At 73.6% G+C, this 230,686-nt stretch carries 192 protein-coding genes and 5 pseudogenes (2 of these 197 cut by a window edge); 104 read left to right on the top strand and 93 right to left on the bottom strand.

From position 1 onward, the window contains the following. A pseudogene (locus KIT14_08035) lies at positions 1–834 on the top strand (hypothetical protein); it begins 1,845 nt to the left of the window's first position. A 630-nt stretch (positions 835–1,464) separates the two neighbouring features. On the opposite strand, the gene KIT14_08030 reads toward KIT14_08035, so the two are convergent. Then, positions 1,465–2,400: a DUF2236 domain-containing protein gene (locus tag KIT14_08030; protein MCW5890486.1), complete on the bottom strand. Its 936-nt coding sequence runs from the start codon at positions 2,398–2,400 to the stop codon at positions 1,465–1,467. After that, the gene (locus KIT14_08025) at positions 2,397–3,341 is read right to left on the bottom strand and encodes an MBL fold metallo-hydrolase (GenBank protein ID MCW5890485.1); all 945 of its coding nucleotides are present in this window, start codon (positions 3,339–3,341) and stop codon (positions 2,397–2,399) included. The genes KIT14_08030 and KIT14_08025 overlap by 4 nt, the downstream gene beginning before the upstream one ends. A gap of 76 nt (positions 3,342–3,417) precedes the next feature. On the opposite strand from KIT14_08025, the gene KIT14_08020 reads away from it, so the two are divergent. From KIT14_08020 to KIT14_07990, 7 genes are all read left to right on the top strand, one after another. Beyond that, the gene (locus tag KIT14_08020) at positions 3,418–3,927 is read left to right on the top strand and encodes a GNAT family N-acetyltransferase (GenBank protein ID MCW5890484.1); all 510 of its coding nucleotides are present in this window, start codon (positions 3,418–3,420) and stop codon (positions 3,925–3,927) included. A 166-nt stretch (positions 3,928–4,093) separates the two neighbouring features. Further along, positions 4,094–4,936: a CbbQ/NirQ/NorQ/GpvN family protein gene (locus tag KIT14_08015; protein MCW5890483.1), complete on the top strand. Its 843-nt coding sequence runs from the start codon at positions 4,094–4,096 to the stop codon at positions 4,934–4,936. 377 nt (positions 4,937–5,313) lie between these two features. Next, complete coding sequence (locus KIT14_08010; protein ID MCW5890482.1) at positions 5,314–7,629, top strand: hypothetical protein; 2,316 nt, start codon at positions 5,314–5,316, stop codon at positions 7,627–7,629. A 121-nt stretch (positions 7,630–7,750) separates the two neighbouring features. Beyond that, a complete protein-coding gene (locus KIT14_08005) occupies positions 7,751–8,068 on the top strand; it encodes a hypothetical protein (GenBank protein ID MCW5890481.1) in 318 nt (105 codons plus the stop codon). Positions 8,069–8,278: 210 nt separating this feature from the next. Next, complete coding sequence (locus tag KIT14_08000; GenBank protein MCW5890480.1) at positions 8,279–10,834, top strand: response regulator; 2,556 nt, start codon at positions 8,279–8,281, stop codon at positions 10,832–10,834. Next, positions 10,831–12,216 carry a sigma-54-dependent Fis family transcriptional regulator gene (locus tag KIT14_07995; protein ID MCW5890479.1) on the top strand — a complete coding sequence of 462 codons (1,386 nt, stop codon included), beginning with the start codon at positions 10,831–10,833 and terminating at the stop codon, positions 12,214–12,216. Before KIT14_08000 ends, KIT14_07995 begins: the two co-directional genes overlap by 4 nt. 111 nt (positions 12,217–12,327) lie before the next feature. Beyond that, positions 12,328–12,774 carry a response regulator gene (locus KIT14_07990; protein MCW5890478.1) on the top strand — a complete coding sequence of 149 codons (447 nt, stop codon included), beginning with the start codon at positions 12,328–12,330 and terminating at the stop codon, positions 12,772–12,774. Between the two features lie 13 nt (positions 12,775–12,787). Here the strand turns inward: KIT14_07990 and KIT14_07985 are convergent, their stop codons facing one another. From KIT14_07985 to KIT14_07975, 3 genes are all read right to left on the bottom strand, one after another. Continuing rightward, positions 12,788–14,443 carry a trypsin-like serine protease gene (locus KIT14_07985; protein ID MCW5890477.1) on the bottom strand — a complete coding sequence of 552 codons (1,656 nt, stop codon included), beginning with the start codon at positions 14,441–14,443 and terminating at the stop codon, positions 12,788–12,790. A gap of 71 nt (positions 14,444–14,514) precedes the next feature. Then, positions 14,515–15,669, bottom strand: a complete 1,155-nt coding sequence (locus tag KIT14_07980) for an MFS transporter (GenBank protein ID MCW5890476.1) — start codon at positions 15,667–15,669, stop codon at positions 14,515–14,517. After that, positions 15,666–16,466 carry a thioesterase family protein gene (locus KIT14_07975; GenBank protein MCW5890475.1) on the bottom strand — a complete coding sequence of 267 codons (801 nt, stop codon included), beginning with the start codon at positions 16,464–16,466 and terminating at the stop codon, positions 15,666–15,668. Before KIT14_07975 ends, KIT14_07980 begins: the two co-directional genes overlap by 4 nt. Positions 16,467–16,553: 87 nt before the next feature. Between KIT14_07975 and KIT14_07970 the strand changes: the two genes are divergently transcribed. Together KIT14_07970 and KIT14_07965 are read left to right on the top strand one after the other, a co-directional pair. Then, positions 16,554–18,107, top strand: coding sequence for an acyl-CoA synthetase (locus KIT14_07970; GenBank protein ID MCW5890474.1), 1,554 nt, complete (start codon positions 16,554–16,556; stop codon positions 18,105–18,107). 85 nt (positions 18,108–18,192) lie between these two features. Continuing rightward, entirely contained in the window at positions 18,193–20,307 is a 2,115-nt protein-coding gene (locus tag KIT14_07965; GenBank protein ID MCW5890473.1) for an alpha/beta hydrolase fold domain-containing protein, read from the top strand. A 124-nt stretch (positions 20,308–20,431) separates the two neighbouring features. Here the strand turns inward: KIT14_07965 and KIT14_07960 are convergent, their stop codons facing one another. Continuing rightward, complete coding sequence (locus KIT14_07960) at positions 20,432–22,009, bottom strand: trypsin-like serine protease (GenBank protein MCW5890472.1); 1,578 nt, start codon at positions 22,007–22,009, stop codon at positions 20,432–20,434. On the opposite strand from KIT14_07960, the gene KIT14_07955 reads away from it, so the two are divergent. Together KIT14_07955 and KIT14_07950 are read left to right on the top strand one after the other, a co-directional pair. After that, a complete protein-coding gene (locus KIT14_07955) occupies positions 21,960–22,553 on the top strand; it encodes a metallophosphoesterase family protein (protein MCW5890471.1) in 594 nt (197 codons plus the stop codon). The two genes, KIT14_07960 and KIT14_07955, sit on opposite strands and share 50 nt — an antisense overlap. A 52-nt stretch (positions 22,554–22,605) precedes the next feature. Then, a complete protein-coding gene (locus tag KIT14_07950) occupies positions 22,606–23,469 on the top strand; it encodes a PhzF family phenazine biosynthesis protein (protein ID MCW5890470.1) in 864 nt (287 codons plus the stop codon). 279 nt (positions 23,470–23,748) lie between these two features. Here the strand turns inward: KIT14_07950 and KIT14_07945 are convergent, their stop codons facing one another. Further along, positions 23,749–23,970: a hypothetical protein gene (locus KIT14_07945; protein MCW5890469.1), complete on the bottom strand. Its 222-nt coding sequence runs from the start codon at positions 23,968–23,970 to the stop codon at positions 23,749–23,751. A gap of 186 nt (positions 23,971–24,156) precedes the next feature. On the opposite strand from KIT14_07945, the gene KIT14_07940 reads away from it, so the two are divergent. Together KIT14_07940 and KIT14_07935 are read left to right on the top strand one after the other, a co-directional pair. Then, a complete protein-coding gene (locus tag KIT14_07940; protein ID MCW5890468.1) occupies positions 24,157–24,813 on the top strand; it encodes a TetR/AcrR family transcriptional regulator in 657 nt (218 codons plus the stop codon). Continuing rightward, entirely contained in the window at positions 24,813–25,886 is a 1,074-nt protein-coding gene (locus KIT14_07935; protein ID MCW5890467.1) for a ferritin-like domain-containing protein, read from the top strand. The genes KIT14_07940 and KIT14_07935 overlap by 1 nt, the downstream gene beginning before the upstream one ends. A 145-nt stretch (positions 25,887–26,031) precedes the next feature. Here KIT14_07935 and KIT14_07930 read toward each other — a convergent pair whose 3' ends face one another. From KIT14_07930 to KIT14_07920, 3 genes are all read right to left on the bottom strand, one after another. Continuing rightward, a complete protein-coding gene (locus KIT14_07930; protein MCW5890466.1) occupies positions 26,032–26,961 on the bottom strand; it encodes a rhomboid family intramembrane serine protease in 930 nt (309 codons plus the stop codon). Continuing rightward, positions 26,916–27,206 (bottom strand): hypothetical protein, encoded by a 291-nt coding sequence (locus KIT14_07925; GenBank protein ID MCW5890465.1) that lies wholly within the window; start codon positions 27,204–27,206, stop codon positions 26,916–26,918. The genes KIT14_07930 and KIT14_07925 overlap by 46 nt, the downstream gene beginning before the upstream one ends. 63 nt (positions 27,207–27,269) lie before the next feature. Further along, complete coding sequence (locus tag KIT14_07920; protein ID MCW5890464.1) at positions 27,270–28,553, bottom strand: alpha/beta hydrolase; 1,284 nt, start codon at positions 28,551–28,553, stop codon at positions 27,270–27,272. Positions 28,554–28,651: 98 nt separating this feature from the next. Here KIT14_07920 and KIT14_07915 point away from each other — a divergent pair, with 98 nt between their 5' ends. Beyond that, entirely contained in the window at positions 28,652–29,800 is a 1,149-nt protein-coding gene (locus tag KIT14_07915) for a hypothetical protein (protein MCW5890463.1), read from the top strand. Positions 29,801–29,807: 7 nt separating this feature from the next. On the opposite strand, the gene KIT14_07910 is transcribed toward KIT14_07915, so the two are convergent. The 5 genes and pseudogenes from KIT14_07910 to KIT14_07890 all read right to left on the bottom strand — a co-directional run bounded on the left by KIT14_07910 (position 29,808) and on the right by KIT14_07890 (position 34,504). Further along, positions 29,808–30,569 (bottom strand): hypothetical protein, encoded by a 762-nt coding sequence (locus KIT14_07910; protein ID MCW5890462.1) that lies wholly within the window; start codon positions 30,567–30,569, stop codon positions 29,808–29,810. Positions 30,570–30,659: 90 nt separating this feature from the next. Further along, positions 30,660–31,130: a peroxiredoxin gene (locus tag KIT14_07905; protein MCW5890461.1), complete on the bottom strand. Its 471-nt coding sequence runs from the start codon at positions 31,128–31,130 to the stop codon at positions 30,660–30,662. A gap of 49 nt (positions 31,131–31,179) precedes the next feature. Further along, positions 31,180–31,581 (bottom strand): hypothetical protein, encoded by a 402-nt coding sequence (locus tag KIT14_07900; GenBank protein MCW5890460.1) that lies wholly within the window; start codon positions 31,579–31,581, stop codon positions 31,180–31,182. After that, on the bottom strand, positions 31,521–32,291 hold the full coding sequence (locus KIT14_07895; protein MCW5890459.1) for a hypothetical protein: 771 nt from the start codon (positions 32,289–32,291) through the stop codon (positions 31,521–31,523). Before KIT14_07895 ends, KIT14_07900 begins: the two co-directional genes overlap by 61 nt. 30 nt (positions 32,292–32,321) lie before the next feature. Beyond that, a pseudogene (locus tag KIT14_07890) lies at positions 32,322–34,504 on the bottom strand (FdhF/YdeP family oxidoreductase). A gap of 202 nt (positions 34,505–34,706) precedes the next feature. Between KIT14_07890 and KIT14_07885 the strand changes: the two are divergent. From KIT14_07885 to KIT14_07870, 4 genes are read left to right on the top strand one after another with little or no spacing between them, the layout of a single operon-like run. Next, entirely contained in the window at positions 34,707–35,654 is a 948-nt protein-coding gene (locus KIT14_07885; protein ID MCW5890458.1) for a DUF4215 domain-containing protein, read from the top strand. Between the two features lie 55 nt (positions 35,655–35,709). Continuing rightward, on the top strand, positions 35,710–36,366 hold the full coding sequence (locus KIT14_07880; GenBank protein ID MCW5890457.1) for a TetR/AcrR family transcriptional regulator: 657 nt from the start codon (positions 35,710–35,712) through the stop codon (positions 36,364–36,366). A 26-nt stretch (positions 36,367–36,392) separates the two neighbouring features. After that, the gene (locus tag KIT14_07875; protein MCW5890456.1) at positions 36,393–37,949 is read left to right on the top strand and encodes an SCP2 sterol-binding domain-containing protein; all 1,557 of its coding nucleotides are present in this window, start codon (positions 36,393–36,395) and stop codon (positions 37,947–37,949) included. Next, positions 37,946–38,815 (top strand): alpha/beta hydrolase, encoded by an 870-nt coding sequence (locus KIT14_07870; protein ID MCW5890455.1) that lies wholly within the window; start codon positions 37,946–37,948, stop codon positions 38,813–38,815. Before KIT14_07875 ends, KIT14_07870 begins: the two co-directional genes overlap by 4 nt. A 22-nt stretch (positions 38,816–38,837) precedes the next feature. Here KIT14_07870 and KIT14_07865 read toward each other — a convergent pair whose 3' ends face one another. The 4 genes from KIT14_07865 to KIT14_07850 all read right to left on the bottom strand — a co-directional run bounded on the left by KIT14_07865 (position 38,838) and on the right by KIT14_07850 (position 42,387). After that, positions 38,838–39,755 carry an RluA family pseudouridine synthase gene (locus KIT14_07865; GenBank protein MCW5890454.1) on the bottom strand — a complete coding sequence of 306 codons (918 nt, stop codon included), beginning with the start codon at positions 39,753–39,755 and terminating at the stop codon, positions 38,838–38,840. 4 nt (positions 39,756–39,759) lie between these two features. Continuing rightward, complete coding sequence (locus KIT14_07860; protein ID MCW5890453.1) at positions 39,760–40,335, bottom strand: hypothetical protein; 576 nt, start codon at positions 40,333–40,335, stop codon at positions 39,760–39,762. A gap of 193 nt (positions 40,336–40,528) precedes the next feature. Continuing rightward, entirely contained in the window at positions 40,529–41,665 is a 1,137-nt protein-coding gene (locus KIT14_07855; protein MCW5890452.1) for an acyl-CoA dehydrogenase family protein, read from the bottom strand. Between the two features lie 68 nt (positions 41,666–41,733). After that, on the bottom strand, positions 41,734–42,387 hold the full coding sequence (locus KIT14_07850; GenBank protein MCW5890451.1) for a TetR family transcriptional regulator: 654 nt from the start codon (positions 42,385–42,387) through the stop codon (positions 41,734–41,736). Between the two features lie 54 nt (positions 42,388–42,441). On the opposite strand from KIT14_07850, the gene KIT14_07845 reads away from it, so the two are divergent. Next, positions 42,442–43,083 carry an isoprenylcysteine carboxylmethyltransferase family protein gene (locus KIT14_07845; protein MCW5890450.1) on the top strand — a complete coding sequence of 214 codons (642 nt, stop codon included), beginning with the start codon at positions 42,442–42,444 and terminating at the stop codon, positions 43,081–43,083. 24 nt (positions 43,084–43,107) lie between these two features. After that, complete coding sequence (locus KIT14_07840; protein ID MCW5890449.1) at positions 43,108–44,523, top strand: YdiU family protein; 1,416 nt, start codon at positions 43,108–43,110, stop codon at positions 44,521–44,523. Between the two features lie 35 nt (positions 44,524–44,558). Here KIT14_07840 and KIT14_07835 read toward each other — a convergent pair whose 3' ends face one another. Then, complete coding sequence (locus KIT14_07835) at positions 44,559–44,768, bottom strand: hypothetical protein (protein MCW5890448.1); 210 nt, start codon at positions 44,766–44,768, stop codon at positions 44,559–44,561. Between the two features lie 833 nt (positions 44,769–45,601). Then, positions 45,602–46,981 (bottom strand): annotated as a pseudogene (locus tag KIT14_07830) (ATP-binding protein). A gap of 129 nt (positions 46,982–47,110) precedes the next feature. On the opposite strand from KIT14_07830, the gene KIT14_07825 reads away from it, so the two are divergent. From KIT14_07825 to KIT14_07810, 4 genes are read left to right on the top strand one after another with little or no spacing between them, the layout of a single operon-like run. Next, complete coding sequence (locus tag KIT14_07825) at positions 47,111–47,488, top strand: hypothetical protein (GenBank protein ID MCW5890447.1); 378 nt, start codon at positions 47,111–47,113, stop codon at positions 47,486–47,488. A gap of 45 nt (positions 47,489–47,533) precedes the next feature. After that, complete coding sequence (locus KIT14_07820) at positions 47,534–48,283, top strand: N-acyl homoserine lactonase family protein (GenBank protein ID MCW5890446.1); 750 nt, start codon at positions 47,534–47,536, stop codon at positions 48,281–48,283. Positions 48,284–48,285: 2 nt separating this feature from the next. After that, positions 48,286–49,323: a hypothetical protein gene (locus KIT14_07815; protein MCW5890445.1), complete on the top strand. Its 1,038-nt coding sequence runs from the start codon at positions 48,286–48,288 to the stop codon at positions 49,321–49,323. A 35-nt stretch (positions 49,324–49,358) separates the two neighbouring features. Beyond that, entirely contained in the window at positions 49,359–49,781 is a 423-nt protein-coding gene (locus KIT14_07810) for a GNAT family N-acetyltransferase (GenBank protein ID MCW5890444.1), read from the top strand. A 76-nt stretch (positions 49,782–49,857) separates the two neighbouring features. Here the strand turns inward: KIT14_07810 and KIT14_07805 are convergent, their stop codons facing one another. Then, positions 49,858–50,037, bottom strand: a complete 180-nt coding sequence (locus tag KIT14_07805; protein ID MCW5890443.1) for a hypothetical protein — start codon at positions 50,035–50,037, stop codon at positions 49,858–49,860. A gap of 167 nt (positions 50,038–50,204) precedes the next feature. Between KIT14_07805 and KIT14_07800 the strand changes: the two genes are divergently transcribed. The 8 genes from KIT14_07800 to lnt all read left to right on the top strand — a co-directional run bounded on the left by KIT14_07800 (position 50,205) and on the right by lnt (position 58,797). Further along, a complete protein-coding gene (locus KIT14_07800) occupies positions 50,205–51,359 on the top strand; it encodes an LLM class flavin-dependent oxidoreductase (GenBank protein ID MCW5890442.1) in 1,155 nt (384 codons plus the stop codon). Next, a complete protein-coding gene (locus KIT14_07795; protein MCW5890441.1) occupies positions 51,356–52,315 on the top strand; it encodes a TIGR03619 family F420-dependent LLM class oxidoreductase in 960 nt (319 codons plus the stop codon). Before KIT14_07800 ends, KIT14_07795 begins: the two co-directional genes overlap by 4 nt. Before the next feature lies 1 nt (position 52,316). Then, positions 52,317–53,096, top strand: coding sequence for an SDR family oxidoreductase (locus tag KIT14_07790; GenBank protein ID MCW5890440.1), 780 nt, complete (start codon positions 52,317–52,319; stop codon positions 53,094–53,096). 208 nt (positions 53,097–53,304) lie between these two features. Continuing rightward, a complete protein-coding gene (locus KIT14_07785) occupies positions 53,305–53,760 on the top strand; it encodes a hypothetical protein (protein ID MCW5890439.1) in 456 nt (151 codons plus the stop codon). A gap of 116 nt (positions 53,761–53,876) precedes the next feature. Continuing rightward, positions 53,877–55,040: an alpha/beta hydrolase gene (locus tag KIT14_07780; GenBank protein MCW5890438.1), complete on the top strand. Its 1,164-nt coding sequence runs from the start codon at positions 53,877–53,879 to the stop codon at positions 55,038–55,040. Between the two features lie 293 nt (positions 55,041–55,333). Beyond that, positions 55,334–55,930: an acyl carrier protein gene (locus KIT14_07775; GenBank protein ID MCW5890437.1), complete on the top strand. Its 597-nt coding sequence runs from the start codon at positions 55,334–55,336 to the stop codon at positions 55,928–55,930. Between the two features lie 65 nt (positions 55,931–55,995). Then, complete coding sequence (locus KIT14_07770; protein ID MCW5890436.1) at positions 55,996–57,228, top strand: FAD-dependent oxidoreductase; 1,233 nt, start codon at positions 55,996–55,998, stop codon at positions 57,226–57,228. A gap of 66 nt (positions 57,229–57,294) precedes the next feature. Next, a complete protein-coding gene (gene lnt / locus KIT14_07765; protein MCW5890435.1) occupies positions 57,295–58,797 on the top strand; it encodes an apolipoprotein N-acyltransferase in 1,503 nt (500 codons plus the stop codon). Here the strand turns inward: lnt and KIT14_07760 are convergent. Next, on the bottom strand, positions 58,794–62,822 hold the full coding sequence (locus KIT14_07760; protein MCW5890434.1) for an AAA family ATPase: 4,029 nt from the start codon (positions 62,820–62,822) through the stop codon (positions 58,794–58,796). The two genes, lnt and KIT14_07760, sit on opposite strands and share 4 nt — an antisense overlap. A gap of 15 nt (positions 62,823–62,837) precedes the next feature. Continuing rightward, positions 62,838–63,200, bottom strand: coding sequence for a hypothetical protein (locus KIT14_07755; protein MCW5890433.1), 363 nt, complete (start codon positions 63,198–63,200; stop codon positions 62,838–62,840). 139 nt (positions 63,201–63,339) lie between these two features. On the opposite strand from KIT14_07755, the gene KIT14_07750 reads away from it, so the two are divergent. From KIT14_07750 to KIT14_07720, 7 genes and pseudogenes are all read left to right on the top strand, one after another. Continuing rightward, positions 63,340–64,386: a phosphotransferase family protein gene (locus tag KIT14_07750; GenBank protein MCW5890432.1), complete on the top strand. Its 1,047-nt coding sequence runs from the start codon at positions 63,340–63,342 to the stop codon at positions 64,384–64,386. Then, entirely contained in the window at positions 64,383–64,844 is a 462-nt protein-coding gene (locus tag KIT14_07745) for a hypothetical protein (protein ID MCW5890431.1), read from the top strand. The genes KIT14_07750 and KIT14_07745 overlap by 4 nt, the downstream gene beginning before the upstream one ends. Before the next feature lie 11 nt (positions 64,845–64,855). Further along, positions 64,856–65,952: pseudogene (locus KIT14_07740) on the top strand (hypothetical protein). Between the two features lie 177 nt (positions 65,953–66,129). Further along, complete coding sequence (locus KIT14_07735; protein MCW5890430.1) at positions 66,130–67,188, top strand: class I SAM-dependent methyltransferase; 1,059 nt, start codon at positions 66,130–66,132, stop codon at positions 67,186–67,188. A gap of 160 nt (positions 67,189–67,348) precedes the next feature. Beyond that, entirely contained in the window at positions 67,349–68,371 is a 1,023-nt protein-coding gene (locus tag KIT14_07730; GenBank protein MCW5890429.1) for an LLM class F420-dependent oxidoreductase, read from the top strand. Between the two features lie 73 nt (positions 68,372–68,444). Beyond that, positions 68,445–69,338, top strand: coding sequence for a survival protein SurE (locus tag KIT14_07725; protein ID MCW5890428.1), 894 nt, complete (start codon positions 68,445–68,447; stop codon positions 69,336–69,338). 138 nt (positions 69,339–69,476) lie between these two features. Further along, on the top strand, positions 69,477–71,804 hold the full coding sequence (locus KIT14_07720; GenBank protein ID MCW5890427.1) for a PAS domain S-box protein: 2,328 nt from the start codon (positions 69,477–69,479) through the stop codon (positions 71,802–71,804). Here KIT14_07720 and KIT14_07715 read toward each other — a convergent pair. Beyond that, positions 71,758–72,519: an NIPSNAP family protein gene (locus KIT14_07715; protein MCW5890426.1), complete on the bottom strand. Its 762-nt coding sequence runs from the start codon at positions 72,517–72,519 to the stop codon at positions 71,758–71,760. The two genes, KIT14_07720 and KIT14_07715, sit on opposite strands and share 47 nt — an antisense overlap. A gap of 49 nt (positions 72,520–72,568) precedes the next feature. Here KIT14_07715 and KIT14_07710 point away from each other — a divergent pair, with 49 nt between their 5' ends. Together KIT14_07710 and KIT14_07705 are read left to right on the top strand one after the other, a co-directional pair. Then, positions 72,569–73,756 (top strand): acyl-CoA dehydrogenase family protein, encoded by a 1,188-nt coding sequence (locus tag KIT14_07710; protein ID MCW5890425.1) that lies wholly within the window; start codon positions 72,569–72,571, stop codon positions 73,754–73,756. Between the two features lie 42 nt (positions 73,757–73,798). Beyond that, positions 73,799–74,350, top strand: coding sequence for a hypothetical protein (locus KIT14_07705; GenBank protein ID MCW5890424.1), 552 nt, complete (start codon positions 73,799–73,801; stop codon positions 74,348–74,350). Here KIT14_07705 and KIT14_07700 read toward each other — a convergent pair. Together KIT14_07700 and KIT14_07695 are read right to left on the bottom strand one after the other, a co-directional pair. Further along, entirely contained in the window at positions 74,307–75,581 is a 1,275-nt protein-coding gene (locus KIT14_07700; GenBank protein MCW5890423.1) for an MFS transporter, read from the bottom strand. The two genes, KIT14_07705 and KIT14_07700, sit on opposite strands and share 44 nt — an antisense overlap. 67 nt (positions 75,582–75,648) lie before the next feature. Continuing rightward, entirely contained in the window at positions 75,649–76,374 is a 726-nt protein-coding gene (locus KIT14_07695; protein MCW5890422.1) for a hypothetical protein, read from the bottom strand. Positions 76,375–76,563: 189 nt separating this feature from the next. Here KIT14_07695 and KIT14_07690 point away from each other — a divergent pair, with 189 nt between their 5' ends. Then, complete coding sequence (locus KIT14_07690) at positions 76,564–77,259, top strand: transglycosylase SLT domain-containing protein (protein ID MCW5890421.1); 696 nt, start codon at positions 76,564–76,566, stop codon at positions 77,257–77,259. A gap of 12 nt (positions 77,260–77,271) precedes the next feature. On the opposite strand, the gene KIT14_07685 is transcribed toward KIT14_07690, so the two are convergent. The 3 genes from KIT14_07685 to KIT14_07675 are packed head-to-tail and all read right to left on the bottom strand — an operon-like array spanning position 77,272 to position 81,231. Next, the gene (locus KIT14_07685; protein MCW5890420.1) at positions 77,272–78,087 is read right to left on the bottom strand and encodes a TatD family hydrolase; all 816 of its coding nucleotides are present in this window, start codon (positions 78,085–78,087) and stop codon (positions 77,272–77,274) included. Positions 78,088–78,126: 39 nt separating this feature from the next. Continuing rightward, entirely contained in the window at positions 78,127–79,794 is a 1,668-nt protein-coding gene (locus KIT14_07680; protein MCW5890419.1) for a glutamine--tRNA ligase/YqeY domain fusion protein, read from the bottom strand. Positions 79,795–79,842: 48 nt separating this feature from the next. Next, complete coding sequence (locus KIT14_07675) at positions 79,843–81,231, bottom strand: glycosyltransferase family 39 protein (GenBank protein ID MCW5890418.1); 1,389 nt, start codon at positions 81,229–81,231, stop codon at positions 79,843–79,845. Between the two features lie 135 nt (positions 81,232–81,366). Here KIT14_07675 and sppA point away from each other — a divergent pair, with 135 nt between their 5' ends. After that, positions 81,367–83,235 carry a signal peptide peptidase SppA gene (sppA, locus tag KIT14_07670; GenBank protein ID MCW5890417.1) on the top strand — a complete coding sequence of 623 codons (1,869 nt, stop codon included), beginning with the start codon at positions 81,367–81,369 and terminating at the stop codon, positions 83,233–83,235. A 32-nt stretch (positions 83,236–83,267) separates the two neighbouring features. Then, positions 83,268–84,014 (top strand): hypothetical protein, encoded by a 747-nt coding sequence (locus tag KIT14_07665; GenBank protein ID MCW5890416.1) that lies wholly within the window; start codon positions 83,268–83,270, stop codon positions 84,012–84,014. Here KIT14_07665 and KIT14_07660 read toward each other — a convergent pair. Continuing rightward, on the bottom strand, positions 83,993–84,739 hold the full coding sequence (locus KIT14_07660) for a hypothetical protein (protein MCW5890415.1): 747 nt from the start codon (positions 84,737–84,739) through the stop codon (positions 83,993–83,995). The two genes, KIT14_07665 and KIT14_07660, sit on opposite strands and share 22 nt — an antisense overlap. A 49-nt stretch (positions 84,740–84,788) precedes the next feature. Beyond that, positions 84,789–87,287, bottom strand: a complete 2,499-nt coding sequence (locus tag KIT14_07655; GenBank protein ID MCW5890414.1) for a glycoside hydrolase family 31 protein — start codon at positions 87,285–87,287, stop codon at positions 84,789–84,791. 111 nt (positions 87,288–87,398) lie between these two features. On the opposite strand from KIT14_07655, the gene KIT14_07650 reads away from it, so the two are divergent. Continuing rightward, positions 87,399–88,124: a TetR/AcrR family transcriptional regulator gene (locus KIT14_07650; protein MCW5890413.1), complete on the top strand. Its 726-nt coding sequence runs from the start codon at positions 87,399–87,401 to the stop codon at positions 88,122–88,124. Between the two features lie 187 nt (positions 88,125–88,311). Next, positions 88,312–89,253 carry an alpha/beta hydrolase gene (locus tag KIT14_07645; protein ID MCW5890412.1) on the top strand — a complete coding sequence of 314 codons (942 nt, stop codon included), beginning with the start codon at positions 88,312–88,314 and terminating at the stop codon, positions 89,251–89,253. A gap of 45 nt (positions 89,254–89,298) precedes the next feature. On the opposite strand, the gene KIT14_07640 is transcribed toward KIT14_07645, so the two are convergent. From KIT14_07640 to KIT14_07605, 8 genes are read right to left on the bottom strand one after another with little or no spacing between them, the layout of a single operon-like run. Continuing rightward, entirely contained in the window at positions 89,299–90,759 is a 1,461-nt protein-coding gene (locus KIT14_07640) for an AMP-binding protein (GenBank protein ID MCW5890411.1), read from the bottom strand. Continuing rightward, positions 90,756–91,517: an SDR family oxidoreductase gene (locus KIT14_07635; GenBank protein MCW5890410.1), complete on the bottom strand. Its 762-nt coding sequence runs from the start codon at positions 91,515–91,517 to the stop codon at positions 90,756–90,758. The genes KIT14_07640 and KIT14_07635 overlap by 4 nt, the downstream gene beginning before the upstream one ends. Beyond that, complete coding sequence (locus tag KIT14_07630) at positions 91,510–92,139, bottom strand: cysteine hydrolase (protein MCW5890409.1); 630 nt, start codon at positions 92,137–92,139, stop codon at positions 91,510–91,512. Before KIT14_07630 ends, KIT14_07635 begins: the two co-directional genes overlap by 8 nt. Positions 92,140–92,154: 15 nt before the next feature. Continuing rightward, a complete protein-coding gene (locus tag KIT14_07625) occupies positions 92,155–93,225 on the bottom strand; it encodes an amidohydrolase (GenBank protein ID MCW5890408.1) in 1,071 nt (356 codons plus the stop codon). Positions 93,226–93,244: 19 nt separating this feature from the next. After that, a complete protein-coding gene (locus KIT14_07620) occupies positions 93,245–94,336 on the bottom strand; it encodes a Zn-dependent alcohol dehydrogenase (protein ID MCW5890407.1) in 1,092 nt (363 codons plus the stop codon). After that, entirely contained in the window at positions 94,336–96,045 is a 1,710-nt protein-coding gene (locus tag KIT14_07615) for an amidohydrolase family protein (GenBank protein ID MCW5890406.1), read from the bottom strand. The genes KIT14_07620 and KIT14_07615 overlap by 1 nt, the downstream gene beginning before the upstream one ends. After that, positions 96,042–97,496 (bottom strand): aldehyde dehydrogenase family protein, encoded by a 1,455-nt coding sequence (locus tag KIT14_07610; GenBank protein MCW5890405.1) that lies wholly within the window; start codon positions 97,494–97,496, stop codon positions 96,042–96,044. Before KIT14_07610 ends, KIT14_07615 begins: the two co-directional genes overlap by 4 nt. 35 nt (positions 97,497–97,531) lie before the next feature. Beyond that, the gene (locus tag KIT14_07605) at positions 97,532–98,653 is read right to left on the bottom strand and encodes an LLM class flavin-dependent oxidoreductase (protein ID MCW5890404.1); all 1,122 of its coding nucleotides are present in this window, start codon (positions 98,651–98,653) and stop codon (positions 97,532–97,534) included. 106 nt (positions 98,654–98,759) lie between these two features. Between KIT14_07605 and KIT14_07600 the strand changes: the two genes are divergently transcribed. From KIT14_07600 to KIT14_07585, 4 genes are all read left to right on the top strand, one after another. Then, entirely contained in the window at positions 98,760–99,440 is a 681-nt protein-coding gene (locus KIT14_07600; GenBank protein MCW5890403.1) for a TetR/AcrR family transcriptional regulator, read from the top strand. A gap of 185 nt (positions 99,441–99,625) precedes the next feature. Beyond that, the gene (locus KIT14_07595) at positions 99,626–100,252 is read left to right on the top strand and encodes a response regulator transcription factor (GenBank protein ID MCW5890402.1); all 627 of its coding nucleotides are present in this window, start codon (positions 99,626–99,628) and stop codon (positions 100,250–100,252) included. After that, positions 100,249–100,980: a response regulator gene (locus tag KIT14_07590; GenBank protein ID MCW5890401.1), complete on the top strand. Its 732-nt coding sequence runs from the start codon at positions 100,249–100,251 to the stop codon at positions 100,978–100,980. Before KIT14_07595 ends, KIT14_07590 begins: the two co-directional genes overlap by 4 nt. Continuing rightward, positions 100,977–102,917, top strand: coding sequence for a PAS domain S-box protein (locus tag KIT14_07585; GenBank protein ID MCW5890400.1), 1,941 nt, complete (start codon positions 100,977–100,979; stop codon positions 102,915–102,917). The genes KIT14_07590 and KIT14_07585 overlap by 4 nt, the downstream gene beginning before the upstream one ends. Here KIT14_07585 and KIT14_07580 read toward each other — a convergent pair. Further along, positions 102,873–103,547, bottom strand: a complete 675-nt coding sequence (locus tag KIT14_07580; GenBank protein ID MCW5890399.1) for a response regulator transcription factor — start codon at positions 103,545–103,547, stop codon at positions 102,873–102,875. The two genes, KIT14_07585 and KIT14_07580, sit on opposite strands and share 45 nt — an antisense overlap. A 272-nt stretch (positions 103,548–103,819) precedes the next feature. On the opposite strand from KIT14_07580, the gene KIT14_07575 reads away from it, so the two are divergent. The 4 genes from KIT14_07575 (at position 103,820) to KIT14_07560 (ending at position 108,425) form a co-directional block, all read left to right on the top strand. Then, complete coding sequence (locus tag KIT14_07575; protein MCW5890398.1) at positions 103,820–104,194, top strand: hypothetical protein; 375 nt, start codon at positions 103,820–103,822, stop codon at positions 104,192–104,194. An 11-nt stretch (positions 104,195–104,205) separates the two neighbouring features. After that, on the top strand, positions 104,206–105,981 hold the full coding sequence (locus KIT14_07570) for a GAF domain-containing protein (GenBank protein MCW5890397.1): 1,776 nt from the start codon (positions 104,206–104,208) through the stop codon (positions 105,979–105,981). Positions 105,982–106,258: 277 nt separating this feature from the next. Beyond that, on the top strand, positions 106,259–106,627 hold the full coding sequence (locus KIT14_07565) for a hypothetical protein (GenBank protein MCW5890396.1): 369 nt from the start codon (positions 106,259–106,261) through the stop codon (positions 106,625–106,627). 493 nt (positions 106,628–107,120) lie between these two features. Beyond that, entirely contained in the window at positions 107,121–108,425 is a 1,305-nt protein-coding gene (locus KIT14_07560) for a PAS domain-containing protein (protein ID MCW5890395.1), read from the top strand. Positions 108,426–108,447: 22 nt separating this feature from the next. Here KIT14_07560 and KIT14_07555 read toward each other — a convergent pair whose 3' ends face one another. After that, positions 108,448–109,824 carry a M20/M25/M40 family metallo-hydrolase gene (locus KIT14_07555; GenBank protein ID MCW5890394.1) on the bottom strand — a complete coding sequence of 459 codons (1,377 nt, stop codon included), beginning with the start codon at positions 109,822–109,824 and terminating at the stop codon, positions 108,448–108,450. A gap of 88 nt (positions 109,825–109,912) precedes the next feature. Here KIT14_07555 and KIT14_07550 point away from each other — a divergent pair, with 88 nt between their 5' ends. Continuing rightward, positions 109,913–110,707 carry a DUF3108 domain-containing protein gene (locus KIT14_07550; protein MCW5890393.1) on the top strand — a complete coding sequence of 265 codons (795 nt, stop codon included), beginning with the start codon at positions 109,913–109,915 and terminating at the stop codon, positions 110,705–110,707. Here KIT14_07550 and KIT14_07545 read toward each other — a convergent pair. Next, positions 110,685–111,608 carry a cyclase family protein gene (locus KIT14_07545; protein ID MCW5890392.1) on the bottom strand — a complete coding sequence of 308 codons (924 nt, stop codon included), beginning with the start codon at positions 111,606–111,608 and terminating at the stop codon, positions 110,685–110,687. The two genes, KIT14_07550 and KIT14_07545, sit on opposite strands and share 23 nt — an antisense overlap. Before the next feature lie 103 nt (positions 111,609–111,711). Here KIT14_07545 and KIT14_07540 point away from each other — a divergent pair, with 103 nt between their 5' ends. Continuing rightward, on the top strand, positions 111,712–112,866 hold the full coding sequence (locus KIT14_07540) for a hypothetical protein (GenBank protein MCW5890391.1): 1,155 nt from the start codon (positions 111,712–111,714) through the stop codon (positions 112,864–112,866). A gap of 19 nt (positions 112,867–112,885) precedes the next feature. Here KIT14_07540 and KIT14_07535 read toward each other — a convergent pair whose 3' ends face one another. From KIT14_07535 to KIT14_07525, 3 genes are read right to left on the bottom strand one after another with little or no spacing between them, the layout of a single operon-like run. Next, positions 112,886–113,485 (bottom strand): hypothetical protein, encoded by a 600-nt coding sequence (locus tag KIT14_07535; protein MCW5890390.1) that lies wholly within the window; start codon positions 113,483–113,485, stop codon positions 112,886–112,888. Between the two features lie 2 nt (positions 113,486–113,487). Beyond that, a complete protein-coding gene (locus KIT14_07530) occupies positions 113,488–114,636 on the bottom strand; it encodes an AAA family ATPase (GenBank protein MCW5890389.1) in 1,149 nt (382 codons plus the stop codon). Positions 114,637–114,665: 29 nt separating this feature from the next. Further along, positions 114,666–115,664 carry an LLM class F420-dependent oxidoreductase gene (locus KIT14_07525; protein ID MCW5890388.1) on the bottom strand — a complete coding sequence of 333 codons (999 nt, stop codon included), beginning with the start codon at positions 115,662–115,664 and terminating at the stop codon, positions 114,666–114,668. A gap of 82 nt (positions 115,665–115,746) precedes the next feature. Here KIT14_07525 and KIT14_07520 point away from each other — a divergent pair, with 82 nt between their 5' ends. The 4 genes from KIT14_07520 to KIT14_07505 all read left to right on the top strand — a co-directional run bounded on the left by KIT14_07520 (position 115,747) and on the right by KIT14_07505 (position 119,009). Then, the gene (locus KIT14_07520; GenBank protein ID MCW5890387.1) at positions 115,747–116,448 is read left to right on the top strand and encodes an SDR family NAD(P)-dependent oxidoreductase; all 702 of its coding nucleotides are present in this window, start codon (positions 115,747–115,749) and stop codon (positions 116,446–116,448) included. A 41-nt stretch (positions 116,449–116,489) separates the two neighbouring features. Continuing rightward, on the top strand, positions 116,490–118,118 hold the full coding sequence (locus KIT14_07515) for an iron-containing redox enzyme family protein (protein ID MCW5890386.1): 1,629 nt from the start codon (positions 116,490–116,492) through the stop codon (positions 118,116–118,118). Further along, the gene (locus tag KIT14_07510) at positions 118,115–118,348 is read left to right on the top strand and encodes a hypothetical protein (GenBank protein MCW5890385.1); all 234 of its coding nucleotides are present in this window, start codon (positions 118,115–118,117) and stop codon (positions 118,346–118,348) included. The genes KIT14_07515 and KIT14_07510 overlap by 4 nt, the downstream gene beginning before the upstream one ends. A gap of 88 nt (positions 118,349–118,436) precedes the next feature. Then, positions 118,437–119,009 carry an SRPBCC family protein gene (locus tag KIT14_07505; protein ID MCW5890384.1) on the top strand — a complete coding sequence of 191 codons (573 nt, stop codon included), beginning with the start codon at positions 118,437–118,439 and terminating at the stop codon, positions 119,007–119,009. Here the strand turns inward: KIT14_07505 and KIT14_07500 are convergent. The 3 genes from KIT14_07500 to KIT14_07490 all read right to left on the bottom strand — a co-directional run bounded on the left by KIT14_07500 (position 118,996) and on the right by KIT14_07490 (position 122,098). After that, on the bottom strand, positions 118,996–119,208 hold the full coding sequence (locus KIT14_07500) for a hypothetical protein (GenBank protein MCW5890383.1): 213 nt from the start codon (positions 119,206–119,208) through the stop codon (positions 118,996–118,998). The genes KIT14_07505 and KIT14_07500 overlap by 14 nt on opposite strands. Further along, positions 119,169–120,419, bottom strand: coding sequence for an ATP-binding protein (locus KIT14_07495; GenBank protein MCW5890382.1), 1,251 nt, complete (start codon positions 120,417–120,419; stop codon positions 119,169–119,171). Before KIT14_07495 ends, KIT14_07500 begins: the two co-directional genes overlap by 40 nt. A gap of 119 nt (positions 120,420–120,538) precedes the next feature. Then, positions 120,539–122,098 carry a long-chain-fatty-acid--CoA ligase gene (locus KIT14_07490; GenBank protein ID MCW5890381.1) on the bottom strand — a complete coding sequence of 520 codons (1,560 nt, stop codon included), beginning with the start codon at positions 122,096–122,098 and terminating at the stop codon, positions 120,539–120,541. Positions 122,099–122,191: 93 nt separating this feature from the next. Between KIT14_07490 and KIT14_07485 the strand changes: the two genes are divergently transcribed. The 3 genes from KIT14_07485 to KIT14_07475 are packed head-to-tail and all read left to right on the top strand — an operon-like array spanning position 122,192 to position 123,798. Next, on the top strand, positions 122,192–122,596 hold the full coding sequence (locus KIT14_07485; protein MCW5890380.1) for a hypothetical protein: 405 nt from the start codon (positions 122,192–122,194) through the stop codon (positions 122,594–122,596). Between the two features lie 4 nt (positions 122,597–122,600). After that, positions 122,601–123,443 (top strand): sulfite exporter TauE/SafE family protein, encoded by an 843-nt coding sequence (locus KIT14_07480; GenBank protein MCW5890379.1) that lies wholly within the window; start codon positions 122,601–122,603, stop codon positions 123,441–123,443. Further along, the gene (locus KIT14_07475; protein MCW5890378.1) at positions 123,433–123,798 is read left to right on the top strand and encodes a DUF1634 domain-containing protein; all 366 of its coding nucleotides are present in this window, start codon (positions 123,433–123,435) and stop codon (positions 123,796–123,798) included. Before KIT14_07480 ends, KIT14_07475 begins: the two co-directional genes overlap by 11 nt. A 36-nt stretch (positions 123,799–123,834) precedes the next feature. Here the strand turns inward: KIT14_07475 and KIT14_07470 are convergent, their stop codons facing one another. Further along, a complete protein-coding gene (locus tag KIT14_07470) occupies positions 123,835–125,313 on the bottom strand; it encodes a hypothetical protein (protein MCW5890377.1) in 1,479 nt (492 codons plus the stop codon). 70 nt (positions 125,314–125,383) lie between these two features. Then, positions 125,384–126,805 carry a TolC family protein gene (locus tag KIT14_07465; protein MCW5890376.1) on the bottom strand — a complete coding sequence of 474 codons (1,422 nt, stop codon included), beginning with the start codon at positions 126,803–126,805 and terminating at the stop codon, positions 125,384–125,386. 49 nt (positions 126,806–126,854) lie between these two features. Between KIT14_07465 and KIT14_07460 the strand changes: the two genes are divergently transcribed. From KIT14_07460 to KIT14_07450, 3 genes are read left to right on the top strand one after another with little or no spacing between them, the layout of a single operon-like run. Further along, the gene (locus KIT14_07460) at positions 126,855–127,118 is read left to right on the top strand and encodes a hypothetical protein (GenBank protein MCW5890375.1); all 264 of its coding nucleotides are present in this window, start codon (positions 126,855–126,857) and stop codon (positions 127,116–127,118) included. 4 nt (positions 127,119–127,122) lie between these two features. Further along, positions 127,123–128,130 (top strand): HlyD family efflux transporter periplasmic adaptor subunit, encoded by a 1,008-nt coding sequence (locus tag KIT14_07455; protein ID MCW5890374.1) that lies wholly within the window; start codon positions 127,123–127,125, stop codon positions 128,128–128,130. Between the two features lie 2 nt (positions 128,131–128,132). Continuing rightward, positions 128,133–130,136 carry an FUSC family protein gene (locus KIT14_07450; GenBank protein ID MCW5890373.1) on the top strand — a complete coding sequence of 668 codons (2,004 nt, stop codon included), beginning with the start codon at positions 128,133–128,135 and terminating at the stop codon, positions 130,134–130,136. A gap of 7 nt (positions 130,137–130,143) precedes the next feature. Here KIT14_07450 and KIT14_07445 read toward each other — a convergent pair whose 3' ends face one another. After that, the gene (locus KIT14_07445; GenBank protein MCW5890372.1) at positions 130,144–132,537 is read right to left on the bottom strand and encodes a hypothetical protein; all 2,394 of its coding nucleotides are present in this window, start codon (positions 132,535–132,537) and stop codon (positions 130,144–130,146) included. Continuing rightward, positions 132,534–134,510, bottom strand: a complete 1,977-nt coding sequence (locus KIT14_07440; GenBank protein ID MCW5890371.1) for an alcohol dehydrogenase catalytic domain-containing protein — start codon at positions 134,508–134,510, stop codon at positions 132,534–132,536. The genes KIT14_07445 and KIT14_07440 overlap by 4 nt, the downstream gene beginning before the upstream one ends. A 769-nt stretch (positions 134,511–135,279) precedes the next feature. Between KIT14_07440 and KIT14_07435 the strand changes: the two are divergent. The 9 genes and pseudogenes from KIT14_07435 (at position 135,280) to KIT14_07395 (ending at position 140,309) form a co-directional block, all read left to right on the top strand. After that, positions 135,280–136,358: pseudogene (locus tag KIT14_07435) on the top strand (integron integrase). A 62-nt stretch (positions 136,359–136,420) separates the two neighbouring features. Next, complete coding sequence (locus tag KIT14_07430; GenBank protein MCW5890370.1) at positions 136,421–136,657, top strand: DUF4160 domain-containing protein; 237 nt, start codon at positions 136,421–136,423, stop codon at positions 136,655–136,657. Then, positions 136,638–137,000, top strand: a complete 363-nt coding sequence (locus KIT14_07425) for a DUF2442 domain-containing protein (GenBank protein MCW5890369.1) — start codon at positions 136,638–136,640, stop codon at positions 136,998–137,000. Before KIT14_07430 ends, KIT14_07425 begins: the two co-directional genes overlap by 20 nt. Positions 137,001–137,035: 35 nt before the next feature. Then, the gene (locus KIT14_07420) at positions 137,036–137,341 is read left to right on the top strand and encodes a hypothetical protein (protein ID MCW5890368.1); all 306 of its coding nucleotides are present in this window, start codon (positions 137,036–137,038) and stop codon (positions 137,339–137,341) included. Between the two features lie 451 nt (positions 137,342–137,792). Beyond that, entirely contained in the window at positions 137,793–138,131 is a 339-nt protein-coding gene (locus KIT14_07415) for a DUF3800 domain-containing protein (GenBank protein ID MCW5890367.1), read from the top strand. Between the two features lie 118 nt (positions 138,132–138,249). Next, complete coding sequence (locus KIT14_07410) at positions 138,250–139,146, top strand: hypothetical protein (GenBank protein ID MCW5890366.1); 897 nt, start codon at positions 138,250–138,252, stop codon at positions 139,144–139,146. Between the two features lie 315 nt (positions 139,147–139,461). Continuing rightward, on the top strand, positions 139,462–139,743 hold the full coding sequence (locus KIT14_07405) for a hypothetical protein (protein ID MCW5890365.1): 282 nt from the start codon (positions 139,462–139,464) through the stop codon (positions 139,741–139,743). Next, the gene (locus KIT14_07400; protein MCW5890364.1) at positions 139,740–139,985 is read left to right on the top strand and encodes a hypothetical protein; all 246 of its coding nucleotides are present in this window, start codon (positions 139,740–139,742) and stop codon (positions 139,983–139,985) included. Before KIT14_07405 ends, KIT14_07400 begins: the two co-directional genes overlap by 4 nt. Positions 139,986–140,018: 33 nt before the next feature. Continuing rightward, positions 140,019–140,309, top strand: a complete 291-nt coding sequence (locus KIT14_07395) for a hypothetical protein (GenBank protein MCW5890363.1) — start codon at positions 140,019–140,021, stop codon at positions 140,307–140,309. 268 nt (positions 140,310–140,577) lie between these two features. Here the strand turns inward: KIT14_07395 and KIT14_07390 are convergent, their stop codons facing one another. Genes KIT14_07390 through coxB form a run of 6 tightly spaced genes read right to left on the bottom strand, consistent with a single transcriptional unit; the run spans position 140,578 to position 146,574 of the window. Continuing rightward, positions 140,578–142,044 carry a cytochrome b N-terminal domain-containing protein gene (locus tag KIT14_07390; protein MCW5890362.1) on the bottom strand — a complete coding sequence of 489 codons (1,467 nt, stop codon included), beginning with the start codon at positions 142,042–142,044 and terminating at the stop codon, positions 140,578–140,580. Then, complete coding sequence (locus tag KIT14_07385; protein MCW5890361.1) at positions 142,041–142,532, bottom strand: ubiquinol-cytochrome c reductase iron-sulfur subunit; 492 nt, start codon at positions 142,530–142,532, stop codon at positions 142,041–142,043. The genes KIT14_07390 and KIT14_07385 overlap by 4 nt, the downstream gene beginning before the upstream one ends. Continuing rightward, positions 142,516–142,686 carry a hypothetical protein gene (locus KIT14_07380; GenBank protein ID MCW5890360.1) on the bottom strand — a complete coding sequence of 57 codons (171 nt, stop codon included), beginning with the start codon at positions 142,684–142,686 and terminating at the stop codon, positions 142,516–142,518. The genes KIT14_07385 and KIT14_07380 overlap by 17 nt, the downstream gene beginning before the upstream one ends. Beyond that, a complete protein-coding gene (locus KIT14_07375) occupies positions 142,686–143,450 on the bottom strand; it encodes a cytochrome c oxidase assembly protein (GenBank protein ID MCW5890359.1) in 765 nt (254 codons plus the stop codon). The genes KIT14_07380 and KIT14_07375 overlap by 1 nt, the downstream gene beginning before the upstream one ends. Continuing rightward, entirely contained in the window at positions 143,447–145,651 is a 2,205-nt protein-coding gene (gene ctaD / locus KIT14_07370) for a cytochrome c oxidase subunit I (protein MCW5890358.1), read from the bottom strand. Before ctaD ends, KIT14_07375 begins: the two co-directional genes overlap by 4 nt. Beyond that, positions 145,648–146,574 carry a cytochrome c oxidase subunit II gene (gene coxB / locus KIT14_07365; protein ID MCW5890357.1) on the bottom strand — a complete coding sequence of 309 codons (927 nt, stop codon included), beginning with the start codon at positions 146,572–146,574 and terminating at the stop codon, positions 145,648–145,650. The genes ctaD and coxB overlap by 4 nt, the downstream gene beginning before the upstream one ends. A 252-nt stretch (positions 146,575–146,826) precedes the next feature. On the opposite strand from coxB, the gene KIT14_07360 reads away from it, so the two are divergent. From KIT14_07360 to KIT14_07330, 7 genes are all read left to right on the top strand, one after another. Then, the gene (locus KIT14_07360; GenBank protein MCW5890356.1) at positions 146,827–148,362 is read left to right on the top strand and encodes a TolC family protein; all 1,536 of its coding nucleotides are present in this window, start codon (positions 146,827–146,829) and stop codon (positions 148,360–148,362) included. A gap of 32 nt (positions 148,363–148,394) precedes the next feature. After that, positions 148,395–149,507, top strand: a complete 1,113-nt coding sequence (locus KIT14_07355) for an efflux RND transporter periplasmic adaptor subunit (protein MCW5890355.1) — start codon at positions 148,395–148,397, stop codon at positions 149,505–149,507. Positions 149,508–149,513: 6 nt separating this feature from the next. Next, positions 149,514–152,711 carry an efflux RND transporter permease subunit gene (locus tag KIT14_07350; protein ID MCW5890354.1) on the top strand — a complete coding sequence of 1,066 codons (3,198 nt, stop codon included), beginning with the start codon at positions 149,514–149,516 and terminating at the stop codon, positions 152,709–152,711. Positions 152,712–152,863: 152 nt separating this feature from the next. Then, positions 152,864–153,370 (top strand): DUF4920 domain-containing protein, encoded by a 507-nt coding sequence (locus KIT14_07345; protein ID MCW5890353.1) that lies wholly within the window; start codon positions 152,864–152,866, stop codon positions 153,368–153,370. A gap of 68 nt (positions 153,371–153,438) precedes the next feature. Beyond that, complete coding sequence (gnd, locus tag KIT14_07340) at positions 153,439–154,452, top strand: decarboxylating 6-phosphogluconate dehydrogenase (protein ID MCW5890352.1); 1,014 nt, start codon at positions 153,439–153,441, stop codon at positions 154,450–154,452. Continuing rightward, complete coding sequence (gene zwf, locus KIT14_07335) at positions 154,449–155,858, top strand: glucose-6-phosphate dehydrogenase (GenBank protein MCW5890351.1); 1,410 nt, start codon at positions 154,449–154,451, stop codon at positions 155,856–155,858. The genes gnd and zwf overlap by 4 nt, the downstream gene beginning before the upstream one ends. Next, positions 155,813–156,439, top strand: a complete 627-nt coding sequence (locus tag KIT14_07330; protein MCW5890350.1) for a histidine phosphatase family protein — start codon at positions 155,813–155,815, stop codon at positions 156,437–156,439. Before zwf ends, KIT14_07330 begins: the two co-directional genes overlap by 46 nt. Here the strand turns inward: KIT14_07330 and KIT14_07325 are convergent, their stop codons facing one another. After that, positions 156,440–157,741, bottom strand: coding sequence for a carbohydrate porin (locus KIT14_07325; protein ID MCW5890349.1), 1,302 nt, complete (start codon positions 157,739–157,741; stop codon positions 156,440–156,442). Between the two features lie 156 nt (positions 157,742–157,897). On the opposite strand from KIT14_07325, the gene KIT14_07320 reads away from it, so the two are divergent. Further along, on the top strand, positions 157,898–159,091 hold the full coding sequence (locus KIT14_07320) for an acyltransferase (GenBank protein ID MCW5890348.1): 1,194 nt from the start codon (positions 157,898–157,900) through the stop codon (positions 159,089–159,091). Between the two features lie 5 nt (positions 159,092–159,096). Here the strand turns inward: KIT14_07320 and KIT14_07315 are convergent, their stop codons facing one another. Continuing rightward, the gene (locus KIT14_07315; protein MCW5890347.1) at positions 159,097–159,582 is read right to left on the bottom strand and encodes an AAA family ATPase; all 486 of its coding nucleotides are present in this window, start codon (positions 159,580–159,582) and stop codon (positions 159,097–159,099) included. 71 nt (positions 159,583–159,653) lie between these two features. Here KIT14_07315 and KIT14_07310 point away from each other — a divergent pair, with 71 nt between their 5' ends. The 4 genes from KIT14_07310 (at position 159,654) to KIT14_07295 (ending at position 162,895) form a co-directional block, all read left to right on the top strand. Then, positions 159,654–160,280, top strand: coding sequence for an NAAT family transporter (locus KIT14_07310; GenBank protein MCW5890346.1), 627 nt, complete (start codon positions 159,654–159,656; stop codon positions 160,278–160,280). A 46-nt stretch (positions 160,281–160,326) separates the two neighbouring features. Further along, the gene (locus tag KIT14_07305; GenBank protein MCW5890345.1) at positions 160,327–161,463 is read left to right on the top strand and encodes a beta-lactamase family protein; all 1,137 of its coding nucleotides are present in this window, start codon (positions 160,327–160,329) and stop codon (positions 161,461–161,463) included. A 6-nt stretch (positions 161,464–161,469) separates the two neighbouring features. Then, on the top strand, positions 161,470–162,504 hold the full coding sequence (locus KIT14_07300) for a DUF2889 domain-containing protein (protein ID MCW5890344.1): 1,035 nt from the start codon (positions 161,470–161,472) through the stop codon (positions 162,502–162,504). A 91-nt stretch (positions 162,505–162,595) separates the two neighbouring features. Further along, positions 162,596–162,895 carry an antibiotic biosynthesis monooxygenase gene (locus KIT14_07295; GenBank protein MCW5890343.1) on the top strand — a complete coding sequence of 100 codons (300 nt, stop codon included), beginning with the start codon at positions 162,596–162,598 and terminating at the stop codon, positions 162,893–162,895. Positions 162,896–162,900: 5 nt separating this feature from the next. On the opposite strand, the gene KIT14_07290 is transcribed toward KIT14_07295, so the two are convergent. The 8 genes from KIT14_07290 to KIT14_07255 all read right to left on the bottom strand — a co-directional run bounded on the left by KIT14_07290 (position 162,901) and on the right by KIT14_07255 (position 170,666). Continuing rightward, a complete protein-coding gene (locus KIT14_07290; protein ID MCW5890342.1) occupies positions 162,901–164,463 on the bottom strand; it encodes a glycosyltransferase family 39 protein in 1,563 nt (520 codons plus the stop codon). Next, entirely contained in the window at positions 164,463–165,407 is a 945-nt protein-coding gene (locus KIT14_07285; GenBank protein MCW5890341.1) for a glycosyltransferase family 2 protein, read from the bottom strand. The genes KIT14_07290 and KIT14_07285 overlap by 1 nt, the downstream gene beginning before the upstream one ends. Next, complete coding sequence (locus KIT14_07280; GenBank protein MCW5890340.1) at positions 165,404–166,123, bottom strand: WbqC family protein; 720 nt, start codon at positions 166,121–166,123, stop codon at positions 165,404–165,406. The genes KIT14_07285 and KIT14_07280 overlap by 4 nt, the downstream gene beginning before the upstream one ends. 21 nt (positions 166,124–166,144) lie before the next feature. Then, the gene (locus KIT14_07275) at positions 166,145–167,224 is read right to left on the bottom strand and encodes a diiron oxygenase (protein MCW5890339.1); all 1,080 of its coding nucleotides are present in this window, start codon (positions 167,222–167,224) and stop codon (positions 166,145–166,147) included. Beyond that, positions 167,221–168,411 (bottom strand): DegT/DnrJ/EryC1/StrS family aminotransferase, encoded by a 1,191-nt coding sequence (locus tag KIT14_07270; protein MCW5890338.1) that lies wholly within the window; start codon positions 168,409–168,411, stop codon positions 167,221–167,223. The genes KIT14_07275 and KIT14_07270 overlap by 4 nt, the downstream gene beginning before the upstream one ends. Continuing rightward, the gene (locus KIT14_07265; protein ID MCW5890337.1) at positions 168,408–169,298 is read right to left on the bottom strand and encodes a radical SAM protein; all 891 of its coding nucleotides are present in this window, start codon (positions 169,296–169,298) and stop codon (positions 168,408–168,410) included. Before KIT14_07265 ends, KIT14_07270 begins: the two co-directional genes overlap by 4 nt. Positions 169,299–169,420: 122 nt before the next feature. Next, the gene (locus tag KIT14_07260; GenBank protein MCW5890336.1) at positions 169,421–170,221 is read right to left on the bottom strand and encodes an ion transporter; all 801 of its coding nucleotides are present in this window, start codon (positions 170,219–170,221) and stop codon (positions 169,421–169,423) included. A 37-nt stretch (positions 170,222–170,258) separates the two neighbouring features. After that, positions 170,259–170,666 (bottom strand): hypothetical protein, encoded by a 408-nt coding sequence (locus KIT14_07255; GenBank protein MCW5890335.1) that lies wholly within the window; start codon positions 170,664–170,666, stop codon positions 170,259–170,261. Positions 170,667–170,859: 193 nt separating this feature from the next. Here KIT14_07255 and KIT14_07250 point away from each other — a divergent pair, with 193 nt between their 5' ends. Then, positions 170,860–171,069 (top strand): DUF1427 family protein, encoded by a 210-nt coding sequence (locus KIT14_07250; protein MCW5890334.1) that lies wholly within the window; start codon positions 170,860–170,862, stop codon positions 171,067–171,069. Positions 171,070–171,078: 9 nt separating this feature from the next. Here KIT14_07250 and KIT14_07245 read toward each other — a convergent pair whose 3' ends face one another. The 4 genes from KIT14_07245 to KIT14_07230 form a co-directional block, all read right to left on the bottom strand. Beyond that, positions 171,079–172,674, bottom strand: coding sequence for a hypothetical protein (locus KIT14_07245; GenBank protein ID MCW5890333.1), 1,596 nt, complete (start codon positions 172,672–172,674; stop codon positions 171,079–171,081). Between the two features lie 240 nt (positions 172,675–172,914). Continuing rightward, complete coding sequence (locus KIT14_07240; protein ID MCW5890332.1) at positions 172,915–174,135, bottom strand: hypothetical protein; 1,221 nt, start codon at positions 174,133–174,135, stop codon at positions 172,915–172,917. Positions 174,136–174,305: 170 nt separating this feature from the next. Beyond that, on the bottom strand, positions 174,306–175,658 hold the full coding sequence (locus KIT14_07235; protein ID MCW5890331.1) for a sigma-54-dependent Fis family transcriptional regulator: 1,353 nt from the start codon (positions 175,656–175,658) through the stop codon (positions 174,306–174,308). Continuing rightward, positions 175,655–177,181, bottom strand: coding sequence for a HAMP domain-containing histidine kinase (locus KIT14_07230; GenBank protein ID MCW5890330.1), 1,527 nt, complete (start codon positions 177,179–177,181; stop codon positions 175,655–175,657). The genes KIT14_07235 and KIT14_07230 overlap by 4 nt, the downstream gene beginning before the upstream one ends. Before the next feature lie 179 nt (positions 177,182–177,360). Here KIT14_07230 and KIT14_07225 point away from each other — a divergent pair, with 179 nt between their 5' ends. Beyond that, positions 177,361–177,624: a hypothetical protein gene (locus tag KIT14_07225; GenBank protein ID MCW5890329.1), complete on the top strand. Its 264-nt coding sequence runs from the start codon at positions 177,361–177,363 to the stop codon at positions 177,622–177,624. A gap of 75 nt (positions 177,625–177,699) precedes the next feature. Here KIT14_07225 and KIT14_07220 read toward each other — a convergent pair whose 3' ends face one another. Then, positions 177,700–180,048: a hypothetical protein gene (locus tag KIT14_07220; protein MCW5890328.1), complete on the bottom strand. Its 2,349-nt coding sequence runs from the start codon at positions 180,046–180,048 to the stop codon at positions 177,700–177,702. A gap of 106 nt (positions 180,049–180,154) precedes the next feature. Between KIT14_07220 and KIT14_07215 the strand changes: the two genes are divergently transcribed. Beyond that, positions 180,155–180,595: an SRPBCC domain-containing protein gene (locus KIT14_07215; protein MCW5890327.1), complete on the top strand. Its 441-nt coding sequence runs from the start codon at positions 180,155–180,157 to the stop codon at positions 180,593–180,595. 423 nt (positions 180,596–181,018) lie between these two features. Here KIT14_07215 and KIT14_07210 read toward each other — a convergent pair whose 3' ends face one another. From KIT14_07210 to KIT14_07200, 3 genes are all read right to left on the bottom strand, one after another. Further along, a complete protein-coding gene (locus tag KIT14_07210; GenBank protein ID MCW5890326.1) occupies positions 181,019–182,992 on the bottom strand; it encodes a sulfatase-like hydrolase/transferase in 1,974 nt (657 codons plus the stop codon). Between the two features lie 127 nt (positions 182,993–183,119). Further along, positions 183,120–184,763 (bottom strand): hypothetical protein, encoded by a 1,644-nt coding sequence (locus KIT14_07205; protein MCW5890325.1) that lies wholly within the window; start codon positions 184,761–184,763, stop codon positions 183,120–183,122. A gap of 134 nt (positions 184,764–184,897) precedes the next feature. Next, on the bottom strand, positions 184,898–187,624 hold the full coding sequence (locus tag KIT14_07200; GenBank protein MCW5890324.1) for a hypothetical protein: 2,727 nt from the start codon (positions 187,622–187,624) through the stop codon (positions 184,898–184,900). 127 nt (positions 187,625–187,751) lie between these two features. On the opposite strand from KIT14_07200, the gene KIT14_07195 reads away from it, so the two are divergent. Then, positions 187,752–188,927, top strand: coding sequence for a hypothetical protein (locus KIT14_07195; protein MCW5890323.1), 1,176 nt, complete (start codon positions 187,752–187,754; stop codon positions 188,925–188,927). 93 nt (positions 188,928–189,020) lie between these two features. On the opposite strand, the gene KIT14_07190 is transcribed toward KIT14_07195, so the two are convergent. Both KIT14_07190 and KIT14_07185 read right to left on the bottom strand, forming a co-directional pair. Beyond that, positions 189,021–189,641 carry a response regulator transcription factor gene (locus tag KIT14_07190; GenBank protein ID MCW5890322.1) on the bottom strand — a complete coding sequence of 207 codons (621 nt, stop codon included), beginning with the start codon at positions 189,639–189,641 and terminating at the stop codon, positions 189,021–189,023. Continuing rightward, positions 189,631–190,935, bottom strand: coding sequence for a hypothetical protein (locus KIT14_07185; GenBank protein ID MCW5890321.1), 1,305 nt, complete (start codon positions 190,933–190,935; stop codon positions 189,631–189,633). The genes KIT14_07190 and KIT14_07185 overlap by 11 nt, the downstream gene beginning before the upstream one ends. A 163-nt stretch (positions 190,936–191,098) precedes the next feature. On the opposite strand from KIT14_07185, the gene KIT14_07180 reads away from it, so the two are divergent. From KIT14_07180 to KIT14_07170, 3 genes are all read left to right on the top strand, one after another. Then, entirely contained in the window at positions 191,099–194,683 is a 3,585-nt protein-coding gene (locus KIT14_07180) for a hypothetical protein (GenBank protein ID MCW5890320.1), read from the top strand. Between the two features lie 14 nt (positions 194,684–194,697). Further along, positions 194,698–198,390: a DUF4215 domain-containing protein gene (locus KIT14_07175; GenBank protein MCW5890319.1), complete on the top strand. Its 3,693-nt coding sequence runs from the start codon at positions 194,698–194,700 to the stop codon at positions 198,388–198,390. A 159-nt stretch (positions 198,391–198,549) separates the two neighbouring features. Then, complete coding sequence (locus KIT14_07170) at positions 198,550–199,065, top strand: Slp family lipoprotein (GenBank protein MCW5890318.1); 516 nt, start codon at positions 198,550–198,552, stop codon at positions 199,063–199,065. A 13-nt stretch (positions 199,066–199,078) separates the two neighbouring features. On the opposite strand, the gene KIT14_07165 is transcribed toward KIT14_07170, so the two are convergent. Then, positions 199,079–200,788: an AarF/ABC1/UbiB kinase family protein gene (locus KIT14_07165; GenBank protein MCW5890317.1), complete on the bottom strand. Its 1,710-nt coding sequence runs from the start codon at positions 200,786–200,788 to the stop codon at positions 199,079–199,081. A gap of 49 nt (positions 200,789–200,837) precedes the next feature. Beyond that, a complete protein-coding gene (locus KIT14_07160; GenBank protein ID MCW5890316.1) occupies positions 200,838–204,206 on the bottom strand; it encodes a hypothetical protein in 3,369 nt (1,122 codons plus the stop codon). 338 nt (positions 204,207–204,544) lie between these two features. Between KIT14_07160 and KIT14_07155 the strand changes: the two genes are divergently transcribed. Beyond that, positions 204,545–206,707 carry a hypothetical protein gene (locus KIT14_07155; GenBank protein MCW5890315.1) on the top strand — a complete coding sequence of 721 codons (2,163 nt, stop codon included), beginning with the start codon at positions 204,545–204,547 and terminating at the stop codon, positions 206,705–206,707. A gap of 60 nt (positions 206,708–206,767) precedes the next feature. Here KIT14_07155 and KIT14_07150 read toward each other — a convergent pair whose 3' ends face one another. Beyond that, positions 206,768–207,727, bottom strand: coding sequence for a hypothetical protein (locus tag KIT14_07150; GenBank protein MCW5890314.1), 960 nt, complete (start codon positions 207,725–207,727; stop codon positions 206,768–206,770). Between the two features lie 90 nt (positions 207,728–207,817). Further along, positions 207,818–208,243, bottom strand: a complete 426-nt coding sequence (locus tag KIT14_07145) for a hypothetical protein (protein MCW5890313.1) — start codon at positions 208,241–208,243, stop codon at positions 207,818–207,820. A gap of 61 nt (positions 208,244–208,304) precedes the next feature. On the opposite strand from KIT14_07145, the gene KIT14_07140 reads away from it, so the two are divergent. Beyond that, positions 208,305–209,504: an acyltransferase gene (locus tag KIT14_07140; protein MCW5890312.1), complete on the top strand. Its 1,200-nt coding sequence runs from the start codon at positions 208,305–208,307 to the stop codon at positions 209,502–209,504. On the opposite strand, the gene KIT14_07135 is transcribed toward KIT14_07140, so the two are convergent. Genes KIT14_07135 through KIT14_07125 form a run of 3 tightly spaced genes read right to left on the bottom strand, consistent with a single transcriptional unit; the run spans position 209,494 to position 212,866 of the window. After that, positions 209,494–210,525, bottom strand: coding sequence for a 23S rRNA (adenine(2503)-C(2))-methyltransferase RlmN (locus tag KIT14_07135; GenBank protein MCW5890311.1), 1,032 nt, complete (start codon positions 210,523–210,525; stop codon positions 209,494–209,496). The two genes, KIT14_07140 and KIT14_07135, sit on opposite strands and share 11 nt — an antisense overlap. Beyond that, positions 210,522–211,247: an aspartyl/asparaginyl beta-hydroxylase domain-containing protein gene (locus KIT14_07130; GenBank protein ID MCW5890310.1), complete on the bottom strand. Its 726-nt coding sequence runs from the start codon at positions 211,245–211,247 to the stop codon at positions 210,522–210,524. The genes KIT14_07135 and KIT14_07130 overlap by 4 nt, the downstream gene beginning before the upstream one ends. Continuing rightward, positions 211,244–212,866, bottom strand: coding sequence for a hypothetical protein (locus tag KIT14_07125; GenBank protein MCW5890309.1), 1,623 nt, complete (start codon positions 212,864–212,866; stop codon positions 211,244–211,246). The genes KIT14_07130 and KIT14_07125 overlap by 4 nt, the downstream gene beginning before the upstream one ends. A gap of 225 nt (positions 212,867–213,091) precedes the next feature. Here KIT14_07125 and KIT14_07120 point away from each other — a divergent pair, with 225 nt between their 5' ends. The 5 genes from KIT14_07120 (at position 213,092) to KIT14_07100 (ending at position 218,648) form a co-directional block, all read left to right on the top strand. Next, the gene (locus KIT14_07120; GenBank protein ID MCW5890308.1) at positions 213,092–214,639 is read left to right on the top strand and encodes a PAS domain S-box protein; all 1,548 of its coding nucleotides are present in this window, start codon (positions 213,092–213,094) and stop codon (positions 214,637–214,639) included. Then, positions 214,632–215,252: a response regulator transcription factor gene (locus KIT14_07115; protein ID MCW5890307.1), complete on the top strand. Its 621-nt coding sequence runs from the start codon at positions 214,632–214,634 to the stop codon at positions 215,250–215,252. Before KIT14_07120 ends, KIT14_07115 begins: the two co-directional genes overlap by 8 nt. Before the next feature lie 172 nt (positions 215,253–215,424). Then, positions 215,425–215,832, top strand: a complete 408-nt coding sequence (locus KIT14_07110) for a response regulator (protein MCW5890306.1) — start codon at positions 215,425–215,427, stop codon at positions 215,830–215,832. Further along, positions 215,829–216,896 carry a sigma 54-interacting transcriptional regulator gene (locus KIT14_07105; protein ID MCW5890305.1) on the top strand — a complete coding sequence of 356 codons (1,068 nt, stop codon included), beginning with the start codon at positions 215,829–215,831 and terminating at the stop codon, positions 216,894–216,896. The genes KIT14_07110 and KIT14_07105 overlap by 4 nt, the downstream gene beginning before the upstream one ends. A gap of 399 nt (positions 216,897–217,295) precedes the next feature. Then, positions 217,296–218,648: an LLM class flavin-dependent oxidoreductase gene (locus tag KIT14_07100; GenBank protein MCW5890304.1), complete on the top strand. Its 1,353-nt coding sequence runs from the start codon at positions 217,296–217,298 to the stop codon at positions 218,646–218,648. A gap of 319 nt (positions 218,649–218,967) precedes the next feature. On the opposite strand, the gene KIT14_07095 is transcribed toward KIT14_07100, so the two are convergent. Then, positions 218,968–219,117, bottom strand: a complete 150-nt coding sequence (locus KIT14_07095; GenBank protein MCW5890303.1) for a hypothetical protein — start codon at positions 219,115–219,117, stop codon at positions 218,968–218,970. A 216-nt stretch (positions 219,118–219,333) separates the two neighbouring features. Between KIT14_07095 and KIT14_07090 the strand changes: the two genes are divergently transcribed. Next, the gene (locus KIT14_07090) at positions 219,334–221,880 is read left to right on the top strand and encodes a PAS domain-containing sensor histidine kinase (GenBank protein MCW5890302.1); all 2,547 of its coding nucleotides are present in this window, start codon (positions 219,334–219,336) and stop codon (positions 221,878–221,880) included. 10 nt (positions 221,881–221,890) lie between these two features. Here KIT14_07090 and ppk1 read toward each other — a convergent pair whose 3' ends face one another. Beyond that, positions 221,891–224,029: a polyphosphate kinase 1 gene (ppk1, locus tag KIT14_07085; GenBank protein MCW5890301.1), complete on the bottom strand. Its 2,139-nt coding sequence runs from the start codon at positions 224,027–224,029 to the stop codon at positions 221,891–221,893. A gap of 87 nt (positions 224,030–224,116) precedes the next feature. On the opposite strand from ppk1, the gene KIT14_07080 reads away from it, so the two are divergent. Next, positions 224,117–225,031 (top strand): pyridoxamine 5'-phosphate oxidase family protein, encoded by a 915-nt coding sequence (locus KIT14_07080; protein ID MCW5890300.1) that lies wholly within the window; start codon positions 224,117–224,119, stop codon positions 225,029–225,031. Positions 225,032–225,038: 7 nt separating this feature from the next. Here the strand turns inward: KIT14_07080 and KIT14_07075 are convergent, their stop codons facing one another. From KIT14_07075 to KIT14_07055, 5 genes are all read right to left on the bottom strand, one after another. Next, positions 225,039–226,433, bottom strand: a complete 1,395-nt coding sequence (locus tag KIT14_07075) for a sulfatase (protein MCW5890299.1) — start codon at positions 226,431–226,433, stop codon at positions 225,039–225,041. Between the two features lie 199 nt (positions 226,434–226,632). Further along, positions 226,633–228,600: a hypothetical protein gene (locus KIT14_07070; protein ID MCW5890298.1), complete on the bottom strand. Its 1,968-nt coding sequence runs from the start codon at positions 228,598–228,600 to the stop codon at positions 226,633–226,635. Continuing rightward, complete coding sequence (locus KIT14_07065) at positions 228,600–229,541, bottom strand: DmsE family decaheme c-type cytochrome (protein ID MCW5890297.1); 942 nt, start codon at positions 229,539–229,541, stop codon at positions 228,600–228,602. Before KIT14_07065 ends, KIT14_07070 begins: the two co-directional genes overlap by 1 nt. Then, positions 229,538–230,599 carry a hypothetical protein gene (locus tag KIT14_07060; GenBank protein MCW5890296.1) on the bottom strand — a complete coding sequence of 354 codons (1,062 nt, stop codon included), beginning with the start codon at positions 230,597–230,599 and terminating at the stop codon, positions 229,538–229,540. The genes KIT14_07065 and KIT14_07060 overlap by 4 nt, the downstream gene beginning before the upstream one ends. Positions 230,600–230,605: 6 nt before the next feature. Next, on the bottom strand, positions 230,606–230,686 hold the end of the coding sequence (locus KIT14_07055; protein MCW5890295.1) for an OmcA/MtrC family decaheme c-type cytochrome. Its footprint extends 2,640 nt past the window's final position; 81 of the gene's 2,721 nt are visible here — the last part of the coding sequence; its start codon lies beyond the right edge, outside the window; it ends in the stop codon at positions 230,606–230,608.

The following is a 230,686-nucleotide window of genomic DNA, read 5'->3' as shown; positions in this document are numbered from 1 at the left end:
ATGAACCGCTTCACGAACTTCATCCTCCAGGTGACCTACCCGCCGAACCCGATCCGCCCGCTCGACAACACCCTGTCGGCGGCGGCGCAGGCCGGCCGCAACAACTACTTCGGCCCGATCACCGACGCGATCTTCGACTGCAACGGCTGCCACGTCCTCAACGAGGCCCAGGGCTTCTTCGGCACCGACGGCTTCACCACCTTCGAGAACGAGCCGCAGATGATGAAGATCCCGCACCTGCGGAACATGTACCAGAAGGTCGGCATGTTCGGCATGCCGGCGGTGTCGTTCTTCCGCGCCGAGAACAACGGCTTCATGGGCGACCAGATCCGCGGCTTCGGCTTCCTGCACGACGGCAGCACCGACACGCTGGTGCGCTTCCACCGCGCCGTCGTCTTCAACCTGACGCTCGCCCAGTCGCAGCAGATGGACCAGTTCATGATGGAGTTCGACTCCAACCTGCGTCCCATCGTCGGCCAGCAGGTGACGCTGACGCAGACGAACGCCGCGACCGTCGGCGCGCGCATCAACCTCCTCATCGCGCGCGCGGCGGCGGGCGACTGCGACCTCGTGGTGAAGGGCGTCGTCGCCGGCGAGGCGCGCGGCTCGGTGCGGCGCCCCTCGGGCCTCTTCGAGTCGGACCGCGCCGCCGAAACGCCGCTCACCGACGCCCAGGTGCGCGGCCTCGCGACCACGGCCGGCCAGTCGCTCACCTACACCTGCGTGCCGCCGGGCAACGGCCAGCGCGCCGGCATCGACCGTGACCTGGACGGCGTCCGCGACCGCGACGAGCTCGACGCGGGCACCGACCCGGCGGACCCGCTCAGCTTCCCCGGGGCGCCCGATCCGGTGCTCATCCAGACCACCAAGCTGACGCTGAAGGACCGCAGCGCGCCGCCGGCCAACCCCGCCAAGCGCAAGCTGTCGTTCAAGTCGTCGACGAAGGCCGACGCGCCGGGCCACCGCATCGTGGCGCCCGCGCCGGGCGGCAGCGCCGATCCCTCGCTGCACGGCGCCACGCTCGTCGTCTATAACGGCGCCGGCCTCACCACCGACGCCGTGACGGTCACCCTCCCGTCCGCGGGCTGGACCCGCATCGGCGCCGGCGGCTGGCGCTACCGCGACAAGACCGGAGCCATCACCGCGGTCGTGCTGAAGGCCGACAGCCTCAGCGTGAAGGGCGGCAAGGCCGCGTTCGGCTACACGCTCGACGAAGCCCAGCAGGGCCGCGTCGCGCTGCGCCTCACGACCGGCGACGGCGAGGGCTGGTGCGCCGACGCGCCCGCGAAGGCGAGCGGCAACCCGCCGTCGACGGCGAAGAGCGACACCGTCGACAAGTTCATCGCGCGCTCGAAGAGCCCGGCCCCCGGCGCGTGCCCGGCCGTCCCCGGCGGCGGCTCGCCGAGCGGCGCGTTCCTTGAGTGATCGGGGCGGGCCGGACGGGGCGCTCCCGTCCGGCCCGCCCTACCCCACGCCGAAGCGGCGCGCCGCCGTCGCGACCAGCGCGTCGAGCGGGTCGGGACCGCTGCCTCGGCTGCGGCGGGCGCCGTCGCGCCAGGCGGGCAGGAAGCGCACCCGGCCCGGCAGCGTCCACCACGAGGCCCACAACCCCGCGAGCGACGCCTCGGCGAGCGCCCGCTCGCGCCAGCCGAACGCGAGCCCGAAGCCGTCGCGCAGCCGCGGCGGCAGCAGCCGCGCCGTGACCGCCGCGTACCAGTCCCACACCGGGCCGATCCAGGTGCCCGGCGGCCGCAGCAGGAAGCGCGCGAGCGCGCGCGCCGAGCGGCCCGGCGTCAGCGTCGGCGACGCCAGCATGCCGTCGACGTAGCGCCGGAACGCGGGCCAGTCCGCCGGGACGAGCGCGTCGGGCACGCCGAAGAGCGCCGCGAAGCGCTTCGTCTCCTCGTAGTACGCCGCCTTCTCGTCGTCGCCGAGCGTGCCGACCACGAGCTCGTAGACCTGCACGGAGGTGTCCCACAGCGTCGCGTGGACCCAGAGGAGCGCCTCGGGCAGGTTCGCCGCATAGGGCGTGCCCGCGGCGTACGGGCCGACGGCGTCCGCCAGCGTGCCGGTGATGCGCCGGTGGATCGCGTGCACGCGCCGCGCAGCGGTGCAGGCGGCGTCGAGATCGCCGTAGACCATCGCGAAGACGTGCTCGAACGTGCGCGCGAAGCGCCCCGCCATGTCCGTGCGCGTCGCCGAGTGCGCGTCGACCGCCTGCGCGACGAACGGGTGCGCCAGCTGGAGCAGCGCCGCACGTCCGCCGCCGAGGAAGATCACCGCCTCGCGGTTGATCGCCCACACGCGCGAGGCAGGCCCGAAGAGCCCGGCGCGCGGATCGGCGACCGACGCCCGCAGGCGCGCGAGCGCCGCCTCGAGGTCGGCCGCCGCGACGGTCACGGCCAGACGGGCACGCCGCTCGCCGCGATCGCACCCTCGTCGTGCGCCGGCAGCACCACGACGCCCTGCTGCGCCAGCTCGCGCAGCCAGCGCCGCTGTCCCGCCAGCCATGCGGTGTCCTCGGGCACGACGAGAAGGCTGTAGAGCCACGGCTTCGGCACGTCGTGCGTGATGCCGTCGAGGGCGTTCGCGAGGTCGCCGGCGAAGGCGTAGCGCGTGTCGCCCACCTTCGCGAGCACCACCTGGCTGCCCGGCGTATGCCCGGCGGCCGGCACCACCGCGACGCCCGGGAAGCCCGGCAGCGCGAGCAGGCCGGAGTCGCCGATGGGCGTGACGCGCGCGCAGGTCGCGGCATGGACCTCACGCAGGCCGGGCCGCGTGGTGTAGTTCGGACGCTCGGCCTGCGGCGTGCTCATGAACACGGGGATCTCCGCCGGACCGCCCTCGCAGAGGACGCCGAGGCCGCCCGTGTGGTCGGTGTGGAGATGCGTGAAGACGACGCCGGCGACGCGCGACTTCGCGCCGCCGAGTCGCTGCGCGACGTCGGCGAGCGGCTCCATCGGCTGCGCGTCGCCGAGCCACTCGAGCGGCCTGCCGAACGAGACGGCCCCGGCCGCCGTCATCCCCGTGTCGACGAGGAGCAGCTTGCCGTCGGCCCACTCGAGCACGAAGCTCGGATGCGACATGACGTAGGGCGCGTTCGGCGTCGGATCGCGGTCCGGCTCGAGGACCGCGGCGCGCGGCATCGGCTGGTGCGCGGTGTTGATCCACCAGATCCGCGTCGGGCCGGCGTCCTGGCCGTCGAGGGCCAGCACCTCGGCCGCCGCGGGCGGGAAGCGCCGCTCGCCCTCGAGCGACCGGCGCGCCCAGATCACACCGCCGGCGGCCACGATGACGAGGAGGAGGACGAGCCCGAGAAACGCGCGCAGGAAGAGTCGCACGCGCCCTTCTGGACCGAACCGGCCCCGCGGCTCAAGCTGCGTGGGCCATGGGCACCGGGCCTGCTAGCCTGCGCCGGTGTCCACCGTTCGTCCCGCCCGACCCGACGATCTCCCCGCCCTGGCCGCGGTCGAGCGGGCCGCGGCGCAGCGCTTCGCCGGGCTCGGCCTGGTCGCCGACCTGGACGACGCCATGGATCCGGCGACCCTGGCGGCGGCGTGCGCCGGCGGGCGCGTGTGGGTCGCCGTCGACGACGACGGCCGCCCGCTCGGCTTCGCGGTGGCCGAGCGCCTGGGCGACGCCGGCCACCTGGAGGAGCTCGACGTGCTGCCCGACGCCGGCGGGCGCGGCCTCGGCACGGAGCTGCTCGAGGCCGTCTGCGCCTGGGCCGCCGCGCAGGGCCTGCCGGCGGTGACGCTGTGCACGTTCCGCGACGTCGCCTGGAACGCACCCTTCTACGCCCGGCGCGGCTTCGTCGCGCTCGCCGACGCGGAGCTGTCGCCGGCGCTGCGCGCCCGCCGCGACGCGGAGGCCGCCCGCGGCCTCGCGCCGGCAGCGCGCGTCTGCATGCGCCGCAGGCTCGGCTGACGGACGGCGCGCGCCCGCATCGAAGACACCCTCGTGCACTCGGGGGCAGCTCGCGATGCTCGTGCGCCGGGTCGCGACCGGCCCCGGACCCGACGCCCGCGCCGGAGACGGCCCGCCGTGGTGAGGGACTGCCGGCTCGGGCCTCGAGGCCTCGCGCGCGTTGCGTCTGGGGGACCGCCCCCGTAAGGTCCCCGCCCGCGTGAGCGACGTTCCCTTCTACCTGCCGATCGCCGACGAGGTGGAGGTCTTCCGGGCGGCCTGGGAGACGCGGCTGCCGGTGCTGCTGAAGGGCCCCACCGGCTGCGGCAAGACGCGCTTCGTCGAGTACATGGCCGCGACGCTGCCGCGGCAGGCGGGCGCCGCGGGCAGCATCCCCGGCAACCTCGTCACCGTCGCCTGCCACGAGGATCTCACCGGCAGCGACCTCGTCGGCCGCTACCTGATCCGCGGCGACGAGACGGTGTGGATCGACGGTCCGCTGACGCGCGCCGTGCGCCACGGCGCCATCTGCTACCTCGACGAGGTGGTCGAGGCGCGCAAGGACACCGTCGTCCTGATCCATCCGCTGACGGACCACCGCCGCATCCTGCCCGTCGACAAGACCGGCGAGATCCTCGAGGCGCACCCCGACTTCCTGCTCGTGCTCTCGTACAACCCGGGCTACCAGAGCGTCCTCAAGGATCTGAAGCACTCGACGCGGCAGCGCTTCGTGGCGCTCGAGTTCGGCTACCCGCCGCGCGACGCCGAGGCGCGCATCATCGCGCACGAGAGCGGGCTCGACGTCGAGACGGCGCTGCGCCTCGCGACGCTCGGCGAGAAGGTGCGGCACCTCAAGTCGAGCGGGCTGTCGGAGGGCGTCAGCACGCGGCTCCTCGTCTATGCGGCGCAGCTGATCCGCGCCGGCGTGACGCCGCGGCGCGCGTGCGCCGTCGCCGTCAGCCGCGCGCTCACCGACGACGCGGAGAGCGCGCAGGCGATCGATGCCGTCGCGGGCGCCCTCTTCGGCTGACGCCGCCCGCGCCCGCCTGCGCGCCATGGCGCCGGCGCTGGCGGAGGGCCTGCGTCTCCCGCCGCACGGCGCCGACCCGGCGCGGCTCGACGCTCTGGTCGACGCCGCGGGCGTGCTGCATCGCGACGGCGGCTGGCATCGGCGAGCGCCCTCGCGCAGGCGCTCGTCGGCAACGACGCGGCTGCGCCAGCTCGACGCGGGCGCGCTCGCCCGGCTCGGCGTGCTGCTGGCGCGCCTGCGCGACGCCGGCGATCCGGCGGTGCTGCTGCGCACCCTGCCTGCCGCCGTCGCCGCGTGGTCCGGACGACGACCGCGCCGCCTGGCTCGACGCCGCGCAGGCCCTGCCGCCGAAGCTCGCGCTGGCCGCGGCACGCGAGGTGCCGCCGGCGCTGGCACGGCTCGACGCGGCGGCGCGCACGCCGCTCCTGCGCGTGGCGCGACGTCGCCCGCGGGGCGCCGGGGCCGCCGCGGCGCTGCTGCCGCCCTCGGCCCGCTCGCGATCGCGCTGCCGGACGCCGTGCGCCGCGACGCGCTGGCGCATCTGCCCGCGTCGCGGCCGCGTTCCTGGCCGGGGCGCGGGCCTGCTGCGCGTCCTCGCCCGCGTCCACGAGGAAGCGCCGCCCGCACGGGTCGCGGCGTGGGTCGAGCGCGGGCTCGCGCTCGCGGCCGAGCACGCGGCGGCGGGCGTCGCGTTCTTCGCGCTCGAGTCGCGCACCAGCCTCCACGTCCTGCGTGCGCGCGCCACGGCGGCGACGTTCGACGAGCTGCAGGGCCTGCTGCGCCGCGTGCTGCTCATGCTGACGGGCGAGCCCGCCGCCCCGCATGCCGCCGGCCGCTTCCTCCTGCGGCCGCCGCTCGAGGACGCGCCGGCGTCGCGCATGGTCGCGCTGCCCGACCAGCTCGACCGGCTCGATACCTGGGAGGACAACGCCCGCCTCTACCGCGTCGTCGGGGCGCTGCTCGCCGGCCGCCGCGACGGCGGCACCTACGCCGACCCGGCGCTGCTGGCGCGCGTGCGCGGCCCCGAGCTGCCGGCGATGCTGGAGCAGCTCTTCCTCCTCGCCGACGGCTACCGCGTCGCACGACGGATGGCGGCGCAGTATCCCGGCGTCGCCGACGATCTCGCCTGGGCCGCGCATGCTCTCGACGAGCTGGTGCCGACGCCCGCCTGGGCCCTCGACGCGCTCTTCGCGCTGGCGCTGCACCCGGCGCCCGACGCCGCGACCCCACCGGCGTGGCTCGCCGCGACGGCCGCGCTGGTGCTGCCGAGCCTGGCGCCGCTCGCGGCATCCGACGCAACCGTGGCCGACGCGGTCCGCGTCGCCGAGCAGCTGCTGCCGCTCTTCCCCGAGGAGCCCGCCGCAGGCCTCGACGCCCTGCCCGACCTGATCACCGTCTTCCTCGACGCCGAGCCGGGCGAGATGCCGCTCGAGAGCGAGCCCGGCCCGCCCGGTCTCCCCGGCGCGGCGGGCGAGGCGCCCGACCCCGAGGCGCTGCCGGAGGAGCTGCGCGAGCGGCTCCGGATGCTGGTCGACGAGCACCTCGAGGGCGACGCCGGCGCGACGCGCCCGATGAGCGCCGAGGAGCTGCGGCGCCTGCTCGAGTCCGGCCTGCATATCCAGCTCTCGGAGGCCCCGGGCGAGGTCGTCGCGCAGGCCGGTCTCTACGTGACGCAGCTGCTCGGCAAGCAGCTCGCCGCGCGGCCGCTCGCGCGGACGGCGCCCGCCGGCGCCGACGCCGCGCGCGCGCCGCGCCGCCTGCACGCGCCGTCCGGCGACGCGGCGGTGTTCCGCTACGACGAGTGGGACTGGCAGATCGACGACTACCGCCCGGCCTGGTGCACGCTGCGCGAGATCGAGCTCGCCGGCGACGGCGGCGTCTGGTTCGACGGCGCCCTCGCCCGCCACGCGGCCCTGGTCCCCGAGATCCGCCGCCACTTCCAGCGCGTGCGGCCGGAGTCGTACCGGCCCATCCGCGGCCTCGAGGACGGCGAGGAGATCGACCTCAACGCCGCCGTCGACGCGCGCGTCCAGCGCCGCGCCCGCCAGCCCGGCTCCGCCAAGCTCTACACCACGCGCCGGCGCCAGGAGCGCGACGTCGCGACGCTCTTCCTCCTCGACATGAGCGCCTCGACCGACGAGAGCGCCGCCGGCGCCGAGGAGCGCATCATCGACGTCATCAAGGACGCGCTCGTCATCATGGCCGCCGCGCTCGAGGAGATCGGCGACGCCTACGCGATCTACGGCTTCTCGGGCCAGGGCCGGCAGCAGGTCGAGGTCTACCCGGTGAAGCACTTCGGCGAGCGCCTCGGCCCCGGCGTGCAGAGCCGGCTCGGGGGCATCGCCCCACGCGGCTCGACGCGCATGGGCACCGCGCTCCGCCATGCGCTGACGAAGCTGCGCGGCGTCGCCGCGCCGGCACGCCATCTCGTGATGCTGTCCGACGGCTTTCCGCAGGACCTCGACTACGGCACCGACCGCCAGAGCCACGTCTACGGCATCCGCGACACCGCGATGGCGCTGCGCGAGGTCCAGGCGGCCGGCGTGCGACCGTTCTGCCTGACCGTCGACCTCGCCGGGCACGACTACCTCCGCCAGATGTGCGACCCGCAGCAGTATCTGATCATCGAGAACGTCGCGGGCCTGCCGCGCGAGCTGCCGAAGATCTACCAGCGCCTCGTCCGCGCCGCCTGAGCGCGGCGGACCCCTCCCCCCGCCGGCGGTCTCTGCCGATACGCCGGGCTGGTGACTCGGGGGGCTTCGCACTACCCTCGAAGCGCTGACCACCCGGCCCAGCGGCCGCGAGGAGGAGAGGATGACGCATCTGGTTCGAGTGCTGTGGACGACCGTGGCTCTGGCAGCGGCGACCGGTCTGGCCCATTCGGCGCCGTTCGGTCCCGCCGCGCAGCCGACCCCCGACCAGCCGGCCGACGCGCGCCTGGCGCAGGCCGACGGCTGGGAGCGCGGGGGCGGCGGCTTCAAGGACTCGCCGTACGACGGCGAGGCGGCCAACGACACCGAGGCCGGGACCCAGGCCCGCGAGAGCGACGCCGCCGTCACCACCGACAAGCCGGCCTCGGCCGAGCCGTTCGAGAACCCCGCCGACATCCCCGACGACGAGGACGAGGACTGACGCCTCCCGGGCGGGTCGTGCCCCGACGACCCGTCCATATTTGCGCCGCGGCGGCACGGCCGCGACGCCGCGGGCCGGCCGGCGCGGGGCACGACGCCCCGCTCTTCGGGCACTACGGGCGAGGCACACGTCTTGCGGAACGGGGATCACGTCGTGCCCCCCATCCCGCCTGCCCATGCGCCCGACGTGCCGGCCGACATGCCGGGCGCCGTGCCACTCAATCCCCGCTGGTACGGCCGGCTGTGGACCGTGCTGGTCGTCATCGCGGCCGCCATCCTGGTCGCGGAGGGCGTGTACGTCCGCTCGGTCGACACCACGCTCACCGCCAGCACCGGCGAGGGGCTCGCGCTCTCGGCCGCCGATCTGGCCGACGACCTCGAGCGCTGGCAGACCGACGTCGCCCGGGAGCTGGCGCCGCTCGCGCGCACGCCGGCGCTGCAGACGAGCCCGCCCGCGACGGTGACGGAGATGCTCGACGCCGCGCGCCGCGGCTCGACGCAGATGGTCTGGCTCGGCGTCGTCGACGCCAGCGGGCAGCTCGTCGCCACGACCCGCCGCGGGCCGCAGGACGGCACGGTGGAGACCGAGCGCTGGTTCCGCGAGCTGCGCGACGCGCGCGGCGGACAGGTGCGCGTGACGCCGGTCGAGCCCGGCGCGGACGGCGTCCCCACGGTCCGCTTCGCGGCGCCGCTCGTCGGCCCCGAGGGGCAGTTCGCCGGGGCGCTCGTGGCCCACGTCGCGCGGGCCGGCATCGAGGCGGCGTTCAGCCGCAAGATCGAAGCGATCCAGCTCCAGCGCACGTCGCCGGCGCACCTCGATTGGGAGCTGGTCACGCAGAGCGGCGTGGTCGTGTCCGACTCGACCACGGGCGCGCCCGAGCTGCGGCTCGTCCGCGCCCTGCCGGCCGCGCTCTTCGCGGAGCCGCCGCGGCCCGGCTACTTCGAGAGCGAGGACGACGTGCGCGGCGTGCCGCTCGTCGTCGGCTACGCGCGCCCGGCCGACGGCAACCTCGTCGTCGGCCCCGGCTGGCGCGTGCTGCTCGCGATCGACCGCGCCGACGTGCTCGCCCCGACGCGCGTCATCCTGCAGACGCTCGCGATGGCGACCGGCCTCGTCATCCTGCCGCTGCTCATGCTGCTGCGCTGGACGACGTCGCAGCGCCGGCGCCTCGAGCAGGCGCTGCACCACACCTACGACGACCTCGAGCGGCGCGTCGCACAGCGCACCGCCGAGCTGACCGAGGCGCGCAACGCCGCCCTCCAGGCCGCACAGGCGAAGTCCGAGTTCCTCGCCAACATGAGCCACGAGATCCGCACGCCGCTCACCGCCATCCTCGGCTTCACGAACCTGCTCGCCGACCCGACGCTGCGCGACGCCGAGCGCACCGCGCATCGCGACACCATCCGGCGCAACGGCGAGCACCTCCTCTCGGTCATCAACGACATCCTCGACCTCTCCAAGATCGAGGCGGGCAAGCTGGCGGTCGAGCGCGTCCCCTGCGCCCTGCCCGAGCTGCTCCGCAGCGTGAGCGGCGCGATGCGCGGGCGCGCGCTCGAGAAGGGGCTCGGGTTCGTCGTCGAGGCGCGCGGACCGCTGCCGGAGACGATCCGCACCGACTCGACGCGCCTGCGGCAGATCCTGATCAACCTCCTCGGCAACGCGATCAAGTTCACCGAGGCGGGCAGCGTGCGGCTGGTCGCGCGGCTCGGGACCGGGACGCAGCCGCGCCTGTGCCTCGACGTCGTCGACACCGGCATCGGCCTCGACCCCGACGTGCTGAGCCGCCTCTTCCTCCCGTTCACGCAGGCCGATCCGTCGACCAGCCGCCGCTTCGGCGGCTCCGGCCTCGGGCTCGCGATCTCGCGCCGCCTCGCGCGCATGCTGGGCGGCGACCTCTACGCGAGCAGCGCGCCCGGCCGCGGCAGCACCTTCACCGCCGAGATCGACCCGGGTCCGCTCGCCGCGGTGCCGATGGTCGACGGCGGCCGGCTCGCCCTCGACACGCCGGCGGCGCCGCCGGCGGCCACGGCGGGCGCGCCGGCACACCTGCGCGCCCGCATCCTCCTCGCCGAGGACGCACCCGACAGCCAGCGCCTGCTCCGCCACTACCTGGTCCGCGCCGGCGCGCAGGTCGACGTGGTCGCAGACGGGCGCCTCGCCGCCTCGCACGCGCTCGCCGCGCCCTACGACCTCGTCCTCATGGACATGCAGATGCCCGAGATGGACGGCTACGCCGCCACTGCGGCCCTGCGCCGCGCCGGCTATCGCGGCCCGATCGTCGCGCTCACCGCGCACGCCATGGACGGCGACCGCGACAAGTGCCTCGCCGCCGGCTGCGACGACTTCGCCACCAAGCCGATCGATCCCGCGACGCTCCTGCGCGTCGCGCAGCGCTACTGTCAGGACGCCCCGACGCCGCAGCGCGGGGACCACGCAGAAGGAGGCTCGCCCATGCTCATGTCCGACTTCGCCGGCCCGCCACTCGACGACGACCCCGAGCTGCGCGCGCTGGTCCACATCTTCATCGACGGCCTGCCCGAGCGGGCGCGCCTGCTCGAGCGCAGCGTCGACGCGGGCGACCTCGATCGCGTGGCGCAGCTCGCCCACCAGCTGAAGGGCACCGCCGGGGGGTACGGCTTCCCCTCCCTCGGCGAGGCGGCGGCGCGCCTCGAGACCAGCGCCCGCACGCGTGCGGCGCTCGACGAGGTGCGCGGCCGCGTCGCCGACGTCGCCACGCTCTGCGAGCAGGCGCGGGCGGCAGCATGACCGGCCAACCCACCCGCGGCCGGGTCCTCGTCGTCGACGACGACCGGGACCTCTGTGCCCTGCTCGCCCTCCAGCTCGGGCGGCGGGGGTTCCACGTCACCTGGCGCACGACGCCCGCCGAGGCCCTCGAGGTGGCGCGCAGCGCCGATCTCGACGCCGTGCTCACCGACCTCCAGATGGACGGCATGCACGGCCTCGAGCTGTGCGAGCGCATCGTCGCCGTGCGACCCGACGTGCCGGTCGCCGTGCTGACCGCGTTCGGCAGCCTCGAGACCGCCGTGTCCGCGATCCGGGCCGGCGCCTACGACTTCATCACCAAGCCGCCCGACGTCGACGCGCTCGAGCACACGCTCGGGCGTGCGGTCGCGCAGCGCCGGCTGCGCGAGGAGCTGCGCCGGCTGCCCGTCGCCGGCGAGATGCGGCGCTTCGGCGAGCTGCTCGGGAACAGCGCGGCCATGCAGCGCGTGTTCGACCTGCTCCAGCGCGTGGTCGATTCCGACGCCTCGGTGCTGGTGACGGGCGAGAGCGGCACCGGCAAGGAGCTGGTCGCGCGCGCGCTCCACCGGCACGGCCGGCGCGGCAACGCGCCGTTCGTGGCCGTCAACTGCGCCGCGGTCCCGGAGGCCCTGCTCGAGAGCGAGCTCTTCGGCCACGTGCGCGGCGCGTTCACCGACGCCCGCAACACCCGCCCGGGCCTCTTCGCCCAGGCCCACGGCGGCACGCTGTTCCTCGACGAGATCGGCGATCTGCCCCTGCCCCTCCAGCCGAAGCTGCTGCGTGCGATCCAGGAGAAGCGCATCCGTCCCGTGGGCTCGGACGCCGAGGTGGCCTGCGACGTGCGCGTGGTGGCGTCGACGAACCGCGACCTCGACGCGGCCGTCGCCGAGCACCGCTTCCGCGAGGACCTCTTCTTCCGCATCAACGTGATCCCGCTGCCGCTGCCCGCGCTGCGCGATCGGGGCCACGACATCCTGCTCCTCGCCCAGCACTTCCTCGACCGCTGCCGGGCGCAGGGCGGGACGCGCGTCGTCGGCATCTCCGCGGCCGCGGCCCGCCGCCTTCTGGCCTATGCCTGGCCGGGCAACGTGCGCGAGCTCCAGAACTGCGTCGAGCGCGCCGCGGTCCTGGCGCGCTACGACCACCTGACGGTCGACGACCTGCCGGAGCGCGTCGGCTCGTACCGGCCGTCGTCGGCGCTGCTCGGCCCGGACGGCCCCCCCGGGCTGCTGCCGCTGGCCGAGGTCGAGCGCCGCCACATCCTGCGCGTGCTCGAGCTGGTGCGCGGCAACAAGACGCTCGCCGCGCAGGCGCTCGGGCTCGATCGCAAGACCCTGCGCCGCAAGCTCGCGCGCGGCACGGGCGAGAGCGAGGTCGAGCGCTGACGACGGGATGCCGGAGCGGGGCGCCTCGCCCCGCTGCCCGACGCGGTGCGCACCGAAAACCCGCGGCGTTTCGCGTTGGCACGTCCTTCGCTCGGGCGCAGGAGGCCGCACATGCACGAGCTCGCGACGGAACCCACCCAGCCGCCCCTCGCTCCGCCCCGGCTCCGCCTGGTGTCGCGCGACGTCCGCACGCGCGTCCTCCTCGCGGACGACGATCCCGACCTGCGACGGCTGCTGTCGCTGACGCTGCGCCGCGCCGGCTACGACGTGGTGGAGGCCGGCGACGGCGTCGAGCTCCTCGACCGTCTCGAGTCGACCGTCGCCAAGCGCGACTACTTCGGCGTCATCGTCGCCGACGTGAACATGCCCGGCCTCACCGGCCTCGACGTGCTCGCTGCGCTGCGCTGCACGTCGTGGACCACGCCCGTGATCCTCATCACGGCCTTCGGCGACCCGGCCACCAAGGCCGAGGCCGACGACCTCGGGGCGATGCTGCTCGACAAGCCGCTCGACCTCGACGCCCTGCGCGTCGCCGTGCGCGCCGCGGTCGACCGCTGAAGGGCGCCGGCCGTTACGGCGTCCCCACGCAGACGCTGCCGACGCGCAGCGCGGCCCGGGAGCCACGGACGTCGAGCGCGCTCGCGCCCGGCACGTCGCGTGCCGTCAGGCGCAGCTCCCATATCCCCTTCTTGGCGGTGCGGTCCGTCAGCTGGAGCTTGCGCGCACCCACGCCGGCGGTGGTCGCCCGCCAGCGGAAGAGCCCCGCCGCCGGGCGCGAGCGGCTCCAGCCCGGATCGTTGGGCGGGATGGAGAGCTGGACCGGCAGCCCGCCGTCGTCGAGCGTGAGGGCGAGCCCGACCCCGCGCGGGTCGAACGCGATGGCGCCGCCGGCGCTGGCGATGGTCGCCCGCAGCATCAGATTGCGGCCGATGCGGAGGCGCGTGATCGCGAGGTCCGGCACGCAGGCGGGCTCGCACGTGCAGTCGGACCTGCAGCGGCCGGGGCAGGCGGCCGCGTCGGCGCCGTCGCAGGCCTCGCCGCTCTCCCAGGCGCCGTTGCCGCACGTCCCCGGCGCGCCGCCGAAGGTGGTGACCGTCAGCTGGTAGGGGCCGTGCCCGGCGTAGCGCTTCACCCTCGCGTACCAGCGCCCGTCGACTGGCGCCGTCGCCGTACAGGCGCCGTAGGTGCCGGCGCCGTCGGCGCGGCAGTCCCAGTCGGTGGTCGTGGGCGGCGCATCGCGCTTCACGAAGAGGTCGAAGTCGGCGACGCCGTCGTCGACCCCGTTCATCGTGATGCGCAGCTCCGCTACGCCGCCCGTCACCGCGAAGGCGTGCGTGCGCTCGAGCGTCCCGAGGCCGAACACGTCGGTGACCGCGCGCACCGTGGTGCCCGGCTCGCCGGCGGACGGCAACGTGCCGCAGGCCCCGGGGCCGACGTCCCCCGCCGCCGCCGCGGTGATCCAGGGGGCATAGTAGGCGACGTTGGCGTCATAGCTGCGATCGGTCGGCAGGCAGCTGGTGCTCTCGCCGCCGGAGGTGACGCCCGCGACGGCGAGGTCGCCGGCCTCGGCGACGAAGAGCGGCCCGCCCGAGTCGCCGTGGCAGGTGTTCGCACCGGGGCCGGTGAAGGTCCAGCAGACGGAGGTCTCGTTCGAGATGCCGGGGGCGCAGGCGGCGGTGATGACGTCGCCGACGCGCTTCAGACCGTAGTCGTCGAAGCTGCCGCCGCTGCGCCCGAAGCCGACGATCGTGCCGGGCGTGCCGACGGCCGGCGCGCCGGTCGCGAGCGGCGTCGGGGCGATGCCGTCGACCGGCGCCGCCAGCCGCACGACGGCGATGTCGGCGACGGGGAAGCTGTAGGCGGGATGGACGCTGATGCTCTCGATGCCGACGAAGCCGAGGTGCTGGAAGAAGACCAGCTTCGTCGTCGGATCGGGCGCCGACGCGCCCTGGCAGCTGGCGCCGAGGCCGGGGCACACGCAGTGGGCGGCGGTGAGCAGCGTCCGGCAGCCGATCAGCGTCCCCGAGCAGGAGGTGTAGGCCGTCGCCGGGTTGCCGCCCGCGAGCAGTGCGCCGGTCGACGCGAACCCGCCCGTGAACGTGCCGTTCACGATGCGCGGCTGGAGACGCAGGCGCTGCGCCTTGCGGGCGCCGGCGCCCGCGGCGTCGATTCCCGCCATGACGAGAAGGGCGACGGTGAGGACGACGACGGCGCGGTGCGCAGACACGAGATGGGTCCCTCCAGTGCGCACCCGAGCGCGCAGTGAGGCGGGGGGCTACCGCGCCGCTCCCCCCGGAGTCAATGGCGGACGCGCGGGCCGAGGCGCACCGCCAGGACGAAGCAGGCCACCCCCAGCAGTGCCGCAGCGGATGCGCAGAGAAACGTGACCCGGTGCCCGAAGTCGTGCACCACGTTGCCGAGGACGAATGCCCCGCCCGTGACGCCGAGGTTGAAGGTCGCGTTGTAGAGCGTCTGCACCCGGCCGATCTGCCCGGCGCCGGCGTGGTCGACCGTGAAGGCGTTGAGCGCCGGGTAGTAGATGCCCTGCGCCGTGCCGAATGCGAGGCCGGCGAGCGCGAGCTGGACCGGCGAGTACACCAGCGCGAGCGCGGCGATGGCGACGCCGAGGCCGGCGAGGGCCGGCGTCGCGACGCGCGCATGGCCGAAGCGGTCGCCGAGACCGCCGCCGACCAGCCGGGTCGCGATCGCGGCGGCGGTGTACGAGAGGAAGAAGGTCGCCACCGGGCCGAGGTGCTCGTCGGCGACGAAGGTGGGCGCGAAGGTGATGACCGCGCCGAACGCGATGCCGCCGCAGCCGACCGCGGCGAGCGTCGCCGCGAGCAGGCCGCCCAGCCGGAACCGTCCCCGCCCGCGCGGCACGGGCAGCGTCGCCGCCGGCAGCGACCACGCGGCGACGAGCCCGACGGCAGCGTAGCCCGCCGCCGACACGAAGAGCAGCGGGAAGCCGCCGAGGCCGATCAGCATCTCGCCGAGCGTCGGCGCGAGCGCGTGCGTGGCGAGCGTCGACACCCCGTACAGCCCGAGCGCGGCGCCCCGGCGCGCCGGCGGCGCGTAGTCGACCGCGAGCGTCGACGCGGCGTTGAAGCCGGCCGCGAACGCCAGCCCCTGGAACGCACGCAGGAGGTAGAGCAGCGGCCCGACGGTGTCGACGACGAGGTAGGCGAGCGCGAGCAGCCCCATGCCCGCGATGCCGCCGCGCAGGAAGAGCTGGCGCGGAAAGCGGTCGAGCAGCGGCCCGATCAGCAGCAGGCCCGCCAGCCCGGCGACGCCGTTCGTCCCCATGACGAAGCCGACGTCGCGATCGCTGCCGCCGAGCGCGCGCACGTGCAGGGGCAGGAGGAAGAACGACGCGAAGCAGAGGAAGAAACAGAAGTTCGCGACGTTCAGCCGCACGAAGCGCGGCGTCAGAAGCGGCGGCGCGGGCGGCGTCACGCGGGCAGGCTGATGCGGTAGATGGCGCTGCCGCTGCCGACGACGCGGCCCGTGCGCCGGCCGAAGAGCCGCACGGCGGTGGTGAAGAGCCCGTCGTGCGCGGCGACGGCGTGCGCCTCGCCGACGACGTCCTCGTCACGCGCCGGGGCGTGCAGCGTGAGGTGCATGTTCACGGTGGCGGCCCGCCCGCGCCGGTCGAACCCGACGACCGCCCACGCGGCCGCGCCGGCCGCGGTGTCGACGAGCGACGCCAGCGCGCCGGCGTGGACGTCGCCGCGCGCGTCGGCGAGGTCCGGGCTCCACGGCAGCAGCGCCACGCCGGAGGCCACGTCGCGCCGTACGACCACGATGCCGAGCCGCTGCGAGAACGGCGACGGGCTGCCGATGCCGGGAGCGAGCGGCTCGGGCGGCACGACGGCCGGTGGCACCGTCGCCGCCGGCACGTGGACGGCCGGCCCGACGCGCTGGACCGTGAGCGCGCGCGCCACCGGCCGACCGCCGGCGGCGACCGCGACCTCGACGTGGGCCAGCTCGCTCCCGCGGCGCAGCACGGTCGCGTCGGCGGTGACGTCGGCGGCGCTGCCGGGCGCGAGATAGGCGAGCGCGAGATCGACCGGCGCCGCGTCCGCGTCCAGCGCCAGCCCCGCCGCCACGAAGACCAGCGACGCGGTGACGCCGCCGTGCAGCGTGCCGCCGCGATTCGCGGTGCGGGCGTCGAACGCGAGCGTGCAGCGGCTGCGGCCCGCGCCGCCGGCGGTGGCGGCGAGCCCGAGGACGTCGAGATAGGGCACGGACACGGGGCGTGTTTGGATCCCGCCCCCCGGCGCGACGCAAACCGCGCCGGGGTGGAGCCTCCTCGCGCGGCCGTGCTACGGCCTCCGCCCATGTCCGACTACGGCTTCTGGAACCTCGCGCAGCGCCATCCCGACCGCCTGGTCCTCGTGACGCCGGAGGGCGAGGAGCTCACCGGCGGCGGGCTGCTGGCGCGCGTGAACCGTCTCTCGCACGGCCTGCGCAGCCTCGGGCTCGAGCGCAGCGACGTCCTCGCCACCGTGCTGCCGAACGACGGCGCGATGATCGAGGCCTACCTCGCGGCGCTCCAGTGCGGCCTCTACCTGGTGCCGATCAACCACCACCTGACCGGCTCCGAGATCGCCTACATCGTCGACAACGCCGGCGCGAAGGCGGTGCTGTGCGGCGCGCGCTTCGCCGACGTCTGCCGCACGGCCGTGGAGGAGATCCGTTTTCCCGAAGCGGGGCGCATCGCCGTGGGCGGCGCCATCCCCGGCTTCCGCGACTACGAGGCGCTGCTCGCGAGCCAGCCGGACACGCTCCCCGCGGACCGCGCCGCCGGCCAGGTGATGAACTACACGTCGGGCACGACCGGGCGTCCGAAGGGCGTGCGCCGCCCGCTCGCGCCGCTCGACCCCGACACCGTGGGCACGTTCTACGGCATGTTCCTCGCGATGTTCGGCATCCAGCCCGAGCAGGGCAACGTGCACCTCGTCGGCTCGCCGCTCTACCACACGGCGGTGCTGCTGTTCGCCGGCTGCTCGCTCCACTTCGGCCACGCCGTCGTGCTGATGGACAAGTGGACGCCGGAGTCGTCGCTGGCGCTGGTCGAGAAGTACCGCGTCACCACCACGCACATGGTGCCGACGCAGTTCCACCGCCTGCTGGCGCTGCCCGACGCCGTGAAGCAGCGCTACGACGTCTCGTCCCTGCGCCACGTCGTGCACGCGGCGGCGCCCTGCCCCGTCGATGTGAAGCGCCGCATGCTCGCGTGGTGGGGCCCGGTGATCCACGAGTACTACGCCGCCAGCGAGGGCGGCGGCACGCTGGTCACGCCCGAGGAGTGGCTCGAGTACCCGGGCACCGTCGGCAGGGCGTGGCCGAGCTCCGAGATCCGCATCCTCGACGATGCCGGCGACGCGGTCCCGCAGGGCACCGTCGGCACCGTCTACATGATGCTCGGCTCGAACGACTTCGAGTACCACGGCGACGAGGACAAGACGCGCGCCAACCGCCGCGACGGCTTCTTCACCGTCGGCGACGTCGGCTACCTGAACCAGGCCGGCTATCTTTTCCTGTGCGACCGCAAGATCGACATGATCATCTCCGGCGGCGTCAACATCTACCCGGCGGAGATCGAGAGCGCGCTGCTGACGCATCCGAAGGTGGGCGACGCGGCGGTGTTCGGGGTGCCGGACCCGGACTGGGGCGAGTCGGTGAAGGCGGTCGTCGAGCCCGCCGAGGGAGTGACCGCGTCACCCGAGCTGGCCGACGACATCCTCGCCTTCTGCGCGCAGCGGCTCGCGAAGTACAAATGCCCGCGCTCGGTCGATTTCGTGGCGGCGATGCCGCGCGACCCCAACGGCAAGCTCTACAAGCGCAAGCTGCGCGACCCGCACTGGGAGGGCCGCGACCGCGCCATCTGACGAGCCGCCCACGAAAGAAAGCACTTGATTTAAAGCAGCGGCGGCTCGTACGCCCGGCCCCACGATGCGAACGATGCTTCGAAGCGTGGTGCTGGGAATCGTACTCGCCGCCGCGGCGGCCGGCGCGCAGACGTCGCCGCCGCAGCCGACGTCGGGCCCCGGCGGCAACGACTACCCGCACGGCAGCTACGTCATGACGACGAACGGCACCGGGGCGCTCCAGTACTGGGTCTACGCGCCCGCCGCGCCCGCACCGGCGACGGCGCCGCTCGTGGTCGTCCTCCACGGCGCGAACGTGCTCACGCCCGACCCGTACCTGCCGTGGATCGAGCACCTCGTGCGCCGCGGCAACCTCGTCGTCTACCCGAAGTTCCAGGCGAACGTGCTGACGCTGCCGAGCACCTACACCGGCAACGCGATCACCGCGATCCAGAACGCGCTCGCCTGGCTCGCCGCGACGCCGTCGCACGTGCAGCCCGACCTCGCGAAGTTCGCGCTCGTCGGCCATTCGTACGGTGGCCTCGTCAGCGTCAACATCGCGAACCGCTGGGCCTCGATCAGCCTGCCGCAGCCGAAGGCGCTGATGCCCGTCCAGCCCTGGTACGACAACATGGACGCGAGCCTCGGCGGCATTCCGTCGACGGTGCTGATGAACTGCGTCGTCGGCGCCGACGATCTGCTCGCCGGCGCCCAGGGCTGCGACCTCATCTGGGCGAGGACGGGGCACGTGCCGGCGGCGAACCGCGACTTCGTCACCATGCGCACGGATGCCCACGGCCCGGTCGCGCTCCAGGCGAACCACGTGGCCCCGACCGGCAACGTGCTCGACGCCCTCGACTGGTACGCCCTGTGGCAGACGTTCGACGGCCTCACCGACTGCGCCTTCTACGGCACGCACTGCGAATACGGCCTCGAGGACACGCCGGAGCACCGCGGGATGGGCTTCTGGTCCGACGGCGTCCCGGTGATCCCGCTGCTCATCACCGACGCCGACTCGCGCTGCGGCAACGCCGTCGTCGACCCGGCGGCGGGCGAGCAGTGCGACGTCGAGATCGCCGGCAGCGACTGCTGCGGGCGCGACTGCCGCTTCGCGTCCACCGCGACGGTCTGCCGCGACGCGGCCGGGATCTGCGACGCGGCCGAGACGTGCACGGGCGCGTCGGCCACGTGTCCCGCCGACGCCTTCGCCACCGGCGGCGTCTGCCGCCCGGCCGCCGGCGCCTGCGACCTCGCCGAGTCCTGCGACGGCGCCTCCGCCGCCTGCCCCGCCGACGCCTTCGCCACCAGCGGCGTCTGCCGCCCCGCCGCCGGCGTCTGCGACCTCGCCGAAACCTGCACCGGCGCCTCCGCCGCCTGCCCCGCCGACGCCTTCGCCACCAGCGGCATCTGCCGCCCGGCCGCCGGCGTCTGCGACCTCGCCGAAACCTGCACCGGCGCCTCCGCCGCCTGCCCCGCCGACGCCTTCGCGCCGGCGGCCACCGTGTGTCGCCCGGCGACCGACGCCTGCGACGTCGCCGAAACCTGCACCGGCAGCGCCGCCGCCTGCCCCGCCGACACCGGCCTCCCCGACGGCGACGGGGACGGCATCTGCGACGCCGAGGACGTCTGTCCCACCGTCCCCGATCCCGACCAGGCCGACGGCGACGGCGACGGCCTCGGCGACGCCTGCGACGCCTGCACGAACCTCGCCCCGACCACGGTGGCGAAGCCGTCGCTCACGCTGGCGAAGGTGCTCGCGCCCGCCGGCGACGACAAGCTGTCGCTCGCCGCCACGATCGCCGGCGTGCCGATGTCGCCCCCGGTCGACCCGTTGACGAACGGCTTCCGTCTGCTCGTCACCGGGGCCGACGGCAGCGTCGTCCTCGACACGACGCTCCCCGGCGGTGCGTGGAGCCCCACCACCCGTGCCGGCTGGGTCGCCGCCAAGAACGGTGCGACCTTCACCTACAAGAACGCCGGTCGCGAGATCCCGCTCGTGGACGGCATCATGAAGATGGTCCTGAAGCGCGTGTCGAACCCCCCGAACGGCGTGAAGGTCACGGTGAAGGGGAAGAACGGAACGTACGCGGTCGCGCCGTCGGCGCTTCCGCTGACGACGACCATGGTGCTGACGCCGCCGGTCGCGACCTCGGGACAATGCGGCGAGACGTCGCCCGGCTGTGCCCTGAGCGGCGGTGGGGCGACCGTGAAGTGTCGCTAGCAGCGCGTCGCCGAGCCGGTCGCACCGCCGGCTCGGCGACGCCGCCGCCCTCGTACGATCGGCGCCTGCGCGCGCAGCTCGTGTCCGAGACGGCCGGACCCCGGCATCGGCGCCGCTCCGCGCTTCAGTAGCGCTTCTCCCCGCACACCCAGTCGCTGCGCACGCGCACCACCAGTCCCTCGAGCCCCACCGTCTCCGCATCCGGGACGTCACGGCCCGCGACGGCGACGCTCCACGTGCCGCTGCGGCGGCGTTGCAGGACCACCTTGCGCAGGCCGTCGGTGCGGCCGCGCCAGCGCCAGAGGCCGCGGTTGGGTTTGGAGCCGCGCCAGCCGGGGTCGTCGGCGGGGATCGTCATGGTGGCGCTGTTGGCGACGACGTCCTCGACGGACAGGACGAGGTCGGCGAGGCGGGGGTCGAAGGACGGGTCGAGGCCGCCGAGCTGGCCGCGGACGAGGAACTTGCGGACCAGCTGGATCTGGCCGATCGCGAAGGTCGCCGTGTCGCAGCGCAGGCACAGGCAGTCGAAGTCGCACATGCCGGGGCAGGCGGCGTCGTCGAAGCCGTCGCACTCCTCGCTGGTCGGATCGAGGAGGTCGTCGCCGCAGAACGGGAACTCCTCCTCGTCGTCGTCCTCCTCCGGAAGGGTCGTCGCGGCGATCTGGTAGACGCCCTCGCCGGCTTCGCGGCGGACCATGGCGTACCAGGTGCCGGCGTCCGGGTAGATCAGCTCGCAGTAGCCGTACTGGCCCGGGCCGATCTCGGCGCAGTCCCAGTCGTCCAGCGTCGGGGGCGCGCCGAAGCGGACGTAGAGATCGAAGTCGTTGCGGCCGTCGTCGGCGGCGTGGAGGCCGACGCGGAGCTCCTCCGTCCGCTCGGGCACCGGGACGGCATGGACGGCCTCCGGCCCGTCGCGCGTAACCGTGCCCGTGAACGTCGTCACCGTCGTGCCCTCGGCGCCGATCGGGCGCAGGTAGCCGCAGGTGGCGCCGACGTCGTCGCCGCCGGTCGCGGCGATCCAGTCGCGGTACGGCGCGATGCGGACGTCGTAGCCGCGGTCGCCCTTGAGACAGCTGCTCTTGGTGCCGCCGGCGCCGACGCCCGCGAGCGCGCCCGCGACGAGCAGCGGACCGCCCGCGTCGCCGGTGCAGCCGTTCGCGCCCGCGCCGTCGTAGGTCCAGCACACCATCGTCGCCGGATCGATGCCCTTCGGGCAGGCGGCGGTGGTCACCGGCCCCTCGCGCTTGATCCCCGTGGCGGCGTCGCTGCCGCCCGTGGTGCCGAAGCCGACGAGGAGACCTGCCGTGCCCATGCCGACGGGATCGGCGGACAGGGGCACGGGCGGGATGCTGGTCGCCTCGTAGCTCAGACGGAGGATGGCGAGGTCGGCGGCCGGGAAGGCGAAGTCCGGATGCACGACGATCTCGTCGACCGGGAACATGCCCGCGTGCTCGAGGTACACGTTCCAGCCGAGCGGGTCCGGCGCGTCGTCGCCCTGACACGGCGCCTTCTTCGACGGACAGACGCAGTGGGCGGCCGTGACGAGGGTGCCGCAGCCGATCAGCGTCGCCGTGCAGGTCGGCACGCCGGGACCGATGCCGCCGAGCAGGGCGCCGACGGCAGGATGGGCACCCGTCGGCGCGCCGCCGACGATGGGCGCCGGCGACGCAGCGGCGAGGGTCGCACCGAGCGCCAGGGACACCAGGGCCGCACGGACACACCCCACCGCTCCTGCTATCGGCACGGCGCCGGCGGAACTTGAGCGCAGCGGCCGCAGGAGGCAGGACGGCGGCGTGGGCGAGATCGGCGTGGTCTCCGACACGCACGGGCTCGTGCGGCCCGAGCTGCTCGCGGCGCTCGACGGCGTCGTGCACGTGCTCCACGCCGGCGACGTCGGCTCGGCCGAGGTGCTGGCGGCGCTGGGGCAGATCGCCCCGGTGACCGCGGTGCGCGGCAACAACGATCGCGGCCCGTGGGCGGCGACCCTGCCCGCGGCGATCACCGTCACGCTCGCCGGCGTGCGCATCCACCTCCTCCACGATCGCAAGGAGCTGACGGCCGTGCCCGACGTCGCCGTCGTGGTCGCCGGCCACTCGCATCGGCCGGGTGTCGCGGAGCACGACGGCGTCCTCTTCCTCAATCCGGGAAGCGCCGGGCCGCGACGCTTCAGGCTGCCCGTGACCATGGCGCGGCTCGCGCTCACGGACGGCGTGCCCGCCGTGCGCATCGTGTCGCTGATCACGTGACGCGCACGGCCGCTGCTCGACGCAGGCGCCCACCTCGATTACGACGGGCCGCATGCGCGAGCGCCGGTACGTCGTCGTGGACGTCTTCACCTCCACCCCGCTCCGGGGCAACCCCGTCGCCGTCCTGCTCGACGCCGAGGATATCGACGCCGCCGCCATGCAGCGTCTCGCCGCGTGGACGAACCTCTCCGAGACGGTCTGCGTGCTGCCGCCGACGACGCCCGAGGCGAGCTACCGCGTCCGCATCTTCACGCCGCGCGAGGAGCTGCCGTTCGCGGGCCATCCGGCGCTCGGGACCGCGCACGCCGTCATCGAGGCCGGGCTCGTTCCGCGCAGCCCCACGCTGCGCCAGGAATGCGGCGCCGGCGTCCTCGGCTTGCGCCTCGAGGACGAACGCTTCTGGGTGCGGACGCCTCCGGCGCAGGTGCTGAGCGACGATCCCGAGACGCTGCGCGTGGTCGAGGAGATGCTGGGCGCGCCGCTGCTGCGCGCCGCCGGCGCCCGCATCGTCGACCTCGGACCGACGTGGCTCGTCGTCCAGGTGGACGAGGTCGCGGCGCTGCGGGCAGCGCGGCCCGACCTCCTCGGCATCGAGGGCCTGTCGCGTGACCTCGGGCTCACCGGCGTGACCGCCTTCGCGGTCGACCCGCAGGCCGACCCCCGCGTCGTCGTGCGCTCGTTCGCGCCCGCGAGCGGCGTTCCGGAGGATCCCGTCTGCGGCAGCGGCAACGCCTCGGTGGCGGCGTTCCTGGCCGCCGCGAAGCGCCTCGATCGTCTCGGCCCGTCGTGGACCGCGAGCCAGGGACGCGAGGTCGGCCGCGACGGCACGGTCGCCGTGCGCGTGTCCGACGACGGGGCGACCATCGAGGTCGGCGGCGCCGCGGTGACCGTCGTCGCCGGCGTCCTGCGGCTCTGAACGCGAACCGCCGGCGGGTACGACGCGGCCGCGCGACGCCGACGCCCCGTGCGCGCGCAGCCGCCGCTGCGACCTCGTCCGGGCGCTCGACCGGCCACCCGTACCCACCGTCGAGCCCGACGAAGCGCCCGCGCATGCGCCGTGCGAGCCGCCCGCCGGCGGCGGGATCGACGAACGCATCCGGCCGGCGAGGACGAGGCCCGGGCGCGGGATCGCGTCGCCGGCGTCGTGCCGCGCCGCACCCACGTGGACGGGCCCTCCGGGCGAGCCCGGCGAACGTCAGTGCACGTGGTGGTTGCGCAGCGCGACCAGCGAGGTCGTGAGCTGCTTCGAGGCGGCGAGCAGCTCGCGCACGGCGGGCGGGAACGGGGGCGCGTCGATCGGCGCGTTCGCGACGCGCGCCTCGAGCTGCTCGGTGAGCGCCAGCGCGAGGTCCCAGCGACGGTCGCGGATCAGTCCGGCGATCTCTTCCACGGCAGCTTCCAGGTCGGCGAGGTCCATGGGCCGACGTCCAGCAACCGGCATGCCCCCGAAAACGCGCGCGGCGCGGTGCTCGGCGGCGGCGCGGCTGCGCGAAGCTCGCAGCGCTGCGGGACGAGAGGCGCGACCGCACGGCGCCCGCCATGCCCGCGTCCCCCATTGACATCCGACCGATCGGTCGGCTAGCTGGAACCGATCGGTTGGTCGATGACACAGCCCGCCCCCAAGCACTCCGCACGCGACAATATCCTCGACTGCGCCGAGACGCTGTTCGCGCGTCGCGGCTTCGCGGGGATCGGGCTGTCCGAGGTGGCCGAGGCGTCCGGTCTCGCGAAGGCGTCGCTCTTCCACCACTTCCGCAGCAAGGCGCAGCTCTACGCCGCCGTCACCTCGCGCATCCTCGCGCGCATCGACGACGCCCTCACCCGCACCCTCGCCGAGGGCGGCACGCCGTCGCAGCGCCTCGAGCGCTGGATCGACCTCATCATCGACGAGCTCGCCGCGCACCCCGCCCACGCTCGCCTGCTGCTCCGCTCGCTCTTCGAAGACGACGAGGTCTCCGGCGAGCTGCCCGAGGAGCAGGAGGCCGACGCGCGCCTGCGCCGCATCATCGGCGCCGGCGGCCGCCTCCTGCGCGAGGGCATGGCCGCCGGCGAGTTCCGTGCCGCCAGCGTCCCGCACACCCTGCAGACGCTGATCGGCGCCATCGTGTACCACTTCGCGTCCGGCGAGTTCGGCGACGAGCTGCTCGGACGTCCCGTCTTCTCCGCCGTCGAGGTCCGCCGGCGGAAGACCGAGCTGAAGACCCTCTTGCGCCACGGCCTCATGACCACGCCCGGCACCACCCGGGGGAGGAAGAATTGATGGAGACGATACTCAAGGAGCACCGCCGCCAGATCGGAAACTTCGAGGTGGTCGACGTCGTCGACGAGCAGCAGATCGCCGGGCTGCGCCGGAAGCTCGACGTCGACGTGCCGCTCGAGCTGCACTGGACGTGGGAGTACGGCAGCGAGGTCGAGGAGCTGCGCGCCCTCTACGAGCGCGGCAAGCGCGGCCAGTGGAACGCGGAAGAGGACATCGACTGGTCGATCCCGATGCCGCGCGACGAGTGGTTCATCCCGCCGATCGGCGCGTCCCTGCTGGCGAGCCTCCTCACCGAGATGGGCCGCGACGAGGCCACCTGCAAGGAAGCGGCGTGGGACGAGTTCTCCCACCTGATCTCGCAGCTGCTCCACGGCGAGCAGGCGGCGCTCCAGCTCTGCGGCCAGCTCGTCAACTGCTGCCCGACCATGGACCAGAAGTGGTACGCCGGCTCGCAGGTCATCGACGAGGTCCGCCACATCGAGGTCTTCTCGAAGTTCCTGCAGCGCAAGATGGGCGTCGTGCATCCCATCGACCCCACCCTGAAGGTGCTGCTCGACAAACTCCTCGAGGCGCCGAACTGGCAGACGAAGACGCTCGGCATGCAGACCCTCTTCGAGGGCATGGCCGTCGGCATCATGGACATGGTCGCCAAGACGAACCTCTCGCCGCTGGTGAAGGACATCATCCACCGCGTGCACGGCGACGAAGCGCGCCACGCGGCGTTCGGCGTCCTCAGCATGCGCCGGCTGGTGAAGGAGTCCGACCCGGAGACGCTCGAGCAGCTCGAGGACTTCGCCTTCAACATCCTCGAGACGCTGAACGCGAACCAGCAGCTCGACATGCTGCACCGCTTCGGCCCGAAGTACGGCATCGACCCCGACGCCGCCGTGCAGATCATGCACGGCATGGATCAGTGGTCGCTCATCAACAGCGAGCCCTACATGCACACGGTGATGCCGAACCTGATGCGCCTCGGGCTCATCACCGAGCGCACCGAGCACAAGTACCGCGAGCGCGGCATGCTGATCGGCGAGCACCTCGCCCAGCGTCAGGCCGCCGCGGCCGGCAACTAGCCGCCCGCCACCGTCACGACCGGCCGGCCCCTCCCCTGCGAGCGGCCGGCCGTCGTGCGTTCGGGCCGCGAACCGACGCGACGGTCCTCGCGGGCGATGCGCAGCGTCTCGGACACGCGCCCCGCGGTCGCCGTCGGCCGGGCCGTCAGGCGTTGCGCAGCGCGAGCAGCCAGGCGCCGGCGACGACGAGCCCGGCCAGTGCGCCGAGGGCACGCTGCGCGGCCGGTCCGGGGGCGCGCCGCAGGCCGAGGCCCGTGATCCCGCCGAGAACGCCGCCGACGAGGAAGCCGAGGAGATGCGCGCCGACGTCGACGCGCGCGTCCTCGGTGGCCCCGAGGAGCGCGAGCAGCGCGAAGCCGGCGGCGAGCGGCACCCAGGCGCGGGCGAACCCCGTGCCGAGACGCCACGAGCGCACGCACGCGAGCCCCGTGACGATGCCGATGCCGCCGAGGACGGCGGTCGACGCCCCGATCGAGACGTGTCCCGGTCCACGCAGGACGGCGTTCAGCCAGTTGCCGCCCGTCCCGGCCGCGACGAGGAGCAGCGCCGTGAGCCCCCCGCCGAGCGTGCGGCAGAGCGCGGCCGCGACCACGCCCCCGCTGACGAGGTTGCTGACGAGATGGGCGGCGTCGGCGTGCAGCGTGAGCGCGGTGACCGCGCGCCACGTCTGGCCGGCGAGGATGCTGCGCGCGTCGGCGGCGCCGGCGTGCAGCGCCCAGACGGCGCCCGGCCCCGCCGTCAGGAGATAGGCGACGGCGAGCGCCGCGACCATGACGAGCGCCCCGCGGATGCTGCCGCCGTCGAGCTCGTCGGACGCGATCCCCGCCCGCCGTCGCTGCCGCTCGGCGTCGGCCTCGGCGACGATCGCCCGGGCCTGCGTCTGGTCGGCGGCCGCCACGCCGATGGCCCACCCGCCCGGGACCGCGACCACCCGGTGCGGGATGCCGGCCGCCGCGAGGGCAAGCGCCCACTCCTCGACGGTCGCGGACTCGGCGTGCGCGCCGGCGACGGCGTCGAGCGGCGCGTCGCTCAGGACCAGGAGCCCAGCGAACCCTGCGTGAGCTGCCCCCCGCACTGCGGGCACGCGAGCCGCTCGGCGATGCCTTCGATCAGCTTCACCGGCCCGTTGCACTCGACGCAGCGGCGGTCGCGGCGATCGGTGCGCGGATCGGAGAGATCGAGCACCCGGATGGCCTTGCACGCCGGGCACAGCGCGAGCCCACCCCAGTAGCGCGCGCGGCCCGCCTTGCCCCAGCCGATCTGCAACGAACCGGTGGCGTAGCGGCAGGTCGGACAACGGTATTCGACGATCGACCCCATACGGCTTTCAGACTCCCCCCCGGCGAACCATCCAGCGTCGCTAGCCTCCGGGGGCGCCCGCTGTCAATCGGCGGCCGCACGGCGGCCGGCCGCAAGCGGCGGGGTCGCAGCCCGCGCGGCCGACACCACCCAGGCGAGAAAGCGCTCGACGCCGTGGACCACGAAGGTCGTCCGCAGCGACGGGAAGATCTCGAAGGCGTGCTGCGCCCCGGGGATCTCGGCGTAGCAGACGCGTCCCGGCGCCGCCGTCTGGAGGGCCTCGGCGAAGGCCCGCGCCTCGCCCACCGGAACCAGCGTGTCGTGGTCGCCGTGGATGACGAAGAACGGCGGGATCTCCGCACCCACGCAGTGGAACGGCGACGCCCGCTCCCAGCGCTCGCGCGCCTCGGCGAAACGACACTTCATCACCTGGCGCTCGAGGAGGCGCAGGAGCCCGCGATTGCGCTGGTACTTCCCGTGGTCGGTGAAGTCGTAGACGCCGTAGAACGCCACGCAGGCCTGGACGCGGGTGTCGGCGGCCTCGAACCCCGGCTGGTAGGCGGGGTCGTTCGGGGTCAACGCCGCCAGCGAGGCCAGATGCCCGCCGGCCGAGCCGCCGGTGATGACGACGCAGTCGGGGTCGGCGCCGTAGCCCACGCCCTCGGAGCGAACCCAGGCGAGCGCGCGCTTCACGTCGATCAGCGGATCGGGGAAGGTCGCCCGCGGGCTCAGCCGGTAGTCGGCGCTGACGCAAACCCAGCCGCGGCGCGCGAGATGCAGCATGAGCGGCAGACCCTGCTCGTTCTTGCTGCCGAGCACCCAGCCGCCGCCGTGGATCTGCAGCAGCGTCGGAGCCCGCATCGGCCGGTCGCGGCGGCGATAGACGTCGAGACGCAGCCGATGTCCGCCCTCTTCGCTGTAGACGACGTTGCGGATGCGCTCGACGTCGCCGCCGCGGCGGATCGGGAACGGCACGACGATCTGTCCCCAATCCACTCCGGGCGCGAAGCGGGCGGCGACGCCCGGATCGATGTCGCTGCGGTACTCGGGACCGAGACCCGCCGAGAGCGCGTCCTCGACGGCGGCCTCCGCCTCCCAGGCGCGCGCGTGCACGCGCCAGAGGAAGCCCCATGACACGAACGTGACGGCGAGCGCGACCTGGCCCGGCCAGGCATCGAGCGCGCCGAGCCACACGAAGACCAGCGTCGCCGCGAGCTGCCACGCGAGGTGATGCAGGGCGAGCTCGGTCGTCAGCCACCCGGCGAAGAAGCTCGCGACCGCCAGCGGGGCCGGACGATACGTCGGCCGGTAGGCGTTCCAGGTGAACCAGGCGCCCACCAGCGCCGCCAGGAGGAACAGCCAGGACATCGCCGCGATCGCTGGCACGCCCCGCCCGCGAGCGTCAAGCGCGGCGCCGCGCGCAATCTCCTTGCGTGCGAGCGCGCGCGGGTGGGAGGGTCCCCGCCGTGCGAACGCCGGGCGTGCTGGCACGAGTCGCCGAGCTGCTGACCGACGCGTGGGGCGGACCCGTGCGGGCGCGCGACGCCGATCTGCTCAAGTCCTGGTCGCGCACCGACGTCCTGCGGCTGCGCCTCGACGCGCCGGCCGGACGTCCGCCCACGGTGATCGTCAAGCGCAGCAAGCACGCCGAGCGCGGCGCCGACGAGCATGCCGCGCTCACGCTCGTCAGCGAAGCCGGGCGGGCCGCAGGCACGGTGCCGCGCGTGCTCGCCGCCGACCCCGCTCTCCGGCTCCTCGTCCTGGAGGACCTCGGGGCCGGCCCCACCGTCGAGCAGCTCCTGCGCGGCCACGACGGTGAGGAGGCCGCCGACGCCGTGATCGGCACCGCGCGGGCGGTGGGGCGCCTGCACGCCGCCACCGCGGACCTCGGCGCGGAGTACGATCGGCGCCGGGACCGCCTCGGACCCCGCACCCCGCCGCTCGTCCAGGCGGTGCGCGACCTCCACGACGACCGCGCGGCGCTGGCCGCGTGGCTCGGCGCGCTCGACGTCCACGAGCCGGCGCACGTCGAGCGCACCCTCACCGAGATGGGCGCGCGGCTCGCCGCGCCGGCGGCCTTCGGCGTCCTCACCCACGGCGACGTCGCGCCCGCGAATGCGGTTCGCGGCTCGGCCGGCGTCCTGCTCGTCGACTTCGAGTACGCCGGCGTCCGGCACGCGCTGACGGACACGCTCTGCTGGACGCTCGCGTGCCCGTTCCCGCTCGAGCTCGCCATGCGCGCGGACGCGGCCTATCGCGCCGAGGCCCGGGCCGCGCTGCCGATGCTCGACGACGACGCCGCGGCCGGCGCCGCCCGCATCCTCGTCGTCGGCGCGCGGGTGCTCGACCTGCTGCGCTGGCTGCCGCCTGCCCTGCTGCTGCGCGACCGCGGCTGGGCGCCGGGGATGTCGGGGCGCCAGGCGGTGCTGTGGCACCTCGAGCGGGCGCTCGCCATCGCCGAGCGCGACGGTGCCGGCGGCCTCGAGCCGCTCGTGCCCACGCTGCGTCTGCTGAGCGTCCGGCTCTCGGCGCGCTGGACGGCCGAGCGCGACACCCTCTTCACCTGGCCGGCGCTGCGTGCCGGCACCGCGGCGCGACGCCGGGCCGTACCCTGAGCCGGGCTCAGCCGCCGAACGCCTGCACCCACCAGAGACGGCCGCGGCCGTCGCGCGCGCAGCCGACGCCGAGGTCGCGGAAGTACGTGCGCAGGACGTTCGCGCGATGGCCGGTGCTGCGCATCCAGCCGCTCATCACGGCGTCGGCCGAGGCGTACCCGGAGGCGATGTTCTCGCCGAGCGCGCCGCCGCCGTAGCCGGCGGCGCGGATCGCCTCGATCCAGCCGTCGTGCGACAGCACGCCCGACGCCGCGAGGTCGCGGCTGCGCCGCGCCGCCGCGGCGCGCAGGCGCGCGTCCATGCGCATCGGCAGGACGCCCGCCGCCGCACGCTCGACGTTCACCAGCAGCAGGACCTCCTCCTCGACCCCGGCCGGGCAGCCGCCGTCGCCGACCGCGCTCGGATCGCCCGGCCCGCGCCCGCCGTCGGCAGCGCCCACGCGGACCGCCGGGCTCCACGCGGAGGCGACGCCGCTCTCGAGCACGCGGGCCCGATACCAGTAGGGGCCCGTGCCGCGCGGCCGGTCGGTCCACGTCTGGCGCTTGCGGGCGCGCCCCACGCGGGCGACGGCGCCGAACTGCCTGCCGTCGTCGCTGCGCTCGACCTCGACCGCCAGCGCGGCCCGCGGCGCCGCGGCCTTGAAGCTCCAGCGCACCCGGACGTTGCCTTTGGCGCCCGCGCTCGCCTGGAGCTGCGGAGGGTCGGCGGCGGCAACCGTCGCCGCACACACCGCCAGAAGAAGGATCGCCGCCGCCCACGTCACCCGCATCGTCCACCTCGCGGCCGGCGTACCGCCGGCTCGCTCCAGGGTGGCCCGACGCGGGCGACGTCTCAAGCAGAAAGTTTACACGCTTTCCTTTCACTCCGCCGTGCGCAGTGCCTTGAGGACCGCTTCCGGGTGCGCTTCGGCCTTCGGCACGCGCGCCCAGTGCTTGCGGACCTTGCCGTCCGGGCCGACCCACACCGTCGAGCGGATCACCCCGGTGGTCTTCTTGCCGTAGAGGACCTTCTCGCCGAAGGCGCCGTACTTCGTCATGACCGTCCGCCTCGGGTCCGAGAGCAGCGGGAACGGCAGCCGGTACTTGGCGCTGAACCTCTGGTGCGACGCCGCGTCGTCGGCCGACACGCCGAGCACCACGGCGCCGAGCTTCTGGAGCTCCTTCCACGCATCGCGGAAGCCGCAGGCCTCCTTCGTGCACCCCGGCGTGTCGTCCTTCGGGTAGAAGTAGACGATCACGTGCTTGCCCGCGAAATCGGACAACGAGACCTTCGTGCCTGCGCCGTCCTCCAGCGTGAACGCGGGAGCCGCCTTACCGACCTCGAGCGCCATCGAACGTCACCTCCTCGGTCGTCCCGGGTCGCACGTCGCTCGTGGGGAATCAAGGTGCAGCGGGCGCGGACGCCGCCGCGCGCAGCCGCCCGAGCCAGCGCCGATCGAGGCGCGCCTTCCACGCGGCCGCGAGCCGCCCGTGCCACCACAGGCCGCCCCACAGCGCCAGCCCGGTGCCGTCGCCGCAGCTCACGATGAGCAGCGTACGGCGCTGGGGCCGGAAGCGGCGCAGGGGACGGCCGTCGAGCGCGGCGGCGAGGTTCGCCGCGAGCACGGGCGCCTGCCGCACGGCGTACACGCCGACGCGCGGCAGCGCGCTGCCGGCGAACGCGATGCAGTCCCCCGCACCGAACACCCGCGCGTCCGCGGGCGCGCGCAGGCAGGCGTCGGTCACCAGCGCGCCGTCCGCGTCGAGCGGGAGGCTCGTGCTGGCGGCGAGCGGTGGCGGCACCAGGCCGGTGGCGAGGACGCAGACGTCGCAGGCGAGCGTGCGGCCGCCCGCCGTGTGCAGCGCACCCGGCTCGACGGCCGCCGCGGCCCGCCGACCCGACCTCGACCCCGGCCCGCGCGGAGGACCGCGGCGAGCGCGCGCGCCGCGCCCTCCGGCAAAGATGCCGGCGCGAGCCGCGCGCTGCGGGCGACGAGCGTGATCGCCGCCCGCCCGCGCCGGCGGGCGAGTTGCCGCGAGGTTCGCCGCGACCCGCAGCCCGCAAGCCCTCCGCCCACGATCGCCACCCGCGGTACCGCCCCGGCCGCGAGCCGGGCCTCGAGCCCGCGCCGCAGACGCCCGAGCATCGCCAGCGGCTTCACGGCCGCGGCGTGCTCGCCCCCCGCGACGGCCGACGCCGGCACGACGCTGCCGACGTCGAGCGAGACCAGGTCGAACGGTAGGGGCGGACCGGCAGCGAGGACGACGCGTCCCGCGGCGCGATCGATCGCCACCGCCTCGCCGCTGACGAGGCGGCCGCCGAGCCGCGCGACGAGCGGCGCGACGTCGACCGCCTCGGCGCCGAGCGGAGCGCCGCCGCCGAGCATCCCCGTCGCGAGCCCGGAGTAGTGGAACGGCCCCGGGGCCACGCAGACGAGCGCGACCTCGCGCCGCGCGAGCACCGGCGCCGCGAGAACGGGCAGGTGCGCATGCCCGGCCCCGAGCAGCACCACGCGCGGCCGCGACGCCGGCACGACGACGTGTCAGGCGCCGAGCGGCCGCAGGCGTACGGCCACCGACTTGAAGACGGGCGTCGCCGACGCCGCGTCGATCGTGCGCGGCACGAGGACGTTGCCCTCGGGATAGTAGACCGCGAGGTTGCCGGGCGGCAGCGGCGCGACGCGCACCAGCGCGTCCATCGCACCGGTCGCGTTCTCGAGCCGTACGCGAGCGTCGCGCGCGAGGCCGAGGCGGCGGGCGTCGGCGGCGTTCATCATGACGACGTCGCGCCGCTCGTTGCCGCGGTAGACGTCGGCGTCCTCGTAGACGACCGTGTTGAACTGCCCCTCCGAGCGCAGGGTCATCAGACGGAACTCGCCGGGGCCGGGCGCGAACGTCGAGGGCGGCGTCGGGACGAAGCGGGCCCGGCCGTCGGGGGTCGCGAACGCCGGCGTGTGGAAGGTGCGGCCGGCGACGGCGAACTCGCGCCGCGTGCGGTCGACCTCGGCGATCGCCTCGTAGCCCGGCACGACGCGCGCGATCGCCGCCCGCAGCGCGGCGTGGTCGCGGAAGGCGCCGAAGTCGACGGGGCCTGCCGGCAGCACGCGCTGCGCGAGCCCCGCCAGGATGTCGACCTCGGAGCGCATCTCGTCGGAGGCCGCGGGTGCGCCGCCGTCGGAGACGCGGACGAAGTTGAACATGCTCTCCTGCGTCGTGCACTGCCGCTCCTCGTCGCGCGCCAGCGCGGGCAGGACGAGCGTCGTGCGGCCGCGGCCGTGGACGTGGCTCTCGTTGAGCTTCGTCGACACGTAGATCGTCGTGCCGATCGCCTGGAGGGCGCGGGCGGTGAACGTGCGGTCGGGCGACGCGGCGAACAGATTGCCGCCGAGGCACAGCGCGACGTCGACGCCGCCCGCCGCCGCCGCCGCTTCGACGCTCGCCAGCGTGTGCATGCCCGGCGTCGCCGGCACGGGCACGCCGTAGAGCTCGGCGAGGCGGCGCGCGAACGCCGTCTTCAGCGCGGGCGCGACGCCGACCGAGCCGACGCCCTGCACGTTCGAGTGGCCGCGGATCGGCAGCAGCCCGGCGCCCGGCCGCCCCACCCAGCCGCGTGCCAGCGCGAGGTTCACGAGCGCGTGCACGTTGTCGACGCCGTGCGCGTGCTGGGTGACGCCCATCGCCCAGGCGACGATGCCGCGCCGGGCGGCGGCGAGGCGCGCGACGGCGGCGGCGATCTTCCGCCGGTGCGACGTCACCGCCGCGGCGGCGAGCGCCGCGGGTCGGCCGCGAGGGCCGCGTCGCGCACCGCGTCCCAGCCGGTGGTGTGCGCCGCCACGAACGCGGCGTCGACGGCGCCGCGGTCGATCACCCCGCGCAGGAGCGCGACCAGCAGCGCCACGTCGGCGCCGACGTGGGGCTGCAGATAGACGTCGCTCACCTCGGAGCCGAACAGCATGCTGCGCCAGTCGGAGGGGACGCGGAAGCGCATCAGCCCGACCTCGCGATACGGGTTGATGACGACGACGCTGCCGCCGCGGCGCCGCAGCGCGACCAGCTGCGTGATCAGGCGCGGATGGTTCGAGGCCGGGTTCGCACCCACGACCAGCGCGAGGTCGGCCTGCTCGAGGTCGTCGAGCGTCACGGTCGCGGTGCCGCTGCCGATGGCGGCGCCGAGCGCCACCGTGGAGGCCTGGTGGCAGTAGTAGGAGCAGTTGTTGACGTTGTTGGTGCCGTAGGCGCGCGCGAAGCACTGGAGCAGGAAGGCCGCCTCGTTGCTGCTGCGGCCCGAGGCGTAGAAGAAGACGCGCGCGGGCGTGGTCGCGCGCAACGCGGCGGCGGCGCGCGCGAGCGCGTCGTCCCAGCCGATGCGGCGGAAGTGGGTGTCGCCGGGCTCGCGGCAGAGCGGGAAGCCGATGCGGCCCGCGGCCTCGAGCTCGCGCGACGACAGGCGCTCGAGCGCCGCCGTGTCGTGCGTGCGGAAGAACGTCTCCGGGATCGGCGGCTGCATGTCCGCCGCCTGCGCCTGGATCGACTTCTTGCAGACCTCCGGGAACGCGCCGTGCTCGTTCACCATGCCGCCGCGCTGGCCGCCCATGCCGACCGCGCAGGTCTTGCAGGCGTTGTGCGCCGTCAGGCGGCGTCCGGTAGCGACCAGTCCGGCGGCCCGGGCCCGGGCCAGCGAGTAGCGCACCGCGGCGAAGCCGCCGCCGGAACGACGCGGACGCATCGGCTCCGCCTAGCGCGCGGCCGCCGCGGCGGTCAACGCGGAGGCGTGCGCGAGTCGAACGCGGATCGCCCGGCCCACGCGACCGGTGTCGGAGCATGCAGACGATTCCGTGCGTCGTGCGAACATTTGCCTTGACACCGAGGAGAGACCCCGGCTACCCGGCAAGCCCACTACACGCTGACTTCCGGGGGGGAACGTCACCTTGTCCATCATCGCGGCCGTCCGTCGTTCGGGCCTCGCTCCTTCGCTGCTCGTCCTCGCCCTGATCGTCCTGCCGTCGCCCGCCCGTGCCCTCATCTGCGGCGACGGCATCCTCGACCCGCTGCTCGAGGAATGCGACGACGGCAACGATCTTCCCGGGGACTGCTGTAGCCCGCTCTGTCGGCTCGTCGCCAAGGGCACCGAGTGCCGCCCGGCAACCGACGCGTGCGACGTCGCCGAGGTCTGCGACGGGCAGAGCGGCTTCTGCCCCGCCGACGTGCGCCTGCCGGACCGCGACGCGGACGGCGTCTGCGACGCCTTCGACCACTGTCCGGAGACGCCCGACCCGACGAACGCCGACGGCGACGCCGACGGGCTGGGCGACGTCTGCGACCCGTGCACCAACCCGGGCGGCATCCCGATCCTGAAGCCCAAGCTGTCGTTCTCGAAGCTCGGCATGCCGGTCGGCGACGACACCATCCGCCTGAAGGGCAACGCCCTGGTTCCCGGCGAGCCCCCGATCGACCCGATCCGCTCGGGCCTGCGGCTGCTCGTCGAGGACGGCCACGGCACCCCGGCGATCGACGCCCTGATCCCGCCGGGCTCGTTCGATCCCTTCGTTCGCTCGGGGTGGAAGGTGAATCCCCAGGGCACCGTCTTCTCGTATCGCGCCCGCACCGCGTCGGCCGCGACGAACGGCATCCAGCGCATCATCCTGAAGGTGAAGCGCGGCTACCGGCCGGGCGACGCCGTGGACGTCCGCTTCGTGATCATCGGACGCGGCGGCACCTACGCCGGACCGCGCGAAGCGCCGGTGGTCGTGACCCTGGTCCTCGCCCCGCCCTTCGCAGCCAACGGGCAGTGCGCCGAGGGCTGGTTCAACGCCCATGGCGACCGCGGTCCGCGCTGCGTCTACCTGAACAACGGCAACCGCTTCGTCTGCCGCTGACCGCCGGCGGCGCCGGGCTTGACCTCACGGCGCCGACCCCGTACCCAGGTGAACGGTGTCAACCACCACGCGTGGGCGGGCCGTCGCGGTCGCGCGCCGGGCGCGCACGGTGCGGCGCGGCGATCTGCGCAGCGCCCTCCTCGCCGCCGCCCGGCGCCTCTGGCAGCGCGACGGGGCCGATGGCCTGTCGGCCCGCAAGATCGCCGCCGCGGTCGGGGTCAGCGCGACGGCGCTCTACCTGCACTTCCGCTCGATCGACGACGTCCTCGACCACCTGCGCATCGAGGGCCACCAGCTGCTCGCCGGCTACCTGCGCCCGGACGACCCGGACGGCCCCGCCCTCGACCAGGTGCGCGCCCTCGGCCGCGGCTATCACCGCTTCGCCCTCGAGCACCGCGGCTACTTCGACCTGATGTTCCACGGTCCGCCCGGCCGCGCGCCGCACCGCGAAGCCGTGCAGCGCGAGATGTTCACGCTGATGCTCGTGCGCGACGTCCTCCAGCGCGGGCTGGCGCGCCGCGAGCTGCGCGCCGACCTCGACCTCACCGTCGCGACCACCGCCGTGTGGGCCCAGATCCACGGCGCCGCGACCCTGGCCGTGGCCGGCCTGACGCCGCTCACCACCGACGGCCAGGCGGACGCCGTGCGCGACGCGGTCATCGAGGCCGCGGTCGCCTGGCTGTCGCCTCGCGTCGCCACCCCACGAGGTTGACGGTGTAAACCGAGGAGACGCCGCCCATGTCCGCACCCCCGCGCCGCGCCCACACCGACTGGCCCTTCCCCTTCCCGCCGCCCGGCCGCCCGAAGCCGATGCCGGCGAGCGGCGTGCCGCCGCCCTCCGCGTGGCGCTGGCCGTACCGCCCGCAGCCGCCGAACCCCGTGCCGGGCCGCGCCGTGCCGGCGCCCGTCCCGCTCGACGCCTTCAAGGCTCGGGTCGCGACCTTCGCCGACGACGTCGGCGTGATCTCGATCGACGACCCGGCGATCGCCCACGAGCGCGACGAGATCCTCTACGTCTACCCGCACGCGCGCTCCCTCGTCTGTCTGGTCGGCGAGGAGAACCGCGCCGCCATGCAGTCGCGCTACCTGCCGACGGCGAACCACGAGCTCTATGCCTGCGAGGAGCGCGTCTTCCGCATGGGCCACGACGCCGTGCGCTACATCCGCTCGCTCGGCGGCGAGGGCGTGACGACCACGGTCGGCTGGCCGCAGGAGGTGAGCCAGCGCTGGGCCGACAAGCTGTGGCCGCTCAGCCACAAGCTGGTCGCGCAGGCCGCCGGCCTCGGCGTCATCGGCACGAGCCGCAACTTCCTGCACCGCCGCTTCGGCGCCTACTGCCTCCTCGACACGGTGCTGACCAACCTCGAGTGGCCCCGGGCCGACGCGCCGACCGGCTGGAACCCGTGCCTCACCTGCAACCTGTGCGTCGCCTCGTGCCCCACCGAGGCGATCAAGCCCGACGGCACCTTCGACTTCTTCGCCTGCTACAACCACACCTATCGCGACTCGATCCCCGGCTTCCTCGATCTCGTCGGCGACCTCGTCGAGCGCTCGCCGAAGGCGTTTCGCGCCCGCTGGGCCGACAACGAGATCGCGGCGCTCTGGCAGGCGCTGTCGTTCCGCGTCGAGTACCGCTGCTTCAACTGCGTCGCGACCTGTCCCGCCGAGATCGAGGCCGCGTTCCACGGCGACAAGGAGGTCCGCCGCCGCTACCTCGACGAGACCCTGAAGCCGCTGACGCACACGCGCGGCGAAGAGGACGCGCGCTTCGTCATCGACACGCCGGGCGCGCGTGCACGCTACGGCATCCCGCCGGGACGATGGCGCACACCCGTCGATCGAGCCGGCGACTCCTGGCGCAACGTCCGGCTGGTGCCGCTGCGTCGCATCCGCACGCAGAACGTCGACGCGATGATGCGCTGGATGCCGCAGTACTTCCGGCCGTCGGAGGCCGGCGACCTGCGCGCCACGGTGCAGTTCGTGCTCACCGGCCCCGGCGGCGGCGACTGGGTGATGCGCATCGCCGACCGCCGCTGCGAGCTGCGGCCGGGCGCGACGGAGGCGCCCGACCTGACCCTGCGCGCGCCCGCGACGTTCTGGCTCGCCGTCCACCGCGGCGAGCGCAGCCCGGTGTGGGGCCTCCTCACCGGACGCATCCGCCTGCGCGGCGACCGCGCGCTCTTCCTGCGCTTCCCGGCGCTCTTCGGCGTCGAGCCGGGCGAGGGGCCGCTCGCGCGCCTCGCGTTCGCGCTCAAGATGGCCTGGCGCCGCCGCCGTGCTAGGAGCGCCGCATGACCGAACGCACGATCCGCACGCCGAACGTCGACTTCGCGGTGCGGGAGCAGGGAGACGGCCCGCTCGTCCTGTGCCTGCACGGCTTCCCCGACGGGCCGCAGGGCTGGCAGGCGCAGCTGCCGGCGCTGGTGGGCGCCGGCTTCCGCGTCGTCATGCCGTACATGCGCGGCTACCGGCCGACGAGCGCACCGCGCGACGGCCGCTACGACGCGATGGGGCTCGCGGAGGACGTCGGCGCGCTCGTCGAGGCGCTCGGCGCCGACGACGCGATCGTCATGGGGCACGACTGGGGGGCCGTCGCCGCCTACTTCGGCGCGCTACTCGCGCCGCAGCGCGTGCGCCGGCTGGTCACGATGGCGGTGCCGTACGGGCCGCGCTTCTTCGCGGCGCTGCGCGACGACTACGCGCAGCAGCGGCGCAGCTGGTACATGTTCTTCTTCCAGCAGCCCATCGCCGAACGCGCGCTCGCGCACGACGACTTCGCGATGATCGACGGCCTCGTCCGCGACTGGTCGCCCGGGTGGACGCCGCCGTCCGCGTGGCTGACACACGTGAAGGAGACGTTCCGCCGCCCGGGCACGGCCGCCGCAGCCCTCGGCTACTATCGCCAGACGATGGGACCGCCGTTCGGCGACCCCGCGCAGCTCGACGGCGCGATCGCGGCGAGCGGCATCCCGCTCGCCCCGCCGGCGCTCTACGTACACGGCGCCGACGACGGCTGCATCGGCCGTGAGATCGCGGCCGGCATGGAGGCGTGCTTCCCCGCCGGGCTGCGCGTCCTCGAGGTCCCGGGCGCCGGGCACTTCGTGCACCAGGAGCGCGCCGAGATCGTGAACCCGGCCGTGCTCGAGTTCCTCGGCGCCTGACGAGCGGGCCGGCCGGGCCGCGTCACGCGCCCGCGGCGACGCGCGTACGCAGAGCTTCGAGCCAGCCGGCGAGGTCGGCCGGCAGCGGGCTCGTGAAGCGCAGCGGCTCGCCGCTGCGCGGATGCCGGAAGCCGAGCACCGCGGCGTGCAGCGCCAGCCGCGGCGGCTCGGGCCCGCCCGCGACGGCGACGTCCGCATCGCCGAGGACGGGATGCCCGGCGCCGCGGCAGTGGAGTCGGATCTGGTGCGTGCGGCCGGTCTCGAGGCGGCAACGCAGCACGGTCGCCACCGTGCCGAGGCGCCCGGCGACGGCGAGGTGCGTGACCGCGCGCCGCCCGCCGAGCGGCGCGTCGATCGTCGCGAGCGCGTCGGGGACGGCGCCGCACACGACGGCGACGTACTCGCGCTCCACGTCGTGCGTGCGGAACGCCTCCCCGAGCGCACGGTTCGCCAGCGCCGAGCGCGCGAAGACGAGGAGCCCGCTCGTGGGCCGATCGATGCGATGCACGAGGAACACGGGCTCGGGCGGCTGCGTGCGCCGGGACAGCAGGCTCACGAGGTTCGTGCGATCGCTCTCGGGCGTCGGTGCCGAGAGGATGCCGGGCGGCTTGTCGACGACGATCACGTCCATGTCCTGATGCACGACCGGCACCGGCGGCAGCGCCGCCTCGTCGCGCGCCCGCGCGGCGCGGCCCACGTCCTTGGTGGCCCGCGCGAGCGCCCCGCCCACGTGCGCGACGATCGCCTGCCCTGCGCGCACGCCGCGGCCGGCGATGCGCACGCGCCGGCCGTCGACGAAGACGCCGCCCAGGTCGAGGAGCACGCGTGCCTGGCGGCGCGAGAGCCCCGGCACGCGGAGCGCCAGCACCTGATCGAGCCGGAGCCCCTCCTCCACCGCACGCACCGTGAAGGCCACCCGGCGCGCCCCCGCGGGCGTCACGGCGTCAGGGCCTGCTCTTCCTGCCGCGCGAGCTGCGCGCCGGCGTCGCCGGCGTCGCGCGCGGCGGCGGCGCCTCCACCGGCTGGTCGAGGATGCGCATGAACTCCCGCGCCAGCATCTCGATCGCGTCGCGCTGCGGCCCGTCGAGCCCCGCCAGGGCCGCCGCCGTCGCGACCCGCCATTCGCCGAACATCTCCGGCGTCCCCGTCACCACGCCGACCGCCTGCATCGCACGCAGGGTCGCGCGGCGCATCGCCTCGGTCTCGACCGTGGACCGCGGGACGTCGCGCTCCATCGAGCGCAGGTAGAGGCGCGCATGCGGATTCGGGTGCATCGTCTGTCCGGTGACGACCCGCGTGGCCCGCGTGACGACGCTCGCCTTCACCTCACGCTCGACCGCCTCGATGACCACCGGGCGATCGGCCGCGGGCATGGCGTGGAAGCTTGCGAGCCACCGCGCCAGCAGCGGGTCGCCCTCGATCTTGCGGACGAGCCCCATGGCCGCGATCAGCATGGCCTGGAGGGTCTCCAGGCTCTCGAGCGCGTCGGACGGTGGGGGGTCGTCGGCGGCGGCGGTCATGCTCGGAGAAAACTGTGTTGCCGCACGAGCTGTCAAGGCAGGAATGCACGTACGGACGCCGCGCGCAGGCGAGCGTCGCGTCGGCGAGCGCCGCCGCCGCGACGCCCCGGCTCACTTGCCCGCGGCGCTCCGCCTCCGCCGCGGACACCGGTCGCGGGCCAGCAGGTACTCCGTGGCACGCGGGCGTCGCTCGTCACAGCATGCTCGTGTCGGCGTCGACGCCGAGGAGCACGCGGCCGGTCAGCTCGAGCGTGGGCTGGGCGACCATCATGTGCTGCGTCGCCACGTGCACGTCGCGGAAGCAGCGCTGGAGCGGGCTCGCGGCGTAGATCGCCGTGCCGCCGCCGGCGCCGTACATGCGGTCGGTGACGCGGGCGGCGGCGGCGGTCGCATGGGTGGCGGCGAGGCGCAGGCGGGCGCGGGTCGCGAGGTCGAGCGCGCCGCCGCGCAGGGCGACGTTCCAGGCGCTGCCGACCGTGTCGCACAGCCAGGTGCGCGCCGACTCGAGCTCGGCCGTGGCCTGCGCGACCTCGCTCTGGACCGCGCCCCGCTGGGCGAGCGGGCGGTGCATGCCGGTCGGCGTCTTCGTGCCCGCGAGCGCGAGCAGCTCGTCCCACGCGCGCCGCGCGATGCCGAGCGCGACGGCGCCGATCCCGAGCGCGAGCAGGCCGAAGACCGGGAAGGCGTAGAGCGGCCCCGCCGCGTGCGGGCGCTCGTCGACGAGGGACACGGTGCGCGCCATGGGCACGCGCAGGTCGTCGACCGCGATGTCGTGGCTGCCCGTGCCGCGCAACCCGGCGGTGTCCCAGGTGTCGATGATGCGGGCGTCGGCGGCGGGGAACAGCGCCAGGCGCGCCTGCGGGCGGCCGTCCGTCGCGACCAGGACGCCGCCCATGAGCCAGTCGCAATGCTGGCAGCCGCTCGCGAACCGCCAGCGGCCGGCGATGCGCCAGTCGCTGCCGTCCTCGACCGCGGTGCCGGTGGGCGCGAAGACGCCGCCGGTGACGACGTCGGGCGCCTCGCCCCAGATCGCGCGGGCCTCGGCCTCGGGCAGGTACGCGCTCACCACCGCGCTGGTCGCGCCGATCATCGCGCACCAGCCGGCGGCGCCGTCGGCGTGCGCGATCGCCTCGAGTACGGCGAGCAGCGTCGACACCGGCGCCTCCCGCCCGCCGAGCGCGCGCGGCACCGCCAGGCGAAACACGCCGGCGCGGGCCATCGCGGCGGCGAGCTCGGGCGGGAGACGGCGCTCACGCTCGGCGCGCTCGGCCGCGGCGCGCACGCGCGGCAGCAGGTCCGCGAGCGGCTCGTCGAGCGAATCGTCGCGCATGGCGAACGTCGGCGCGGCCATGGCCGCCTCGTACCCGGAAGCGCGCTGCGCCGTAAAGCCCGCGCGGCTCAGGCGACGGGGCGCGCGCGCGGGTCCCCGGCCACGTAGCGCACGACGAGCGCCGTCACCTCGGTGATCCAGGCCTCGCGGTCGGCGGCGCGGCCGAGGTGCAGCACGAGGCGGTGGGTCAGCGCCTCGACGGTGTGCACCACGAGCGTCGCCGCGAGCGTCGCGTCGGCCACGCGGGCGTCGGGATGCTCGCGCAGCAGCGCCGCGATCCCGTCGACCATGGCGGCGTCGATCGCCACGAGCCCGCGCCGCAGGCGCGCCGGGATGGGCGCCTCCTCGAAGAGCACGCGGTGCAGCGCGGGCTCGTGTGCGTGCAGCGCCACCATCGCCGTGACGAACCCGCGTACGATCGCGGCCAGCGACCGCCGGCCCGCGCGCGCCTCGGCGACCAGCGGCGCGAGGACGCCGTGCGCCTCGTCGAGGTGGCGCTCGAGCAGCGCGCTCAGGATGGCGTCCTTGTTCGGCCAGTACTCGTAGAGCGACCCGACCGACACGCCGGCGCGCTCGGCGATGCGGTTCGTGGTCCCCGCCGCGTAGCCGTGGGCGGCGAAAACCCGAGCAGCCGCCTCCAGGATGGCGGCGGACGTGGCCTGGGCGCGGGCCTGGCGGGGGCGCCGGCGCGGGGCGAGACGGTCGGAGCGACGGGCGTGCATGGGGCGCGTCTAACCCGAGTAGCGAATCCGAGCAATTGCTCGCATGCTGAGCGCATGCTCGATCGCACCGCCGTCGCCTGCCTCGCCACCGCCTTCTTCGTCGGCCTCGCCTTCGTCTGGCGCAGCTGGATGCAGTGGCGCCGCACCGGCTCCACCGGCTTCCGCGGCATCCACGGCCGGCCGCTCTCGCCCGAGTGGTGGGGCGGCGTGCTCTTCGTCGTCGGCTGCGCGGCGACGGTCGCCGCGCCCGTCCTCGCCTGGACGGGGGCCGCGCCGCCGTGGCCCCCGCTCGCGCGACCGGCGACGCTGTGGGCCGGCCTCGCGCTCGTCGCCGTCGGGACCGCGGGGACCCTCTGGGCGCAGCTCGCGATGGGCACCTCGTGGCGCATCGGCGTCGACCCGAGCGAGCGCACCGCCCTGGTGACGGACGGCCCGTTCCGCTGGGTGCGCAACCCGATCTTCACCGCGATGCTGATCGGCCTCGCCGGCCTCCTGCTGCTCGTGCCCGGGCCGCTCGCGACGCTCGCGTTCGCGATCACGCTGGCCGGCGTCGAGCTCCAGGTACGCACCGCCGAGGAGCCGTACCTCGTGCGCACGCACGGCGCCGCGTACCTCCGCTGGGCCGCGCGCACCGGGCGCTTCCTCCCCGGCGTCGGACGCCTCGCCGGCATGGCGCCGCCGGCGACGGCCCGCTAAGCCTGCGGGCTCGCCTCGCCCCCCATGCCGATTGCACCCGACTATCGCCCCGCCCCGGTCCATGCCGCGCTCGGCGACGCGTTCTACGACGTCGTCGCCCCGGCCCGCTTCCCCGAGCACCGCCTGCGCTTCCGCAACCAGGAGGCCGCGAGCCGCATCGGCCTCGGCGGGCTCACCGACGCCGAGTGGGAAGCGCACTTCGCGCGCTTCGAGCCGCTGCCGGAGAACCTGCCGCGGCCGCTCGCGCTGCGCTACCACGGCCATCAGTTCCGCAGCTACAACCCGCAGCTCGGCGACGGCCGCGGCTTCCTCTTCGCGCAGCTGCACGACGCCGTCGACGGCCGCCTCCTCGACCTCGGCACCAAGGGCAGCGGGCAGACGCCGTGGTCGCGCGGCGGTGACGGGCGCCTCACGCTGAAGGGCGGCGTGCGCGAGGTGCTGGCGACGGCGATGCTCGAGGCGTGCGGCGTGCCGACGTCGCGCTCGCTCTCCCTGTTCGAGACCGGCGAGCCGCTGTGGCGGGGCGACGAGCCGTCGCCGACGCGCTCCTCGGTGCTGGTGCGCCTGTCGCACTCCCACGTGCGCTTCGGCACCTTCCAGCGGCTCGCCTACGAGGGCGAGGTCGCGAATCTCGGGCGCCTCGTCGAGCACTGCATCGCCTACTACCTGCCCGAGGCACGCGGCGCCGGCGACGCGCCGTTCGCGCTGCTGCGCGCGGTCACCATCCGCAGCGCCCGGCTCGCAGCGGCGTGGATGGCGGCCGGCTTCGTGCACGGCGTCCTCAACACCGACAACATGAACGTCACCGGCGAGAGCTTCGACTACGGGCCGTACCGCTTCCTGCCGCACTGCGACCCGACCTTCACCGCCGCGTACTTCGACGAGACCGGCCTCTACGCCTACGGGCGGCAGCCGGCCGTGGTGCAGTGGAACTGCGAGCGCCTGGCCGACGCGCTGGCTCCGCTCGGCACGCGCGCCCAGCTGGCGCCGGCGCTCGGCGCCTACGCACCGGCGTTCCGCGAGGCGCTGCCGGCGGCGCTGCTCGCCCGGCTCGGCCTGTGCGCGCGCAACGCCGACGACGACGCCCTCCTCGTCGAGTCGCTGTTCGCCTGGCTCGGCACGCGCCGCGTCGGCTGGGATCGCTTCTTCTTCGACTGGTGGGGCGGCGCCGCCAGCGCCCCGCGCGCGGCCGCGTCGCCCGCGGCCGACGCCTATGCCGAGCCCGCGTTCGCACCGCTGCGCGCGCGGCTCGAGGCGCACGCCCCGGCGGCGCCCGCGCGGCTCGCCCTGCCCTACTTCCGGGCCGCCGCCCCGTGCACGCTCCTCGTCGACGAGATCGAGGCGCTGTGGGCGCCGATCGCGGCCGTCGACGACTGGGGGGGCTTCCACGCCAAGCTCGACGCGATCGCCGCCCGGCGCGAAGCGACGACGCTCGACTGACGGGCCGCAGCGCAGGGCCGCGGCCCGCCCCCCCCTCACGCGCCCGCTTCGTCGCGCCCGTCCGGCCGCAGGCGATGCGGCACCCACGCCACCGCGAGGCGCGTGACGGCGAGATCGCCCTTGCGCGGCGCGATGCGCAGCTCGTCGAGCGGCAGCGTGGCCGGCTCGACGGTCGCGGCGAGCGCCGCCGCCTCGGCGTCGAAGGCGGCCTGCGCCTCGGCGAGCCGGGCCTCGACCGCGGCCACGTTCTCCTGCGCCTGGGCGGCGTCGGCGCGCTCGCGGCCGCTGACGCGGCCGCGCGCACCGCGCCCGCCGCCCGGCCGACGTTGGTCGCACTGCCGAGCTTGCGGCCGAAGAGCGCGCCGAGGAGCGTCGAGCCGACGGAGACGGCCGTCGCCAGCGTCTGCTCGCCGACCTGCGCCTGCTCGCGTCGCGCCCGCTCCTCGGCCTGCCGCCGGCGCTGGCGCAGGGCTTCGAGCTTCGTCCAGCGGCGCGCAGCTTCGCGACCGCGGCGTCGCGCGTCTCGCGCGCGAGCGCCGCCAGCCGGCCGCGGAACGCCCCCTCGCTCTCGCCCGGCTGCTGGGTCGCGCCGAGCGCGGCGTGGGAGGACGAGCGGCCGACGCCTGGAGGTGCGCCACGAGCGCCTTGCGCCACGCGGCGTGGCTGGCCGCACGGCCCGCGGCCGCCGGCAGCGGCGCGAAGCCCACACCCGGCACCGGCTCGCCCATGGCGACGGCGGCCGGACGGGCGTCCGTCCACGGCGAGCCCCGCCGCGGCGTCCGGCGCCGGCGCCAGCAGCGTCACGTCCTCCCCCAGACGTCGACGTTCGCCTTCGCCTGCACGTAGTGGAGCGCGCAGTCTGGGCGCGGGCGATAGCCGTGCACCTCGTCCGCGGACCAGCCCGCCGGCAGCGCCAACGCACTCGTCGACGCCGGGCGGAAGCACGGGGCGGGTCGCGGAGCGGCGGCGGCGGCCGGTCGCGTCCGCCCCCGCCCGCGGGCACGACGCCGGGCGCGGCCGCCACCGCCGCTGCGGAGCCCGCCGTCCCCTCCTCCCCACGCAGCAGCGTCAGATGGGCGCGCGACAGCGGCCCGCGCAGCCACGACAGCGTCCAGCGCGTCTGGAACAGCACCGGCGCGTCCTCGTGCACGTCGTGCAGGAGGAAGATGCGCGGCCCGAGCGCGGAGAGGGCGCGATCGAGCCAGGCGCGATCGACCGCCTTGCCGGCGGCGGCGCTGGCGCCCTCGAGACCGTCGAGGAGACGCGCCTTGTCGCGCTCGGCCTGGAGGCGGCCGATCATCCACGTACCCGCGTTGGTGAGCGCCTTGTAGTCGAGGTCGACCGGGTTCTGGGTCGCCAGGACGACGCCGAGGCCGAACGCACGCGCCTGCTTGAGCAACGTCAGCAGGGGCGTCTTCGACGGCGGGTTGGCCGTCGGCGGCAGGTAGCCGAAGACCTCGTCCATGTAGAGGAGCGCGCGCAGCGTGCTCGTGCCGGGCTGCGTGCGCATCCACGCGATCAGCTCGCCGAGGAGCAGCGTGACGACGAACATGCGCTCCGCGTCGGACAGGTGCGCGATCGAGACGACGGCGACGCGCGGACGACCGTCGTCGCCGAAGAGGAGGCGGCCGACGTCGAGCGGCGTGCCCGTCATCCACGCCGCGAAGCCGGGCGCCGCGAGCAGCCCGTTCAGCTTCATGGCGAGCGCGAAGCGCTCCTTCGCGGGGAAGAACGCCTCCAGGTCCATGACGCCGACGCGCTCGAGCGGCGGCGACTGCACGGCGCGCACGAGCCCGCCGAGGTCGAGATCCTGCCCCGCGCGCCATGCCTGCTCGAGGATGGTCGCGAGCAGGATGTGCTCGCGGCTCTGGAGCGGATCGGCGTCGAGCCCGACGAGCCCGAGCAGGCCCGCGGCCGCGGCGGCGATGCGATCGCGCAGCGTCTCGACGTCGGCACGTACCGCCGGCGGCGGCGCCGCGAACGAGCGCAGCAGGGCGAGCGGCGTGCCGGCGCTGCTGCCCGGCGTATAGACGGTGACCGTCGCCGCCGCGCGCAGGCGCGCGATGCGGTCGCCGTCCTGGTCCCAGCCTGCGAGGCCGTCACGCCAGGCGGCCGCGGTCGCGGCGGCGGCGGCGTCGACGCTCTGCCCGCGGCGTGCCGCCTCGTCGGGGTCGACGAACGGGCGGAAGTCCTCGGGCCGCAGCGCCGGGAAGGTCAGGGCGAGGTTGCCGAGATCGCCCTTCGGATCGATCACGAGCGCCGGCACGCCGTCGAGCGCCGCCTCCTCGAGGAGGGCGACGCCGAGCCCGGTCTTGCCGCTGCCGGTCATGCCGACGATGACCGCGTGCGTGGTGAGATCGCGCGCGTCGTAGAGCAGGAGCGCGTCGGTCGGTCGTGCGGTGGTCGGATCGACGACCCGTCCCAGATAGAAGACGCCGAGCTTCTCGTAGTCCTGCATATCGCGTCCGGCTCCTAGCCCAGCGGCGCCGCGGTGTCAGTCCCCCGACGCCGCTGTCACGCCCCCGGGCACCGCGGGCACGCGAGGCCCGCGCGAGCGTGCCGCGCGAGCTGGTCGGCGGATTGCATCATGCGCCCGCCCCGCCTGCCGCGCCCCCTCTTCGTCGTCCTCGTCGCCGCGCTGGCCGGCTGCGTCTCGTCGGGAGCGCGCTGGGATCGCCTCCAGAACCTCGACCGCGCGGCCCGTGACGCCGAGCCGACCTGCGCGGCGGGCACGGCACGCGTCGACGCCCGGCTGTGGCGCGGCCGCGTCGTACGCTTCGCGCGCCAGCCCTGGACCGACCGCGCCGCGTTCCGCACCGTCCGGCAGGACCTCCTGCGCGACCTCGCCGCCGTCCGCGAGCGGGCGTGCGCCTGGGAGACGGGCTTCGTCGACCACCTCGCCGCACGCGTGCAGGCGCACACCTGGCCGCAGGTCGCCGCGCGGTACGGCGGCGCGGATTCCTGAGCCGCACGCTCGACCTGCCGGCGCCGGCACGCGCATGATGCGGGCATGCGCGTCCGGGCCCTCACCTGCGGCTGGCTCACCGGCCCCGCCGCCCTCTTCCTCGACGGCGCCGGCGGCGCGCTGCGCGTCCCGGTTCCGTCGCTCCTGATCGAGCATCCGCGCGGCACGGTGGTCTTCGACACCGGCATGCATCCCGTGCTCGGCACCGATCCGGCCTCGCGGCTCGGACCCCAGGCGGCGCTGTGGACCGTCGAGCTCGGGGCCGGCGAGGACGTCGCCGGGCGGCTCGCCGCCGCCGGTACGGCCGCCGACCGCGTCGACTTCGTGATCGCGTCGCACCTCCACTTCGATCATGCGGGCGGCCTCGCGCTGCTGCCGCAGGCGACGCTCGTCGTGCAGCGTCGCGAGTGGGAGGCGGCGAACGACGCCGACCTCGCGGCGCAGAGCTACCTCGCGCGCGCCGACTGGGACCACGGCCACGCGCGCCGCCTGGTCGACGGCGAGCACGACCTCTTCGGCGACGGCCGCGTCGTCTGCGTCCCCACGCACGGCCACACGCCGGGGCACCAGTCGCTGCGGCTGCGGCTCGACGACGGCCGCGACGTGCTGTTCACCGCCGACGCCTGCTACCTGCGCGAAAGCCTCGTCGCCCGCCGCCTGCCGGCGTTCGGCCACGACCCGGCGGCGATGCGCGCCGTCCTCGATCGCTTCGACGCCCTCGCCGCCGGCGGCACCGAGCTCGTCTTCGGGCACGACGCCGAGCAGTGGCCGCAGGTCGCGGCGCGGCTCGGGTAGGTATGCGCCCGACCGACGTCGCCCGCGCCTGCACCGAGGTCGCGCTCGCCGCGGGCCGCGACATCCGGACCCTCGTCCACGCGATGGATCCGCTGCGCCGCGCCGAGCCGACGACCTCGCTCCTCAAGCCGAAGGGCGGCTACGGCGCCCGCCGCGTCGACGCCGAAGCCGAGGCGCTCGGCCTCGCGCGGCTGGAGGCGCTGGCCGACCGGCTCGGGGTCGCGATCGAGCTGCTGCGGGACGCCGGCGACGCGGCCGGCAACGCGAGCCATCGCCTCGGGCGCGCCACCGGCGCCGAGCGCATCTGGGCGGCCATGGACGCCATCGACGGCACGGTGAAGGTGGCCGGCCTCGGCCCGCGCCTGCCCGACCGCGTGCGGCTCGCGAACGACGGCGGCTGGGCGGCAGCGTTCGCCTTCACCGCGCCGACGACGGCGCCGCGCGCGGCGCTCACGCTGGGCGACTTCACGACCGCGGTGATCGTCGACGGCAACCCCACGCGCTACCGCGCCTATCCCCAGGACCTCGTGACGCTGCCGGAGGACGACGCCCTCGTCACCTACGAGGTGACCGACGCCGTCCCGCGCCGCGTCTTCACCACCACCGCCACCGACCTCGGCCAGCTATGGACCTACCTCGACGTCTTCCAGGCCTACGACGACGAGACCGCGCAGCCGGGCGACGGCGCGCTGGGCGCCGCGCTCTACCCGCTGCTCGCCGACCGGCATCGCGGCGGCGGCTTCGACGTCCTGCGCCAGTACGCGAACCTCTCCGCGCTCGGCCGCATGCTGCTCGGCTGGCGTCAGGCGCCGGTGTGGGTCGAGTCGCAGGGCGGCGCCTATCTCGTCGTCAACGAGAACCTGCCGAACCTGATCCCCGCGGTGCCGATCCTCGCCGGAGCGGGCGGCGTGTCGGTCGACTTCGACGGCCGGCCGCTGCGCGCGCGACGCCTCGCGGAAGGGCGTACGAGCATCGTCCACGCGGCGAACCCGGCCGTCTGCGCGGCCGTGCTCGGCCTCGTGGCCCGCGCGCGCGGGTAGTTGTCGCCGCCGGATCGGCCGGCTATCGGCGGCCGATGTCGCTGCACCTGACGACCGAAACGCCGCCGGCCGCGCAGGACGTCGCGTTCGTGGCGGAATCCCTCGGGCGCTGGAACGTGGCAGCCAGCGGACACGCGGACTGGGCGCGAGCAGGCGTGTATCTGCGCAACGCGGACGCGCGCATCGTCGGCGGAGCGCAGGGCGCGTGCTGGGGCGGCTGGCTCCACGTCGACATCCTCTGGGTGGAGGACCATCACCGCCGTCAGGGATGGGGTCGCCGGCTGCTCGCCGCGCTGGAGGCGCTCGGGAAGGAGCGCGGCTGCGAGCGCGCGTGGCTCGATACGTTCAGCTTCCAGGCGGGCCGGCGTTTCTACGAGCCGCTCGGCTACCGGGTGTTCGGGGAGCTGCCCGACCACCCGCGCGGCCACACGCACTGGTTCCTGGCCAAGGAGCTGTGAAGCCCGAACCATCCCGGGGAATCGGACATGCACCGGGTGGTCCTGCCGGCGCCGGCACGAGCCGGCGCCGGCAGGATCAGGCCCGGGCGCGCTTGCGCTCGGACTTGGTGTCGCGTTCGAGCTTCTCGGTCAGCGCCTTCACGACGAAGCCCATCACGGACTCGTCGGTCTCGACGCAGTGGAGCTTCAGACGGCGATGGAGATCCTTCGGGATGCGGGTCGCCAGCTGGACCCAGACCTGGTCGTCGTTCGGCATGGCACTCCTTCTAACTGGGATCGTCGGAATCGGGGCGATCTAGGTGCCCCGGGGCCGTTGTGAGGTAGACGCACGGTGGGTGCAAGCAATTCGACCGACACGGTGTCGCTGCGGCACAGCGAGGCGAGCTTGTCACCCGCGCAGGCGAGTTGGTAAGCCCGCGAGCGATGGAGTTCGGACTCTTCGTACAGGCTCACGTCCCGAAGCACGAGATGGAGGCGGACCCGGAGGGCGCCGAGCACTCGCGGCTCATGCGCGAGCTCGAGCTCGCCGAGGCGTGCGATCGCGCCGGCTGGAAGTACGTCTGGTCGGTCGAGCACCACTTCCTCGAGGAGTACTCGCACATCTCCGCCTCGGAGATCTTCCTGCCCTACGTCGCGGCGCGCACCGAGCGCATCCACGTCGGCTCGGCGATCTACAACATCACGCCGCCCGTGAATCACCCGGCCCGCATGGCGGAACGCGTCGCCATGCTCGACCATCTGAGCGGCGGGCGCTTCGAGTTCGGCACCGGGCGCGGCTCGTCGTCGACCGAGTTCAAGGGCTTCGGCATCCCCGACGGCGACACCACGCGCGCCATGTACGACGAGGCGCTGCCCGAGATCCTGCGCATGTGGCGCGAGACCAGCTACTCCTTCCAGGGGAAGTACTTCTCGATGCCCGAGCGCAACGTGCTGCCGAAGCCGTTCACGAAGCCCCACCCGCCGCTGTGGGTCGCCTGCGGCAGCCCGTCCACCTTCGAGAAGGCGGGCCGGCTCGGGCTGGGGGCGCTCTGCTTCTCGCTCGGCTCGCCGGCCGACTTCGCGCCCCTCATCAAGGTCTACAAGGATGCCGTCCGCCATGCCGAGCCGGTCGGCGAGTGGGTGAACGACAACGTCGCCTGCGTGACCGCGCTGGTCTGCCACCAGGACCGCCGCAAGGCGCGGCAGATCGCGCTCGACATGGGCAGCGGCTACCACACGAGCCTCGTCTTCAAGTACCTCGACACCTTCCCGCGCCCGGCCGGCGTCCCCGCCTGGCCGCAGCTGATCCCCGACCCGACGCCCGAGCAGCTCGAAGAGCGCATCGCCTCGGGGCAGCGCATCGTCGGCGATCCGGACGAGTGCGCGAAGGCGGTGCAGCAGTATGCCGACGTCGGCTGCGACCAGATCATCTTCGGGGTGCTGGCGTCGACGCAGCCGCAGGACGTCGCCCTCGACTCGGTCCAGCTCTTCGGCCGCGAGGTGATCCCGCGCTTCGACCCCGATCCGGTGCATCGCACGACGCGCCTGCGCGAGCAGCAGTGCGGCGGCGCGCGCGGGCGGACCGCCGCGGCACGATGACCGGCGCCGTCCAGGTCTGTCCCCCGGGCCGCCTCGCCTGGGGGCTCCAGCTGCCGATCGCCGCCCAGAGCACGCTGTTCGCGCAGCCGTGGGAGGCGACCGCGGGCACCACCGAGCTGGTCCGCGTCGCGCGCACGGCGGACCGCTGGGGCGCGTTCTACGTCGCGGTGTGCGACCACGTCGCCGTGCCGCGGGTGCAGGCGGCGGCCATGTCGACGGTCTGGTACGACCCGATCGCGACCCTCGGCTTCCTCGCCGCCGCGACCAAGCAGGTGCGGCTCCTCTCCTACGTCTTCGTCGCGCCCTACCGCCATCCGCTGCAGACGGCGAAGGCGTTCATGACCCTCGACGCGCTCTCGGGCGGGCGCGTGATCCTCGGCGTGGGCGCGGGCCACGTCGAGGGCGAGTTCGGCGTCCTCGGCGTCGACTTCGCGCGCCGCGGCGCACTGCTCGACGAGGCGATCGACGCCGTACGCGCGGCCTTCCTCGACGAGTTCCCCGTCCACGAAGGCCGGACGTGGACGATCCGCGACGTCGGCCTGCGCCCGCGGCCGGTGCAGCAGCCGCGACCGCCCATCTGGGTGGGCGGCTCGACGCCCGCGGCGATGCGCCGCGCCGCCCGGCGCGGCGACGGCTGGCTGCCGCAGGGCACCTTCCGCGACCGCCTGCCCGAGCAGATCGCCGCCATCCGCGCCGAGCGCGCGAAGACCCGCGGCGACGCGCCGATCGAGATCGGCGCCAACAGCGAGTGGCTCTACCTCGGCCGGCCGAGCTTCGACCCCGGCCCCAACACCCGCAGCGGCGGCGCCGAGGAGATCGCGGCCTCGCTGCGCGCGCTGCGTGCCATGGGCGTCTCCCACTGCGGCGTCCGCTTCCGTACCCGCTCGTGCGACGAGCTGTGCGACCAGCTGGAAGCGTTCGGCCGCGAGGTCGCCCCCCTCCTCGAGGACGCCTGACATGCTGCTCCAGGATCGCGTCTGCATCGTCTCCGGCATCGGCCCCGGCCTCGGCCGCTCGGTCGCGCTCGCCTGCGCCCGCGAGGGCGCCGACGTCGTGCTCGCCGCGCGCAGCGCCGACGCGCTCGCGGCCTGCGCCGCCGAGGTCCGCGCGCTCGGCCGCCGTGCCCTCCCCGTCCCCACCGACCTCGCCCGCGCCGGCGACGGCGCCGCGCTCGCCGCCGCGGCGAGCGCGGAGTTCGGCCGCATCGACGTGCTCGTGAACAACGCCTTCCTGTCGAATCCGACGGCGCTGTTCGAGGAGGCGGCGCTCGAGGACTGGCGGCGCATGTTCGAGGTCAACGTCTTCGGCGCGCTCGCCCTCACGCAGGCCGTGGTGCCGCACATGAAGGCGCAGGGCCGCGGCAGCATCGTCTTCGTGAACTCGATGTCGATCCGCATCGTCGAGCCGAGGATGGGCGGCTATGCGGCGTCGAAGGGCGCGCTCATGACGGCGGCGCAGACGCTCGCCCGCGAGCTCGGCGCCCACGGCATCCGCGTCAACTCGGTCGTGCCCGGCTACATCTGGAGCGACAAGATGGAGGGCTACTTCCGCTTCCTCGCCACGCAGCAGGGCACGACGTACGAGGCCGTCCACGCCGACATCGCCGGGCGCACGGCGCTGCGCCACATCCCCGATTCGGACGAGATCGCCGACGCCGTGGTGTTCTTCGCCTCGGAGCTGTCGCGCGCGATCAGCGGCCAGGCGCTCGACGTCAACGGCGGGCACCACTTCCACTGACCGCGGCGCGGGCCGGCGCCGCGCGCAGCAGCCCGGCGCGCGGGTGATCGAGGCCGCCACGAGGTCGCCGGCGCGCCGGAGGATTCGCGGATCGGGACCGGTCTCGACGCCCGGGAGCGAGACCATGGATTGGCCTATGCCCCATTCTTCCACGCATGCAATACGTACACGTCGAGAACAGGTTTCGCCGTTGCCACGGCCATGACGGATGTGCGACGACGCGCTCATGGCCTGCGAGCCGTCCGCGTCCGAGCCCGCGTCGTGCGCCGACGCCGCGACGCTGCCGTTCGCGCTGGCGCCGGCCGCCGTCCTCGACGCGTCCAGGCAGCCCGAGAAGCGCCTCATGCTCGCGGTGCTGGAGGAGGCGGTCGCCACCTTCCAGCGCACGGCGCGCGATCCCGGCCGGCGCGCGCAGCGGCTGCACGGCGAGGCGGTCGACTGGTTCGCGTCGCGGGACGTGTCCTGGCCGTACGCATACCGCAACGTCTGCGACGCGCTCGGCATCGAGGCCGACTGGCTGCGCGACGGCCTCTGGCGCTGGCGCGCACTCCAGCCCGTCCGGCCCACGGAGGCGACCGGGCGCGCGCGGCCGACGTTCCGCCGCGTCGGCGGCTCGCGCGCCCGCCCCCGCGGGCGCGCGATCGGGCTCCGCCCGGCCCGCTGAGCGGCGCCCGCGCCGGCACCTGCCGTGCGCTCCGCGTCAGGGATTTTCCGGGTTTACAGCCTCGCGCCAGGTGCAGTACACGGGCAGCGCGGTGCGTCGCGCATCGCCCTGCCCGGATGTTCGATCTCGTGCTCCGCTCCGTGTTCGCCCCCGGCGTCCTGGCCGCGCGCTGGGTGACCCCGGGTACGAGCGAAGCGGCCGGTGCGCCGTCGCCGCGCTACTCGCTGAGCCTGGTCGGCAAGATGCTGCTCGACGAGGTCTTCTTCGTGAGCGAGCTGCTGTCCATGCCGCTCGTGCCCTACGGCGACCGGGTCCGCATCGCGGCCGAGAGCACCGAGGCCCTGGCGCTGTTCACGGAGCGCGGCTGGCTCGGCGACCCGGCAGCCTACCACCTGACGCCCGAGCCGTTGGAGCCGCTCGACCTGCGCATCGCCCGCTCGCGCGGGCTGCGCTACGGCCACCTCACGGCGGACAGCGGCTACGAGCCGCACGCGGGCGAGCCGGGACGCGATCGCTGGCTCGGGTACGCGCGCAACCGCACCGCACATGCGTGGCTGCTCGAGCACCCCGGGCCGCCGCGGCCCTGGCTCGTCTGCGTCCACGGCTATCGCATGGGCTATCCGCTGGTCGACTTCACCGGCTTCCCGGCGGCGTGGTTCCACCGCGAGCTCGGGCTGAACGTCGCCTTCCCCGTCCTGCCCCTACACGGGCCGCGCACCGTCGGCCGGCGCACGGGAGACGGCTTCCTCTCCGGCGACTACCTCGACACCATCCATCTCCAGGCGCAGGCGACGTGGGACGTCCGCCGCCTGCTCGCGTGGCTGCGCCACGAGCGCGACGCGCCGGCGATCGGCCTCTACGGCCTCTCGCTCGGCGGGTACACGACGGCGCTGCTCGCCGCGCTCGAGCCGGAGCTGGCGTGCGTCGTCGCCGGCATCCCGGCGGTGAGCCATACCGGCCTCGCGCGCTGGAACATCCCCCCGGCGCTCCTGCGGCTGAGCGAGCACCTCGGTCTGGCCTGGGATCGGCTCGAGGAGCTGGTGCGGGTCGTCTCGCCCCTCGCCCTGCCCGTGCGCGTGCCGCGCGAGCGGCGTTACGTCTACGGCGCCCTCGCGGATCGCCTCGTGCCGCCCCACGGCGTCCACGCGCTGTGGACGCACTGGGAGCGGCCGCGCATCGAGTGGTACGATGGCAGCCACGTCTCCTTCGGCTGGGAGGCGCAGGTACGTGCCCTGCTCGTCGAAGCCCTCGCGTCGAACGGTCTCACGGCCCCGGCCTGACGTTACGCACACGTCACCCGGACGGCATCGCAGCCTCATCCCGGGCGGGTAGGCTCCGGGCCTTGAGCAAGCCCCGCCGACGCTGTAGACACCGCGCCCCCGCGACGAACTGCGCCGCCCCCCCTGCTCGCCCGACGGGCAGCGGGCTGGTCGTGCGAGTGGCAACGCGGGTTCCGGGCTCACCCGGAGGGCAGCAGCGGTGGCGGCAGGAAGCCGGCATCGTTGTTGCTGAAGCGAGTCAGGCATGAATGCCCGCGCACGGATGGCGGAGGCGGGATCGCGGTGAGGGCGTGGTGACGACGATGCATGAGACGACGACGGTGCTGCCCGCTGGGCGGCTGGGACTGGAAGAGTACGTGGAGCCCCGCGTGCGCGGCGTGGTCGCCGATCGCCTGGGCGTCGAGGCGCAGGACCTCGTGGCGAGCGTGTCGCTGCGGGACGATCTGGCCGCCGACTCCCTCGATCTGCTCGAGGTGGCGATCGCCCTCGAGGGCGCGTTCGGCATCCGCATCCCCGAGCGCTACCTCGATCTGATCCGCACCTACGACGACCTGGTGGCGGTGGTCCTCGACCGCATCGCCACCTCGCAGCGGGCCGAGGCCGCCGGTAGCGAGTCGCCCCCCGTCCACGCCCGCGTGATGCCGGCGGCCGGGCTGGCGCACCGCGGGGTCGAGCGCTCGATGCGCCTCACCCCGTACCTGGCGCAGACCCTGGCCGACGACGTCCGGCTGGCCGGCCCCGGTGCCCGGCTCGAGCTCACGGTGCAGGGGACGGGCGGCCGCCGCGCGCTGGCCCACGTGCGGTCGATGTTCGCGCGCATGATGGCGCGCGGGACGACCGTGACCGTGCGCAGCGACGAGCGCGCCGGCGCGCGCAGCCGCGCGGCGTAGACGCACGCGGCTCGGGACGCGGCGGCGGTGTACGCCGCGCCCCGGCGCCGGCTAAGACCCTGCGCGTGCGCATCGCCGTCGTCGGCGCCGGCGTGGCCGGCCTGGTCGTCGCCCGGGCCGTCGCCGACCGCCACGCGGTCGTCGTCTTCGAGGCCGACGACCGCATCGGCGGCCACGCGCACACGGTGCGCGTCGAGCAGGACGGCCGCACCTGGGACGTCGATACCGGGTTCGTCGTCTTCGACCCCGGAACCTATCCGCGCTTCGCAGCGCTGCTCGACCGGCTCGGCGTGCCGAGCCAGCCGAGCGACATGAGCTTCAGCGTGCGCGCGCCCGGGATCGAGTACGGCGGCCGCTCGCTCGGCGCGCTCCTCGCGCAGCCCGCGAACGTCCTGCGGGCCGGCTTCCGCCGCCTGGTGCGCGACGTGCTGCGCTTCAATCGCGAGGCCGCCGCGACGGCGAGCGACGCGGCGACGCTCGCCGGCTGGCTCACGGCCGACGGCTACTCGGCCGAGTTCCGCGACCACTACCTCGTGCCCATGGCGGCGGCGATCTGGTCCGCGCGCCCCGCGCACGTGCTGGCGATGCCCGCGGGCCACGTGGTGCGCTTCTTCGCGCACCACGGCCTGCTGCGCGTCCGCGGCCAGCCGGAGTGGCGCACGATCCCGGGCGGCGCGGTGCGCTACGTCGAAGCGTTGGCGGCGCCCCTGCGCGACCGCGTGCGTACGGGCTGCGCGGTCGCCCGCGTCGAGCGGCATGCGGACGGCGTCACGGTGACGCCGCAGGACGGCGTCCCCGAGCGCTTCGACCGCGTCGTCCTCGCCGTGCCCGGCAGCCGGGCGCTGGCGCTGCTCGCCGACCCGAGCGCGGCCGAGCGTGACGTCCTCGGCGCGTTCGCGGAGCAGGAGAACGACGTCGTGCTGCACACCGACACGTCGCTGCTGCCACGCGCGCGCCGGGCATGGTCGAGCTGGAACGTCCACCTGGGCACGCACACCGACCGCGTCGCGATGACGTACGACATGAGCCGCCTGCAACGACTCCCCTCGTCGCACCCCTTCTGCGTGACGCTGAACGCGACCGCGTTCGTCGACCCGGCGCGCGTGCTGCGCCGCTTCGTCTACCGGCATCCGATCTGCACCCCGGCCGCCGTGGCAGCGGGGCGGCGCCACGGCGAGGTCAGCGGGCGGCAGCGCACGCACTACTGCGGCGCATACTGGGGCTGGGGCTTCCACGAGGACGGCGTCACGAGCGCGCTCGCGGTGTGCCGGGCGCTCGGCGTCGACGCCCCGGCCTGACGGCGCGCGGCGGCGCCCAGGTCTGCGGTGGCGGTCGCCGCACACGGCTGCTAGTCCGCCGGCACGGTGTGGTGGCGCGTCCCGGCGATCCTCGTCTCCGCCGCCGGCTACTGCGCCGCCTTCCCGCCCTGGAGCCTGCCGGGCGTGGCGTGGGTGGCGCTCGTGCCGCTGCTCCTCGCGCTGCACGGTCTGCGGCCCGGACGCGCGGCGGCGGCCGGCTTCCTGTGGGGCACCGCGACGCTCTCGGGGATCGGCTACTGGGTGCCGGGCGCCCTCGCCTACTACTGGGAGCAGCCGTACTGGTTCGGGTTCTCCTTCGCGCTCGGGGTCGCGTTCGTGTTCATGGGGACGTACTTCGCCGCCTTCGGCGCCGCCTACGCCCGGCTCGCGACCTGCCGGCGCGGCGCGACGCTCGCCCTCGCGACCGCGGCGACCTACGTCGCCTGCGAGCTGGCGCGCGCGCACCTGTTGACCGGCCACCCGTGGCTGCTCCTGGGCTACGCGCTCGTGCCGCAGCCGCTGCTCGTCCAGGCGGCCGACCTGGGCGGCGTCTACCTGCTGTCGTTCGCCGTCGCGCTCGTGAACGCCGGCCTCGCGGCGGCGCTCGTCGAGCCCGCCGGCCGGCGCGGCGCGCTCGCCGCCGCGGCCACGGCCCTCGCCGCGCTCGCCGCGTACGGCGCGGTTCGCCTGCGCACGCCGCTGCCCATAGCGCCGGCGGTCCCGGTGATGGTCGTCCAGGGCAACGTCGATCTCGGCTTCCAGTGGCGCGAGGACTTCTACGGCCAGGGGCTCGATCGCTACCTGCAGCTCACCCTCGACGGCGCGGCACGCTCGCACCCGCAGCTGGTCGTGTGGCCGGAGAGCGCGGTCACCTTCTTCCTCGACGAGGAGCCGCTCTACCTGGCCGCGATCGCCGACGTCCTCGCGCGCACCGGCGCCGACCTCGTCGTCGGCGGGCCGCGGCGCACCGGCGCTCCGTCACGCTTCTACAACGCGGCCTTCCACCTGACGCCCGACGGCACGCTCGGCGACCACTACGACAAGGTGCGCCTGCTGCCGTTCGCGGAGTACTTCCCGCTGCGGACGATCGAGCTGCTGCGCCGCCGGTTCGAGCGCGTCCGGCACTTCACCGCCGCCGAGACGCCCACCATGCTACGCACGCGCTTCGGCGACGTGGCCACCGTCATCTGCTTCGAGGCGATCTTCCCCGAGGGGGTGCGCGCGCAGACGGCGGCCGGCGCGCAGCTGCTCGTGAACCTCTCGAACGACGGCTGGTTCGGCCGCACCGCCGGCTCGGACCAGCACCTCACGATGGTGGCGCTGCGCGCGGTCGAGGCGCGGCTGTGGGTCGTGCGCGCGACGACCACCGGGGTGTCGGCGATCGTCGATCCCTTCGGCCGCATCGTCGCGCGGGCTCCGCTCTTCACCGCGACGACGCTCGACGCGCAGGTCGTCCCCATGGCGGTGACGACGGTGTACGAGCGCGTCGGCGACGCCTTCGCCTGGGGCTGCGTCGTCGTCGCGCTCGCGGCGCTGCTCACACCGCGGCGGCGCGGCCACGCCGGCTAGAGCCGCCCCGGCGCTGCCGGATCGTCCGGCGAGGCGAGCGCCCGGTCGAGCTGCGCGGCGTCCCAGACGAGCCCTGCCTCGGCGAAGAGAGAGCGCGCGCGGTCGCGCCCGTCGCCGGTCCGCAGCGCGACCTCCGCACACGTGCGGGCGAGCTCCGGCACGGCCCCGAGACGCTCGCCTTCGCGCAGCGCCCGCGTCCACCACGCCCGCGCCGCACGCCGACGCCCGAGCAGCCAGTGGAGCCGCCCGGCGAGGCGCCACGTCTCGGTGCGCGCCGGCGCGACCACGCCCGCGACGCGCAGGGCGCGCCGCAGGCCGGCGCGGGCCCGTTCGCGCAGCACCCGCGACGCGGCGTCGTGGGCCAGCGCGTCGCAGTCGTGCCGCAGCCGCGCGACGGTAGAGGCGCTCATGTGCCAGGGCGGAACGAGGCCCGCGCGCGCGACGATGACGTCGACCCTGGCGAGCGTCGCGCCGGCCTCGTCGTGCGCGCCCTGGAGGCTCTGGATCTTGGCCCGGGTGCCGAGCGCCAGCGCGCGCAGCGCGTCCTCGTCGCGACCCGCGTAGTAGTGGTCGATCGCCGGCAGGGCCTCGTCCAGCCGTCGCTCCTCGAGCAGCAGGATCGCCTGCATGCCGTCGTGGTTCGCCTGCGCGAACTCGTAGCCGTACTGCTCGTGCATGTCCGCGAGCGCGCGCAGGTGCTCACGGGCGGCGGCGAAGCGGCCCCGGCGCAGCTGCCGGTCGCTCTCGAGGCCGAGGTACGAGTTGACGTCCCAGAAGATGCCGTACCTGAGACCCTGCGCGAGGAGATCGGCCGCGAGGCCCGGCTCGCGCTCCCAGCCGCCCTCGAGGAAATTGATGACGAAGCGCAGGAAGCCGCAGCCGAGCTCGTCGGCGACCTCGCCGGGCCGCACCAGCTCCTCGGCGCGGCGCAGGAAGCGGCGGCCGATCGCGAACGAGGTGCCGGAGTAGGCGAACGCCGCGCCGCCCATGACGTAGGTGAGGCACGCGGTCTCGATGCTGCGCGGGTCACGCCGGTTCATGCGCCGGATCGCGCCGATGTTGTCGACGAACATGCGTTGGGGATCGCTCGTCGTGAGCGCGCGGAAGCGGCGGAACATGATCTCGAACGTCTCGCGCTCGCGCGCGCTGACCGGGGGCCGGCGACCGCGGCGCGGCGGCACGAAGACGCCGTAGAGCACCGCCGTCATGTCGCGCGCGAACCGGGCGTACCGCGCCGTCGCGCCCTGGGCGAGACCGGAGCCCATGTGCTCGAGCGCGCGGTCGAAGTGGCCGATCGACTCGGTGAGCTTGCCGGTGTTCAGCAGCGCGTAGCCGATGTTCTTCTCGAGCAGCGCCTTGCGCGCGGGGTCGCCGCCGTCGCCGTGGATCACGAGGTAGATGCGCGACGCCTCGCGGAACAGCTGCAACGCCTCGCTCGACGCCGCCGAGCGTGCGGCGACGTCGCCCGCCTTGAAGAGGAACTCCTCCGCCTTCGGCAGGTCGTCGGCCCGGCTGTAGTGGTAGGCCAGCATGCCGTAGAAGTCGCCGAGCCGCTCCGCGAACGAGGCTTCGATCGAGTCCGCGACGAGCTGGTGGAACTCCCGGCGCGTCTTCTGCAGCAGGGAGTCGTAGACCGTCTCCTGCGCGAGCGCGTGCTTGAAGACGAACTCGAGCTCCTGCGCGACGCCGCCCCCACCCACGGCGACGCCGAAGCTCCCCCCGCGGCGCAGCAGGAGCTGCTTGTCCTGGAGCCGGGCCAGCTCCGCGTCGAGCGTCGCATCGCTGCCGCCGCGGCGACGCATGATCTCGGCGATGATGCGGTAGTAGAACTGCCGCCCGATGACCGACGCGACCTGGAGGAGCCGGCGCGTCGGCTCGTCGAGCCGGTCGACGCGCGCCATCACGACCTCCTGGATCGTCCCGGGGATGACGACGCGCTCGATCCGGGCCGTCACGCGGTAGCCGCCGTCCGCATACTCCACCGCGCCCTGGTCGATCAGCGCGCGCACCACCTCCTCGAGGTAGAATGGGTTGCCCTCGGCCTTGTGCGTGATGAGCGCGCGCGTGGCGGCGGGGAGGTCCTCGATCTCGAGGAGGTTCTGCACGAGGCGGCTCGCGTCTGCCGCGCCCAGCGGCTCGATGCGCACCTCGGTGTGCCGCGCGGCGTGGGCGTCGAGCGCGCTGCGCAGGATGCGCTCGGCCGTGTCCGCGTAGTCCGGCCGGAAGACGTGCACGAAGAGCACCGGCTGGTCGACGACCAGCCGCAGCAGCGCCTCGAGCAGCTGCACCGACGAGCGGTCGGCCCAGTGCAGATCCTCGAACACGAGCACCAGCGGGCGCGTCGCGGCGAGCGCTTGGAACAGGCGCCGGACGTTGCGGAAGATGAGCTTCTCGAGGGCCTCGCCGTCGATGCCGTGGAGGCGCTCGGCGTGCGCCCCGCGCAGGCGCATGCCCATGAGCGTCGCCACGAACGGCAGGACCTCGTCGGCCTCGTCGGGCAGGAGGGTGCCGACGGCGTGCGCGAGCTTCGCGCCGGCGGCGGTCTCGGCGTCGTCGTCGCCGACGCCGGCCCAGCGGCGCAGCAGGTCGATGAAGGGGTGGAAGCTCAGCGTCTGACCGATCGACGTCGAGCGGCCCTCCAGCACCGTCGCCGCGGCGAGCGGCTCCCAGCGCAGCACCTCGGCCACCAGGCGCGACTTCCCGACCCCCGCCTCGCCGACGACGCTGACGATGCCGCCGTCGCCGGCGAGCGCGCGCGCGAGGCAGCCTTCGAGACGGCGCCGCTCGTCGTCACGGCCGACGAGCGGCGACGACACGGTGCGGTCGGCGACGGCGACCTGCGTGCGGTGCACCTGCCCGCGCACGGACGCCAGTGCCCGCACCGGAACGCGCTGCGCCTTCCCCGCCAGCGTCATCGGCTGCGGCGGGTCGAACGCGAACGTGTCCTTCGTCCAGCGGTAGGTCTCCGGGCCGACGTGGACGACGCCGGTGGGCGCGGCGTCCTTCAGGCGCGACGCCAGGTTCACCGTGTCGCCCATGACGGTGAAGTCGCGCTTCACGCGGCCGCCGATCTCGCCGGCGATGACGAGCCCGGTGTTGATCCCCATGTGGACGCCGAGCGGCGTCGGCAGCCCCTGCGCGCGGCCGAACGCCTCCAGGCGGCTGCGCATCTCGATCGCCGCGTTCACCGCCTGCTGCGGGGCGTTCTCGATCGCGTTGGGCACACCGAAGAGCGCCATCACGCACTCGCCGATGTACTTGTCGACGACGCCGCCGTAGCGGCGCACGATCTCCTCCATGAGGCCGAAGCAGCGGTTCAGGAGCTGCGTCAGGTTCTGCGGCGACAGGTGCGGCACGAGCGCGTCGAAGCCGACGAGATCGGCGAAGAGCACCGTCGCCTGGCGTCGCTCGCTGTCGCGCTTCACGCGGCCGGCGCGCGGCTTCGCGGACAGCAGCGCGTGCACGGCGACGGGTGCCGTGCCCGCGCGCGGCACGAGCGGCTCCGTCGCGCGGTAGTGGAAGGCGTCGCGCGTCGCCTCCCAGGTCGCCGGCCCGACGCAGATGTCGCCCTTCGCCGAGACGTCCTCGAGCCGCGCCGCGAGCGCCACGGTGTCGCCCATGACGGCGAACTCGCGCCGGTGCGCACCGCCGATCTCGCCCGCGACCACGAGGCCCGTCTCGATGCCCATGTGGATGTCGAGCGGCGGCGCGCCGGCGCCGGCGTTCAGGTTGTAGTGGTGGATCGCCGCGCGCATCTCGAGCGCGGCCTGTACCGCGTGCGCCGGCGCCGCCGGGTCGGGCGCGGCGAGGCCGAACACCGCCAGCACGCAGTCGCCGATGTACTTGTTGACCGTCCCGCCGTGCGCGATGACGATGCCCTCCAGGATCTCGAAGACCTGGTTCATCACCGCCGTCACCTCCTCGGGATCGAGGCGCTCCGACAGCGCCGTGAAGCCCGAGATGTCGGCGTAGACGACCGTCGCCTGCCGGCGCAGGCTCTGGCGGGGCGGATCGGGGACGGCCATGGCGATCGCCCGCGGTCAGCGGTGGCTGCGCCCCGTGATCGCGCGCGCCAGGCCGGCGACGACGAGGCCGATCGTCACCGCGGAGGTGAGGTTGGACGCCGCGCAGGGCGCCCCGCACCCCGGCGTGGCGAGGGACACGAACGACAGCGGCACGAGCATGATCGCGCCGCACAGCGGCCCGCGCAGCCACCACGGCGACGGCCAGGTCGTGATGCCGACGAGGACGCCGATCAGCGACCGCGCCACGTACCACCCCCACACCGCGACGCTGCCCTGGATGTAGAGGACATCGTACTTCTGCGGGATCGGGCCGTGCACGAAGGCGGGGACGACGCCGAGCACGACGCCGAGCAGCGCGCAGACGAGCGGATACGGCACCGACACGGTGCGCCCGTCTGTACTGCCGCGGCGGTCGAAAGGGAACCGCGCCGCCCTTCGCGCGGCCCCCGTAGCAGCGCGCGCGGCGGGCACCCGCGCTTGAGCCGCCGGCGCGGCAGGGGCATGCTGCCGCGCGCCGATGGACGACCCGTCGCTCGCCGTGCGTCTCGAGCAGTTCGTCGCGACGCAGCTGCCGGACGCCCGGGCCGTCCGCGTGACCGCGCTCGGACGCAGCACCGAGGGCTTCTCGCAGGAGACGTTCACCTTCGACGTCGAGTGCGAGCGCGCCGGGCGGCTGGAGCGCACCGCCTGGGTCGCGAAGCGCGAGCCCGTCGCCGGGCTGCTCGAGCCCTACGATCTCGAGCCCGAGTTCCGCGTGCTGCACGCGCTCTCCGACGATCCCCTGCCCTCGCCGCCGACGCCCTGGTTCACCCGCGACCCGGCCGTGCTGGAGCGCCCGTTCTACGTGATGGCGCGCCTGCCGGGCGACGCCCCGGTGCCGGCGCCGGGCCCCGACGGCACGGGACCGTTCGCCGACGCCGACCGCCCGGCGCTCGCCGCCGACGTCGTCGCGGCGCTGGCCCGCCTGCACGCGATCGACTGGCGCGCGCGCGGGCTCGGCTTCCTCGGCGACCCGGGCACGGGCCTCACCACCGCGCGCACCGAGCTCGCCCGCTGGGAGGCGCGCATCGCCGCGAGCGGGCTGTCGATCGATCCGCCGCTCGCCGAGGCGCTCGCGTGGCTGCGCGCGAACCTGCCGTCGTGCGACGAGGTGACGCTGGTCCACGGCGACTACCGCCTCGGCAACTTCCTCGTCGTGCGCGACACGGGCGTCGCACGGCTCTCCGGCGTCCTCGATTGGGAGATGGTCCACCTCGGCGATCCGCTCGAGGACCTCGCCTGGTGCGCGTCGGCCATGTGGCGCGCCGGCACGCCGTTCGCCGCCGGCCTCGTCCCGCCCGACGAGCTCGCCGCGCAGTACACGGCGGCCAGCGGCCGCACGGTCGAGCCGGGCCGCGTGGCGTTCTACGACGTGCTGGCGATCGTCAAGATGATCGCCATCATGATGACCGGCCTGCGCGCGTATCGCGACGGCCGCACGACGGACCCGCGGATGGCGATCTTCGACCACCAGCTGCCCTACCTCCACCTCCTGCTCGGCATGGTGCGCGGGTGGCTCGCATGAGCGCCGGCCACCTGCCGCTCGAGCGGCTCGTCGACGGCGTGCTGCACACGCTGCGCACCGTCGTCGCCCCGGCGCTCGACGACCGCTACGCACGCGGACAACTGTTCGCCGTGCTCGACCTGCTGCACAACCTGCGCGAGCGCATCGCCATCCGTCCCGAGCTGCTCGCCGCCGAGGCCGAGTCCGCCGCCGAGGCGCTCGACGCCGCGGTGATGGCGCTCGGCAGCGTGCCGCCGCCGCTGGCCGCGGCGCTCGCGGCGGTGCCCGCCGAGCCGCTCGCCGCGCGGGTCGCGGCTCTGCGCGCGGCCGTGGTGGCGGCGTTCACCGTGCTGCCGTCGCTCCCGTCGGCCGTCGCCGCGCCCGCGCATGCCGCCCTGGCCGCGCACCTCGGCGGCCAGGCCATGCGCGACGTCGCGGTGCTGAAGCCGTCGTTGCTCGAAGAGATATCGAAAGGGTGAAGGCTGCGGCCATGCTGACCCGCTTCGACGACTACCTCGTCCACCAGACGCCGGAGCCCGTGGCCCATCCGGCCAGCGGCGACCGGAACGCCTACGACCGCTACTTCTTCAACGGCTTCACCCGCGACGCCGACCTCTTCTTCGGCTGTGCGCTCGGGCTCTACCCGAACCGCCGGGTGATGGACGCCGCCTTCAGCGTCGTCCATCGCGGGCGCCAGTACTCGGTGCGTGCGTCGCGCCTCGCCCCCGACGAGCGGGCCGAGTCCGTGGTCGGGCCGATCCGCGTGAAGGTGCTCGAGCCGCTGCGCATGCTGCACGTCCGCGTGCGCGCGCCGGAGCACGGGCTGGAGGCCGACCTCGCCTTCTACGCCCGCACCTGCCCGATCGAGGAGCCGCGCTTCCACTGGCGGCCGCAGCACCGCGTAGTGATGGACCTGACGCGGCTCACCAGTTCGGCTTCTGGGAAGGCCTGCTGCGTGTCGGCGACGAGGAGATCGTCGTCGACCCGACGCGCACCCCCGGCGTACGCGACCGCTCGTGGGGCGTGCGCCCCGTGGGCGAGCCCGATGCAGGTGCTCCGGCGATGCCGCCGCAGTTCTTCTGGCTCTGGGCACCGACGCACTTCGACGACGTCTGCACCCATCTCACCGTGAACGAGGACGGCGACGGCCGCCCGTGGCACACGAGCGGCGCCGTCGCCGGAACCGGCGCCTTCGACGAAGGCACGGCCACGCCGATGGCGTCGGTCGGCCACGAGATCGTGTGGCAGCCGGGCACGCGCCGGGCCCGGCGTGCCACGCTGACGTTGCGCCCGCACCGCGGCGAGCCGCTGGTGACGACGCTGGAGCCGCTGCTCACGTTCCAGATGCTGGGCCTCGGCTACCTCGACCCCGAGTGGGGGCACGGCATGTGGAAGGGCGAGCTGGCGGTCGACGCGCGCGAGTGGGCGCTCGCCGACCTCGATCCGATGGACCCGCGCCACCTGCACGTGCAGCAGCTCTGCCGCGCGCGCTGCGGCGACCGCGAGGGGCTCGCGGTCTTCGAGCAGCTGGTGCTCGGGCCGCACGCGCCGTCGGGCTTCACGTCGCTCCTCGATCCCGCACTCTGACGCGGCGGGCACGGGTCGCGGAGCGGACGGCGGGAGCTTTTTCCAGCCGGGAGGCGTAGAAGGGGACCGTTCCACGCACCCGTCGTACGGGGCGGCCCACGCGTCCGCGCGACGTCGCATCCGCTGGGAGCCGTCGCGCGCACGCCCCGGAGCCTGCCCCTACAGGAGGATCCGACGATGGCGACGAGCGAAGCAGCGGTGATGGAATTCACCCAGAAGGCCCTCGGCGATCTCGGCTCGGCCCTGACCGCGGCGATGGTCGTGATCGGCGACAAGCTCGGGCTCTACCGCGCCATGGCCGAGGGCGGCCCGACCGACGCCGCGACGCTGGCGGCGCGCACGGGCACCGCCGAGCGCTACGTGCGCGAATGGCTGAACGCCCAGGCGGCCGCCGGCTACGTGACCTACGACCCGGCGACGCGCCGCTACACGCTGCCCGAGGCGCACGCGGTGTGCCTCACCGAGGAGGACAGCCCAGCGTGCGTGCTGGGCGGCTTCCAGGGCATGACCGCAGCCATGCGCGCGACGCCGAAGATCGTCGAGCGGTTCCGCAGCGGCGCCGGCCTCGGCTGGCACGAGCACGACCCGGAGCTGTTCTGCGGCACGGAGCGCTTCTTCCGGCCGGGCTATGCGGCGCATCTCGTCGACGAGTGGCTGCCCGCGCTCGACGGCGTACGCGAGAAGCTCGAGCGCGGCGGCACGGTGGCGGACGTCGGCTGCGGCCACGGCGCGTCGACGGTGATCCTGGCGCGGGCGTTCCCGAACGCGCGCATCACGGGCTTCGACTACCACCCGCCCTCGATCGCGGCGGCGACGGAGCGGGCCCGCGCCGCCGGCGTCGGCGAGCGCTGCCGCTTCGAGGTCGCGGCGGCCAAGACCTATCCGGGCCGCGACTACGATCTCGTGACGTTCTTCGACTGCCTGCACGACATGGGCGACCCCCTGGGCGCCGCACGCCACGTGCGCGCGTCGCTCGCCTCGGACGGCACCTGGATGCTCGTCGAGCCGTTCGCGCACGACGCGGCCGAGGACAACCACAACCCGATCGGCCGCATCTTCTACTCGGTCTCGACGCTGGTCTGCACGCCGGCGTCGCTCTCGCAGGAGGTGGGCGCGGCGCTCGGTGCCCAGGCGGGCGAGGCGCGCCTACGCGCGGTGCTCGAGGAGGCGGGCTTCACCCGCATCCGCCGCGCCACCGAGACGCCCTTCAACCTCGTCCTCGAAGCGCGCCCGTGACGCCGCGGCTCGGGCGCCCGTCCCACGGCGGGCGCCCGACGCTCCCGACGCGGCTCGGCGCCGCGCGTGCGAGCCGAGGCGGGCTCGTCGCCCGCGTCCCGCGAGCGTGCGGGTCGCCGATTCGGTTGACTCGGCCGGGGCCGGCTCCGTACACCGGCGCATGCGCCTCGGTCTGAACGCCGGCTACTCCGGCTCCCGTATCGCCATCGACATGGACCTCGTCCGCCAGGCGGACGACCTCGGCTACTACGCGATCTGGTCGGCCGAGGCCTACGGCTCCGACGCGGTCACGCCCCTCGCCTGGATCGCGGGGCAGACGAAGCACATAAAGCTCGCGACCGGCATCATGCAGATGCCGGCGCGCACGCCGGCGATGACCGCGATGACGGCGATGACGCTCGACCAGCTGTCGGGCGGGCGCTTCCTGCTCGGCCTCGGGGCCTCGGGGCCGCAGGTGGTCGAGGGCTGGCACGGGGTCGCGTACGGCAAGCCGCTGGTGCGCACGCGCGAGTACATCGAGATCGTGCGCGCCATCTGGGCACGCGAGAAGCCGCTCGAGCACCACGGCATGCACTACGACATCCCGTACCGCGGGCCGGACGCGTCGGGCCTCGGCAAGCCGCTGAAGAGCATCCTCCACGGCCGCCCGATCCCGATCTACGTCGCCGCCATCGGGCCGAAGAGCGTGGCGCAGTGCGCCGAGATCGCCGACGGCTGGCTGCCGATCTTCTACTCGCCGTTCCGCGCGCCGAAGGTCTACCAGGCGTCGCTCGACGAGGGCTTCCGAAAGGGCGGAAAGACCGCCGCCGACTTCGACATCGCCGTCACGGTCACGGTGATCGTCGGCGACGACGTGCAGGCGTGCCTCGACCGCATCAAACCGAACCTGGCGCTCTACATCGGCGGCATGGGCGCGCGCGGCAAGAACTTCTACAACGATCTCGCCTGCCGCTACGGCTTCGCCGCCGAGGCGAAGGAGATCCAGGACCTCTATCTGGCCGGCAAGAAGGACGAGGCGGCGGCCAAGGTCCCGAACGCGCTCGCCGACGAGATCGCGCTCGTGGGACCGCCGGAGCGGATCAAGGATCGGCTCGCGGCCTGGAAGGCGTCGCCCGTCGGCACGCTGAACGTCGCCACGGCGCAGCCGAAGGTGCTGCGCCTGCTCGCCGAGGCGATGGCCTGAGCTGCGACGCGTCGTCACGACCGCGCGTCTTTCTGCTTGCCTCTCGCGCCGTGCCCGGGCGATGCTCGGCCGCATGCGCCACCTCGTCGCCGCCGTCGTCCTCGCCGTCAGCTCGACGCTCGCCCCGCTCGCCGCCGCGGCGCCGCCCTCGCCGCTGCGCGTGCTGGTCACGAACGACGACGGCGTCGGCGCCCCCGGCATCGATGCGGTGGTGCGGGCGCTCAGCCAGAACCCCGCGCTCGCCATCACGGTGATCGCGCCGGCGACCAACCAGAGCGGCACCGGCGACAGCTTCACCACCGGCCCGGTCAACGTCTTCCCGTCCTCGACCGCCGGCGCGTTCCCCGCCACCGCGGTCGCCGGCTACCCGGCCGACACGGTCTTCTACGGCGTCACCTACGCGATGCCGGTGCCGCCCGACCTCGTCGTCTCCGGGATCAACGCGGGCCAGAACGTCGGCAACCTCACCGAGCTGTCGGGCACGGTCGGCGCGGCGCTCGTCGCGGCGCGCTTCCATATCCCCGCCATCGCCGTCAGCACGGCGCTCGGGGCGGGCATCGACTATACGGAGGCCGCGACCTACACCGCCCAGCTGGTGGAGCGCTTCCGCACGAGCAAGTCGCTGCGCAGCAAGCTGTCGCCGCCGAAGGAGCCGACCGCGCTGGTCGTGAACGTCAACTTCCCGACCTGCCCGACCGGCAGGACGCGCGGCGTCGTGCTCGCGTCCCTCGGCGAGATCACGACGATCACCGGCTACACGCCGGGCACCGGCACCCTCATGGTGCCGGTGGTGCAGACCACGAGCCCGTTCGTGATCGACTGCCAGGTCCCGACGAGCGGCGCGTTCGCCAACGACCTCGAGGCCCTCAGGGCCGGCTGGGCCACGGTGACGCCGCTCGGGGCGAACCTCGGCGGCGTCACGCGGCGGCTCAAGTCCCTCCGCCTGCTCGAGAAGATACCCTTCTGACCGCTGCATCCCTGCGACGAAGCGGCAGAAACGTGACGCGCCTCCGTTCGCGCGCCACTCGATATCGCATGCCGGGCGCGGCGACGATTCGGCACGCGCGTTGCTCTGCCCGGCGTCGCCGGTGCTTCGCCGGCCCGCATGCTAGCTCGCGAGCCCCCCGCCGGCCCTTCCCCCAGCCTTCCGCGCGCCGTCGCCCGGCGCTCGCGGGCGATCAGCTCGGCCCGGCCCGCGGCGCGCACGCTCGGGCTCGTCATCGCGCTGTTCGTCGGGATCACCGCGGCGCTGCTCTACCTCACCAGCGCGCAGATGGAGATCCTCTCCGCGGTGCGCGCCTACGTCGGCGGCGAAGGCCTGTGGTCGAAGGCGCAGAAGGACGCCGTCCAGCATCTCCTGCGCTATGCCCACACGCGCGACGACGCCGACTATGCGCGCTACCAGGACGCCGTCGGCGTCACGCTGGGCGACCGCCAGGCGCGCATCGAGCTGGAGAAGCCGACGCCCGACCTCGCCGTCGTCGCGGCGGGCTTTCGCCGCGGCCGCAACCACCCCGACGACATCGGCGGGCTGGTCATGCTCTTCCGCCGCTTCCGGCACGCGAGCTACGTCGACGAGGCGATCCGCGTCTGGACGATCGCCGACGGCGAGATCGCCCGGCTCGACCATCTCGCGCGTGCGGTGCGTGCCCGCATGCGGTCCGGACGCAGCCCGGCGACGCCGCGCATCCTGCCCAAGATCGACCGCATCAACGAGCGCGTCACGCCGCTCGAGGACCGTTTCTCGATGGCGCTGGCCGAGGGGGCGCGCGCCATCAAGACGATCTCGATCCGCATCACCTTCGGCGTCGCGCTGCTGCTCCTGTCGATGGGCGCCGTCGTGTCGTGGATGCTGCTCGCGCGCATCCGCGAGTGGGGCGACAAGTACCGCCACCTGCTCGACGCCGCCTCCGACGCGATCGTGGTCACCGACCTCGACACCGGCGTCATCCTCGACGCGAACCGCAGCGCCGAGAAGCTCACCGGGCGCACGGCGGCGGAGCTGATCGGGATGCCGCAGGAGCTGCTGCACGCCGAAGCCGAGCGGGCGCGCTACCGCGAGGTCTTTCTCGCGCACGCCGGCCGCGGCGTCACCACGGCGGTCGACCTGCACGTGGCGCGCCCGGACGGCACCCGGGTTCCGGTCGAGATCCGCGCTGCGACGACGAGCATGGGCGGGACGCGCGTCGTGCAGAGCATCTGCCGCGACGTCACGGAGCGGCGTCTGGCCGACGCCGAGCTGGCCCGCTCGCGCCGGGCCCTCGAGGAAGAGGCCCGCGTCGCCGGGGCCCTCGCCCGCGTCGGCCAGCAGATGATCTCGTCGCTCGACACGCCGGTGCTGTTCGAGCGGCTGTGCCAGCTCGCCGCCGATCTGCTCGACGGCACCGGCAGCGCGACGCTGCTGCGCGGCGCCGACGGGCAGGGCTGGGGTGCCGTCGCCGTCCACGCGGCGCGCGCGGAGGACCGCGAGCGCCTGCGCCGCACGGCGCGCGGCTTCGCGCTCGACCCGGACCGCTTCGCGATCGTCCGCGACGAGGTGCTGGAGCTGCCCGGCGGCGAGCTGGTCATGGCGATCCACCGCGACGCGGACCTCATCGGCGTGCAGGTGGTGACCCGTCCGCCCGACGGACAGGGGCTCACGCCCGAGCGCGCCCGCATCGCGCGCGGCCTCGCGCACGTCGCCGGCATCGGCCTCGAGAACGCCCGCCTGGTCGCCGAGCTGGAGCAGGCGAGCCGTCTCAAGTCCGAGTTCGTCTCGACCATGTCGCACGAGCTGCGCACGCCGCTCAACGTGATCCTCGGCTACGCCGAGATGGGCCGCGACCGGAGCATCGGCCTCGATCTCGACGACACGTTGTCGCGCATCGAGGCCTCGGGTCGCGACTTGCTCGGGCTCATCGAGAGCACGCTCGAGATCGGCAAGATCGAAGCGGGACGCGATCAGGTGCGCGTCGAGATGGTGCCGCTCCCCGCGTTCTGGGCCCAGCTCGGCGACGGCTGCGGCCGCCTGCCGCGCAAGCCGGGCGTGGCCTTCGACTGGGCGAAGTCCGTTCCCGACGTCGTGCTCCGCACCGATCCGCGCAAGCTCGTCGTCGTGGTCCGCAACCTCGTGGGCAACGCGCTCAAGTTCACCGAGCAGGGCGCGGTGCGGGTGACCCTCGAGGCGACCCCGCAGGGGCTCGCGCTGCGCGTCGCCGATACCGGCATCGGCATCGCGCCCGCCGATCAGCAGGCCGTGTTCGAGATGTTCCGCCAGGTGGACGGCTCGGACACGCGCCGCTTCGGCGGCACGGGGCTCGGCCTCTACATCGTGCGGCGCTTCGTCGAGCAGCTCGGCGGCACCATCGTGGTCGAGAGCGCGCTCGGCGCGGGCACGACGTTCCTCGTCACCCTGCCCGCCGGCGCGGTGCTCGGGCGCGCCGCGGCGGCGTAGCCGGAGGCGCGGACGCCGGCTCGGCGAAGTCCGGATGGACGACGCACCACGGGCTCGGCACGAGCAGCGTCTCGCGCACGTCGGTGCGCCACCGGCGCGCGTGCTCGAGCCACTTGCGCCCGGGCTTCGCGGTGCGAACGTCGGCGAGATGGCGCGTCAGCGCCGCGAAGTCGGGCAGGCACCAGAGCAGCACCGCCTCGGTGTCCCGCATCGCGGTCGTCCAGGCGCCGACGAGCGCGAGCCCGTGGCGCTTGGCGACCGGCAGCCAGCGCTCGTGGACGGCGTCGAGATACTGCTCCGCGGTGCCGGACCGCACGGTCGCGATCTCCTGGAGGCAGGCGCGGCCGCGCACGCCGCCCTCGAGGAGCGCGCGGCGGCTCGGGCTCCACGGCGCCGGCTCGAGGATGCGGTCGAAGCCGCCGGAGCGCCAAGTCGTCGCCTCCGTCCACCACGTCTTCAGCGCCGGCTCCTGCCCCGACTGCCGGGTGTACTGGCGCTCGAGGATGGTCGCCCAGTGGTCCCAGCCCTCCATCTCCCAGAGGTTCACGACGACGGGCCACTGCCCCGTCGACCCGCTCTGCTGGAACGTGCCGACGAGCGGCGCGCCGCCGTCGCTGCGCCCGAGCCCCAGCTGCGCCGTGTGCGCCTTGTAGGGCTCGGAGCCGGTGCCGACGATGTCGATGAGCTCGTGGAGGTAGAGGGCGCGGTTCGGCATGTGCGCCCTTATCAACCGCGGCGGGCCCTGTGCTAGGCTCCGCGCCCCGATGGACTTCTCCTTCTCCGCGCGCGACCTCGCCTTCGCCGACGAGGCGCGCCGCTGGCTCGAGCAGAACCTCCCCGCCGACTGGCGCCGCGACCACTGCTGGACGCGGGTGGAGGAGCCGCTGTGGATCGCGATCGCGCGCCGCTGGCAGCGCATGCTGTTCGACGGGGGCTGGGCCGCCATCGCGTGGCCGCGCGAGCACGGCGGCCGCGGTGCGACGGTCGTGGAGCGCTGGCTCTTCGACCAGGCCCTCGATCAGGTCGGCGCGCCGCGGCCGCCGGCGCAGTCCTACGTCGACCTGATCGGTCCTGCCCTGCTCCAGCACGGCACGCCGGCCCAGCGCACGCGCTACGTCGGGAACATGGTGAACGGCGACGAGCTGTGGTGTCAGGGCTTCTCCGAGCCGGGAGCCGGCTCCGACCTCGCTTCGCTGCGCACGCGCGCGGAGCGCCGCGGCGACGAGTTCGTCGTCAACGGCCAGAAGGTGTGGACGAGCCACGCCGACATCGCCGACCGCTGCTTCCTCCTCTGCCGCACGGAAGCCGACGCCCCGAAGCACAAGGGCCTCTCCCTGCTCCTCGTCGACATGAAGACGCCCGGCATCAGCGTGCGGCCGCTGCAGCAGATGACCGACGACGCCGAGTTCTGCGAGGTCTTCTTCGAGGACGTGCGCGTGCCGGCCGAGAATCTGCTCGGCACGCCCGGCGCCGGCTGGAGCATCGCCATGGGCATCGTCGCGCACGAGCGCGGGCCGATGTGGACGTTCGTCTTCCAGCGCAAGATCCGCCGCAGCCTCTCGCAGCTCCTCGCACGCCTGCGCGAGCATCCCGCCGGCGCGGGCGCACTGCGCGACCCTCTCGTTCGCCAACGCATCGCGCAAGCGCACATCGAGGTCGAGATCCTCCGCCTCTCCGGCTACCGCAGCCTGACGACGCTCCTGCGCACCGGCCATCCGGGGCCGGAGAGCTCGATGGAGAAGGTGCTCGGCAGCGAGACCGACCAGCGGCTGCAGGCGCTGTCGCTGTCGCTGTTCGGGCCCTACGGCGCGCTCCGCAGCGGGCCGCACGCGCTCGACGACGGCGGCGTCGCGCGTCATTTCCTCTACGCAGCGTCGGAGACGATCATGGGCGGCACCTCCGAGATCCAGCGCAACGTCATCGCGCAGCGCATTCTCGGTCTGCCGCGCTGATCGCGCTTGTCACCCGCGCGGCCGCGCGGAACACTCGACGACGTGACGGCGCCGCTGACCGAGGCCCGCATCCGTGAGGTCCTGGCGCGCCTGCCGCAGGCGCTGGCGCACACCGACGGACGCGCCGCCCGCCGCCCGCCGCTGCGCATCGCGGCGCGGCGCCGGCCGGAGGAGCTGCCCGCGCGCGACGACGCACGGCGCGATCCGACCGACCTGCTGTCCGTCGTCGCGCCCGAGCTGGCGGCGGACGTCGACGCGATGGACGCGTCGTCCGACGCGCTCGTGCGCGACGTGCGACGCGTCTTCGAGCTGTGGGCGGTCGTCCGCGGCGGCGGCATCGCGGTGGTACGCGATCGGCTCGCGGCCGGCCCCGCCGCGCTCGCCGCGCTGACCACGAACGGCGCGCTCGTCCCCGACCTCGCCGCCGGCATCGGCGCGCTCCTGCCGGCGATGGCGGCGCGCTCGCGCACGCTGCTGGCGCGCCTCGACGCCTTCACCCCCGAGGAGGAAGCCGCGGTGCGTGGCTGCGCCGACGCCATCGCCGCCGCGGTCAGCCGGGTGGCGCCGCGGCGTCCGCCGGCACCCGACGCATGAGCGCGAGGCCGACGACGAAGAAGGCCAGCACCACCGCGAAGCCGACGCGCTGGCTGCCGGCGGCGAGCGTCAACCAGCCGACGAGGATCGGGCCGAGGAAGGCCGTCACCTTGCCCGAGAGCGCGTAGAGTCCGAAGAGCTCGGCGCGCAGCTCGGGGGGCGCGAGGCGCGCGAGCAGCGAGCGGCTCGACGCCTGCACCGGCCCGACGAAGAGCCCGAGCGCCATGCCCGCCGCCCAGAAGCCGGGCGGCGTGCGCGCGAGCAGCGCCGCGAGGAGGCAGAGGACGAGTCCCACGAGCGACGCCACGATCACCGTGCGCGGACCGAGCCGATCGTCGAGGAACGCGAACGCCGCGGCGCCGATCCCCGAGGTCGCGTTCAGCGCGATGCCGAAGAGCAGCACCTCCTTCTCGCTCATGTCGAACGTGCCTGCGGCATAGACGCCGCCGAGCGCGAACACCGTCGCGAGCCCGTCGATGTAGATCATGCGTGCGACGAGAAAGCGCAGCACCACGCGCCGTCCGCGCAGGCGGCGCAGCGACGCGCCGAGCTGGCCCAGCCCCTCGCGCACCGCCGCCGCCATGCGCATGCGCGGCGCGGCGAGGTCGGGCGTCCACAGGAAGAGCGGCAGGGCGAACACGCCGAACCACACGGCGGTGAGCAGGAAGGTCGCGCGCACCGGTCCCGCGGCGTCGCCCGGCAGGCCGAGCGTCACCGCCCCGCCCTGCACGAGCCACAACGCCACGAGCAGGCAGGCGACGCCGCCCGCGTAGCCGAGTCCCCACGCCCAGCCGGACCAGCGACCGAGGCGAGCGGCGGGCGCGAGGTCGGGCAGCATGGCGTTGTAGGGCACGAAGGCCAGCTCCGCGCCGATGGTCGCGAGGGCGACCATGAGGAGACCGAACGGCGCCCACGCCGGATCGGGGCGAACCAGCCAGAGCGCCGCGGTCGCCGCGACCGAGAGCCCGGTGCAGGCGGCGATCCAGGGCTTGCGCCGCCCGCCGCGGTCGGTGATCGCGCCGAGGATCGGCCCGGCGAGCGCGACCACGAGACCTGCGACGCCGATGGTGTTGCCCCATTGCGCCGTGCCGACCGTCTCGTCCGTGGCCACGCTGCGCGTGAAGTAGGCCGCGAAGACGAAGGTCTCGACCACCGTCGCATGGCTCGACGCGGCCCAGTCATAGAGCGCCCAGGCGAGGAGCGCGCGGCGCGACGCGGGCGGTTGGGACACGGCCCGTCTTCTCGGACCCGATCACCGCGTCCGGCGCGGCGGCGAGGCGGCGCAGCCCGCGGGCACCTCACGCCCCCCAGCTCGAGACGTCGACCCCGATCGCCTTGATGCCCGCGATCACCCGCGCCGGGATCAGCGGCACCGGCTCCCAGTCGTAGCGGTGCATGCGCGCGTCGCCGGTGCCGGCGACGAAGCGGCGCGCCTGCGCGAGCGTGAACAGGACGCCGCGGCGGGCGATCTGCCGCTCGTAGGCGAGCGCGTGCTCGGCGTCACGCACGAAGTTCATCGAGTCGCACATGCAGACGATGTTCACCGTGTTCCACTCGCGCGGGCTCGTGCTCACGTGGATCAGCGGCTCTGGGGGCGTCGTCTCGAGCACCTCGCCGTCGCGCACCGAGAGCGCGATCGGCTCGAGACAGCAGGCGCAGTACGAGGCCAGCTCGAGCGTCCTGCCGGCGAAGGGCGGCATGCGCGAGATCGCCATCGACTCCATGGCGCAGCCGGCCCAGCAGTGGAAGCGGCCGTCCAGGTGCACCGCGACCTGGCTCGGGTAGCTCGAGAACGGCTGGCACTTCAGCAGCGCGACGTTGTTCGTCGCCTGATCGATGGTGACGATGAGCCCGAGGTCGAGCTCGCGATAGACCTCGACGAGACGCGCGCGCGACAGGCCGGTCGCGGCGTACGTCTCGCGCAGGTTCGGGCCGCGGCCGTGGGTGCACCAGTGCTCGTAGACGTGCTGGCGGACCGTCAGGGCGTCGTCGCTGAAGCGGAAGGCGGGCACGTTCTGGGGCATGCGGCGTGGTCTAGCGCAGAGGCGCGGCGCGGCACAAAGCCGCGTGCCCCTCCGCTCCGGCGGCCGTCCGGGTGTCACCGGGTGCGACGCTTTCTCGACGCCCGCGGCGGGCCGCCGGGCGAACCGCCTGCGGCGACGGCACGTTGTCGCAGCGGCAAGGCCGGCAAGCAGCTTGCTGGCAACGCCGGCATGCGGTGGCGGCTGGGCAGCTTGGGACTGGTGGTGGTGGCGCTCGGCGGATGCGGGACCATGCGCGGCGTGCCGACCCTGCGCGAGCCGCCGCTCGCAGGCTCCCGGGCCCCCGCCCCCCCGGCACCGCTCGGCTGTGCGGACCACCCCCAGATCGACCGCTGGGAGACACGCCTGCGCGCACGGCCATCGGTGGAGCGCCTGCTCGCGCGCGGCGACGCCTGGGTGCCGCGGCTGGAGCCGATCCTCGCCGACGAGGGTCTGCCCGCGCCGCTGGCGCTCCTGCCCGCGGTCGAGAGCGGCTTCCGGCCGGCAGCACGCGGCCGGCACGACGACGTCGGCCTGTGGCAGCTGCGGCCGGCCGCAGCCCGGCGCTTCGGCCTCGTGGTCACCCGTCGACGCGACGACCGCCTGCACCCGCAGCGTGCGACCCGCGCCGCGGCCCGCTACCTGCGCCTGCTCTACGCGCGCTACCGCGACTGGACGCTGGCACTCGCCGCCTACAACGCCGGCGAAGGTCGCGTCGACCGCGCGCTCGCCGCGGCACCCCGTGCCGACTTCTGGCAGCTCGCCGCCGACGGCCATCTCCCGGCGACGTGCTCCGAGTACGTGCCGCGCTTCCTCGCCGTGCTCCGCATCGCCGGCGCACACGAGCCGTGCGTGACGGCGATGGCGCGCACACCCCTGCACGACTGACGGCGGGCGCCGTCACGGCGTGACGCGGAAGAGCGCGGCGAAGCTCTCGCTCGTACGCTCCGCGACCTCCTCGACCGACACCCCCCACAGCTCCGCAGCGTACGCTGCCGTCCCGGCGACGTGCGCCGGCTCGCTGCCCGCGTCGCGCTCCGGCCCGAGGTAGGGGCAATCCGTCTCGAACAGCAGCTTCTCGCGCGGCAGCGTCTGGAGCATGCGCGTGAAGCTCTCCGAGCGGCGCGCGTTGGCGGGGACCGACATCCAGTGGCCGCGCGCGGCGATCTGCCGCGCCAGGCTCACCTTGCCGCCGAAGCAGTGCCAGTCGACCCGCGTGACGCCCATCTCGTCGAGGATCTCGAGCGTGCGGCGCTCGCGCTTGCGGGTGTGGACGATGATCGGCCGGTCGGCGTCGAGCGCGATGCGGACCATGGCGCGGAAGACCTCCTCCTGCCGCGGCCACAGCGCCTCGGGCACCCAGTGACCGTCGAGGCCGATCTCGCCGATCGCGAGCGCCTCGCCGGCGCGCGCCCGCACCCAGGCGATGGCCTCCTCGGCCGGCACGGGCTCGGCGTCACGCGGGTAGTCCTTCCCGATCGCCAGCAGCTCGGGGAGGACGGCGTCGACCGGATAGAGGCCGAGGCCCGGCTTGATCGCCGGATGGTGCGCCGCCAGGGCGAGCACCGCGGCGTTGTCGGTCGGGTTGAGGCCGTTGCAGACGATGGTCGTGACGCCCGCGGCCTGCGCGCGCGCGACGATCGCATCGGCGTCGGGCAGGAGCCGCGGGTGCGTCAGGTGCGCGTGGACGTCGGCCAGCCCCACGTCACTCCCCATCCCGGTAGCCGTCGCCCGGCGGCACCGTCGTCGCGCACCTCAGCCGCCACGCTTCTCGATGCGCGCCCAGGTGTCCTTCAGCGTGACGATGCGGTTCCACACCGGGCACGCCGGTGTCGCGTCGACGGTGTCGAGTGCGAAGTAGCCCATGCGCTCGAATTGCACGCGCGTCCCGGGCGCCGCGGTCGCGAGCGACGGCTCGAGCTTCGCGGCGGGGAGACGCTCGAGCGCCGCCGGGTTCACCTGCGCCAGCCAGTCGTCGCCGCCGGGATCCTCGACCGTGAAGAGGCGGTCGTAGAGGCGCACCTCGGCGTCCTGCGCGTGCGCCGCCGACACCCAGTGGATCGTCGCCTTCACCTTGCGGCCGTCGGGGGCGTTGCCGCCGCGGGTGGCGGGGTCGATCGTGCAGCGCAGCGCCGTGACGGTGCCGTCGGCGCCCTTCTCCACGCCGACGCACTTCAGATAGTACGCCCAGCGCAGCCGCACCTCCTTCCCCGGCGACAGGCGGAAGTACTTCGGCGGCGGCACCTCGCGGAAGTCGTCCTGCTCGATCCACAGCTCGCGCCCGAACGGCACCCGCCGGGTGCCCTGCTCCGGATCCTCCGGGTTGTTCACCGCCGCGAGCTCCTCGACGCGCCCGTCCTCCCAGTTCTCGACGATCACCTTGAGCGGCCGCAGGACGGCCATCACGCGCGGCGCGGTGCGGTTCAACTCGTCGCGGATGGCGTGCTCCAGCATCGCCACGTCGACGAGGCTGTTGCGCTTGGCGACGCCGATCGCGGCGCAGAACGTGCGAATGGCCTCGGGCGGCACGCCGCGCCGACGCATGGCCGAGAGCGTCGGCATGCGCGGGTCGTCCCAGCCGGCGACGTGTCCCTCGGCGACGAGCTGGAGGAGCTTGCGCTTGCTCATCACCGTATAGGTGAGGTTCAGGCGCGCGAACTCGTACTGGAACGGACGCTCCGGCGTCCGGCAGTTCTCGACCAGCCAGTCGTAGAGCGGCCGATGGTCCTCGAACTCGAGCGTGCAGATCGAATGCGTGACGCCCTCGATGGCGTCCGAGAGCGGATGCGCGAAGTCGTACATCGGGTAGATGCACCACGCGTCGCCGGTGCGGTGATGATGCGCATGCCGGATGCGGTAGAGGACCGGGTCGCGCAGGTTCATGTTCGGCGACGCCATGTCGATCTTCGCGCGCAGCACGTGCGCGCCGTCGGGGAACTCGCCGGCCTTCATGCGCGCGAACAGGTCGAGGCTCTCGTCGATCGGGCGATCGCGGAAGGGGCCGTTCGTGCCGGGCTCGGTGAGCGTGCCGCGCAGGCGGCGGATCTCGTCGGCGGGGCTCGAGTCGACGTAGGCCTTGCCGTCCTTCACCAGCCCGACGGCGAGCTCGTAGAGCCGTGCGAAGTAGTCGGAGGCGTAGAAGAGCCGGTCGTCGTACGCGAAGCCGAGCCAGCGGACGTCGCGCCGGATCGCGTCGACGTACTCGACGTCCTCCTTCGTGGGGTTCGTGTCGTCGAAGCGCAGGTTGCAGGCGCCGCCGAACTCCTGCGCGACCCCGAAGTTGAGGCAGATGCTCTTCGCGTGCCCGATGTGGAGGTAGCCGTTCGGCTCGGGGGGGAAGCGCGTGATCACCCGGCGGACCTTCCCGCTCGCCAGGTCCGCCGCGACGATGTCGCGGATGAAGTCGCTCGGCGCCTCGGACATCGCTCCTTCCTAGCCGGGCCGATCGGGGAGTGCCAGGCGGCCCGGCCGTCAGGAGCCGGGCGGCGAGCGCAGCAGCACGTAGCGCTCGTTCGCGTGCACGCGCACGAAGCCCGCGTCGACGAGGGGCTGCGCGACGCTCCGCTCGGCGAGGACGAGCCCGTCGCTGGTCGCGCGCAGCTCGGGCAGCCGGCGCGGGCGGAGATCACGCCCGAGGTAGAGCTGGCTCGCCGCCCGCAGCTGGAGGCTGGTACGGAACCCCACGAGCGGCGTGCCGTCGGGCGGCAGGAGCGGCCCGAGCGCCCGCAGGGCGTCGTAGCGCGGCCGATGGATCGTGATCGGCAGCACGCACAGGGCGACGCCCAGCGCCGCGAAGGCGATGGCGACGACGCGCGGCAGATGCGGCGTCCACGCGGCCGGCAGGAGCGCCGCCGTCCCGAGCCCGGCGAGGAGCGACGTCGCCGGGTACAGCGGCAGCAGATACTGGGGGCGCTGCCCCGCCGAGAGCGTGATGAGCGCCAGGTAGCCGAGCGCCCATGCGAGGACGAAGCGTGCGGCGCGATCGCCGCCGCGCGCGCGCCGCAGCGCCAGCCAGACGCCGAGCAGCATCGACGGCACCCACGGCGCGGCGTCGCGCAGGAGCGTGAGCGGATACGAGACCGGCTTGACGCCGAGCTCGAGGTTGCCGACCGCGCGCTCCAGCACCTCCTGGCCGAGGTACACGCGCAGGAAGTCGGGACCGTACGTCCGCAGCTGCTCGAGATGCCAGGGCAGGAAGATCGCCGTCGCCACCAGCGCGGAGAGCAGCACGCCGGGCGACGCGAGGTCGCGCCGGCGCCCATGCGTCAGGCACCAGAGCACCAGCACGAACGGCGCGAGCAGCCCGAACGTGCCCTTCGCGAGCACGACGAGGCCGAACGCCACGCCCGCCAGCACGAAGTCGCGACGCCGGCCGTGCTCGACGCCGCGCAGCCAGCACAGGAGCGCCGCCAGGGTGCCGGCGCCGACGGCGGGATCGAGGCTCAGCGCTGCAGCGTTGCGGAAGAACGGCGGCGTGGTCGCGAGCGCGAGCCCGGCGAGCAGACCGGCCGGCTCGCCGAAGAGCCGCCGCCCGAGCGCGGCGACGAGGACGCAGGTCGCCACGCCGAGCGCCGCCGGCACGAGACGCGCCGCGAGCGCCGTCGGCCCGAGCAGCTCGAAGAACGCCGCGACCGCCCAGAACATCAACGGCGGCTTCTTCCAGTACGGGTCGTCGCCGAAGTGGAGGTGCAGCCAGTCCCCGCCCGTGCGCGCGCGCTCGGCGACGGCGGCATAGAGCACCTGGTCCTGGTGCAGGTCACCTTCCCAGAGACGCGCACCGATCAGCGCCGTCGCGGCCACCGCGACCGCGAGCAGCGCGCCAGGGGGGGACGCTTGCGCGCGCGGCTCCGGAGCGGGCACGCGGGGCGAGTAGCCCAGGGGCCCGTCGCTCGCAACGGCGATCGGGCGAAGGGCGCACCCGCGTTGCGCTCGCAACCCGCGAGCCATCTGCTACATCGGGGAGAAGTCTCTCGACCGGCGGAGGAACCCCTCGCGATGGCGTCCCGACCCAACTTCGTCTGGCGCGTTCTGCGCGGCTTCGTACACGCGCTCGACGTCGCCCGGCGCTTCCTCCTGACGATCGTCTTCGGGGTGATGCTGCTGGTGATCCTGTTCGGCGGCATCTGGGCGGCGCACACGGCGATCCCCGCGGCGACCGCGCTGGTGGTCGCGCCGAAGGGCGTCCTCGTGGAGCAGCGCGAAGGCAGCCCGTCCGACCGTCTGCGCCAGATCATCCTGGGCGGCGGCCGCAACGAGACGCTCGTCGCGGACGTCATCGACGCCATCGACAAAGCGCGCACCGACGAGCGGGTGAAGGTCCTCGTGATCCGCCCGGACGACCTCGACGGCGCCGCCCTCGTCCATCTGCGCGAGGTCCGCCGCGCGGTCGAGCGCTTCCGCGCCGCCGGCAAGCCGGTGCTCGCGCTCGGGGACGCGTTCTCGCAGTCGCAGTACTACCTCGCCACCACGGCCGACGAGATCTACCTGCACGACCTCGGTGTCGTCTGGATCGAGGGGTTCGGCACGTTCGGCACCTACTTCAAGGACGCCATCGATCGCCTGGAGATCGAGCCGAACGTGTTCCGCGTCGGCCGCTACAAGTCGGCCGTCGAGCCGTTCCTGCGCAACGACATGTCGCCGGAGGAGCGCGGCGTCGCGCTCGAGTTCCTCGGCGACCTCTGGAACCTCTGGCTCGCCGACGTCACCGCGGCCCGTCAGCTGACCCCGGCCGAGCTGACGACGGCGCTGAACGACCTGCCCGCGCGCCTGCGCGCCGCGCAGGGCCGCCCAGCGCAGCTCGCGCTCGACCTGAAGCTCGTCGACCACGTCGGCGGCCGCGATGCGGCCGACGCGCGCCTCACCGAGCTGGTGGGCGAGGACGACAAGACGCACACCTGGCACCAGGTCGACTCCGACACCTACCTCTGGGCCGCAGGACGCCCCGACGAGGGACGGCCGACGTCCGGGCCCGCGGTCGGGGTCGTGCGCGCGGTCGGCATGATCGTGCCCGGCGACCAGGCGCCGGGCCGCGTCGGCGGCGATTCCACGTCGGCGCTGCTGCGCGAGGCGCGCTTCGACGACGACGTGCGCGCCGTCGTGCTGCGCGTCGACAGCCCCGGCGGCAGCGCCTTCGCTTCGGAGGTGATCCGCCAGGAAGCCATGCGGCTGCGCGACGCGGGCAAGCCGCTCGTCGTGTCGATGGGGCCGGTGGCGGCGTCGGGAGGCTACTGGATCGCCACCGCCGGCGAGGAGATCTGGGCGAGCCCCGCCACCCTCACCGGCTCGATCGGCATCTTCGGCGTCTTCCCCACGCTCGAGAAGCCGCTCGCCCGCTACCTCGGGATGCACGTCGACGGCGTCGGCACCACCTGGCTCTCGGGTGCGCTCCGCAGCGACCGCGCGCTCGCGCCCGGCGTCGGCGACATGATCCAGCAGGGGCTCGACGCAGGCTACGCCGAGTTCCTCGAGCACGTCGCGACGGCGCGGAAGATGACCACCCGGCAGGCCGACGAGGTCGGCCAGGGCCGGGTGTGGAGCGGCGAGGCCGCGCTGCGCGTCGGCCTCGTCGACCATCTCGGCACGCTCGACGACGCCGTCGCGTCGGCGGCCGCCAAGGCGGGCCTGGGCGAACGCTGGCGCATCGTCACGATCGAGCAGACTCCGAGCCTGCGCGACCAGCTGCTGAACCTCCTCGGCTCGCGGGTCGCCCACGTCTGGACGCCGCCGGCGACGGGGCACCTCGTCGCCGGCCTGCGCGACGCCGTCGGGCAGGTCGATCTGCTGCTCGGCCGCTGGCCCGACCCGCGCGGGATGTGGGCGCTCTGCCCGACCTGCCTCGCCGAAGCGCCGGGCGCATCGCGGTGAGCGCTCGACGCGTGTGACGCGGCGATGCTCCCATGACGGTGGAGGCGGGATGGTGGAGCGGCGCAGCCGTCGCCCTTCTGCTCGCGGCCCTGTGGACGCGGCGCCGGCGCCGCGCGGCCGCGACCGACGACGCCCTCGCGGTCGCCGCCGCACGGGAGGGTTGGGGCGTCCGGGACGACCCCGACGCCCGTGCAGCCGTGGCGGCGGCCGTCGAGGCGCTCGGCCCGGCGCAGCCCGTCTCGGTGTGGACCCTCGCCACCGCGGTCCGACACAGTCGCGAGGTGCGTTGCTTCGCCTGGGGCTGGCGCCATCGCGGCGGCCGGCGCGGGACGCTCGCCGTCCTGCCCGCCGTGTCCCTCGCGCGCGTCGCCGCCAGGCTCGGCCGCGCCGCCCCGGCGGACGACCTCCCCGGCCGCGCGTCGCCGGGCGCGACCGCCCCCGCAGACCACCTCCGCCGCACGGCCGATCCGCCGTTCGCCGCCGCCGACGTCGAGCTCGTCGTGGGCGCGCTGCGCACCGGCGACGACGGCGCGCACGTGCCGGCGGCGCTGCGCGTCGGCGGCGCCGAGCGGGCGCCGGAGAACGCGACCCGGCTGGTGGCGGCGCTGCGCGAAGCGGCGGCCGCCCTGCCGCCGCACGGCCGCCTGCGGGTCGCGACCGCCGGCACGACGCTCTTCCTCGGCACCTCCGAGGACGCGGACGTCCCCTGGGACGTGCTCATGCGCGCCGTCGAAGGGCTCGTCCGCGTGATCGAGGATCAGTCGAGCGGGATGCCGTAGAGCGCCGTCACGATCCAGGTGACGAAGCCCACCAGGAGGGGGATCGTCAGGTTGTCGTCGATGCGCAGACGCAGGAGCGCGAACCCCGCGCCGACGAGCGCGATCGTGACCGCCGCCCCACCGAGCGCGAGCGCGCTCGCGCTCGTCGTGTACGCGAGCACCGTCGCGGCGACCGCGAGCGACGCGCCGAAGAAGGCGAGCGTGCCTTCGAGGGTGTAGTCGGCAACGAGCGGCCGGCGGCCGAAGCGGATGCCGACGATCGCCGCCAGCGGGTCGGCGAACGCGAGCGTGTAGATCGCGACCAGCGCCGCCGCCTTCGGTACCGTCAGGATGGTCAGCAGGACGGCGATCGCGTACGGGATCATGGCCGACTCGCGCACCCGCTCCTCCGCCCGTACGAGGACGCGGTTCACCCACGGCGCGTGGCGCTCGACGACCTCGGGGTAGGCGATGCGCACCCGATCGAGCACGTAGACCACGCAGGCGACCGTGCCGAACACGTGGACGATCTGGCGATGCGTGAAGAGGAGCGCGTACGCGGTCGCCACGACGACGCCGTTCATGCAGTGGAAGAAGCGGCGGCCGAGCTGGAGGTCGTGGCGCGTCGCGGCCGGCGCGCCGGGCGGCGGAGCGATCTCGGCCGAGGCGACCCCGCCGTCGACCTCGAACGGCGCGGGCGGCGTGACGTCGATGGCGGCGGACGGGCTCTCGTCGGGTGCGGTCACGCGCCTCGTCCTGACCGAGGCGCGCCCCGCGCGCAAGGGCGACGCGGGCTCAGCGCCCGCAGCCGACGCGCACGACGAGGCGTCCGCGCACGCCGCGGAACTCGGCCCGCAGGACCCGCGTCGCCGCGTCGAACGACCACGCCGACTCCGGCAGCCGCGTGCCGTTCCATTCGACGGCACACGGCGCGAACGGCCGCTCGAGCGTCGCCAACGACGCCTGCAGCGCGTAGGTGCGGCGACGCCGCCCGCGCACCGCCAGCTCCCAGCCGTCGGCCCGCTCGAGCGAGCGCAGGCGCTCCACCCGCTCCACCATCCGCGCCTCGCTCGCGCCGCGCGGGAACGCGAGCAGCGCCATGCGGTCGCGCCGGTCGCGCAGCCGCACGAAGCCCGGCGCCGGATCGCCGTAGTCGGCGAGCGTGTCGACGTCGGCCGGCACGAGCGGCAGCAGCGCGCCGGCGCGCACGAAGAGCGGCAGCTCCTCGAGCGGCGCGGGCACCGTCACGCGACGCCCGCCGGGCAGCACGTCGGCGGCGCCGAGCACGAAGACGCCCGCGGCGCTGTCCCACGTCCCCGCGCGCCAGAGGTCGATCCAGCCGCCGGCAGGCAGGTACGCTTCGCGCGTCGTCCGGCCCGGCGCGAGCACGGGTGCGACCAGCAGGTCGGGCCCGAACAGGAAGGCGTCGTCCTGGGCCACGGCCTCCGCGTCGTCGGGATGGACGAGCGCCAGATGGCGCATGAGGGGCAGCCCGCTGCGACGGTACTCCGCGGCCGCCGCCGCCGTGTAGGGGTAGAGCTGCGTGCGCAGCTTCGCGTAGCGCTTCCAGTTGGGGATCTGGGCGTCGTCGTAGATCTGCGGCCGCACCTTGGGCGGGACGGCGGTGCCGTTGCGCTGCGTGCGCATGACGCCCGAGACGGCGCCGACCTGCACCCAGCGGATCAGCAGCTCCGGCGTCAGCGCGTTGTCGCCGAGCGCGAAGTAGCCGCCGATGTCGCTGCCCCAGATCGCGATCCCGGACATGCCCATGTTGAGCCCGCCGGTCACGACCGAGGCGAGGCCGTCGAAGCCCCACCCGGTCGTCGGATCGCCGCTCCACACGACCTGCGCGCACGGCGCGGCGCCGGTCCATCCGGAACGCTGGAAGCGCACGACGGGGCGGCGGACGCGGCGCACCGTGGCGTACGCGCCGCAGTGGTACTCGGTGGCATAGCGGTTGTGGCCGCCGCCGAGGATCGGCCCGGTCGCCTGGAAGCCGTCGGGCGGGGTGTACTCGCCGAAGTCCTCCATCCAGCCGTCGTGCCCGTCGCTGATCGCCTCGTGGAGGAGGCGGCCGTACTCGGCGCGTCCCGCCTGACGGGTGAAGTCGAACTGGCCGACGCGGAAGATCTGGCTGCCGGCGTAGTCGTAGATGTAGGGCGAGCCGTCCGCGCGGGTCGCGAGGGCGCCGGCGGCGACGGCGCGAGCGAAGGCCGGCTGGTACGACTCGCAGATCATCGGGTTGAAGTACGTCGTCACGGCGAGGCCGAGCGCGTGCAGCCGGTGCAGGCGGTCGCGCTCACCGGCGCGGTTGCGGACGTGATCGCCGCACGGGAGGTAGTGCGTATACGTCTGCGCGACGGACACGGGCGCGTCGGCGGCGCGCAGCTTCCCGACCTGGGCCTCCTGTTCGGCGACCGAGCCGCCGGGCTGGAACCATGGCCCGAGCACCCACGGCGCATCGACGGCGGGCTGCCGTCCCGTGCGCACCGTGAAGCGGCGCAGCGCCTCCGCGGGCGTGGGACCCGCGAAGACGCGCAGGCGCAGCATCTCCGGCAGCGGCAGCGCCGGCATGCCGACCGGCGCGCCGACGACCTCGACGCCGAGCCGGTCCGGACGCTCGCTGCCGGCGCGGAAGTAGCTGGGCTCGTCGTTGTCGACGAGGACCCCGTAGCCGCGCGTCGAGAGCATCCAGGGCACGGGGTAGTAGGTCGCGTCGTCGCGCGGGCGGAAGCCGGGCGGCGGCACGAGCTGCTGCACGAACGGCAGCTCGATCTCCTGGAAGGGTCCGTCGGCAACCCAGCTCTCGACGACGCGGCCGCGCTGGTCGATCGCATCGTTGCGCTCGCCGAAGCCGAGGAAGCGCTCGTCCGTCGACGCCTCGAAGCCGATGCCGAGCGCGTCGATGCCCGCCCGGTCGCCGAGCACGCGGGCGGTCAGCGCGACGACGCCCTCCCCGTCCGGCACCAGCACGACCTCGAGGGTGCGGCCGTCGGGGTCGGTGGTCGCGACGGTGAGCGTCAGCTCCCGGCGTGCGGCGCGGCTCGCGACGACGCGCGTCGCCCGCATCCAGCCCGCGGCGGTGCGGAAGCCGAGCGCGCCGATCGGGCCGGCGTCGCGCTCGGGCGCCTCGCGCAGGACCGTCGTGCCGCGCGCGTCGGTGAAGGTCAGCTGCCAGGGATCGGCCGCGACCCGGACCACGAGGCTCCCCGCGTCGACGGCCGAAGAGGGGCGCGCCGACGCGGCGGGAGCGAGCGACAGGACGAAGAGGACGCCAGCGAGCAGAAGCCGCACGGCGGGAGCCTAGCGCGCGCCGCTTCGGGCGCGCCACCCCCTTTCGTGCCCGCTCGCCGCAGCTGAATCGCTTGACTGATTTCCCGGCCTCGCGGTACGCCCCGTCGGGTCATGCCGCGATCCCGCAGCGACGGCCTCGCCACCCGCGACCGGCTCCTCGACGCCGCCGAGCGGCTCTTCGCCACCCAGGGCATCCAGGCGACCTCGCTGCGCATGATCAACGACGCCGCCGGTGCGAAGAACGTCTCGGCGTCGCACTATCACTTCGGCTCGAAGGACGGCGTCATCGAGGCGCTGGTGACGCGCCGCATGGGCGAGCTCGCCGAGGAGCGGCTCGAGGGGATCGCCGCCGTCGAGGAGCACGCCGGCGACGGGCACCCCGACCTGCGCGCCGCGGTCGAGGCGATGGTGCTGCCCTTCCTGCGCACGCTGCTGCCGCCCCGTGCCGGACACTTCGCGATCTTCCTCGCCCGCGCCGGCGGCGATCCCACGGTGCACATCGAGCAGCTGGCGCCGCCCGTCTTCTGGCGCGCCGTCGAGCGCTTCATGATCATCGTGCGGCGCGCCTGCCCGGCGCTGCCCGAGCGCGTCGTCGCCGTGCGCACGCGCTTCCTCTTCCAGCAGGTGCTGGTCGCGGTCGTCGAGCTCGAGCGCATCGGCCGCCATCCGCGCGGCGTCGACGCGCGGGCGATCGAGACCGTCGGACGCGATCTCGTCGACTACGTCCTCGGCGGGCTCGCGGCGCCGACGAGCGATCCTACGCCGGCCGAGCCGATCGCCACGCCACGCCGCACGGCCTCCCGTGCGACCCGCCGCGCCCCCGCCCGCGTACGCTGACCCCTCCCCGTCGCACGGCGGCCCAGGGGCGGCGCTGCGGGCCGCGATGATTCATTTGACTTAAATCAGGCACGCGCTTTACCGGCGACGGCATGCGGACCCCGCACCGCGCCCGGGCGATGGACGCCCGGGCACAAGGGGAGGAGGACTCATGCACCCATCGACGTCGTGGGCAGCAGCCAGGGGGATGCGCCGCTTCGCACTGGCGCTGACGCTTCTCGCCACCGTCGCCGTGGCTCAGACGCCGCCCGGCCAGCCGGCGAGCGGCCCCGGGGGCAGCACCTACGCGCACGCGAGCTACACGGTCACGAGCAACGGCAGCGGCAACACGCAGTACTGGGTCTACCAGCCCGCGAGCCCGAAGCCCGCGTCGGCCCCGCTGGTGGTCCTGAACCACGGCTGGGGAGCCATGGAGCCCGACGGTTACATCGGCTGGATCACGCACCTCGTCCGGCGCGGGAACCTCGTCGTGTATCCGCGCTACCAGGCGACGCTGCTGACGCCGCGCGCGACCTTCACGCCGAACGCGATCACCGCCGTGCAGAACGCCATCACCTGGCTGCAGGCGAACGCCTCGCGCGTGCAGCCGCAGCTCGCCCGCTTCGCCGTCGTCGGGCACTCGTACGGCGGCGTGGTGACGGCGAACATGGGCCACCGCTGGTCGTCGAGCGGCCTGCCGCAGCCGAAGGTCCTGATGCCGATCGAGCCCTGGGACGAGAACCTCGACAGCCTGACCGGCGTGCCGTCGACGGTGCTGCTCAACTGCGTCGTCGGCGCCGACGACGACTTCGCCGGCTGGGACGGCTGCGACCTCGTCTGGGACCGCACCGGCCACGTCGGGCTCGCCAACCGCGACTACGTGATCCTGCCGAGCGACATGCACGGCACGCCGGACCTCGTCGCCGATCACTACGCGCCGGCCGCGAGCCCGTCGGGCGGCGCGATCTCGGGCATCGACGCGCTCGACTGGTACGGCCTCTGGCAGACGTTCGACGGCCTCACCGACTGCGCGTTCTTCGGCACGAACTGCGCCTACGGGCTCGGCGACACCCCCCAGCATCGCTTCATGGGAACGTGGAGCGACGGCGTCCCGGTGACGCCGATGACGATCCTCGACGCGAAGCCGTGAGCGCGGCGGCGGGGGCGGCGCCGGCCGCCCCCGCGTCGTTCGCGGCTAGCCCAGCGTCGGCCGGCCGCCACCCGCCTCGGCACGCAGCTTGTACTTCTCGACCCGCTGCGTGGGCGTGCGCGGCAGGTCGGCACGCAGCTCCCAGCGACGCGGCACCTGGAACTTCGCCAGCCGCTCGCGGCAGAACGCCTCCAGCGCCTCGGCCGTCACTGCGCCCTTCGGGACCACGAAGGCCATGATCTCCTGGCCGAGCACCGGATCGGGCACGCCGATGACGGCCGCGTCCGCCACCTGCGGATGCTCGCGCAGCGTCTTCTCGACCAGCACCGACGAGACGTTCTCGCCGCCGCGGCGGATGACGTCGCGCTTGCGGTCGACGAAGTAGAGCCAGCCGTCCTCGTCGAGATAGCCGAGGTCGCCGGAGAGGAACCAGCCGTCGCGCAGCGCCGCGGCCGTGGCTTCGGGATCCTTGAAGTACGCCGCCATGCGCGCGGGCGAGTGGACGGCGATCTCGCCGACCTGGCGCGGCGGCAGCGGGTTGCCGGCGTCGTCGAGGACGCGCAGCCGGACGCCGGGTACCGGCGGGCCACACGAGCCCGGCCGCGGCGGCTGGCCGAGCGGCTCGATGGTGACCACGCCCGCGTCGGTCGAGCCGAAGCACTCGAGCACCGCCTCGACGCCGAAGCGCGCGACGACGCGCTCGCGGATGGCGGCGCTGCCGAGCCCGAGGATCACGCGCAGCGGGTTCGTCGTCTCCAGCGCCGACGGCTCGCGCGTCAGCAGCATCGCGAGCACGGTACCGAGCGTGTAGACCACCGTGGCGCCGGTCTCGTGGACCAGCGGCCAGAACTCGGTCGCGCTGAACGTCTTCGGGAACGCGGCGGTGCCGCCGGCGTGGAGCGCGGTCACCACCGCGCCCCAGGCGTTGCCGTGGAACAGCGGCGTGACGGCGAGGATCGTGTCGTCGGGCCGCAGGTGCAGCGCCTCGATGAAGTGCGGGCCGCTCGTGCCGGTGCGACCGTGGGTGAACAGCACGCCCTTCGGCTTGCCGGTCGTGCCCGAGGTGTAGAGGAGCGTCGAGTAGTCGTCCGGGTGGATCGCGACGCCCGGCGCCGACGCGTCCGGGTGTGCGACGAGCGCGTCGCCGGCGACGGTGCCCGCGCCGAACCCGCGCAGCTTCGCGTCGCTGGCGGCGTCGGTGACCACGACGCGCGGCGCCGCGTGCCCGACCACGTAGCCCAGCTCGGCGGCGCCCAGCGCCGGGTTGATCGGGTGCAGGATCGCGCCCGCCTTCAGCGCGCCGAAGGCGGCGGTGACGTACTCGACCCCGTTCCCGAGCCCGAGCGTGACCACGTCGCCCGGCTCGACACCGCGCGCGCGGAGCGCGTTCGCCGCCCGGTTCGAGAGCGCGTCGAACGCGGCGTAGGTAACGGCACGCCCCTCGTGCCGCAGGAAGACGCGGTCGCCCCGCTCCGCTGTGTGCCGGGCGAGGACGCCGAGGATCATGCCAGCGCGCCGCCGTCGGCGGTGAGGGCGGCGCCGTTGATCGCGCGCGCCTCGTCCGAGGCGAGGAAGGCGATGATGCGCGCGATCTCGATCGGCTGGCTGAAGAACGTCGGGTTCGGCGCCATCTGGTAGTTGATGAGGTGCTGCTCGTGGTCGTCGCGCCGGATGAAGTTGCGGATCAGCGGCGTGTTGACGCCGCCGGGGCAGACGCAGTTGAAGCGCAGCTTGCGGGTCGCGAACTCGAGCGCGAGCGAGCGCGTCAGGAGCAGCACGCCGGCCTTCGACGCCGCGTAGTGCGCCGCGTAGGCGTTGCCGCGCAGCGAGGCGGTCGAGCCGACGTTGACGACGTTGCCCACGGGATCGCGCAGGAGATGCGGCAGCGCCGCCCGCACGGTGTGGAACATGCCGGTGAGGTTCACCCCAACGGTCCGGTTCCAGTCCTGCTCGGTGAGCTCCTCGAAGCGCTTGAAGCCGCCGATGCCGGCGACGTTGGCCAGCACGTGGATGCGGCCGAAGGCGGCGGCCGCCGCGTCGACGGCGCTCTGCACCGAGGCCATGTCGGCGACGTCGCAGTGCGCGCCCTCGGCGGTGCCGCCGGCGGTGCGGATCGTGCTCACGGTCTCGGCGAGGCCGTCGCGATCGACGTCGACCGCGAAGACCTGCGCGCCCTCCTCGGCGAAGAGCGTCGCCGTCGCGCGCCCGATCCCCGATCCCGCTCCCGTCACGAACAGCACCCGCCCAGCGAACCGATCAGCCATGGTCGCCCCACACTCCTACGACATCGTCCACGCGCGCAAGCGTGGCGAGGAGGCGCAGCGTGTTGTCCATGACGGCCGCGACGTACTCGTCGGGCGTCCCGGCGACGCCCTCGCGCGGGATCACCACCTGATAGCCGGCGTTCACGGCTTCGAGCGTGAGGCCGAGGATGCCGACGTTCACCGAGACGCCGCAGGCGACGACGGTGCGGACGCCCTGGTTGCGCAGCAGCTGATCGAGCTCGGTGCCGTGGAACGGGGTGAGGCCGTGGAAGCGCGTCACGACCCATTCGCCCTCGGCAGGCGCGAGCGCCGCGATCGCCGCCTGCTGCGGCGAGCCGGGGACGAGCGGCCGGTCGGACTTCCTGGTCGCAGCGAGGAGGCGACAGTTGGTCGTCGCGCCCGCCCCGTCGGCCCGCCGCGCCATGTGGCAGTGGACGACGCGCACCCCGCGCACCCGCGCCGCCGCCAGCACGCGACCGATCTGCGCGACCGTGCCGTGCTTCTCGACCGCCTCGGCGAGCGCCGACAGCCTGCCGCCCCGGCCGACGACGCCCTCCTGGCATTCCATCAGGAGCAGCGCCGTGTGGGCGGGATCGAGCAGCGCGGCGAGGTCCATCGGCACGTGCCGGGCGAGGCGTCAGCCGAGGGCGTAGAGCCGGCGCGGGTTGTCGTCGAGGATCTTCTTCTTCGCGCTCGCCGACAGGTCGTCCCGCTCCTGCACGATCTTCACCGTGTCGGGGAATTTGCAGTCCCAGTGGCAGTAGTCGGAGGCGTACACGACGACGCCCTCGCCGCACTGGTCGACGACCCACGGGATCGACTTCTCGTCCGGGTCGCAGCCGATGAAGCAGTTGCCCGCCTTGAAGTACTCCGACGGCTTCTTGTCGATGTTCGGCGCCTGCTCGGGCGTCAGCTCCCAGTGCTCGTCGAGGCGCTCGAGCCAGAACGGCAGCCAGCCGGTCGTCGCCTCGAGGAAGGCGACGCGCAGCTTCGGGAAACGGTGCAGGATGCCGCCGACGGTGAACGCCATCACCGCCATCATCTGGCCGACGGGATGCGTGAAGGCGTGCATCTCGAGACGCGTGCTCCAGCGGTCGACGCCGATCGGCACCTGGTCGATCGCCTGGCCGCCGCCGTGCACGCACACCGCCACGCCGAGCTCCTCGGCGGTGCGCCAGACCACGTCGAAGTCGGGATGGTCGAGGTTCTTGTCGCGCACGTGCTGCGGCGTGACCATGCCGACCATACCGTGCTCCGCGACGCAGCGCCGCAGCTCGGCGACGGCCGACGCGGGGTCGATCATCGGCAGCTTCGCGACCGACATGAGGCGCTTCGGCGCGTAGGACAGGAACTCGCCGCGCGCGTCGTTCAGCGTGCGGCAGAGCGCAACCGCAAAGTCCTTGTCGAGGCCGGCCCACTCCTCGCCGGCGCCGCCGGGGAACATGATCGTCTGATCGATGCCCTCGAGGTCCATGTCCTCGAGGCGCGACTTCGGATCGGTCATGCCGGCGCGCTCGAGGCTGTTCAGCTTCGCCGTGCCCTTCGTCTCCTTGATGCCGACGCCGGGCAGGTTGGCGAACTGCTTCTTGATCTTCGCGCGCCGCTCCTCCCACTTGCCCTGGAACTCGGCGGGGATGCGCGACTGCCAGTTGGGGAGGTCGCCCCCGTGCCCGTCCGCGTCGATGACCCAGTTTCCGTAGCGTCCCATGGCGTGGTCTCCCTCCGAATCAGGCGGCCGAGTCCATCCGGAACACGCCGCGGGCGAGATGGCCCTGCTCCAGGTCGTGGAGCGCGCGTCCGAAGTCGTCGAGTGCGTAGTGGCTGGTGATGAGCTCGTCGATCTTGAGCCGGCCGGACAGGTACAGATCGGCGAGCATCGGGAAGTCGCGGCGCGGGCGCGCGGCGCCGTAGCGGCAGCCGAGGATGCCCTTGTTGTTGTAGAGCGTGTGGACGACGAACTCGTACTTCGAGCCGATCTTCGGCACCCCGACGACCGTCAGCGTGCCGCCGGCGGCGAGCGCGTCGAGCGCCTGCTGGATGACGGCGAGGTTGCCGACGCACTCGAAGGTGTACTCGGCGCCGCCGCCGGTGAGATCGCGCACGGCGGCGAGGGCGTCCTCCTTCGAGGCGTCGACGAGGTGCGTGGCACCGAAGCGCTTCGCCAGCTCGAGCTTCTGCGGGTTGACGTCGATGGCGATGATCTGCGACGCGCCGGCGAGCACCCCGCCCTGCACGCAGTTGAGCCCGATGCCGCCCACGCCGAACACGGCCATCGACGAGCCGGCCTCCACCTGCGCCCGGTTCAGCACCGCGCCGACGCCGGTCATGATGCCGCAGCCGATCAACGCCGCGCGGTCGAACGGCAGGCGGCGGTCGACGGCGATCGCGCTCTGCTCCTTCACCAGCGTGCGCTCGGCGAAGGCCGACGCGTTCGCGAACTGGAAGGCCGACGTGCCGCCGCCAAGCGTGAACGGCGTCGTGTCCTTCGGGTTCGGCGCGTTCTTGCAGGCCGTCGGCTTGCCGCCCTCGCAGGCGCGGCAGCGGCCGCAGTGGGCCAGCGTCGAGAGGATCACGTGGTCGCCCTCGCGCACGCTCGTCACGCCGGGGCCGATCGCCTCGACGATGCCCGCGCCCTCGTGTCCCAGCACGACGGGTACCGGATACGGGATCGTGCCGTCGATGACGCTCTGGTCCGAGTGGCAGAGCCCGGCGGCGTGGATCGCGACGCGCACCTCGCCCGCGCCCGGATCGCGCACCTCGACCTCTTCGATCGAGACGGGCTTTCCGCCGCCGAAGTAGACTGCGCCGCGGGTCTTCATCAGCCCTGATTGCCGATGCGCAGCACGCGGCCCGAGCGCGCGCCGGTGAGCTGGTTGTTCTCGACGATCACCTCGCCGTTCACCATGACGCGCACGATGCCCTCGGGCTTCACCTGCCAGCGGTCCTCCCCGCCGGGCATGTCGGCGACGAGCTGCTTCTTGCCGAGCTGGATGCGGGTCGGGTCGAACATCATCACGTCGGCGTGGAAGCCGCGGGCGAGGAGCCCGCGCAGCGGGATGCCGCAGATCATCGCCGGCTGGTGCGTGATGCGGCGCACGCCCTCTTCCAGCGTCATGTGCTCGCGGTCGAGCAGCCAGGCGCGGATGAAGTAGGTCGACCACTCGGCACCGTCGTCGCGGTCGGCGTGCGCGCCGCCGTCGCCGGTACCGATGATCATGTGCGGGTTGCGCTGCGACTCGCCGTTGGCCTCGATCCACGCCGGCGACTCGCTGTTCCACAGGAACTGCGTCTCGAGCCCGTCGGCCACCGCGAGCTCGCAGATGATGTCGGCCGGATGGACGCCGCGGTCCTTCGCGAGCTGGGCGACGCTCTTGCCCTCGGCGCCCGGGTCGGTCTTCGAGCGGTCGACGAAGAGCGCGGTCATCGCGGGCGGCGGCAACGTCGAACCCTTGTCGGGGTCCTTGTTCGGGTTGTCGAGCGCCCAACGCAGCTCCTGGCGGGCGTTCGCGTCCTTCATGCGCGCGAGACGCTGCGTCGGGTCGGCGGCCTGGATGTCGCGCCAGTGGAACACGCCGTCGAACAGCGACGTGCCGCGCTTCCAGTTGAACGGCCGCATGAACGGCTGCGTGCGCAGCATCGAGAACACCGCCGCGCCCTGCTTGCGCGCGTCGGCGAGGAAGCCCGTCTGGTTGTCCCACATGGCACGCTGGCCGGGCCGGTAGCCCATGCCCTGCACGACGACCGGCAGGCCCGACGCATGCGCGAGCCTGACGATGCGCTCGCGGTCCTCGGCGTCGTAGCCCTGCACGGCGGTGCGGGCGAGGAAGCCGATCGAGCCCGCGCCGCCCTCGCCGGCCGCGGCGGCCAGCGCCAGCACCTCGTCGAAGTCGGCATGGCGCGACGGCACCGGCCGCTTCTCGTGGTCGACGTGGGTGGGCGCGTGCGACGACGTGAAGCCGGCGGCGCCGGCGCGCATCGCCTCGCGCACCATGTTCTGCATGGTCTCGATCTCGTCGGGCGTCGCCGTGCGCTCCGACGCGGCCTCGCCCATCGCCCAGCGGCGCATCGCCGAATGCCCGATGTAGACGGCGGCGTTGATGCCGAGGCGGCTGTCGAGCTTCTCCATGAGCGACGGGAAGCTGTCCCAGTCCCAGGGCAGGCCTTCGCCGAGGACGTTCGGCGACATGCCCTCGACCTTGGCGAAGAGCTTCGTGATCCAGCCGCGGTCGGCCGATTTCACCGGCGCGATCGAGTAGCCGCAGTTGCCGGCGACCACCGACGTCACGCCGTGGAAGCACGACGAGGTCCCGAACGGCTCGAACGTCAGCTGCGGGTCGTAGTGCGTGTGGGCGTCGACGATGCCGGGCATGACGACGAGCCCGTCGGCGTCGATGGTTTTCTTCGCGGCACCGGACAGCCGCCCGATGTCGGTGATGATGCCGTCGCGAATGCCGACGTCGGCCACCCGCTTCGGCAGCCCCGAGCCGTCCACCACCGTGCCGTTCTTGATGATCGTGTCGAAGCTCATGCCTGCCACCCTATGTATTTGAGCTCGCTGTGCGCGAGCAGCGCCCACTCGCCGCCGTCGCGGCCGATGCCGCTCTGCTTGTAGCCGCCGAATGGCGCGTCGGGATGCATGCCCGCCGCGCAGTTCACCTGCACCGTGCCGGTACGAAGCGCGCGCGCGACGCGCACGCCGCGCGTCGTGTCGCCCGTCCACACATAGCCGTAGAGCCCGTAGTCGGAGTCGTTCGCCAGCGCGATCGCCTCGTCCTCGTCGCGGAAGGGGATGGCCGTGACGACGGGGCCGAAGAACTCTTCGCGCGCGACCGACATGGCGTTGGTCGCGTGCGTGAACAGCGTCGGCTCGACGTAGAAGCCGCGCGCCGGCTGCGCCGGCCGCTTGCCTCCGCAGGCGATGGTCGCGCCCTCCGTCGCCCCGGCGTCGATCATGGCCAGCACGCGATCGCGCTGCTGCGCGGAGACCAGCGGGCCGACGACCGTGCCCGCGTCGCGCGGGTCGCCGATCTTGAGGCGCTTCGCGCCCTCCACCAGGCGCCGCGTGAAGGCGTCGTAGATCGACTCTTCGACGAGGAGCCGCGTGCCGGCGATGCAGATCTGCCCCGAGTGGAAGGTCCACACCTGCATCGCGCCGCGCAGCGCCCGCTCGAGGTCGGCGTCGGCGAAGACGATCTGCGGCGACTTGCCGCCCAGCTCGAGCAGCGTGCGCTTGAGACGCCTTGCGCACGCCTCCTGGATGCGGGTGCCGACGGCGGTCGAGCCGGTGAACGACACCATGTCGACGTCGTCGCTGTCGACCAGCGCGGCGCCGACGTCCGGTCCGGCGCCGCAGACGAAGTTCACGACGCCCGGCGGCAGCACCTCGGCGACGGTGCGACAGAGCGCCGCGACGCAGAGCGGATCCTGCGGCGCCGGCTTCACGACGACCGTGTCGCCGACGGCCAGCGCCGGCCCGATCTTCCCGGCGCAGTTGGTCATCGGAAAGTTGAACGGTGTGATGCACGCGACCACGCCGATCGGCTCGCGCGTCGCCATGCCGCCGCCGAGCCCGCCCGGCTGCGCCCGCGGCAGCACGCCGGCGTCGACGGGGCGCGCCGCCAGCTCGGCGTACTTCTCGAGCCGCACCGGCACCGCGCCCACCTGCTGCGTCTGGGCGACGATGCGCACGGCGCCGGTCTCGGCGATCGCGAGGTCGACGAGCTCGGCCTGGATGGCGCGGAAGCGCTCGGCTGCCTTGCGCAGCAGCGCGCCGCGCTCGGCACCGGACATGCGCGGCCACGGGCCGCTCGTGAACGCCTCGCGGGCGGCCCGTGCCGCCCGCCGGACCTGTGCGATCGACGCTTGCGGCGCGTGCCCCGCGATCTCCTCGGTCGCGGGGTCGATCACCGGATAGGTGCCGCCCTCGGCACGCTCCCAGCGGCCGCCGATCAGCACCTCGTCGCAGGTCTCGAATCCCATTCGCTCCGCTCGCGAGCCGTCCGGCCTGCCGTGGCTCAGGCCGCGGCGCGCACCGCGGCTTCACGCTGCCGCGTCGTCGAATGCACCGGGTCCTTGTCGAACTTCGGCAGCACGTGCTTGCCGAAGGTCTCGATCGACTCGAGCACGTACTTCTGGTCGAGCGTGAGGGTCAAGGGCGCGTAGATCAGCTGATCGACGCCGATGTCCTCGTACATCTGGATGACCTTCGCGATCTCCTCGGGCGCGCCGATCTGGCGGCCGCCGACGGCGAGCCCGGCCGCGAGGTCGGCGGGCGTCGGGTCGGGCAGCGGCGGGATCGGGCCGGTCGGCGGCAGGCCCTTCGGGCGCGGAATCGAGTCGAGCCACTTGAAGAAGTAGCCCGTGAACGCGCCCACCTTCGCCTTCGAGTAGAGGTCGCGCGCCTCGTCGCCGTCCTCGAGGCAGAACATGTTCGTGGTGACGGCGATGTTGTCGTTGACGAAGCCCGCGATCGGCTTCGTGCAGCGCTTGATGCCTTCCTTGTAGTTGCGGACGTTCTCGGCGATCTCCGACGGCGTCCCGAAGGTGAAGCACAGCGAGCCGAGGCCGAGCTCGCCCGCCTCGGCGAAGGTCGCCGGGCTCGAGCACGCGACCCACATCGGCGGATGCGGCTTCGAGTAGGGCTTCGGCAGCACGTTGCGCTGCGGCATGCGGAAGTACTTGCCCTCGAACTCGTAGGGCTCGTCCCGCCACATGCGCGGGATCTGCTCGAGCGACTCGCGCCACATCGGCTTCGTCTCCGACGCCGAGGGGATGGCGAACCCACCCCACTCCGCCGACGACGACCCGCGACCGGTGCCGAACTCGACGCGGCCCTCGGAGAGGTGGTCGAGCGTCGCGATGCGCTCGGCGACGCGCGCCGGGTGGTTGACGGCGGCGGTGATGTTCGTGATCGCCGTGCCGACGTGGATGCGCTTCGTGCGCGACGCCACCCACGTGAGGAACACCTCGGGTGCGGGCTGGTGCGAGTAGTGCTCGAGGAAGTGATGCTCCGGCGACCAGTCGTACTTGAAGCCGACGTCGTCGCAGGCCACCGAGACCTCGACCTCGCGCATGAAGCGGGAGTGCTCGTCGTCCCACGGCGGCACGTGCATCTGCGAGAAGATCCCGAACTCCATGAGGCGCCTCCTTCCGGGCGGGGCGAAATCGCCGTTTCGCAGGCGCGAATTACCATTCGTTTTTTCGAGTTGTCAACCCGCCACCGCGAATGGTAGTTGCTGCGCCGTGGCGAAACGGAGACCCCGCGACGAAGCGCGACGCGCCCGCGAGGACGTCTATCGCCAGCACATCCTGGGCGCCGCCGAGCGCGTGTTCGCGGAGCGCGGCTTCGAGATCGCCAAGGTCCAGGACATCGCGGGACGCGCGGCCCTCTCGATGGGCACGATCTACTCGGTCTTCCCGGGCAAGACCGAGCTCTACGCCGCGCTGCTCGAGGTGCGCGGCCAGGAGCTGCTGCGCCTCGCGCGCGAGCTCGCCGCGCGCGAGCTGCCGCCGCGCGAGGCGCTGTTCGGCCTGATCGACATCTACGTCGGCTACTTCGTCGAGCACCCGGACTTCCTGCGCACGCATCTGCGCTCCGGCGTCTCGTGGGCCCTCGGCCCCGCCCTCGGCGGCGCGACGCAGGTGGGCACCTGGCAGGAGATACACACGCTGCAGGCCGACGTCTTCCGCCGCGGCGTCGCGGACGGCGCGTTCGTCGACGAGGATCCCGACTTCCTCGCCAAGACGTTCAGCGTGATGGATCAGGTCCTGCTCGCCGATTGGGTGACGCACGGCATGCGCGAGCCGCGCGAGGCGCTGGTGCGCCGGCTGCGCGACCTCGTCGAGCGCGCGTTCGTGCGCCCCGCGGCGAGGCCTGCACGCGCGCGGGCGGCCACCCGTAATACACCATCGCCTACCGCATGACGCCGACATGCAGATGCGATTTACCTAGGCAGATTGTAGTAGTAGCAGCATGACTGCGGTATCCCGAACGTTGACAGGGACCCCCGCGCCCCCTTAGTGGGTGCTTCGTGATCGCCTTGTCGCGCGGCCGGGCCGGGTCGCGAGCCGAAGGCTCCGCGGGCGGCCCCGCATGAAGGCATGGAACGATGTCGGGCAGTCAAGAGGGGCACGACACGATCCGCGTCGCCGTCGTGAGCGCGCGGCGCCTCATCGGCGAGACGATCGGCGCGACGCTCCGCCAGGAGCCGGGCATCGCCCTCGTAGACGCGCCGTTCGACGACGCGGCGACGACACCGAACGTCGACGTGGCGATCGTCGTCTGCGAGCGCTTCACCGACCGGCAGCCGTCACCGGCCTGGGCCACGGCGGTCCCACAGATCGTCGTCGCCCCGTTCCGGGATCGACGTGAGGTCCTCCAGGCGATCGAGCACGGCGCCCGAGGATGCGTCTCGCGCGACGCGGCGTTCTCCGAGCTGCTCGCCGCGATCCAGAGCGCCGCGCGCGGCACCGGCTTCCTCTGCCCGCTGGTGGCGGATCTCGTCTGCCGGCCGACCGACGACGTCTCCGAGCGCACACCGCCGCTCACGCAGCGCGAGCAGGACGTGCTCGAGCTGCTCGCGGAGGGCCTCAGCAACCCGGAGATCGCTCGACTCCGAAACCTCAGCGTGAGGACCGTGCACACGCACCGGCAGAACATCATGACGAAGCTGGGCGTCCGCGGCGCCGCAGCGCTCGTCCGCCGTGCCATCCAGCTGGGCCTGGTCGCCGCGTGATCGCCGTCGAGCCGTCCCGCGGGCGCGTGCTCGTCGCCGACGACGAGCCGACGTTCCGGGAGTCGACGTGCGATCTGCTGCGCCACGCGGGCTACGTCTGTACCGGCGCTGCGGACGGTGGCGAGGCGCTGCGTCGTCTCGAAGGCGAACCGGTCGACGTCCTGGTCGCGGACGTCACGATGCCCGGCAACGAGGACCTGGCCCTCGTGCGCGCCGCGAGCGCGCGGGACGACGGTTTGGGCGTCGTGCTGGTCACCGGCTATCCGAGCTTCTCGTCGGCCCAGCAGGCGGTCGCGCTGCCCGTGCTCGCCTACCTGACCAAGCCGATCGAGCTTCCGGATCTGACCGCCGAGGTCGAACGCGCCGTGGCCACCACGCGGAGCGGGCGCGGCCTCGCGATGCTGCGGCGCCACCTGCTGGCACTCGCGGCCGCCCCGATCTCTCCGGGCGACCGCGAGGACACCGGCGTCTTCGTCACCCGCACGCTCGCCATGATCGCGGACTGCGTCTCCGTTCTCGCGCGCCTCGCGGCGGCCGTCGAGGATCGCCCTCGGGCCGCCGGCGTCGCGCCGTGCCAGCTGCTCAGCTGCCCGCGGCTGGAACGCATGACGCATGCCGTCGTCGACGCCGTCGACGTCCTCGAGCGCAGCCGGCGCACGTTTCGCTCGCCGGAGCTCGCGGCGCTGCGCCGGCGCCTGACTGCCATGCTCGAGCCCGGACCGCGATGACGAGCGGCGCGCCGGACAGCGCCCCGTCCGGACCGCCGCACCGTCCGGAAGCGGACGCCGCCGACACGCGACTCCGCAGTGTCCTCGACGGCCTGGGCGTCTACGCGGCAGTGCTCGAGCCCGACGGACGCGTCCGCGAAGTGAACCGCGCCACGCTCGCCCGCTTCGGGACGCACCGCGACGCCGTGCTGGGTCGTCCCTGCTGGACGCTTCGACCCTGGGCCAATTCGGCCCCGGCACGGGCACGGCTCGAAGCCGCCGTCCGCAAGGCCGCCGGCGGCGAGACGGTGCGATTCCAACCGACTCCGACCGGCGCGACGGGGCGCGCGGTCGTCCTCGATCTCACGCTGACGCCGCTCGTCCGCGACGGCGCCGTCGTCGAGATCGTCGCCTCCGCCATCGACATGACGCACGCGCGCCGCATCCAGAGCTCCCTGCAGCGCCGCGAGCTCCTGCATCGTCAAGTGGTCGACGGCGTGTCCGAAGGCATCGTCGTCCACGCCAGCGACGGTACGATCACCGCCTGCAACGCCATGGCCGAGCGCCTACTCGACCTCGGCACCGCGGAGCTGCTCGGGCGCACGGCGTTCGACACCCGATGGGACGCGGTCACGGAAGCAGGCCGGCCGCTACCGGGCGACGAGCAGCCGCCGAGCGTCGCGCTGCGAACGGGCCAGCCCTGTCAGGCCACCTACGGCGTGCGCCGCGGCGACGGGCAGCGCGTCTGGCTGTCGGTCAGCTCCCAGCCCCTGCGGCGCGGGCGCTACGGACCCGCCGACGGCGTCATCACCTTCTTCACGGACGTAAGCGAACGCCGGCGCGCCGAGGAGGCGCTCGACGACCGCGACGCGCGGCTGCGGGCGATCCTCGAAACGGCCGTGGACGCCGTCGTCACGTTCGGCGGCAGCGGCCACATCGAGACCTTCAATCCGGCGGCGGAGCGCCTCTTCGGGTGGTCGGCCACGGAGTTCGTCGGCCGGCACGCACGCGAGCTGCTGCCGCCGGACCTGCGCCGGCGGGGCATCCCCGAAGTCGACGCCTGGATCGCGTCGACGATGCCCGATCGCCCCCCGCTCACGTGCGAGCTGCGCTGCCGGACGCGCGACGGCGTCGACGTCCCGGTGAAGCTGTCGGTCGGCGCGGCGCGGGTCCGCGGACGCCCGCTCTACACCGCGATCGTGCACGATCTGCGCGAGCGCCACCGTACCGAGGCGCTGCTCCGCGAGAGCGCGACGCTAGCGGCGACCGGGCGCATCGCGGCGCGCATCGCCCACGAGATCAACAACCCCCTCGCCGGCCTGAAGAACGCCTTCGCGCTGCTCCAGCACGCGGTCGACACCAGCCATCGGTACGCGCGCTACCTGCCGATGATCACGCGGGAGATCGATCGCATCGCCCGCATCGTACGCCAGGCACTCGATCTCTATCGTCCGGAGGCGCGGCGAGCGCAGGCCATCTCGATCCACGCGACGGTGCACGACGTCGTCGCCTTGGTCGCGACCGCGGCGTCCGCGCGAGAGGTCGCCGTCGTGGTGACGCACGCCGGCGAGCACGCGCCGATCACGGTACCGGAAGACACCGTCCGGCAGATCCTCCACAACCTCCTCGCGAACGCCGTCGACGCCTCGCCGCGGGGGACGCGGGTGGAGGTCGACGTGCGCGTCACGGACACGCGGCTGATCATCCGCGTCTCGGACGAGGGCCCGGGCGTCCCGGAGTCGCACGCGCGCGCGATCTACGAGCCGTTCTTCACGACCAAGGGCAGCGCGGGCACCGTGACCGGCGGCGGCGTCGGGTTGGGGCTGGCAACTTCGCGCGCCATCGCCACGGCGCTCGGCGGCGCGCTCCACCACGAGAGCGTCCCGGGCACACGCACCGTGTTCCATCTCGAGCTACCGCACGGTGCCGTCGCGCGGGTCCAACAACCCGGCCCGTAGGGCCGCGCGTACCAACGCGGCCGTCGTGCGCACGCCGAGCTTGCGCAGGATGCGTGCGCGGTGCGTGTGGATGGTGCGAACGCTGAGCCCGAACCGCGCTGCAATCTGGCCGCTCGTGTGGCCGCGGCCGAGGAGCCGGAGCACCTCCGTCTCACGCTCGGTGAGACGCGGTCGTGCCGGCCCCGCAGCCGATTTCCCCGGCCCCACGAAGCGGTGCGCCGCGGTCGGGCAGAGGTAGCCTTTTCCGGCCCGCGCCCGCGCGATCGCTTCGAGGAGATCCGCAACCGCGCTCGTGCCGGCGACGCAGCCCCGCGCACCGGCGTCGAGCATCCGCGTGACGGCGGCACGATCCGGCAGCGCGCCGAACACGATCACGGGGGCGACGCGCGCCCAGGCGGTGACGAGCGTCGCGAAGGACGTCTCGTCCCCGCCCGGAACCTCGATGAGCAGCGCGACATGCGGTCGTTCGCTCGCGGCGTGCGCGGCCACCTCGCCCGGCGCCTCCAACTTGAAGAGCGATGCGGCGATCAGACGCGACAGCAGCGCGCACACGCCGGCCGCGAGGACCGGCCAGGCGGCGCAGACCGCGAGGCGCGTATCCGCATCAGGTTCGTGCCGTCGCCCCGCCATGCAGCACTCGGAGCATCGCCAAAGCGTCGCCATACAGTCAACTACTCGGCACTGGATTACGGACACTTGCGAACTCTCTATCTGTCGTCCCGCTACGCGATACAGCGCGTCCCATACGCGGAAATCGCGCAGACATGGCTACGTCATTCACCCTAGGTCGTCGCTCCAACCCAGTGAGATGACTGGATCGTTGCACCCGGCGTCGGCGATTCGGCGTCGGCGAACGCCGTCACGCGTTTCATTCGGGCACGCTTCGTGCTGTGGCGCGTTGCATGCACGACTCCGTGTCACCCACCACGCCATCCCGCGCCCTGGACGATCTGCTCGCGACGCCGGACGGCGTGGTCGCGGGCCTGCGTCGCGTGGAACATCGCATCGCCGAGCTCGCGCACGACGGGCAGCTGCTGGCAGAGCTGTTCGGCGTCGTCGCGGATCGCCTGCTGGCGCTGGTCGCGCACGCGAACGAAGCCACGCACGCCGGCGACCCCGATGCGCCCGAGATCCGGCGCCTCGTCGCGACGTCGGCCGCGAACGCGCGCGCCCTCGCCTTCAACGCCATGCACACGTTGCGTCGCACGGCGACCATCCTTTCCCTCCAGCCCGCAGACATCGCGGCGCCCCAGGCGTCCGCGTCGACGAACCACTGAGGAGACCGAGCATGGCCCAGCCCCGCGCATTGCGTCCCCGCTCCACCCGCACTCTCGAGCGCTCGTCCGTCGCCGCCACCGCCGACGAGGCCTCGCAGAACACCCGGGCCGTCCTGGCGGTGGTCGAGGCCATCGGCCGCGCCACGACCTCCGACGAGGCCGTCCAGGCGGCGCTCGACACCGTCCGCGCCGCCTTCGGCTGGGCCTACGGCTCCTATTGGGCGCTCGTCCCGCAAGAGGAGGCGCTGCGCTTCGCCGCCCAGTCCGGCACGGTGACCGAGGAGTTCCAGCGCGTGACGCAGGAGGCGCGCTTCCGCGAGGGCGAGGGTCTGTCCGGCCGCGCCTGGCGAAGCCGCGACCTGTTCTTCGTTCAGGATCTCGGCGACATGCGCGACTGCTGTCGTGCGCCCGCAGCGCAGCGCGCCGGGGTCAAGTCCGGCGTCTGCTTTCCCATCGTCCTGCGCGGACAGGTCGTCGGCACGATGGACTTCTTCGCGCTCGAGACGCTGTCCCCGTCGGAAGAGCGTCTCGATACGCTGCGCGCGGTGGGCCGGCTGGTCTCGTCCGCGATCGAGCGCCAGCAGGCCGCCGAGGAAGCGGCGCGCGTCCACAGCATGATGGAGAACGCGCCCATCAACGTCATCTTCGCCGACCGCAACGGTACGATCCGCTACGTCAACCCGAAGTCGCGCGAGACCCTGCGCGCCATCGAGCAGCACCTGCCGATCAAGGCCGACGAGATCCTCGGGCAGTCGTTCGACGTCTTCCACCGCGACCCCGCACATCAGCGTCGCATCATCGCCGATCCGAAGAACCTGCCGCACAAGGCGATCATACGGGTGGGTCCGGAGTCGCTCGACCTGCTCGTGAGCCCCATCTTCGACGCCCACGGAGCCTACCTCGGCCCCATGCTCACCTGGCAGGTCGTGACCGAGGCTCTCGCGGCCCAGGAGCGCGAGCGCGCCTTCACCACGCAGCTGCGCACCGTCGTCGAGAAGGTGACGGAGAGCTCCCAGGCGGTCGCGGCGGCGTCGGAAGAGCTGACGGCATCGAGTCAGCAGATGTCGTCGAACGCGGAGGAGACGGCATCCCAGGCGCAGGTCGTGGCCGCCGCCGCCGAGCAGGTCAGCCGCAACGTCCAGACGGTTGCGACGGCGACCGAGGAGATGACCGCCAGCATCAAGGAGATCGCGAAGAACGCCGGCGATGCCGCGCGGGTCGCGACGTCGGCGGTCAGCGTCGCCGAGAGCACGAACACCAAGGTGGCTGCGCTCGGCGAGAGCAGCGCCGAGATCGGCAAGGTCATCAAGGTGATCACCTCGATCGCCCAGCAGACGAACCTGCTGGCGCTGAACGCCACCATCGAGGCGGCGCGCGCCGGCGAAGCCGGCAAGGGCTTCGCGGTCGTCGCCAACGAGGTCAAGGAGCTCGCCAAGGAGACCGCGAAGGCGACCGAGGAGATCAGTCAGAAGATCGAGGCCATCCAGAACGACACCCGCGCGGCGGTCGAGGCGATCGGCGAGATCGGCGGCGTCATCAACCAGATCAACGACATCCAGAACACCATCGCGAGCGCCGTCGAGGAGCAGACCGCGACCACGAACGAGATCGGGCGCAACGTCGCGGAGGCCGCGAAGGGCAGCGCCGAGATCGCCGAGAACATCAGCGGCGTCGCCGGATCCGCGGCGGCCACCTCCGCCGGAGCGGGTGACGCGTCGCGTGCCGCGGGCGAGCTGGCGCGGCTCGCGTCGGACCTGCGCGAGATCGTCGCCAACGCCGAGGTCTGACGGCGACGGCGCCAATCGGCCGTCGCCTCCGTCACGGCGTCGTCGATCGCACCCGACGCAGCATCGCATGAGGGCCAAGGGTCACACGGGGCGGTGACTCCAGCCGCCGCCCCGCGCCGGGTGCGCGCGCGCGGACGGCCTCCAAGCTGGCAAGATGTCTCGACCTGCAGGCCGCGCACGGCCGCAGGTCCCGCGTGGCGCGCTCAGCCAGCGCCGCGTGACGCGCGACGGGCATACGCAGTGTGGAAGGGCACGCTTCCTGCTGTGCGACACCGCGATGTCCGCCGCGTCCCACACGCCGTCGCCCGGCGGTCGTGACGATGTCGTCGCGACGCCCGACGGCGTGCTCGAAGCGCTCCGCCGCGTCGAGATCCGCATCGCGCGCCTCGGCGACGACGGCGGGCGGCTCGCGACGTTGATCGCCGGCGTCGGCGAGCGTCTGCTCGCCGTGGCGACCGCGGTCGAGGCCGCCGGTCCCGCCGGCGACCCGCGCGCGGACGAGCTGCGCCGCCGCGTGACCGCCGCCGCGGCGGCCGCCCGCGCGCTCGCCGCCGACGCGCTCCGCGCGCTCGAGCGTACGGCCGCCGTCCTACACGCGCAGCACGACGCGTTCGGCTCCCGCCGACCGCCCGATCCCCAGCACTGAGGAGAATCGTCGAATGGCCTCCACCCGCTCCCTGCCCGCCACGCGCGGCCGCACGGCCCGCACGCTCGAAACCGCACAGACCGAGGCGACGCTCGCGGACGCGACGCAGAACACCCGCGCGGTGCTCACCGTCGTCGAAGCGCTCGCGCAGGCGACGACGACGCAGGAGGCGGTGCAGGCCGCCCTCGACACCGTGCGCGCGGCCTTCGACTGGGCGTACGGCTCCTACTGGACGCTCGACGCCGGCGAGAGCGCGCTGCGATTCCGCATGGAGTCCGGCACCGTCACGCCGGAGTTCCACGCCGTCACGCGCGAGGCGCGTTTCCGCGAGGGCGAAGGGCTGTCGGGCCGCGCGTGGCGCGCCCGCGACCTCTACTTCGTGCAGGACCTGGGCGAGATGCGCGACTGCTGCCGGGCGCCGCACGCGCAGCGCGCGGGGGTGAGATCCGGCGTCTGCTTCCCCATCGTCCTGCGCGGCGAGGTCGTCGGCACGATGGACTTCTTCGCCCTCGAGACGCTGTCGCCCTCGCAGGAGCGGCTCGACACGCTGCGCGCAGTCGGCCGGCTCGTGTCGGCGACGATCGAGCGCCAGCAGGCCGCCGAGGAGGCGGCGCGCGTGCAGAGCATGATGGAGAACGCGCCCGTCAACGTGATCTTCGCCGATCCCGACGGCACGATCCGCTACGTCAACCCGAAGTCGCTCGCGACGCTGCGCTCGATCGAGGCCCACCTCCCCGTGAAGGCGGACGAGATCCTGGGCCGCTCGTTCGACGTCTTCCACAAGGAGCCGAACCACCAGCGCCGGATCGTGGCCGACCCGAAGAACCTGCCGCACACGGCGGTCATCACCGTCGGCCCCGAGACGCTCGACCTGCTCGTCAGCCCGATCTTCGACGCCCGCGGCACCTACCTCGGCCCCATGCTCACCTGGCAGGTCATCACCGAGCAGCGAGCCGCCGCGGAGCGCGAGCGCGCCTTCACGACGAAGCTCCAGTCGATCGTCGAGAAGATGACCGAGAGCTCGCACTCCGTCGCGGCGGCCTCCGAGGAGCTGACCGCGTCGAGTCAGCAGATGTCCTCGAGCGCCGAGGAGACGGCGGCGCAGTCGAACATCGTCGCCGCCGCCGCCGAGGAGGTGAGCCGCAACATCCAGTCCGTCGCCACGGCGACGGAGCAGATGATGGCGAGCATCCGCGAGATCTCGAAGAGCGCGAGCGAGGCGTCGCAGGTGGCGACCACCGCGGTGAGCGTCGCCGAGGGCACCAACGCCAAGGTCACGGCGCTCGGCGAGAGCAGCGCCGAGATCGGCAAGGTCATCAAGGTGATCACCTCGATCGCCCAGCAGACGAACCTGCTGGCGCTGAACGCCACCATCGAGGCGGCGCGTGCCGGCGAGGCGGGTAAGGGTTTCGCCGTGGTCGCGAACGAGGTGAAGGAGCTCGCCAAGGAGACCGCGAAGGCCACCGAGGAGATCGGCCAGAAGATCGACGCCATCCAGAACGACACCCGCGCCGCGGTCGAGGCCATCCGCGAGATCGGCGCGGTGATCACGCAGATCCACGAGATCCAGAACACCATCGCGAGCGCGGTCGAGGAGCAGACCGCCACCACCAACGAGATCGGCCGCAACGTCGCGGAGGCGGCGCGCGGCAGCGTCGACATCGCCGCCAACATCGGCGGCGTCGCGACCGCGGCGGCCGATACGTCGCGCGGCGCCGGGGACACGTCGCGCGCCGCCGACGAGCTGGCGCGTCTGGCCGCCGACCTGCGCGCCATCGTCGCCGACGCCGAGCGCTGAGCGGTCCCGGAGGCGGCCGGCGTCAGCGGCCGATGCGGCCGACCGCCTCCACGTACTTCGCGAACGCGACGATCCCGCCGCCGGCCTGCTGCCAGTCGAAGCGCTCGTTGGGCGCGTGGTAGCCGTGCTCGGGCAGCGACAGCCCGAGGAAGTGGACGGGCGCCCTCAGCACGCGCTCCATCGACACCACGGCGCCGATCGACCCGCCCTCGCGCACGAACACCGGCGTACGGCCGAACGCGAAGCGCATCGCCTCGCGGATGGCGTCGGCGTGCGGCCCCGTCGTGTGGCCCTTGAACGGCGCCAGCGCGTGCTCCGCCTGCACGACGACGTCGGGGATGCGCGCGCGCGCGAAGTCGCGCACGAGCCGCACGATGCGCTCGGGCTGCATGTCGGGGACGAGCCGGCAGGAGACGATCGCCGTCGCCGCGGGCGGCACGACCGTCTTCACGCCCGGCCCCTCATAGCCGCCGGCGATGCCGTGCACCTCGAACGTCGGCCGGCACCAGAGACGCTGCATGACGTCGAGCGCGTCGCGGCTGCGCAGGCTCGTGAAGCCGTGGTCGCGCATGAAGCCGCGGACGCTGAAGCCGGCGCGCCGCAGGTCGGCCAGCTCGCGCCGCGTCGGCGGCACGACACCGTCGTAGAAGCCGGGGATCTTCACGCGGCCCATGCGCGCGTCGTGCATGGCGGCGAGCAGGTCGGCCAGCTCGGCGATCGGGTTCCGCGCCGCGCCGCCGGTCGTGCCGGAATGCTGGTCGGTCGTGCCGGTGCGCAGCGTGAAGCGGAATCCCTGGAGGCCGCGCAGCCCCGCCGGGCACGCCGGCCGGGCGCGCGACACCCAGATGGTGTCGGAGACCACGACGGCGTCGGTCGCGAGCCGGCGCTTGTGGGCGCGGATCGTGCGCTCGAAATGGGGCGAGCCGATCTCCTCCTCGAGCTCCCAGACGAACTGGACGTTGGTGCGGGCGCCGGCGTCGATGGCGTAGGCGGCGCCGAACAGCGCCGCGAGCGCCGGCCCCTTGTCGTCGGTCGTGCCGCGCCCGAGGTAGCGGTCGCCGCGCCGGGTGAAGCGGAACGGATCGGTGCGCCACTCCGGCTCGTTCGCGGGCTGGACGTCGAGATGGTTGTAGACCGTGAGCGTCGGGAAGGCCGGGCCGCGCACGAAGCGGCCGACGACCATCGGGTGGCCGCCCGTCTCGAGGAGCTGCGCCTCGCCGCCCAGCTCGCGCAGCAGGGCCGCGGCGCGCTCGGCGGTGCGGCGGACGTCGCCGGCGCGGGCCGGGTCGACCGAGACGCTGGGTAGCTCGACGAGCGTGGCGAGCTCGCGCTCGTAGCGCCTACGGGCATGCCGCGCGTAGGCGGTGAGGGCGGAGCGGCTCCAGGGCTGCGCGGGCATCCGGCGACGCTAGCAAATCGCGGGGACGCAGTCCCGAGGTGCGCGACGACGACTGGACGCCCGCCGCCGCGCATGCTTCGAGGGACGGGTGGCACGGTCCGTCCCCCGTCTGGTCGTCGTCGTCCTGGCGCTGCTCGCCGGACGGTGCCTCGCGGCCGAGGGCGTCCGGCTCGACTACGACGTCCGTTACGGCCCGGTCAGCATCCTCGCGATCCGCACCAGCGCCTGGATCGCGGGCGAGCGCTACCAGACGGAGAGCCGGATGCAGACCGAGGGCGTCATCGGCTACTTCTTCCCGTGGCACGCCGACGCACGCTCGCAGGGCACGATCACGGGCGACGCCTGGAAGCCCGAGCACCATCGGCTGTCCGGCGCGTACCGCTCCGAGAGGCGCTCGGTCGCGATCGACTACGACGGCGGTACGGTGCGCGCGCAGGTCCTGCCGCCCCCCGAGGACGACTACCGCACCCAGGTCCCGCCCGCGCTCCAGCAGGGCACCATGGACCCGCTGACGGCGAGCCTCGCGGCCGTCGGTACCGACTGCCGCGGCACGCTGCACGTCTTCGACGGCCGCCGGCGCTACGACATGGTCCTCAGCGACCTCGGCGCCGCCGACCTGAAACGCTCGCGCCACGGCGTCTACGCCGGGCCGACGCGCCGCTGCCGCGCCGAGGTCCGCCCCGTCGCCGGCTTCTGGGACCGCAAGCCCGGCGACGACGACCCCGAGAACGACGAGGAGCCGGCGCACCTCGACTTTTGGATCGCGCAGCCGCGGCCCGACGTGCGCGCCGTCCCGGTCTACCTCGAGCTCTCCGGCGCGCGCGGCACGCTGTCGATCTGGCTGCGCGCCGCCGAGCCGCTCACTTCACCGCCAGCGGGTTGATGGGCGACCCCGTGCCGCCGGTCACGACGAGCGGCGGCGCGGAGAACAGGAACTCGTACACGCCGTCCTCGGCGCAATCGGCCGCGAGCGCCTCGAGGTCGAACATCTCGCCCAGCGTGAGGCCCATGTCGCGGATGCAGAGCATGTGCAGCGGCAGCATCACGGCCGGATCCTCGAGCGGATACACCTCGACCATGTTGGTGTCGGAGGCGACGGCGGCGATCTCGCGCGCGTGCAGCCACTCGACGCAGTCCACGCCGAGCCCCGGCATCTGCCGCATGTAGGCGACGCGGTCGCGATCGACGGTGAAGCAGCGCATGTGGCCGGTGCGCACGAGGAGCACGTCGCCGGAGCGGACGCACACGCCCTGCCGCGTCTCGGCGGCCTCGAGGTCGGCCGGGCGGATCACCTGCCCCGGCGCCAGCCGGTCCGTGCCCTGCGCGCGCGCCAGGTCGAGCAGCACGCCGCGCGACACGACGCCCGCGCGCATCTTGTCGATGCCGTTGCGCGACGCGCCCGCGGGCGTCAGCGACGACATCGGGTGGCCGTTGTAGAGCTGCCCGCCGTAGTGGACGTGCGCCAGGCTGTCCCACTGCGTCGCGCACTGGAGCGGCATCATGATGAAGTCATCCGAGTAGCGGACGCCCTCGGGGTCGGCGCTCATCGGGTTGAAGAGCGACGTCATCACGTGGACGGGGTTCACGCGGCCGCCCTGCCCGAACTGCGGGCCGTCGCCGTCGAGCGGCAGCGCCAGGCTGAAGACCGCGCCGCGGCGCACGCACGCGGCCGCGGCGCGCAGCACGCCCGGGGTGACGAAGTTCATCGTGCCGCGCTCGTCGTCGGCGCCCCAGCGGCCCCAGTTGGAGACCTTGGGGGCGAGGACCTTCAGGCGTTCCTTCATGGAGACCGTCGTCATGACGGCGCCCGTGATGGCACGAGCGGCGCGGGCCGCCAAGCGTTTCGACCTTGCGCGGCGCCCGTCCGTGCGGGAGAACGCCGCTCGCATGTCCATCCGCTCCATCGCCTTCGCGCTCGTCCTCGCTCCTCTCCTCGCCGGCGGTGCCGCCGCGGCGAAGTGCCCGAAGGGCTCGGCCACGGGCGCGTTCCTCGCGCCGGGAAGCTACGGCGTCGGCGTGCGCACGATCACCTTCGTCGACACGAGCCGCCCGACGGCGGCCTGGGGCGGCGAGCCGGAGCGGCCGAGCCGCACGCTCGAGACGATCGTCTGGTACCCGACCGACGGCGGCAGCGGTACCGAGCCCGCGTCCAACGCGCCGCTGTCCGCGGGCGGTCCCTTCCCGCTCGTGCTCAACAGCCACGGCTACGGCGACGTCAACTACGGCGCCGCCTACCTCGGCGTGCCGCTCGCGAGCCGCGGGTTCGTCGTCGTGTCGCCGAACTACCCGCAGTCGCACCTCGGCGTCCCCGGCGGCTCGCGCCTGCCCGACGTCGTCAACCAGCCAGGCGACCTGCGCTACGTCCTCGATCAGGTGCTGGCGCTGTCGGCCGACGGCTCGAGCTGGCTCGCCGGCGGCGTCGACCGGAAGAAGATCGGTGCACAGGGCCTGTCGCTCGGCGGCCTGACGACGCTGCTCGCGACCTACAGCCCGATCCTCGGCGACAAGCGCATCAAGGCGGCCATGGTGATGGCGCCCTACTCCTGCCCGCTGACGAAGAAGATGCTGCGCCGCAGCCCGCCGCTCCTCTTCATCGCCGGCGACGGCGACCGCATCACGCCGCTCGAGCAGAACGCCGGCCGCACGTTCGACAAGGCGCGCATGCCGCGCACGCTGGTGAACCTCGCCGGCGCGACGCACACCGCGTTCAGCGGCCTCGTCGCGTTCCCGTCGGACACGAACTACGACACCTGGATCGGCTGCAACTCCGTCGACGGCATCACCCAGGAGGAGTTCGACGCGACCCTCGCCGCCTTCGGCCCGGCCGCCGCCGCCAGCGACCTCACCGGCTGCCAGCTCCCCTGCGCCGGCCCCGAGCCGACCGTTCCGTTCATGCAAGCCGAGCGCCAGCACGTGCTGACGCAGGCCGCGGCCGTCGCGTTCTTCGAGGAGCGCTTCAAGAAGTCGAAGGCGGCCCGCTGCTTCCTCAAGAAGGGCCTCGACGCCGAGCACGCCGACGTGACGGTGCGGCGGAAGCAGTGACCCCGCAACTCCCCTGAGCTCACCCTTCGCTTTGGGATACCTGACGGAGGTAGCGTCGAAGCCGCGCGAGGCTTTCGGAACGGGATGCGGCGATCCGGGGGCGCCATTGACGCGAGGCGAACTCGATGAGGGCGGCGGAGTAGCCTGGGCCAACGGCTGCCGATACACCCGGCGCTGGTACGAATGCCTCGCGAACGGCGCGCCGTCTGGAGCGGCGAGCAAGCTCCACGAGCTCACGCTTCGGATCCGTGAGCGTTTCGGGACTGTCGGGAACCTTTGCACGAGCAACCGACAAGAATGTCCCCAACGACTCCCCGTCCGCGATGAGCCAGGCCTCGACCGCGCGGACGGCAACCTGCAACCGCATGTACGGCGCGGGGGCAGGAAGAAGCGCCTGGCTCAGCTCCGGAGCACAGGGGGCATCTTCATCGAGATCCCGCAGCACCAGCCAGTGCGAAAACCGTGCGGCGCGGTTGTAGCTCCCGAGCCGCGCATCGAGGGCCTGCTTCCCTGCCTTGCCGTACACCGGACCTGCCTCCAGCCGAGCTTCGCGCAGTAGGCGCCTGGCTACCGCTTCGTCGGTCGCACCCTCCACGACCAGCGTGACGGGGCCATGCATCCTCACTCTCCGAACCGGAAGAGAAGCTGCTCGGGGTGCGCGGGTGCCACGCGCGGCAGCACCGCTTCGGCGATGGACAGCCCGCCTTCGAGCAACGCCCCGACTTCCTCATTGTCCGCGGCCACGGTGACAGCCGTACCCTCCTGCGTGGGACGCAGAAGCAGGACCTCTTGCGCAGCGATGCTCGTGTCCGAAAGCAGCGCCGCCGAGTGCGTGCTCACGACGACCTGACGCCGGCTCTTCCGCGTTGCCTTCCACATCATCGATGGAAGGTGACGGATGACGGCTTCGTGCAACGAGAGCTCCGGCTCCTCGAGGAGAAGAGGTCCCGCCCCCTCGAGCAACGACCACAGCAACCCGAGGAGGCGCAGCGTCCCGTCCGAGAATTGGTCTTCGGTCTGCCAGCCGGCATCCGGGCGCCAATGCTCGTAGAGGCCCCGCAGATGTGGTCGCCCCGTCTCGTCACGCTCGAGGTTGAGCTCGCGGAGCTGTGGCACGGCGACCTTCAGCGCATCGCTGATGCGGCGCAGCCGCGACTCGAACGTCCGCCGCTGGTCCTTCTGCATCCGCGCGAGCTGCTCGAGGAAGTCGCCCCCGTACGGATCGTGCCCGCCATTCGGCCGGACGTAGCGATCCGGATCCCGGATCAGCTGAGGCACGATATGAAGGTATCGCACCTGCGCTAGAAAGGTCGCGACATCCCGGAACTCGCGATTCGCGTTGACCTGTTCGAGGTGGGTCTGTGCCAGCCGGCCCGGATCTTCCCTGTCGGCTGAAATAGGCCGCTCGAGAAGACACCGATCGCCCCGCCACACGGATTCTTCTTTGACGATCGGGCGCCGGACGTTGTCCTGGCCGACCGCGAGTCGATAGCGCCAGGGGTTGCCGTCGAGCTCCAGGCCGATGTCCAGGACGATGTCCGGGTAGCGGCGCGCATGAAGCGAGCGGATACGCGAGACGCCGCCGCGGCTCTGCACGGCCTGTTGCAGACCACCCCGCGGCTCGGCCACGTCGCGGAGAAACCGGAACGCGTCGAGGAGATTCGACTTCCCGCTCGCATTCGGGCCGACGATGAACATCCGCTCACGCAGTGCGACCTCGACCCGGAGAAAGTTCCTCCAGTTCTGCAGATACAGTTGCGTGAACCGCATGACGCCTCGACTCCCCTACGCGTCTAGCCTCAGGAGTTCGCCTCCGCCAGCACGCGCAGCGCGTGCAGATCGGTCGTGCCGGCGAGGATCGTCGTCACGCAGCTCTTCTTCCAGGGCTGCAGCCGCTCCTTGATGCGCGCCGGCGAGCCGACGAGCGAGATCTCGTCGGCGAACTCGTCCGGCACCGCCATCGCCGCCTCATCGCGGCGGTTCGCCCAGAAGAGCTCCTGGATCCTGTCGACCGCGTCGCCCCAGCCGAAGCGGCGCACGAGGTCGGCGTGGAAATTCTTGCCGCGCGCGCCCATGCCGCCGATGTAGAAGGCGAGCATGTACTTCACCGGGATGAGCGCCTGGGCGACGTCCTCCATCACGTTCACCGTGACCGGCACCGCGATCTCGAACCCCTGCGGCTTGTCCACCAGCGCGTCGGCGTAGACCTCGGGGCGGTACGGCGAGTAGTAGAGCGGCAGCCAGCCCTGGCAGAGCTCGGTCGCCATGGCGATGTTCTTCGGTCCCTCGGCGCCGAGGTAGAAGGGGATCTCGTCGCGCAGCGGCCGCGTGATGAGCTTCAGCGGCTTGCCGAGCCCCGCGCCGCCCTGGAGCGGCAGCTGGTAGTGCTGGCCCTGGAACTCGACCGGTCCCTCGCGGCGCAGCATCTGGCGCACCAGCGTGATGAACTCGCGCATGCGGCCGAGCGGCTTCGGGAACGACTGGCCGTACCACCCCTCGACGACCTGCGGTCCGGACACGCCGAGGCCGAGGATCAGGCGGCCGCCGGAGAGGTGGTCGAGCGTCATCGCCGTCATCGCCACGCACGCCGGCGTGCGCGCCGAGATCTGCAGGATGCTGGTCCCGAGCTTGATGCGCTCGGTGTGCGCCCCGATCCACGCCAGCGGCGTGATCGCGTCGGAGCCGTAGGCCTCCGCCGTCCACACCGAGTCGAAGCCGAGGCGCTCCGCCTCGACCGCCAGCGGGACGGGATTCATCGGACCGAACATCCAGTAGCCGACCATCAGACCGAGCTTCATGGGGCGTTCTCGTACTGTGCCGCGCGTCGCGGGGGCAAGCCGCGGCGTTGCAACGGCCGCCGCCCGCGCCTACCCCCGACGCATGGCGAACCCCGTCTGCGTGGTCACCGGTGTCGGGCCCGGGCTCGGCGCTTCCCTCGTCCGTCGCTTCGCGGCGGGCGGTCATCCGGTCGCGATGCTGGCGCGCTCCACCGAGACGTCGGCCGAGCTCGCGAAGAGCGTCCCCGGCGCCCGCGCCTTCGCGTGCGACGTCGGCGATCGCGCCAGCGTCGAGGCCGCGATCGCGCAGGTGCGGCGCGACCTCGGTCCCATCGGCATCCTCTGCCAGAACGCCGGCAACGCCGTCTTCGGCAGCGTCGACGAGCTGACCGACGACGTCTTCACGGCCGCCTGGCAGGTGAATACGCTCGGCCTCTTCCACTGCGCCAAGGCCGTGCTGCCCGACCTGCGCGCCGCGGGCGGCGGCGCGATCCTGGTGACGGGCGCGACCGCGGCGCTGCGCGGCGGTGCCCGCTTCGCGGCCTTCGCCTCGGCCAAGGCGGCGCAGCGCAGCCTCGCGCAGTCGCTCGCCCGCCAGCTCGGGCCCGAGAACGTCCACGTCGCCTACGTGATCGTCGACGGCGTCATCGACATGCCGACGACCCGCCGCTTCTTCCCCGACCACCCGAACGACTTCTTCCTGCGGCCCGACGCCATCGCGGAGACCTTCTGGCACCTCGCCCGACAGGACCGCTCGGCATGGACCTTCGAGGTCGATCTGCGACCGTTCGGGGAGAAGTGGTGAGCGGGTTGCCAGCCTTCGCCGACCTTTGCTAGCGACCGAGCATGGCTCAGGTGCTGCGTCACCCTGGAAACCCCGCCGCCCCGGTTCCGAACCAGAGCGACTTCCTCGAGCTCTACGCCTTCGAGCGCCCCGCGGCGGCGAAGCCGGTCGACGAGTTCGTCGAGGAGCTGAAGGCGCTGGCGCGTGGCGCGACCTTCGGCTCCGGTCTCGCCGACGCGCTCCGCAACGGTGGCGCCGACCGCGAGGCGATGCGGCGCTGGATCAAGGACTACTACCAGCTCGTCCGGCAGGACGCGCAGGGTACCGCGGCGGCGATCGCACGCTGCCGGCGACGCGGCATGTTCATCCAGCTCTCGCAGCTGGTGAACCGCAAGACCGGCTTCCACCAGGTGACCACGCCCGCGCTCGAGCTCTTCGTCCGCTTCGCCGAAGCCTTCGGCCTCGACCGCGACGCGCTCGAGGCGCACTACGCCTGCCCCGAGACCATGCAGGCGACGTACACCCGCCTGCACTTCCAGTTCTCCAGCTTCGAGGAGGGCTTCGTCGTCTCCGCGCTCGGCGGCGAGGGCGCGCTGCTCGACGTGCAGCGCGACGAGCGGCCGTTCCTCTGCCAGCGCGGCATGGCCGAGTACATGAAGCGCGCCTGGAACCTCACCGACGAGCAGGTCGCGTACTGGCGCGCCTGGGAAGACTTCCGCGGCTTCGTCACCGAGCCGGTGTGGGACATCGTGCGCGAGCTGGCCGTCGACGGCAGCCAGCAGGAGGTGCTGCGCACGACGCTCCAGCACTGGCTGCTCGTGTACCAGAGCATGCGCGAGAGCTGGAACCAGCTCGTCGCCGGCACCTATCCCATGCCCGACTTCGTCTGGCCGCCCGCCGGGCAGTCGTTCCAGGCCGGGGACGAGCAGACGCACGCGGAGCTGGAAGAGGAGCTGGGCGCGTTCTGCCTCCAGCTCACGCGCCCCGCCGAGACCGCGTTCGGGCTCGTGCTCTCCGGCAAGGCGACGCTCGAGGCGACGAAGGAGCTGGTGCGCGACTTCATCCACCTCGACGCCACCCGCAACATCGCCGGCCAGATGACGCGGCTCCCGGACGGCCGTGCGCTGCGCGCGGTGGCGCAGGCGTTCGCGACCGAGTCGGGCGGCTACCTCACGCGCAACCACATGGAGATCTGGGCCGACTTCGCGGAGCGCGCGCTCGGCATCACGCGCGAGGAGCTGTTCCGCTGGACGCCGCCCACCGAGACCATCGCGAGCCGCTACGTGACCTCGTGGTACCTCGTGCACTGTCCCGCCGAGGAGGCGATCGCGGCGTTCCACCTCGGCCCGCCGACGAGCGCCAAGGAGAAGATGGGCAAGGCGGCCCTCGGGCTCGGCCAGGGCGGCGTCGCCGGCGAGGGCCTCATCAACCCGTCGGCCAAGCGCCCGCCGCTGGCGCAGGCGTTCGAGCGCCTCGGCATCGATCCCGATCTCGCCGACTACTTCTTCCGCCTGCACCGCGAGATCGAGCCGTTCGAGCAGGACGAGGGCTGGGAGTACGTGCCGACGATCGTGACGACGCACGCACAACGCCAGGCGTTCAAGCGCGCCTACATCACCAAGATCCTCTCCGAGCGCCGCAAGGACGAGGGGCTCGTGCGCCGCATGAAGCGGCTGTCGGGGCTGGCGTGAGCGCGCCGCTCCTGCTGGGCGGCCTCCTCCTCGCCCTGGCGCTGACGGGCTGCGGCGGCAGCGGCGCCAGCGACATGATCGACACCGCGCGCCTCGAGGAGACGCAGAACAACCCCGAGCACGCGACCGAGATCTACCAGGAGGTCCTGCGGAAGTACCCGGGGACGCCGGAGGCCGCGATCGCGCAGGAGCGCCTCCAGGCGCTCGCGGAAGCCGCCGGCGGCAGCTGATCGTCGCACGCCGATCGTCGCAACCGTTGACCGCCGCGCGCGGACGGTGTTAGGCGGGCGCGACTCGTCCGCAAGGGAGGTGGGGACCATGCGGTGCGCGCGTTTCGTCTCGTCTGCGGTACTCCTGCTGCTGCTCGCCGGCTGCGGCAGCGGCAAGGTCGACTGGGCCGATCCCGAGAACCTGCTCTACCGCGAGCAGGCCGCCGAGAAGGACGGCTTCGTCGAGCTCGAGTACTGGTCGCTGCTCGACGCCCCCTGCCAGAAGATCTACGACGCGCTCGCCGCGGTCGAGGAGTACCCGACCTTCATCCCGGGCGTCGACTCCGTCTCCGTGGTCGCGACGACCACCAGCTCGAAGACCGTACAGATCGCCCAGCGCGTGATCGGCCGCCAGACCAGCGCCAAGGTCGAATGGACCTTCGACCCCGAGAAGCTGCGCATCGACTTCCGCACCCTGTCGAGCGACCTCACCTACAACGACGGCTTCTACCAGCTCGAGAAGTCGCCCGACGACACGCGCTGCCTCGTACGCAGCAAGTTCCTCTCGAAGCAGGGCAAGGGGCTGTCGGCGGGGGCCGTCTCCCAGGCGACGCGCGAGTCGTTCATGTCCGCGGCGCGCGCGGTGCGGAAACGGGCGGGCGCCGACGCTAGCGCAGGCTGAGCAGCGTGCTGAGCGGCAACGCGACGATGCGCGGGTCGTCGACGACGATACCATCGGCCTGCGTGACGAGAAGGCCGAACGGTGCGTTGTAGGCCGTCCGCTCGAGAAAGCTGCGTAACCCTTCGGCGTCGCGCATCGCATCGACACGACGGCGATACTTCACCTCGAGCGGAATCCGCGTCGCGCCCACGGTGAGCACGAAATCGACCTCGGGCTCGGTTTCGCGCTCGGGGAAGTGCGCCAGGTCGAGCCGCCGATCGTCGACAGGCACGCCCCGGCAATGCTCTCCGCGATGTGCCCCGCGAGGTCCGCGAGGAGGGGGTGCTTGGCCAGGCCCGCCACCGTCAGGGGCACGACCTCCTGGAGCCAGCTCGCGCGCAGCCCATGGTCGGCGAGACAGATGGTCGCAGCACCCCGCCGCTTCTTGAGCCCGATCTCGAGCGGCGGGACGAGCCGCAGCAGCAGGGTCGCATCGAGGAAGTCCATGTCGTGGCGCACGCGCTGGACGCCGACGTTCGCCTGCAACGCGCGGTGCGCCTCGCGGGCGAAGAGCTCGAGCGTGGGCGCTTGCCCCGCGTAGCGACACGCGAGCCGGAAGAGCTCTTCCAGCAGCGCGGGGTCGCGCTTGCGACCCCGGTCACCGATCCCGAGATCGTGCCGGATCACGCGCCGGATCACGGTCTCATTGAGCTGATCGGCGACGTCCGGCCACGGGACGTCGGCCCTCGCGTGAACCAGCGGATACCCGCCGCGATCGGCGAAGGCGGCAAACGCCACGTCACACACCGCCGCCTGGCGACGGCCGGATGCGACCAGATCCAGCCAGAACTCCTTGCGCAGCAGCGCTTCGAGACCATCGTCCCCCAAGGGAGTCTCGAGCGTGCCGAAGCCGCGGATGGCCGCGACCTCGCGGAGCGACAGCGTGCCGACCTCGACCGTATTGATGCGCCCGGCGAGACTATCGCGACCGCGCTCGATACGGAGTGCCGAGCTGCCGGTGACGACCGCCTGCAACGCGGACGAATCGACCAGGTGCTTCAGCTGCACGTCCCAATCGCGCAGGTTCTGCACTTCGTCCAGGAAGAGGTAGGCGGGACGCCCCGCGTGCGCCGCGGCGTTCAGCGTCTCGCCCAGCACGGTCGCCTCGTACCAGTCGATCAGTCGCAGCACGGGCTCCCGGAGCCGCACCAGCTCGGGAAGATCGTCGCACTGGACACGGAATATCCGTCGCGGCTCCACGCCCGCGCCGAGGAGCGCTTCATCACCTGGAGCTGTGCCGTCGTCTTGCCTACCTGCCGAGGCCCGCGCACCACGATGATGGGCGCGAGCTGCTGCCGCAGGCGCTTGCGGATCATCGCGACGAGATCGCGCTGAACCGGCGGAAGCGGGCGCGGCGGCTGCCCCAGCCACCAGGGATTGTCGCGGCGGAGGTCGTGGACCAGCGCTTCCGAGACCGAGGTACTCGCGAGCAGCAGCGGATCCACCGGGTGGGTGTATCGCCTCCGCCCGGCGAGCTTCAACGCACGGACCTACCCCACGCGCCGGTCGTGCCCGCGCCAGTACGGCTCGCGCAGCTCGCGCTTCAGCACCTTGCCGCTCGGGTTGCGCGGCAGCGCCGGCAGGAAGTCGACCGAGCGCGGGCGCTTGTAGCCGCCGAGGCGGCCGCGGCAGAATTCCATGATCGCCTCGGCGGTCGCGTCCTCGCCGGCGCGCAGCACGACGACGGCCTTCACCGCTTCGCCGAAGGTCTCGTCGGGGATGCCGATGACGGCGGCGTCGGCGACGGCGGGGTGCTGGAAGAGCACCTCCTCGACCTCGCGCGGGTAGATGTTCTCGCCGCCGGAGACGATCATGTCCTTCACCCGGTCCTGGATGAAGACGTAGCCGTCGGCGTCCATGCGGCCGGCGTCGCCGGTGTGCATCCAACCGCCGCGCAGCGCCTGCAAGCTCGCCTCGGGCAGGTTCCAGTAGGCGCGGAAGAGCTGCGGGCCGCGCGCGCAGATCTCGCCGACGGTGCCGAGGGGGACGGGGCGGTCGTCGCCGTCGACGATGCGCAGCTCGGTGCCGACGATGGCGCGGCCGGCGGCCAGCAGCAGCTCGGGGCGTCCGGCGAGCGCGCGACGATGGTCGTCGGCGGTGAGGTACGTCAGCACCGCCGTCGTCTCGGTCATGCCGTAGCCCTGATTGAACTCGCAGCCGAAGACCTCGATCGCACGGCGCAGCACCTGCTCGGCGATCGGCGAGGCGCCGTAGGTGATCTGGCGCAGGTGCTCGTAGCGCCGCGCGGCGACGTCGGGGACCATGACGAGGCACGCCTGGATCATCGCCGGCACCAGCGTCGTGCGATGGATGCCCTCCTCGCTGAGCGCGCGCACGACGGCGGCGGGATCGAAGTCCTCGTGCACGACGAGCGAGCCCTGCGCCACGATGGTATGGAGCGCCGTCACCGCGGCGGCCGCATGGTACATCGGCGCGACGATCAGCACGCGCTCGCCGAGCGGACCGCTCATCGCGAAGCCGATCTGGAAGAGCTGCGCGAGCACGGCGCGATGCGTGAGCACCGCGCCCTTCGGCCGTCCCGTCGTGCCGCTGGTGTACATCTGGTACAGATCGTGGTCGGGCGTGACGTCGACGTCGGGCGTCGTCGCCGGCTGCGCCGTGATCCAGGCGTCCCACGGCTCCCAGCCGTCCGGCACCGGGGCGTCGAGCGCGATCCAGCGGCGCACGCGCGGCAGCGCGGCACGCAGCGGATCGAGCGCCGCGACGTACTCGCCGCGCGCGATCACCAGCTCCGACTCGGCGTCGCCGATGATGTACTCCCACTCCGGCGGCGCCAGCCGGTAGTTGAGCGGCACCGGTACGGCGCCCGACTTGGCGCCGCCGAAGAACACCGCCGGATACTCGAGGCAGTTCTTGGCGAGGAACGCGAAGCGGCGGCCCGGACGCAGGCCCGCCGCGACGAGAGCCTGCGCGATCCGGTTGGCGAGGGCGACGGTCCCGGCGCGCGTCAGGGTGCGGCCAGCGTGGGCGACGAGCGTCTCGTCGGGACGCTCGCGGGCGAGGTAGTCGAGGACGTCGTGGAGGCGCATGGCGCGTCTGGCTAGCCGAGGTGCCGTCCGCCGGCAACGACGCTGCGTGTCGCCGCGATTGGCAACGCCGCGGCGATTTGCCAAACCCCACGCATGGGAAGAACCCCGATCGCAGGACTGCTCGCCGGCCTCGTGCTCGCGAGCGCGCTCGCCGGCTGTGCCGCCATCCAGCGCCAGGAGGCGCAGGGCACCGACGACCTCCTCACCGCCGCCGGCTTCCAGATCAAGCCGGCCGACTCCCCCGCCCGCGCGCAGGAGCTCGCCGCCATGCCGCCGCTCAAGATGATGCGGCAGACCGACGGCGACAAGCTCATCTACACCTGGGCCGACCCCTACGAGTGCCAGTGCCTCATGGTCGGCGGCGCGAAGGAGTACGCCGAGTTCAAGCGCCTCGCGATCGGCCAGCGGATCGCCGACGAGAACATGGAGGCCGCCGAGGCGGAAGAGGACGCCGCCATGAACTGGGGGCTCTGGGGCCCCTGGGGCCCGTGGTACTGACGGCGTGACGCTCGGCGAGTCCACCGCGCTCATCGGCGCGGGCGCGGTGGCCGCCGGCTTCGTCGGCGCGCTCACCGGCCTCGGGGGCGGCGTCGTGCTGGTGCCGGTGCTGACGATCGTGCTCGGCGTCGACCTGCGCTACGCCATCGGCGCCTCGCTGATCGCCGTCATCGCGACGTCGTCCGCGTCGGCCGCAGCGTACGTGCGCGAGGGCTGGTCGAACCTGCGCGTCGGCATGTTCCTCGAGGTCGCCACCACCTTCGGCGCGCTCACCGGCGCGGCCCTCGCCACGGTGGTGCCGGCGTCCGGCGTCGCGGTCATCTTCGGCGTCGTCCTCCTGTGGTCGGCGATCGCCGGACGCCACACCGAGAACGAGACGGCCACGGTGCCCGCCGACCCGCTCGCGGTGCGCCTGCGGCTCGACGGCACCTACCCCGGCGCCGCCGGCACCGTCGCCTACCACGTCACGCACGTCCCGCTCGGCTGGGCGATCATGTTCGTCGCCGGCGCGCTCTCCGGGTTGCTCGGCATCGGCTCGGGCGCGCTCAAGGTGCTGGCCATGGACCGGGCCATGCGCCTGCCGTTCAAGGTGTCGACCACGACGAGCAACTTCATGATCGGCGTCACCGCGGCGGCGAGCGCCGGCGTCTATCTCCATCGCGGCTACGTCGATCCCGACCTCGCCGCCCCGGTCCTGCTCGGCGTCATGGTCGGCGCCATGCTCGGCGCCCGCCTGCTCGGCGCCGCCGACGTGACCATGCTGCGCCGGGTGTTCACCGCCGTGCTGCTCGCGCTCGGGGCCGAGATGATCTGGCACGGCGTCGCGGGGAACTTCCGTGACCTCTGACGATCGCTTCGAGCAGCTCCTCGGCACGCTGCTGCGCGGCGGCGTCCTCCTCGCCGGCGCGGTGACGCTCGCCGGCATGGTCCTGCGCCTGCTCGGCGACCACGGCGTGCCGGTCGAAGACGCCACCTTCCATGGCGAGCCGGCAGGCCTGCGGCAGGTGGGCAGCGTCGTCGCTGGCGCGCTGGCCGGGCGGGCCGAAGCCATCGTCCAGCTCGGCGTCCTCCTCCTGGTGGCGACGCCGATCGCGCGGGTGGCGGCTTCGGTCGTCACCTTCGCGCTCCAGCGCGATCGTCTCTACGTCGGCGTCACGCTGGTCGTGCTGGCGGCGCTGACCTGGGGCCTGCTGTCGGGCTGAGCCCGCGGGTTCGGACCCGCGGGCTCAGCCATCGGGTCAGATCGCGCCCACCGCCTGCTGGAGCGCCGCGATCGCCGCCTGGAGGCCGGCCGAGCAGGCGTCGTCGATCTTGTCCTTCCGGTCGGCCTTCTTCACCTTCGCGAGGGCCGCCTTCAGCGCCTTCTTGGCCTTGCCCCGCTGCTTCTTCACCTTCTTCGCCGGGGCGCCGTCGGCGGCCGCGGCGGCCTGCCGCGCCTTCGCGAGCGCCGCCGCCATCTGCCGCGCGAGGGTGGCATCGATCGCCGGGCAGATCTTCGCCGGGTCGAGGTCGCCGATCACGCAGGCTGCGCCCTGCGCGCCGGTGAGGCGCGTGTTGCTGCAGGCGCCTGCCGCGCAGGCGTCCGTGGTGCACGGGTCGGTGTCGGCACAGTCGGCGTCGACGGTGCAGCCGCCGGGCGGCAGCGTGGTCGTGGTCGTCGCACCGGGACCGAGCGTGGTCGTGGTGGTGGTCGCGACCGGGCTCGGGTCGAGCAGCCAATCGGCCTCGACGGGAAGGATGAAGGTGGCCGGGCCCGGCAGGCCGGCCGCAAGGTTCACCACCAGCCCCGCGCCGCCCGGCGCGCCCGGCGCGCAGAAGGCCGCCGCCAGCGTGGCCTCCTCGAACTTCGGCCACGACGTGCCCGGCGACGGCGCCTCGTCGGCACCGCTGCGCGACAGCGGCACCGGGAAGCACCGCCTGGTGGTGTTGTTGGAGCAGCAGCGCTGGCTGATGCCGGCGCCGGCGCCGCCCGTGCAACTCGCCGTACACGTCCCCGCGCCGCAGTCGTTGGCCTTGGTCTGGCCGGGACACGTCGACGCCAGGGTCACCGTGCCGGTCGAGACCGCGACCGGGAAGGCGACGTCGATCGGCGAGCCGGTCGGCAGGCAGTCGCGCGACACCTGATACTCGGTGTCGCCGACGGCCTTCTCGACCGCGACGACGTCGTGCGTGACGCACGCCTGGCCGTTGCGCGCGCCGCCGACGCAGGTGCCGCCGGCCCCGACGACGCTGCCGGAGCACTGCGGGCACACGGCCGTCTTCAGCGTGCTGTAGACGCTGCCCCGGATGTTGGCGACGACGTCGATCGCGCCGGTCGCGAAGTTGGCGGTACCGCTCGCGAACGGCTCCTGGAAGGTCGTGACCACGCAGCCGGCGAAGTCGCCGATGACGATCGGGATGGGCGGCGCGAAGCTGCGCCCGACGGCGCTCTGCCCGCCGGCGTAGCCCTGCACCGTGCACTCCGGGGAGACCTCGTCGTCGCAGTCGTTCAGACACAGGTTGAACTGCGCGCCGCGCGGCACCTCGATGTCGTGGTAGTCGCCCGTCCAGCCGAGGTCGAAGTCCGTCCCCGAGCCGCCGGGAACGGTGAGGATCAGCTGGTCCGGGCCGCTCGGGTTGAGGTTGCACGTCTGGGCCGTGGCGCGGCCGGCCCCGAGGGCCAGGGTGCACGCGACGACGACCGCGACGATTCCGCGCCGCCGATGAGAGGAGCACATGGTGCGACGGGACATACGCCCGCGCGGGGGCCGGAATCCATCCCCGGCAGGGACGATTCCTTTCGGCGGCTCACGGTGCGTTCCCGGTCGCGAAGGTCAGCGCCGCCGCCGCCATGAGGACCTCGGTGCGGGTCTCGATCTGCACCACGCGGCTGCGGTCGAGGTCGCGCTCGGCGGCGAGCAGGTCGATCAGGGTGCCGAGCCCCTGGCGATACGACTCGCGGGTCGCGTCGTAGGCGTTCCGCGACGCTGCGAGGAGCGCCTCGGCGAAGCCGAGCTTGCGCAGCGCGGTGCGGACGTCGACGTACGCCGTCCAGACCTCACGCATGGCCGACAGCGCCCGGGCGTCGAGGTCGGCCTCGGCCACGCCGACCTGTGCCCGCGCCTCGCGCACGGCGTTGTCACGCGCGAAGCCCTCGAAGAGCTTCCACTCGACGCCGAGGAAGGCGCCGTACATCGGATCCTGCTCGTGGTACGTGCGCTTGAACGGCGGGCCGGCGCGGAAGCTCTGGATCATGCCGCCCACCGAGCCGGTGACGCCGACGCGCGGCCAGTAGTCGGCCTCGGCCCGGGCGAGGTCGGCGGCGCGCGCGCGCACCGTCGCCAGCCGCGCGACGAGGTCCGGCCGCTGCGCCAGGGCGGCGTCGATCACCGCGTCGACCGCCTCGGGCAACGCCGACGGCAGTGGGATCTGGTCGAGCGGCACCACCTGGAGCCGCGTCGTCGGCGGGATGCCGAGGGCGGTGGCGAGGTCGGCCCAGGCGTCGTCGGCACGGCCGCGCGCGTCCTCGAGGTCGAAGGCGGCGCGCGCCTGGTCCTGGTACGCAAGCAGGACGTCCGGCCGGGTGGCGAGACCCCGCTCGTGCAGCGCGAGCGTCTGCTCGTAGGTCGCGTTGGCCGAGGTCGACGCCGCCTCGGCCGCCCCGATCGCCGCCCGCCGCGCCGCGAGCACGTAGAACGCCCGCTGCACCGCGTACGCCACCGCCTGCTGCTCGCGCGTGAACGTGTAGCCCGCGGCGGCGAGCTCCTGCCGCGCGCGCTCGCGCTCGGCGTCGCGGCGGCCGAAGTCGACGAGCAGCCAGCTGAGCTCCGCACGCGGCGTCAGCTCGGCGACGCGTGCGATCTCGAGGCCGGTCGGCGCCGGGTAGAGCGCCTGCGACCAGCCGCCCCGCCCGGTCAGCGCCAGCACCGGCAGCCAGGCGGCCTGCGCGGTGCCGAACGCCGCCGCCGCGGCCCGGGTACGCTGCCACGCCGCGCGCGTGTCGGGGCTGCTCGCGAGCCCGAGGTCGATCAGCGCGGGCAGGTCCCAGACCCGCGTCGGGTCGGCGTCGGCCGGCACCGGCGCCGCGACCGCGGGCGTCGCCACGGCGAGCGCCGTCGGCGGCGTCCAGCTCGACGCCGCCGACGGCGGCGCGAGCGTCTCGGGATCGAGCGCCGCGGTGCGATCGAGCGCGCTGCAGCCGCCGCTCGCGACCAGCATCGCCGCCGCCACGACCGCGCGCCCTTTCCGAGCGCGCGACGGCAGGCTAGAGGAGCCCGCGATGCCGCGCTGGACGTCCGTCCTGCCCCTCGCCCTCGTCCTGGTCGTGGGCGCGGCGTCCTGCACGCCGCTGCTGGACGTCGAAGGCTCCTTCTTCCCGGCGTGGCTGATATCGCTCGTCGTGGGCGGCATCCTCACCGCAATCGCCTACCGTCTCCTCGTGACCGCCGGGCTGGACGCCTATCTCACGCCCCCGCTGCTCGTCTACCCGAGCCTGGCGATCCTCTGCACGATGCTGGCGTGGCTCGTGCTGTACCGGAGCTGAACGGGTGGAGGACGCGGGCCGCCGCCAGCTCGGTCGCATCCTGAGCCTCGTGATCGTGGTCGCGGCCGCCGCGACCTCGCTCCGGGTCTACGTCCTCAGCACCCGCCACCCGCGCACCGACGACGCCTTCGTGCGCGCCAACGTGATCGGCATCGCGCCGCACGTGAGCGGGCCGATCGTCGAGCTGCCGCTCGTCGACAACCAGCCGGTGCGCCAGGGCGAGCTGCTCTTCGTCGTCGACCCGCGCCCCTACGAGGCCCGGCTCGAGGCCGCGCGCGCCGAGCTGGACCTCGTGCAGGCCGATCTCGAAGCGCAGCGCGCCGCGCTCAGCGCAGCCGAAGCCGAGCTCGCGCGCCGCGAGGCCGACGCCGACTACGCCAGCGACTATCTCGGCCGCGTCGAGCCGCTCCTGAAGCGCGACTTCGTCACCGCCGACCGCGTCGCCGACGCCCGCGCGAAGCACCGCGCCGCGACGGCCGCCGTGTCCCAGGCCCGGGCCGAGCGCGAGCGCGCCGTCAAGCTCCTCGCCGACGTCGGCGGGCTGAACGCCCGGCGCGAGGCCGCCGAGGCGGCGCTCAAGAGCGCCGAGCTGGACGTCGCGTACTGCCGCGTCGCCGCGCCCTTCGACGGCTGGGTGACGAACCTCAACATCAGCGTCGGCGAGTACGCGCGCCAGGGCCAGCCGGTGTTCGCGCTCGTCGACGGGCGCACGTGGTGGGTGGTCGCCAACTTCCGCGAGACCGACCTGCACGCGATCCGCCCCGGCATGGCCGCGGCGGTGACGCTGATGAGCTATCCCGGCCGCCGCTTCGCCGCCGTCGTCGACGGCATCGGCTGGGCGGTCCGCGACACCGACGGCGACTCGGAGACCGTGCTCCCGCTGGTCGAGCCGACGCTCAACTGGGTCCGCCTCGCCCGCCGCTTCCCGGTACGCATCCGGCTCACCGAGAGCGACCCGGAGCGTCCCTTCCGCATGGGCGCGACGGCGGTGGTCACGATCCGCGGCGACTGACCGTGTGGGAGTTCCTGCGCCGCGAGCTGACGCCGACGCCCGAGCGCACGTGGGCGGCGCTGCGCGTCCTCTGCGGCGCGCTGGTCGCGACCTTCGTCATCAACGCGTTCCAGATGCCCTTCGGGCACTGGGTCATCATCACCCTGTTCACGGTGAGCCTCACCGACGCCGGCGCCAGCCTGCGCAAGGCCGGGCAGCGCGTCGTCGGCACCATCGCGGGCGGCAGCCTCGCGATCGCGTCGGCGGCGTTCGCCGACCATCCGTGGTTCATCCTGCCGCTGCTCTGGCTCGGCGTCTGGGCCGCCATGTTCTTCTCGCGGACGACGAGCGCGCCCTACACCTTCCTCCTCTCGGGCATCACCTTCGCCATCTTCCTGCCGGGCGGCGCCGCGCCGGGGATCATGGTCACCGAGGTCCTGTGGCGCATCCTCATCGTCAGCGTCGGGGTCGCGATCGGCATGGCGGCGCAGCTGCTCCTGTGGCCCACCGACCCCCAGGACCTCCTGCGCGACGGCCTCGCGACGCGGCTGCGGCAGGTCGCCGAGGCGCTCGACCGGCTCGCCCGAGGTGCCGACGGCGCACCGTCGGCGCAGCTCGAGACCGGCCCCGGCGGCCACACCGACCTCCTCGCCAGCACGGAGGCGACGCATCCCTCGGTGCGCCGGCGTCACGCCGCGCTGCTGGCGCTCGTCACCGCCGCCGATCGCGCCGCCACCGCGACCACCTGGATCGCAAAGCTGGCGCGCAGCACCCCCGCACCGAACGCCCGGCGCGACCTCGCCGTGCTCGCCGCGCACGCGGCCGCCCTCGCCGACGCCGTCGCCCAGCGCGTGCCGCCGCTGCCGCCGCCCGAGCGCGACCCGCTGCCGCCCGACGTCCCACCGCTCTGGCGCGCCGCACTGATGGACGTCGCCGGCGCGCTCGAGCAGAGCAACACCGCAACCGCACAGCTGCACGCCGCCATCGTCGACCCCTCGCCGAGCCTGCCGCCGCCCCCGCTCTTCACCGCCGCCTGCCGCCTCGACAACCTCCCCGCGATGCACCTCGCCATCAAGGCGGCGCTCGGCGCGACGCTGTGCACGCTGCTGGTCCACGGCCTCGCCTGGCAGGGGATCGCGACCTGCATCGTGACCTGTGTCATCGTGGCGCAACCCACCTGGGCGGCGGCGCGCGACAAAGCGCTCCTGCGCATCGCGGGGGCGGCGCTGGGCGCCATCCTCGGCTTCGCGACGCTCCTCCTCGCGATGCCGTGGCTCGACAGCATCGCCGGCCTCCTCCTCGTCGCCGCACCGGCCCTCGCGATCGCGGCGTACATCGTCGTCGGCAGCCCGAACATCTCGTACGCCGGCATCCAGGTCGCGATGGCCTACGCGATGATCGCGTTCGACGTGCTCGGCCCGACGACGAACCTGGTGCCGGGGCGCGACCGCGTCGTCGGCATCCTCGTCGGCATCGTGGTGATGGCGCTGCTCGACCGGCTGCTCTGGCCGGCGCACGCGCTGCCCGAGGCGCGCGACACCCTGATCCAGACGTTGCGTCACATGGCGGCGCTGGCGCGCAAGTCGCGTCTCGAGGCCGCAGGCCACGGCCGCGCCGCCCAGGACGGTCTCGCCGACGCGCTGCGCCTGCACACCGCGGCGGCCGCCGAGCCCGGCAGCGCCCTCCACGCCGACGAGCGCGTGGCCCTGCACGACGTCGCGGTGGCGGCGCAGCAGGTGCTCCTCGGCACGCTCGCGCTGGCGCGGCATCCCGGCGGCGGCACGCTCGACGACCCGGGCTGGCCGATCGCGTCGCGGCTCGCGGCCGCGGCGGTCGCGCTCAGCGGCCGCGCCGAGCCGGCGCCGGCGCCGCGGCCGACCGGCGACGCCGACACGCCGGCACGCCATGCCACCCGCATCGAGATCGCCGCCGCGCTCCAGCGCCCGCTCGACGCGCTCGAGGCGGCCGTGCGGGCGGCGCCGCCGCCCCTGCCGCGGACAAGCCGGCTGCGCGTGCAACGCGCATAGTCGCCCCTCAGGCGCGGTCGGCCAGCTCGCGGTCGATCGCGTACAGCCGCGGCGCCGGCGGCCGCGCCCCGGCGACGTCGCGCAGGAGCGCGACCGTCGCGCGCAGGAGCTGCGCCATCACCGCGTCCATCGCCTCGGTCGGCACGCCGTAGAAGAGGAAGTTCACCGGCGTCAGGTTGGCGATGAAGACGAGCGTGGTCGTGCGACGGCGCGGCCCGCGGCCGAGCGCGAGCGTGAAGGCGGACCCGTAGACGCGGCCGCTCTGCGGGTCGACGACCTCCTCGCCGTGCACCGCGACCGTCCGCCCGTCGAGGCGCGCCTTCGACGCCGCCATGCGCTCCACCCAGCGCGCCACGTCGGCGAACTCGACGGTCTTCGTCGATCCGCTGGCGAAGTAGATCGTCGACGCACGGCCCTGCCGCACGAGCTCCGCGATCTCCGCCTCGCCCAGCACCGAGGCGCCCGTGACGCCGACGACGAGGTCGACCGCGCGGCGCGCCGCCGCCGGCAGCCCGCGCCAGGTCGTCGCCTCGCGCACGCCCCGTGCGCGCAGATCGACGCCGAGCACGTCGCCCGCGACGCGGCCGCCGAGCGCGCGCACAAGGCGGCTGCCGATGGCGCCGCGCGAGCCGAGGACGAGGACGCGGCGCTGCGACAGCACCTGCCCGCGCGCGTGCAGCACCGCCTCGATCGCCGCGAGCACGCCCGCCGCCACCTCGCCCGCCTCCTCGGTCCGCTTGAGCGTCGACAGCGCGATCGAGTACGCCGGCCGCACGAGCCCGCCGGCCTCGCGCTCCGCCGCGGCGAGGCGCTCGAAGCCGTTGCGCGTGTGCTCCACCGAGCCGACCAGCCGCTCCGCCAGCACCGCGCCGAGCGACCGTCGCGCGAGGCCCGCGGCCACCGGCGCCACCCCATGGGCCGCCGCGAGCGCGCCGACGGTGTCGCCTGCGTGCGCGGCGCGCGTCAGCACCGGCAGGAGATAGCCGCCGTCCTCGAGCACCAGCACGCGCCGCTCGCCCTCGAGCGCGCGCACGAAGATGCCCACCGCGAGGTCGACCATGCTCTCGAGGTAGCGGCGCGGCCGCGCGTGCAGCCGCTCGGCCACGCTGGCGAGCGGGTCCAGCGCCGAGAGCTGCTGGCTCGGCACGAAGCGGCCCTCGACGCCGCCCGCCTCCTGCACGTGCTGGAGCGTCCAGCTGCGCACGCCGGGCTCGAGGGCGAGCACGGCGTCGAGGTACTCGTTCGGCACCTCGCCGGCGTAGCGCACGAAGAGGATCGCCAGGTCGTCGCAGCCGAGCGCGCGCAGCGCGGCGACGAGGCCCAGCGTCTCCGAGGTGATGTGGTGGATCAGCACCAGCGAGAGGTCGGCGAGCGGGCGCGCCGCGCGCCGCCGGGCGACGACGGCGCCGAGCGCCGGCATGCGGGCGAGATAGCCGTCGACGGTCGCGCGGCGGCGCGGCTGCTCGAAGGCGAGGTTCAGGACGCGCTGCTGCTGGCTGGTGTCGACGTAGGCGGCGACGTCGCCGTCGGCGAGCGCCACCGTCTCGCCGCCGGCGAGCAGCCGCCGCACGGTGCGGTCCTCGAGCAGCAGCAGCACGCGTTTCAGGAGGTCGTCGAGCCGCTTCGGCTCCGTCGCCGCGAGCCAGGCGGCGATGCGCTCGCTCCAGGCGAGCTGCACGAGCTCGAGCGTGCCGAGGCCGGCGCGGTCGAGCTGGCCGAAGACGAAGGAGCCGCGCTTGCGCCGCTCGAGGTGGACGCGGCGGCCGCGGTCGGCCTCGCGCTGGACCATGTCGCGCAGGGTCTGCGCGATGCGCGTCGAGCCGGCGATGTACTCGCGCTCGTCGAGATCGTCGACCACGGCGTGCGGCAGCGTCGCCAGATCGAGCCGCCGGCCGCGCGGATTCTCGATCGTCAGGCGCAGCCAGAAGCGGCCGGCGCGCGGCGCCGGCACGCGGTCGAGCACGAAGCGGTACGCGAACCCGGCGCCGGCGAGCACGGTGAAGACGAGCGCCCGCGGCGTCGCGCCCGCCGCCTCGGGGAAGAGGTGGCGGCGCCAGCGCGCCTGCTGCAGCGAGCCCAGGACCGCGCGCAGGTGGTGCTGGAAGCCCTCGACGTCGTCGGGGACGTGGGCCAGCACCTCGCGCTCGGCGTGCACCGCGACGCCGGCGCAGCCGAGCGCCGCCAGCTCGGGGTTCTCGCTCGCCTTCAGCCGCCGCTCGAAGTCGATCGCGACGCGGTCGCCGGCGCAGTCCTCGACCACGCGCTCGCCGAGCGCCCGCGAGAGCACCGAGAGGCCGTGGAACAGCGGCAGGTCGGTGAGGTCGATGGCCCAGCGGCCCTCGCGGCGTCGCAGCGGCGGGCCGAGCGTCGTCGGCAGCTCCGCCGCGCCGCGCCGGCTCACCCGCGCGCCCCCAGCGCGGCCCCCAGTGCGGTCCCCGGATGCGCGACCAGCACCTTGCCCGCCCCCGGCGCCGCGGCGCGCGCGAAGCCGTCGGCGAGCCGCTCGGCCGGCACGACGTCGCCGACCAGACGCGCGCCGAGCGGCTCGGCGAGGGAGGGGTCGACGAGCAGATCGAGCGCGGCGCGGAAGTCGCCGCAGCGCGAGCTGCCGAGCTCGACCCGCCGCCGCGCCAGCGTGCCGACGAGATCGTCGCCGTCGCCGTCGCACAGGATCGTGCCGCGGGCGCGCACGGCGCCGCGCTCGACGCCGGGCTCGGGGCGCAGCATCGCGTCGGCCTCGGCGGCGTCGGCGGCGACGGCGAGGTCGGCACCGCCGAGCGGCAGCGCGCGCGCCGCGCCGGATCGACGACCCGCAGGCCCGCCGCGACGAGCGCGCCGCGCACGGCGGCAGGCGCGCACGTGCACCGCGGCCGACGTCGCGCCCGGGGGCAGCGGCTCGCCCGGACGCCACGGCAGGAGGCCGACCTCGTCGACGACCAGCTCGGTGAGATGTCGCAGGCCGAGCGACGGCTGACCGGTGGTCGACTTCACGTGCACGGCGCGCGTCGCGAGGCGCAGCGCCAGCGCCAGGCCGTCGGGGCTGCCGGTGGTCTCGACGACGACGTCGGCGATCCCCGTCGCATCGCCGAGCCCGGCGACGTCGAGCGTCTCGTCGGCGCCGAGAGCACGCGCGCGCGCCAGCGCCTCGGAACGGCGCCCCACGGCGACGATGCCGATCGGCGCGCGGGCGCGGCGCCGCCACGCCGCGAGCGCCGCGACCACGAGCGAGCCGAGCCGCCCCGGCCCGAGCACGGCGATGCGCTCGCGCGCCCGCGGCCCGATCCGGTGCACGGCGTGCAGCGCCGCCGCGAACGGCTCGACCAGCGTCGTCGTGCGCGGCGAGAGCGCGGCCGGCACCGGCAGGATCGCGTCGACCGGCGCCAGCATCCAGGGCGAGAAGCCGCCCGGCAGATCGTGGATGCCGAGCACCAGCCGGTCGGGGCAGTGGCTCGGCATGCCGGCACGGCAGTGCGCGCACCAGGCGTCGTGCGGCAGCCCGCGCGCGGCATGCGAGGCGTTGATCTCGACCACGACCGTCTGCCCGCCCTCGTCGCGCGCCACGGCCTCGTGGCCCGTGATCTGCGGCAGCGGGAACGGCAGGTGGCGGCGCGCGAGGTCCGTCGCACAGATGCCGCAGTGGCTGGTCTCGAGCAGGCGATAGCCGGGACCGAGGCGCAGGTGCTCGCGGCCCTCGCGGGTGATGGTCCAGCCGTCGGCGCTGCTGCCCGCGAACGCGTAGCGGGCGGGAGCGATGCTGCCGTCGGGCTGGTACTCGGGGGCGGCGAAGGCGACGGGACGCGGCACGACTTGGTCGAGCACTAGCCCAGGTCGTCGCGGCGCGCGAGACGCGGCCTCCTTTCGCATTCCCTCCTCACCGCGTGCCCGACCCCGCATGCGACGCCCGCCTTCCCGCGCCCACCGCCGCCGGCGCCCGCAGCCGCACCGGGACGTGCGGCGGCTCCGCTCGAAGAGCGGTCCGTCGGGCCCGACGTTGGCGACGTCGTGGATCGTCCACGCGATGCGGTAGCCGAGCAGGCGCGCGAGCGCGAGCCTCTGCGCCACTCGCAGGGCGCCGACGAGCGCCTCCCGCCGTCCGCTCCCCATGCGCCCGCCCCCCAAATCGCCCTGCGCGCGACGGTCGATCAGACGATCGAAGCGCCAGTGGAAGTGCAGCACGTCGACCCGCCCGCGGTTCTGGAGCAGCCAGGGCAGCTCCAGGCGCGCGTCGCCGGCGAGCTCCACGCCCTCCTCGCGAAGATGGCGATAGAGCAGCGTCTGGTACGGGTTGACCGGCGTGCTGGGAGGTAGCCGCGCGACGCGCAGCCGTGGCGGGTGCGAGCGCGGCGGGCTCGGGGCGAGCGCTTCGGCGATCACGGCGGCGGGACATCTAGCGCGTCGGTGGCCCGCTTCCTAGCAACATGGTGCAGGGGGCGGCCCCCGCGTCCCATCGCCCTCGGGTCGCCGGCGACAGCGGGACGGTGACGCCGTCCGCCTGCTTGCCGAAGCGCGGCGCGAGCGAGGCGCGCCCTGCGGCGTCGTCTGCCATGACCCGCCGCGGTGCGCGTCCCGCGGGTGGCGACCACGCCGCCGCTGCCGGCCGTCGACGGCGCAGGCGCCGTCACGGAGGGACCGCTGGAAGCGCTGTCGACGCCGGCGTCAGCGGCGTCGTGCTCGCGCCGGCTGGCCGCGGCGAGCGTCACCCGGCTCGGCGCATGGCACCTCCGGCACGACCCTCGGGACGTTCATTGGAGTACGCGACTCGCATCACGCCAGACCACCTGGTCATCGTCCTTCAACGTGATCGTCAGTTCCCCGCCAAGGCCACGGCTGACGTACACATCGACCTGCCGCACGACCCTCCTCCCATGCCGAAGCTAGGACACGGAGAATGCGGACATCGCTCTCGGGACCAGCGTCGTATCGCAGGCTTGCCCAGGCGCGAGGTCACCGCAGCTGAAGACCCGGTCCTCCCGGCAACCTGGACCACACCGACCCGGCCGACGCATTCTCAGGCTGCAGGCGTATTCCCGCTCCACGATCCCGAGAGCATGCGCCTGCGAGCACCAGGCGCAGTCCGAACGGCTTCTTGCTGCGGTCACGAGCATGGACGCGCGCCACTTGGCGGGGTAGTTTAATTCCTCGCATGCGTGATCTGGCCACCGCCGTCGCCTTCCCCGTCGCCGGGCAGCCGCCGCCTTCGGACCCGGCCCAGCCGCGCCTGCTCGATCGCGCACGCATCGCGCTGCGGACGCGGCACTCGAGGCGCCGGACGGAGCAGGCCTACGTCGTCTGGATCCGGCGCGACATCCTGTTCCACGACCGCCGACGCACGTCCTCGACGTCGATCTCCGTGGCTCGACGGCCTCGTGCGCGCGAAGCGCCCGGCGCACCGTGCCGGTCGTGCTGAGCCGCCCGGAGGCCGTCCTCGGGCAGCTCAGCGGAAGCCGGCGGCTCATGGCGGCGCTGCTCTACGGGGCCGGGCTTCGACTGCTCGAGTACCTGCGCCGGCGGGTGAACGACGTACACTTCGGGCGCGAGGAGATCGTGGTGCGCAACGGCAAGGGCGGCCGCGACCGGCGCACGATGCTGCCGGCGGTCGTGCGGAAGCCGCCTGCCGCGCATCTGGCACCCGTGCGACGGCAGCACGGCGACGACCTGGCCCGGGGCGCCGGATGGGTGGAGCTGCCGCACGCGCTCGACCGGAAGTACGTCAATGCCGGCCGCTCGTGGCTGTGGCAGTGGGTGTTTCCCACCACGCGCTCTTACCGGCGTCCCGAGACGGGCCAGCAGCGGCGGCACCACGTCCACGAGTGCGCCCGCCAGCGCGTCGTGCGCAAGGCCGCGCTGGCGGCGGGCGTCGCGAAGCCCGCGGGCCGCCACACGTTCCCGCACCGCTTCGCAACCCACCTGCTGGGGGACGGATACGACATCCGAACCGTGCAGGAGCTGCGAGGCCACCGGAACGTCCGGATGACGATGATCTACACGCACGTCCTCAACCGCAACGACCTGGGCGTGCGGCGTCCGGTCGACGGACTGGCGCCAGCACGGTCGGCAGCCGCAGGCCCGGTGCGGATAGACCGCGACCCGTCACCGCCTATCCCCGAGGGGTCCGGAACGCGTGCGCTGGAAGATACTCGAGACACCCGGGGCCTGCGTACTGCTTCCCGCTCACGCGACGCCGCGGATAGGCCGCGACCGCCGCGTGGGGGCCGGGATTAGGCCGGTCGGTCGAAGGTTCGTTAGCGCGCCAAGGTCGGAATGGATCAGAGGGCCTGTCAGCGATGCCGACGATCCTGCGAGTGGGGCCTTACCGGTTCTTCTTCTACGCGAGCGATCGCGCTGAGCCGCTTCACGTGCATGTGGAGGGTGGCGGCGGGAGCGCCACGTTCTGGCTTGCGCCGGTCCGCCTCCACTCGAGTCGCGGCTTGGTCCGCCATGAGCTATCCCGTGTATCGAGCATCGTCGCTGACCATCAGGAACGATTTGTGAGGGCGTGGAATGAGTACTTCAAGGGTTGAGCAGCCGTCGGCGGTGGCGGTCAGAATTGGGGAGGACGAACTCGCCATCGATCTGAGTGACGGCCGCTCCGTGACCGTGCCATTGGCCTGGTATCCGCGCCTGGTGTCCGGAACGGTCCGCGAGCGGCGACACTGGAGACTGATCGGTTCGGGCGAAGGCGTCCACTGGCCCGACCTTGATGAGGACATCAGTGTTGAAGGAGTTCTTGCAGGCCGCCCCTCCGCGGAGAGCCAAGGGTCTTTCGAACGGTGGCTCGCGAGCCGCAAGCGCGCTAACAAGCGGAGGCAGCCGGCGCGCTCGAGCCCCGGGAAATCCGGCGTGCGTCGCCGGGCGCGCGGCTGATCCGCACGACGTTAGGCGTCAAAGACGAGGTATCGATGGTGAAATCTCTGCTCTCGCGGCCCATGGTACTGATCGGCGTTGGCGGTTTAGTGGCGACACCGGTCGGCGCAATGACCCTCGACCGCTACTTGGCGATCTCCACCGAGCAAAAGGTCGCTGACATCCAGGCGTACTGCGGCAAACAGCCCGACACGCGCGGCTGCCTCGAAAAGCAAGCCGAAGCCCTTCTGGCTATGGGGCCTGAAGACGTGAAGCGCTACTCGCCGGCGAAGATCGACGACTGCCTTCGCCGCTATCCCGACATGTCGGGCGTCAAGGATTGTCTTTTATGGAACAGGTAACTCCTGCGGGACTGGGTGCGTTAGAGGTTGCGCAGCCGCCTAACCCGCGTTTGCAGCAGACGGCGCTGGCGCGCCGCCGCTGAACCGCCGAGGCGTTAGACGCAGGAAGCGATGGCCTCGCACTTGGCGATATACTCGGACGAGACGCAGACGCATGCCCGTGCGGGGTTTTGGATCGGGGGTCTCGTATGCTCGCCTGCTCATGCCCTCATTCTCAACCAACAGATCGAGGTGTTCCGAGCTGCCTCCGGCTGTCACCGGGAGATGAAGTGGACGAAGGTGTCCCCCCGGATGCTGCCATCCTACCTGCAGTTCGTACGGACGTTCAGCGAATGTCCATACTCGCGCTTCGTGGCCATCGAGTTCCGGAGAGACTCGCCATGGCGACAGGGGGGGCCGCTCCGAGAACGAGCGGTACTTCAAGGCCTACTACCAGTTCATCGCGAAGTGCATGGTGCCAGGTTGCGCCACATGCGCGTACGTCGACGCGACACCGTCGAAGCCCTACCGATGGGCGTCGCTGGAGTTCCTTCTCCGTCGAGCCACTCGGCGCCGGTTCAAGAAGGTCACGCCTGTCGAATCGCACGCCAGCAACCTCGTTCAACTCGCGGATGTCGTGCTCGGCGCGTTGACCTCCGTGGCCGACGCCCCAGCCAAGCGTGTCCTGCGCGACGCTCTTAAAGCATCGCCGACGCGAAAGGTCAGACTGGAAAGGTGGAGCCTGGCGTCGCATGCGCCGCATGTGGTCACCCGCGGTGATGGAGGACACTCTTTTGGGCGGGCGGAATGACCGCGTCTAACACGCGCTTGCAGCGGGCGGCGCCTCGCGCCGCCGCTGAACCGCCAGCGCGTTAGGCTTCGGAGGTAGACCCTTGTCGAGACGACCGCCGATTAGCGCTCCTGACGAAGTGCAGGGGCTCCTCAACCGACAAGAGGCGCGCCGCGGGATGGAGCGCATCCAGGGACCCACCAAGGATGTTCTGCTCGACGAGCTGTGCTGGGGCTTACGGCTGTTTCAGCGCTGCGGTCATTCTGCGCATCCTGACCGCGTGTCTGATTCGGCTTTGCGTCTCTTCTGGCTATTTCTCGAGGCACTCGACTCCGTGGACGAGCTAATGCGGGCGGGCCTGGTAGAGCCAGCAGCCATACAGGCGCGGACGATGCTGGATGTTGGCTTGCAGCTGCTCTACGTCGTGAAGCGCAATGACGAGCGAGTCGCCGCCGCATATACAACTTCGATCCGCCGTCGCAGCCTCAAGGCCGCTCAACTGCTGACCAAGGGCGGGGAGATGCGTCGAGAACTCGCCGCTATAGCGAAGAAGACGCACCATCTGCCGGATGGGTTTGTAGACCGGTTTCGCGACACTGCCGCTGAAGCCAAGCGAATCAAAGCGACCCTTTCATCTCCTGATTGGAAGGAAGCCAACGACGAACTCGAGCGCCTGAAGGATCCTGATCGGTGGTTCAAAGCATTCGGGGGACCCCAGAACCTTCCCGAACTCGCTCGCTTTGTAGGCTTAGAACTCTGGGTCCGCGTATTCACGAACCAGTGGAATGGAATCACGCACGGCCTCGGTGGCGGTCGTGTATTTCGTCCGGGTGCGGAAGGTGGGGTAGTGCCGGCCCCCCTTCGCTCGCCAGGAGCGTGGGAAGCCCTCCTGGACACGACCCATTCACTGAACGTCCTCGTTTTCCGAGCCATGATTGCTCGCTTTAGGGAGGGCGAGGATCCGGCATTTCTCCAGTGGCTCGACAGCGATGTTCTTCCGAGGTTTCCGAAGCCCAATCGGGCCGGGAAAGTATAGCGGCAGACAGTGCAGAGGGCCCTCGTGACGTTCATCGATCGTCGCCCACCGAGCCGTTCAGGCGTCCACTCGTCGAAGCTTATCTATTGGCTGAAACACATGCCCGGCTCGTCTCTGCACTGTGGAGCGTGAATGTCGAGGCACCGCCTAGCACCGGTTCCTGCTGCCTGGCGAGTCTCAGAGGGTCGAGATGCATGTCAGCGACTGGAACCCAGTGCTTGGCCTGTCGTGCCTAACAAGCCGATGCAGGCGGCCGGCTGCTTCGCAGCCGCCGCTGATCGCCTGATACGTTGGGCGTCATCGCCATCCATCTTCATGAAAGTGCGTTTCTACATCGACCCTCAGTCTGGAGAGCCTCACGTTGCCGGCCACGGCGTCGGCGAGGACGAGGTGCGTGACGTAGTTGCCCGTCCGCTTGAGGATCGTGCGGGCCGGGAGGGGTCGCGGGTGGCGCTGGGCCAAACGCGAGCTGGCAGGTATCTTCGGGTCATCTACGTTCCCGACACCGAGGCCGAGTCGATCTTCGTCATTACAGCGTACGAGCTCGGCCCCAAGGCCAAACATGCCCTTCGGCGGCGGCGAAAGAAGAAGACATGAAAAAGACGACGCTCCTCCCCAAGGGGTGGGATGAAACCAAGGTTCGGCGCGTGCTGAAGCACTATGAGGGCCAGTCGGACCGTGCGGCCACTGCTGAGGATGAAGCTGCATTCAAGCCGCCAACGCACACCGCGGTGCGTGTTCCCGTAGCCCTTGTTCCCAAGGTCCGCCAGCTCATCGCGAAGCACCGGGCGCCTAACAAGCGGCTGCAGCCGACGCGCAAAAAGACTGCGCGCGGCTGAGCCGCCGGTCGTTAGACGCATAGGAGGCAGCGGGTGCCCAGGGAACACGAGTTCAGCCGCTTCACCCAGATCGCGGTGTGGGCGCTTGTCGCTGTCGGGTTCGGGGCCGCGATCTTGAACATCGCGCATGGTGACGTGAGCCACCCTGGTGCGTTCTGGATCGTTCTCGGCGGCTTCTTCCTCTTCGCGACGGCGAAGTTCTCCATGTTCCGCAAAGGTCGGTGGATTAGCTTCGGGACCGCGACAATGTCCGAGAACATGGCGAACGTGTACCGACTCGGCTCCTGGCTGATGGCGGTCGGGATCTTGGCGACCTTCGTATGAACGGGCGTCTAACCCGCGGCTGCGGCGGCCCGGGCCGCGTGAGACTCGTTACGTCGCGTGCCGTCTTTCGAGGCTGATCGGACACGCGCGGCCGCCGGTGTCGATGGAGTCTCCCATAGGAGGGGAAGGATGCCGAGCCGCACCCGCCAGGCGGAGAAGCGAGCGAGGCGACTCCAGATCCCGCTGCGCTGGAGCTCGACGACCGCCGGCGGGTTGCGACGGCCCGGTCGCCGCATTCCCGGCCCCGTTCGCTGCGAACGCGCCGTCGCTACGGCGTCGCCCCACCCGCCGGCGCGTGCCCTGTCGCCGGCGACCCGCCCCGCAGCTCCACGCCGCCGCCGCCGACGCGCGACTGCAGGAACGCCGCCAGGTGCTCGATCTCGTCCGCCGTCAGCGTCGAGGCGAAGGCCGGCATGTTCACGCCGCCGTTGGCGATGCGGATGACGATCTGGTCGTGCGTCAGGAGGCGGCCGATGTTCGTCAGCACGGGGCCGCGGTGGCCGCCGTGGCCGGCGACGTCGTGGCAGAAGATGCAGCCCTTCTCGTGGAAGAGCTGTGCGCCGATCGCGACCGGGCCGGTGGTCGTGCCGACGACCGACTCCGGCAATGGGCCGGCGTCGAAGTCCGGCGACCACGACGAGTAGACGCCGGCGCGCCACAGCGAGCCGATCATGGCGACGATGCCGATCACCGCCGCGATCGCCCACGGGCGGCGGCTCGCGTGCCGCTCGCCGCGGTTCGAGAGGAACGGCACGGCGAAAAGGATCGCGCCGCCGACGAGCGGCGCGAGCAGGATGACGTAGGTCTCGGACACCGGCGGCAGCAGCGCCAGGACCGCGAAGTACCAGAGCAGGTACCAGTCGGGCCGCGGGTCGGCCTGGATGAGGCTCGGGTCGGGCGGCCGGTCGAGCTCGGGCGGGCCGAAGAACACCGCGCAGCCGACGATGCCGGCGACCACCGCGACGGCGAAGACGACGTCGCGCCAGGCGGCGTCGGGGACGAAGGGCATGCCCTTCGTCTTCAGCCGCGCCTCGTACTCCTCGCGATAGGTCGCGGGGTCGACCGGGCGGCCCGCCTCGGGCGGCTCCGAGATGCCGTGGCGCAGGACGAGCATCAGGTGGATGCCGACGAACGCGAAGATCAGCCCCGGCATGACGAAGACGTGGATCACGAAGAAGCGGCCGAGGGTCGCACCGCCGATGGTGTCGCCGCCCATGATGAACTGCGCCATCCACGGGCCGACGATCGGCGCGCGCGCCGCCTGCTCGGCGCCGACCACGACCGACCACACCGCGTTCTGGTCCCAGCGCAGGAGCTGGCCGGTGAAGCCCATGAGCAGCGTGAAGGCGAGCAGCAGCACGCCCGTCACCCAGTTCATCTCGCGCGGGAACTTGTACGAGCCGAACAGGAAGACCTGGATGGCGTGCGCGCCGACCATCAGCACCATCGCCGAGGCGCCGTAGTAGTGCATGCCGCGCAGCACGCTGCCGAAGGGGGCGTCGTAGGTGATGAAGCGCAGCGTCTCGTAGGCCTGGCCCGCCGACGGGATGTACGAGAAGGCGAGGCCGATGCCGGTCGCGACCTGGACCAGGAACGCGCACAGCGTCGCGCTGCCGAAGACGTACCACCAGCGCGCGTCCGACGGCACGACGTGGCTCATGATCGGCGCGAAGAACGAGCCGAGCCCGGTACGGTCGTCGAACCAGGCGTACGCCGCGGCGAGAGCGCGCTTCATGCGAGGGGGATGGGTCCCGTCTGGATCTCGACCTGCCCGTCGCGCACGCGCACCTCGTAGCGCGTGAGCGGCCGCGGCGGCGGACCCGCGGCGACGCGGCCGTCGTTGTAGTAGGCGCCGCCGTGGCAGGGGCACAGGAAGAGCTTCGCCCCCTGCACCCAGCGCACCGGGCAGCCGAGGTGCGAGCAGTTGACCGCGAAGGCGGTGAACTCGCTCTCGCCGTCGCGGCGCAGCCAGGCGGCGGTGTTGGCGGTGACGCCGGCCCAGGGCAGCGGCGAGGCGTCCTGGAAGGTCACGTTCACCGTGTCGCCGATGGTGAACTGGTCGACGGGCCCGATCGTGCGCCACGCCGTCGGCACGCGGCGGAAGAGCGGCGCCAGGATGAAGCCGAGCACCGGCGTCGCCACCAGGGCCGCGGTGACGGCGCCGAGGCCGCCCACGAGGCGGGTGAGGAACGCGCGCCGGCCGACGTCAGCCGTGGTGGGCATCGCGCAGCTCTCCGACCCAGCCCGCCACCGCGCACGCCGTCACGACGCCGCCGATGACGCTGATGACCCCCGAGGTGAGGATGCCCCACAAAAGGAAAGTGACGCCCAGCGCGAGCGCCGCCGGCCAGACGGTGGGACGCGGCAGCTCTTCCATCAACGACCTCCCGAGGCGACGAGCGCCGGCGCGTGGGCGACGGGCCGTCCGTACCAGCGACCCAGCAGCCCCAGGATCGCGGTCAGATACACGAAGCACGCGGGCACCCACATGAGGAGCCCCGCCAGCTCCTGATCGCGCGCCGGGGTCATGCCCCAGCCCTCGCGCACCAGCGGCAGCAGCCCGATCGGATCGGCGGGGTGCAGATACGCCGCGCACACGGACAGCGGCGCGAAGGTGATGCGCACGCCGAGCAGCGTGCAGGCGAGACAGGCGCTGAAGAGGTAGAGCACCCCGGCGAGCGGCGCGAGACGCTCCTGCCGCGCCGGTCCGACGATCGGCCACCAGAACGCCGCGCCCGCCGCCAGCAACGACACGTACTGCACGCGGTGGATCCACGGCTCCGCACCCGCCGCCGCACACAGCGTGGGGACGTGCCACAGCCACATGATGCCGAGCCCGGCGATCCACCCCGCCGCCGCCGGCACGCGCGGCCCCTTGCGCGCCGGCAATCCCTTCAGCAGCAGCGGCGGCACGACCAGGAGGAGGAGGATGTGCTGCGCCATGTGGGCGCTGAAGAGGTAGCGCTGGAGGAGATCGAGCGGCGAGCAGAGCGCGAGTCCCATCACGCCGAGGCCGGCGAGGAAGAAGCCGAGCCCCGCACGCCCGCCGATGCGCCAGCGGACGAGCGCCGTCGCGGCGATCACGACGAGCGCCGCCGGGCTCCAGGTGGAGCCGCCGAGGAGCAGCGCCTCCGTCGTCATGCGAGCAACCCCAGATAGATCACGCTGAACACGACCACCCACACGACGTCGACGAAGTGCCAGTAGAGCCCGACCGCCTCGAGGCCGGTGCCGAGCGCGGGCACGGTGCGGGGCCGGTGCCCGAGCCGCCAGATCGAGATCAGCGCGATCAGGCCGACGACCACGTGCAGGGCGTGGAAGCCGGTGACGGTGAAGAACATGGTCGGGAACATCCCCGCCGCCGGGCCGATGCCCTGCGCCAGCAGCGCCCGGTACTCGAGCCCCTGGCCGACGAGGAAGACGGCGCCGAGGCCGACGGTGAACGCGAGCCAGCGACGCATCGCCGCGAGGTCGCCGCCGCGCTCCGCGATCGACGCCCGCCACGCGGTGACGCTGCTCGCGAGCAGCAGCACGCTGAACACCGCCGTGCGCGCGACGTCGAGCGACGCCGACGTCGGCCCGCTCGCCGGCCGCGCGGCGTAGAACACGTAGGCGACGATCAGCATGACGAAGAACACGCCCTCGGTGGCGACCAGGCAGGCGATGGCCGCACGCCCGAGGTCGATGGCCGCGGGATCGCCGCCCTCGCCCACCGGCTCGCGCCGCGCATCCGGATCGTCCGGGTGCGCCAGGTCCCACAGCGGCCGACGGCTGGCGACGACCGGGATCGCCCGGAAGTTCTCCGGCGGCGGCGGCGAGGTCGTGGCCCACTCGAGCGTCCACGCCTCCCACGGGTTGTCGCCGGCGACGGCGCCGCGGCGGAGGCTGTAGGCGACGTTCACCACGAACGCGATGCCCGAGAGCGCCATCACGACGGCGCCCACGGTCGAGATCATGTTGAGCGTCCCCCACCACGGCAGGTCGGGATACGTGTAGACGCGCCGGGGCATGCCCATGAGCCCGAGGATGTGCTGCACGAAGAAGGTCAGGTTGAAGCCGACGAAGGTGAGCCAGAAGTGCACCTGGCCGAGACGCTCGTCGAGGCAGCGGCCGCTGATCTTCGGGAACCAGTAGTAGATCCCCGCGAACAGCCCGAAGACCGTGCCGCCGAAGAGCACGTAGTGGAAGTGCGCGACGACGTAGTACGAGTCGGTCGTCTGCCAGTTGAGCGGCACGACCGCGAGCGTCACGCCGGAGAGCCCGCCGATCACGAAGACGACGAGGAAGCCGACCGCGAAGCACATGGCCGTCGTCAGCCGCAGCGCCCCGCCCCACATGGTCGCGATCCAGTTGAAGACCTTGATGCCGGTCGGCACGGCGATGAGCAGGCTGCCGGCGGCGAAGACGAGGTCGGCCTGGCGCCCGAGCCCGACCGCGAACATGTGGTGCGCCCAGACGCCGAAGCTGAGTAGCGCGATGGCGACCGTCGAGCCCGCGACCATCTCGTAGCCGAAGATCGGCTTGCGCGAGAACGCCGGGATCACCTCGGAGATGATCCCGAAGGCCGGCAGCGCGACGATGTAGACCTCGGGATGGCCGAACACCCAGAAGAAGTGCTGCCAGACGATCGCGTTGCCGCCCTTCGAGGGCAGGAAGAGGTGCGTCGACAGCTGGCGGTCGACGAGCAGCATGACCACCGCCGCGTTGAGCGCCGGCAGCGCCAGCAGGATCAGCACCTGCGCGATCATCGTCATCCACACGAAGAGCGGCAGGCGGCGCAGCGTCATGCCCGGCGCGCGCTTGGTGAGCACGGTGACGACGATGTTGAGCGCGCCCGCCACCGAGCCGGCGCCGAGCAGCAGGATCGCCAGCACCCAGTAGTCGGGGCCCTGCGTCGACGAGTACGGCGTGGTCGAGAGCGGCGCGTAGCTGAACCAGCCGACGGCCGGCGCGCCGCCGGCGGCGACGCTGAAGTGCAGCAGCAGCCCGCCGCAGAGGAACAGCCAGTAGCCGAGCGCGTTCAGGCGCGGGAACGCCATGTCGCGCGCGCCGATCATGAGCGGGATGACGTAGTTCGCGAGCCCGGCGATGGCCGGCATGGCCACGAGGAAGATCATCGTGGTGCCGTGCATCGTGAACAGCTGGTTGAACGTGTCCGGCCCGACCAGCGTGCTGCCGGGCACCGCGAGCTGGAGGCGGATCACCAGCGCCTCGAGCCCGCCGAGCACGAAGAAGCCGAGCGCCGAGCACAGGTAGAGGATGCCGAGCCGCTTGTGGTCGACGGTCGCGATCCAGCCGAGCAGCGTGCCGAGCGGTGCCGGCTGGTGGCGGGCCGCCGTCACCGCAGCGCCCCCAGGTAGGCCACCAGGTCCGCCACCTCGGCGGGCGTCAGCTCGAGGTCCGGCATCTTGCTGCCGGGCTTGTACGTCTGCGGATCCATGAGCCAGCGCGTCAGCTCGTCGGGGCCGTTCTGCAGCACGCCGGCGCCGAGCGTGCGGCGGCTCATGAGATGCGTCAGATCGGGCGCGGCGTTCGCGGGCGTGGGCGTGGTGCCGGCGATGGCGTGGCAGGCGATGCAGGTGCGCTCGGCGAAGAGCGCGGCGCCGCGCTTGCCGGCGGCGTCGGTCGGCGCCGGGGGCGTCGTCTGCTGGCCGGCGAGCCAGGCGGCGTAGTCGGCCGGCTCCTGCGCGACCACGAGGAGGCGCATCCAGGCGTGCTGCGTGCCGCAGAACTCGGCGCAGGCGCCGTGGTACTCGCCGGCGGCGTCGGCGCTGACCCAGACGTGGTTCGGATGGCCCGGGATGGCGTCGACCTTGCGGCCGAGCTGCGGCACCCAGAAGTCGTGCACCACGTCGGCCGACTCGACGCGGACCAGGATCGGCGCGGCGACCGGCAGGTGGATCTCGTTGGCGGTGACGACGTTGGCCGCCGGATAGCGGACCTCCCACCACCACTGGTGCGCGACCACCACGACGTCGGCCTCGCGGTCGATCGGCGGATCGGCGGCGCGCATCGTCCGCGCCGTGAGCACGAACATGCCGATCACCAGGACGAGCGGGATCGCCGTCCAGAGCAGCTCGAGCGGCCGCGCGCCGGCGACCTGCGGCGGCTCCGGCACGCCGCGCCCGCCGCGGAAGCGCACGAGGACGACCGTGATGAGCCCGGTGACGAGGAGCAGGATGGCCGCGCAGACGAGCGCGACGGGAACCGCCAGATCGACGATGGCCTGCGCGAACGGCGACCCCGGCAACAGCGGCGACGGCATCCTCTCTTCGGCTCCCCTCCGCCGACACCGGCCAGCCCCGGTGCCGCCCGATCGCGCGCGGCGATCGGCCCGGATCCCCTAGCATGTCCCGGGACCCCCTCCCAAGCGGACGAGCAAGGTCGCCTGTGGTTGCACCTGGCCCCGAAACGGGCTCCACTCCTCGGAACTCGAGCGGCGGAGGGGAAGACGGTGAAGAGGGAGGTCTCGATCGCCGCGCGCATCGCGCTCGCGACGCTCGCAGGCGCATCGGTGATGCTGGCCGGCTGCATGATCGGGCCGGACTACAAGGTGCCGGCGGCGCCGATCGCCGAGCACTTCCCCGGGTCGTCCGATCCCGCCGTCGACACGACCGCCCGGGACCATCGTGACTGGTGGCGCGCCTTCGACGACTCGACGCTCGACTGGCTGGTCGCCACCGCCTACGCGCAGAACCTCGATCTCCGCATGGCCGGCGTGCGCGTGCTGGCGGCGCGGGCGCAGCTCGGCATGGCCATCGGCGAGCTCTATCCGCAGCAGCAGGCGGCGACGGGGTCGCTCAACTACAACCGCATCCCCGGCTCGATCCCGTACAACGTCATCGACAACACCTACTGGGCGGCCTTCGTGGGTGCGCAGGCCGGCTGGGAGATCGACGTCTGGGGCAAGATCCGCCGCGGCGTCGAGTCGGCCGACACGGCGTATCTCTCCTCGGTGGCGAGCTACGACGACGTCCTCGTCACCCTGCTCGGCGACGTCGCGTCCGCCTACGTCCAGATCCGCACGCTCCAGCGCCGCATCGCGATCGCCGAGGAGAACGTCGTCCGCCAGCGCGACGCGGTGCGGATCGCACAGAACCGCTTCCACGCCGGCGTGGTGACGAAGCGCGACGTCTATCAGGCCGAGAACGTGCTGGGCTCGACCGAGGCCGCGATCCCGGCGCTCACGATCCAGCTGGCGCAGGCCGAGAACGCGCTCGCGGTGCTGCTCGGCGTGCCGCCGGGAACGCTGGGCGACGTGCTGCGTCCGACCGGCACCATCCCGGTCGCGCCGCTCGAGATCGCCGTCGGCATCCCCGCCGACCTGCTGCGCCGGCGGCCCGACATCCGTCAGGCCGAGCTCGACGCCGCGTCGCAGTGCGCGCGCATCGGCATCGCCAAGGCCGACCTGCTGCCGTCGTTCAGCCTGGTCGGCAACGTCGGCTGGCTCTCGACCGACATCGGCCGCGGCAGCCTCTCCGACCTCTTCACGTCCAAGCGCCTCACCTACGGCGCCGGCCCGACGGTGCAGTGGAACATCCTCAACTACGGGCAGATCACCAACAACGTCCGCCTCCAGGACGCGCGCTACCAGGAGCTGCTCGTCGGCTACCAGGGCACGGTCCTCGCCGCGCAGCAGGAGGTCGCCGACGCGATGACCATGTTCCTGCAGTCGCGCCGCCAGGAGGCCGCGCTCCACGCCAGCGCCGTCGCCGCGGCGGGCGCGCTGCGCATCGCGATGAACGAGTACACCGAGGGCACGGCCGACTTCACGACCGTGCTCACGGCCGAGGAGCGGCTGTTCTCGTCCGAGAACGACCTCGCCGTCGCACGCGGCAACGTCCCCCTCGGGCTGATCGCCGCCTACCGCGCGCTCGGCGGCGGCTGGCAGATCCGCGAGGGCTACGCCTTCGTGCCGGAGGAGACGCGCGCCGAGATGTCCGAGCGCACGAACTGGGGAGCCGTCCTCACCCCCGACCTGCTGTCGCCCGAGGCGCCCGGTCTGCCCGGACTGGAGGACGCCGGACCCACCCTACGAGCCCCGGAGTGGTGATGCGCCGAGAACGAACCCGAATCCGTACCCTGGTGCTCGCCGCCGCCGCGCTCGCCCTGCCCGGCTGCGGCGACAAGACCCCGCCCGCCCCGCCGCCCCCGGTCGTCACCGTGGCGCCGCCGTCCACCGAGTCGGTGACGGCCCACCTCGACTTCACCGGCAACACCGCCGCGTACGACTCGGTGACCCTGGTCGCCCGCGTCGAGGGCTATCTCGACGGCATCCACTTCGCCGACGGCGCGGCCGTGAAACAGGGCGACCTCCTCTTCACCATCCAGCGCGACCAGTACGCGGCGCAGCTCGAGCAGGCGAAGGCCCAGGTGGCGGCGCAGAAGGCCGCCGTCTTCCACGCCGAGACGGAGCTGAAGCGCTACAAGGTCCTCGCCGCGCAGGACTCGGCGCCCGAGACCCAGGTCGATCGCTGGCAGTTCGAGCGCGACTCCTCGCTGGCCCAGCTGCACGCCGCCGAGGCGCAGGTGATCCTGGCGCAGCTGAATCTCGGCTACACCCGCGTCACGGCGCCGTTCGAGGGCCGCATGGGGCGCCACCTGATCGACGTCGGCAACCTCGTGGGCGGACCCGGCAAGCCGTCGGGCCTGGCGCAGATCGACCGCATCGACCCGCTCTACGTCTACTTCACCGTCAACGAGCGCGACCTCCTGCGCATCCGGGCGCAGCGCCACGCCCAGAACGCGGGCCCGACCGACACCATCCCAGCCGCCTTCGGCCTCCTCGACGAGGACGGCCATCCGCACGCGGGGCACGTCGACTTCGCCTCGCTGAGCGTCGCGCCGCGCACCGGCACGCTCGAGGTGCGGGCCGTCTTCCCCAACCCGGACGGCATCCTCCCGGGCCTCTTCGTCCGCCTGCGCGTGCCGGTGGCGGCGGCGGCGAACGCGCTCGTCGTCCCCGGCGACGCCGTCGCCTTCGACCAGCAGGGCGAGTACGTGCTGGTCGTCGGCGACGACGACGTCGTCGCGCGACGCCCCGTCGAGACCGGCGAGCAGGTGGGCGACCAGATCGTGGTGACGAAGGGGCTCCAGGCGACGGACCGGGTCGTGGTCGCGGGCCTCACCCGCGCCATCCCCGGCCGCAAGGTCACCGCGGAGACGCAGGGCGCCACCACCACGACCGTGCCGCACTGAGCGCCCATGTCGAAGTTCTTCATCGAGCGGCCGATCCTCGCGAACGTCATCGGGATCGTCACCATCGTCCTCGGGCTGGTCTGCCTGCTCAGCCTGCCGGTCGCCGAGTACCCGAACATCGTCCCGCCGACGATCCAGGTGACGACGAGCTACCCCGGCGCGAGCGCGTCGGTGGTGGCGAACACCGTCGGCATCCCGCTCGAGCAGGGCGTCAACGGCGTCGAGAACGCCATCTACATGGAGTCGACGAGCGGCAGCGACGGCAGCTACACGCTCACGGTCACGTTCGCCGTCGGCACCGACCTCGATACGTCGCTGTCGCTGGTCCAGAACGCCGCCAACGGCGCGCTCTCGCAGCTGCCGACGGCGGTCCAGGCGCAGGGCGTGAACGTCAAGAAGGTGAGCACCAGCATCCTGCTCATCGAGAGCCTCTTCTCCGACGACGACCGCTACGACGCCGCCTTCCTCGCCAACTATGCGATCATCAACCTGCAGAACCCGCTCGCGCGCCTGCCCGGCGTCGGCCAGATCAAGATCCTCGGCGCCGGCCCCTACAGCATGCGCGTCTGGCTCGACCCGCAGAAGCTCGACGCCTTCGGCCTCACCGTCCTCGACGTGCAGAACGCCATCGAGAGCCAGAACGCGCAGGTCGCCGCCGGGCAGCTGGGCGGCCCGCCGGTGCCGCAGGATCAGGTCTTCCAGTTCACGGTGACGACGCTCGGCCGGCTCTCCGACGTGGGCCAGTTCGAGGACATCATCGTGAAGAAGCGGGCGCCGGCGTCGGAGCCGACGACGCTGCCCACCGGCCAGTCGCAGAAGCCCAGCGCCGAGATCGTGCGCATCAAGGACGTCGCGCGCGTCGAGCTCGGCCAGCAGATGTTCTCGGTCTTCTCCGGCCTCTCCGGCCGCAAGGCGGCGCACATCGCCGTCTTCGCCCTGCCCGACGCCAACGCGCTCCAGGTCGCGACCCAGGTGCGCGCCCTGATGGCGGAGATGGCGAAGCAGTTCCCGCCGGGCATGACGTCGAACTCGCTCTACGACACGACGATCTTCATCAACGAGTCGATCGACGCGGTCTACCAGACGCTGCTCATCGCCGGCGTGCTGGTGCTGATCGTGATCATGCTCTTCCTGCAGAACTTCCGCGCCATGCTGGTCCCCGCGACGACCGTACCGGTGACGATCATCGGCGCGTTCGCGGCCATGGCGCTGCTCGGCTTCAGCGTCAACCTGATGACGCTCTTCGCGCTGATCCTCGCCATCGGCATCGTCGTCGACGACGCCATCGTCATCGTCGAGAACGCGTCGCTGCACATCGAGCGCGGCCTGCCGCCGAAGGAGGCCGCGATCGCGGCCATGGCCGAGCTGACCGGCCCGGTGATGGGCATCACGCTGGTGCTGGTGTCGGTGTTCCTGCCGGCGTCGTTCCTGCCCGGCATCACCGGGCAGATGTTTCGCCAGTTCGCGCTCGTGATCGCCTCGACGGCGCTGATCAGCGCGCTCAACGCCCTCACGCTGAAGCCGACGCAGTGCGCGCTCTACCTGCGCCCGATCCCGAAGGACCACGTCCCGAACCGCTTCTACCGCGGCTTCAACGCGGTCTACGGCGCCGTCGAGGCGCGTTACGTCGGGCTGGTGCAGCGGATGGTGCGGCGCCCGGGCACCATGGTCGCCGTCTTCGTCGGCATCGTCGGTACCGCCGTCGCCGCGTTCTCGGTCTATCCCACCTCGCTGCTGCCGCTCGAGGACCAGGGCTACTGCGTCGTCGTGGCCGAGCTGCCGCCGGGCGCCGCCCAGCCGCGCGTGCGCGAGGTGTCGGCGCAGATCGACGGCATCCTGAAGGAGACCCCGGGCATCGAGGGCTGGGTCACGATCGGCGGCTACTCGGCGCTCGACTCGGCCAACGTGTCGACGGTGGTGACCGTGTTCGCGATCTACCAGCCTTGGGACCGGCGGCCGGCCGGCCTCGACCAGGGCGCGATCATCGCCGACCTCCAGCACCGCTTCCAGGCGATCCGGAAGGCCGACTTCGCGGTGCTGCCGCCGTCGCCGATCCCCGGCCTCGGCACCGCCTTCGGCTTCGACATGATGATCGAGGACCGCGGCAGCGTCGGCCTCGCCGAGCTGCAGAAGGCCGTCGACGAGATCATGCAGGCGGCGCACGAGCAGCCGGGGTTCCTGCGCACCGGCTTCACGACCTTCAGCGCCAAGAGCCCGCAGCTCTACCTCGACATCGACCGCACCATGGCGGAGTCGCTCGCGGTGTCGGTGAGCGACGTCTCGTCGACGCTGCAGACCTATCTCGGCTCGACCTACGTGAACCAGTTCAACAAGTTCAACCAGGCGTTCCAGGTGCGGCTCCAGGCCGAGGCCGACCAGCGCCGCAGCCTCGCCGACATCGGCAAGCTCTACGTCGCCAACGCCTCCGAGCAGATGGTGCCGCTCGGCGCGCTGCTCGACGTCCGCCGCGCGCTCGGGTCCGAGCTGGTGACGCGCTACAACCTCTACCCGGCGGCGTCGCTCATCGGCATCGCGCAGCCGAAGTACAGCTCCGGCGAGGCGATGGCCGTCATGGAGCAGCTCGCCGCGAAGGTGCTGCCGGCGGGCATGTCGTACGACTGGACCGGCCTCTCCTACCAGGAGCTGCTCGTCGGCAACCAGATGTACCTGATCTTCGCGCTCTCGATCCTGCTCGTCTACCTGATCCTCGCCGCGCAGTACGAGAGCTGGAGCGACCCGTTCGTGGTCGTGGCGGTGGTGCCGATGGCCATCGTCGGCATCGTGCTGGCGCTCTTCCTGCGGAAGTTCCCGATCGACCTCTACACGCAGATCGGCCTCGTCTTGATCATCGCGCTCGCGGCGAAGAACGCCATCCTCATCGTCGAGTTCGCGCGCGAGCTGACCAACCAGGGCCAGACCGCCGCCGAGGCCGCCGTCGAGGCGATGCGCCGCCGCTTCCGTCCGATCCTCATGACCTCGCTGGCGTTCATCCTCGGCGTCGTGCCGCTGCTCACCGCGAGCGGTGCGGGCGCGGCGAGCCAGCAGGCGATCGGTACCGTCGTCTTCGGCGGCATGCTGGCGTCGACGCTGCTGGCGCTGCCGTTCGTGCCGGTGTTCTTCGTCGCGATCCGCGGGCTGGTGGGCCGGCGCCCGGCGCACGCGCCGCCGGCGCCGCTGCCGGCGGGCGGGCCCGCCGGCGGCTGAGCACGCCTCGCTCGTCGGCTCACGGACGGCTCGCGTCACACGAGGGGCCGCCGCCGCAGGCGCTCGAGCGCGCCATCGCCCAGATCGCCGGAACGCGCGCGCGACGCGTTCCCTGGCTTGCCTGATGGCCCGCCCACGGCCACCATCGACCCGTGCGCGCCGCCGCCGCCGTCCTCCTGCTCGCCGCCCTCCCCGCCCTGGCCGCCGACGCCCCGCCGCGTCGCATGGGCAAGGCCGTGCCGCTGGCGCAGGACGGCGGCCGCGAGGTCTACGGCACGGCGCTCCCGAAGGGCGGCGACGCGCTCGGGGTGCCCGCGCTGCTGGGCGACGCTCCGGCCCACGACGGCAAGCCCGTCCGCGTCGCGGGCACCGTCAGCGGCGTGTGCCAGAAGGTCGGCTGCTGGCTCCAGCTGCGCGACGGCGACCAGACGGTGCGCGTCCGCTTCCGCGACTACGCCTTCTTCGTGCCGCTCGACGTGAGCGGCCGCGAGGCGATCGTCGAGGGGACGGCGCAGGTGAGCGTCGTCACGCAGGCCGAGCGCCGGCATCTGGCCGAGGACGCGGGCCGTTCCGCCGCCGAGATCGACGCCATCCGCGGCGACGAGACCGTCGTCCAGGTGATCGCGGACGCGGTGGAAATCCTTCCAGCGCGGCCCTGAGCGATCGTCCGCACCCCGCTGGGCCGGGGTCGGGGCGCGTGCTACGAGCGACGACGAGGAGGAGAGCGATGCAGGTCGGGATGATCGGACTCGGGCGCATGGGCGCCAACATGGTGCGACGGTGGCTGCGGGCCGGACACGAGTGCGTCGTGTTCGATCGCGGGCCGGACAGCGTGGCCGAGCTGGCCAAGGAGGGCGCCACCGGCGCCTCGTCGTTGGCGGACTTCGTCCAGAAGCTCCGCGGGCCGCGCGCGATATGGCTCATGATCCCCGCGGCGGTCGTCGATTCCACGCTCGACCAGCTCGTCCCGCTGCTCGCCAAGGACGACACCGTCGTCGACGGCGGCAACTCGTTCTACCGCGACGACGTCCTACGCGCGAAGCGGCTCGCCCCGAGCGGCATCCACTACGTCGACTGCGGCACGAGCGGCGGCGTCTGGGGCCTCGATCGCGGCTACTGCCTCATGATCGGCGGCGAGACGGCCGTCGTGCAGCGGCTCGATCCGCTCTTCAGGACGCTCGCGCCCGGCGTGGGCTCGATCGACCGCACGCCCGATCGCCCGGCGAACAGGGGCACGGCGGAGGAAGGCTACCTCCACTGCGGGCCGTCCGGCGCCGGCCACTTCGTCAAGATGGTCCACAACGGCATCGAGTACGGCCTCATGGCCGCCTACGCCGAGGGCCTGAACGTCCTGCGCCACGCCAACGCCGGCAAGACCGAGCGCGAGAAGGACGCCGAGACCACGCCGCTGCGCGAGCCCGAGTTCTACCAGTACGACCTCGACCTGCCGGAGATCGCCGAGGTGTGGCGGCGCGGCAGCGTGGTCGCGTCGTGGCTGCTCGATCTCACCGCGGCGGCCCTCGTCGGCGACGCGAGCCTCTCGAAGTTCGAGGGCCGCGTGTCCGATTCGGGCGAGGGCCGCTGGACGCTCGACGCCGCGATCGACGAGGGTGTGCCCGCGCCGGTGCTCGCGGCGTCGCTGTTCGCGCGCTTCAGCTCGCGCGGCGCCGCCGACTATGCCGACCGCCTGCTCTCGGCCATGCGCTGGGAGTTCGGCGGCCACGCGGAGAAGGCCAAGTGACGGACTCCCAGGATCGGCGCTCCGACGCGCTGGTGTTCTTCGGCATCACCGGCGATCTCGCCTACAAGAAGATCTTCCCGGCGCTCTACCACATGGCGCGCCGCGGCCACCTCACCATGAAGGTGCTCGGCGTGGCGCGCTCCGGGTGGAGCCTCGAGAAGCTCCAGGACCGTGCCCGCGCCAGCATCAAGGAGCACGTGCAGGACGCGGAGCAGGGCTTCGTCGACGAGCTGTGCCGCCAGATGCGCTACGTCGACGGCGCCTACCAGGAGCAGCAGACGTTCGAGCGGCTCCACACCGCGCTCGACGGCTGCAAGCGGCCGGCCTACTACCTCGCGATCCCGCCCAGCATGTTCCCGATCGTGGTGCAGCACCTCGGCAGCACCGGCTGTGCCGCGGGCGCACGGGTCATCATCGAGAAGCCGTTCGGCCGCGACCTCGCCTCGGCGCGCGAGCTGAACCAGGTGATCCACAGCGTCTTCCCCGAGCCGTCGGTCTTCCGCATCGACCATTATCTCGGGAAGGAGCCGGTCCAGAACCTCCTCTACTTCCGCTTCGCGAACGCGATGCTGGAGCCGATCTGGAACCGCCACCACGTCGCCTCGGTGCAGATCACGATGGCCGAGGACTTCGGCGTCCAGGGCCGCGGCAAGTTCTACGAAGAGGCCGGTGCCATCCGTGACGTCGTCCAGAACCACCTCCTCCAGGTGGTGGGCTTCCTCGCGATGGAGCCGCCCGCGGGCACGTACGCCGAGGCCATCCGCGACCAGCAGGTCACCGTCTTCCGCAACATCCGTACGCTCGGCCCCGGCGACCTCGTGCGCGGCCAGTTCGACGGCTACCGCAAGGAGGCCGGCGTCGCCCCCAACTCCACGGTCGAGACCTTCGCCGCCGTGCGCGTCTGGGTCGACTCGTGGCGCTGGACCGGCGTGCCGTTCCTCATCCGCGCCGGCAAGTCGCTGCCGGTGACGACCACCGAGGTGAAGGTGACCTTCCACCCGGCGCCCCCGGTGATCTTCCACGAGCATGCGCCGGCGCCGAACTACGTGCGTTTCCGCCTGAGCCCGGACGTCGCGATCGCGCTCGGCGCGCGGGTGAAGAAGCCCGGCGAGGGCATGGTCGGCGAGAGCATGGAGCTCTCGTTCTGCAACAAGCCCGACGGCGACGAGATGGACGCCTACGAGCGTCTGCTCGGCGACGCCATGGACGGCGACGCCACCCTCTTCGCGCGCGAGGACGGCGTCGAGGAGGCGTGGCGCATCGTCGACCCGATCCTCGGCGATGCCGCGCCGGTGCTTCCCTACGCACCCGGCAGCTGGGGCCCGTCGCAGGCCGACGCGTTGGCCGCGCCGGTCGGCGGATGGCACGCCCCGGAGGCAACCGAAACGGCCTGCGTGATCCGGTGAGCGACCCGCGCCCGCACGCGGTCTGGCTGATCCGCCACGGCGAGACGGCCTGGACCGCGTCCCGCCAGCACACCGGCCGCACCGACATCCCGCTCACGGACCTCGGCGAGGAGCACGCCCGCGCCGTGCACGCGTACCTCGCCGGCCGCACCTTCGCGCTCGTCCTGACGAGCCCGCTCGCCCGCGCGCGCCGGACCTGCGAGCTCGCCGGCTACGGCGCCGTGGCGCAGGTCGAGCCCGACCTCGCGGAGTGGGACTACGGCGAGGTCGAAGGGAAGACCACGGACGAGTTCCGGCGCACGCATCCCGGCTGGCTCATCTGGGACGACGGCCCGCCCGGAGGCGAGACCGCCGATCAGGTCGGCGCGCGCGCCGACCGCGTGATCGCCCGCTGCGCCACCGTCGGGGGAGAGGTCGCGCTCTTCGGCCATGCACACCAGCTGCGCATCCTCGCCGCGCGCTGGCTCGAGATGCCGGCGATCAACGGCCGCCACTTCCTCATGAACACGGCGTCGGTGAGCGTGCTCGGCTGGGAGCGCGACACGCGCGCGATCGCCTCGTGGAACTATCCGGCGCGCTGATCAGTACGTCACCACCACCTGCGCGCCGAGCGCGAGCGCGTTGCGGATCGCACCCGTGCCGCCCGGGCGTGCGACGTATTGCAGGTCGGGCTGGATCTGGAGCCAGCCCGTCACCTGGATCCAGTAGCCCAGCTCGACGACCGCTTCCCACGACTGCGGTGGATCGAGCCGCCGTCCCTGCGCGCGGCGGATGCGCTGCGTGTCGGCCAGCGCGTCGCTGAACGTGCCGTACATGCCGCCGACGACGAGCACGTCGTCGGCGCGGCCGGGCACGAGGCCGCGCCAGACGATGCCCGCGTCCCAGAAGAACGGCACCCGGTTGCGGTCGTCGGGGGCGAACGTCGCCATGGTGAACGCCGCGATGCCCTCGGCGGCGGCGCCGCCGGGCTCCTGCCAGAGCGTGTGCTCGGCGATCGCGTACAGGCCGCGGTTGCCCGCATGTACGCGCGCGGGCCGGCCGGTGCGGGCGAACGGACGACCCTGGGTGTCGGCTTCGAGGTCGTCGAAGTCGCTGCTGTCCCACCACAGTCCCACCGCGACGCGGCCGAGCGGCGCGGTTCCGGGCCGCTTCCAGCCGCCCTCGCCGAGCACCAGCACGCCGGCGGCGTCGGGCAGGGCGAAGGCGATGCCGTGCGTGTCGTTCGCCGCCAGCGCCGCGTCCGCTTCGTAGACGCCCGCCTGCGCGTACCAGCTCGGCAGCGGGTTGCCGCGCGCGCGCAGCCCCCAGCTCGAAACCGGGTAGGTCGTGAACGACGGATCGTCGAGCGGGATCGAGATCGGGTTGCCGCAGATGCCGTTGGAGACGAACAGGCAGACGAGCGGCGAGGTCGCGAAGTCGTCGCCGACGCCGAGCCGGCCCGCGACCACGTTCAGCCGGTCGCTCCACAGCGACTGCTCGAGCGCCAGTGCGTAGAGACGGATCGTCTCGTTGCCGAACTCCTGCTGCACCGTGAAGACGTTGCCGATGTACTTGCCCGACAGGCTCTGGCCCGTGCGCCAGGCGCCCGAGAGGTGGAAGCTGAGCCCACGTGCGCCGGCGAGGCGCTCGAGGTCGAGGGCGAGGTCGATGCCGTTCGAGGTCACGGCCGTGAACCCCTGCCGCCGGCCGCCGGCGGGGTTGCCCAGCGCCTCGACGATCGTCGACGCCTCCACCTCGATGCCGCGGTGCTCGAGCGCCGAGCGCACGCCGCCCGGATCGCCGAGGAGCGTCGCCCGTGTGCGCCAGTCGTCCGCCCGGGCGGTCCCAGCGAGCGCGAGCAGGCATGCGAGCAGCAGGCGCGCCGGGACGCCGCGGCGGCTCACGCGACGGCCCTGGAGCGCTCGCGGGTCGCGAGCACGATCTCCCGCCGTGCGTCGCCAGCGCGCATGCTGGCGAGCCCCTGACACGCGGGCGGGGCCGCACGCAAGGCACAGGCGCGATGCAGGACCGGCGCCGCCCATCTGGTATGGTGGCCGACCGTGCCCGCCTCCCCGATCCCCCGTGCCGAGACGCGGCTCGGCTACGTGCCCGAGCTCGAAGGCCTGCGCGGCATCGCCGTGCTGCTCGTCTACGTCTTCCACGCCGACCGCCTGATCCGCCTGCCGCGCGCCCTCGGCAAGGAGGCGCCGCCCGCGCTCACCGATCTGCCGCTCGCCTTCGTGCAGGCCGGCCACACCGGCGTCTCGCTCTTCTTCGTGCTGAGCGGCTTCCTCCTCGCCCGCCCCTTCCTCGTCGAGGGCAGCGGCGGACCGCGCGTCGACCGTCGGCGCTACGCGGCGCGGCGCGCGCTGCGCATCCTGCCGCTCTACCTCACCGCCGTCCTCGTCGGCACGCTCGCGACCATGCGCGAGCCGGCCGACCTGCTGCGTGCGGTTCCCTATCTCACCTTCGCGACCGGCGTCCTGCCCACGTTCGAGATGATGCCGCCGTTCACGATCGGCATGTGGAGCCTCGCCACCGAGGCGCAGTTCTACCTCCTGCTGCCCTTCCTACCGCTCGCGCTGAAGAGCCCGCGCGGGCGCGCCGTCGGCGGCGCGTTGCTGCTCGCCTACGTGGTGGCGTACGCGACCTGGACCTGGAACCCGCTGCTGCCCCGGGAGGGGTTCGCGGCCTACCGGCTCGGGCTCTCGGTGTTCGGCCGGGGCTGGCTCTTCCTCGCCGGAATCGGCGCCGCCTGGCTGTACTACCGGCACGGCGCCACGCTGCGCGCGCGGCTCGCCGGCGTGCCGTGGCTGCGCCGCGGCGGCGCCGACGTCGCGTTGCTCGCCGTCCTCGTGGTGCTCGCGCTCGTGCTCCAGGTGACGTTGCGCCCGCCGACGCTACGCTGGGACCTGCCGCCACGCCTTCTGTGGCACGCGCCCGAGGGCGCCTGCTGGGCGGCCGTCCTGCTCCTCGTGCTGGTCGCGCCGCTGCGCCTGCGCGCCCTGGTGACGAGCCGGCCGCTCGTCGGCCTCGGCATCGTCTCGTACTCGATCTACCTCTCCCACATGCCGATCCTGACCTTCGGGCTGAGGTTCGTCCGCAGGCAGTGGCGCGGCGCGGCGGCCGGGTGGGAACCGTCCGGCGTGCTGGCCTTCGCGGCGCTCAGCCTGGTCGTGATCCTCTGGTCGACGCTGTGCTACCGCGTGATCGAGCGGCCGTTCCTGCGCTGGAAGGGTCGCGTGCGGACCTAGTCCCACTAGCTCGCGAGCGCCGCACGGATCGCGGCGGCGAGCTCGTCCGGCGGGCGGGTGCCGTCGAGCGTGATCGCGTCGCCCGGCTCCTCGAGGGTCGCGAGCTGGCTCGGCAGCAGGTCCGCGTGCATGTAGTGCCCGCGCCGCGCCTCGAGCCGGCGGCGCAGCTCGTCGGGGGGAACGCGCAGGTAGACGAAGCGGACGTCGTCGCGCCCGCCGGCGAGGACGTCGCGATGGGCCGCGCGCAGGGCCGAGCAGGCGAGGACGGCGTCGGCGCCGCGCGCGCCGAGCGCGGCGATGAGCTCGTGCAGCGCCGCGAGCCAGCCGGCGCGGTCGGCGTCGGTGAGCGGCTCGCCGCGGCGCATCTTCGCGACGTTGGCCGCGGGGTGGACGTCGTCGCCGTCGTGGAACGCCCAGCCGAGCGTCTCGGCGAGACGCCGCCCCACCGTCGTCTTGCCCGCCCCCGCGGGTCCCATGACCACGACCACCATGACCTCGGTCCTAGCACGTGCGGCCGGGGCCGGCGTGAAAGCGCGCCCGCGGGTGTGCCATGAAGGAGCCGATGCACGAGTTCGCCACCGCCTTCGGCATCTCCTTCGCAGCCATGTTCCCGATGCTGAACCCCATCGGACACGCGCCGATGTTCTACGCCCTCACCCAGGACGACTCCGCGGGCTACCGCCATCGGCAGGCCCTCAAGTCCTCGCTCTACGCGGTCCTGATCCTCGTCATCGCGCTGCTCGCGGGCGAGTACATCCTCACCTTCTTCGGCATCACGCTGAACGACCTGCGCATCGCCGGCGGCGTCCTCGTCGCGCGCACCGCCTGGGCCATGCTCGGCAACGACAGCCGCGTGACGGCGCGCGAGCACGAGGCGGCGCAGGACAAGGACGACATCTCCCTCACGCCGATGGCGACGCCGATCCTCTCCGGCCCCGGGGCCATGAGCCTCGCCGTCGGGCTCGTGTCCTACGGCAACACGCCGCTGGCGTACGGCGGCTACCTCGCCGGCTTCGTGGCGCTGGGGCTTCTCACCTGGGTGTGCCTGCGCTGGTCGGACGTCGTCGTCCGGTCGATCAGCGTCAACGCGATCGGGGCCATGAACCGCATCCTCGGCTTCCTGATCCTCGCCATCGGCGTCGACCTCGTGGTCCGTGGCGTGCGCGGCGCGCTGCTCCCGGCGTCCTGAGCGGCGCGGTTTGACCGCATCGGCGCGAATCGGGACAACGAGCGGGATGATCCGCTTCGTCGTCGGCGCGGCCGCCGCCCTCTTCCTCCTCGCGACGCCGGCCGGCGCCGCCTCCGCCGCGCGGGCCGACGCGGCGCTCGATCGCGCGCTCCAGAAGCTCGTGGCGATGCGCGAGGGGCCGCCGGGCGTCATCGCCCTCGTCCAGCGCGGCGCCGACCTCGTGGTGCACACGGCCGGCGTCGCCGACGTCGCCGACGGCCGGCCGCCGGTCGCGACCGACCACATGCGCATCGCCAGCGTGACGAAGGCGTTCAGCGGCGCCGTCGCGCTGTCGCTGGTGCAGCAGGGGCGGCTCGGGCTCGACGATACGATCGGCCAGCGGCGCCCCGATCTGCCGGCACAGTGGCACGGCGTCACGCTGCGCCAGCTCCTGAACCATACGAGCGGCGTCCCCGACTTCATCAGCACGCAGGCCGCACAGGACGCGATCCGCAAGTCGCTCGACGTGGCGCCGCCTCCGCGCCGACTGCTCGACTTCGTGCAGGACGCGCCGCTCAAGAACCAGGGCCGCTACCACTACTCGAACTCCGACAACATCATCGTCGGGCTCATCGCGGAGGCGGTGACCGAAGGCTCCTACCAGACGGCGCTCGCCGACCTGGTGGCCGCGCCGCTCGGCCTGGTCGCGACCTCGCTGCCCGTCGGCCCCGCGATGCCGGCGCCGTTCCTCCACGGCTACGATCTCGAGGACGGCACGTACGACGACGCGAGCGAGCTCCTCGCCGCCGGCTGGGCCTGGGCTTCGGGCGGCATCGTGTCGACGCCGGCGGACCTGAACCGCTTCATCCGCGGCTACGTCGGCGGCGCGCTGTTCGGCCCCGCCGTGCAGGCGGAGCAGCGCCGCTTCGTGCGCGGCGGCGGCTCCGAGCCGCGCGGGCCGGGCCGCAACGCCGCGGGCCTCGCGCTGTTCCGCTACGCCACCCGCTGCGGGACGGTGTACGGCCACACCGGCAACACCTTCGGCTACACGCAGTTCGCCGCCGCGAGCGCCGACGGCAACCGCTCCGCGACCATGGCCATCACCCTCCAGCGCACGCAGGAGAGCGAGGGCCGCGGCCGCAAGGTGTTCCGCGCCCTGCGCCGCGCCGAGCTGCTCGCCGTCTGCGCCGCGCTGGCACGCTGAGCCGCGATGACGACTCCGGGACGGCCCGAGCCGGGCGGCGAGCCGGTCCACGTCCGCGCCCAGAGCGTCACGGCGACGCTCGCGCCCGACGGCACGCTCGACGTGCGCGGCAGCCTGCTCGATCTGCGCACGCGCGGCTTCCTCCCCGTCGGCGGCAGCATGCAGGGGATGGGCATCATCCATCACATGGAGCTGGCGTGGACGGTCGACGCGGCCGCCGGCACCGTCGTGGGCTGGCGCCCCGTGCAGCCGACGGTGGCGTTCGAGGCCACGGCCGAGACCGGCGGCGAGAGCTGCCGTGATCCGCTCGGCCGCCTGACGGCGCTCGGCGCGACGCCGCTCGGCCGGCCGCTCTCGGCGGCGCTGCGCGAGCAGATCGGCGGCCCCCTCGGCTGCTCGCACCTCGTCACGCTCGGGCTCTTCATGGACGCCGCGCTGCGTGCCGGCCTCGCCCGCCGCCCGCCGGGGGCCGCGCACGCGGCGCCGCGGCCGCTCTGGCGGCGCGACGTCGTCTTCGACGCGCACGAGGAGACGGCGGGCCGCGTCGCCGTCGCCGTGCGCCTCGCCGACCTCGACTGGAACGACGCGCCGGCCGACGCCCTCGCCCCCGAGCGCTTCGCGCGCCTGCACGAGCTGGCCGCCCGCGTCGACGCCGACCTCTGGCCCGGCACGCTCGCCGCGATCACGGGGGCCGAGCGTCTGCGCACCGCCGCACGCTTCACCGCCGAGCCGTGGACCGATCGCGCGACCCTGCTCGCCCCGCTCGCCGGCATCGGCCTCGCCCGCGGCGCCGCAGCCGCGATCGCCACCGGGCTCGGCGACGGCCCCGAGGCCGCGCCCTGGCGCGACGCCCTCGCGATGCTGCCGCCCGCGCTCGTCCAGTGCCGCGCCGCGCATCCCGACGCGTGGCACGAGAAGGTACGCGCCACGCCGCGCCATCCCGGCCTCACCGCCCTCCCCGACTCCTGCTTCATGTGGCGTCGCGACGGCGCGCTCGAGCGCATCCGCCAGCAGCAGGGCGCGGGCAAGGGCGGCCGCTGAGACACCGGCGCGCCAGTTCCAATGCGCCCCGGAAGGGGCTACGCCTGACGCCCCGGGCGCGACGCCCGCGCCCCGAGAAGGAGACCCCTCGATGTTGACCGTGATCGCCCGCCTCCAGGTCCAGCCCGGCAAGGAGGCCACGTTCGAGGCCGAGGCCGCGAAGATGGTGGAGCACGTGCAGGCCAACGAGCCCGGCACCACCGTCTACCGCTGCTACCGCTCGCAGGCCGACCCGACCACGTACGTCTTCTACGAGCAGTACACGGATCAGGCCGCGTTCGGCGCGCACGGCACGAGCGAGGCGATGCAGCACTTCTTCGGAGCCATGGGCGGCATCCTGGCGGGACGCCCGCAGATCGAGATGTTCGACGAGGTCGGCGGCAAGCGCTGAGCGCCTCAGCGCCGCTCGAACACCGCCACGAACGCCGGGGTGCGCGGCGCGGCGCCCTGCGCCGCCGCGCCCCAGCGCGACACCGCCGCCCCGTCGGGCGGGATCTCGATCAGCCCGACCTGCTCGTACCCGGCGTTCACCGTCGTCTCGGCCCAGGCGAGGAGCTCCAGCGACGACGCCGGCGTGCGGCTCCACGAGGTGTCGACGTTCACCAGCACGAGGACCCGCGGCCGCGCGCGCTCCAGCTCGGCGATCATCGCGTCCTGCATCTCGTGCGCGAACGGGTGCGACTCCATGAGCGGGTACGTGTACATGTACGACGTCGCGGCCCGGCGACCCGCCAGGAAGTAGATCTCCGGCTCCGAGCCGATCACCGCGACGCGCTCGTCGGGCGCGGTGTGCGCGGCGAGCCAGCGCGCGACCTCGATCGCCTCGGGGAACGGGTTGCGGCCGTAGATCGCGCGCGTCAGCGCGACCGGCTCGGCCACCAGCGTCGCACGGGCCTGGAGCAGCGTCGCCGCCACCGCGGCGAGCGGCACGCCGACGCGCGCGGCGGAGGCGAGGCCGGGGCCTGCGCGCCGCGCGAGCGCGGTCACCCCGGCCCCGGCGAGGAGGCTCGCCGCCGGCAGCAGCATCACGAAGTAGTGCTCGCTGAAGCGCAGCCCGGGCACGATCGCCGCGCACGACGCGAGCGTGAGCCCGGCGAGGAACGGCGCCTGCGCGCGGACGGCGCGGTCCCACGCGGGGGCCGTGGCGCCGAGGAGCACGAGGAGCCACAGGGCCGGCGACGCGGCGACGATGGCCGTCGCCTGCCGCGCCAGCTCGCCGAGCCCGACGCCGAGGGGGACCAGCACCGCGTACTCGCGGGCGTAGGTGACCGTCCAGAACCAGAACGGCTCGAACGCGCCGGCACGCCACATCGCAAGCGCGGTCGCGGCGAGCGGCAGCGCCGCGCCGGCGGTGAACGCGGCCGCCTCGGCGAGCGTCGCGCGCACGCGGCCGGACCGCCAGCCCGTCCACAGGATCCAGGCGCCGCCGAAGGCGACGAACGCCGCGCCGTGCTGCTTCATCAGCACCGCGAGGCCGAGGAGCGCGCCGGCGACGGCGGCGCGACCCGCGCCGCGCCGCGCGCCGACGCCGGGAAGCACGAGCAGCCCGGCGAGCACGCAGAGCACGACGAAATGCTCGGCCTTGGCCGCGAGCCCGAGCACCGTCGGGCTCAGCGAGAGCAGCGCATACGTCGCCGCGGCCGTGAGTCCCGCCGCCGCGTCGAGCAGCCGGCGCCCGAGCAGGAAGAGCAGCACGATCGCGCCGAGGTTCGCGAGCAGCAGCCCCACGCGCACCGCCTCCGCGGTCTCCCCGAACGCCGCCAGCACCGCGGCGTAGGCGTAGTACGTCCCCGGCAGCTTCATGTTGACGGCGGCGACATAGGGCACCTCGCCGCGCAGGATGAGCTGCCCCATGTAGGCGTACTCGCCCTCGTCGCGCTCGAGCGGCATGCCCGCGAGCCGCAGGCGCACGAGCACCGTCGCGGCGCAGATCGCGGCGAGGCCGAGCCAGGCGCGCATCAACCCGGCGGCCGCGACGCCCCGTCGGGATCGTCGGCACGGAGAACGTAGCCCGTCGGCGCCCCGGCGACGGTGCGGTAGACGCGCGCGACGTACACGCCGAGCGCCGCAGCCGCGAAGAACACGCCGCCCAGCCCGAGCAGGAGCAGCGACAGCTGCGCGGCGAAGCCGCCGGTCGTGCCGCAGGCGAGACACCAGAGCACGCCGGCGACGCCGGCCCCGCCCGCGACCATGCTGGCGAGCCCGAGCAGCGCCAGCGGTACGGTGGTGAAGCTGGTGATGAGGTCGAGGTTGAGACGCACGAGCGCCAGCAGCCCGTAGCGCGACGCCCCCACCTTGCGCGGCTCGTGGCGCACCGTCACCTCGACGACGCGGAAGCCGAGCCACACCGCGAGCGCGAAGAAGGGCTTGCCCGGCGCCCACGCGGTACGCGTCGCCGCGATCACCTCGCGCCGGTAGGCCTTGAACTGCCCGCCGAAGTCCTCGATCTCGCCGCCGACGAGCACCCGCGCCGTCCAGTGCACGACGCGCGATCCGAAGAGCCGCCACGGCCGCTCGTAGCGCGACGCCCGCCGCGCCGTGACCAGGTCGACGCCGGGTCCGAGCGCGTCGAGCAGCCGCGGGATCTCCTCGGGCGGGTTCTGGAGGTCGCCGTCCATGGTGACGACGACGCGTCCGCGCGCCTCGAAGATGCCGCAGCAGAGCGCCGCCGCCTGCCCGAAGTTGCGCGTCAGCGTGCGCACGCGCACCGCCGGATTCGCGTGCGCGACCTCGGCGAGCCGTGCCGGCGTGGCGTCGCTGCTGCCGTCGTCGACGAGCACGATCTCGAACGAGACGCCGCGCGCCGCCAGCGTCGCGGTGATGCGCGCGACCAGCTCGCCCACGACCGCGGCCTCGTTGTAGAGCGGGGCGACGACCGACACCTGCGGCGTCGCGTCGCTCATGGCACCGAGGCGAGCACGCGGCGCGCCGCCTCCTCCCCCGCGCACAGCAGCAGGTCGAGCGCCGAGAGGTGCGACACGAACGGCGCGTGCAGCTGGCGGTACACGGGATGGGCGTAGTGCTGGAAGACGACGCGGATGCCGTGGGCCTCGCACAGCGGCACGTCGAGATACGACGCGCCGCTCGCACCCTCGAGCAGCTCGGTCGCCCCGAGCGCCTTCAGGAAGGCGATGATCCGGTGCGTCGGCCCGGGCATGTCGGGGAAGGTCTCGGCGTAGCGCGCCTCGAGGCCTTCGGCCGACGACACGACCAGCGGCGTGGTGACACCGAAACGCGCCGCCATGAAGCGCAGCGCCGGCAGCGACGCCTCGGCGAGGGTGCGGGCCCCTCGGTCGAACGCGTCGCCGAGCCCGGCAAGCAGGTCGGCCGCGAACGGGCTGCGGCCGTAGAAGTGGCGCAGCCGCTGGAGGTGCTCGCGCGCCCACGGCACGGCCGGGTCGAGCGCGACGTCCCCGATGCGCTGGCCGCGACGCGGGCGCCCGGGCAGCGTCAGCCAGACGGGTCCGTGCGGGCCGCGCACGCGGTTGCGGTGCGCCCAGCCGCTCGACGAGTACGGCATCTCGTCGGCGATGATGAACGCGTCGACCCGCCGCATCTGGTCGAAGAAGCCGAGCCAGGGAAGGTAGCCCGGCTGGAGGCCGGCGACGCGGATCCCCATGCGGGTCGCCGGCGGAGGCGGTCAGGCCGCCCGCGTCAGGCCGTCGAAGTCGAGCGGACGCACCGACTCGGCGCCGTCGGGCCCGATGATGTCGGCGTAGACGGCGTCGATGATCGACTTCATGCGCCGCCCGAGCCAGGGCTCGACCTTCAGCGCGTCGACGTAGGCGTGGTTCTGCCGGCGGTAGTAGGCACGGCCCGCCTGCACGAGCGGCGGATCGACGGGCTGGTGGACGCGATCGCGCCACTCGCGGTAGGCGCGCACGGCCTCGGCGCGCGGCACGCCGCACATCTCGAGGGTCCGGGTGCGCGTCTCGCGCGGCAGCCGCGAGTCCCTCCGGTGGCGGCCGATGTAGAGGTTCGCCGCGAAGTGCGCGTAGCCGAGGCAGGCGAGCGTGCGCGACACCCGGTTCGTCATGCGCGCGCAGGCGAGGATGCCGGTGCCGCGCGACATCTGCATGTGCCGCGCCTCGTCGATGGCGTGGTTCTTCAGCAGCGTGCGCACGACGGGATGGACGTCGGGCTCGGCGATCGTGCAGCGCTCGACCGTCTTCTGGTTCACGTTCAGCGCGAAGCGCGTCAGGTAGTAGTAGTGGAGGTCGCCGCGCAGCCAGCCGAGGAGGCTGTGCCCGCGCACGTAGTGGCGCGCCATCCTGAGCGAGACGTTGGTCGCGCGCAGCTCGTCGAGGGTATGGCCGTACGACGCGAGCACCTTCCTGATGACGACCAGGAACGACTGGATGTGCGTCGTCTCCTCGACCGCCTCGCGCGCCATGTAGAGGGCCACGTCGGGATCGTCGTCGATGATGGCGGCGAGCCCGGCTTCGAGGTTCAGCACGTTGGTCGCCATCTCGGCGACGGCGGTGGAAAGGTAGCTCTGGCAGAACGACAGCCGGTTCAGCTTGAGCCGCATCGCGGGTGACAACGCGTGCCAGACCGGCTCGCCGTAGAACCAGGTCATCTCGAGCGGGAAGAGCGTGTGCTCGCCCAGCGTCGCGGCGTCGAAGTCGTTGGCCGGCTCGACGAAGTGGGCCTGGAGCCGGTCGAGATCGCGGTCGCTCACCGCGCGCAGGCGGCGCGTGAAGTCGAAGGTCGCCGTCATGTGCCTTCCCCCCGGGCGGCGGACCGTACCACCGCCTCCGCGCGGCCGGCAAGGTTCGAAACACAGCGCGCCATGCGCTCTGCGACCTCGTCGACGACGGCCTCCGGCATCGCCGGGTAGAAGGGCAGCGAGAGGGTGGTCGCGGCAATGGCCTCGGCCGCCGGATGGCTGCCCGGCCGGTGGCCGAAGGTCTCGCGGAAGAAGCCCATGAGGTGCACCGGCGGGTAGTAGTGGACGGTCACGCCGACGCCGGCCTCCTGGAGCGCCGCCACCAGCGCGTCGCGCGGCACGCCGTCCACGCGCACTGCGAAGACGTGCCAGGCGTGCTCGACGCCGGCCTCGACCGGCGGCACCGTCACGTGGGGCACGCCGGCGAGCCGCTCGGCGTAGCGCGCCGCGAGGACGCGGCGCCGCGTCAGGTTGGCGCCGAGGCGCTCCAGCTGCGGCAGCAGCAGCGCCGCCTGGAGGTTGTACATGTTGTACTTCCACCCCATCGTCACCATGTCGCGGTGGCGATAGCCGTGCCGCTCGCGCTCCGCCGCCCCCGACGTGAGGCCCTGCTGGCGCAGGAGCCGCAGGTGCTCGGCGCGGGTCCGGTCGCGCGTGACGATCGCCCCGCCCTCCCCCGACGTCATGTTCTTGGTCGCGTAGAACGAGAAGCAGGCGGCGTCGGACAGGGTGCCGACGCCCACGCCGTCGCGCCGGCCCTCGATGCAGTGCGCGGCGTCCTCCACCAGCGCGAGCCCGTGGCGGTCGGCGATGGCACGCAGCGCGCGCATGTCGCACATCTGGCCGAAGAGGTGCACCGGCAGGAGCGCGCGCGTGCGCGGCCCGATCGCGGCCTCGACCCGCGCCGCATCGAGGTTGCCCGTGCCCGGCTCGACGTCGACGAACACCGGCCGCGCACCCGCCTGCAGGACCGCCGTCGCGGTGGCGACGAACGTCATCGGCGTCGTGATCACCTCGTCGCCCGGGCGCACGCCGACGGCGAGGAGCGCCAGGTGCAGCGCCGCCGTACAGCTGGTCACGCCGACCGCGTGCGCCACGCCCAGCATGGCCGCGAAGCGGCGCTCGAACTCGGCCACCGTGTCGCCCGTCGTGAGGATCGCGCCGCGCAGTGCGGCGCCCAGGGCCTCGAGCTCGGGCGCGCCGAGGTCGTGCTGGAAGAACGGGATGCGGTCGCTCATGAGGCGAGCACGTTGCGGTAGCCGTGGCCGTCGGCGAGCCGCCAGTCGTCGCAGCCCCGGCAGACGGCGACGTCGTCGAAGCGCCCCTCGCGATGCGCGCGCCGGCGGCGCTCCAACTCGGCGCCGTGCCAGAGGTCGGCGAGCCGCGTGTCGCGGACGTTGCCGAGCGGGGCGCGCGCGTCCCAGTCGGCGCCGCACATGGTCACGGTGCCGTCCTGGAGCACCATGAGCGACGAGAACAGCCAGCGGCACGGTCCGCGCGCCGCGGAGAGCGGCGCCGGCGCGACGTCGATCGCGCCGGCGAACGACGCGGGCGCGATCGTCATCACGAAGTCGCGCGGCCCGAGCAGCGGCCGCCAGGCGGCGATCAGCTCGGGCAGCGCCGCCTCGACCGCCGGCGTGCGCATGAACTGGATCGAGGTGACGGGCCGCTCGCGGCCGAGCGCGCGCTTGCGGGCGAGGAAACCCCGCACGTTCGCGACCACGCGGTCGAAGTGGTCGCGGCCGCGCATCGCGCGGTAGGCCTCGGCGTCGCCCGCGTCCATCGAGCACTCGAGGCGGTCGAGGCCGGCGTCGACGAGCCCGTCGGCGAGGCGCCCGTGCAGCGAGACGCCGTTGGTCGAGAGCCCCACCTCGGCGACGCCGGCGTCCTTCGCGAGCCGCACGAGGTCGACGAGCCGGCGGTGCAGGAGCGGCTCGCCGAGGAAGTGCAGCCACAGCCGCGTCCCGTGCTCGGCGCACTCGCGCGCCACACGCTCGAAGACGGCGGGGTCCATGAAGCCGAGAGGCCGGGTGAACGCCTGGCGGGGGCAGAGGACGCAGCGCTGGTTGCAGTGGTTGGTCAGCTCGACGTTGATGCGACCGGGGAACGGCGCGGGCCCGACCATCCGCCGGGACTATCCCACGCGTCTCCGCGAGGGCGCAACGGAGATTGCGATGGCCCTTCGCGCGGCAGACGCCACAGCGTCGGCGACGGCCCCCGGCAGCGCCGCCGCGCCGCATGGCCCGCTCAGAGCATCTCGCCGCACTGGTTGCAGTAGCGCGCGTCGGGGTCGTGCCCCTGGGCGCCGCAGCCGCGGCACGCGTGCGTGTCGACGGGGCGCCGGCGGGCGTCGGCGAGCTCGACCGAGACGATCCCGGTCGGGATCGCGATGATGCCGTAGCCGGTGATCATGAGCCCGGTGGCGAGAATGCGCCCGAGCGTGGTCTGCGGCGCGATGTCGCCGTAGCCGACGGTCGTCAGGGTCACGGCCGCCCAGTACATGGCGACGGGGATGCTCGTGAAGCCGCTCGCCTCGCCTTCGACGAGGTACATCGTCGAGCCGGCGACGACGATGATCGCCACCACCGCCCACAGGAAGACCAGGATCTTCGGCCGGCTCGCGCGCAGCGCGCGGGCGAGCGTCTCCGCCTCGCCGACGTAGCGTCCGAGCTTGAAGATGCGGAACACCCGCAGCAGCCGCAGCGTGCGGATCACGAGCAGCGAGTGCGTGCCGGGCACGACCACGCTCAGGTAGGTCGGGATGATCGCGAGCAGGTCGACGATGCCGAAGAAGCTGCGCGCGTAACGCCACGGGTGTGCGACGGAGAGGAGCCGCAGCACGTACTCGACCGTGAACAGGAGCGTGAACGTCCACTCGACCCCGCGCAGGAGCCAGCCCCATTGCCGGTGCACGCTGCTCACGCTGTCCAGGATCACGACCAGCACGCTCAGCAGGATGGCGGCGAGCAGGCCGACGTCGAACGCCTTCCCCGCCGGCGTTCCGGCTTCGAAGATGATCTCGCGCACGCGCTCCCGCCACGGTTGCATCGGCTCCTTCTAGCGGGGGCGTCGCGCGCGACGCGAGTCAGCGCAACGCCGCACGGCGCCGGCGCAGGAGGCGCACGGCACCCCACGAGCAGCCGAGGGCGACGAGCACGTAGAGCAGGGCGAAGAGCGGGTGGCCTGTCAGGTCCGGCGGCGGCGGCGTCCGCAGCCGGAAGAGGACGAGGTTGACGCTGACGTAGAGCGCGTAGGCGACGCCCATCGGCAGCGCCCACCGTCGCATGCCCCAGACGCCCGCGGCGTAGACCAGCAGGAACACGCCGAAGAGCGGGCCCGCCACCGCGTTGGCGGTGCCGTCGAGCCGCGCGCCGAAGAGCACGAAGCCCTGCTCGCTGTTGAGGTGCAGCGGCTTCGACAGGTTGGAGATCGCCAGCAGGGCGAAGAGGACGGCCAGGATCGTGAGTCCGGTACCGCGCGCGGATCGCGACATCGAGCGCTCCTAGCGCCGTCGCCCCCGCGCGGCAACCGTCCGGGCGTTCCGCGGGTCCACCGGCGGAGCCGGTTTCGCGCCGTGGGATCAGTTGGTAGAGAGCACCCCCCGACCCGTCACCGCCACCGGCAACCGCCACCGTCGGGTCCTTGCGCTGATCGTCAGGGCGCCCTGACGACGAGGAGAAGCCGCCATGCATGCCGCCATCGGCCTCGTTCTCGCGTTCGGGATCGGCGTCGCCTGCCGCTGGAGCGGCGTCCCGATCCCTGCGCCGCCGCGCCTGCTGGGCGCCCTCCTCGTGCTCGCCACGACGCTCGGCTACGTCTGCGCCGACCGCCTGCTGGCGCCGCCCGCTCCGTCCGCCCGGGGCGACGACGTCGCCGCCCCGCCCCGAGCGGACTAGCTCCCCCCTTCAGTCGTCGAACTGCGCCACGTTGGCGGCGTCGCCGAAGGCGGTGTCGAACGCCGGCACGCCGAGCTCGACGATGCCCGGCCCGTCCGTCGACCAGACGTTGCACGCGAACGGCTGGCCGGTCTTCGACACCGTGAGCGGCCCGCCGCCCTGGCGCGGCTCGGTGATCGTCACCGTCATGGTCCCCGTCGTGAACGCCGTCGTACCCGCCTGGGCGACGCCGTAGTTCACCTTCGACGGATCGGCGCAATCGGCGGGCGACAGGAACAGGCCGGTGCAGGCACCGCTGGCGTCGCCGGGACAGTTCGCGCCGCGAACCGTCAGCTGCACGTAGCCCGCGCCGGGGGCGCCGGCAGGCCCTTGCTCGAGCGCGAGCACCGCCGGGCTCGGCGGGTTCGTGCCGTTGCTGTCGACGCTGAGCGCGACGCCGACGGGCAGACCGCCGTCGCAGTCGATCCTGCCGCTGCTGCCCACGGCCTCGAGCTTGAAGCAGATGTACGAGTTGTCCGCCGCCTGGGCGCCGACGAACGCGTCGCCGCCGAGCCGCAGCGTCGCGACGCCGTCGCTGCCCGGGCTGCCGCCCACCAGCGTGAACGCCCCGGTGAAGGTGTTCGCCTTGGCCACGTCGGCGCCGTTCAACAGCGACGAGTAGAGGTGGCTGCCCTCCGGATCGGCGGCGTTGCGCAGCGTGAAGGTGCGGCTCCCGAGGCCCGGCAGCGTGGTCGTGGTGGTCGCCGGCGTGGCGACCGTCGTCGTCGTGGTCGCTCCGTCGCCCGGACAGGTACACGTGGCGAGGCAGGCGACGAAGCTGCCGCTCGGCGAGCCCGGGTCGGGACAGTGGAGCGCGCCGGGCGGATCGCACGTCTCGCCGGGGTCGATGGTGCCGTTGCCGCAGGCGGACGGCGTGGTGGTGGTGGTCGTCGTCGACACCGGCGGCGTCGTCGTGGTCGTCGTCGCGGGCGCGGCGGTGGTCGACGTGGTCGCGGGTGCGATCGTGGTCGTCGTACCCGCCACGGCGCAGGCGTCCGGTTCGCAGGTGCCGGCGCCGAGACTCGCACCACCGAGCGCCTCGCACTGCGCCGCCGTCAGCTCCTCGCATCGCGCCGCGCCGTCGGGGAAGGCACCGCCGGGCGAATCCGGCACGCAGCAGCGGATCGCCGCCTCGCAGGTCCCCTGCCCGCACGCTTCGCAGCAGCTGGCGCACGCGCCGACCGTCGCCGTGCCGCCGCGCCGCGGCGTGCAGTGCGCGGCGCGGCGTACGACGCGACAGCTCTGCTTGCCGGACGCGCTCGTACGACAGCAGGTGGCGGTGCCGGGACGCCCGCACGTCGACGCCCGCGCGCAGCGGTTGGCGGCCTTGCGACACGCCTTCGGCAGCTGTCCCGCGGCGAAGCGGGCGTCGACCACCGCCCTGGCGCACCGGCGGTAGTCGCGTGCGGTCGCGGCCCCGGCGCAATCGCATTGCGCCTGGATCGCGCGTGAGGTCGCCTGGACCGCGGCCTGCTCGGCGGGGGCGTCACAGCGGGCCGCATGTGCGGCAGCGGCGCCGGCGACGATGACGAGAGCGGAGAGCGGGACGAGCATGCGTCGCGACATCGAGGATCTCCTTCCGTGGAGCTACGCATGCCAGCAGCGGCCCATCCGACAAGATCCAAAATCAGGTGAGACGCGCGCGGTGTCACACGGGACGCGCCGGCGCCGCCGCGTGCAGCCCTGCCGCTACGCACCGCGTCCGATACGGCTCCCGGACGCAGAACCGCCCGCCGATCGCCGACCCGAGGGGCCTCGGGGCCGAGCGACCGGCGGGCGGAAGCCCGTCGGCCCGGAACGACGGACTCAGTGGATCGTCAGGCTCGCGACGCCGGTGAAGAGGCCCGCGGGGCTCTGCACCGCGACCGGACAGGTGCCGGTGGGAACCGCAGGCACCGTGGCCTGCAGGACGCTCGACGACTTGCTCGTGATCGTCGCCGGCACGCCGCAGATCGTGAGCTGCGTCACGTTCGCGAGGCTGCACGCGCTCGTCAGCCGCACGGTGTCGCCGACGTGGACGATCGACGGCGTGAACGCATCGAAGCAGCTGCACGGACCGCCGCAGCAGTGCCCGGTGTCGTTGCTGTCCGCGCGCACGATGTCGCCGACGAACTGCCCGGTGAGATCGTTGTCGTGTCCCAGGGACAGCGTGCGCTGGGGCGCGCAGAACCGCCCGACGATGACGGCGTTGCGTCCGAAGCCGACGACGCCCGCGCCCTTCGCCTGCACGACGAGGTCGCCGCACTGTTGGCCGACGCGGCTGCCGTTGTTGATGCGCACGTCGCCCGAGACCTCGAGCGTGGTCGCGGACGAGGTCGTCACGGTCGTGTTCTTGCCGTCGTCGAACGCGCACAGCGCGTAGGAGCCGCCGACGAAGTCGAGCGACGCGCCGTTCGCCACCACGACGTCGCCGTACGCCCCGGGCGGGAGGTCGCAGCGACCGTTGCCCGGCACGGCGTCCGGGGCGCCGCTACAGTCCTTGCCGGGGTCGGCCCGCACGTTGTTCTGCGGCGCGCAGGCGGGAAACGGGGTCGGGAAGCCGCACGCGACCTCGAGGTCGCCCGCATCGACCACACAGCTGCCGCCGGTCGCGGCGCAGCTCGGCTGCCCGTCGCCGTCGAGATCGCCCAGGATCGGCAGCGGCGTCAGCGGATTCGTCCCGTCCGGCAACGGGCCGGGGTCGCGGATGGTCACGCCGGCCAGCGACGAGCCGCCGTTGCGGAAGATCTGGAAGACGTTCGCCCCCGGCTTGTTGAAGCGCACGATGTCGCCGGCGATCTGCGACCCGTCGGCGTAGAGGGCGTTCTCCTCGTCGAGCACGCCGCAGCTGCTGTTCGACGCCGGCTGCGCGCAATCGACGCCGACGTTGCAGGGCCCCTGGACGGTGATGTTCTTCAGGTCCGCGTTGCGCATCGCGAAGATGAAGTAGCTGCCGAGGTCGCGGCGCAGCGCCTGCGCCCGCGCCGGCACGGGTCCGCCGGCACCGAGCGCCGTCGCGACGGCGACGAGGACGGCCGCGCGACGCACGCCGCGCGGGCAAAGGGGAGGCGGTAGGACGCGTGGTGTCTGCATGCGGGCCGGAGGAGGCAAGAGCGATGCCATGGCACGCACGCCGCCTCCGCAACGCAGGCCGCGCGGATCGCCGTGGCGGTGCGTCTCGCGCCGAGACGATCGGTCCGTGGCTCCGCGCCCCGCCGCTAGGCGGGCACGCGCCCGGGCGGGATGCGCCCCCAGCGCTGGAGCATGCGATAGAGCGAGCGCCGGTCGATGCCGAGCACGTTGGCGGTACGGCTGACGTTGCCGTGCTCGTCCTCGAGGACGCGCAGGACGTAGCGCTGCTGGAGCTCGCGCAGCGTCGGGCGATCGACGGGCATGGCGACCCGGACGGGCATCGCCTCGCCGCGCAGCTCGGTCGGCAGATCCTCGGCGCCCAGCACCTCGTGACGCGCCAGCGCGACGGCGCGCTCCAGGACGTGCGCCAGCTCGCGCACGTTGCCCGGCCAGGCGTAGCTGCGCAGCAGGGTGAGCGCCGCCTCGGACACGCCGTGCACCGTCTTGCCGCAGTCGGCGGCGGCGCGGCGGACGAGGTAGTCGACGAGCAGCGGCACGTCCTCGGGCCGGTCGCGCAACGGCGGCACCTCGATGGTGACGACCTTCAGGCGATAGTAGAGGTCCTCGCGGAAGCGTCCCTCGCGCACCGCCGCGGTGAGGTCGCGGTTGGTGGCGGCCACGACGCGCACGTCGACCGTGCGCCAGGTCGAGCCGCCGACCGGACGGACCTGGTGCTCCTGGAGGACGCGCAGCAGCTTCGCCTGCACGAGCGGCGAGACGTCGCCGATCTCGTCGAGGAAGATCGTCCCGCCCTCGGCTTCGCAGAACAGCCCCGGCGCGTCGGAGATGGCGCCGGTGAAGGCCCCGCGCACGTGCCCGAACAGCTCGCTTTCGAGCAGCGTCTCGGTGAGCGCGCCGCAATCCACGGCGACGAAGCGCCCGCGCGCCCGCGGCCCGTGCTGGTGGATGGCGCGCGCCACGACCTCCTTGCCGGTGCCGCTCTCCCCGAGCAGCAGCACCGTCGCCCGCGACGGCGCGACGCGCGCGATCGTCTTGTAGATCTCGATCATCGCCGACGAGCGTCCGACGAGGCGGTCGCCGCCCTCGTCGGCCGCCGGCAGGCGCGCCTGCGCCTCCGAGCGCCGGCCCAGCGCCCGGCGCACCGTGGCGCGCAGCTCCTCCACGTTCATGGGCTTGCTCACGTAGTCCACCGCGCCGGCGCCGATCGCCTGCACGGCGGTATCCACCGACCCGAACGCGGTCATGAGGATCACGGGCAGCAGCGGCAGGCGCGCGCGCAGCTCGCGCAGCAGCGTCAGCCCGTCCTTCTCCGGCATGCGGAGGTCGAGGATGGCGAGGTCGATGGGCTCGCGGGTGGCGCGGGCGAGCGCCTGGCGGGGATCGGTCTCGCCGACGACGACGGCGCCGTCGCGTCCCAGCACCTCGGTGAGGAGCTGGCAGGTGACGTCGTCGTCGTCGGCTACGAGGATACGCGTCATGCCGTGGCCTTTCGCCGGATCGCGGCGGGGAGCAGCACCCGCATGGTCGTACCGCGACCGGGCGCGCTCTCGACCACCACCCGCCCACCGTGGCTGCGGGCGACGTGCTCGACGATCGCCAGGCCGAGGCCGCTCCCGCGCTCCGGTCCCTTCGTCGTGTAGAATGGCTCGAAGATGCGCCGCACGTCGGCCGCCGCCATGCCGACGCCGGTGTCGCGGACGACGATGGCGACGCTGCCCGCGCCGGCTCCCGCATCGTCCACACGCTCGGCGCGCACTTCGATGCGCCCGCCGGCGGGCGTGGCGTCGATCGCGTTGGTGACCAGGTTGCGCAGCACCTGGCGCAGCGCGACCGGATCGCCCTCTACCGGCGGCACGTCGTCGCCCACCTCGCCGACGGCGACCAGGCGCCGCTCCGCCAGCCGGGTCGCCACCAGCTCGAGCACTTCGGTCACCAGCGGGGCGAGCGCGACCTCGACGCGCGGCGCGGTGCCCTGGCGCATGCGATCGAGAACGCTGCGGATGGTCTCGATCATGCGCTGCACCTGCGACTCGACGATCTGGAGCCGCGCCGCCTGCGCGGGCGGTAGCTCCTCGCGCCGCAGGAGCTGCGTGTAGCCCAGCACCGAGTTGAGGGGCGTGCCGAGCTCGTGCGCGATCGTGGCCGCCATCTGCCCGAGGGCCGCGAAGCGCTCGCCGCGAACGACGTCGAGCTGCGCGCGCCAGAGCCGGCCGTTGGTCTCGGCGAGCTGGCGATTGCGCTCGGCCAGGTCGCGCGTCGCGCGGGCGACGCGCACCTCGAGATCGCCGGCGAGCTCCTCGAGGCGCTCCAGCATGCGATTGAAGGCGTCCGCGAGGAAGCGGAACTCGGTCGTGCCGCCCGCCGTGACGCGTACCCCGCGCTCGCCTCCCTCGGCACGCCGCATGCCCACGACGAGGCTCTCCACGGGCCGCGTCACCCGCCGCTCGATGAACAGGCCGATCAGCAGCGAGGTGGCGAGGACGGCGACCGCGAGCGCCCCGAGGTCCATGGTGCGCAGGCGATCGTGCAGCGCGACCGCCTCGCGCGGCGACAACGTCGCCTCGGCGACGCCGACCAGCGCGCCGTCGCGACGCAGCGCGAGCGCGACGTGCCAGACGTCGTCGGCCCGGTCGCTCGCGACCGTCCGCTCCCCCGCCGGCGACTCGACGAGCCGGCGCGCCGCGCGGCTCGGCTCCGGCGGCATCCCGACGCCGCTTCGCGACGACGCGTCGAGATCGAGGCCGTGCGGCGCGTAGATCGTGATGCCGAGCAGCGGCCCGTTGCTGCGCACGAGCACGTCGAGGACGTGGCTCAGCACGCGCGGCTCGGCACGATCCCAGAAGAAGTCGACGGTGCGCAGCGCGCTCAGCGCCCGCTCCTCGATGTCGCGACGAAGCGCGTGATCGGCGAGCTGGGCGTCGACCCAGCGGGACGCGGCGAAGACGGCGAGCACCGTCCCGACGACGATCGCGAGCAGCTGGAAACGTAGCGTTCGGACCACGCGGGGCCCCGTGCCATTCCCCTACGCCTGCCGCGACGTTTGCGCGAGTGGGGCGAACGGTCGCGATGCGAGGCGGATCGCCGCGGCGTTTCGCCACGGGTCGAGTCGCCTCGGGCGTCCTTCCACGGCGGTTCGACGGCATGCGCCTTGCTTCATCGCCAGACAGGAGGTTCGATCCCATGCGCTCTCGCACCACCGCGCTCCTCTCGCCCGTGCTGCCTGCGGTCCTCGCCGGCGTGCTGCTGCTCGGCGCGCCCCTCGCCGGCGCGACGACGCCGTCCGGCGGCTCGTCCTCGACGAAGCAGTCGTCCGGCATGAGCCGGGGCCACGCGTCCGGCGCGACGAAGAAGAAGCACTCGCCCAAGCGGCACAAGCGGCACGCGGGCAAGTCGAGCCACAAGAGCTCGACGCCCAAGAACGCGACGTCCAACCAGCCGAGTTGAGCGTCGCGGACCGTGGCGGCCGCGCGTCGTCCGCACGCCGGAGCCGACGTAGCGGCCGCCACGGCCGATGGTGCGCTACTGGAGGTTGCGCTCCAGGAAGTCGAGCAGCGCCGCGAGCCCCGGGTTGTCCGGACCCGGCTCGGCGGTGAGCACGTCGACGTGGGCGAAGCCCTCGGCGATGACCACCTCGAAGCCGCCCGCGGCGCCGCCGAAGGTCGGGAACGCCGGGTTCGGCGTGGTGGCGCTGACGACGCGCGGCGTCCCGTCGCACGACGGCGCCGTGCACGGCGCGATGCTCTGTGCGAAGGCGAGAAAGCTCGCCGGCACGGGCGCCAGGCCGTTGCTGCCGCCGATGCCCAGCACCGGCACGTCGATGTTCGCCGCCTGCGTCAGGTTCTCGATGTCGCGCCGGCCGCGACCGAGCGAGAGCGCGGTCGAGTCGAGGTTGATGGACTGGCTGCACTGCGCCGCCGCGCTGCACGACGCGCCGACGTTGCCGGCGCTGCACGTGCCCGCGGTGCACACGCCCGTGACGCTCGTCGTCGAGAGCCCGGAGCTCGGGTAGTAGAGGTCGGTGAAGTTGGTGCCGCCCGCGTAGAAGGTGCCGAGCAGGCGATCGAAGCGCGTCGGCTCCTTCTCCTGGCCCCAGACTCCGGCCGGCAGCGCCGTCGGCGCCGGACCGTTGTTGGGCAGCGCCGCCGGCGGCAGCGGCGTCTCGGTGACGTCGAGCCAGGTCGTGAGGCCGCCCACGACCGGGCCCGGCGCGCCGACCGAGGTCGCGACGAACGACGCCAGCCCGGCGATCGGACCGTCGTCGTCGATGAAGCTGCCGATGCCGCCGAAGACGGTCGCCTGCGGGAGCACGGCGAGCGTCGCCAGGTCCGGCACCTTGGCCACCGCGTTGTTCCCCGGCGTGCCCTGGCCGACTTGGAGGATGATCTGCCCGCCGTCCGGATCGAGCACGCCCTGGATCGCCGCCACCTCGACGGCCGCGAGGATGCGTGGGTTGAGGAGTCCCGCCACGACCGAGTACGCCGTGGTCGGCGGCGTGCACTTCGGCGGCACCTGGCCGACGCAGTCGGTCGCCTCGGTGGCCACCGTGCAGGCGGTCGTGCCGTCGACGCAGCGGGGCGCGCCGTCGCGCACCGCGCCGAAGAGGCCGCCGTCGAACCTGGCCTCGATGCGATCGAGCGTGTCGTCGGTGAGCGGCGCACCGCCCGTGGAGCCGCCGCCGCCCTCGAAGAGGACGAGCCCGCGTACCTTGGCGTAGCCGGCCCGGGCCGGACCGACGCCCGTCAGGTCGAAGTCGGTCGCGGCGTAGCGCGCGGCGAAGCCGGTGCCGGCCGAGTGCCCGCCGAGAAACACGTTCTGGTCGCGTGCGACGAGGCGCGCCGCCTCGACGACCGCGTCGATGTCCTGCGAGAAGACGAGGTTCGTCCAGCCGGCGATGAAGGGGACGTCGCTCGTGGTGTTGTGGAAGATCGCGCGCCGATTCGGGCCCGAGGCCAGCAGCGGGTGCAGCGGCAGGCCGAGCTCGCCGCCGAAGAGCCAGTCGAGCCCGATCTCCGGCGCGAGGAACTCTTCGGCGACGTCGAGGCCGGCGAGATCTTCGAGCTGGTTCGAGCGCCGGTCGACGCCCCACACCTCGAGCGCGAGCCCGTCCGCCTGCGCGGCGGCGACGAGGTGCTCGGCGAGGACGCGGAAGTCGCCCGCGCCGCCCTCGAAGCCCGGCACGAGCACGAGAATCCCGTCGGGCTGCCCCGCGCCCGCCCCGCGCCAGCGGGTGTAGCGGGCATGGTTCAGCGAGAAGCCCGTGCCGCCGAACTGGGTCACGAGGTTCGGGTTCGTCACCACGACGCCCGGCGAGCCCGGCGTCTGCGCCGGCTGCGCGGCGCTGGGGATGTCGAGCGTCCGCTCGGCGAGCACGCTGCGGCAGGTGTTGGTGGCGTCGCCGCTGCACACGTCGAGGAACGGCGACGCGTGGCAGGCACGGCGCCGGACCTGCCCGTTCGACGACGGCACGCACGCGCTCGCCTTCTTCACCGTCGCCTTGGTCTTGCCGGCCGCCGGCTTCGCCTCGCAGCAGACCACGCGTGCCTGCACCGGCGCGTAGCCGCACGCGCTCCTGGCGTAGCGCTTCGTCGCCTCGCCCTTGCACGCACGGCGCAGCGAGAAGACGCCGAGCGCCGGGGTGCCGTCGGTGGCGTCGGCGATCACCACCTTGGCGCACTTCACGTAGGCGCCGTGGCCGCGCGCGCCGCTCGAGCCGTCGTAGTCGGCGCAGGGACACCGGCGCGCGACCATGCCGGCGACGGCGGCGAGGTCGCGGGCATCGGCGAGGGCGAACGTGCCGCTGCGGCACTTGTCGGCGGCGAACGCCGGGACCGAGACGAGCAGGGCTAGAGCGGCGGCGAGGACGCGCATGGCGTGGAGTGAATCTGCTCGCCGGCGCGGCGGTCAAGGATTTCTCGACGCCGCCGCGCGTCACGAGGTTGCCCGCCGGCGCCGCTCCCGGCACATCTCCCCTGCCATGACGCTCGACGAGACCGTCGTCGTCGCCGCGCCCGCCGACGTCGTGTGGCAGGTGGTGACCGACCTGCCGCGCTACGGCGAGTGGAACCCGTTCGTGGTCGCCTGCCGCTCGACGCTCGTTCCCGGCGAGCCGATCGTCATGCGCGTGCGCGTGTTCCGCGCCTTCGCGCAGCCGCAGCGCGAGCTCGTGCTCGAGCACGTCGCCGGCACGCGGCTCTGCTACGGCGTCGCGCCGGATCGTCTCGGCGCCCTCGCGAGCCGCCGTTGCCATCACGTCGAGCCGCTGCCCGACGGACGCGCGCGCTACCGCTCGCACTTCGTCCTCTCGGGATGGCTGGCGCCGCTGGTGCAGACGCTGCTCGGCAGGCGCCTCGCCGCGGGCTTCCAGGCGATGACCGCGGCGCTCGCCCGGCGCGCCGAAGCGCTCGCGGCGCGCTGAGCGCAGCGCCTCTTTCCCCGGACGGCCGCCCTGGCATGCTGCACGCCATGCTGACGCTCCACCACGCCCCGCAGTCGCGCTCGTCCCGCATCGTCTGGCTGCTCGAGGAGCTCGGCGCCGACTACCGCCTCGCGTACACGAGCATCCCACGCATCGACGGCAGCGGCGCCTCCGATCCCGGCAACCCACACCCGGACAAGAAGGTCCCCGCGCTCGAGCACGACGGCGTGCTGATCACCGAATCGGCGGCGATCGTGCTCTATCTCACCGATCTCCTTCCCGACGCCGGCCTCGGCCCGCGCAGCGGCGACCGCGACCGCGGTCCCTACCTCACCTGGCTCGCGTACTACGCCGGGGTCATGGAGCCGGTGATCAACTTCGCGTTCGTCGGCCTCGCCGACCGCGCCGACCTCCAGCGTACGTTCACGACCCGTGCGGCCGTCGACGCGCGCATCCGCGCCGCGCTCGAGCGCGGACCCCACGTCCTCGGCGAGCGCTTCTCCGGCGCCGACGTGCTGCTCGCGAGCGTGGGGCAGTGGGCCCGCGAGATGCTGCCGGCTGGCCCGGCGATCGACGCCTGGCTGGCACGCTGCGGCGCGCGCCCCGCCCTGGCGCGCGCGCTGGCGAAGGACGCGGGCTGAGGTCGCCGCCCGCGCCGCCTTCACGGCGCGGCGAGGATCTCCGCCACGCGCACGGCCGCCGGTGCGACGGCGACGGGCGGCGAGCCGCCGTCGTCGCGCCGGCGCTGGGCGGCGAGCGCGCGCCAGGCCTCGCGTGCCCGGCCCGGTCGGGCTCCAGCGCGAGCGCCGCGCGGAACTGCGCGGCGGCGTCCGCGGGCCGTCCGGCGCGCAGCGTCGCCTGTCCGAGGTTGATGCGGGCGTCGGCCAGATCGGGATGGAGGCGCACGGCCTCCTCCAGCTCGGCGATCGCGCCCGGGACGTCGCCGTGCACGAGCAGCAACGTGCCGAGGCGTACGCGGAAGGGAGCCGATTCCGGGCTGCGTTCGACGAGCGTCCGCAGCAGCACGATGGCGACCGGCGCGTCGAGGCGTCCCGTGGCCAGCCCCACGGCGACGTCGGTGCCGAGACGCTTCACCTCGAGCATGTCCTTCACGTCGCGCAGGCCCTCCGTGCGGGCCGCCGGCGCCGACGAGGCGGCGTAGCCGAGCGCCTCGAGCCGCGCGCGCGCCCGCGCGTCGAGGCGCGCCTCCGGGGCGATCAGCGGCCGGAACGACGCCTCGACGTCCGCGAGCGCGCCGTCGAGCGCCGCGACCCGCGCCGGGTCGGCCGCCGCCACGTCGTGGTGCTCGGCGCGGTCGGACGGCCGCGCATACAGCTCCGGGCGCGGCGTGCGCACGTACTTCCAGTCCTCGGTCGTGAGGCTGCGCTGCGGGCTCCAGCCGTAGGCGGCCAGCGGCAGGTCGGTCTCCGCGTAGCTCACGCCCGACGCGATCGTGCCGCCGGCGAGCGCCGCGCGCAGGCTGCGCCCCCCCGACGCGGCGAGCGGCGGGCTGCCCGTCAGATCGAGGATCGTCGGCGCCAGGTCGCGCGTCGTCACGAGCGCGCCGACGGCGTGCCCACGTGCGACGACGCCGGGCCAGCGGACCAGCAGCGGCACGCGCAGGACCTCCTCGTCGAGGAGGAAGCCGTGCTCGGCGTCGCCGTGATCGCCGAGGCCCTCGCCGTGATCGGCGACCGCGACGACGAGCGTGCGGCGCGCGAGCCCGCGGCGCTCGAGGAAGGCCAGCAGGCGCGCCACCTGCCGGTCCATGAACGCCACCTCGCCGTCGTAGGAGGCCCCGGCGTCGCCGTGGGGGTGATCGGGCGCGTGTGGATCGTAGAGGTGGACCCAGGCGAGGAACGGCGCGGGACCACGCGCCGCCTCGTCGAGCCAGCCCAACGCCGCGTCGACGACGGCGTCGCCGCGGCGGTGGAGCGCGAGCCGCTCGGGCACCACCTGCGGCAGCGCGTCGCCGAGCGCGTCGTCGTAGACCTCGAAGCCGCGGTCGAGGCCGAAGCGGCGATCGAGCACGAAGGCGGCGACGAAGCCGCCGGTGCGGTAGCCCTGCTCGTGCAGGCGCGAGGCGAGCGTCGGGACGCCGTCGGGCAGGCGGCTCTGGCCGTTGAGCCGCAGCCCGTGCTCGGGCGGCTCGAGGCCGGTGAAGAGCGTCGCGTGCGACGGCAGGGTCATCGGGCTGCTGGCGTAGGCGGCGTCGAAGCGCACCCCGTCGCGGGCGAGACCGTCGAGCGCCGGCGTCTCGGCGCGGCGCCAGCCGTAGCATCCGAGACGATCGGCGCGGGTGGTGTCGAGCGTCACGAGCAGCACGTTCGGACGCGCCGGCACCCGGGCCGCGCAGCCGAGCGCGCCCATGAGCAGCCCGCACACCAGCACCGTCACGGCCCGACGCCCGACGCGCGTCGCGCCGCCGCCTCCCTGCGACCAGGTTCCGATCCCGCAGCCATGCAGGATCGGCGCGAGTCCGGCAATCCGGGTCGGCGGGCCCCGGCGGGGCCCGCCCCGCCCGTCACTGCGCGCGGGTCACCGACCAGAGGAAATCGAGCTTGGTGGCGTTCGCGAAGATCGGGTCGTCCGGCCCGATGAAGCCGTTGGCCTGGTAGCCGGTGCTGAAGTTCGGCCAGGCGGCCAGACGGTGGCAGGTCATGCAGTTCGACTGCACCCCGTCGAGCCCCTCGAGGCCGGTCTCGAGCCACGGGTTGAAGCAGACGTCGGGGGGGCCGGTGGGGGACTCCGGCGGCCCGCTCATGCTCCACGCAGTGCACATGGCGTAGTTGCGGAACTCGCGCTTCACGCTCGCGGGACGGAAGTCGCCGGCGGGGGACTCCTCGGGATTCGGCGTCCACCAGAACGTCTGCCACGTCCAGCGGTCGATCTCCTTGCTGGTGACGTGCATCGCCATCAGGGCGGCATAGTCGCCCGGCTTCAGCGGCGCGCCGGCGAGCGACGAGTTCTCCGACATGTCGGCGAGCTCGGCGGCGGTGAGCGCGAAGGCGTACATGCGATCGAGGCCGACGACCTCGCACGTCGTCGCGGTGCCGTTGCAGCTGCACGGCGTCGGCGACGCGGGCTTGGCGGTCCCCGGCGGCACGACGGCCACGCACTGCGTCCACGTGTCCGGCGTCGGGTTGACGAGGTTCGTGCTCGCGGTCGGGCCGTTCCAGTAGGGCAGGATGGTGATGCCCGCGCCCGCGATGGGCGTGAACACGGGCTTCAGCGCCATGGCGGCGCGCGGGAAGTCGACGATCTTCCGCTCGGCGATCGGCGTCGCGGGCGTGAACGACGCGTTCAGCGTGTCGAGCGTCGACGCCAGGTTGTACTGGTTCGCGCACACGTGCTCGGTCGTCGCGCGGTTGAAGCGGTTGAAGCCGGTCACCTGCTCGTTCGGCAGCCCGCCGCCGTGGTGGTGCAGCTGGAGCGGCTTCTCGAAGTCGCGCGCGTAGGGGCGCGCGTCGACCGCATCGCAGGCATAGGGGTTCGCGTCGTAGAGCTCGGAGCCGGAGAACCAGGTCTCGAACACCGGCAGCCGCTTGCCGTTGTAGCGCTCGGGCGTGCGGGCGGTGAGACCGGCCCAGATCGTCCACGCGTGCTCGCGGATGGCGCGGGTGTCGGCGGCGGCGACCAGCTCGAGCAGCCGCGCCTGGTCGCCGGGCACGCCGAACCGCGCCGGCATCGGCCGGTAGCGGATGTGCGGGATCGGCGTGAAGCGGAAGACGTTGCGCTGCCGGATCACGCGGCCGTCGACGGTGGCGGTCGCGACGATCTTCAGCCTGTTGCGCTTGCGGCCGCCCTGGAGCGGCACCTCGATCGTCGCGGACACCCCGGCGGCGCGCGGGACGAGGACGTCGAGCGGCTTGCCGTCGAGCTTCGCCGCGATCACGACCTCGGGCGCCATCGTCTGGATCACGAACCGACAGGTGTTGAGCCGCGGCACGCAATCGCTCGCCGTCTGGCACGTGGTGCCGACCAGGCCGGCCGAGCAGGTGCTGGTGGCGTCGTCGCAGACCCCCTGGATCGCGCAGGCGGGGTTCGTGGCGACGTCCACGCGCGAGTCGATGGGCGACGTGTAGGCGACGAGCGGGCCCTGCTCCATGGCGCGCACGGGCGCGGCGAGGAGGAGGGCCGAGACGAGGGCGAGCAGGAGCGTCGGCATGGCCGGCGTGCAGCAAGGACGGCGCCAGCGCGCATCGCCGTGGATCCGGCCCGCCGCCGCGACCTCGAGTCAGGCGGCCGACAGCGGGTCAGCATCCTCGACCGGGCCACGCAGCCCGCCGGCGGCGTGCCTGCCTACTCGCCGCGGGCGACGAAGCGCCCCGCCCCGTTGCGCCGTGCCGGCGCGACGTACGCGGCCTCCCAGCACTCCCCCGCCCCGCTCAGCAGCTGGGCACGGACCGGCTGGGGCCACGGCAGCGGATCGAGACCCAGGTGCACGCCACGCCCCTTGGCGACGATCTTCGCCTTGCCGGCCGCGCCCGCGACCAGCGCCAGCTGGAGCGTGCCGCGCCGGCCACCGCCGGGCACGCGCGTGCGGCTGCGGTAGAGGACCTTCGCGCTCTTCGCCCGCCAGCACGGGCGACCGTCGCAGACCCCGCCGGCCGGCGCGCTGGCGCGGGCGATGGTGGCGCCGGCGCCGTCCCAGACGCAGAGCTGGTAGTGGGTCCCGGCGAGCGGATCGCCGAAGTCGGCCCGCGTCGTCGCGGCGCCCGCCGTCCACTTCCACGTCAGCTGATCGTTCGCGTCGGGGACGCCGTCCTTCGCCGCCAAGAGCGACGTGCCGGCGCGCACGGGACGACGGCACGTCGTGCGCGGGCCGCCCGCGCAGGTCGGCGGCGGAGGCGGCTGCACGGTGAGGAACACCGCCGCCGGCGACGAGTCGAAGAGGCCGTCGTTCACGCGGTACGTGAAGCGGTCGGTGCCGTGGAATCCCGGCGCCGGCGTGTACGTCACCCGCGCCGTGTCCGACGACGGCAGGCCGAGCCGGCACGGCTGCGCCTCGATCGCCGAGAGCGTCCCGTGCGCGGGCGGCGTGACGATCGAGAACGCGAGCTCGCAGGTGAGGAGATCGCCGCCGGCCAGCCCGACGGCGACGGGCGTCTCGTACGGCGTCACCGCGGAGGCGGCGCTCGCGCTCGGCGCGAGCAGCGGCGGCGCCCCCGCGAGCGGCGTCACCACGGTGAGCAGCGGCAGGATCACCGTGTTGCCGTACACCTGCCCGACGTTCGCCGGCGCCGCCGTCGGCACCATGAACTGCCACTGCTGCGCGTCGATCTCGCTCAGCACCTCGGGGGACGCGAGGTTGTCGCTGTCGCCGGTGACGAAGTAGTGGATGCCGTGCGCCCCCCACGCGCCCTGGCGCTGCGCGCACGTGAGCTGCGCGTACGGTGTGCCGCCGGCGGCGGCGGAGTAGCCGGCGCGCACGCGCGCGTCGGTCGAGGGCTCGCCCGGCCACGGCCTCGCCGTGGGATCGTCGCCGGTGCCGTCGTCGAGGCAGGCGTCGTCACGGTAGTACGGCACCACGGCGGGATTCACGAGCGTCGTCGCGCCCTTCATCTCCACGATGTAGACGAGCGATCCCGCGTCGCCGGCGCCGGAGACCTGCTCCCAGTTGAAGAACGCCGTCGGCACGTTGAACGTCGGGTCGGGCGCGTCGAAGAAGGCGGGGAAGCCGAAGACGCCGTCGACCTGGCCGACGTCGTCGTCGACGCCGTCGATCGCGACGCCGTCCGGGCGCAGCACGTTGAAGTACCGGACCGCGACGCCGGCGTTGTAGTCCCACGACGTATAGAGCCCGTCCGGCGGAATCGGGTGGACGCGGACGTGGTACCGGTACGTCACGGCGTCGCGGTAGAACGTCTCGGTCTTGGTGACGTTGGTGCCGGAGTCGGCGCCCCAGGTCTCGCGGATGGCGCGCACGGGCCCCACCCGCTCGCCGAGCAGGGCGCTGTTCGCCTCCCAGTTCACCTGCTCGTCCTCGAAGCCGACGAGCGAGATCGTCGAGTCGGGGCTCTGCTGGAACGCGCGGCCCTTCCAGCGGTCGACGAGGTCGGGGCCGTAGACGCCGGGCTGGCCAGGCTTGGCGACGCGAATGTCGCGCACCATCCAGCGGCCGGTCGCCTGCCAGCGGTACGCGTCGGTCGTGACCACGACGCCGTCGCGCACGAAGCGGTCGCTCGACGCGCGCGGCACGCCGTCGGGCACCGCCGGGTATCCGGGCCAGCTCGCCGTGCGGCACACGGTGCCGGCGAGGTTCGGCCCGTAGCCGGTGTTGCTCACCCCGAGCACCTCGGGATCGCCGGCGGCGATGGCGTAGCGATCGATCCACTCGTCGGCGTCGGCAGCGCGCGTGTAGGTGACGTAGCCGCTCCCGGCATGGAACGACGAGCCGCCCGCGCGCAGGAAGAGGTAGACGAACTTCGGATGCAGCAGATCGAGCGGATCGACGATCGCGATCGCCTGCCCGTTCGACGTGCCCGGCGGCGTCAGCACGGCGAGCGGCGCCTGCGCCCCGGCGTCGCTCGCCATGAAGGTGATCTCGTCGTCGTCGTCGAGGCCGGCGACGGGATCGGGCGTCGGCCCGACGGACGGCGGGTAGCTCGCGGTGCAGAGACCGTCGGTCTTCTTCCACGACTCGGTGTCCCACGCGTAGGTGAGCTCCTTGTCGGTGCCGGAGTAGATCGCGAAGTCGGAGCCCGGGTTCGAGAGGCAGTAGTGGAAGCGCTCGTCGACCTGCACGGGGATCTCGCTCCACGCGAGGCCGGTCCAGCGGAAGGCGACGATGCGCTCGACCGGCACGCCCGTGCGCGGGTCGGGAGGGACGATCGTCGTGCCGTTGTGGGCGTCGCGACCGCCGGTGGTCCCGGAGGGATACGGCGCGCAGACCGTCTGCGCCGCGAGGCGTGACCAGCCCGGCACCTCGGCGCCCGTGATGGTCACCGGCTCGACCGCCCGAACGGCCTGCGCCTGCGCCGGCGCGGGCGGGAGCAGCAGCATGAGAGCGACCGCGAGGATGTGCATGGCGCTCCCGGTTATGTCCGTCTCGTCGAAGCGCGGAACTCCCGACTTGTCGGGAGACGGGCGTCCGGTGCACGGCAGCGAGCCCCCGTGCTGGCCCGAGCGCGGGCGACTGCGCTACGACGCGCCCATGCCCGCCCGTCGTCTGCTCGCCGTGCTCGCCCTGCTGCTGCTCCCCGCCGTCGCCGGCGCCGCCGGCCCGAAGCGCACCTGCAAGCAGCTGTGCGCCGCGGAGCGCCGCGCCTGCGGGCCGGCGCTGCGCGCGTGCCTCGCCGCCGCCGACGGGCGCGCCGCCCGCCGCTCCTGCCGGGTGGATCGGCAGCGGTGCCGGACGCTGCCCGCCAAGGACTGCCGTCGCATGCTGACGGAGGCCGTCGTCCCCGAGTTCACGGACCTCGCGTCGTGCCCGACGACGCCCGAGGCGGCCTGCACGAACCTCGGCCCCGACGAGCCCTGCACCGACGCCCTGCACCCCGCCGACGCCTACTTCTGGGACCGCTTCCACGCCGGCGACTACGCCGCCATCCCGTCGATCCTGGCCGGCCTCCGCGCCGGCCTCGCGGAGAATCCCGACGATCCCAGCCTCGCGCGCCATCTCCCGTGGACCTACATCTGGCGCCTCGCCGAGTCGGCGCGCGGCATCACCGCCCCCGAGCTGCTCGAGACCCTCCGGGAGACCCGCCCCGGCTTCGCACGCGCCGTCACCCTCAACGCCGGCGACGCCCGCGTCCTCGGCTTCCTCGCCGGCATCACCCTCGGCGAAGGGATCGCCCTCAACGACCCGGCGCTCTACGACGAGGGCAACGCCCTCTTCGTCCAGGGCATCGCCGCCTGGCCCGAGTTCAACTACTTCAGCTCCGGCTACATCCTCTCCCAGCTCCCGCGCGACCACCCCGGCTTCCGGCTCGCCCTCGAGCAGCAGTGGGCCAACATCGACGCCTGCGCCGGCTTCATCGTCGACCGCACCGACCCCGACCTCGCCGCGACCCTGAAGCGCGAGACGACGCTCGGCCGCCTCCGCGTCTGCTGGAACTCCTGGATCGCCCCCTACAACCTCGAAGGCTTCTTCATGAACCTCGGCGACATGCTGGTGAAGGACGGCCAGGTCGCAACGGGCGTCCAGGTCTACGAAGCGGCCCGCCTCGCGGAGAACTACGACTCCTGGCCGTACCGCGAGCACCTCGAGCGCCGCATCGTCGAGGCCGCAGAGAACGCCGCGCGCTTCGACCAGGAGCCGCCCGACCACGACCACGCCATCATGTTCCGGACGACGTACTCCTGCATGGGGTGCCACCAGGCGCACTGACGAAGCGGGACGCTTGCGCGACGTCGCGGGGAGGTCCGCTCGCGCGTCACGACCCGTCCGGCAGGCTGACCGGCCCATCGGCGCGCCCGCCCGCTACGATCCCGTCCCGTCCCGCGCCAGCCCGAGCGCGGTGAGCAGCCCGGCCAGGGAGTCCGCCTCCATCTTCTGCATGATCCGCGCGCGGTGGAACTCCACCGTGCGCGTCGCGACGCCGAGCTCCGAGGCGATCGCCTTGTTGGAGCGGCCGAGGGCGACGCGGTCGAGCACCTCGCGCTCGCGCGGCGAGAGCTGGGCCAGGTGGGCGCGGGCGGTCGCCTGACGCGCGGCCAGCGCGCGGGTGCGCTGGTCGGTGGCGACGGCTTCGCGGATGCGGTCGAGGAGGGCCTGGTTGCTGAAGGGCTTTTCGACGAAGTCGAAGGCGCCGGATTTCACGGCGCGGACGGCCAGTGCGACCTCGCCGTGGGCGGTGAGGAAGATGAGCGGGACGTGGGGGCCGCGGCGGGCGAGCTCCTGCTGCAGCTCGAGGCCGTTCATGCCGGGCATGCGGACGTCGACGACCATGCAGCCGGGGAGCGCCGGGTCGTAGGCGTCGAGCAGCTCCTCGGACGTGCCGCAGGTCCGCACCGGCAGGCCGATCGATTCGACGAGGAAGCGGAGCGCGTTGCGCAGGGCCGCGTCGTCGTCGACGACCCAGACGGTCGGCTCAGCCGACATCGGCCCTCGCGACGGCCACCGTCGGCAGGCTGAAGTGGAACGTCGTGCCGCGGTCGCGGTTGGGCGTGCTCCACAAGCGACCGCCGTGGGCCTCGACGATGCGGCGGCTGATCGCGAGCCCGAGGCCGAGGCCTTCGGGCTTGGTGGTGAAGAACGGATCGAAGACCTGCGTGCGGACTGCGGCGGACATCCCGCTGCCGGAGTCGCCCACCGACACCTCGACCAGGCCGGGGGCCGGCATCGACGTCCCGATGCGCACGCGCCGCTGGCCGCGGGTCGGGTCCTCCATCGCCTCGAAGGCGTTGCGCAGGAGGTTCAGGATCACCTGCTCCAGCTGCACCCGGTCGACCTCCACCGGCTGCGTGGCGGGGCGGAGGTCGAGCGACATCGCGACCTCGAGGCGGCGCGCATCGTTGCTCGCGAGGCGCAGCGCCGAGCGCACCAGCTCGTTCGGATCGACGCGCTCGAGCCGGCGCGTACCGTGCCGCGCGAAGTCGCGGATGCGACGCAGCACCTCGCCCGCCCGCATGGCCTCGTCGCAGATCTCGCGGACGATCGGCGCCAGCGTCTCGGCGCCGGCCGCGCCCGACTCGAGGCGGACCATGCAGCCGGTCGCGTAGCTGACGATGGCCGCGAGCGGCTGGTTGATCTCGTGCGCCAGCCCGGCGGCCATCTCACCGAGCATGCTGAGGCGGGCGGCGTGCTCGAGCTCGGCGCGATGGTGCCGCTCGCGCGCCTGCTCGAGAAGGGCCTCGGCCCGGGCACGGTCGAGCCGCTGCTGCTCCAGGGTGTGGGCGGCGTAGAGCGCGCCCGCGAAGCCGATCACGGCGCCGACGAGGAGCGAGCGCAGCGCCATGTCCGGCCCGTTCACCGCCCAGACGTTCCAGACCACGGCCAAGCCGGCGACCGTCTGGAGCGCGAGCTGCGGCCGCACGCCCCAGGGCAACAGCGTCGCCGTGCCCATCGTGAGGAGCGTCAGCATGAGGATGGCCGTCCCGGCGTCGCCGGAGAGCACGCCCGACAGCGCGGTCGTCAGCGCCAGCATGGCGGTCGTGAGGAGCGCGATCGCGATGACCCGTCCCCGCGCCAGCGGCCGCCCCAGCGCGACGATGGCGCAGAGCATCACAAGGAGCTCGACGCCCTGGATGCCGAGCAGCATCGCCGCGTGCGCCGGCTGGAAGTTCAGGTCGGCGACGACGAACGCGGTGATGCCGCCGACGACGATCGCGAGCCCGGTGCGCAGCCGCCGGACGAGCAGATCATCGCCGTCGGGTGTGGCTGCGGTCGGATCCATCGCCGGTCGCCGCATGGCCGCGGCGCGGCCCTGGCTGTTACCGCGGTCCGCCGCCGGCTGGCAAATGAAATCGCCGAGCCATGGCACCTGCGGCCAGCCACAGGCGTCTCAGGTAGTTTTCCTCGTTGACGGACAATTTTCCCGCATGCGAAGCCTCGCGCCCATGCGGACGCTCAGCCAGCCGACGACGACGATCGCCGTACGCTCCCATGCCCTGCGCGCCCTCTGTCTGATGATGACGGTCGCGTCAGCGTCCGGCGTCGGGCTCGGCGCCGCGCCGGCGCATGCCACGACCTCGCTCGGCGCCTGGATCCAGCACAGCCCCGACGACATCAACGCCACCGACGTCCCGGGCTTCCAGACCCTCAGCGGCAACGACAACGTCGTCACCCCGACGCTGCCCTTCAGCGTCACCATCGACGGCGTCGCCTACACCTCCGTCGCCATCTCCACCAACGGCTGGCTCGAGCTCGGCGGCAACACCGCCCCCAACTCCGATCCCGTCAACGACTGCCTGCCCACCCCGAAGCACACCCGCCCCTTCCTCGCCGCCTACTGGGACGACCTCCAGACCCAGGGCACCCACATCCGCTACGGCACCGTCGGCACCGCCCCCAACCGCACCTTCTTCGTCGACGCCCAGGCCGACACCGTCGCCGGCACCTCCGACGTCCTCCGCTACCAGGTGCAGATCCACGAGGGCTCCAACCTCCTCACCGTCCGCTACCGCGCCACCGAGCACCAGGCCAACGGCCAGCTCGCCACCATCGGCTGGCAGAGTGCCGGCGGCGCCGGCGCCAGCGCCCAGCCCCTCACCTGCAACGGCAAGATCCTCGACGACAACCGCCCCGACGAGGGCTTCTCCGTCGATCCCAGCGTCCCCGGCCGGCACGTCGTCTTCGCCGTCATGGCCCACAGCCCCGACGACATCACTGGCTTCACCACGCTCTCCGGCAACGACAACGTCGCCACCCCGACCCTGCCCTTCAGCGTCACCATCGGCGGCGCCAGCTACAACACCGTCGCCATCTCCACCAACGGCTGGCTCGAGTTCGGCGGCAACACCGCCGCCAACAGCACCCCCAGCGACTTCCCGCTCCCGACCGCGCTGCACACCAATCCCTTCCTCGCCGCCTACTGGGACGACCTCCAGACCCAGGGCACCCACATCCGCTACGGCACCGTCGGCAGCGCCCCGAACCGCGTCTTCATCGCCGACTTCTACGGCGACACCGTCGCCGCCGGCAGCAACGACATCGTCGCCTTCCAGGTGCAGGTCCACGAGCTGTCGAACGTCATCAACGTGAAGTACCGCGACCCGCTCGGCGTCAACGCCGGCGGCCCGCTGGCCACGATCGGCTTCCAGACCGCCGGCGGGGCGAGCGCGCTCGCCTTCCCACTGTCGTCGAACGGCCGCGTGCTCGACGACGACCGCAACAACGCCATGGCCTGGTCGATCCACGCCGGCCCCGGCGTCCCCGTGCTGCACGCCACCATCGCCCACAGCCCGAACGACATCTCGGGCTTCACCACGCTCTCCGGCGACAACCAGGTGGCCGGCGTGACCCTGCCCTTCAACGTGGTGATCGACGGCGTCGCCTATTCGAGCGTCGCGGTCTCGACCAACGGCTGGCTCGAGCTCGGCGGCAACACCGCCGCGGACAGCACGCCCGGCAACACGGCGCTGCCGACCGCCGTGCACACGAACCCGTTCCTCGCCGCGTTCTGGGACGACCTCGTCCCCGAGGGCACGATGGTCCGCTACGGCACCGTCGGCGCGAGCCCGAACCGCACCTTCGTCGTCGACTGGCAGGCGTACATCCAGCCGAGCCCCGACTCGGCGAACGACGGCATCGCGTTCCAGGCGCAGATCCACGAGACCTCGAACGCGATCAACGTCCAGTACCGTACGTCGGAGCGCTACGCGTCCGGGCAGACGGCGACCATCGGCTGGCAGGGCGCGGGCGGCGCGGCGGCCACGGCGCGCGCGCTGACCTTCAACGGCCGCATCCTCGACGACAACCTGCCGAACGCCGGCTGGTCGGTGTCGCCGATCCCGGTGTGCGGCAACGGCATCGGCGAGCCCGCCGCCGGCGAGCAGTGCGACCTGGGCGGCGCGAACGGCGCGCCGACGTCGTGCTGCACCACGAGCTGCACGTACAAGACGGCAGGCACCACCTGCCGCGCCGGCGGCGGTGCGCCGTGCGACCTCGACGAGACCTGCAGCGGGGCCTCCGCCGCCTGCCCCGCCGACGACGCGCCCGGCAAGGTCGGCCTCACCTGCCGCATCGGCTCGGGCGACGTCTGCGACCCCGACGAGCTGTGCAACGGCGTGCCCGGCGTCGCCTGCCCGGCCGACGTGGTCGCCGCACCGTCGACCGTCTGCCGCGCCGGTAGCGGCGACATGTGCGACCTCGCCGAGACCTGCACCGGCGTGCCCGGCGCCACCTGTCCGGCCAACGTCTTCGCCTCGGCCGCGACCGTCTGCCGCCCCGGCTCCGGTGACGCCTGCGACGCGCACGAGCACTGCCCCGGCCTCGCCGGCGGCACCTGCCCCGCCGACGACGCGCCGCTGAAGGCCGGCGTCGTCTGCCGCACCGGCTCGGGCGACGCCTGCGACGCGAACGAGGCCTGCACCGGCGTCCCCGGCGCCACCTGTCCGCCGGACGACGCGCCGGGCAAGGCGGGCACGATCTGCCGGCCGTCGTCGGTCGCCGGCGCCTTCTGCGACGAGCCCGAGGCCTGCACCGGCGTGCCGGGTGCGACCTGCCCGGCGAACGACGCACCGCTCAAGGTGAACGTGATCTGCCGCCCCGGCTCGGGCGACCTCTGCGACCCCGCCGAGCGCTGCACCGGCATCAGCGGCCAGGGCTGCCCGCCCGACGTGGTGGCGCCGCCGACGACGGTCTGCCGCGCCGGCTCGGGCGACGCCTGCGACCCCGCCGAGCGCTGCACCGCCGTCCCGGGCGCGCCGTGCCCCGCCAACCAGGTCGAGCCCGACGGCACCGTCTGCCGCGCGGCGACCGGCGTCTGCGACGTCGCCGAGAAATGCAGCGGCACCGCCGGGCAGGCGTGTCCCGCCGACGCATACGCGCCGGCGGGCGGCACCTGCGACGCCGACGGCGATCTCTGCACGCTCGATCGCTGCGACGGCCACGGCGCCTGCACCACCACGGGTCCGCTCGACTGCGACGACGGCAACCGCTGCACGCAGGACACCTGCGATCCGGTGCTCGGCTGCGTGGCCGCCGGCACGCCGTCGAACGCCTGCCTCGCCGGCAGCAAGGTGACCTTCCAGGTGAAGGACAGCCTCAACGACAGCTCCGACCGCCTCAAGATGAGCTGGAAGGGCGGCCCGATGCTGATCCCCGACCTGGGCGACCCGCGCGTCGCCACGGTGTACGAGCTCTGCATCTACGACGACACGGGCGTGAAGATGGCGCTCGACGTGCCGGCCGGCCCGGCCTGGTCCGCGATCGGCTCGGCGGCGTCGCCGCGCGGCTTCAAGTTCAAGGGCAACGGCAGCGCCGACGGCGTGCGCACGATCCTCTTGAAGGGCAGCAGCCTGCCGAAGGCGAGCTTCAAGGTGGTGGCGAAGGGCGGCGCGCTGCCCGACACGACGCTGCCGTTCCAGTCGCCGGTGGTGGCGCAGCTGTACGCCGGCGACGGCATGTGCTGGGACGCGACCTTCGGCGTCGCCCACACCAAGAAGAACGACGTCGGCGGCTTCAGCGCCAAGGTGCAGTGAGCGGGGGGGACGGGATGCGACGAGTGCGCGTCGTCGTGGTGGGCATGGTGCTGGCCGCATCGGCGGCCGGCGCCCCCGCGGGAGCACAGGTGTCGTCGCAGGACCGCGCCTGCATCACCGCCTTCAACGGCGCCATGCGCGACGTGGCGAAGGCGCAGGCCAAGGCCGTCGCCCGCTGCCTGCGCGGCTTCGCGTCGGGCAAGCTCGCCGTTCCGCCCGAGACCTGCATGCTCGCCGATCCCGCCGGCCGCCTCGCCCGCGCCGCCACCCGCGCGGTCGCGAAGGTGGGCGCGGTGTGCGCCGCGGCCAGCCCGCCGTTCGGCGTCACGCCGCTCGGTCCGGCCGTCGCGCGCGCGGCGATCGGCGAGGTGACGCTGCTCCGCGGCGCCATGGGCCCGACCCTGAACACCGCGCTGATTCCCGACCAGCGACACGCCACCTGCCAGGCGCGCGTGGGCGAGGCCCTCCTCAAGTGCGGCGACGCGCGCCGCAAGACGTTCGGCAAGTGCCTGGCGACGGGCTTGAAGAACGGCACCATCACCAACGCCGCGTCGCTCGCCGCGACCTGCCTCGGCACCGGCGACCTGACGCAGCCCGATCCGGGCGGCAAGCTGCGCGCCCTCTGCGGCGGCAAGGTATCGGCGACCGTCCTGCAGCACTGCCGCACGACGAACCTCCTCGACGCGTTCGCCCCCTGCCGCAGCACGAACCAGGGCGTCGTCGGCCCGTGCCTCGAAGCCGGAACCGCCTGCCAGCTCTGCCAGCTGACCAACGAGGTGGACGGCCTGGCGCGCGACTGCGACCGCATGGACGACGGCAACGGCAACAACGGCACCTGCGGCCCCGAGTGCGCCGACGGCATCGTCCAGATCGAGGAGGGCTGCGACGACGGCGGCACCGCCGACGGCGACGGCTGCTCGGCGCTCTGCCGCACCGAGCCCGGCTGGACCTGCACCGGCCAGCCGAGCGCCTGCACCCGCGACTGCGGCAACGGCCGGCTCGACGCCGGCGAGAGCTGCGACGACGGCGGCCGCACCGGCGGCGACGGCTGCTCCGCCGCCTGCACGGTCGAGACGGGCTACGCCTGCACCGGCCAGCCGAGCGTCTGCACGCCGACCTGCGGTAACGGCAGCGTCGGTGCGGGCGAGGCCTGCGACGACGGCGGCGGCGTCTCGGGCGACGGCTGCTCGGCGTCGTGCGCGATCGAGCCCGGCTGGGTGTGCTCCGGCTCGCCCAGCGTCTGCACCTTCGTGTGCGGCAACGGCACCTTCCAGCCGGGCGAGACCTGCGACGACGGCGACCACACCGGCGGCGACGGCTGCTCGGCCACCTGCCGCATCGAGCCCGGCTGGATCTGCAGCGGCCAGCCGAGCCATTGCGTGCCGGTGTGCGGCGACGGTCTCGTGCGCGGCGGCGAGGCCTGCGACGACGGCAACCCGACCGCGGGCGACGGCTGCGGCCACACGTGTCAGGTCGAGCCCGGCTTCACCTGCGCGGCCGAGCCCAGCAACTGCATCCCGATCTGCGGCGACGGCTTCATCCGCGGCAGCGAGACCTGCGACGACGGCAACCACGCCGGCGGCGACGGCTGCTCCGGCGCGTTCTGTCGCACGGAGCCGGGCTGGACGTGCGTCGGCCAGCCGAGCCTGTGCGCGCGCAGCTGCGGCAACACGCACCTCGATGCGAACGAGGAGTGCGACGACGGCAACGCCTTCTCGGGCGACGGCTGCTCGGCGTCGTGCCGGGTCGAGCCCGGCTTCGCCTGCGGCGGCACGCCGTCGACGTGCGTGCTCTCGTGCGGCAACGGCGTCCTCGATCCCGGCGAGACCTGCGAGGACGGCAACGCCGTCTCCGGCGACGGCTGCAGCGCCGGCTGCCGCAACGAATCCGGCTGGGTCTGCACCACGCCCGGCACCCCGTGCAGCCAGTTCCAGGTGTTCATCGACGGCCCCGCCCACGGCAGCTTCACGATGGCCGGCGCGACCACGGTCACCGGCCACTACACCGCCCTGCCCCCCGGCCAGGCGCAGGTCCTGATCAACGGCGTGCCGGCGTCGAACGTGAACCCGCTCACGCGCACGTTCTCGCACACGGTCGGCTTGAGCCAGCAGGCGATCTTCAACCCGATCCGCGTCTCGCTCGTGAACCTCGCCAACGGCGACGACGTGCACGCCCGCGTCGTCGTCGTCGCCGGCAGCTCCGTCGCCGACGGCGCGCTGGCGCAGCAGAGCGTCGCGATGCGCATGAACGACAGCGGCATCGACGCCATCGAACCCCTCGTCGGCGCGCTCGCCGCGGGCCAGTTCGACCTGGCCCAGCTCGTCCCCACCGGCACCGTCATCCTGCCGTGGCAGTGCTACTTCCAGTTCCTCTGGTGCTGGGCGGGCGCCGAGGCGCGCATCGGCTCGCCGGCGCCGTCGTTCGGTGCCGTGCGCTTCGCCGCCGACGCGAAGCCCAACGCCGTCACCGCCGACATCACGCTCGAGAACCTCCGCATCGACATCCACATCGACGGCACCGGCCTGGTCTCCGACTGCGGGCTGCGCCTCACGGCCCACGAGCTGCGCCTGCGGGGCGACTACACGCTCGAGCCCGATCCGGTGAACCCGTCGTTCGTCGACGTGAACCTGGCGAGCCTCGCCCCCGTCCAGTTCAGCGGCTTCCAGCGCCAGTTCATCTACGGCTCCTGCGGCCTCGTCGAAGGCCAGCTCGGCAACATCGAGCAGCTCGCCGCGGACGCCATCGCCGGCTTCATCGACGATCCGGACGGCAACGGACCCGAGGACAGCCCGCTCGCCGACGCGATCGAGGAGGCCCTCGCAGGCGTGTCGATCGCCGGCGCCGTCGGCGAAGGCCTCGGCCTCCAGCTCGACGCGCCGCTCTTCGCGGTGACCGAGGACGACGCCGGCATCACCCTCGGCGCCCACTCGCGCTTCAGCGTCCAGGTCGGTACGGACCCGGGCCAGTGCATGCCGCCGCCCGGCGCACCGGACCTGACGGCGTCGTACGCGCCGCCGGTGCCGTTCCCGGTGTTCGGCGCCACGACACCCGTCAGCGGCGCGCCCTACGGCGTCGGCATCGGCATCGCGCCCGCGGGCTTCAACCAGATGCTGCGCGGCCAGACGGAGTGCGGGCTCCTGCGCACGTCGATCACCGAGATCGACCTCGACGGCCCCGGCGGCAACCCGCCCCTGCCCGTCGACTCGACCCTGCTCTCGCTCATCGCCCCCGAGTTCGCCCAGCTCCCCGCAGGAACGCCCCTGCGCATCGACATCGCCCCGACGATGGCACCGGCCGTGACCGGTCATCCGGGACCGGCGGGCGAGCTCGAGGAGCTGCGCATCACCCAGGTCGCGATCGCGATCGTCCAGCCCGGCATCGAGAAGGTGTGGCTCGGCGGCGCCTTCGACGCGCGGCTCGGCATGCAGCTGGCCTTCCTGCCCGACGGCAGCGGCCTCGGCGTCACGCTCTCGCAGCCGGCGGTGTCGGACACGACTATGACCGTCACCTGGAACCCGCTCGGCGCCAGCGAGGCGCAGATCGAGTCGGTGCTGCCGGCGATCATCGCTCCCCTGATCCCGGACCTGGCGAGCGCGCTGTCGGGGTTCCCGCTGCCGGAGTTCTTCGGGCTGCGGCTGGCGGGGGTCGAGGTGTCGCGGAACGGCGCGTTCACCGCGCTGTTCGCGAACCTGGAGCCGTCGCCGTAGGGCCCCGAGGGGCACCGTGCCGCACCCCGGCACCAGGCTGTCGGCGGAGCGACGCCGGTTGCGGCGGCCCTGTAGAATCTACGCCGGCACGGCGGCGGGTTTCCCACGCTGGGTGGGCGTTTCGCCTGGTACGCGACGTGCAGCGATCGTGTTCCACGGATGTCCGTGCGTGGTTGCCTCGTGCTCCTCTCCCTGCTCGTGGCGCTGGCCTGTGCCCGGCCGCCCGCGGCGTTGCGCGGCGACTATCCGCGGACGACCGTCGCCGAGGCGGTCGCGGATGCGGGCGGGCGCCGCGAGGTGCGCTGGGGCGGAGAGCTGGTCGCGACCACACCGACGGGGGATCGGACCTGCTTCGAGGTGGTGGAGCGGCCGCTCGATCGCGCCGCCCGGCCGCGCGGCACCGACGAGACGTCGGGACGCTTCCTGGCCTGCGCCGCCGGCTTCTACGATCCGGCGCTGTGGGCGCCCGGGCGTGAGATGACGGTCGTCGGCAGGCTCGACGGTACCCAGACCGGCGCAGTGGGCGGCGCGACGTACCGCTTCCCGCGCGTGGACGCCGAGGCGGTGCACCTGTGGCCGATCCGCGATCCCTACGCGCGCACCTGGCCGGCCATCGGCATCGGGATCGGCGGCGGCAGCCGCGGCGTCGGCGGCGGCCTCGGGATCGGGTTCTGAGCCCCGGGGCGCGTCAGCTGCGCCGGAAGAGCTTCAGCAGCCCGCCCACCCGCACCGGCCGCCCGCGTCCGAGGACGTGCCACCACCACAGCGTCGTCCATCCGACGACCGCCATCGCGAAGCAGAACACGAACAGCGCGCTGCGCAGGTCGAGCCCGAGCGCGTCGGGCAGGACGATCGCCGCGCACACGGACAGCGCCGCCGCGAAGCCGGTCAGCGACAGCCGGCTGGCGAGCTGGTGCACGCGCAGCGGCAGCTCGTCGAGGCCCGGCGAGACCGCGCGCACCTGGAGGTTGCCGCGCTCGACGTCCGCCAGCAGCTGCTCCATCTGCGCCGGCAGGCCGCGCAGGAGGCTGCCGACCCCCGACGCACCGCTCATCGCGTCGGACAGGATGCGGGCCGGCGACCAGCGCTCGGCGACGATACGCTCGACCACCGGACGCGCGATCGCGACCAGGTCGATGCGCGGGTGGTACGTGCGGACGATGCCCTCGAGCGTCGCGGTCGCCTTGGTGAGGATCGCATACTCGGGAGCGAGCTTGATGCGGAAGCGGTTCGCGGCGCCGCCGAAGGCTTCGGCGAAGCCGCTCGTGTCGACGTCGGTGATCGCACCGACGTCGAGGTAGCCGGTGCGGATGCGCTGGATCTCGGCGCGCAGCTCGGCGAGGCTCACACGCTCGGTCGGCGTGCCCATGCGCAGCAGGACGCGGGCGATGCTCGCGTCGTCGCCGAGGATCAGCGCCAGGATCAGCGTGACGAGATCGTCCCGCTGCGACGGCTCGAGACGGCCGACGAGCCCGAAGTCGATCAGGCAGACCGTCCCGGCGTCGTCGACGAGGACGTTCCCCGGATGCGGGTCGCCGTGGAAGAAGCCGTCCACGAACACCTGCTTCACGCCGGCGCGCACCAGCTCTTCGACCGCCTGGTGCGCCGCCGGCGAATCCGGCGCGAGACTGCGCAGCGAGCCGCCGGGGAACAGCTCCATCGCCAGCACCGTGCGCGCGCTCAGCTCGGGATGCGGCCGCGGCACCACCAGGCGGCGCGCCGGATCGAGCAGGCGGCGGGCGGTGTCGAGGTTCTCGAGCTCGGCGGTGAAGTCGAGCTCGCGCAGGAGCCCCTTCTCGAACTCGACGATGACCTCGGAGACGGCGGCCAGCTGCAGCTCGTCGATCGCGGTCTCGAGCGCACGCGCCGCGAGGTACAGGAGATCGAGGTCGCCACGCAGGGTGCGCTCGATGCCCGGACGCTGCACCTTGACGACCAGGCGCGTACCGTCGGGGGCCGTCGCGCGATGCGTCTGCGCGATCGACGCCGTGCCCAGCGGCCGCTCCTCGAACGACGCGAACGCCTCCGCGAGCGGGCGGCCGAGCCCCGCCTCGACGACCTCGCGGACGGCGGCGAACGGCACCTCGGGCGCGTCGTCCTGCAGCGTCTCCAGCGCGGTGATGTAGTCCGGCGGCAGGAGGTCGCGGCGGATCGAGAGCACCTGGCCGAGCTTGATGAAGGTCGGGCCGAGGTCGGAGAGCAGGCGTGCGAAGCGCACCGCCTGCGCCGCCGGCGGCTCGACCGGCTCGGCGTCGGGCGGCCGCTCGGGGGGCACCAGCGCGGCGCCGACCAGCGCACCGAAGCCGTGACGTGCGAGCGTCGCCGTCACCTGGCTGAGGCGGCCGAGATCGCGGGCGGCGATGCCGAGCAGGGAGTCGCGGGAGTCGGGGGGAGCCATCGGCGCCGCCTCCCATAACACGCGCCTCCCGTGGCGGAGAGAGGAGACGCTACGGGAAGCGCAGGCGGCCCCGCCGGGCCGCGCTCAGCACCGCCGTGCCGCGCAGACAGGCTCCCGCCCCTCCCGGTCCCGCCTCGACGCCGACCACCACCTCGACCGGCCCCGCTCCCGGGGGCACGAAGCGCAGGGCTTCGGCCGAGGCCGCGACGGTCATGCCCCCGCGCCGTGCCCGGACGAGACGGAAGCGCCGCACGCCCGCGGCCGAGCCGATCGCGCCGGCGTCGTCGCGGAAGCGCGCGCCGCGCGCGCCGACCTTCAGCCGTGCGGCGGGCAGCCGGGCACACACGGCCGGCCCACCCGGCGCCGCCAGCTGCACGACGACGTCGCCGCCCGCGCGCGTCGTCGTGTCGGCCGCGGCGGCGAGCGCCATCGCCGACGCCTCGCCGCGCGGGACGAGGCGCAGGGACCGCAAGCGCAGCGTCGCGATCTGCGCGCAGCAGGCGGGGTCGGCGAGGTCGACGAGACCGTTGCCGTCGTCGTCGATGCAGTTGCCGCACTGCTCGGGGGGCAGCGTGGGCGGCACCGTGGCGGTCGTCGTCGTGGTGACCGTGACCGGCGCGCTGGTGCTGCTGCTGGTGGAGGTCGTGGTGGTCGAGGTGGAGGGAAGGGTGGAGGTGCTCGACGTGATGGTGGTGCTGCTGCTGGTCGTGGGCACCGTCTCCTCGAGCTGGCAGAGCGGGCTGCACCCGTCCCCCGGCGCGACGCCGCCGTCGTCGCACTGCTCGCCCGGCTGCAACGCGCCGTCGCCGCATGGCGTGACCGCCCACAGCTCGTCGCCGACGCGACCGTCGTCGGCGTAGAACAGCAACGTGCCGCCGAGGTTCGCGGGCGACTCGGGGTAGCTCGAGCGCACGAGGTTCAGGTTGTGGACGATCGCCGTGCCCTCGGACGTGCCGTCGCTGCGCCACAGCTCGTAGCCGAAGCTCGGATTGTGCGCCGTGAAGTAGAGGAGGTCGCCGACGGCGATGAGATACGACGGTACGGTCACGTCGGTGGGGTCGATGTCGCGCACGAGCGCCGTGCCCTCGGCAGTACCGTCGGTCTTCCACAGCTCGAAGCCGGTCTGGCCGTCGGTGGCGTGGAAGAACACCTGGTCGCCGACGGCCGTCATGCGGCCGGGGAGCCCGTCGGCGGACCCGGGCGAAATGTCCTTCACCAGGCGCGTGCCGGCGACCGTGCCGTCCGTCGCCCACAGCTCGCGGCCGGTAGCGACGGTGCGGCCGGAGAACCACACCAGGCCGTTCGCAGCCACGAGGCCCTCGGGGTTGGCGCCGTTCGGCGTCAGGGCGAACGTACCCGCGGGCGTGCCGTCGGTTCGCCACAGCTCGCCGCCGTTGGCGCGGAAGACGACGTGATCCCCGGACGGCGTCGGCCACCTGGGCACGGGCGGCGAGCTCGGGAACTCGGCGATCGGCGTCGTGCCCGCGGGGCTCCCGTCGGTGCTCGCGAGGACGTGCTTGCGCACGCCCGGATCGCCGGGCGACACGAAGAGCAGGCGCGCGCCGAGGGCGGCGAGCGAGACCGGACCGTGCGGCATCGGCAGCGGCACCGCCACCGGCTGCGTCCCCTCCTCCGTGCCGTCGGTGCGCCACAGGCGCGAGCCTTCGATCGGATCCCAGGCCCGGAAGTAGAGGTGGCCACCCACCGCCGTCAGCTCGGCCGGGTACGACGACGACCAGCCCGGCACGATGTCGCGCACGACGAAGGTGCCGTCGGGCGTGCCGTCGCTGCGCCACAGCTCCTGTCCGTGCGTGTGGTCGTAGGCGACGAAGTACGCGACCTCGCCGAGGCCGGTGAAGCCGTAGGGATAGGACGAATCAGGCCCCGGGTTGAGGTCCATCACCGTCGTGCCCTCGGGCGTGGCGTCGGTCACCCACAGCTCGGTGCCGAGGCCGGTGCGGTGGCCCTGGAGAAAGACGCGCGGGCCGATCGTGGTCAGGTAGTACGGATCGCCGTCACCCGGACCGGGCTCGAGGTCCTGCACCAGCCAGGGCCGGCCGCGCGCGGCGCCCGGGCGCGGCGGCAGCGGCACCTGGACCGGGACGCACGGCGTCGCCGGCGGGGAGCACGGCGGCATCTGCCACAGCTGGGTTCCCGACACGCCGTCGCCGGCGGCGAACCAGAGCCGGGCGTCCGCCACGCCGCCGTCCACGACCGCGAGCGCGTACGGGAACGAGCCGCCGCCCGGACTCAGGTCCGCGGCGAGCATGGTGCCCTCCGGCGTGCCGTCGCTGGTCCACAGCTCTTCGCCGTGCACGCCGTCGTCGGCGGTGAAGAAGAGGCGTCCGGAGAACAAGCGCAGGTTGGCCGGCGTCGAGCTGCCGTTCGGGTTGATGTCGGCGACGAGGTAGGTGCCGGCCTCGGTGCCGTCCGAGCGCCACAGCTCGATGCCGTGGGTGCCGTCGTCGGCGCGGAAGTACACCGTGTGACCGATGTGGAAGAGGGCGTTCGGGAAGGAGCCGCCGTCGGGGTTGATGTCCTTCACCCGCGTGGTCCCGGCTTCGGTGCCGTCCGAGACCCACAGCTCGTGGCCGCTGCCGTCGTCGGCGCTGAAGTAGACGCGGCCCTTCACGTCGCGGGTGCTCTGCGGCCAGGCGTGACCGAGCGGGTTGATGTCGCGCACCATCCGCGTGCCCGCGCGCGTCCCGTCGCTGGTCCACAGCTCGCTGCCGTGGACGCCGTCGTCGGCCGCGAAGAAGAGCGTCTCCCCTATGCCGACGAGATAGCCCGGGCCGGAGCCGCCGGAGGGGTTGAGGTCGAGCGAGACGGTGCCCTCCTCGCTCCCGTCGCTCACCCACAGCTCGTTGCCATGGGCGGCGTCGATGGCGCGGAAGAAGAGGCGCCGGCCGCGCGGCGTGAGCGCCGCCGGCGTCAGGTCGTGGTAGAGGAAGCCGGGCGGGATGTGACGGACGAGGCGCGTGCCGCCCTCGGTGAGGTCGCTCTCCCAGAGCTGCCCACGGCCGTCGCCGAAGACGAGACCGTCGCCCCGCCGCTTGAGCCCGTTCGGGTAGAACGGCAGGGCGGCCACGACGCGGGTGCCCGCCGGCGTTCCGTCGCTCGCCCAGAGCGCTCCCCGGGTCGAGAACACGATGGTCTGCCCGACGCCGGTGATCTCGACGTCGAGCCCGAGCGCCGACGCCAGCACGACCGGCGGCGCCGACCCGTCGCCGGCGGCGGCCCAGACGCGCCATCCGCCCTCGTCCTCGTGGTAGGTCGCGAAGACCAGGCGGCCCGCGACCTGGCGCAGGAAGGCCGGCGCCGGACCGCCGTCCGCCTGGACCGCGGCCGCGGCGGTGCCCGCCGCGAAGAGGGCCGACGCGAGCAGAACGATCACGATCGAACGGCGGGAGCTCAGCATGCGTGCTCGCTGGCTCCTGCAACGGTCGTTCCGGCGCGCGCCCGGACCGCGAGGATGCGCGCGCGGGGATTTCCGCTCGCACCGCGTCCGACCATCGGGCCTCGGCCCGTCCATCGGGACGAGACGCACCCTGCGCAGATGCAGGGTGGCGCGATCCGGCACGACGCCGACTGCGACGCGGTGGAGAGCCGACATGGACGGAATCTTTCCTTGTGGCCGCCAAATCCCGTGTGGTACGCCCGCGCCTCCCGCGGGACGCTTCCGCGGTCCGGTGCGCTCGCTCACGCGGCCCTGCGGCCCCGAGCGCTCCGATCCCGAGTCCGAACGGAGGAGACACGATGCGACTTGCCCGGACACTGCTCGCCCTGACGCTCGGCGCGGGCCTCGCCCCCACGCTCGCCGGTGCCGCGACCCACGTCGTCGACGTCGACGGAACCTACGACGCCGGCGCGAACGCCTGTGCCGGCACCGATCCCGCCTTCACGACGATCCAGGCCGCCGTCACCGCGGCGGCCAACGGCGGCGACACGATCCTCGTCTGCCCCGGCACCTACGCCGAGGCCCAGATCGTCATCGACAAAGGGCTCACGGTGCAGAGCGTCGCCGGCGCGGCGACGACCATCATCGACGGCACCGGCGGCACCGGCCTCGCGATCGCGGGCACGGTGCGCATCATCGCCGCCACGGGCGACGTCCGCTTCGACGGCTTCACGGTGCAGAACGCCAAGGCCGGCCCGAGCAACGTCAAGTTCAACGTCCGCGTCGGCTCGACCGCGACGGTCACCATCACGGTGGTGAACAACGTGCTGGTCGGCCTCGACAACCCGGCCGACACCAGCGACTACGGCCTCTACGCGGCGGGGCCGAACGCCAACGACACGCTCGTCTTCCAGCACAACACGCTGCGCCGGCACAGCGCCAACCCGATCCTCATCGAGCGCCACAAGGGCCCGACCGACGTCAGCTACAACGACTTCGACCGCGGCGTGCGCTCGGCGACGACCTCGGCGTACGTGAACATGAGCCACACCAACGACGCCGTCACCACGCTCCAGAAGGTCAGCCACAACACGATCGATCTCGGCAACGACCCGGGCCCGTACGACGCGAGCACCGCGAGCAGCGGCGTCTCGTTCATCGGCGCGCTCACGGGCACGACCCTGGGCACCTTCGGCAACGTCGAGATCAGCCACAATACGTTCGTCAACGTGCGCGGCTTCCGGCGCGCCATCCAGCTGTCGAACTCGGCCAACACCGTCGCCATCCAGGCGAACGGCGCGATCAGCAACGCCCTGATCGCGTGCAACACGATCTCGGGCCCCGGCGAGGCGGGCTCGGTCGGCGTGCGCCTCTTCGGCTACACCCCGAACCCGACGCTCTCGAACAACGCGATCACCGGCGTCGACGTCGGCCTCGCCGCCGAGCCGCGCAACGGCCACGTCGTCGACACGGCGACGGCCGAGGAGAACGCGTTCGAGACCGGCACGCGGGCGGTCGACTGGCAGTCGACCGGCGCCCTCGCGGCCGAGCGCAACTGGTGGGGTGCCGCGAGCGGCCCGACCGACGCCGGCAACCCGGGCGGCACGGGCGGCGTCATCGCGGCCACGGGCCCGGTCGACTACGTGCCGTGGCTCGGCACCGGCGCGGACGCCGACGCCGGCCCGTGCTTCGTCCCCGGCGGCCTCGATCAGTGCAACGGCGTGCAGACCTGCACCGCGCCCGCCACCTGCTCGGCGCCCCCGCTCGCCGACGGCACCGCCTGCGACGACGGCGACGCCTGCAGCACGGGCGACGTCTGCACCGGCGGCGTCTGCGCCGGCCCCGGCACGACCTGCGGCGACGGCGTCGTCGACGCCGCCTGCGGCGAGGTCTGCGACGACGGCGCCGGCAACGGCACGAACCTCTGCTGCTCGGCGACCTGCACCGTCGTCGACACCGACGGCGACACGCTCTGCGACCGCGACGACCCGTGCACGAACGGCGCGCTGGCGACCAAGCAGAGGCTGACGGCCGTGAAGATCACCGCCCCCGCCGGCAACGACAAGCTCAGCCTGAAGGGGCAGGCCGTGCTCGTCCCGCCGCCGCCCCTCGATCTCGTCGCCGACGGCGTCCGCGTGCTCGTCGTCGCGGCGAACGGCGGCAGCGTCGTCGACGCGACGATCGCGGGCGGCGCCTACGACGCCGGCACCCGCACCGGCTGGCGCGTGAACGGCGCGGCGACCTCGTGGACCTGGAAGGGCCCGGGCACGGCGACCGCCGGCATCACGAAGGTCGGGGTCAAGCTGAAGCCGTCGGCGCCGGGCTTCGTGAAGTTCAAGGTCGGCGGCAGGAACGGCACGTACACCGTGACGGCGCCCGAGCTGCCGGTGACCGGCATCCTCGTCCTCGACCCGCCGGCCGCGAGCGGCGGCCAGTGCATCGAGGCGCGCTTCCCGGCGCCCCCGCCGGCGAAGCCCAGCTGCACGCTCCAGAGCGGCGGCGCCACGCTCAAGTGTAAGTAGCCCGCAGCCGGTGGAGACGGCGGTCCCGCGCGGCACCGTCTCCACCGGCCCGGCCGCGGCTCAGCTCCGCGTCGGGTCGCCCGGGGCAGCGTCGATCGAGTCCGGTACGCCGTCGAGATCGCTGTCCTGGGTGCTGCGCCCGACGAAGAGCTGGAAGTGGATCGGCAGGAAGACGTCGAAGACGAGCCGATCGAGCTCGGCCGTCGGCACGACGATCGTGTTCCAGATCACCTGCCCGCCCGCGAGCCCGTCCATCATCGTCGTGCGTGCGATGGTGATGACGGTGAACGCGCCCGCCTCGACCGCGATGTTGGACCCCGCCGCGAAGATGCCGGGCGCCAGCGTCGCCTGCGCCTCGTTCACGCACACGGTGCGCACGGGGCCCGGATTGCCGAGGTACTGGAGCGCGCCCCCGACTTCGGCGTCGCGCAGGCTCCGGACGCCCCGGCTGACGTCGCCCCAGGTGCCGTAGAAGCGCCAGACCGCGGCGCCGTCGCCGCGGTAGAGCTCGACGCCGACGCTCTGCTCGGCGGCCAGCTGGAACGGCGACCAGCCCGGCGGGTAGAGGAACCCCAGCAGCGGATAGCCGGTGTGCTGGAACGGGGTCCATCCGAGGCCCGCCGTCGGGATCTGCGCGAGCGGATGGAAGACCCCGTTCAGCCAGTCCCAGTAGGCCGCGAGACCGCCGCGGGCCTCGGGACAGAGCGACGAGGTGTCGACCGGCGTCCCCGGCCCCGCGCACGCGGCGGCCGCCGGGCCCGTGCCGGCGGCGCAGCAGCTGCGGCAGGCACGCAGCGCCGTGCCGCATCCCTGCTTGAAGGACTGCAGCTCGGTCCGGGCCCGGCGGACACACGGCTTGCGGTCGGTGCCGAGCGCGCACTGGCTCTTCGCCGAGCGGAAGATGCCCTTCGCTCCGCGGAGGCAGGTGCGCTTGCTCGCGGCGCAGCTCCGCCGACATTCCGACGCCGCCGACGCCGTCGCGGGGCTGCCGACGACAAGCAACGCAGCCAGAAAGCTCATCAGGAGGGCCGCAGATGCCATGCGGAGCCGGATCGAACCCATACCCCGTGGTAACGCCCTCGCGGCCGGAGTTCGAGCGAAATGTGCCGGTCAGGTGGCGAAACCGGCCCAGGCTGCCCGGCCGATCCACCAGACGGCGCCGAGATATCCCACCGTCGTGACGACGAAGCTGATCCCGACGGCGGCGGCGAACGGTCCCCCCGGCTCGCGGCCGAGGCTCGGATCGATCGCCAGGGCGACGAACGCGGCGGGGTTCGTCACCGAGCCGATGCACATCGCCGCCAGCACCACGGCCGGCGGCACGACCCCGAGCGATTCGAACATCAGGTATGCGACGAAGAGCAGGAGCGCCATCAGGAGGAAGTCGATGTGCGCTCGCAGGAGGTTCTGCGAGTCGGGAAAGAGCCGCTGCGCGGCCGGCAGGCGCAGGCCCCGGACCGCCGTCAGGCACCAGGCGAGCACGAGCGAGGTCGCGAGACAGAAGCAGGCCACCAACACGATCCATTCGAGCCCCATCGTCCCTCCGCCCTATCACATTGCTTGCCGACGACGATCCGCTTCGGTACCCCCTCCCCGTTTGGCGCTCGTCCCATCGCACGTCCCTGCCGCACCGACCGGCGTCCGGTCGAGCGGCTTCCTCCCGGAGCTCGAGGCGCTGCGCGGCGTCGCCGTCCTGCTGGTCGTCGCCTTCCATACCGACCGCATCCTGAGCATGCCCCTCGAGCTCGCCGGGATCGAGACGCGCACGACCGTGACGACGCCGTGGCGCGCGTTCATCCGCAGCGGCGACACCGGCGTCACCCTGTTCTTCGTGCTGAGCGGCTTCCTGCTGGCGCTGCCGTTCTTCGCCGAAGCGCGCGGCGGACGCCGTGTGAACCGCGGCCACTATGCGCGACGCCGCGCGCTGCGCATCCTGCCCCTCTACTGGACGCTGCTCGCCGTCACCACGATCCATCTGGTCGCCGCCGGCCGATCGCCGCTCCCGATGCTCTCGTACGCCGTCTTCGCGAACGGCCTCCTGCCGGTGGCGATGCCGGCGCCGCCCTTCACCAACGTCCTCTGGAGCCTCGCGACCGAAGCGCAGTTCTACGTGCTGCTGCCGTTCCTGCCGGCGGTCGCCGTGCGGCCGCGCCTCGCCGCGGCACTCCTCGTCGTCTACCTGATCGCGTACGGCGCCTGGCTCGCCGGACTCGTTCCGATGTCGTTCCTGGCGACCTTCCGCATCGCGCACTCGGTCTTCGGCCGCGGCTGGGTGTTCCTCGCCGGCATCGCCGCCGCATGGCTCTACGAGCGCCACGGCGCGGCGCTGCGCGCCCGCGCCGCGGCCACGCCCTGGCTGCGCAACGGCGCCAGCGACCTCCTGCTGCTCCTCGTGCTCCTGGCGCTGGGCACGCTGCTGCTCTGGGTGCTGGGATTCCGGGACGGCACGGCCGCGATGCCGCCGGTGGTCGTCTGGCACGCGCCCGAGGGCCTCTGCTGGGCGCTCGTCGTCCTGCTCGTGCTGCTCGCCCCGCTGCGCATCGGGCCGCTGTTCCGAAGCCGCGCCCTCATGGGCCTCGGCGTGCTGTCGTACTCGATCTACCTCTGGCACATGCCGCTGCTCCACTTCTTCCTCTGGCCGCTCGCCGAGCACCTCGGCCTGCGACCCGAGGGCTGGAACCGCGACGGCCTGCTCGCCGCGGTCCCGATCATGGTCCTCGTCCTCGCCGGGTCGACGCTCACCTACCTCGGCATCGAGCGGCCGTTCCTGCGCCGCAAGGCGCAGGTCACGCTCTGACGCCGCGCGACGACGCGAGCGCCAGCTGGCCGCAGGCGGCGGCGATGTCGCGTCCCCGCGGCCAACGCACGAGACAGCGCACGCCCGCCCCCGCCACCCGCCGCTGGAATGCGAGCACACGCGCCGGCGACGGCGGGACCAGCGTGCTCCCCGGGTGCGGGTTGTGCGCGATCAGGTTCACCCGCGCCGGAATGCCGGCGAGCAGCGCGACCAGGCGGTCGGCGTCGTCGTCGCCGTCGTTCACGCCGGCGAAGAGCACGTACTCGACGAAGTGCACGCGCCCCGGCGTACGCGCCGCGTCGTCGCGCAGCGCGCCCAGCAGCGCCGCGATCGGCCAGGTCCGCGTCTGCGGCATGAGCCGCCGGCGCGTCTCGTCGGTGGTCGCGTTCAACGAGAGCGCGAGGCTCGCCGGCGACGCGGCGAGGAAGCGGCGCATGCCGGGCAGGACGCCCGACGTCGACACCGTCACGCGCTCGGCCCGCAGCTGGAGCGGCGGTCCGGTCAGCACCGCCACGGCGCGCAGCACGGCGTCGAGGTTGTCCATCGGCTCGCCCATGCCCATGAAGACGACGTTGCGCACGGGGGCCTGCGCATCGGCGCCGGCGCGCGCGACGAAGACCTGCGCCAGCATCTCGCCCGCGTGCAGCTGGCGGCGGAAGCCGAGGGTGGCCGTCGCGCAGAACGCGCAGGCGCGCGTGCAGCCGGCCTGGCTCGAGACGCAGACGGTGCTGCGCCGCGGCCCCGGGATACGCACCGTCTCGACCTCGGCGCCAGGCAGCGCGAGCGCGTACTTCGTCGTGCCGTCGGCGGCGCGCTCGCGGCGCGCGACCGTCGGGGGCTCCAGCACGGCCGCCGCCGCGAGCGCCGCCAGCGCGCGCGCCCCCACCGCGGGCAGCGTCTCGGGGAGGGCCGCGGGCAGCGTCGCGCGCGACCAGAGCCAGCGGCCGAGCGCGAGCGCCCGCGACCGGCTGCCGAGCACGACGGCGAGCTCGGCCACGGTCATCGCCAGCAGCGGCCTCATCGGGCCCCGTCCCCGAGGACGAGGGCGGCGCGCGCTCCGAGGCCGAGCAGGCGATGGAGGCCGCGCCGTGCCGTCGCCGGCAGCCGCCGCAGCGGCGGCAGCCGTGTCTCCAGCATCGTGAGCGTCATGGCGCCGAGCACGTCGCCGCAGATCGCCAGCGAGCGGTCGCGGAACTCGGGACGGAGGACGTCGAACACCATGACGACGCGGTCGCGATCGGTGTCGTTCCACACCCGATGACGATACGCCTCGTTGAACGCGAACGCCTCGCCCTCGCGCCAGCCGCGCCGCTGGCCGCCGACCTCGAGACCGCAGGCGTCGGCGTCGCCGGGGACGACGAGGCCGAGATGGCAGCGGTAGGTCGCGTTCGTGTCGCCGTTGTGCGGCGGCAGCCGCGCCTGCGGCTCGAGCAGGTTGATGAAGGCGGAGGTGAGGTGCGGAATGGCGCGCAACAGCGCCACCGTGCGCGGGAAGTGCGCGCAGTTGTGACGATACCAGTGGCGGTAGGTGACGAAGTTGACGCTGCGCCAGCCGTGGATCTCGACGTCGTCGGGGACGAAGCTCTCGCGCAGGCGGTGGCGCGCGACGTGGGCCGCGTACTCGTCGCGGATCGTCGTCCAGTGGCGTTCGACCTGGTCGAGCCAGGGGCACTCGGCGCGCGCGTAGAAGACCGGCGCGGGCTCGCGATAGTCGCCGTAGATGCGGAAGTAGGGCCGGCTCACGACCGCCAGCCCTCCACGCGCAGGAGCGGTAGGTTCTCCCAGTAGTTGAGCGGCCCGGCGTCCGGCAGCCCGAGCTTCCACGCGTCGACGGAATGGGCCTGGAGGAGCGCGCCCAGCATCAGCTCCCAGGTGTCGAGATACGGCGCCGCGCGCCAGCCCTCGGGCCCCTCGGGGGCCGGCGGCAGGGTCGCGGGCTCCGTGCCCGGCGGCGGCGCCGGCGGGATGCCGACCAGCCACACGCGACCGCCGTCGCGCAGCGTCCGCTCGACGCGTGCCAGCTCGGGCGCGACGGCGGCGTTGCCGAGACGCAGCTTCGCCTTCACCTCGGCGTGCAGGTGGAAGCGGTGCTCGGGGAAGTCGGGCAACGTGATCCAGGGCGCGGCGCCGCGGTAGTAGCGCTGGAACGTGATGCCGCAGTACCACGGCAGCACGACGACGAGGTCGTTCGGCCGCGCCTCGCGCGCGATCGCCTCGGCGACCAGATCGAGGTTGGTCATGCGCACGCGCGTCGCCGCGGCGACGTCGCGCGCCGCCAGCAGCGCGACGAGCACCACCGCACCGGCCCGGATCAGCTCGCCGCGCGGCACCCGGCGCGCAAGCAGCGCGGTGCCGACGTCGCACCCGAGCGCCGTCACCGCCATCAGCGGCAGGTAGTACCAGAACTGCGTGCGCACGCTGATGTAGGAGAGATACGCGAGGTAGCCCGCGAGCGCGGCGACCACCGCGACCCCGACGTAGAGCGCGCGCTCGCGGTCCCGTGCCTCGACGGCGAGCAGGCATCCGGCGACGCCGAGCAGCCCCGCCGTCGCCCACGCCCAGGCGAGTACCGGCACCTCGGGCGCGAGCGCGCCGGCGAGCATGGTCACGAACCAGCTCGCGCCGTACGTGCCCTGCTCGACCGGCGCCAGCTCGGCCGCGTAGCGCACCGACGGCAGGTTCACGAGCATCGACGCCGCCGCCGCGGCGCCGAGGCCCAGCACCGCGCCGGCGAGGCGCCAGGTGCGCCGCCGCAGGCACACCGCCGCCGCGCCCAGGCAGAGCGCGAGCAGGAGGAAGCAGTTGCCGAAGTACGCCTGCACCGCGAGGATCGCCGCCGCCTGCGCGACCGCGAAGCGGCGCCATCCCGGCGTCTCGACGAACGCCCACAGCGCTCCGAGGCACCAGACGATGCCGACGACGCCGAGCCCGTAGCCGCGCACCTCGTCGCCGTAGACGATGGTGTTCGGGCTCGACGCCAGGAGGAGCAGCGTCACGAGCGGCGCGGCGAGCCCGAGCCGCCGCCCACTCCACCACACGGCGGCCAGGATCGCGGCGCCGACGACGAGGCCGATGCGCCGCAGATCCGCGTCCGTCTCCCCGAGGCCGGCACGGATCCAGCCGTGCAGGACGAGCACCCAGGCGACGGGGAACGAGTCGAGGTGGCTGTGCGCGACCACCTCGGCGAGGCTCGGCAGCCCGGCGACGTTGACGCTGTTGACCTCGTCGCGCCACAGCGCCCCGGCGTGCCGCACGTAGGCGAGGTGCAGCGGGACGAGCCCCGCGGTGACGAGGAGGCCCACCGCCACGGCGGTCCGGCGGGCCGCCTGCCCGCCGCTGCGAGCGCTGGTCTGCGGGGGCATGTCGGGGGCTGATAGTCGAAGTGGCCGCGAGGGTCACGCGCTCCGGCGGGCATCTGTGCGGGCGGGCGTGTCCGGTCCCCGCACGGTGGCGCCTGCGTACCCAATCGCCTCCTCGCCGTTTGCCCGCCCCTTTTCCCGACCCCTCTTGCCCGGACCGCCCCCACCTCATACGCCGCCCCACATGAACGATCCGAGGCGCGTCCGGCGGCGCCCGCGGGAACGCGGATGAGGCCGCCCGAACGGCCCGCCCTGACCCGATACGCCTACGGCGTCGCCTGCGTGGCGCTGGCGCTCGCCGTCTCGCTCGCGCTGCGCGCCTTCGACCTCGAGGGCTTCCTCTTCCTCATGGCCGTCGCCGCGGCGATCTGGTTCGGCGGCGGAGGCCCCGGCGTGGTCGCGGTGCTGCTCTCGATCCTGGCCCTCGCCTTCTTCTTCCTGGCGCCCCTGCGCACCTGGTCGATGCTGCCGAGCCAGGTCGCCTACTGCATCGTCTTCGCGATCTTCGCCTTCATCCTCAGCCTGCTCATCGGCCAGCGACGGCGCGCGCAGCTCTCGCTCCTCGGCGCGCACGACGACCTCGAGCAGCGGGTCCAGGAGCGCACCGCCGAGCTGCGCCGGGCGAACGTCGAGCTGCGGCGCGAGGCGAGCGAGCGGCAGCGGGCCGAGGCGGAGATCCGCCGCCAGGCCACCCTCCTGAGCCTCGCGCACGACGCCGTGCTCGTACGCGACCGCGACCACCGCATCACGTACTGGAATCGGGGCGCGGAGGCGGCGTACGGATGGACCGCCGCGGAGGCCCTAGGCCAGGTGAGCCACGTGCTGCTGCGTACGACCTTCCCCATCTCGCTCGAGTCCATCCACGCGATCACGCTCGCCCAGGACCGCTGGGAGGGCGAGATCGTCCACCGCCGCCGCGACGGCAGCACCATCGTCGTCGCGAGCCGGTGGTCGCTCCAGCGCGACGAGCACGGCGTGCCCACCGGCATCCTCGAGATCAACAACGACGTCACCGACCGCAAGCGTGCCGAGGAGGCGCAGCGGCTCGCCGAGGCCGAGCTGGCCCGCGTGACGCGGGTGTCGACCCTCGGCGAGGTCACCGCGTCGTTCGCCCACGAGGTGAACCAGCCGCTGGCCGCCATCGCCAACAACGCCAACGCCTGCCTCGGCCTCCTGCCCGACGGGCCGGCCCTGGCGGAGGTCCGCGACGCCCTCGGCGACATCGTCCACGACGCCGAGCGCGCGAGCGCCATCATCGCCCGCGTCCGCGCCCTCGCGACGCGCTCGACCCCCGAGAAGATCCCGCTGCGGCTCACCGACGTGACGGCCGACGTCGTCGCCCTCACCGCGGCCGACGTCGCGGCCCGCGAGGTCTGCCTCGACGTCGACGCCGACGCCGACGTGCCGATCGTGTGCGCGGATCGCGTCGAGCTCCAGCAGGTCCTCCTGAACCTGCTCGTGAACGGCATGGACGCCATGCACGCGACCCCGCCGTCGGAGCGCGTCCTGCGGATCAGCATCCGCCGCGACGTCCATCACGGGTCGCCCGCCGCCACCGTGCGCGTCGCCGACCGCGGCGCGGGCCTCGGCACGGTGCAGATCGCCCGTCTCTTCGACGCCTTCTACACGACGAAGTCGAACGGCATGGGCATGGGCCTCGCCATCTGCCGCACCATCGTCGAAGCCCACGGTGGCCGACTCTGGGCGGAGGCGAACCAGGGCCCGGGCGCGACCTTCGCGTTCACCCTGCCCGCCGCGGCGGACGCCCATGGCTGACGCGGACGCGATCGTCTTCGTCGTCGAGGACGACCCCTCGGTGCGCCGCTCGACCGAGCGCCTCGTCCGCGCCGCCGGCCTGCGCGTGCAGAGCTTCGCCTCGGCCCGCGAGTTCCTCGACGGTCCGCGCCCGGACGTCCCGGCCTGCCTCGTCCTCGACGTCCGCCTGCCCGACCTGAACGGCCTCGATCTGCAGCAGCAGCTCACCCTCGCCGGCGTCCATTTCCCGATCGTCTTCATGACCGGCCACGGCGACATCCCCATGACCGTCCGCGCGATGAAGGCCGGCGCCGTCGAGTTCCTGACCAAGCCCTTCCGCCCCGACGACCTCCTCGCCGCCATCCAGGACGCCCTCGCCCGCGCCCACGCCGCCCACCGCGCCCACACCGCCACCGTCTCCCTGCGCCACCGCTACGACTCCCTCACGCCGCGCGAGCGGGAAGTCATGCGCCTGATCGTCGCCGGCCTCCTCAACAAGCAGGTCGCCTGGGAGCTCCAGACGACGGAGCGCACGGTGAAGTTCCACCGCGCGCACATCATGCGAAAGATGGAGGCGGGGTCGCTGGCGGATCTGGTGCGCATGGCGGGCGAGCTGGGCGTCGGCACGGGGTGACCGCGCCGGGCGCGCGCCGACGTCACGGGCGCGCGCTCGCCTGGCGATCGCGGCGCGCTCCGCGCGTGCCGACTGCCGTCATCGAGCATGGCCGGATCGTGCTCCGCGCTGCTCCCCTGTCCCAAGGGACAGCTACCCGTCCGCCCGGCGGCCCGCTACGTTCCGCCTCGACATGAGCAACGACTCCACCGCCGCCGCACCGCTGGTCGCGATCGTCGACGACGACGCGTCGGTGCGGCAGTCGACGTGTCGGCTGGTGCGGGCGCACGGGTATCGGACGCAGGGGTTCGAGTCGGCGGAGGACTTCCTCACCGACGGCGGCGGCGGGGTGGCGTGTGTGTTGCTCGACGTACGGATGCCGGGTCTGGGGGGGCTCGGGCTCCAGCGGCGGCTCGTGGAGAGTCGGCCGGGACTACCGATCGTGTTCCTGACGGCGCTCGCCACGGAGGAGGAAGAGCGCCAGGCACGGGCCGCCGGGGCGGTCGACGTGCTGCGGAAGCCGGTCGCGAAGGACACTCTGTTGCGCGTGCTCCGAACGGTGCTCGCGACACCGACGGCAGGTGGAGGACTCGTCCCATGAGCATCAGCAGCACCGGAGCGCTCGCCTCGCGCGCGCGTGTGGTCACCCCCTTCCACGCGCGGACCGCGCCGCGGAAGGCCCCCGCGGTCGGGTTCGTCTTCGACGACATCGTCGGCGCGTCCCCGGCGCTGCGCGGCGTGCTGGCGCGGGCGCAGCGGGTCGCGCCCACCGACGCGACGGTGCTCGTCACCGGCGAGACCGGCACCGGGAAGGAGCTGATCGCGCGGGCGATCCGCAGCCGCTCCCAGCGCGCCGCGGGCCCGTTCGTGAGCATCAACTGCGCCGCGACGCCCGCGGCGCTGATCGCCTCCGAGCTGTTCGGCCACGAGCGCGGGGCCTTCACCGGCGCGCTCCAGCGACGTCTCGGCCGGTTCGAGCTGGCGCACGGCGGCACGCTCTTCCTCGACGAGGTCGGCGAGCTGCCGCTCGAGATGCAGATCGCCCTGCTGCGGGTGCTCCAGGAGCGCGAGTTCGAGCGCGTCGGCGGCTCGCAGCCGATCCGCACCGACGTCCGCATCATCGCCGCGACCAATCGCGACCTCGGCGCGGCCATCGCCGCGGGCGCCTTCCGCAGCGACCTCTACTACCGCCTGAACGTCTTTCCGATCGAGATGCCGCCCCTGCGCGAGCGACGCGAGGACGTGCGCGCCCTCGCCGCCTTCTTCCTCGAGCGCTACGCGCAGCGCGCCGGCAAGACGATCCGCGGCATCGAGCCGCTCTCGCTCCAGCGCCTCGAAGCCTATCCGTGGCCGGGCAACGTCCGCGAGCTCGAGAACGTCATCGAGCGCTCGGTCATCCTGTGCGACGGCGACCTCTGCACGGTCGATCCGCGCTGGCTCGTGCCGCCGCCGGCGTCGCCCGCACCGGCGGAGGTGCCGGGACCGTTGTTCGAGCAGCTCGCGAGCCAGGAGCGCGCGCTCATCGAGGCGGCGTTGGCGGCGACCCGCGGGCGCGTCTCCGGCCCCGGCGGGGCCGCGGCGCGGCTCGGGCTGCCGGCCTCGACGCTCGACTCGCGCATCCGCTCGCTGCGCATCAGCAAGCATCACTTCAAGGCGATGGCCTGAAGGCGCCCGGGGCCCGGTCCCGCCCCGCGGCCAGCGGCGCCCGCGCGGCGGCAGCGCGAAGCAGCTCGGATCCTCCGCGCCGGCGGCGGTGAGGAGGTCGCCGTCCGTGGCGGTGACGTCGCCCAGCGGCGCCGCGTGGGCGTAGGCCTGGAACTGCGTCTTCGTCATGTGGACCGCCCACGCCGGCTTGGCGGCGAGCCGCCGCGCCCAGTCGTCGACCGTCGCGTCGAGCGCGTCGGCGGCGACCACGGCGTTCACCAGGCCGAGGCGCTCGCTGCGCGCGGCGTCGAGGCGGTCGCAGAGGAGGATCACCTCCTTCGCGCGCGCCATGCCGAGCTCCCGGATGAGCCGCGGTACGGCGCCCCAGGTGAGCGGGATGCCGAGGTCGACTTCCGGCACGTGCAGGAGCGCGTCGTGCGCGGCGAGGCGGAAGTCGCACGCCATCGCGAGCACCACGCCGCCGCCGATCACGTGGCCGTGCAGCCGCGCGATCGTGATCGCCTCGAGGCGCTCGATCGCCTGCAGCGCGCGGCGGCCGAGCTGCGACACCCACCGGCGCTCGCGCGGCCCGGCGCCCGAGCCGCGCGCCAGCCGTGCCGGCGGATCGGTACGGTCGGCGCCGGCGCAGAACGCGCGCCCGCGCCCGCCCAGCACCACCACCTGGGTCTCGAAGCGGCGCTGGAGCGCCTCGAACGCCGCGACGATCTCTTCGAGCGCGGCCGGCCCGAGCGCGTTCAGCTTCTGCGGGCGGTTCAGCCAGACGCGGGTGATCGGGCCGTCGTGCTCCAGGGTCAGGGTCTCGTAGGTCATGCCGCCTTCTACGTCGCACCGCGCCTGGCCCGCGAGCCGCGCGACCCGGTAGAACGGCGCGCGATGGAGATCGGCCTGAACCTCCCCGTCATGGTGCCCGGCCTCGACCGCGGGCGTCTCGAGGCCTGGTGTCGCAGCATCGACGAGGGCCCGTTCTCGACCCTCGCCGTCGGCGAGCGCATCAACTTCCCGAACCCCGAGCTGACGGTCACGCTCGGCGCCGCCGCCGCGTGGACGCGTCGCGTGCGCCTCCTCTACAACGTGCTCGTCCTGCCCATGCACCCCGAGGTGCTGGCGGCGAAGCAGATCGCGACCCTCGACGTGGTCTCGGGCGGGCGCGTCGTCGTCGGCGTGGGCGTCGGCGGGCGCGAGGAGGACTACGCCGCCCTCGGCGCGCAGTGGGACCGGACACGCCCGCGACGCCTGGAGCGTCAGGTCGCCCGCATGCGCCGCGTGTGGGCGGGCGAGACGGTCGTTCCCGGCGCGCTCCGCCCGGTCGAGCCCGCACCGCTCCAGCCCGGCGGCCCCACGATCCTCGCGGGCTCGATCTTCCCGCCCGCGATCGCACGCGCCGCGCGCTGGGCCGACGGCCTCTGCGGCTTCTCCTTCACGCTCGCCCGCGAGGAGCTCGACTACGCCTTCGGCATCGCCCGCGACGCCTGGCGCGACGCCGGCCGTCCGGCGCCGCCGCGGCTCGTCACCGGCACCTTCGTCGCGCTCGGCCCCGACGCGCGTGCCCAGATGGACGCCTACCTCCGCCGCTATCTCGACTTCATGGGCCGTGCGGCCGAAGGCCTGATCCGGCTCGTGCCGACGATCGGCGCCGGCGCGGTGCGCGACGCCGTCGCCCGCGCCCGCGACGCGGGCGCGGACGAGGTGATCCTGGCGCCGACCACCGCGGATCCGGACGAGGTGGCACGGCTCGCGGACCTGGTGGGCTGACGGCGTCAGCGGGGGGGCGGACCGCAGAGGTAGGGGGCGGTCGCCGGCGCACCTTCGTGAGGGGGGAAGGCGCCGATCGTGATGCCGCTGCCGGCGCCGGCGACGGTGACGACGCGCTCCCGCCGTCGTGGTCACCGGTGTATCCGCCCGCGAACACGTCGCCGCGGCGATCCACGCCGACCGCGCGCGCGCTCGACGCGGTGCCGGCGGGATCGTCGACGACGCGCGTCCACGCGGGCGTGCCGTCACGCACCGACACCGCGGCCACGACGAACCGGAGACGCGTGGCGCGGTCGCCGGTCGTCAGCGGGACGACGAGCTACTGCCGCGCCCCGAGCACCGGCGCACCGAGCTCCGCGACCTCGCGAGCGAACGCGAGCGTGCGCTCCCATCCGGTCGCGACGGCCGGCCACGCGAGCAAGAGCCCGCCGAGGAGACGGCCGGCGGCGATGGCGTGCGGCCTCGTCACGCGGACGAAGCTACCTGCCGCCGCGCCCCACCGTCCATCCGGCGAAGGTCGTACCGCCCGACGCGCCGGTGCCATCGCCGTCGCGGTGGCGTCAAGATCTCGACACCGTCGCCACGGCCGCGAGGCCTCGGCCCTCGCCGGCGCGGGTCCCGGCGTCCGCAGCCGGAGGCACGTCGGTTGCTTGGGCGTCGGATGCCCGCGACCGGGACAGGTGCGATGCGTCCGGGGCGGACGCCGTGGCCCTGGGCCTCACTGGTCGCGCTGGCCACCACGGCGACCGCGTGGCCGGCGGCCGGGTACGGGGCGCTCGTCATCTGGGCGGCCGGCGACCTGCCCGGCACCGGGACGCTCTGGATCTTCGGCTGGCCGTTCGTCGTCCAGCTGCTCCTGGCGACGGTCCTGCACCTGCTCGCGGTCGGCGCCGGGGCGCGGCTCGGCGTCCCGCCCCTGTTTCCGGCCCTGCGTGCCCTCGACGAGGCCGTCGCCCGGCGCGACGATCTCGCTCGCCTGGACGCGCTCATGCTGCGCACGGCGCTGCACGCGGCGACGCGCTTTCCCGTGTGGGACATGGGCGTCGGGCTCGTGCTGTCCCTCTGCGTGGTCGCGACCTCGGCGCTGCTCGAGTGGCACGTCGCCGGACCGGAGTCGCCCAACGTCTGGGTGATCGTGCGCGGCGGCTGCTACGCGACGCTGCTCTACGTCACCGCGAGCCTCGCGCTCGGCGAGCTGCTGACGCGCCCGGTCTGCCGCGACCTCCGGCGCGCCGCCGCGGCCGCGGGCCTCGCCTGCTACGACGGCTTCGTCATCGGCAGCGGCTGGCGCATCGGCCTGACCGTCGTGCCGACGCTGACGGCGCTGCTCGTCGCCATGGAGATCGGGCTCGCGGTCGAGGACGGCGCGCCCGCCTTCCTGGCGCTCGTGGCCCTCTCGGGGCTCGTCGCCCTCGGCCTCAGCTGGCTCCAGGCCGAGAACGAGCGGCGCGCCGTGCGCGAGCTCAGCGCCGCCTGCCACGAGCTCGCGGCCGGACGCGACGCCGTGCTGGTCACCGGCAGCATCGCCAGCCTGCCGCTCGAGATGGCGCACGAGTTCACCGCCGCGGCGCGCCGCGTGGGCGACGATCGGCGGGCGTCGGGGGCCCGCTATCGTGCGCTCTTCGAATCGGCGCTCGACGGCATCGTCACCATGGACGAGCGCGGCCGCATCCTCGAGTTCAACCCGGCCGCCGAGCGCACGTTCGAACGGGCGCACGCGGCGCTCATCGGGACCGCGACGATCGACGATCTGCTTCCGCCCGCCCTCCAGCCGCCCGAGCAGATCGCCGTCTCCGAGGCGCTCGCGACCGCCGATCCCGGCGTGCTCGACCACCGCGTCGAGCTCATCGCCGCGCGCGAGGACGGCGCGACCTTCCCGGTCGAGCTGGCGGTCACGCGCATCCGCGTCGACGGTCCGCCGGTGTTCACCGGCTTCCTGCGCGACATCACCGAGCGCAAGCGGGCCGAGGCGGCGCTGTCGACCTCGCAGCGGCTCGCCGAGGAGGAAGCGGAGATCGCGGCGGCGCTGCTCCACGTCGGCCAGGCGTTGGGCGCGCACCTCGACGCGCCCGACGTGCTCGAACGCGTCAACCGCCTCGCCGTCGAGGTCCTCGCCTGCGACTGGAGCAGCACCTACATGTGGGACGAGCGCCGCCAGAGCTTCCGCCTGCGCGCCAACGTCGGCTCGCCGCCCGAGATCGTCGCCGAGATCGAGCAGGTGGAGTTCACCGCGGACACGTTCCCGCTCGTCACCGCCGTGCGCCGCGGAACGCTCGTCGAGCTGGCCGGGGCGGAGGCCGAGGCCCTCGCGCCCGCCTGGCTCCTGCGCCGCTGGAACGTCGGGCCGATGCTCGCCGCCCCGCTCGTCCGCCGCGGCGAGGTGGTCGGCATGCTGCTGAGCGGCTATCGCGGCCGGCGGCCCGGCCGCTTCACGCGCCGCCAGCATCGGCTCGCGCTCGGCACGGCGCAGGCGGCGGCCGTCGCGCTCGAGAACGTGCGGCTCATCGCCGACCTCCAGGCCGCGAGCCGCGTGAAGTCGGAGTTCCTGTCGACGATGTCGCACGAGCTGCGCACGCCGCTCAACGTCGTCCTCGGCTACGTCGAGATGGCGCGCGACGAGCGCCTCGCCGACATCGACCGCCGCAGCGCGCTCGGGCGCGTCGAGGGCGCCGGCCGCGACCTCCTCCAGCTGATCGAGAGCACGCTCGAGATCGGGCGCATCGAGGCGGGGCGCGACGACGTGCGCGTCGCGACGCTCGATCTCGCCGTCTTCTGGCGCGAGCTCGGCGCCGCGTGCGCTCGCCTGCCGCGGCACGAGGGCGTCCTCCTCCACTGGCGCCCCGCGCCGGACGGCGCCGAGCTGACCAGCGATCCGCGCAAGCTGACCGTCGTCGTGCGCAACCTCGTCGGCAACGCGCTCAAGTTCACCGCCACCGGCTCGGTGTCGGCGTCGCTGACGCTCGACGGCGACCGCGTCGTGCTGCGCGTCGCGGACACCGGCATCGGCATCCGCCCCGAGGACCAGGAGGTGGTGTTCGAGATGTTCCGCCAGGCCGACGGCTCGGACACGCGCCAGCACGGCGGCACCGGACTCGGGCTCTACCTCGTGCGCCGCTTCGTCTCGCAGCTCGGCGGCACCGTCGCGCTCGAGAGCGAGCCGGGGCGCGGCGCGATCTTCACGGTGACGCTGCCGCGCGCGCTGCCCATCGTCGGGCTGCGCGCCTCGGCGTAGGCGCCGCCGCTCACTCGGGAGGGGCTTCGAGCCCGAGCGCGATCGTGCTCGCGTGCGCGATGAGCCACTCCTGCGCGGAGAACGGCGTCGCACCGCGCGCCGGCTCGCAGCGACGGTAGGTGCCGTCGGCGGCCATCGCCCAGGCGTTCGAGCTGTCGTCGAGGTAGGGCTGCAGGATGCCCTCGCGAATGTGCCGCAGCAGCGACGGATGGGTGATCGGCACGAGCGTCTCGACACGGCGGTCGAGGTTGCGGCCCATGACGTCGGCGCTGCCGATCAGGGCTTCGGGCGTGCCGCCGTTCTCGAACCAGTAGATGCGGCTGTGCTCGAGGAAGCGGCCGACGATCGAACGCACCCGGATGCGCTCGCTGAAGCCCGGTATCCCCGGCCGCAGGCAGCAGATGCCGCGCACCACGAGATCGGTCTCGGCGCCGGCGGCGGCGGTCTCGTAGAGCGCGTCGATCAGCTCGGGATCCGTCAGCGAGTTCAGCTTGAGGACGACGCGTGCCGGGCGCCCCGTCTCGGCGTGTGCGCGCTCGCGCTCCAGGCGCTCGAGCAGGCCTTCACGGAGATTCACCGGGGCGACGAGGAGGCGGCGGTACTCGCGCTGGCGCGAGACGCCGGTGAGGAAGTTGAACAGCTCGAGGATGTCCTGCGTGACGTCCGGATCGCAGGTGAAGAGCCCGATGTCGGTGTACAGGCGCGCCGTCGACGGGTTGTAGTTGCCGGTGCCGACGTGCGCGTACGTGCGGATGCCGCCCGCCTCGCGGCGCACGACGAGGCACAGCTTCGCGTGCGTCTTCAGCTCCGGGAAGCCGTACGTGACGTGCGCGCCCGCGCGCTCGAGCGCGCGCGCCCACTCGAGGTTGTTGCTCTCGTCGAAGCGCGCCTTCAGCTCGACCATGACGGCGACCTGCTTGCCCTCCTCGGCGGCCTCGAGCAGCGCCTCGACGATCGGCGACTTCGCGCCCACGCGATACAGCGTCTGCTTGATGCCGATGACGGCCGGGTCGGCCGCCGCGGCCTCGACCATCGCCTCGACCGAGCGGAAGCTGTCGAACGGGTGATGCACGAGCACGTCGCCGCGGCGGACGGTGGCGAAGAGCGCCTCGGCGCGGCAGATCGCGTCGGCGGCGTGGGCCTTGTGCGTGGGCCAGCGCGCCGCCGGGATCGACAGGTCGGCCAGCTCGCCGAGCACGTCGAGCCCGAGCAGGCCCTCGATGCGGTTGACGTCCTCGGCGTCGAGCTCGAGGAGAGCGGTGAGGCGATCGCGAACGTCGGCGGTGGTCTCCTCGCCGACGTCGAGCCGCACCGGCTCGCCGAACCGCCGGCGGCGGATCGTCTCCTCGATCATGTCGACGAGGTCGCCGGCTTCGAGCTCGCGGATTTCGACGTCGGCATCGCGCACGACGCGGAACCGCGCCGCCGCGACGATCGGCACGTCGGGAAAGAGGTGGTCGAGGTGCCGGCGCACGACGTCTTCCAGCAGCACGAAGACGTGGCCACGGCGGCCGACCCGGACCAGGCGCGGCAGGACCGTCGGGATCTTCACGCGCGCCAGCTTCGGGCGCTCGCCGCCGTCGTCGACGAGCACGCCGAGATTGAGGCTGCGGTTCGAGATGAAGGGCACCGACGGCGCCGGATCGAGCACGAGCGGCGTACAGACCGGGAAGACCTCGCGCTCGAACCAGCGGCGCAGCTCGCTCTGCCGGCGCGCCGTCAGCTCGGCCCAGGGCAGCACCTCGACGCCGTGCTCGGCGAGCGCCGGCCGCAGCTCGGTCGTCCACACCTGGCTCGCCGCATGGCGCATGGGCGGCACCAGCGCGGCGATACGCGCCAGCTGCTCCTCCGGCGAGAGGCCGTCGGGCGACGGCTCGACGACGCCGCCCTCGACCTGCTCGATCAGGCCGGAGACGCGCACCATGTAGAACTCGTCGAGGTTCGACTCGAAGATGGAGAGGAATCGGCACCGCTCGAGCGGCGGGTTCTTCGTGCTCTCCGCTTCGGCCAGCACGCGCCGGTTGAACTCGAGCCAGCTGAGCTCGCGGTTCAGGTAGCGCGGCGCCGGCGCCTCGGTCGCGCGCGCGACCCGACGATGCGTCCGGGCGGGCACGGGGCGGGGGGCGGCGGACGCACGGGTTCGCGGCATGACGGCGGCGGCCATCGTCGGTGGCCGCGGGGCGGCTGTCAACGTCCGGGCATGGACAGGGCCGACTCGGCACGCCAGAAACCGCACATGGCGTCGCCCTTCCACGCCGGAGAGCGCGCGGTGCAGGACCGCGCCGGCGTCCGCCACATGGCCGACAAGGTCGGCAACGGCATCCGCCCCGCGTTCCCGGCGGGCGCGGCCGAAGCGCTCGCCGAGCTGCGGCTCGCGATCGTCGCGGCGGCCGACCTCGAGGGACGCCTCTGGGCTTCGCCGCTCAGCGGTCCGCCCGGGTTCCTCGACGTCGGTCCCGACGGCCTCCTCCACGTGGCGACGACCGTCGCCCCGGACGATCCCCTCGCGGCGCGCCTGGCGCACGGCGGGCCGGTCGGCCTCGTCGTCTTCGATCCCGCCAACCGGCGTCGCCTGCGCGTCAACGGCGACGCGATGCCCGCGTCCGGCGGCTTGCGCGTGCGCCCGCGTCAGGTCTACGGCAACTGCCCGCGATACATCCAGCGCCGCGTCCCGCTGCACGACGCCACCGGCGCCGACGCCGTGCCCGGCCCCGTCGCCGCCGGCGCAACGCTGACGCCGGAGCAGGCCGCCCGCCTGGCGCGCACCGACACCTTCTTCGTCGCCACGCTGCATGCCGACGCCGGACCGGACGCCTCGCACCGCGGCGGCACCCCCGGCTTCGTGCGCGTGCGCGCCGACGGCGGCGCGCTCGCGTGGCCCGACTACGCGGGCAACGCCATGTTCCAGACCCTCGGCAACCTCGCGGTCGATCCGCGCGCCGGCCTCCTCGTGCTCGACTTCGAGCGCGGCGACGTCCTCCAGCTATCCGGGACCGCCCGCGCCGACTGGGACGCCGCCCGGGCCGACACCGTGCCCGGCGCCGAGCGCATGGTCGACTTCGACGTCGCCGCCGTGCGCGAGCGCGCCGCCGCCGTCCCGCTGCGCTGGCGCCGGCTCGACGCCAGCCCGCACAACCCGCCGGCCGCCTGAGGCGCCGTCAGGGCACGACGTAGCCGAGCGCGCGCAGCTGCTCGCTGCGACGGGCGTCGACGGGCGGCGTGGACGTGCGCGGCAGGCCCGGGGTGCCGAAGGGCGGCAGCGCCCCGAAGAGTCGCCGCACGACCTCCGGATGCGTCGCGGCGAGGTCGTGGCGCTCGGTCGGATCGGCGCCGAGGTCGTACAGCTCCGGCGGCTGCCCCTCGAAGGCGATCAGCTTGTACGGGAAGGCGATGACGGCGCGCCGGCTGCCGTCCGCACGATCCTCGGGACGGCAGAGCAGGCGCTGCTCGCGCACCAGCGTCTCGTGGAGGATGGTGGCCGGCGGCTCGAGGCGCAGCACGTCCGAGAGCGGATCCTCGTACTCCGCCACGACCGGGCTCGCCGGACCCGGAGCGTCCGGGCGCGTCGGCAGCGGACGCCCGGGCCCGCTCGCCCACGCGCCGGTCCATGCGACGACGGTGCCGAACACGTCCGCGGTGGGCACCGGCTGGTCGATCACCGCCGGGGGACCGGGCACACCGTGGATCACGAGCGGCACGTGGATCAGCGCCTCGGACAGCCCGACGTCGTGCACGATGCGCCGGCGCTCGCCGAAGTGCTCGCCGTGGTCGGACAGGACGATCACGCGGAGGGCATCGTCCGGACGCTGGCGCCGCACGACGTCGAGCACGCGCCCCAGCTTCTGGTCGGCGAGCTGCACGCCGTGCAGGTAGAGCCGGCGCAGCAGGGCGATGTCGTCCTCGCGCCCGTCGGTGGCGCAGCGCAGCCCGCCGTGCTCCTCGACCGCGCGCTGGGCGTCGTCGAGCGAGACCCAGGGCGCCAGGAACGGATTGTCGGTGCTCACGGGATACGGGTCGTGCGCGTCCATGATGTTGACGAAGACGAAGAATGGGCGCGTCGGATCGCGACGGCTGAGCCACGTCCCGACCCGATCCGCCAGGTCGCGCGGGGGCGGGCCGCCGTCGCGCCAGAGCTGCGGCGCCGCGAGATTCTCGAAGCGCGCGAAGCCCTCGTGGAAGCCGAGCTCCTCGCTCAGCCACGGGTTCTCGGAGAAGCCGGCGGTGTCGTAGCCCGCGAGCATCACCGCAGTGGCGAGCGTGCGATGGCGGCCGGCGAACGACGTCCCCGCCCGCAGCGTTCCCGTCACGCTGGGCCGCAGGCCCGTGAACATCGCCGCGTGCGACGGCACCGTCCAGCTGCCGGCGGCGTAGGCGCGCTGGTAGCGGATGCCCGTGCGGGCGAGCTCGTCGAGGACCGGCGTGGTGCCGTCGACGTGGCCGTACGCGGAGACCGCGTCGGCGCGGACCGTGTCGAGCACGACGAGCAGCACGGACGGGCGCGCGCGCTCCGCGGCGGCGACCGCTGGCCCGGCGGCGAGCAGCAACGAAAGCACGGCGACTGCGAGGTGGGAGCGGCCAGGGCGCCGGGGCGACGAGCCCGGCGTCTGCGAGATCTGCGGCACGACGACAGGGTACCCGCCCGCAGCCTCGGGGTCAGCCGCGAATTGCACCTGCGGTCGCGAGACGGCCGCCAGCCGTCGATTCGGCGCCCGTGCCGGCGCGGGCCCGCGCCCGGCGCCGCCGCGCCGGGCGTCAGAAGTCGAACCGCCGCGTCAGCCGGAACGTGACGATGGTGGCTTCGTAGTCGTTGCGGGGTCGCGACGGCTCCGCGAAGGTCACGTGCCGCACCTCGATGCCGGGCTCGACGATGGGATGCCGGAAGGTGAGGAACATGCCGGCGTCGATGCGGCTCACGTCGAAGCGCTCGTTCGCCGGCAGCCCGGGCTCGAAGCTCGGCGCCAGCGTGTCCTTCGAATCGACCCACACGACGTTCCAGCCCGTCGACCAGCCGTAGCCTGCGAGCGTGAAGTCGTAGGTGAGCGTGCTCGTGATGACGTCCTCGCTGCCGCGCTGGAGCGACGTCTGCGGGCGGTAGCGCGGGGCGAGATAGACGAGGTTGCTGAGGTCGAGGTCGCGCCGCGTGTAGCCGGCGAAGGCCGTGAGGCCCGGGAGCGGCGTCAGGCTCACCGACACCGTGTTCGCGAAGCGCTGCACGCGGCCCCGGAAGTCGGCGTTCTCGAAGCTGTCGGCGGTGAAGTCGTAGGCCAGCTGCATCCAGTCGCGCGGGCGCGCGCGCAGGCCGGCGGCGCCGCGGTTGTCGAAGGTGTAGGCGATCTGGCGCGACGGCACCGCCGGCGCGCCCTGCCCGTCGCCGGGGATCGTCCACGGGTCGTCGATCGTGACGTGGTCGTAGCGCAGGTAGCCGTCGAGGAAGCGCCACGGCTTCCAGCGCGCTTCGGCGACCGCGCCGAGGACGTCGGTCGACACGCTCTGGTCGGCGATCGAGAAGGCGGCGTCGCGGCGCGCCCACTGCACGCCGGCGCGCATCGCCAGCGACTTCGCGGGACGCACCTCGACGTCGGAGGTCACGCGATGGAGGCGCACGTGGTAATCCGTCGCCGTCCGCAGGCGACCGGGATCGAGGAGCGCGTCGAGGTCGCCGTCCTGCTCGCGGTCGTCGTAGCGATACGACAGGCGCAGCGTCGCCATGCGGGCCAGGCGGTAGCTGGCGCCGAGATCGAGGAGCTGCGTGTCGAGCGACGCGCTGCTCGCGTCGATGCGCGTCGACGGCCCGTCGTCGTCCGGAATGGCGCTGGTGCCGTCGCGGTAGCGCGTGCGGTCGTAGGTGAGCCCGGCGTGGGCGTAGACGTAGCCGCCGGTCAGCTCGAGGCGGTCGCCGACCGGCCGGCGTACCCGCACGCGCGTGATCGGGATCTGGATGTGGTCGTCGGCGGTGCTCTGCCAGCTCGCCAGCGTGAATCCCTCGGCCGGGTCGACGCCGTCGGTGTCGCGCGGCCCGTGCAGGCCGTAGCTGCGGGCGACGTAGCGATACTCCTGCTCGAGGAAGAACGCCGTGCCGAGCGTCGTGAACTCGGCGCCGAGGCTGCCGACGTGCGTCACCTGGCGCTGCGGTGCACGCACGACGAACAGGCCGCCGCCCGGCACCGTCACCGTCGACGTGCCGCCGCCGTCGCGCTCGTAGAGGCGGTAGCCCGCGATCAGCGTCGGCCAGCCCTCGGGGCGGACACGCAGCTGCGCGATGCCGTTCGTGCGCGTGACGTCGAAGGCGTGGAGGTCGGCGAGGCGCACGTTGCCCGGCACGCCGGCGCGGAAGAGCTGCGGCTGGTCGTAGAAGTACTGCGAGCGCGTGAAGTCGACGCGCAGGTCCCAGAGCTTGCCCTCCTCGGCGGTGAGCACGAAGCGCGACACTGGCTCGTCGCCGGGCGTGTCGACCTCGAGGTGGAAGCGGTCGACGGGGACCTTGGCGGGATCGTGGGCCTCGCCGTCGAGCGAGAAGAGGAACAGGCGCCCGCCCGAGTGCAGGTTGTAGTCCTCGTCGTAGCGGTTGCCCGAGCCGTCGACGTCGACCAGACGGTAGCCGGCCGAGACCGCGCCCGTCAGCCGGTACGGCAGCCGCGGCTCGGGCGGCGGCTCCTCGGCGCGGCCGCTGCGTGCGACCAGCACGAGCACCGCGAGCGCCGCCACGACCCGCCTTCGCATCACGGCTCCAGGAAGCGCGGATCGCTGTTGGATCCGTGGATGGCGACGTGGCAGCTCGTGCAGTCGCGATAGCTCGGCTGCCTGTGGCTCGCCGGCGTGCCGGCATGGCATTGGTAGCAGAGCTGCGCGACCTGCTGGAAGCGCAGCAGATGGCGGTTCACGCTGCCGTGCGGCTCGTGACAGCCCCCGCAGCCCTCGAGCGTCAGGCCGATGTGCTCGAAGACGAACGGTCCCTCGACCTCGCCGTGGCAGCGCACGCAGGTCGTCTGGCCGGTGTCGCGCAGGAGCGCGTGGTCGGTGCTGCCGTGCGGCTGGTGGCAGTCGGTGCACGACATCACGCCCTCGGGCACCTTGTGGTGCTCGGGCAGCGCGAACTGCGAGCGCACCGCGGGGTGACAGTGCTGGCAGAGCGCCGTCGTCACCTCGCGCGCGCGGAAGCTCGGCCCGCGCAGCGGCTCGGGGATCGGATCGGTCGCCTTCAGCATCAGGCGGCCGATGCCGCCGTGCGGGTCGTGGCAGTCGGTGCAGGCGACCTCGGCGGCGGCGTGGGCGCTGCCGTCGAAGTGGTAGAGGGCGGGATCGGCGGCGTGGCAGCGCAGGCACGGCGCCGCGCGCTCACGCGCCGGCTCCGTCTCGGCGAACGTCTGCAGGTTGCCCGCCTCGCCGCCCCCGCCGTCGACGTGCGCCTGGCCGGGGCCGTGGCACGCCTCGCAGGCGCGCTGCTCCGGCGGCCGCGCCGGATCGTCGAGGACGCCTGCGTGCGGCGTCGCGAGGTAGCTCTCGTTCCAGTCGGGATGGCAGGCGGCGCAGACCTCGGGGCCGGCGAACGCCGCGGGGTCGGGCGGCGGCACCGGCTCGGCCTTCATCGGCGTCATGCCCGGCCCCGTGCCGGGGCCGCACGCGGCGAGCGCGGCGACGAGGACGAGGAGCGCGCGCCTCACGGCTCGAACCCCGCGGCGTGCCGGTGGCACGGCAGGCAGGAGAACGTGAAGTGCGGCGCCCCCGTACCGTCGGCGCGATAGAACTGCGTCGTCGTGTGGCAGATCTCGCAGACGCCGGTGCCCGGCGCCGAGGCGCTCGCGAAGCTGCCGTCGGCGCGGCCGTCGAGGTTGTCGAAGACGATCGGGCGCAGGCCGCCGCTCGGCGTCTGGATCGTCTGCAGGACGAGGTCGATGTTGGTCGAGCCGTGCGGGTCGTGGCACTGCGTGCAGGGCATGCCGGCGCCGCCGGGCGCGTGCGTCTGGTTGGCGGGATGGCAGGTCCGGCAGGCCTCGGCGCTCTGATGCCCCGGGCCGGGCGTCGGGCTCACGGTCGCGTGGCAGCTCTCGCAGGCGCGGCCGCTGTGGCCGCTCGGCATCGCCAGCTTCGCCGCCTCGGTGCCGTGGCAGAGGGCGCAGTTCTGCGGCGTCGCCACCGGCGCGAAGGCGGCGGCGTGGTCGTGGCAGAGCGTGCAGTCCTCGGTGAAGTGCGGCGCCCCCTGCCCCTTGCGAGTGTAGAACTCGGTCTTCGTGTGGCAGGTCTCGCACAGCCCGTGCCCCGGACGGGTCGGGTCGGCGAAGCTGTCCGGCGCGAGGCCGGCCGTGCTCGTGAACGTCACGGCGCGCAGCTTGCCGCGCGAGCGCACCAGGGGGGCGATCAGGTCGAGGTTGCTGCCGCCGTGCGGGTCGTGGCAGCCGAGGCAGTTGCGCGTCTGCCGGCGGCCGGTGCGCGCCGCCGCCTTCTCCGGATGCCCCTGCACCACGCCGGCGTGGCAGGTGTCGCAGGTCGGGATCGTGCGATGCCGGCGGCCGACGCGGTCCGGCCGCCGGTCGGCATGGCAGGCGATGCAGTCGAGCGCCGCCGCGTGCCCGTCCGGAAACGTGTACGCCAGCGCCTCGTCCCGATGGCAGACGCCGCACACGCCAGCGCTCGGCACCGCCTGCGCCGACGCGACGGCGGCGAGCAGCACCCCCAGCACCGCCGCCGCCGGCCCCGGTCCGCTCCCCCGACGCCCACGCATCGTCCGTCAGGGCGACGCCGCCGCGTGCACCACCGACACGGCGAACGCCGCACCCTCGCCGTGACAGGCGCCGCAGGCCTCGCGGCC

This window comes from bacterium, assembly GCA_026129405.1.
Taxonomy (GTDB): Bacteria; Desulfobacterota; Binatia; order DP-6; family DP-6; genus JAHCID01.
The sequence above is the reverse complement of the archived record's forward strand: the minus strand, read 5'-3'. Positions and strand labels throughout refer to the sequence as shown.

What these genes read in the sequence shown, in the direction of transcription:
- KIT14_07750 (MCW5890432.1), top strand. Translation starts at nt 63,340, where the DNA reads ATGGACGACCCGTCGCTCGCCGTGCGTCTCGAGCAGTTCGTCGCGACG.
- KIT14_07135 (MCW5890311.1), bottom strand. Translation starts at nt 210,525, where the DNA reads ATGAGGCCGCTGCTGGCGATGACCGTGGCCGAGCTCGCCGTCGTGCTC.
- KIT14_07225 (MCW5890329.1), top strand. Translation starts at nt 177,361, where the DNA reads ATGCGCTCTCGCACCACCGCGCTCCTCTCGCCCGTGCTGCCTGCGGTC.
- KIT14_07120 (MCW5890308.1), top strand. Translation starts at nt 213,092, where the DNA reads ATGAGGCCGCCCGAACGGCCCGCCCTGACCCGATACGCCTACGGCGTC.
- KIT14_07215 (MCW5890327.1), top strand. Translation starts at nt 180,155, where the DNA reads ATGACGCTCGACGAGACCGTCGTCGTCGCCGCGCCCGCCGACGTCGTG.
- KIT14_07555 (MCW5890394.1), bottom strand. Translation starts at nt 109,824, where the DNA reads ATGCCCGCGCAGCCCTGGAGCCGCTCCGCCCTCACCGCCTACGCGCGG.
- KIT14_07265 (MCW5890337.1), bottom strand. Translation starts at nt 169,298, where the DNA reads ATGGTCGGGCCCGCGCCGTTCCCCGGTCGCATCAACGTCGAGCTGACC.
- KIT14_07690 (MCW5890421.1), top strand. Translation starts at nt 76,564, where the DNA reads ATGCGGTGGCGGCTGGGCAGCTTGGGACTGGTGGTGGTGGCGCTCGGC.
- KIT14_07820 (MCW5890446.1), top strand. Translation starts at nt 47,534, where the DNA reads ATGCGCGTCCGGGCCCTCACCTGCGGCTGGCTCACCGGCCCCGCCGCC.
- KIT14_07460 (MCW5890375.1), top strand. Translation starts at nt 126,855, where the DNA reads ATGCCGCGCTGGACGTCCGTCCTGCCCCTCGCCCTCGTCCTGGTCGTG.
- KIT14_07995 (MCW5890479.1), top strand. Translation starts at nt 10,831, where the DNA reads ATGACCGGCCAACCCACCCGCGGCCGGGTCCTCGTCGTCGACGACGAC.
- KIT14_07270 (MCW5890338.1), bottom strand. Translation starts at nt 168,411, where the DNA reads ATGAGCGACCGCATCCCGTTCTTCCAGCACGACCTCGGCGCGCCCGAG.
- KIT14_07790 (MCW5890440.1), top strand. Translation starts at nt 52,317, where the DNA reads ATGCTGCTCCAGGATCGCGTCTGCATCGTCTCCGGCATCGGCCCCGGC.
- KIT14_07540 (MCW5890391.1), top strand. Translation starts at nt 111,712, where the DNA reads ATGTCCATCCGCTCCATCGCCTTCGCGCTCGTCCTCGCTCCTCTCCTC.
- KIT14_07285 (MCW5890341.1), bottom strand. Translation starts at nt 165,407, where the DNA reads ATGAGCGACGCGACGCCGCAGGTGTCGGTCGTCGCCCCGCTCTACAAC.
- KIT14_07640 (MCW5890411.1), bottom strand. Translation starts at nt 90,759, where the DNA reads ATGATCCTCGGCGTCCTCGCCCGGCACACAGCGGAGCGGGGCGACCGC.
- KIT14_07420 (MCW5890368.1), top strand. Translation starts at nt 137,036, where the DNA reads ATGGTGAAATCTCTGCTCTCGCGGCCCATGGTACTGATCGGCGTTGGC.
- KIT14_07935 (MCW5890467.1), top strand. Translation starts at nt 24,813, where the DNA reads ATGGAGACGATACTCAAGGAGCACCGCCGCCAGATCGGAAACTTCGAG.
- KIT14_07300 (MCW5890344.1), top strand. Translation starts at nt 161,470, where the DNA reads ATGACGACTCCGGGACGGCCCGAGCCGGGCGGCGAGCCGGTCCACGTC.
- KIT14_07190 (MCW5890322.1), bottom strand. Translation starts at nt 189,641, where the DNA reads ATGTCGGCTGAGCCGACCGTCTGGGTCGTCGACGACGACGCGGCCCTG.
- KIT14_07255 (MCW5890335.1), bottom strand. Translation starts at nt 170,666, where the DNA reads ATGTCGCGATCCGCGCGCGGTACCGGACTCACGATCCTGGCCGTCCTC.
- KIT14_07290 (MCW5890342.1), bottom strand. Translation starts at nt 164,463, where the DNA reads ATGCGCGCCTGGCTCGGCCTCGCCGCGATCTGCGCCGCGACGGTGCTC.
- KIT14_07800 (MCW5890442.1), top strand. Translation starts at nt 50,205, where the DNA reads ATGGAGTTCGGACTCTTCGTACAGGCTCACGTCCCGAAGCACGAGATG.
- KIT14_07060 (MCW5890296.1), bottom strand. Translation starts at nt 230,599, where the DNA reads ATGCGTGGGCGTCGGGGGAGCGGACCGGGGCCGGCGGCGGCGGTGCTG.
- KIT14_07605 (MCW5890404.1), bottom strand. Translation starts at nt 98,653, where the DNA reads ATGGAGTTCGGGATCTTCTCGCAGATGCACGTGCCGCCGTGGGACGAC.
- KIT14_07175 (MCW5890319.1), top strand. Translation starts at nt 194,698, where the DNA reads ATGCGACGAGTGCGCGTCGTCGTGGTGGGCATGGTGCTGGCCGCATCG.
- KIT14_07380 (MCW5890360.1), bottom strand. Translation starts at nt 142,686, where the DNA reads ATGGAAGAGCTGCCGCGTCCCACCGTCTGGCCGGCGGCGCTCGCGCTG.
- KIT14_07185 (MCW5890321.1), bottom strand. Translation starts at nt 190,935, where the DNA reads ATGGATCCGACCGCAGCCACACCCGACGGCGATGATCTGCTCGTCCGG.
- KIT14_07635 (MCW5890410.1), bottom strand. Translation starts at nt 91,517, where the DNA reads ATGGCTGATCGGTTCGCTGGGCGGGTGCTGTTCGTGACGGGAGCGGGA.
- KIT14_07780 (MCW5890438.1), top strand. Translation starts at nt 53,877, where the DNA reads ATGTTCGATCTCGTGCTCCGCTCCGTGTTCGCCCCCGGCGTCCTGGCC.
- KIT14_07195 (MCW5890323.1), top strand. Translation starts at nt 187,752, where the DNA reads ATGCCCGCCCGTCGTCTGCTCGCCGTGCTCGCCCTGCTGCTGCTCCCC.
- KIT14_07745 (MCW5890431.1), top strand. Translation starts at nt 64,383, where the DNA reads ATGAGCGCCGGCCACCTGCCGCTCGAGCGGCTCGTCGACGGCGTGCTG.
- KIT14_07535 (MCW5890390.1), bottom strand. Translation starts at nt 113,485, where the DNA reads ATGCATGGCCCCGTCACGCTGGTCGTGGAGGGTGCGACCGACGAAGCG.
- KIT14_07845 (MCW5890450.1), top strand. Translation starts at nt 42,442, where the DNA reads ATGCTCGATCGCACCGCCGTCGCCTGCCTCGCCACCGCCTTCTTCGTC.
- KIT14_07385 (MCW5890361.1), bottom strand. Translation starts at nt 142,532, where the DNA reads ATGCCCACCACGGCTGACGTCGGCCGGCGCGCGTTCCTCACCCGCCTC.
- KIT14_07390 (MCW5890362.1), bottom strand. Translation starts at nt 142,044, where the DNA reads ATGAAGCGCGCTCTCGCCGCGGCGTACGCCTGGTTCGACGACCGTACC.
- KIT14_07625 (MCW5890408.1), bottom strand. Translation starts at nt 93,225, where the DNA reads ATGGGACGCTACGGAAACTGGGTCATCGACGCGGACGGGCACGGGGGC.
- KIT14_07330 (MCW5890350.1), top strand. Translation starts at nt 155,813, where the DNA reads ATGGCACGCCCCGGAGGCAACCGAAACGGCCTGCGTGATCCGGTGAGC.
- KIT14_07945 (MCW5890469.1), bottom strand. Translation starts at nt 23,970, where the DNA reads ATGGACCTCGCCGACCTGGAAGCTGCCGTGGAAGAGATCGCCGGACTG.
- KIT14_07165 (MCW5890317.1), bottom strand. Translation starts at nt 200,788, where the DNA reads ATGGCTCCCCCCGACTCCCGCGACTCCCTGCTCGGCATCGCCGCCCGC.
- ppk1 (MCW5890301.1), bottom strand. Translation starts at nt 224,029, where the DNA reads ATGCCGCGAACCCGTGCGTCCGCCGCCCCCCGCCCCGTGCCCGCCCGG.
- KIT14_07280 (MCW5890340.1), bottom strand. Translation starts at nt 166,123, where the DNA reads ATGGGGATCCGCGTCGCCGGCCTCCAGCCGGGCTACCTTCCCTGGCTC.
- KIT14_07295 (MCW5890343.1), top strand. Translation starts at nt 162,596, where the DNA reads ATGTTGACCGTGATCGCCCGCCTCCAGGTCCAGCCCGGCAAGGAGGCC.
- KIT14_07810 (MCW5890444.1), top strand. Translation starts at nt 49,359, where the DNA reads ATGTCGCTGCACCTGACGACCGAAACGCCGCCGGCCGCGCAGGACGTC.
- sppA (MCW5890417.1), top strand. Translation starts at nt 81,367, where the DNA reads ATGGCGTCCCGACCCAACTTCGTCTGGCGCGTTCTGCGCGGCTTCGTA.
- KIT14_07730 (MCW5890429.1), top strand. Translation starts at nt 67,349, where the DNA reads ATGCGCCTCGGTCTGAACGCCGGCTACTCCGGCTCCCGTATCGCCATC.
- KIT14_07585 (MCW5890400.1), top strand. Translation starts at nt 100,977, where the DNA reads ATGACGAGCGGCGCGCCGGACAGCGCCCCGTCCGGACCGCCGCACCGT.
- KIT14_07615 (MCW5890406.1), bottom strand. Translation starts at nt 96,045, where the DNA reads ATGAGCTTCGACACGATCATCAAGAACGGCACGGTGGTGGACGGCTCG.
- KIT14_07850 (MCW5890451.1), bottom strand. Translation starts at nt 42,387, where the DNA reads ATGCACGCCCGTCGCTCCGACCGTCTCGCCCCGCGCCGGCGCCCCCGC.
- KIT14_07090 (MCW5890302.1), top strand. Translation starts at nt 219,334, where the DNA reads ATGCGTCCGGGGCGGACGCCGTGGCCCTGGGCCTCACTGGTCGCGCTG.
- KIT14_07725 (MCW5890428.1), top strand. Translation starts at nt 68,445, where the DNA reads ATGCGCCACCTCGTCGCCGCCGTCGTCCTCGCCGTCAGCTCGACGCTC.
- KIT14_07565 (MCW5890396.1), top strand. Translation starts at nt 106,259, where the DNA reads ATGTCCGCCGCGTCCCACACGCCGTCGCCCGGCGGTCGTGACGATGTC.
- KIT14_07970 (MCW5890474.1), top strand. Translation starts at nt 16,554, where the DNA reads ATGTCCGACTACGGCTTCTGGAACCTCGCGCAGCGCCATCCCGACCGC.
- KIT14_07515 (MCW5890386.1), top strand. Translation starts at nt 116,490, where the DNA reads ATGGCTCAGGTGCTGCGTCACCCTGGAAACCCCGCCGCCCCGGTTCCG.
- KIT14_07940 (MCW5890468.1), top strand. Translation starts at nt 24,157, where the DNA reads ATGACACAGCCCGCCCCCAAGCACTCCGCACGCGACAATATCCTCGAC.
- KIT14_07925 (MCW5890465.1), bottom strand. Translation starts at nt 27,206, where the DNA reads ATGGGGTCGATCGTCGAATACCGTTGTCCGACCTGCCGCTACGCCACC.
- KIT14_07220 (MCW5890328.1), bottom strand. Translation starts at nt 180,048, where the DNA reads ATGCGCGTCCTCGCCGCCGCTCTAGCCCTGCTCGTCTCGGTCCCGGCG.
- KIT14_07250 (MCW5890334.1), top strand. Translation starts at nt 170,860, where the DNA reads ATGCATGCCGCCATCGGCCTCGTTCTCGCGTTCGGGATCGGCGTCGCC.
- KIT14_07595 (MCW5890402.1), top strand. Translation starts at nt 99,626, where the DNA reads ATGTCGGGCAGTCAAGAGGGGCACGACACGATCCGCGTCGCCGTCGTG.
- KIT14_07860 (MCW5890453.1), bottom strand. Translation starts at nt 40,335, where the DNA reads ATGACCGCCGCCGCCGACGACCCCCCACCGTCCGACGCGCTCGAGAGC.
- KIT14_07855 (MCW5890452.1), bottom strand. Translation starts at nt 41,665, where the DNA reads ATGCGCGACGATTCGCTCGACGAGCCGCTCGCGGACCTGCTGCCGCGC.
- KIT14_07825 (MCW5890447.1), top strand. Translation starts at nt 47,111, where the DNA reads ATGCGCCCGCCCCGCCTGCCGCGCCCCCTCTTCGTCGTCCTCGTCGCC.
- KIT14_07665 (MCW5890416.1), top strand. Translation starts at nt 83,268, where the DNA reads ATGACGGTGGAGGCGGGATGGTGGAGCGGCGCAGCCGTCGCCCTTCTG.
- KIT14_07360 (MCW5890356.1), top strand. Translation starts at nt 146,827, where the DNA reads ATGCTGGCCGGCTGCATGATCGGGCCGGACTACAAGGTGCCGGCGGCG.
- KIT14_07815 (MCW5890445.1), top strand. Translation starts at nt 48,286, where the DNA reads ATGCGCCCGACCGACGTCGCCCGCGCCTGCACCGAGGTCGCGCTCGCC.
- KIT14_07235 (MCW5890331.1), bottom strand. Translation starts at nt 175,658, where the DNA reads ATGACGCGTATCCTCGTAGCCGACGACGACGACGTCACCTGCCAGCTC.
- KIT14_07070 (MCW5890298.1), bottom strand. Translation starts at nt 228,600, where the DNA reads ATGCGAAGGCGGGTCGTGGCGGCGCTCGCGGTGCTCGTGCTGGTCGCA.
- KIT14_07920 (MCW5890464.1), bottom strand. Translation starts at nt 28,553, where the DNA reads ATGTCCTGGCTGTTCCTCCTGGCGGCGCTGGTGGGCGCCTGGTTCACC.
- KIT14_07315 (MCW5890347.1), bottom strand. Translation starts at nt 159,582, where the DNA reads ATGGTGGTCGTGGTCATGGGACCCGCGGGGGCGGGCAAGACGACGGTG.
- KIT14_07110 (MCW5890306.1), top strand. Translation starts at nt 215,425, where the DNA reads ATGAGCAACGACTCCACCGCCGCCGCACCGCTGGTCGCGATCGTCGAC.
- KIT14_07505 (MCW5890384.1), top strand. Translation starts at nt 118,437, where the DNA reads ATGCGGTGCGCGCGTTTCGTCTCGTCTGCGGTACTCCTGCTGCTGCTC.
- KIT14_07245 (MCW5890333.1), bottom strand. Translation starts at nt 172,674, where the DNA reads ATGTCGCGACGCATGCTCGTCCCGCTCTCCGCTCTCGTCATCGTCGCC.
- KIT14_07350 (MCW5890354.1), top strand. Translation starts at nt 149,514, where the DNA reads ATGTCGAAGTTCTTCATCGAGCGGCCGATCCTCGCGAACGTCATCGGG.
- KIT14_07560 (MCW5890395.1), top strand. Translation starts at nt 107,121, where the DNA reads ATGGACTTCTTCGCCCTCGAGACGCTGTCGCCCTCGCAGGAGCGGCTC.
- KIT14_07485 (MCW5890380.1), top strand. Translation starts at nt 122,192, where the DNA reads ATGGGAAGAACCCCGATCGCAGGACTGCTCGCCGGCCTCGTGCTCGCG.
- KIT14_07525 (MCW5890388.1), bottom strand. Translation starts at nt 115,664, where the DNA reads ATGAAGCTCGGTCTGATGGTCGGCTACTGGATGTTCGGTCCGATGAAT.
- KIT14_07610 (MCW5890405.1), bottom strand. Translation starts at nt 97,496, where the DNA reads ATGGGATTCGAGACCTGCGACGAGGTGCTGATCGGCGGCCGCTGGGAG.
- KIT14_07650 (MCW5890413.1), top strand. Translation starts at nt 87,399, where the DNA reads ATGCCGCGATCCCGCAGCGACGGCCTCGCCACCCGCGACCGGCTCCTC.
- KIT14_07310 (MCW5890346.1), top strand. Translation starts at nt 159,654, where the DNA reads ATGCACGAGTTCGCCACCGCCTTCGGCATCTCCTTCGCAGCCATGTTC.
- KIT14_07275 (MCW5890339.1), bottom strand. Translation starts at nt 167,224, where the DNA reads ATGACGGCGACCTTCGACTTCACGCGCCGCCTGCGCGCGGTGAGCGAC.
- KIT14_08005 (MCW5890481.1), top strand. Translation starts at nt 7,751, where the DNA reads ATGACGCATCTGGTTCGAGTGCTGTGGACGACCGTGGCTCTGGCAGCG.
- KIT14_07680 (MCW5890419.1), bottom strand. Translation starts at nt 79,794, where the DNA reads ATGTCCGAGGCGCCGAGCGACTTCATCCGCGACATCGTCGCGGCGGAC.
- KIT14_07080 (MCW5890300.1), top strand. Translation starts at nt 224,117, where the DNA reads ATGGCGTCGCCCTTCCACGCCGGAGAGCGCGCGGTGCAGGACCGCGCC.
- KIT14_07405 (MCW5890365.1), top strand. Translation starts at nt 139,462, where the DNA reads ATGAAAGTGCGTTTCTACATCGACCCTCAGTCTGGAGAGCCTCACGTT.
- KIT14_07260 (MCW5890336.1), bottom strand. Translation starts at nt 170,221, where the DNA reads ATGCAACCGTGGCGGGAGCGCGTGCGCGAGATCATCTTCGAAGCCGGA.
- KIT14_07105 (MCW5890305.1), top strand. Translation starts at nt 215,829, where the DNA reads ATGAGCATCAGCAGCACCGGAGCGCTCGCCTCGCGCGCGCGTGTGGTC.
- KIT14_07170 (MCW5890318.1), top strand. Translation starts at nt 198,550, where the DNA reads ATGTCCGTGCGTGGTTGCCTCGTGCTCCTCTCCCTGCTCGTGGCGCTG.
- KIT14_07160 (MCW5890316.1), bottom strand. Translation starts at nt 204,206, where the DNA reads ATGCTGAGCTCCCGCCGTTCGATCGTGATCGTTCTGCTCGCGTCGGCC.
- KIT14_07905 (MCW5890461.1), bottom strand. Translation starts at nt 31,130, where the DNA reads ATGGCGCTCGAGGTCGGTAAGGCGGCTCCCGCGTTCACGCTGGAGGAC.
- KIT14_07115 (MCW5890307.1), top strand. Translation starts at nt 214,632, where the DNA reads ATGGCTGACGCGGACGCGATCGTCTTCGTCGTCGAGGACGACCCCTCG.
- KIT14_07545 (MCW5890392.1), bottom strand. Translation starts at nt 111,608, where the DNA reads ATGAAGGAACGCCTGAAGGTCCTCGCCCCCAAGGTCTCCAACTGGGGC.
- KIT14_07910 (MCW5890462.1), bottom strand. Translation starts at nt 30,569, where the DNA reads ATGCGGGTGACGTGGGCGGCGGCGATCCTTCTTCTGGCGGTGTGTGCG.
- KIT14_07205 (MCW5890325.1), bottom strand. Translation starts at nt 184,763, where the DNA reads ATGCCGACGCTCCTGCTCGCCCTCGTCTCGGCCCTCCTCCTCGCCGCG.
- KIT14_07870 (MCW5890455.1), top strand. Translation starts at nt 37,946, where the DNA reads ATGACCGAACGCACGATCCGCACGCCGAACGTCGACTTCGCGGTGCGG.
- KIT14_07735 (MCW5890430.1), top strand. Translation starts at nt 66,130, where the DNA reads ATGGCGACGAGCGAAGCAGCGGTGATGGAATTCACCCAGAAGGCCCTC.
- KIT14_07180 (MCW5890320.1), top strand. Translation starts at nt 191,099, where the DNA reads ATGCGGACGCTCAGCCAGCCGACGACGACGATCGCCGTACGCTCCCAT.
- KIT14_07125 (MCW5890309.1), bottom strand. Translation starts at nt 212,866, where the DNA reads ATGCCCCCGCAGACCAGCGCTCGCAGCGGCGGGCAGGCGGCCCGCCGG.
- KIT14_07990 (MCW5890478.1), top strand. Translation starts at nt 12,328, where the DNA reads ATGCACGAGCTCGCGACGGAACCCACCCAGCCGCCCCTCGCTCCGCCC.
- KIT14_07720 (MCW5890427.1), top strand. Translation starts at nt 69,477, where the DNA reads ATGCTAGCTCGCGAGCCCCCCGCCGGCCCTTCCCCCAGCCTTCCGCGC.
- KIT14_07875 (MCW5890456.1), top strand. Translation starts at nt 36,393, where the DNA reads ATGTCCGCACCCCCGCGCCGCGCCCACACCGACTGGCCCTTCCCCTTC.
- KIT14_07805 (MCW5890443.1), bottom strand. Translation starts at nt 50,037, where the DNA reads ATGCCGAACGACGACCAGGTCTGGGTCCAGCTGGCGACCCGCATCCCG.
- KIT14_07715 (MCW5890426.1), bottom strand. Translation starts at nt 72,519, where the DNA reads ATGCCGAACCGCGCCCTCTACCTCCACGAGCTCATCGACATCGTCGGC.
- KIT14_07530 (MCW5890389.1), bottom strand. Translation starts at nt 114,636, where the DNA reads ATGCGGTTCACGCAACTGTATCTGCAGAACTGGAGGAACTTTCTCCGG.
- KIT14_07785 (MCW5890439.1), top strand. Translation starts at nt 53,305, where the DNA reads ATGTGCGACGACGCGCTCATGGCCTGCGAGCCGTCCGCGTCCGAGCCC.
- KIT14_07490 (MCW5890381.1), bottom strand. Translation starts at nt 122,098, where the DNA reads ATGCGCCTCCACGACGTCCTCGACTACCTCGCCCGCGAGCGTCCCGAC.
- KIT14_07695 (MCW5890422.1), bottom strand. Translation starts at nt 76,374, where the DNA reads ATGCCCCAGAACGTGCCCGCCTTCCGCTTCAGCGACGACGCCCTGACG.
- KIT14_07950 (MCW5890470.1), top strand. Translation starts at nt 22,606, where the DNA reads ATGCGCGAGCGCCGGTACGTCGTCGTGGACGTCTTCACCTCCACCCCG.
- KIT14_07305 (MCW5890345.1), top strand. Translation starts at nt 160,327, where the DNA reads ATGATCCGCTTCGTCGTCGGCGCGGCCGCCGCCCTCTTCCTCCTCGCG.
- KIT14_07150 (MCW5890314.1), bottom strand. Translation starts at nt 207,727, where the DNA reads ATGAGCTTTCTGGCTGCGTTGCTTGTCGTCGGCAGCCCCGCGACGGCG.
- KIT14_07470 (MCW5890377.1), bottom strand. Translation starts at nt 125,313, where the DNA reads ATGTGCTCCTCTCATCGGCGGCGCGGAATCGTCGCGGTCGTCGTCGCG.
- KIT14_07580 (MCW5890399.1), bottom strand. Translation starts at nt 103,547, where the DNA reads ATGGCGGGGCGACGGCACGAACCTGATGCGGATACGCGCCTCGCGGTC.
- coxB (MCW5890357.1), bottom strand. Translation starts at nt 146,574, where the DNA reads ATGCCGTCGCCGCTGTTGCCGGGGTCGCCGTTCGCGCAGGCCATCGTC.
- KIT14_07620 (MCW5890407.1), bottom strand. Translation starts at nt 94,336, where the DNA reads ATGAAGACCCGCGGCGCAGTCTACTTCGGCGGCGGAAAGCCCGTCTCG.
- KIT14_07155 (MCW5890315.1), top strand. Translation starts at nt 204,545, where the DNA reads ATGCGACTTGCCCGGACACTGCTCGCCCTGACGCTCGGCGCGGGCCTC.
- KIT14_07710 (MCW5890425.1), top strand. Translation starts at nt 72,569, where the DNA reads ATGGACTTCTCCTTCTCCGCGCGCGACCTCGCCTTCGCCGACGAGGCG.
- KIT14_07200 (MCW5890324.1), bottom strand. Translation starts at nt 187,624, where the DNA reads ATGCACATCCTCGCGGTCGCTCTCATGCTGCTGCTCCCGCCCGCGCCG.
- KIT14_07795 (MCW5890441.1), top strand. Translation starts at nt 51,356, where the DNA reads ATGACCGGCGCCGTCCAGGTCTGTCCCCCGGGCCGCCTCGCCTGGGGG.
- KIT14_07145 (MCW5890313.1), bottom strand. Translation starts at nt 208,243, where the DNA reads ATGGGGCTCGAATGGATCGTGTTGGTGGCCTGCTTCTGTCTCGCGACC.
- KIT14_07375 (MCW5890359.1), bottom strand. Translation starts at nt 143,450, where the DNA reads ATGACGACGGAGGCGCTGCTCCTCGGCGGCTCCACCTGGAGCCCGGCG.
- KIT14_07425 (MCW5890369.1), top strand. Translation starts at nt 136,638, where the DNA reads ATGAGTACTTCAAGGGTTGAGCAGCCGTCGGCGGTGGCGGTCAGAATT.
- KIT14_07400 (MCW5890364.1), top strand. Translation starts at nt 139,740, where the DNA reads ATGAAAAAGACGACGCTCCTCCCCAAGGGGTGGGATGAAACCAAGGTT.
- KIT14_07760 (MCW5890434.1), bottom strand. Translation starts at nt 62,822, where the DNA reads ATGGCCGTCCCCGATCCGCCCCGCCAGAGCCTGCGCCGGCAGGCGACG.
- KIT14_07415 (MCW5890367.1), top strand. Translation starts at nt 137,793, where the DNA reads ATGGTGCCAGGTTGCGCCACATGCGCGTACGTCGACGCGACACCGTCG.
- KIT14_07575 (MCW5890398.1), top strand. Translation starts at nt 103,820, where the DNA reads ATGCACGACTCCGTGTCACCCACCACGCCATCCCGCGCCCTGGACGAT.
- KIT14_07685 (MCW5890420.1), bottom strand. Translation starts at nt 78,087, where the DNA reads ATGGGGAGTGACGTGGGGCTGGCCGACGTCCACGCGCACCTGACGCAC.
- KIT14_07570 (MCW5890397.1), top strand. Translation starts at nt 104,206, where the DNA reads ATGGCCCAGCCCCGCGCATTGCGTCCCCGCTCCACCCGCACTCTCGAG.
- KIT14_07840 (MCW5890449.1), top strand. Translation starts at nt 43,108, where the DNA reads ATGCCGATTGCACCCGACTATCGCCCCGCCCCGGTCCATGCCGCGCTC.
- KIT14_07430 (MCW5890370.1), top strand. Translation starts at nt 136,421, where the DNA reads ATGCCGACGATCCTGCGAGTGGGGCCTTACCGGTTCTTCTTCTACGCG.
- KIT14_07645 (MCW5890412.1), top strand. Translation starts at nt 88,312, where the DNA reads ATGCGCCGCTTCGCACTGGCGCTGACGCTTCTCGCCACCGTCGCCGTG.
- gnd (MCW5890352.1), top strand. Translation starts at nt 153,439, where the DNA reads ATGCAGGTCGGGATGATCGGACTCGGGCGCATGGGCGCCAACATGGTG.
- KIT14_07955 (MCW5890471.1), top strand. Translation starts at nt 21,960, where the DNA reads ATGGGCGCCGGCGACGCAGCGGCGAGGGTCGCACCGAGCGCCAGGGAC.
- KIT14_07520 (MCW5890387.1), top strand. Translation starts at nt 115,747, where the DNA reads ATGGCGAACCCCGTCTGCGTGGTCACCGGTGTCGGGCCCGGGCTCGGC.